Raw genomic sequence first — 217374 nt, forward strand, 5'->3', positions numbered from 1 at the left:
ATATCAGCTAGTTCTTCTTTGTTTATACCTTTCCATAGCTCTGCTGCGGTTTTAGCAGCTTCTTTATAGCGTCCTTTATCTTCGTCTTTCTCGAAGATCGATTTGATTTCAACCAGACACATGATAATTGCAGCTCCTATAGTTGCATATGGAATGTTACTTGGATTAATCTCAGAGATTATTATCAGTGAATCCACAAGACTAAAGGCTAATAATAGATTGTACCTTTTTCTTAGTTTATCTAAGGTTCTATCTAATCCATAAGTATGGGTATATATACCTTTTGCCTTTGATTTGCTTATCCCGGACCATAAATCTGCTATTACAGCCAGTAAGACTATAATATACGAAAACAGAGCCTTATATATGGCCGGTAGATATGGTGATATTAATTCGTGAACTGATTCTTTCATTTGCTTTTATTTATATATAAATACTTTATGAATTCAAACCTTTTTCGGACACCTAAATATCCCAGATCAACCTGATTACTATATGCTTCCCTTTCGAATGATATATTGTAATAAGCGGCTTTAGCATTCCGGTATTGGATCAGGCGGACAATCCACTCGATACCATACCACAAATAGAAGAATAGGTATAGAAGCTCTTGCATCTGTTTGGTATGAATTTGTTCATGGTTGAGAATAGTATCCGATATCTGTTTATACTCTTTTCGGGCAAAGATGATCCCGAAAAGGTTTATGGCTATATACCCTTTTATCGGTAAAATGTTGTTGTAGATTATTTTCATCTGGTTATTTATCCTAAAATATAAAGAGGCTGAGTATTTTTATATTAAAGGTATGGACATAGAAAAAGCCCCGCTTATCTTCACAGACAGGTGAGGCTAAAAATAGTAAGGGATATATTTGCAAGTTTAAAGACGGTATTGATTGAGAGACTGTACTGTTGACTTGTAAATCTTTGTTTCCATAACTGTATATTTAATTATTTAATTCCCATTCTTTAGGTAGTTCTATGCTTCTGATGTGTATTTCGTAAGCTATACGCTTGCAGTTCTCTTCTGACAGGTTAGATCGGTCAAGCATTGCTTGTAGATGATCTATTGACAGTTGATCTAGGTCGGTAAATGATAATTCTCTTTTCATAGCTATAAGGTTATTTCTGTACGTTCGATTGAATATAGCTTTTAAGTATGCTTGAATTGATGCCAGAGCCACCACATTCAAAGCATACACCTTGAGCATAATGCATAAATTGAGGTATTATACCGGTACCATTACACTTAGTGCAACCGCACGCACCGTGTTTATTTATCTGATTTTTCAAAAAATCAAAGCCTTCTTTATTGATGCTTATAAGCCTTGCAACGCGACAAAGGACATCATATAGATCTATCTCGCTATATTTTATAGCGTCAGTAGTTTTACCACCCATACAGTCACGATATGTACGCGATTTAGGCATGAAGTGACCGTAATACCACTTGTCAAGTATCTTGACCTTATACGCTGTGCATCTCTTTTTGCCATCTTTGCAGGGATACCAAAACGCCTTAGAACTTTGTGCGTAATCACTGGCAGATGCGAATATAAAATCTATCATACCTACTTGTAATAGGTTATTAAGCGAACGTATATTATACGATCTATTGTCGCCTGTATTTGAAAAGCCAGAGGCCTTTAGCTTGTTTATAATTAGGTTTGGTAATTTCATGATAGTTTAGTTTAATAATATTCAGGATACTGCTCTCTGAAAGCTTCATCAGCATCGTTTATAAATGAATAATAGAATCGTCTCGGGCTTTTAAACAGAAGCTTATAACTCACGCATTTGCCGTTTTCTATTATTGCCTGTGCTTTAGCTGTATTACCATCTATTTCTGGGTATATCAAAAAGTCTATTGTTTCCATTGTCGTGTGTGATATTGTTAATATTCTGCTTTTACATTATAGATGATCGCTTCGTTATACCACCTCTTTAACTTCGCTATAGCCTGAAATACAGTCATGTTTCTGTAGGTCTCAAAAACAACCCCCGTTGCGTTTGGGGTCGGCATATATTCAATTTCAATTATTGTTGCTTTCATAATCTTAATCTCCTTTATATCCGTAAGTTGAATAATCATTGATCAATGTATTAGCGAAGTTGTTTTCATCGTATACATAATCAGAAGCAACTTCTCTTTTTACGATAATCAAATAGAACTCGCTTCTTCTTGCTTTGTCCCAAGCCAATGTTAAAGCCTGTGATCTTGTATAGCCTTCTACTCTCATTAAGCGGTGAGCTTCTTTCATGATTTTGCTTTTGTTATATCGAGGTTTCATATGTGTGATATTTAAATTATACGATTTGTTTAATTTTGATACTACAAATATACACATTGTATAATTACATGCAACAATAATATAGTTAATAAATATTAAATATTATACAATTCGTATATTTTAATTAAATACTTATACATATTATATATTTATTATTATTTTTGCAGTTAAACAAAGCGTATAATTATGAATCTTAGAATAAAAGAAATTTGTAAAGAGCAGGGGATAATGATGAAAGACCTTGCGGAAAGAATTAATATTACAGAAGTTGGATTGTCTAAATCGCTAAATGGAAATCCAACGATCGGCAGGTTGCAAGAGATATCCGATGCTCTCAATGTAGATTTTATAGAGTTATTTACTACGCAAAAAAAAGGTGTATTGGGTTATATTGAGTATGACGGAGATGTATATAAAATCAATTCAATATCCGATATCGAAAAATTATTAGAAGAAATAAAAGGAAAATAGAAAGTAATGTTTAGTTTTGTTATGCAAACTTAAACATTACAACTATAACATGAATAATGTCGAACTCGGGGTATTTGATGCAATGCAGTATATACAAGGTGAGCAAATATCTAATTTTGAATCTAGAATAAGTTTTGACCCAAAGATGAAGGAAGTTTGGATTAATATTTATTTCGGATTCGGTCAATTATCCTCTATTATTTTAAATACAAAAGACCGTATTAAATTTATAAACTATTTAAAAGAATTCATTAAAATAGTCCAAGAGGCAAAGAAACAGCATATAGAATATGATAATCATATAATCGGATATCTTAGTTGTGACATAGCTTCTATAGGTAGAGTTAATATTAATGATGTTGCATCTCATAAGTTTGTAGTAAATTGCGACTATACATCTCAAGACACATATTGTCATTTACTTATTGTAACTTCACATTTAATGTCAGCATATATATCTGTCATGTTGATTGAAAGAGCATCAATATCCAAATTAATAGCGATCTTAGACGATAATAAACTAAACTAACCAACAAATGAAACAACTACTATCAATACTACTATTCGTTACTTTATTTTTATCATGTAGTAAGGACGATGATAAACCCGGATACGATGCCCGTTTATTTGGCGTTTGGGCTGTACTGGATGATGCAGGATTACCTACAGATGAACTCCGTATTTTTCCTAAAGAACAGTTATACCCTGAATATTATATGGTGTATTTAGGCAAAATATTGCACTATGATTCTAAGAGTTATTATATATATAATAGTGGTTCATACTGGGTACCGGAAACCGGAGTTTTAAATACAGGATCTACTTATAAAATAAATGGAGATACTTTGACGATTTATGGAAATAAATGTGTAAAGCTCGAAGGCTGGATAGCTCGCAATCAATGATATTAAACTATTGTTATTATTAATATATTAAAAGAGGAACTCATTGGTTCCTCTTTTTTTTATCAATAAGACTTGCATATATATAATTTTATATCTATATTTGCATATCAATTAATCAGAACTGCGGAGCCAGCAGCATAAAAACAGGCAGAACAATTATGATAACAATCGAATTACTCGCAGAAAAACTAGGCGAAACTTTATGGATAAAAGGAAGTATTAAACGCATTTATTTAAATGATGCAGGTTGGAATACAAAAAAAATGTCCACCAAGACTTATATTTGGCAAAACGAAAACGGTGACTTTAAAGTAAGTTGCCGGATTGAATGCCCAAGTCAGCCGCTATCATGGATTAAGAGCCAGGAGGAAGAGGTAATAAATAATGTCTTATCCTCTATAGAAGAAGCTCTACAAGAGATTGAAACTTTCGAAATCTTAGCTGAGAATGCGAAATCCGATCTTGAGGCTTCCCCAAATATCGAAATACCAGAAATGGTTACACTAAGCAGTACAGCCGTTATTGCAACCGGCAAACAAATAAACGATAGTGGACTATTCAAGCATTTAAATCCAAGTGACGAACAGATTTTTTTATGGATAAAAGATGAAAATATAACCTCTAAAGGTTATTCATGGATGCCCATTGTCCAAGTATACAAGGGAAATGACTCCCACACACATAAGATAGGTGAATTTTATCTAACATTGCCGGTTACAGAGAAAAAAGACGATTACGCTTTTGAAAAGTACATAAGCCGTAATTGTCAAATAGACAGATTACTCGAACCAACTATAGATATGAAGAATATCTATGGAAACTAAAGTAAGGATAAAATTCGATAAGCTCTACGGCGAAACTATTAGAGCTTATCTTATCTATTTTAATGAAAAAGAAATATGGCTTCCTAAAAAGCTATGTAGAAATTTTACATTAAATAAAAAATTGGGAGGTCATGTGGTTATTCCTGTATGGCTCTACAGAGAGAAGCTAGGGTGTGATCCTGAACCGGATGAGTATGATACGATAGTTACACGGCATGTACCAGACAAGCAATCTCCTGTTTCCGATAACTCAATCCCTGACCTCGAAAAATGAACCTTCTCCCGAATCAACAATCGGCCATAACGCACCTATCTGACTGGCGGGTGGGTGCGTTGTTTATGGAACCGGGAACCGGGAAAACACGTGTCGCTATAGAATTAGCAAATAGTATCCAGGATATTGATTTGATTGTATGGATAGCGCCTTTACGGACTATTCGTCCTAAAGACGGGTTACCCTCTGTTATTGATGAAGTGAGTAAATGGGGCGGATTCCAGGCTCCGGTAGAATATATCGGTGTTGAGAGTATCAGCCAGAGCGATCGTATATATTTGGATGTCCGATCCAGAATTGAACATTCTTTAAAGCCGTTTATTATCGTTGACGAAAGCCTTAAAATAAAGAATGCGAACGCCAAGCGAACAAAAAGGTTATTGGATTTAAGTAAAATGGTTGAATATAAACTAATACTTAATGGTACTCCCTTAAGCAAGAATCTGCTCGATCTATGGCCGCAAATGGAATTCTTAAGCCCTAGGATCCTGAACATGGATATCACGGAATTCAAGAACACATTCTGTGAATACACGACCATAACCAAGAGATTTGGCAGTTATAAGGAATATACAAAAGAGTTTATAACCGGTTATGAAAATATTGATTATCTATATTCCCTTATACGTCATTATGTTTTTGAGTGTGATTTAAATCTCAGCATAAGGCAGAATTACTCAGAACTAAGATATAATATTGATGCGGATAGCCTATCGGAATACAGACGGTTAAAAGATAAGTACCTGAATGATGAAATGCTGCTCTGGAAGAATAACAACATTTTTCTTGAGATGACACAAAAAATGCAGCATGTCTATTGCTGTACAGAAGAAAAGTTTAAGCTGCTGGAAGGTTTGTTTAAAGAGATCGACGAAAGCCGTACGATTATCTACTGTAAGTATATTTCGAGTCGTGAAGCCTGCGAAAAACGATTCGCTAAAGCCACGGTGTTGAGTTACCAGAAAGAAGCTCAGGGATTAAATCTTCAACACCTGAACAATACAATATATTTTGATAAGATCTGGGATTACGCCCTTCGGAAACATTCTACAGCCCGTACAGCTCGTACCGGTCAAGAATATGATTGCCGGTATTGGGATTTGACCGGAAATGTAGGACTTGAAACACTTATCGATAAAAATATTGATAAGAAAATAGGTATGGTTGAGTATTTTAAGGGTAAAACGAAAGAGGATATTTCTTCCGATTTGGATATTATTCCTATATTAGCTGAAAATTATACCTATATGAATAAAAAGTTTGATCTTGAAAAAGCTAAAACCGGAATAGATGTTGTTACCAAAAGTGGTAAACAGGCAAAGATATTGCTATTCGACAGGGATAACAGTACTTTCCCCCTGGTTGTGATAATAGGTAATAAGAACGTGTATTATTATACTATTGATGGAAAATTCTATAAGGATAAGGACAGTGATAATGATTTAATAATGAAATGACAGTCTACGAAGCAACCATAAAAAGAATTGAATATGTATTCCGGGAATTCGATAATGTGTATGTATCTTTTTCCGGAGGAAAGGATAGCGGCGTGCTGCTCAATCTATGTATCGATTATATCCGGAATAATTGTCCGGACCGGAAATTAGGTGTTTTCCATATGGATTATGAGGCGCAGTATGAGATGACTACGGAATACGTTAACGAAACGCTTGCCTCCAATTCTGACATCTTGGAGGTTTACCGGATATGCGTTCCGTTCAAAGTAACTACCTGTACATCCATGCATCAGGACTACTGGCGCCCATGGCAGCCGGATATGTCAGACATATGGGTAAGTCAAAAGCCTGTCAATTGTTTAATAGAAAAAGACTTTCCTTTTTTCAATGAAAATATGTGGGATTACGAGTTTCAGGAAAAGTTCGGTCTTTGGCTGCATGAAAAGAAAAAAGCTAAGCGAACCTGTTGTTTGATTGGTATTCGTACACAGGAAAGCCTTCATCGCTGGCGCGCAATACACAGCGACAGGAACTACCGGAACTATAACGGCATGAAATGGACGAAAGAGATGTACAGCAACGTCTACAATGCTTACCCTATCTATGACTGGATAACAGAGGATATATGGACCGCAAATGCGCGTTTCGGTTGGATGTACAATCGATTATATGACTTGTATTATCAGGCAGGAGTTCCTATCGATGCTATGCGCGTTGCCAGCCCTTTTCTTTCAGCTGCTCAGGATAGCCTGAAATTGTACCGTACGATAGAGCCTCATACATGGGGTAAACTTGTTAGCCGGGTGAATGGTGTTAATTTCACCGGGATATACGGAGGTACTACAGCCATGGGATGGAAATCCATAACATTACCGGCCGGGCATACATGGAAAAGCTACATGTATTTCCTACTGGATACACTACCGGAAGAAATCAAGCAAAATTACATGTCGAAGCTCGAAACTTCTATGAAGTTCTGGCAGACCCGGGGCGGTGTTCTTTCCGATGAAACGATACAGGACCTGCATAATGCCGGAATAGAAATAGAGATAGGTTCAGACTCTAACTATAACACGGATAAAAAACCTGTACGGATGGAGTATATTGACGACATCGACAGTAAAGATTTTAATCTGATACCCACATACAAGCGCATGTGTATATGTATCATGAAAAACGATCACCTGTGTAAGTATATGGGGTTTTCTCTCACAAAAAATGAAAATGAACGCCGAAAGGCTATCATGAATAAATACAACGCATTATTATGAAGGATTTATTTACATATAAAAGTAACTACAAAAGTCCGGTATACAACGTCCGGGCCATTCCTATAGAGAAAATTCAGGCTAACAGTTATAACCCAAATGCTGTTGCACCACCTGAAATGAAACTATTGTATCAGTCTATCAAGGAAGATGGCTATACGATGCCCATTGTCTGTTACTATCTTCCGGATATAGATAAATACGAGATTGTAGACGGTTTTCACCGTTATACCGTGATGATGAAGCATAGGGATATATACGACCGTGAAAATGGCATGATGCCTGTAGTAGTAATAGAAAAGGATGTTTCTAACCGAATGGCGTCTACCATTCGCCATAACCGGGCCCGTGGGTCGCATTCTATAGAATTAATGAGTAATATTGTATCCGAACTTGTAAGCTCCGGAATGTCGGACGCGTGGATATTAAAAAATATCGGGATGGATGCGGATGAGTTGTTAAGATTGAAGCAGATAACCGGTCTGTCTGCCTTATTCAAGGATAGAGATTTTTCACAAGCGAAAGAAATATAATTATGGCAAAATTACCCAAATTTATGGTAGCTCAAAATCCTAGGGCGGACCCGGGATCCGTTTATATTTTTCATAGCAGACCTCCCAGGTTTTTAGCTAAGGTAGAAGGCAACTCTTTTGAAATAGTGGACGATATCGATAATATTGTCGATTACTATGAAAATACAGAGAGAATAGAAGGATTAATAAAAAGGATGTCTGACTGGTATAAATCATATAATATTCATGAAAATGGCAGAAATAGATAAATTTACAGAGAAAATAAAATACATAAAATGCCGCAGTTTCCTTCCGGAGTATTGTGATATAAAATATACATCCGGAATACTTCGAAAGTTATCGGGTAAAAATGCAAATGGAAACCCCGGTAAGTTTTCGGATGAACAAAAAGCAAAGATTATTTCAGGTATGGAAAAGTTACTGGAGGAATTAAGAAAATATTAATACACTTCAAAATTTATAAATTTATTATTATATTTACTATATAAATAATAATAACTGACATGGATGATATAAAAGAAAAAATAGAAATATTGATAGACTTCAATGATCCATATTATCTGCTGCCATCAACATATTATGATATTCATCAAGAAATTAGAGGATGGAGGTTATGGGTAGGAGATAATATGCCTACATGTTTTTATAAAGAAAGGCTAAGAATTCTTAACGAGCAGATAAAACGGCTTGAGTTATCAGTAGGAAATTATGAGCATTGATTGGTTTAGTTTGTTAAACAATAGTTCCACAACTAATAATTATTTGCCCAGCCTATCATTTATATGATAGGCTTTTTTTTGTATCATAACTAATAGTATAGATATGATCATGCAGAGTAAAGACATGCCTCAATCCGAATTTATTCGAGCTGTATTGGAAAGAGATGTTCGAAATATACATAAAGCTCAGTTATTGGTTGTGAGTGAAGGTATCTGAAGATAAGAAAGAGCTGTATGATATTTACAATGGAGTACTCGAATTAATCAAAAACAAGTTGAATAATAGAGAGTTATTTTGAGATATTTTTCGTATATTTATATAATAATTAATCAGTTATGAATATAGACCATGATGCACTCAATCGTCGAATTGATGAGTTAACAACATTCCTTTGTCATGCTAATACAAGATGTAAAACAGTAATCAATCTCCGTCTTTTATATTTTACAGATAAAAGGCATGTCTAAATTAAAGTTTGATCCTAAGAATTACCGTATACACGGAGAAAAGAATAAACGGCTTATCCGAAAGAGTCTCGAAGATTGTGGAGCCGGGCGTTCAATTCTATTTGATAATGAAAACTGTATTATTGCCGGTAATGGAGTATATGAACAGGCACAGGAGTTGGGTTTAAAAGTTCGTGTTATAGAGTCTGACGGCACAGAACTAATCGCCATCAAAAGAACAGACCTCAAGACAGAGGATTCAAGACGTAAAGCATTGGCGCTAGCCGATAATTATACTAACGATACATCGGTCTTTGACATAGAAGCTGTAATGGAAGATTTCACTCCGGAAGATTTAGACCTTTGGGAGTTCAGTATTGATTTATCTTCTGTCGGCATTGGAGCCACCGAATCATCGGATAAAAAAGAAACAGGTGATGATCTTTACACAAATAAGATAACAACGCCTCAATACCTGCCTAAAAATGAAAAGCCGGCTATCACAGACCTATTTGATCTGGATAAATATAATGAGCTTGTTTCTAATGTTGAGGATTCGAACCTAAGCTCAGAAGATAAGAAGTTCCTTATATGTGCAGCGGCCAGACATATCGTCTTTAATTATGAAAAGATAGCTGATTATTACGCTCACTCAGATAAAGATGTTCAGGAACTAATGGAGGATTCGGCTCTGGTAATAATTGATTTCGATTCGGCCATATCAAAAGGCTTTGTAAAATTAACTCAAGATATTGACGAACAATACGACATTGACCATGAAGAATAAAGATTTTGCCGTATTCATTCTAACTCATGGACGCCCTAATAAGGTGCATACATATAACTCTCTCAGAAAGTGCGGTTATACAGGACGTATTTTTATTATTATTGATAATGAAGACACTCAGGCTGAAGTTTATAAGCAGACATATGGTGAACAAGTGATAGTATTCGATAAAAAAGCTGTATCTGATACTTTTGACGAAGGAGATAATTTCGAAGATCGGAGAGCAATTGTTTATGCCAGGAATGCTTGTTTTGATATTGCAAATAACCTCGGAATAAAATACTTTATGCAATGCGATGATGATTACACTGCATTCTCTTATAAGTTCAATTCGAAAGGTAAATATACTCATAAAGCTATTAAAGATCTGGATGTAATATTTGATGCTATGTTAGACTATTACATAGCAATCGACATAAAGAGTATAGCGATGTCTCAGAATGGTGACTTTATTGGTGGAGAAAACGGTTCATTTGGTAAAAGTAGGAAATTGTTCCGAAAGTGTATGAACACCTTTATATGTTCAACAGATCGACCTTTTCAATTTATAGGTAGGATCAATGAAGATGTAAATACATATACCAATGTACAGAGCCGGGGCAATGTCTTTCTTACTTTATCGAACATAGCAATTAACCAGTTGACCACACAATCTAATTCCGGAGGAATGACAGAGCTTTATCTTGACTCCGGAACATACATTAAAAGCTTCTATACTGTTATATATTCACCATCTTGCTGTCGAATACTACCAATGGGAGAAACTCACCGGAGATTGCACCATCGTATAACATGGAAAAATGCTGTTCCTGTTATAATTAATGAGTCATATAAAAAATAATAATAACTTTGACGGTAAATAATATTGCCGGCATGAAAGAAACACCACTTATGATATACAAGAAAGTTTTGGAGAATAGGCTTGCTCGAAAGAAAGAAGAACTGGCGGAAATTGAGAAACAGCCGGAAGGTTTAGCTACTCCAGTAGACAAGAGGAAGTATATAGAACTAAAAGCAGTAGTGAATGAGTTAGAAAACTGCATCAATATGGCAGATGCAATGGCTAAGATGGAGGGTTGAGTTATGGCACTATATACTAATCATAATGTCGTTACATTGCCAATGGCTGCCGATGGTAAATATAAAATAGGTGATACCTTTAAATCAAACGCTTATAATGATAGGCAATTTGATGGCTTGATTATTCGCAATATATCTTATTGCTTTGGAGTTCGTCTTCATTTTGATTGGCTCGAATGGAAGAATAATAGACCAGAAATCAAAGAAGATACCATCGTATTAAATAAAAGGTTGAGTAAACATTTATTTTAGCATGTTATCTCTATATAAGATAAAAGAGGAGTTACCGAAAAAGTAGCTCCTCTTTATATTTTAGGGTAAAGCAATTACTCTATGGCAAAGTATAATCAAAAGATTGTTAATAGTATCTGTGAATTGATAAGCAAGGATAGCTATACTATTGCCGAAATATGCCAGGCAGTCAATATATCTGAACGTACATACTACGAATGGCAGTCAAAAAACGCAGATTTTGCAGAGGCTATAAAAAAAGCTCAGGATAAATTAACCCAAGATTTACTAATAGAGTGTAAGCGCTCCTTAGTGAAGCTTATCAAAGGCTATACTATACAGGAGAAGAAAACAGTTACGGCAGATACCGGACGTAAGGATGAGAACGATAAACCGATCGTCAAAGTAAAAGAACATTCTGTTGTAGAGAAATACTATCCTCCAAGTCTTGGAGCCATTATTCACTTTCAAACCAACCGTGACCCAGACAACTGGAAGAACCGACAAGAGAATAAACTATCCGGAGAGGTTGGCATTAAGAGCAACCTTGAAAACCTATCAGACGAAGACTTGCAAAACATTATAGATGGCAAAACTGAGTGACAGAGATATACTCATAAGAAAAGCTGAAGCGGCCATCATACTGCGAAAGCGAGAAGCCCGGAGCGAATTCTGGGCTTATTGCTTATATATGGACCCTTCGTTTTTTGCTAAGCGGCATTTCCTGAAGAAAGTTGCCGGAGCGTTTATGTGTGTTTATCTTGCTTTCTCCAATAATACGATATACAGACTGGCTGTGAGTATGCCGCCCCGTGCCGGTAAGTCTTATCTATCTTCTCTCTTTATTTCTTGGATGTTCGGACACTTCCCAGAAGAATCTGTCATGCGTAACTGTTGCGCCGATCCATTATATAATAAACTATCATACGATACCCGTGATATTGTCCGTTCTCGCAAGTTCAACGAGATATTCCCGGAGATAAAACTCAAAGGAGACAAACAAAATGTACACGGTTGGAGCGTAGAAGGGGCAAGACAAGTATCGTATTTCGGTGCCGGTGTTGGCGGTACTGTTATTGGTTTTGGTGCGTCTATGCTTGCCATGACAGACGACTTGTATAAATCTCTTGAAGATGCCCTGTCTGATAATAATAATGAAAAGGTCTGGAGCTGGTTTCAAGGGACACACGATTCAAGAACAGAGGGTAACTGCTGTACTATTGATATCGGTACACGCTGGTCTGCGAATGACGTTCTCGGCAGACTCGAAGAATCGCGAGAAGGTAATTATTACCATGAAATTATCCGTATATCAGCTCTTGATGAGAACGATCGCTCATTCTGTGAAGATGTACATACAACTGAGTATTATCTCGATAAGAGAGCGGAAACAGATGATAGCATATGGGAGGCTGAATACCAACAGAACCCTGTTGAACTAAAAGGATTACTCTTTCCTAAATCAGAACTCAAGCGATTCAAAAAAGCAGATATCGAAGGGCGTGTGCCTGATGGTAAGATCGGAGCTACCGACGTGGCCGATGAAGGTAATGACGATTTCAGTTCACCATTTGCCAGTGTGTTCGGTGATCAGCTATTCATTACAGATATACTCTTTACCAAAGATGCTGTTGAAATAACCGGCCCTAGATTGGCGCAAATGGTTATAGACATTTCTCCGGATCGTATGCGCATCGAATCTAACAATGGCGGTAAGATATTTGCGAATGATGTCAAACGATTAGTCAAAGAGAATGATGAATACAATAGGTGTATTATAGAAGCTATCCCGACAACCAAGACTAAACAGACGCGTATTCTTATGAAATCGGGTTGGATAAAAGCACATTGTCATTTCCTCGCTGAATCGGAGTACGAAAAAGGATCTGACTATTGGTGGTTTATGAAAGGGCTCACTTCATATAAGAAAGAGGGCGGTAATGCTCATGATGATGCGCCCGATAGTATGACTATACTTGCCGAGTTCTTCGAGACAGTAGCTGGAAGTATTAAAGATAATATAAATAAAGAAGATTGGTAATGGATACAATAATGTTTATAAAAGCTCTAAATGATTTTTCTATTGTTACAGCTTTTAAAAAAGAAAATAAAATATATATTAATGAAGCTTATATATTCTCTGATGTATCATTATGCATAAATGAAGTTTATAACATAATATCTAAATGTGACATCGATTATCCTATATGTAGGATCGTATATGATGCATCAATATATATTGAAGAAGGATTTAATATAAGAGATACAACTAATAAAAATGTAATATTATATACGCCTAAAAGAAAGTTTGAGATACGAGCTATAAATACGACTAATTGCATGGGTAATTTTGTATTTAGGAAATCCCATACTGAAGCATATGGTAGCTTTATTGCAAAATTAGAATCATTCAATTTAGAAGATGAATATAATATAACTATTGATATTTTGGCTGATGTTAATAAATATTTTATGTCAATAAGCTAGTATAATTATGCTTAATAATAATTTAAATGGCAATATTTAAAGTATCCAAATACAGCTCGCTTAGTTTTTATCACAATTGGAGAACTCCATTTGAGATAGAGCGGTATTATATACAGAAATTCTCCATTACTGATAATATCCGAGTACAATATACTATAACAGACTCTATATCGCCAAATCTATTCCTTACTAATCTTACAACCGGAGAGAAAGAAGTAATAACACCTACGGCCATATATACTTATGAAGAGGACGAAATTAATTATACAATCTTCGAAATTCTCATATCCGGTCTATCTGTAGGACGTTACTCTTTTGAATTTTACCGTAATAATGACCTTGCTGACAGATCGGTATTTTGTGTTTTGGATCCAGATGATTTGATTGATACTGTACATATATCATACACAAACAGAGATGATAATTTTGATACTAGATTTATAGAAGGAGAAGATTCTTACAAAGTATTTGAATGGAGAGTAGAAGGGGCGTTTATGCCTTCTGAAACAACATTCTTTGTTAACAATGAGAGCTTCAGGAATCAACGAGGTGAAGAAACTCAACTATCGGCATCTCCATATAAGAAAGACGTACTAACGATAGGTGACGGTTTCGGTGTGCCTGTATGGGCTGCTGAGAAGTTAAATCTGGCATTCTCCCTATCTGATATATGGGTAGATGGGGATAGTTATGTACGGAGTGAAGGAGCGACTCCGCAAATAACCAAAATACTATACATGTATCCTTTATATGTGTATAAAATTGAAGTTGAGCAATTAGATTTTTACAATGATATAATAAACATCCCAAGACTTAAGGTATTAGGCGCTACTGCCGGTGTAGTTCTGGGAATAGATGAAAATACAGGAATACATATAAGTTATGGCAACAAAGGATGAAATAGAAATAATAGATATAAATAGCCTATCGGAGGCTACATCTATTGACGGGTTATATACTCCGGGTATAAATTCGACCAACGAACCGGTTAAGGTGCCTGTTGCACTTTTAAAGGGAAATTCTCCTGTTATGACAATAGGAGATAACGGTAACTGGTTTGTAGATGGCGTGGACTCAGGTAAACCTTCTAGAGGTGAAACAGGAGAAGTCACAGCTGCGGAACTAGCTACCAAAGCCAATAAGATAGCATCCAATAATTCACCGGCAGCCTATTATATGCCGGCATCAGGCGACAATACATCCGAAACTGATTTGACAGCATCATTCAAAGCTTCTTTTGTCCCGACAACGGTTGCATATATGGGTATTCATCGTTGGTTTTTTAATGGACTCAATTCAAATCCCCCGTCAAATGGTAATGCCCCGGTAGCCAGTGGTGACGGTTCAGCCAATATAGCCGGTTATATGGCTATCTATAAGTTAGAGCCTAATACCACATATGAAATAGACGGTAATGCTAATTACATTCCGAATTTCGGCGAACCTCCATATTACAATATCGATGCAAATAGCAATCTTGTAGCGTGGAATGGGGGTAGCCCGGTAAAACGGGAAATGCCCTCGTGGGTATTAGTGGCTGCTAATTCTTCCGGAGCAATGCAGTATGCAACAACACCAGCATACTATTGCTATCCTAATTACAAGCAAAAATATAGATTTACGACTCCCAATCAGGATTTGTATCTATGTGGGTATGTAGCGATATCAGCCGCTCCGACCTTCGTTGTTGCTGCTGCTAGTATGCCTATGCCTTCAATGGTATTCGATAGCCGTGAAACTATATCATTAAAAAAGGTGTCAGGGGCAACGGGCACAGCTGATGCGTTGGTAGATGTCAACGGGGTTAGTTTAAAGAGCCTTGATTTCGGCACTGATATTAAAGCTGAGATAACTAAAATAGAGGGAATAGTATCACACCCTAGTGGTGGAGACCCTAATCCTAATTTATTCGAAGGAATACCCACGCCTTTGACAGTACTAGATCGTAATATTGATGTTAACGGAGTAGTTGTTCCGGCAGGTAATACGGCGGGTGCAAGCTACTGCTATATCGATTATTATTTTCCCGTAAAACCGGGATTATATAAATTGAATCTATCTCCCTATCGAAGGAATTCATGGACTGTTAGTGGAACAACGTATAGTTGTGTCGAATTTAGTCTATGTGACGAAAATCAGGTCTTTATACCATGGCCGGCGAATATGCCTGAACAGCCTTTAAATAGACCGGGTATCGGTGCATCAGGAAGCAATCCGAAAACATACGCATATATTAATGTTCCTTATGGACTTGGTGTAAAGTATATCCGGATTAACGCTGTAAAAAACACTTACGACACAGTTGCCGCTTCTGATGAAGGTCTTATTTTACAGAAAGTCTATTCCGAAGATGCAGTAGAAACAGACAATTTGAAGGTTGAAATTGCGGCTAATCAGTTGACCGATGCTCAGGCGTATGGAACTGACGGTAAGATTCAGATACCGACTTTGATGATCCCCGAGTCGAACATTATTAAAGATGGAAGCGGCGGTGATGATACTTACAAAATCTCAATGCGGAACACGAATACGTTCGTAGGGTCTTTGAACAGGGCTATCGACCAAATTTTTGCATTGAAACCGAAAGCCCGTCACGCATTCGTCGGACACTTCACGACAGATGGAAGCGCCGGAAACGGAGCGCTAAAAGCTTTGGTTGCGACACAAAAAGCCGTATGTCAAAATAGGAATATTCCTTTTATCGATCTAGCATCAAGAATGGGATACACTCTCAATTCGTCTAACATCGTGAATGATGTCGATTACAACAACTTAAAATCGTGGTGCGATGATGGATTACATCCGGGTTTATCGGCTAGTTCAGCGATGGCTGATAGTTTGTTTTATGCAACCTATGAGTTGTTAAAACCCATTTTCGGTAATGCGTGGCAAGGAAAGAATGTAACTGTTATCGGTGACTCTATTGCTGCTGGTTATTCCTACAATGGAACTACTGTTGGATGGGCACAATTTATAACCCGTGCATTGACTGCACTGGGCGCTAACGTTACACTTTACGCTTCATCCGGAGGAGTCTTGCGCGCAACCGACACGGATAATGTGGCTTTATCAAACAGCTTTATGGGTAATAATGTTACCGGTTGGGGCTTTCAGGCGCAAATACTAGATAAGCTAACCGCCGGTACTGACATTGCTGATCTATACCTGTGGGAGATCGGACATAATGACTTTATGGCTGATATTCGCGATTTTAAAATTAATTGGTAAAATTTATTTCGGTTTATATATTATATCAAATGAGTATTTGGCGGATGGGTTAGACGCTAAGTAGTAAGTGTAACTTTCTCGGTTTATCCAGATGTAGGATGATTAATTGTTAAGTACAGCCAAAGTGTTATACAAGCGGGTTCGAGTCCCGCAATACTCACAAAACCAATTTGAGAAAGGGGCATGAAAGTAAGAGTATTCAGGTTGCAAACTGGAAATTTTTATTTCTGCGAAGTACAAGCAGATAGTGCCCCGTGATGAATATAGAGAGCAGCTCTATTTAACTGCATTGTAATTTAACCATAATGCCAATTGCCCCGAGGATATTCTTCGGGGCTTTATTATGCTCTAATACATTCCTGTCTTACCATTTTTTTTAAGTTTTGAAGTTTATATGGACCAAATTACAATAAAACATTCTATTTACTCCTGTATTTTGAAATAAATCCTATGGCACCGATGAAGCTTTAATTCTAATAGGAAAAAAGAACCCAACTTATATATTAATGAAGTAAGTCATATAATATATTCACATGAGTAGAGTATTGTCATTTCGGAATCCATTTACAGTTGAAGGTATAAGAACTCCTATCTATATTAAACAGATGCGAGATCAAGCCGCCTATTCTGGAAAAGATGTTGATGGGAATGATTGGTACTTAAATAAATTACTGTCTGAGTTTACGGGATTATCCCATTATGCATCAAATAATAATAAGGTAGATTTTGATCTGTCTTTGGATGCTCATAAACGTATAGCTTTAACAGTATGTACTCCTTTGAGCACGGTTCTAAATAGATGCGGAAATCTTTCTAAAAATGGAAGGTTTTATATACAGGATAAAGATGGGAATGAGCCATCAACAAAAGAGGCAAAAAAAATCAGGGATTTATTGTTAAAGCCTAATTTATTTCAAAGTGGACGTCAATTTCTCAAGCAGGTAGAAATAACTCTTAAATTATTCGGATACTGTCCAATATTTACATTGAGAGCTACATCAGGCAGTATACCCTTGTCAATGATGGTTATTCCTCCGGAGTTGTTTCATCAGAATACTACCGGAAAATTATGGATGCAATCTGACATCAGCGAAGTTATAAATAAAACTTATATAGACTGGAATGGTAAAAATATAGATCTAGATGAAGAAGATTATTTCGTTATATCTGACTCAGAGATCGTATTTAATGGTGTAGATTCTGATTTGGAATATCGATCAGAGAGCGATTCCCTTTCTCATTCAGTGAATAACTGGATGGCTCAAATTATCGGGCGTGGAACATTGATAAAACATGGAGGTCCTAAAGGTATCATCAGTAATGACGATAGTACTGAGTTCCAAAATGCAGCAATGACAAAAAATGATAAAGAAGAGCTGAATAATCTTTTTAAATCTAAATATGGAATTGTCAATAAGCTATTTTCTGTTTGGGTTACGCAGAAAAAAATAAAATGGACACCATTATCATTTGATGTAGGACAATTAAAACTTCATGAAGAAGATACTGCATGTCAATCATCGATATCTAATGCAATAGGATTAGATCCAAGCATGTTTTCTGCTGATAGTAAATATGACAATAAAGATGCAGCTAAAAAATCGGCATACCAAGATTTAATAATACCAGATTCAGAGAACATATCAGAAACATTAACTGAGGCGCTTTGCCCTGATGGTCTTTTTATAAAGATTGACTATTCACATGTTGCATGTCTGCAAATCGATAAGCAAGCTGAATCATCAACCCTAGTTAAAGTATCTACCTCTTTTGTAAATCTGGTAAATAACGGACTGATAAGTAAAGATGAAGCTCGTATTGAATTATCAAAATATTTAGATATTAATCCTGCAAAAAAGATAGAAAATGAAAACTAATAAGCCTATTGGTAAACAATATAAATCGATAGAAGTAAAAGATTATTCTTTCGATAAAGAGAGTAGAATCATAAGTGGGTATGCTGCCATATTCGGAAATGTAGATAAAGCTTATGATATGCTTATAAAAGGATGTTTCTCTAAATCAATAGCGGATAGAGGCCCGGATAGTAATGCCAATGATAAGATTGTATTCTTATGGATGCATAAGATGGATGAACCGATAGCGCGCATTACTAAACTTATTGAAGATGATAAAGGACTTTATTTTGAAGCGAAAGTTGACCCTATTGAGTTGGGTGATCGCGCCTTAATTCAATTAGAATCAGGTTCAATAAATCAATTCTCATTTGGATATGAATATGTATGGAATAAATGTGAATGGATAGGAGATATATTCATGGTCAAAGAGGTTATCCTCTATGAAATCTCTGTTGTATCTATTGGGTGTAATGGAGAAACTGAATACTTGGGTCTTAAGTCTTCTGAAGATATAAATAATGCTCATGAAGAATTAATATCAAAGATTACATCCGAGTTAAAGGACTTACCTATAAATAAAAAATCAGCTATTCAGGGATTATTCTCCAAAGCTTGGGCACTTGCTAAAGTTGAATCGGTAAATGAAACCAAAGGTTCTCAGAAGCCAGACAATGAAAGTCGAGCCGCCAAAGGAAATGGATTCTTCGAAGGCATAAAGTTTAATAATTAAAATTAAGTAGAATGAAAATTATTGATTCATTAGACAAATCCAAGCTTACCGAAGACCAAGTTAAATTCTTCGAGGGGCTTGATGCATCCATTGAAAGTGCTATAGGCTCAGGTGTAAAAGAGTACTTAGGTGGAGAGATTGATCTGAAAGGCTTAGAAGCGAGATTTGATGCTGCCGAAAAGAAAATTGAAGAATTCGGTAAAAAAGATTTCGGTGATAAGTTTGATAAGAAAGAGCTTGACGAACTGAAAGAAGAAGTAAATAAAACTTTGCTTCGCCTAAAAGCTGCTACGGAAGCCGGGAAAGATGGAAGTGTCAAGATTAAGAGTATTGATACACAAATCAGGGAACAGCTTGAAGGATTTATTGGAAAAGATTCACAAGGACGTGAAGTTGTAAATCTTAAGGGCGCATGTAAGGCATCCGATAATGGGAAAAGAAAACAATTTCGAATCTTTTTTGATCGTAAAGCAGCTGCACCTGTAACAACTTCGGGAGGTAATATTATCTCAGGAGTGGTAGTTGATCCATCTATTTCAGCTCCTGTAAGAGCAGAAAGCGATATCAGGGATTATGCAAGTGTTGCAACTATTGGGGCAAGATCTGTTACATATGGCGAGTTGTATGACATCACAGGGGATGCTGCTTGGGTTCCTGAAGGTGGATTGAAACCGTCTATGACAGCAAAAGTAAGAGAGATAACCGTTACCGCAGGTAAGGTTGCACTTACTGTTAAATTGACAGAGGAAACAATAACTGACCTACCGCAGCTTGTTGCTGAAATAAGAACTGAAATTATAAACAGAATAGGATTAGCCGAAGAAGAAGGTATTTTATTTGGAACTGGAGCTGATGGTGAAATATTAGGTGTATTCACTACAATTCCAGAATTTACATTAACTGGATTATCTGTTGATAAACCTAACTACTTTGATGCAATCGTAGCTGCTTATACACAGGTTGTATCAGTATCCAAGATGAATTTCAGGCCTAATTTAGTTAGGGTAAATCCTATTGATCTGGCCAACATGAATCTGACAAAGGATGTAAATGGACAGTACCTATTCCCTCCTTTCTCTTTGGGTAACGGTGAAATAATATCTGGACTTCGTATTGTTCCTTCTCCAAGCGTTGATCAGGGATTCTTTTTTCTTGGGGACTTCAGCTATTTGAATATCCGTGACTATATCAGTCTTACCATTGAGATCGGATGGGAAAACGACGACTTTACTAAGAACATGGTTACTATGATTGGTGAAAAGCGTCTCTTAGCGTATATCAAGTCGAACTATCTGATTGCTTTTGTGAAAGGAGAATATACATCTATCATGGAAGCTATTGAAACTCCGGAAACAGTAACTACATAATTTAAAAATGATATGAAAAGACCAGTAGTAAGCAAAGAAAATGAAGCTAAAGGTATAAACATCAGTCTATCAGATGTTGTTGAAGTAACTTTCGTTAAAGATACCAGTTTCCATAAGAAAGGAGATAAAAAATATGTCTCACTTCCAATCGCCTCAAAACTAAAAGCTCAGGGCAAAGTAAAAATAGAGGGTGAAGCAGCTGCCCAAGTGGAATCATTAGAGAAGAAAATCAAAGAGAAGAAATGATCTTACTTGATAAGACATATTTCCAGGGAATCTTAAACCTTCCTAATATATCATACAATGATAGGGAAGGTTTGGGAAGCCTTATGCAATCAGTCGGAGAAAGTAACCTGAATTACTTCATTGCTAAATATGAGCCGGAATGCTTATCACTCATATTAGGAGAAGATTTATATAGTGCATTTATTGATGGCCTATATGAAGATCCTAATAATGAGATATGGATAAATATGAAGGATGCCTTATTCAGGAAAGAAGGAAAATACGGTTTTTCACCGGTAGCTAACTATGTTTATTTCTATGCAATGAAAGATTCCAGAAGTAAAACAACTCCCAAGGGGGAAATATCGGAGGCATCTTCATTCTCAGAATCGAAAGACAATCAGTTTAAAATGATTAATGCATGGAATGATATGTGTACTCAGGTATTCCGTTTTCGCAAAAACTTTCTATTAAAGAACTGGGCTGATTATAAAGTCTATGCTAATGGATTGGATGTAAGGATATGCGGCGTTTTTGAACCCATCAATGCTTTAGACATATGATCTTGTCGGTAAATAAAATAATAGGTTCGGCAGTATACAGGACAAAAGAGACATTGAATAAGAATAAGTCTTTTATCGATGGTTTGTCTAAGTATGCGTATGTCGATGATTGCTTATTTGATGATGAGTTTCATTTGTGGTATTATCCGGGTACTCCCGATGAGATATCGACTATACTAAATCAATTGAATAATATACCAGAAGGTCAGAAACTTAAATTCCCGGCTATAATCAATTACAACACATTTAAGCAGGTCAAGACCGACACAGGAACTTCTGTATATCTATCTATCGCTATTGTTGCCCGTACATTTAGTGAGTGGACAACCGGAGGTAGGGATAATAAGGTATTCGATCCTGTTTTACGACCCGTTTATGAGGCATTCATTAAAAGCTTGAAACGTCGTTATGTTAGTTGGGGTGATGGATTTATAAAGCCTTCGCATGATTATTTTGAGGTTTTTACAACCGGTCAGAATAAAGAGGTTGTAGAGAATCGATATACGGATCATTTGGATGTGATTGAATTGCATAATCTGAAGTTAATTATCAATGAAAGTGATTGTGAATCTTACAAAGAAGAAATAGAACTGGAGAACAAACTGGTTCTTGAAAATTTTAAAAATTTAATTCAATAATACAATGGCTATAATTGGAACAGTAGAGAGTACATGTATAGAGGAACCTCAAGTGTTCTCCGGAATAGAAAAGTGCTCCAAGAAAGAAGAATATACCGTAGGTATGTTCGTTACAGATGATAAAGCTAGATTTCCGGCAGATAAAGCCTTATTTTTAGCTGAACTGGAAGCTAATATTAATTCGGGTAAATTAACCCCATTAAAAAGTTTCATTGAGAACACCATGAGTGGAGGTGATGTGGCAACAAATGAGATAGGTTTTGCGGGCCCTGTACCTTCAGGGTATAATGCACTAAATGAAACATATCGATTTGAGCCGGGATCGGGTGATTGCCTGTATAAGTCGCTTATGCCATTAAATCAGCAAAAGAAAAGGGTTATCCGCATAGATAAAGACGGTTATGTTTACGGAACTCTTATTCAGGAGGGTGATACTGCTTCATTTGCAGGATTCTCTTCTTATATTGTTATCAGCAGAACTAAAGCTACATCGAACACTGATGTATATAATCTTAGTTTAATCGTTTATTATGGGGTGAACTATAAAACGATAGAAGAACCAAACCTGCATGCCTTTGAACTGGGAGAGATACCTGACGGTATCGTAGGAGTTTCCCTTGAAAAGGGAACTACATCGGGAACTGCAAGAGTAGTATCGTCCTGCGGAGGTACTGATTATACATTGGAATATGGGGCTGAGTTCGCTGATGAATCCCTGTTTGCAGATAAAACGGGTGCCGCTCCTACTTCAGTCGCCTTTAACTCGACAACAGGATTGCTAACATTTACGCCGGTCGGTGAATATCGTATTCTTGACGCAACATCTTTGGCTGCTAAGGATATCATAGGATTGGGTGGTGTGAATAAATACACTTCGCTGACATGAAATTGACATATTCGAATGGCACTACAAGTATATCTGACGATTTTATAAAGTCATTTAAGGGAGATAGGGATAAATTCCTGAAATGGGCGAAAGAGAGTCATAAAAATATACCTGAAGATTTATTGAGTGATGCCTTCGATTCGGTTAGTCCTCCGAAGGTAAAGAAAGAGAAGAAGGGGGAGCAATAACAGCTCCCTTTTTTAATTATGGGAACAGTCAAGCAAATACGGGATAGATACAGTGACGCCATTAAAGGCGTACATGAAGTTACCAAGAAGGTCGCTGATAGCAATAAGGATGTCCTGTTGTCATTAAACAGGGATCAGATGTTGTTAGGCAGGAATAAAGCCGGAGAAACATTTACTCCGGGTTATCTTAATGATCCGTATTTCAAAACTCCTGCAAGAGCTCAGGCATATAAGAAGATGAAGCAGGGATTAGAGCAGCAACATTCAAGCAGAATGAGGTTTTCCAATGTTCAGCTTTATCCGGATAAAAACAGTGATACGCCTAATCTTATTGTTACGGGTCCTTTTCAGGATTCCATGTTTATCACCGTTTCGGCAAGTGATTATTCTATAGGATCTACTTATGTGGATGCTTCGGATATTAATGCTAAATACAATAATGCCGTATTCGGGTTGGCTCCTAAATCGAAAGCATTCTTCTATAGAAACTGGATTCACCCGGCTATAATCAAGTATATCAAAGAAAAACTGAAGAAGAAATAATATGGGTTGTACGTGTATTAAAAGAAAGTCGGGACCTCTTGATAACATCAGACAGATGGCGGTGACCGAGGCTATAAACGATAAAACGAATTACATTATCTATGAATTTGAAGGCACAGTTTACTATGATAAAGTCTCTTGTTGGCAAAAAGACGGCCAGCGGGGAGCAGTTAAAGAAATCGTATCACATCTATGACCGATGCGAAATTTGTCCTTTGCCGGTATATATCGATGTGGTATGTAATGATAACCTGAAAGCATTAATCATAAAAGGTAATGTTCCGGAGGATGTACTATCTGTTACACGCACCATGTTAACTGTAGAGTTTGCTGAACTATCAGGCAATACTCAGATGGCCGCAACGCTTAATGTGATAAGACAGATAAATCTAAGGAAGATTCAGATTGAATGTTTGCGATTGTCGGCTAATCTTATTGCGGGTGGAAAATTCGAAGATGCGATTGAATATTTAAAGCCTTACCATATCAGAATCGATGAAAATCCGGATCAAAACGAAATAGACAGGGTTGTAAAACAGATAGAAGGCAAATTGAAAGGACGGATTGTATCCCTTCATGAATTATTGAAGAGATATGAGTCATTGTCATCTAAAACCGAAGGAGATAAGCCTAAGCCGGAATATTATACAGAAATGCTTATAGCTGTAAGTAAATATACAGGATTTCATCTACAAAAGGAGAAGCTTACTGTTTCGGAGTTTGCGATCTATCTTAAAAACTATAACCAATACATTGAAACATTAAATAAACAGAGTCATGGCAGATAATAATACAGAAAGAATTGATGATCTGGTAGATCCCGAAGCCCTTAAACAGCTACAGGCTTTAGAGACAGAGTTGGAGAAAGCTTATAACCAAATGGTGAAGCTACTTAAGCCTGCTCAGGATTTGGAAAAAGCATTGTCAAAGTCAGCTATTACCTATAAAGCATTAGTTGATGCAATAAATAGGTATGAAACATTAAGTAAACAGATAAATGTAACGCAGAATCAAACGATACAGACTTTAAGGCAGATAGATAGTGTTAGAAATCGTGTTGCTAATTCAAATTCAAACGAGGTTAGAGAATTAATTCGTTACGGACAAGAACTATCTCAAAACAGAAGGCGAATACAAAATGAAATAGCGATAGAAAGAGCACATGAAGGCTCGTTAAATCAGTTAAGAGCGACACTTCGATTATTGACCATTCAATGGGATGAAATGGGCAAAGAAGCCAGAGAATCTCTTGAAGGCCAAGAATTATTACAAAGATTAAGACTAGTTAGGGGAGAGGTAGGAAGTTTAGAAAGATTAACAGGAAGATCGCAAAGGGATGTCGGTAGCTATACTGAATCTATTGTCAGAGCATTTAACCAGATAACATCAGGTAATTTTCGTCAGGGTTTTTCTTCCTTAGGATCATTATTCGGTAATACTCTTGCTGTTTTTGGAGGCAATCTATTAACGAAAGCTGTTGACGGAATAAAAGCTTTTATTGGAAGTGTAAGAGAATTCGTATCTGAAAGTATAGATCTAGCTGCAAAAGCTGAAGGAGTAAATACAGCATTCGAGAAATTGAATAAACCCGGGCTTCTTGATAATTTAAGAAAAGAAACTAAAGGTACCGTTAATGATCTTCAATTGATGCAAGCATCTGTAAGAGCCAAGAATTTTCAGATTCCATTGAATCGATTAGGTAGTTTGTTGAAATTCGCTCAACAACGGGCGCAGGAAACAGGTGAAAGTGTCGATTATCTTACTGACTCTATAATTAATGGTATAGGGCGTAAATCATCTTTGATATTGGATAATTTGGGGATATCTGCCAGTAGATTACAAGCAGAGTTTAAAAAAACAGGCGATTTTGCTACCGCAACATTCAATATTGTAAATCAAGAACTTGAAAAACAGGGTACTCTTGCATTAACATCAGCTGATAAAGCACAAATAGCAAATGTAAAAGTCCAAAATGCACAATTAAAAGTAGGCAATCAGCTGCTTTGGGTGAATGACTTATGGTCAAAGATTAAATCATCATCTGCAGATGCTCTTTCTCAGGCAGCAGATACTCTTCTTCCTGCATTAAATGCATGGCTAGAGAAGGCTATCAATAAAATAATTGATCTATGGAATACTTTCGATGGATTAAGAAAGGTAATACTATATGTTATTGCTGTAGTTGAAACTCTTCAGGATTTTTTCAATTATACCATAATATCAACTATCAGTGGATTCAAGAACCTAACTAATATCATAATAGATAGTGCCGGAATAATAGGGAAAGTTGTAGACGGAATAAAAAAAGGATTGGATTTTACAGATGTTGATTTCTCCAGATTAAAAAAATCTTTTAATACGACTGTTGATGATCTTGGGAAAAACTCCGATATATTAACTAGAAAGATCGCCAAAAATTTCGCAAATGCGGAGATACAAGCCAGTAAATCAGTTGCAAGGATTAACTTAACCAATAGAGTCAAAGGTGAAACTTTTATACCGACAGATGATGGGGAAGATTCCAATAATACTGGAGATAAGAATGTCGATAAACGTATTGAAGCGGAAAAGAAGGCTATTCAGGATCTTGAGGAATTTAGAATAAAACAAGTTGTTGATGCTAATAAAACTTTATTAAGTGATAGTAAGGTATCTTATGAAGAGAGAATAGGTTATCTGGAAGAATATGTTGCATACTCAAAGAATTTAATCGAAGAACAGGCTAAAAACCAGATATCAAACCTGAAGAAAGGTGAAATGACCGAAAAGGCTTATCAAGCTAGTGTTACTCTGATTAATGCTAAAGCTGCTGCCGAAAGAATAAAGATAGATCAAGAAGCTACTAAAGCGAGAGAAACGATCAATAAGGATTACGCTGATCAATTGATGAAAGACCTGAAAGCGAATGTTTCCTTGCAAGCTCAAGCGATCAGCAGAGCCGAAGAAGAAGCACTGGATGTTGCGGAATTGGCATACTTAAATAAAGAACTTTCAGCCAGGGATTACGAGACTGAGCGTACCCGTATAGTCAGAAAGGCTGCCTTAGACCGCATGCAGGTGGAAATGGACGCTGTAAAGGAGCTAATGAATACCGAGAATCTGACAGCTGATCAGAGAAAAGACCTGAACCAAAAGCTTCTTGATGCTGAACTTGCTTACCAACAATATATAAATAAGGAAATTGTAAAAGACCAGAAAAATACAGCCAAACAACAGGAAGAAATAGAAAAGAGGTTAGCTGAAAAAAGAAAGGAACTATTGACTGAGGCTTTGACCCTGTTTTCGACTTTCTTTTCCGCTCAAACAGAACGTCAATTGGCTGCTATAGATAAAGAGTCGGAAGCGAACGATGAATATTACAGTGATCAGGAGGACAAGATTGACAGACTGGCTGAATCAGGGGCAATTTCCGATGAACAGGCGGAAGCTCGAAAGGCTGCTTTGGCTGAACAACAGAAAAAACGTGAAGCGGAATTGGAAGAACGAAGGAAGGAGATCAATCAGCGTCAGGCGAAGTTCGAAAAGGCTCAGTCTATTGCTACTATCGGGATAAATACTGCGAGTGCTATAATGAAAAATACAGCACAACTAGGGTTTCTGGCTGCTATTCCTGTAAACTTGCTTACTGCGGCTCTAGGTGCTGCCCAGATAGCTACTGTATTGGCTACTCCGATACCTGAATATGCAAAGGGTACTGACTTTCACGAAGGAGGGCCTGCGGTTGTGGGTGATGGCGGTCGATCTGAACTTGTTGTTACTCCGGACGGTAAGATGTATAAAACACCTTCTCACTCTGTTTTGGTTGATCTTCCTAAAGGATCCGAGGTTATGCCAGATTTTCATAAAGCCGTTGCTAATATATCGTTACAGCAGATGGCTACTCCGTTTGTTGAGAATAAAACTATTGTGATTGCGGAAAATGAAAGGCAACTATCTGCTATTGATAAAACAAATAGCTTAATAACTAATTTGATAACTAGCCAGAATAAGACAAGCAGATCTATGTCTTACAATTTAAGAATAAACAGTCTAAAAAGATAATTATGAGTCAAATTGAAGCGTTAAGATCATCTTTGGTAAGAGAAGAAGTAAATTACCGGAAGCAAGTAGGAAGACCTCCTATGCATCAGGTTAGAAACGGGGTTCTTGAATCGATACATCCTGTTCCTCCAAAATTGCGTTACACACTGAGTGATCCGTATATGTTTGTCGGTGATAAGGCTATATATACTCAAGGCGCATATTTTATTGAAGGAGAATCAGGAGATCCCGTTTATGTATATGACAACGACTGGTCTATAATACATATAGATTTTGTATTCTATAGAAGCGATACCGGAGGTAAAACTTTTATGTATGAAGGTTGTATATTCGGTGATGCCGTATTAGTGTTCAGATCGGCTACTGATGAAACTTTAGGATTTTGGAAAGTTCCTGCTGAATATGATAGCATTGATAATGCACTGTATGAAATATGGGATATACTACTGGAAAAAACATCTTATATATTGGCTTCGGTATATATGCCGGGTGTAAAAAAGAATTATGGTATAACTATACAGGATTTTAAAGAATTCGATATTACAGATTTCGTTCATAGCGACACAGATTTTGAAGTTGCACAGATCCGGGAAAAAACATCGGGTGTTGTCAAAGAGTCTACTTTTGACTTACAACTAACCGGTATAGCTAAACGATTTGTACAAGGGGTATTTTTCATAGATAAATTGAGAGGAAATGTCCAGTTGAATATTTATGTAAGGGAGGCATCGGGACGAGTCTATAATAAAGAAAAAGTAGAGGTTCTGAGTTTTCCTGAATTGGAATTTTCGAATACAGTATTAAAAATACAAACATTAAATCTTAAGTTGACCGAATATGTAAATTCGAACGGAAAAGTTAAGTATGATATTCCGGTTGCTGATATTAAAAGCTCAAAGCAGTGGAAGTATGACCGTGTAACGATGGAAAACAGGGGTAATTACGAGATGCCTGTAGGATTAGAATATAATTTTACTATTTCCACCGAATCGAGAACGCAACCGTACATATATCTTTCGAGCAGTGAGATAACACCTGGTACGGCTGAGCATGACATGAAAACTCAAAGTTCGCAGGCTTGGAGTGAAGATAATTACTTCTTTGAAGCTGCCAGCACTGTGCAACCTTCTATTGTTGCTGATTTTAAGATGTTAAGACACTGGAATAATGTTGCTTCTCGTCCTGATTTGGATTATGTGGGTTACCTGATGATAATAAAGAATGATGATTTTGATAATCCTATTTATAAAGAACAGTTTGAATTAGAAAGCAGGGGAACGGAAACTGGCGAAGACGGACAAACTAATAATTTTGCAATTTATAGCAAGATTGTTAAACAAACAATAACATTAAGCCAGCCGTTGGTAGCTGGTGACAAACTAACTATGTTAGTTGATAATGTCAGTAGTAATGGTGATCCGAATGAACAAAATTTTGGAGGTTCTTATATATCAGAGTTTAACGATTTCAGGATAGTATATACGTCAAAAGGCTCTGAATTGGCTCTTGATGTTATAGAGCCTACAGTTCTAGCCAATAAACTACTAGCTAGAATGACAAATAACCAATATTCGTATCAATGTGTTATCAACTGGAATACAAGCCTAAGTTATAAGCCATTAATATGTGCTGCGGAAACTCTGAGAGGTCTCGATAATGCCAATATCCATACATCTATGAGCGATTTCATGAACTGGATGTATGCAAATGGGTATGAATATGTTTTAGCGGATTATACGCTTACGTTTTCACCTCGTGATACTTTATATCAGAAGGATGTCACTGCTTTGACTCTGAAAAGCGGAGAGGTTAAGGATGTTTTAACAAAAGCCAGTAAGGAGTTTGCCTATACATCGGTTCAGGTTGGTTATGATATGGAAGATTATGAATCAGCTAACGGAAGGTTTGAAATAAACGGAACTTTCGAATATTCTACTGACTATGTGAATTTTGACGATAATACATTGAACCTTATTTCTCCTTACCGTGCCGATGCTGTTGGAATGGAGTTGCTATGTTGGGAGAGAGGGAATAGCAGCAAGGATAAATCATCAGATAATGACGTATTTGTAATTGCTATGACAGAAGAAGATACTTATTACAGGTATTATGATGATTATATGTTTGAACCTGGCAATAATATTACAGGCGATATTCGTTTTTTTAATGCTGTTTTGAACCCTGCTTTTCTGATTCAACTAAACGAAAGTTTAATCGGTATCAATACTGATAAGTTGATATTTGCAAGTACAACCAGTAACAGGTCGGGTATTATATGGATAAAAGATGCGGATAGCCCCGGAGGATGGCGTAAAGACGAAAGTTTGCTTTATACAGACAAGGATATTCAATCTAAATTATTTGAACCATACGAATATGATTTTGTGACCGGAAACTTCGTAAAATTACCGGATGTATCAACATGGAACGGGCTAATTATGTTCTACAATGGAAGGACTAAGCTAAGAGGTTTTGTCAAGGAAATAATGAAAAACTATTCTAACAACACTGAAAGTACTTGGATATTGTACGCTGTTGAAGAATAGTATACCAAAATTAACAAAGAGGATATACAATATATCCTCTTTGTTATAAGCTTATCCCAACCCGGTAACTCCTATTCACTGTTATATTATATTCTTCATTAGTCGATTATATCTCAAAATAACTCTCTATTATTCAACTTGTTTTTGATTAATTCGAGTACTCCATTGTAAATATCATACAGCTCTTTCTTGTCTTCAGATCCTTCCCATTCCGAGAACTTATTACATTCGAAGAACTTCCAAGAGAATACTCTCCTGGCTTTATCCGATAATTGAAGATTGTCGAAAATCTCTCTTACCTTTTGCATCTGTATGAGAATATCACCTGATTTGTCCTGCTCTATGTCTTCATCATCGATCAGATCTAATCTTTGAATATCAACATTAGAATCTAAAGGAATAGGTTTGTACTTGTGCCTGTAAGGTGAGGTAGGGGATTGTATGTTTAATTTTATCATTTGCAAGACAAAGAAATCTAATTCCCGGTACTGGCCCTTCTTGGATTCATACAGTTTTAGCATATATTGCTCATTGGTCTCGCATTTCTCAATCAACATTATCAGTACTTCATTCAGTACATCGATGGCTTCATCATCCATACCGGAATGGGTACAGTGATATAGAGCATAATCGAGCCAACGATCATACCGTTCGGATATATATTTATTTATAATTTGATTTGCCATCTTTACTTACTTCAATATTAAAAAGGTGTATCTTCTGATTCATTCAAAAAATCCTGATTGGGAGCAATAACAGGAGGAATATATTCATCTGCAGATGCTTGATTGACTCCGTTATCCCAAATCTTCTTATATCTTTTGTCATGATGAAATATAACAGGCTGGTTACGCGCTCCTTCTCTATATTTTGATATTATTAGTTTTCCTCTGCCTTTCCATGGAACACCTTTGCTGTCTTGTACATCGGGGTTGTAATAGTCAGGCTTATGGATGAAGAGTACAATGTCAGCATCCTGTTCGATATCTCCAGATTCACGTAAGTCGTCTAATTGGGGTTCTCTTACTGCCATACCTTTTTGCGGTCGGTTCAACTGAGAAAGCAAGATGATTGGGATATCCAATTCCTTTGCCAGATTCTTTAGTTCACCTGTGATATATCCGATCTCCAGCTGTCTGGATTGAAATTTAAGATTAGTACGTATTAAGCCCAAATAATCAATAACCATCAGTTTTAATTTACCTTTACGGTACATGCGACGCGCTTCAGACTTGATATTATTCAGATAGCGGATATTGTGACTATCTGCAATATTCATCTTTAAGTTCCACAGTTGCCCGACCCGTTCATCGATTGCAGACCATTCTTCATGGCTCATTTGTCCTGATTTCAAATGCTTTTCATTTATCCGATCGTCCTCAAGTAGATACCTGTTGACCAGCTGTGTCCTTTTCATCTCAATAGTGACAAACAAAACATCTTTATCTGCTGCAGCTGCTGCTTTAGCGAAAGCCAATGCATGCTGAGTTTTACCCATTGAAGGCCTAGCTCCGATGATTATCAGATCAGGAGAAGACCATCCTCCGGCAAAAATCTCATCAAGAGTATTAAGACCTGTAGTTACAGATAGCATTATGCCCTTTTCTCTCAACTCTTGAGTCTTTGATGCCTTTTCCATTGATTCTGTTAATACTTCACCCATGGGCACCGATTGGCAGCTACTTGAACTGGAAACGAGTTCCGTTAGAGACTTCTCCAGTTCCTCAATTGTTTCTTCTACATCCTGAGTCTCATCGAAAGCCATTGCTGTTATTTCTGATGTAATACGGATCAGGTTTCGGGCTCTTGCTTTCTGACTGATTATTTGGGAATGAAAAACTATATGGGCAGCTGATGCGACTTTATCTGTGAGCTGGGCAATGTATACCGGGCCTCCGATCGCATCAAGATCTCCAGACTTACGTAATTCTTCTACTACAGTAAGCATATCTACAGGCTTATGACTCATTGACAACTGCATGATCGCTTTGTATACTGTTTTATTTGATTCGACATAGAAGTCTTCCGAAATCAGTATATTCTCGATATCGAGATAAGCTTTTGAGTCTATCAATAAAGCTCCCAGTACTGCTTCTTCAAGTTCTACTGCCTGAGGCTGTAACTTTCCAAGCTCAATCGACGACGGATGGTCCTGCCGGTTGTTGTATTTCTTTTGCTGTTTTGCCATAAATAGGTTCTCTGTTATTCCATGTGCCTAGCCTTAAAGCCAGATCCCATGTTTTTTGTAATTCAAATTTCATTTTGGTCTGGGTTCTATTTGGTTCAGACCAAAAATTAAAAAAAGCACGAATCATATCTTTACCGTATCTCGGAACATATGGAACAAGAGATTGATAAAATTCATCTTTACGTTTTTCTGTAGCAGCTTTAGCTGCGTTAGCTTTCTTGATTTGTTCTTTAGCTTTAGTTTCCTGATCAAGGCGCTTCAATTCTTCTGCTTTCTTTTTACTCTCGATAGAGAGTTTTTCTTTCTCTATTACTGTACTATTATTTCCTTTACTTTGTGTATTATTGTCGGCAGTAATAGAGTTATTGTTATCATTAATTCCGTTATTGCAAACATTAACCAATAAATAAGGAAATACTTCATTTGTCTTTCTTCTCTTTATAGCCTCAAAATATCTGGTCTGAATTCCGACACTTGTTAGAATCTTATCCGAATCAAACAGAGATTGGTCGTAGAACCCCCACTTGACTAAGCGACTCACAATCTGGTCTATTAATTCAGCACTGACACCGGGCAGGTTTTTAAGGAGTTTCATCTTTAGCATCTCATTCCACTGTAAGAAGTACCCATTACGGTATACCGCACACAGCAGCTTTATTGTTGCTATTTCTCCTTTAATCCCGAATTCGCCCGATATCGCACCTATCTTTTCATCTTCGAAGAAATCAATATCGAAAGGGAAATAATCAAGTCCTCTTTTCAATGGTCTTGCCATAGCTTACTCCATTTCTTTAAGTCGTTTTTGTAGATACTCGATGAGTTCTTCAACATCTTGTTTATCTAGCACGATCTGAGTTCAAATTTGGTAATCCTCTAATGTCTCATTACATGTTTGTAAACTCATGCCTGTTTCCATGTTCTCAATTTCTATGGAATCACCGTTATATTCATATTTCAATATTGCTGCCATACTTATAATCTTATTTAAAATCTAACATTGTTTGTTTTCGGTTTCATATCTCCACCCCCTCTCTATTGATATACTCGGTACAATCCCAGAAACTAAGTTTACCTTTTACATCTAGAATAGGTTCATCGAATAGTATAGGATCAGCGACTACCCAATTGTATATGGGCTTAAACCATTCGTTTGTCATTTCATCTTGACCAACTTCTGATTTTTCAGCCCAAATACTCGGATGATTAACAACACAATCAACGAAGCGACATGAACCAATAATCGCGGATAGTTGAACCTTCTCAATTAGATTTATTTTTTTAGACTGTATTAAGTAATTTAGCTGATCAGCCGTAAATACACCTTCATTAAAATATTGTCCAACTGGTTTAGCACTCGCATGAATGAATACACGTTCACCTTTATGCTTTTCAGGTAATGGCCATGTTCTGTTTTCGATTGGTTTTATACCAGCACATAGTAAGTATGCCCAAGGCTGTTTTACTGAAATTGCTATATTCATTTGGTAGCCTCCTTTCCTGATACACAATTAAACCGCTGCAACATTCCTCTAGGTGTGATACGTCGATGAATCATTTCCTGCCTTGTCTTATGAATTCTCTCGTCTGAATAATCAGAAAAGAAGCCATTCCTTTCTTTTTTAGATAGAATACAGTAATAAGGTTCAGCCTTAATGAAGAAATCCGTTCTTGTATATCTTTTTGCACAGTCGGGGCAAATGCAATCAAGTAGAATATCCTTTTTGTTGTTAGGATTGTGCATATTGATAGTTTCATTTATTGAGTCGTCTGCATGTTCTAGTAATGCTAATTTATGACCGTCAGAAGCAACAAAATTGATACGCCCAGCTGATACGTCAAAATATACACCATTCATTACAGGCCTTAACTCATCATTAGCGGAACAAAAGGAAGTTTTTTCAATTCCGTTTAGAAGAACTTTTGCAGAGATCGAAAGTTTGGTTGTATCGTTGGTGCTTTTATCTTTAGGATATTCATCTGGTGCTTTACCAACTAATTCAAATTTGCCCCCTTTGTATTTAACCGTGATACCTAATTTATCGTCAATTATGATCGTAATAGGTTGTTCCGGTAATGTCTTTAATGCTTCTATTATCAATTTAGGTTCAATACAGATAGAAATATTGTTATCTGTTAATATCCCTTCAATTGAAGTATTCATTCTGCCTTGGTAATCGGCAGCCGAAATGTTTACTTTTCCATCTTGGATATTCAATAGAATATTTTCCAATATAGGAAGAGTCGATTTAGGTGAAATGATTTTACTAACCGAAATTAATCGTTTAAGTAGTTCAGAACTTGAAATGGTTATAGTACTTGTCATAATGCCTTTTGTTTTTGAAGGCTACCAGACAAAGTATTTTATAGGAATTCACAAGAAAGTATGAGGGAAATATATAAGCGCAAAAATGCCGAACTCATACTTTCTATGAATTCGGCTCAACTATTCGTTGCAAATATATTCAATAATTTTTCACATACGCAAATTATTATTGAATTATTTTTTTATAATAATTTTGAATGTAAATAAAATACTTCGTCTTCCTATGTGTTTTCCTGAGTACTCTCCTAAGTACATAAAAAAATAAAGCGTGCAAACTATTCATTTACACGCTTATTGCCATCATTAAAAGTGACCCCGGAGAGGCTCGAACTCTCGACCCAATGATTAAGAGTCATTTGCTCTACCAACTGAGCTACGGAGTCTTTCTGCTTTTCTAAAAGCACTACAAAAGTAAAATAAAATATTTATTCAAAGAGGCTTTTTTCAAAAAATTACATATATAAAAACTTCTTGAATATCGATCATTTCTATAAACACAACGTCATTATAAGTATATTTGTAATCTGTTTCAATAACATCAACGAAGTAACTATCTATGAATCAAGATTCACAATTTATAAGCAGAACAATTATAGAATGGTACAATCATCACAAAAGAGATCTGCCCTGGCGTGAAACTAAAGATCCGTATCGAATCTGGATTTCGGAAATAATACTGCAACAGACACGGGTGGTTCAGGGATACGATTATTATATACGGTTTGTAGATACATTTCCCGATATCATTCAATTAGCAGATGCAGACGAAGATCAGGTATTAAAGCTCTGGCAAGGCTTAGGATACTATAGCCGGGCTCGTAACTTACATACAGCGGCTAAGCAAGTTCGCGACAACTTTAAAGGCTCTTTTCCCCGAACGTATGAAGATATTTTATCTTTGAAAGGAGTCGGAGAATATACTGCCGCGGCGATCGGCTCTTTCGCATTCGAGCTTCCTTATGCAGTGGTAGATGGTAATGTATTCCGGGTTTTATCCCGGCTATTTGCCATAGATACTCCGATCGATACATCTACAGGAAAAAAATTGTTTACTGAGCTCGCCAACGAGTTATTAGATACAAAACAACCCGGATTGTACAACCAATCCATAATGGATTTCGGAGCATTACAGTGTGTACCCCAGTCTCCCGATTGCCCTAATTGTCCTTTATCAGACAAATGTATGGCATACGCTCAGGGTAAAGTGAGCAGTTATCCTGTAAAACAAGGAAAGACCAAAGTAAAAGAACGGTTCTTTAATTATTTGGACATTCATTACAAAAACAACACATACATACAAAAACGTACAGCAAATGACATCTGGAAGAATCTATACGAACTTCCTCTTATCGAAACAGGTAGCGAACTTACCTTAGAAGAATTACAGCAAACACAGCCTTTTACGGATATTCTCCAAAACGCAGGTAATATATCTATCCGCCCTGTAAGCTTTACTTTAAAGCATATATTATCACACCGCATTATCTACGCTAAATTCTATAAGATAGATATTACTGATGATACATTGCTTAAGGATAGGTTTATTAAGATAGACAAATCCCAACTGGACAACTACGCAATATCGCGACTTGTCGACAAATATTTCGAGAAACAGGCTAAACCGGATTTATTTCTCTGAGAAATCGTATCTTTGCAGACTCTTTTACTTACAAATTGTCAATAAGATATTATGAAATCAGAAAAATACAAAATACTCTTTGTCTGCCTCGGAAACAAATAATGTTTTTATTTAAATTTATAATAATCTTATTATTAATAATATAAAAATTAGTTACTACATTTGGAATGTAAACCAATTTATATTTTTATTGGTTTTATGTAAACTGCAATGTAAACTAATTTTATATATGAAAGCTACTGTTTCTGCAATTCTTTATACATCCAAAACCTTAGCAAATGGCGAACATCCAATTATGTTGCGAGTGTGTTATAATGGGAAAAGAGCATACAAAAGCATAAAAATATCTTGTCTTTCAAAGGATTGGAATAAAGAGAAAGAAGAAGTCAGGAGCAAACACCCATATAGCAATACACTTAATTCTATTATTAATAAGGAGTTATCTTTATTAAAAGAAGTAGTATTGGATTATGAAAGGACGGAAAAGCCCTATTCAGCAAAAACGCTTGTAGAAGAAATATCTAAACCTCTACCTTCAAGAAAAACTTTGTTAGAATTGATTGATGATAGGGTACAATATTTCAAAATAGAAAAAGGAGAATATAATACCTCAACAGGATATAGAACACTATATAACCTAATCAAGAAATTTTCACCAACCAAAGACTATGAATTATTTGAAATAAATCGGGATTGGTTGCGAGAATTTGAAACTTTTCTGAGAAAAACAAATAAAAGAGATACAAGTATATATAAACACTTCTGTTGCCTAAAAGCATCTATTAATCATGCTATCAATAAAGGATTTATTCTAAAAGATAATAATCCGTTTAATGGCTTTGGACAGAATTTAGATAGGAGAACCAAGAAAAGAGCTTTGTCTCTTGATGAAATGAATTGTTTATTGCATTATTTTACACAAAACTATCGTTGTGTACATTTGGATAATACTTATCAACTTTATTATCAGAACTATGTTTTTCATGAAGGAAAAGCTTTACGACATGATTGTGAACCTGTCCATCCAAGAAGAGATGAAGTAGAAGATTTTGAAGATAAAACAGTTCGGAAATTTTGGAATGACTATTTCAAAAAAGAGGGATATAATAAACTTCATCCTCAACTTGATAGTGAAGGAGTTGCTTTGAGCCTATTTCTCTGTTCCTATATAATGCAAGGCTTAGCCATGATAGATTTAGCAAATCTTCGATGGAGAGACCTTAAATTGCTGTCTATGTTAGATGAAAAGAAGTATTTGCAGGATTATGACCTTCATGGTAAAGATTATGCAGAAGCTCACAAAGTACATAAACACTATTATGAGATTAATCTTTTAAGAAATAAGACGAAGAAACCAACTAAAATAATTGTGGATTTAGATGATTTCAACTCTTTTGCTTGTTTGTTTCTTCCATCGGTCAAAACATATAATGAGAATAATTATATATTTGGTGTTTTCGACATAGGACAGGATGAAGCAACCAAATTTAGTCGGATGACTTATGTTAATTATTTAGTTAACCATAATTTGAAGAAAGCAGCTAAAAGAGCAGGGTTAAGCACTGATATAACCTTTTATTCTGCCCGACATTCCTATGCTTCACAACTATACCATCAGGGAGTTTCTATTAGCCTCATAGCTCAGAATATGGGACGGGATGTTTCGAATATCGAGACCTATCTTAAAGAATTTGATGATAAGCGAATTATAGAAGCGAATAGGAATATTTGGTTTTATGCTACTGCTGATTATCAGAAAATTAAAACTGAATAACCTCATGCCGTACGGACGGGAGGCGTGTATCCATGTAAGCAAAAGCTATTAAACTATGGGGTACTTTTGAACTTGGGTAATGGTCTCTATCGCTCTCTTTAAAAATTTTTGGTTTTAAAAATTTCTAAAAATACAAGTTGAACTATATTAAACTTCATCAACAACAATACCACCATTGTTATAATATATATCTACCTCCCCTTCTTCCAATTTTCTTAATAATTCTTTATCATCAGAATCAGATACAGAAAGATTGTCTGTAAACTTAAATAAATCGCCTTGGTGGGATTTATCCATATCAAGCTGCGTCTTTCTTCGGTTTGGCTCAAAAAACTCAATAGAACAGGTCGGAGATAGGTTATATTCATCATACACTTTCTCTATAACCTTTTCTATATCATCAGGGGTGTATCGATTAACCTTATCTGTATCTAAAATAACAATGGCATCATGTATTGATAAGGCATCACAACCACGCTTTTTGTACAGGTTAGTGAGTATCTTGTGAAAGATATCGCTTTCCAATTTCATCATCTCATGGCTTAGTTTGGTTCTGTCATCATTAGGTTTATGTTCATTTATTATCCTATAAACAGTCGGGTATATCTTTTTGAAGGTCTTTGCAAACTTCTTATGTAAGGTTGTCTTTGATTTGGAGTAAAAAACCTCTCTAAACAAAGTTATCTTTACATCCTTACGTTCCAATCCATCAGCCTTAAAAAGTTCCGTAAAATCATCCCAAAACACACCCATTGAAGTAGAATATATATACTTGATTATGTCTTTGGGTAATTTGTCTAATTTTGCATTTTTGTGATTTTTTATATATCTGTTAATCTGATTAATAGATTTTGTAGTATAATCATATTGATAGTGATATAATATATAATTTATAATATCTTTATTTATAAATTTATAATAATCATAAATAAAATAATTAAACAATAATGGATGTGAATTCTTTATATCAATACTAAATTTAATATTAAGAAAATCTTTAAATGGTTTTGGTGTTGAACTTAATATTGAATAAATTCTATCATTATCATCTATTGATTGAATTCTAAAATCATCATTATTATGTTCTATGTATTTATCTAATATATTGTAATAATAGGCTTTTTGAAAATTACTCATGTATGGGCGAGTATTTATATATTCGGTTGCTTCATTAATATATTTAAATTTTAAATTTTTTAAAATTCTATTATAGCTATCACATAGGTTCTTTTTCTCAATTGGCAATGTATTATAGAATTTAATGTATTCTTTTTCTAACAAATGGTCCATTTCATCCCTATACTTTATCAATGTTAAATGAGTTGTGTAGTATTTTCCAACCCTATTTATATAATCTTTGGTTATTTGATATGCCATTGAATGCCTCCCTATACTATAACGATTATCAACATTAATTATATTCATATATTGAAGTGCATTTATAATCTTTTTATAATCATTTCCCAACACTTTTTGCATAGCAGAAGCATTCAGCCTTGCCCAACCATATTTATTGTTAATACATCGTTTACATAGAATATGTATAAGGAATTCTATTTTCTTTTTTAATTTATCTTCGTCTTTATCTATCAGATTATCTTTTAATTCATTTCGTTTAATATCTTCTTTGAGAAAAGACATTTGAATAGGTGTTGGATTATTCGGGATATGAATTTCTTGTTTATAGTTGACTTCTCTAAACTTTTTCAAAACCTGATTCATATCAAGCTCCTTTATGTAAAATAGAATAATCTTACCGTCTTTTTCTTTATATGTTTTTGCCATGGTATAGGTGTTTTTCCAAATTGTATAATATTTATATTATATATAAATATAGTTTAATATAGTACAAAATTAAAAATAATGATAATAATAATTACAGAAGACATGGCAAAACGTTTATTTCGTGAGGCATCAGAGGCAACTAAAACTTTGATGTCCATCAAAAAACAGGGCTGTAACAACCCTAATTATGGTAAAAAAAGGAGTGAAGAAACACGCAAAAAAATTAGTAATTCGTTAAAAATGGCATGGGAAAATATTCCAAATAAACCTTCTAATGAGTGATTTATATAGATATTCCTAAAAATTAATTATATTTGTCTCAATAATAATTTATTAATATAGTATTATGGCAAATTTAATGAAGAAGGATAAAATAATTGAGCAATCAATTAAGCATAAAAAAGAGGATAGAATACATATTATAACAAGTATTCTTCAATCATTATCAGAAGAAGATAACAATAATAAACTTCAAGTTGAAATTGATATTTTGAAAAAAGAATTGGATTTATATAAGAAAAATTCTTCTAAAATTATACGTGAATATGTAAATAATGAGTTGAAAAAGCAAGAATAATTTAAGCAACTTGACACGTACGGCAATGTGTTCCGAATTGTATATTATTCTCTATTTTAACATACTCAATTAATAGCTAATATATTAAGTAAATGTTAGTGCAAAAAATAGATTATCTTACGTGCGTTCGCTTTAAAAAGATTATAAAAAAAATAAAAGGTTGTTCTTCAAACAACCTTTTTAATTAGATATTTTATTTATGGTATATATAAATCGGATAATTTAAGCCATCCTTTTGTCGTATTGCCTTCCATATTCACATATTCAACATAAGCAAACCCATTTTCTTCTTTTAATATATTTACTAAATCATTTTCAACCAAATATGTTTTTTGTACACTTTCTTTATTTGGCTCAGAATGAAAATATGTTTTTTTATCAACAAATCTTGTAGTAATTTCTTTACTATTATCTTCTTGCGGAGTACTATTTATCAACTCTTTACTAATGCTATTCTCATTATTATCTTTTCTAAATGAATATCCATTACCAATGCTGATTAGCTTATCATAGCTATTCAAGTGCATAGTTATATTTTCATTTCCTAATGTTGCATAAAGTTCACTATCTTTAATAAAATATGTACCCTCAATGCCTTTCAACTTTAATGTATTATTATCTCTAATTGTAAGATTAATTATACCCATTCCATCAATATAAGCAGACCAATTTCCTAAAATCCAATTATATAATGAAGTTGTTTCTTTATTGATATTTGATTGAGGTTTATTTTCCTGATTATTAGCATTTGTTTGAGTATCTGTAATCTTTGTATATGGTGTACCATCATGTTTTGCTTTTTCATTGTCGTAGCCATCATAAACATATCCATCTCTTAAAAATAGTACATCTCCTCTCAATGTTTCTACTTTTATTCCATTATGATAATAATCCCAACTACCTCCCCATTCTTGCCATCCATTATCAATAGTCATCTTTATAGTTTTATCTTCATATAATTTCAGTTTAATATTAAGCGGTTTTAAGGCACTCAATTTAGCATTAAAGGAATAATATCCATTAGTAGGGTTAGAAGAACTATTACCACTATTAGAGCAAGAGTAATTGATTAATAACATCAATATAATAATTAAAATAAGTTTTAAATTTTTCATATTATTAATGATTAATTATAGATAAAAATATAGATTATTTTTTGTGATAGCAGTTAAATTATTCATTGATAAAATCTTTTATAGGAATAATCATTTTAGATTGATGTGTATTAGTATGGATATTCAAGATTAATTTTTCATCATCAATCGTCCATTCTCTTTTAGTAACATTTTTCAAAAATCTATTATAATCAATGGTATTATAAACACCATTACCAATAAATGATATTTGTTTAATTTCATTGTTTTTTCCTTTTTTAGCTAATAGCATAGATAATGCATCTTCTTTTGCTTCAATAGAAAAATCATCACTATTTAATTGAATTTTAAAACTATCATTGAAATTTATATCTAATACTCCCTGTTTTTTGTAATATTTTTCACCTGTATTAATATTCCATACCTCTATCTTACTTTCTGATAGTTTGACATCTGTATATTTCAACTTATCTGCATTAAGATTTATATATCCATTTTCTAAATCTATTGCGTCAGTCCATGACATTGTATTTTTTGATAAATCAAAATTAAATCTTCCTTTATAATATGCATGTTTCCCGATAAAATCAAGATACATAATTTGATTATTCAATAGAGTATATTGCCACCACATATAATTTGGTCTTTGGATTGTATCAGAAAATTGTTTATTGTCATCTTTATATTGTATAATAATAGGGCTTTTGTCATTCATGACATAATCATAGAAATCGTATGCATATTTGCTTATATTATATTCTTTATAGCTATTAGGGACTTGTTTTAATATTCCTTTGATTTTAATTATATTATTGCTATTACTGTTAGTATTACTACTATATCCAAATAATATATTCATTGTCGATTTTGGATTATATGTAGATGAAGCTCCATTGGGCTTTTCATCAAATGAGAATACTATTTGTTCAAATCTTTCTTTATTAAAATCAATAGTATCTAATTTAATTATAGGTTTTTCAGGTTCTTGGGGATTATTCGGTTCTTTGGATTCAGGTTTAAAATAATCAGGTTTTATAATACCCTTTATTTTGTTTTGCTTATTGTCGTAAATGTAAATCTCTTTATTTTCTGATGTATATAATAATGGCTTAATTACATTATCAATACCAATATATGATTTATCAATATATACCTTATATGTATGCCTTTTATATTGATAATAATATTCTCCATCCTCAATAGCGATATTACTCCATACATCAACATTTTTATCATCAACAAAATGATACGCAATATCTTCAATCATAAAGAATTTATCTTTAATGCAGTTTTGTATAATAGTAGTTTCATTAGTTTGTATATTATCTTCATCATCAGAGTCAGAACTACAAGAATTAAACAGTAGTAAGCATAGTGCAATAAACACAAAGAATAAAGAATTAATCTTTTTCATAAATTGAGAATTAGTTATTTATAATGTTAAAATTTATTCTACACAAAATAGATATAATGCTAAATGGTATATATTTAGCATTATTCTATTATGGATATGGTAAATGTTTGTAATTAAAAATGAATGTATAAGGTCTTATTATATTTATGAATATAATAGATATGAAAGGTAGTAATAGGCATAAATAAATTGTTCCCATAAAAAAGTGCATAACACCGATGCTATTAATCTTCAGGAACCACTACGAACCCTCTACCAACAGACACCGATGTATGCACCCTATCGGTACATACATCACATCTGCTCTGAGGGTAGAATCCTTAAATGTAGTGGTTTTGAAGATTCCCAAAGCTTTTACGACATACGTTATAAATCTAAGAAGTAGCTAAATACAACAACACCTTGCCTTTTAGCTAATACAAAGATAAAAATTATTCTTTAATAATGTATTTTGTTATCAATCCATGAGTGTTATCAAATAAATCTACAATTCATTAATGATTACATCTTTAACTGTCATCATTTTTATTAAAGAATATTTTGATAACACAAAAAGGACCCGTACATTTGTATTAGTAATATAATACTAATTGATACAGATATGAAAACAGCCGTAATTTTCGCTCGTGTAAGTTCTTCAACTGACAGACAAAATACAGACCGCCAAATAAACGACCTTACCAACTATGCAAACAAAAACGACTTCGAGATAGTAAAGGTTTTTACAGAACATATATCAGGGGCGAAGAAAAATGAGGAACGCACCATATTGATGGAGTGTATAGATTTTTGTATCTCTGAAAAAATATCCACTTTGCTCTGTTCGGAGCTTTCACGCATTGGACGTTCAACTTTACAGGTGTTGAAAACATTGGAAGCTTTACACGAAAATGGTGTGAATGTTTACGTGCAAAATTTATCTATCAATACACTTACAGAAGACAAACAAATCAACCCAATCGCATCAATCATTTTGACTGTAATGGCTGAAATGTCGAATATCGAACGCCAAAACATTCAATATCGCCTAAATTCGGGACGGGCAACTTATATTGCCAATGGGGGCAAACTTGGACGCAAAAAAGGCTCTATCAAAACAACAGAACAAAAAAAGCAAGAATATTCAGAAGTTATATACTTACTTAAACGTGGTTATTCTGTTCGGAATATTGCTAAACTGACAGGCTTTGGAAGTGCGACTGTGCAAAGAGTGAAAAAAGAGTTTTCCATATAGAAAACTTATATTGTAATTTTTTGTTCTTTAATTTTATTTTCAATAATATTATTTATCCTATCTACAAATTTGCCACCTGTATTGGATATCATATAATGGTCTTTTCTTAAAGCACGACTTACTTCAATGTCTTCTTTTACCAAGTCTCTTTCCTGCAATTTTGACAGAAGAATCTTTACTGACAATTCGCTTCGGTCAAGAGAATTGGAAATTTTAGATATAGTTACAGATTTATTTATTGTTCGCAAATAATCCAACAAAATAAATTCATCAAAAGTAGTTTTTTGTATATTTTTGTTTTCAATAAGTTTAAGCCTGTCTTTAATTTCTTCATTTGAAATAACAACCTCGCACCTTGTTATAATATCATTTTCTAAACAAGTCGGGCATTTCATATTATAACTTTTTAAAGTATTATGCATTTTATATGGAAATTCATGCCCTTGTGAACATTTAATGACTTGTGTTTTATTAAAATAATCAAGAACAAGAATATTCATATTGAATCGAGGTAAAGCAAAATAATTAATCAACTTCTCTGTATATGCTCGATTAAAATTAATATTGTGTCTTTTGCATAAGCCAAAATCCAACGAATAGATAGTAGACAATTCATCATTTTTGTCTTTGGTACAATTATAGGTAGACAAAAAACCATTTAATTCCAAATTGCTTAATAAATGGTTTAGATTAGTATTAATAATAAAATGATTCCCAGGCTTCCCTTTCATTCTAGTTCTATATGCAGTAGAAATATTGAGTTTTTGTCTTTCTATTATCTTAAAAAGTAACTCAAACTGATGTTCATTCGATATTTTATCGTTAAAAGGTTTTGTCACAAAATTATTTGCAATAAAATATTTCAAAACCACATCATTATAATAGCGTAAAGCTGCATTCTCAACAGCATCTCTATTGATTTTAACTCCATGAATAAGGCATGATTCATAACAATATGAGAGTATATATCCTATTTTTCTTGGATTATTAAATGAAACACTAAAAAGTAAATCAACTAACTCACCTTTACTAATTGAAAAAAAAGTATCCCATTTTTGAAAAGAAAAGAAAAGATTAAATCTTTTAGTTATTAGTCTGTCTGTATAATCTAGTGCTAAAAGTTCCATTTTTGAAATATCAACTTTTTTCTCAAAAGTATAATATGCATCAAAAAAGTCCAGAGAAATTTCATCTATTTTAGAGTTATCTAATTTCCCATAATAAAAACGATGCGGATATATAGCAATCTTGAATTTAACAAAGTCAGCAGAGAGATTATTTAATGGGGCAATGAACCAATCCATAAATATTCTTTGAGCCTCTTCATTAATCTCAGAGTAGTCGTCTAAAAATATATATAAATGGTCAATTTGTAATGCCTCTTTTATCCTCAATAAATTGTCTATAAGGCAAGCTCGTATATCTAAATATGTAATAAGTTTCGATTCAAATTCTTTTTTTAAGAAACCATTAGAAGTTTCTTTACTTCCCACTGATAAACTAGGATTCTTGGAAATTTCTACATTACAACTAAACTCTTCACCATCTTTTTGTTCTTGAGTATTTTTGTATGAAGTCACAAGAGAAATATTTACTTTTTTGATAACATCTATAATGGATTCCTCTATGTTGTTTAAAACATTTTCTATTTCTTGAATCTTTTCATATTCAAATCCCAATATTTTTTGAAGAATAGATTGTTTTACAAAATCGTCAAGTTTAGCTTTGGTTTCAAGTACTATCAATTTGATTAGATGGCTATATAATAGGCATTTATGCGTTTCGTCCGATGAGAATTTAGGTATCTCATCAGAAATTGTAGGTGTTGAGTTATCATATAAAGATTTAACATCTATATATAGTGAGATACATTTCTTGTTCTCGATTAAGTCTTTTTGTGATTTTTGAAAAATCGTAGATTTTCCTGTCCCTTTCCTTCCAACAAGAAGCGTTGTTCTAGGTAAATTTAATTTATTGATAATTGCATTACTAGGAAGTAAATCTGTATAAATATCATCAACATTTTTATCTTTAATAAAATCCTCTACCCTTGCTCTTCGAACTAACTTTAACGATTCAGCGAACTGTAAAAATATTTCTTTATCCATCGATATACAATCTGTTTTTTTAACAAGTGGCAAAGATAACAATGAAATTGATATTTAACATGTTTTAGTTAAGTAAGATTAAATAAACATGACAAAGTATTTCAAAATAATAGGGTATATTTGTAATAGTGGATTACATATTATGTAAACCACATAGTAAACCAAAAATAATATATAAATGCAAAATATTGATAATCAGAAAAATTATAAAGTCCTCTTTGTCTGCCTCGGGAACATATGTAGGTCTCGGGCCGGAGAAGGAATTATGAAGAAAATCATATCTGATCATCATATGTCTGACCGGATTGAAGTAGACTCTGCCGGAACATCAGGATATCATAACGGAGACTTGCCTGACAGAAGAATGCGAAACCATGGAAGCCATAGGGGTTATGATTTCGACTCACTCTCCCGTAAGTTCACCGAAGACGATTTCGATAATTTTGATCTTATCATTGCTATGGACGACAGTAACTATAGTAATATTATACGACTGAGCCCCGATTTAGAATCACAAAAGAAAGTTCGTCGTATGGTCGACTTCTCCCAAAAATATACTTACGATCATATACCCGACCCTTATTATTCCGGAGCCGATGGTTTCGAACTGGTACTTGATCTACTTGAAGATGCCTGTGACGGGCTGTTTAACGATTTGAAAGAAAAACACATTATTTAATTTAAATAAACAAACATGAATAGCAAGATAATAAAAGGTATAATCATAGTTGCTATAGGATCGGCATGCTATGGTGTGCTTGCTGTCCTTGTAAAATTAGGAGGAAAAGAAGGTTATTCAACCGGCGAACTTACTTTCGCCCAAGCCTTTGTCGGATTTCTGGCTCTGTTGGTCATGAATGTAGTGAGGAATATAGCAAAGCCGACTGCCCTAGCCCGCAGATTACCCGGCAAAATGAAATGGAAACTTATTTTAGGAGGAATACCGTTTGGGCTTACAAGCTCATTTTATTATATGTCTCTCAATTACACATCGGTTTCGGTATGTATTGTCATGTTAATGCAATCGGTATGGATAGGTTCGGTAATCGACTTTTTTGTTAATAAAACCAAGCCTACCACTAACAAGATGATAGCAATAGTTGTCATACTTATCGGTACAGTTTTAGCAACCAATCTATTAGCCTCCGATATCACCCTCGATTGGAGAGGAGTAGCCTGGGGTTTGATGGCCGCCCTGTCATACTCGTGCAGCCTGTTAGTCGCTAACAATATAGCATCTTCCTACCCTCCATTAAGCCGCAGTTTGTATATGCTTATAGGATCGGTATCTATTGTAACTATTATCTGGGGATACTCGTTATATAACCAATTCGATATCAATGTCCTTTGGAGATGGGGTATTATCATTGCCTTGTTCGGAACAGTACTGCCTCCGCTCTTATTTACCAAAGGGATGCCCATTGTAGGTGTAGGCCTGGGCAGCATACTGGCATCTATAGAATTACCCGTATCGGTAACTATGGCACGGGTGGTTTTGGGTGAAGAGATAAGTATTATGCAATGGGGTGGCATAGTTTTAATCATTGCAGCGGTAGTAATAATGAATATTTCCTATTTTAAGCCTGCTAAATCTCATTAAACGTTAAGATTTTTGTTTTTTCGGTTATCTTTGATAAAGAAATAATTAATTTCGCAGGAAATAAGTTTCCGGACTTTTTGATTATAATGACTTAGATAAAAAAACGATGAACGTCAGGATTATAAATAAATCACGCCACGCACTACCCGAATACGCAACCGAATATTCCGCAGGATTAGATTTAAGAGCCAATATCAATGCTGATATAACACTCCAACCTCTCGAAAGAGCATTGGTTCCCACCGGTTTATACATTGAATTACCGCAAGGGTACGAAGCACAAATACGTCCACGCAGCGGATTGGCTTTAAAGCATGGACTGACTGTCTTAAACTCACCCGGAACAATCGATGCCGATTACAGAGGTGAAATTTGTGTAATCTTAGTCAACCTTTCTAACCAAGCTTTTGTTATTAAAGACGGAGAACGGATTTGTCAAATGGTTGTAGCTGCCCATGCACGTGTAGAATGGTCAGAAACCGACAGTCTGGATGAAACCGAACGTGGTGCAGGAGGTTTTGGTCATACTGGAAAATAACCGTCTCAACAAACTGACTTTTATGCAAAAAAACAAAATTTCGATATATCTGCTATTTGCTTTCTTATCCGGAGTAATCAGTATTTCAGCCCAGTCCAATACTCCCGATCGGTTATCGACCGAAGATCGCCGGAAATTCGATAATTATTTTTATGATGCAATGACTGCCAAGTCACTGGAACAGTACTCTGCTGCATACGACTATTTACAATACTGTATGCGGATAGACTCTACAAACGCGAATGTATTGTTTGAAATGGGTAATTTCTTCAATTCTCTGAAAAACAAAGACGAATCTTACAGATATTATAAGAAAGCAGTACAATACAGCCCCGATAATTATTTTTATAATATGGCGCTGGCAGGAAGTTCTATCGAACAGCAAGACTTTAAAACAGCTGCTGCTATTTATCAAAAGCTGATAAAAGATAATCCGATGAAGGTAGAACTTTATATGTACCTGTCGGAAGTATATCGCTTCGACGGAGATTTCAATAAATCAATCGAGGCACTGAATGACCTTGAGCGGACAATGGGTATGAATGAAAAATTCACACTCCAAAAGTTTAAACTCTACTCGGCTCTCAATGATAAGAAAAAGGCCTATGCCGAAGTACAAAAATACATTGATAAGAACCCTAACGACATCAGATACTACGTTTTATTAGGGAATCTTTATATGCAGGACGGGAAGAACAAAGAAGCTCTGGCTTCATTCAACAAGGCAAAAACGATAGATGCCGATGATCCTTTCCTTATTACCTCCATGGCAAATTATTACCAGACCACAGGAGATCAGGAGACCGCCGAAAAGGAATTAATGTCATCCCTATTCAATCCTAAAATGGATGTTGATACCAAGCTTAGTATTCTGACTCAATACATAACCATCTTACAGCAGAATAAGCAAGATCTGGAACAGGCAAATAAAATACTGGATTCGTTGATGGTGGAATATCCTCAGGAAGCCCAATTCAACTTGTTATACGGAAACCTGCTAATGGTTGAAAACAGGAAAAAAGAGGCCAACTTCCAGTACCGCATTTATGCGGAATCAGATCCTACTAACCCGACGGGATGGGAACAACTTTTGCAATCGACCGACCTGGATAGTATTGACGAATTGATAAGTGTTTGTAAATCGGCAATTTCTTATTTGCCCGAAGAACCGCTTTTCTACTTCTACCAATCAATCGGCGAATTCCAGAAGAAAGAATACAGGCAAGCACTGGAAACGATCAATAAAGGAATTGAATTTGCCGATCCGTCGAACGCTAACTTGTTGTCTGAGTTTCATAGCCAGAGAGGAAACATATATCACGAGCTGGACAAAGAGGACAGTACTTTTATCGATTACGAAGTAGCCCTTAAATACAATCCGCAGAATCTGGGTGTACTTAATAACTACAGCTATTACCTATCCATTAAAGGGAAAGACCTTTCGAGGGCAGAGAGTATGAGCAGTATTACTATTAAGGCTGAACCGACAAACCCTACTTACCTCGACACTTACGGATGGGTTCTGTTTGTGCAGGGAGCATATACAACTGCAAAGATCTATCTCGAAAGTGCCGTAAAATACAGCGAAGAGAAAGAAAAAGACATATCTTCCGAAGTTCTCGAACATTACGGAGATGTGTTGTATATGACCGATGAAAAAGAGAAAGCACTCGAATATTGGGAAAAAGCCAAAGAAAAAGGGTCAGACTCAAAAACTCTGGACAAGAAAATTGAAACAAAAACATATATAGCTGAATCTGCTAATAAATAATTATATAAATGAATACTCGCAGCCAAACATCTTTCGCTTACAAATCCTTACTTATACTTGCCTTGTTTGTAGCCTTTGTTGGTTGTAAGAGCAAGAAAAATATTATATCCACCGACGGTTCCGTAGTTTCTAAAACTCAGGAACAATTGCTGGATGATGCGCTGGCTGCCCAGATTGACTATACTACAATTAGCGGAAAAGTAGCACTTGAGCTAATTACCGGGAATCAGACTTCGGGAATGAAGGTCAACAGCCAGATTAAACTGATTAAAGACAAGGAAATACAATTATCACTTCGGGCACCATTTATCAACTCCGAAGTTTTCAGAGTCAATATAACTCCCGATTCGGTATACGTGATCGACCGGTTATCAAAAAAATATGCAGTAGAAAGTATCCATAATCTGGAAAAACAAAAGAATATCCAGTTCAACTACAACAATATGCAGGCATTGTTTACCAATGCTCTATTTATTCCGGGAAAGAATACCATAGAGAAAAAAGACTATGACTCATATACCATAACCATGCAAGGAGGTTTGTATTATCTGCTAACAAGCGACCGGAAAGGCTTTCAGTACCATTTTTCGGTAGATGCCAACGACCGTGTATCATCTACCAAGATAACAAGTCCCGACAATAATTATGCGTTATCATGGAACTATAGCGACTTTGTCAAAGAAAGCGGTTTTATATATCCATCTTCCATGCAGGCCAGTGTAAATATTAAGAAGAAACAAGTGAAATTAAATATGTCATACTCTTCTCTGGAGTTTAACAAAAGTCTGACTATCGACAGGAGCCTTCCATCTAAATACGAAAAAGTTTCAATCTTAGATATTCTCAAAAACTATATAAAATGAGAACGTTGGTTCTGTCTGTAATATTATTATTTTCTACCCTATCTGTTTTTGCCCAGACAAATCAAATTAAAGAACTGGAAAAAAAACGGAAATTAGCTTTGCGCGAAATAGAAAACACCACATTGCTACTGGACCAAACTAAAAAGAGTACCTCTACCCTGCTTAACAGAATCAGTATGTTATCAGAGCAGATCAACTCACGGCAGCAGGTAATATCTCTTCTAGGGCAGGAAATTAATGCTATAACCAAGCAGCAGACCATCACCGAAGGTGAAATAAAAGATCTTGAAATCAAACTGAAAGATCAACAAAAATCGTACGCCAAAGCAATGGAAAGTGTAGTACTGAAAAAGCAGGGGATGAATAAACTGCTTTTCATTCTTTCCGGAAAATCATTAAGCGAATCATTGCGGAGGATGAAATATCTGAAAGACTATTCTGACTGGCGCAATCAGCAAATTATAGACATACGGGAAAAGCAAGAAACTTTGAGGGAAAAGAGAGAAAGCCTCCAGAAATCAAAAGCCGATAAATTAGCTTTGCTGTCATCCCGCGAGATAGAACAATCAAACCTTCAAAAGGAAGAAGAAACGCATAAAAAAGAGGTAGACGATGCCGGAAAAAAGCAGAAAGAGCTACAGGACATATTAAGTACAAAACAAAAACAGGCTGACAATCTGAATGCCCAGATAGAGAAGCTTATTGCACAAGAAGTAGCCCGTCAGGAACGGGAAGCCCGTCGTTTGGCAAAAGAAAAAGCCCGCAGGGAAGCTGCTGCAAAACGAAAAGCCGAAGCTGAAGCTAAACGAAAAGCAGCTTCAGAGAAAAGTACAGCCACTACAACAAAACCGGAGACCAAAACAGAATCGAGAACCGAACCGGATAAGGATACCAGTGTACCCGAAGTGGAAGAAGTAAGTACATCGACTAAAGTCGTAGTAACTAAGGAAAACTTTGCCCTCTCATCAAATTTTGCCGCCAATAAAGGAAAACTACCTGTGCCGGTTACCGGAACATATAGTATTGTTGGCCGTTTCGGAACGCATCAGCACAGTAAATTCAGGGTAACAACCAATAACGGAGGTATCGACATACAAGCCAAGGCTGGTGCACAGGCCAGAGCGGTATTCGGTGGGGAAGTTACACGTGTAGTAGCCTTTCCGGGTTACAATAATTGCATTATCGTACGCCATGGCGGATATTATACATTTTACGGAAATATACAGCAGATAAGTGTTAAACAAGGGCAAAAGGTTACAGCCGGACAGGCTTTAGGCCAGATATATACGGATTCGGATACAGGCAGTTCACAGCTTCACTTCCAGCTTTGGCAGGGAACCACCAAACTAAATCCTGAGCCATGGCTAAAGAGATAAAAATAACCGAATATCTACTGGATCTTCCTAAAAAAGAAGATTCAAGGGGTAATCTTTCATTTCTGGAAGAAGGCGGACAGATTCCTTTCAAAATAGCCCGTGTATACTGGATATATGATGTTCCGGGAGGACAGAAACGGGGTAGCCACGCATTCAAAAACCAGCATGAGATCATAATTGCCCTGTCGGGTAGCTTCGATGTCACCCTCAACGATGGAAAAGAAAACCGACAGTATCATCTCAACCGTTCCCACAAAGCACTTTATGTTCCGCCTAAAATGTGGCGTTGTATAGATAACTTCGCAACAAACTCGGTATGCTTAGTTATATCATCCGGAAAATACGATGAATCCGAATATATCAGAAACTTTAAGTCTTTCAAAAAATACATCAAAGACGATCATGAAGTTTCGGAGATACCCCAACCTGATATTTTGATTCAACACCGGGAACTTCAGTATAACAATTCCAAAGACTGTGAGATTATAGACTTACCGGTAATACGCAACAGAGCCGGCAATCTGACTCCGATACACAACTCGGTTGATATTCCATTCAATGTAAAACGGATATTCTTTGTATATGATATCCCCTTCGGAAAAAAACGGGGGATGCATGCTCATAAACATTGCCATGAGTTCATAGTCGCAGCATCAGGAAGTTTTGATGTAGAAATCGATGATGGCAGAGAAAAAAGAGTCGTAAATATGAATCGTCCTATGCAAGGAATTCATATATTGCCGGGTATCTGGACCAAAGAATTTAATTATTCATCGGGGGCAATTTGCCTTGTTCTTACATCCGAGGTATATACCGAAGAGGATTATATTCGTAAATACAGTGATTATAAGCAGCTTTATGGAAATAACACCAGCAATCTATAATAAAGGACTATATTCTGACTGGAATAACTTTGTGGCTTCTTCGAAAAACAGTACATTCCTTTTCTACAGAGACTTCGTTGAATACCACAAAGATAGGATTACTGATTTTTCTCTCCTTTTTCTCAAAAAAAATAAAATAGTAGCATTACTACCAGCCAATAGAGGTAATGACAGTACTTTATATTCCCATCAGGGGCTAACCTACGGAGGTATAATAACTGATAAATCAATGACTACAGCTCTGATGCTGGACATCTTCGGCTCACTTCGTTTATTCCTTACAACAGAAGGTTTCAAACAGTTTATATACAAACCTATACCACATATATATCATCAGTTTCCGGCAGAAGAAGACCTGTATGCCCTATTCCGTAATAAAGGGGAGTTAATATCCCGTAATATATCGTCATGCATATACAACGGTGCATCAATTAACTACACTGAGCTGAGAAAAAGAGGGATAAAAAAAGCATTAAACATAGGTCTAAGTATATCGGAAAGTAATAACTTTACTATGTTTTGGCAGGTACTCGAAGAAAATCTGATGAAAAGGCATTCTGTGAAACCGGTACACACCTTATCCGAAATTGAATATCTAAAATCGAAGTTCGATAACGAAATAAGGCTATTTGAAGTAAATTACCAAGGTAAAGTTATTGCCGGATGTGTTACTTTCGAGTCTGTGCAGGTAATACATGCTCAATACATCTCTGCGTCTGATGAAGGCAGGCAGCTCGGAGCATTGGATCTGCTCTTCGATTATCTCATCACCCGGGCTAAAACATTAAATAAACATTTTGACTTCGGGACATCAACCGAACAAGGCGGAAATATCCTTAACGAAGGTCTGATTTCGCAAAAAGAAGGTTTCGGGGCGAGAGGCATTGTATACGATACTTATAAAATACAACTATAGATACTTTTTATGGAATATGTTGATTTATATAATCATCTGAAAGATATCGAATCTTACGATGAAAACGAAGTCGATATTGATGATAAGACAATACTGAGAAATTTTAATTTCGAATCAAAATACCGTTTTATTCTTCCGGGAGGAGCCGGAAATCTCGATGAATACGAGTATCCGCTAACTGAACCCGATTGTGAACCTGATGTGATTCAGGATATGCTGAACAAAAGGGATGCCGAAATCCTTGAAAATATTAAGTTCAGATACCACATAATCATGCCTAAAACGGAAACTAAAACAAAAGGCGTGGTATTAATGTTTCATGGATTCAACGAAAAACACTGGAATAAATATTTGCCTTGGGCCAGATATATAGTCGAAAAAACAGGGAAATCCGTCATCTTATTTCCTATTGCGTTCCATATGAACCGGGCTCCGGCTATCTGGAGCAATACCCGCGAGATGTATACGATAAGCCAACTCCGGAAAAAAAGACATCCGGATGTTATAGGTTCAAGCCTCTCCAATGTGGCGATCAGTACACGGTTGCACAATAAGCCTCAACGGTTTATATGGTCGGGGCTCCAAACCTACTACGATGTAATCGACCTTATTACGGAGATAAAAAACGATAAGCATCTGTTTATAGATAAAGATACAAGCATAGATCTTTTCTCGTATTCCATCGGTAGTTTTCTTTCCGAAATCCTGATGATGACTAATAAAGACGCTTACTTCTCCAATTCCCGTTTTGTTTCGTTCTGCGGAGGAGCTGTATTTAACCGCCTGTCGCCTGTTTCGAAGTTTATACTGGACAGTGAAGCAAACGTAAGCCTGTATTCATACATAGTGGAACACCTGGAAAGCCATATGAAGCGTGACGAAGTGCTGCGTCATTATCTCAGTGAGATTCACCCGGAAGGAGTTAATTTCCGGAGCATGCTCAATTATAAAACTCTCACCCGGTATCGCGAGCAAAAGTTCAGAGAGATGAGCGACCGCATCTATGCTATTACATTAAGCGAAGACACCGTAGTTCCGGCATACGAAGTTATCAACACGTTGCAAGGTGTGAACAGAGATATACCTATCAAAGTCGATGTATTGGACTTTCCTTATAAATATACTCACGAAGATCCGTTCCCCGCACTGAATAACATAAAAGAACAGGTTACCGGGCAATTTATAAAAACATTTGATTTAGTTTGTGATTTTCTTAAATAATATACGGCTAATCTGATAATTCTATTACTTCCAGATCTCTGATATTACCGTCTTCGACAATAAAGCGAAGCAGGGTACGGACTTTATGAAACCCATATTTACCTGCCGCACCGGGATTTATATCGAGACAGGTATACTTCTTATCATACATCACTTTGAGTATGTGCGAATGTCCACAGATAAATAACTTCGGAGGATTGGTCTGGAGAATATTCCTTACACGGGGATCGTATCTTCCGGGATAACCTCCGATATGAGTCATCAAAACATCTACACCTTCAATGGTAAACCGGAGAAATTCGGGATAAGCAGCACGTAAATCTGCTCCGTCAATATTGCCGTACACTGCCCGGAATGGTTTGAAAGCCTCGAACTTCAATGCTAAACCAACCGTACCTATATCACCGGCATGCCATACCTCGTCGCAATCGGCAAAATGAATTTTATATTTTTCGTCCCAATAGCTATGCGTATCAGACAATAGACCTATCTTTTTCATTTCTTATTTGTATTGATGGGATTCTTTGTAAGGAACTCCAAACAACCGTCCCGAAACTTTTTCTATTTCTACTTTCCATACTTTGACATTACGTACAGCAGGATCGGAATACTTAAATTTCTGGTCAGAGTATTGTTCCATAAGAATATCGAGAATATTTACTTTCTCTTCAAAGTCCTCCACAAAATCGACCTTACCCTTGCAAATCACACTGCTACCCCGTACACGATAGCTACAGGCTACTTCTTCATTCTGGTGTGTTATTTCCGAATCGGTACAGAAAGTTATACACACATTCGGATTTTGAGTCAATGAACGGATGGCATTTCCTTCGGGTCCCGAATGCAGGTATACCACATCGTTTTTGTACCCGAAATTCATTGGGATAACATACGGAAATCCTTCGGTATCAATCATACCGACAAAACATTCCTTACAACTTCTGATTGTTCCTTCTATAAATTCGCGTTCTTCGATAGGGATAGTGACCATTGTATTGTAGTTAAGTTTTCTTTGATAACAAAGATAAGGAAGTTCGAGTAAATATTTCACTACCTTTGTTATCGGTTTATCTAATTATTAATTCTACAGATACCATACCGACAATGGCTCAAGATATAGACGAATTGTACTACGAAGCAGTAGAGCTTTTGAAAAAAATGATTTCCATCCCATCGTTCAGCAGAGAGGAAAATGAAGTTGCGGATATGATCGAAATGTATATCCGTGCAAAAGGCCACTTGCCTTCGAGGATTGGCAACAATATCTGGATAAAGTCTCCGGACTATTCCGAAACAAAACCAACTATACTACTCAATTCGCATATCGACACAGTGAAGCCGGTTTCAGCATGGACTAAAAACCCTTTTGAGCCTGTTATTGATGATAACCGCCTATATGGCTTGGGCAGTAATGACGCAGGAGCCAGTGTGGTAAGTCTATTACATGCATTCTTCATGTTAACGGAAAAACCTCAGGACTATAACCTTATATTTCTGGCTTCGTGCGAAGAAGAAGTTTCCGGAAAAAACGGTGTGGAATTAGCTTTGCAATCCATACCTCAACCCAATTTTGCTATTGTAGGAGAACCTACCGGAATGAATCCGGCTGTAGCTGAAAAAGGATTAATGGTTCTTGACTGTACTGCACACGGCGAGTCGGGCCATGCAGCGCGGAACGAGGGCATAAATGCTATTTATAAAGCGCTTAAAGATATAGAATGGTTTAGAAAACATGAGTTTGCAGACTCAAGCGATCTGCTAGGCCCGGTTAAGATGACAGTTACCATGATCAGTTCAGGCACACAACACAATGTAGTGCCGGATACGTGCTCTTTTGTTGTAGATGTCCGCAGCAACGAATGCTATTCTAACCAGGAACTTTTCGAGATTATAAATAAATATACCGACTGTGAAGTAAAGCCACGCTCATTCAGGCTTAATTCGTCGAAAATAGCTTTGGAAAATCCTTTTGTGCAAAGGGCTATTATAGCCGGTTTGGAGCCATATGGCTCTCCTACCCTGTCGGATCAGGCTCTAATGAACTTTCCTTCAGTAAAAATGGGGCCCGGCGAGTCAGCACGCTCACATACTGCTGATGAATATATCATTCTGGATGAGATACGTGAAGCCATCGAATATTATTTCAAATTACTTAACGGTCTGATTATTTAAAGACAGACCATTACTTCTGTTCATTCCCCCCAAATTCTGATGTATGAAGTAATTTCGATAAAATATCATCTTTGTGGTTAACATTTACCAATGGGACAGTTTCTACAACAGCAAAAGACGGGTCGAGATCGAGCATTTGCGTATCGGATGTACTAAGTCGTTTTACTAAATTATAGAAGGCAAGTATAATTTGCTGTCCAGCGCTTAATTCTATATTACGGAAAATACGATCTACCACAAAGAAGGCAAAATCGCCCCGTGCTCCATGCATAGATGGATATCTGGACTCGAGATTTACCAGATTTTCCTTCTCCATCTTATTACATATCAGCCTCACATACTTATCGGCATGGACTCCTACCTTAAAACCTATACGAAGGTCGATACGGAAGACTTTACCGGGAACAAAAGTTTTTACATCGTACTCAAATTCATAGGGGCTATCTGTTCTTTTGATCCGGACAAACCAATAGGTATCAGCCCGCTTCGGGAACTTATTGAATAACGAATAGGTGATCTTACTCTCAAGTGCATTTTTATTATTGGCACTGGTAATATAAACCAGATTGGTCGCACTTTTGGGTATAGTCGAGTCTTCGCTAATTTCATTGATATGGTTCAGATACGCTTCATTTATCTGATCATAAGTAGTATAGTGCCTTTTGATTCTTCGTCCGTTAAACCACGAATACATCATAAAGAATATGATACCTGCTATGAATATCGAAGCGAAACCGCCATGCGCAAATTTCTGCATATTCGCAACAAAGAAACTAAATTCAATCACGAAAAAGAAAATCGATATCGGAAGGCTAAACCACAGAGGCTTACGCGTCTCCCTGAAATAAAGGAATAACAGCATGGTAGTCATCAACATACTTAGTGTTATTGCCAAACCATAAGCAGCTTCGAGACGTGACGACGATTCGAACATCAATATGATAATAATACAAAGTATCATCATTATAAAATTGATCGAAGGAATATACATCTGCCCTTTTATGTTGGTCGGGTACTTTATCTTCACATTAGGCCAGAGATTCAGAGAAATTGCTTCACTGATAACTGTAAACGATCCGCTTATCAATGCCTGGCTCGCAATAATAGAAGCAGCTGTGGCCATCAGTACTCCGATAAAACTAAACCACGAAGGCATCATTGCAAAGAAAGGATTGATACCATGTTGAACGATTCCCGGATTGTCGATAATCCATGCCGCCTGCCCCAGATAATTAATGATAAGCATCGATTTCACAAATATCCATGATATCTGAATATTTTTTAAGCCACAATGCCCTAAGTCCGAATATAAAGCCTCGGCACCCGTAGTACAAAGGAATACCGCCCCCAGTATAAACATTGTGTGAGGGGCATGTATCAGGAATCGAATGGCATACATCGGGTTAAATGCTTTGAATACACTAAAATCGTGGATGACATGGCTCGCTCCTACTATACCCATCATTATAAACCAAGCGAGCATCATGGTTCCAAAATATTTACCGAGTGAACCTGTTCCCAATGGTTGAATAAGGAACAGTCCGATAACGATAACTAATGTGGCCGGAACAATAGGTACTTCGGGTACAATATTATTCAGCCCTTCCATAGAGGTTATTACAGTCATCGCCGGAGTAATAATTCCATCGGCAAGTAGAGTCGCAGCGCCGAGCGCAGCTATAATGTATGCCCAACGGAATTTTTGTCTGATCAAAGCATACAGAGCCAATATACCTCCTTCACCGTTATTATCGGCTCTCAAGGTAAGTATTACATATTTTAATGTAGTCTGAATAGTCAAAGTCCATATAACACAAGAAACAGCACCGATTATATAATCGGGTCTCGACAACTGATTATCAGGCAATGCCTCCAGGATCGACTTCATTACATAGAGAGGCGAAGTACCTATATCGCCGTACACCACCCCGATAGCCATTATAATACCTAATGGACCAAAGGGAACTCTATGCTTTTTGTTTGTACCCATAGTGTGTCTAATAATTTAACCGGAAACCGGCCTTTTATCAAAGATTTTAAGTAACTAATTAAATATTACTGTTTAACTAAATATATCTATTGTTCGATCCGGCAACAAATAATTACAATTGGAAACCGTTCAATACATCGCAAACCAAATCGACATCTCCCGATTGTAATGCAACATGTAAAGGCAGGCTCAATATTTCTCCGGCGATTTGCTCTGTAACAGGAAACGACAAACCATTCCACTCCTTATATGCCTCCTGTTTATGAGGAGGTACAGGATAATGAACTTGAGTCTGGACTCCATTATCTAACAAATATTGCTGCAATTTGTTTCTTTCCGTACAACGCACTACAAATAAATGGAATACATGTTGGTGTATATCTGAAACAAGAGGTAAGACTATTGATTTATTTGTTATTTTATCCAAGTATTGTCCTGCAAGATTCCTTCTCGCAGAGATTTCGTCTTCCAGATATTTTAGTTTTACAGAAAGAACCGCTGCTTGTATTTCATCCAAACGGGAATTCTTTCCCTTATATTTATTAATGTATTTAGTTGTCGTACCGTAATTGGCCAATGACCTTATTATCTGTTGTAGTTCGGTATCATTCGTAGTCACAGCCCCTGCATCGCCCAATGCTCCCAGATTTTTAGTCGGATAAAAACTGAATGCGGTAGCATCACACAAATTTCCGGCTTTCTGTCCATCGCAAACTGCTCCATGAGCCTGAGCGGCATCGTCTATTAGCTTCAGGTTATATTTTTCGGCTATATTTTTCAGTTCCCTCATGGGTGATAGCTGTCCATAAAGATGGACTGTAAGTATTGCCTTAGTACGGTTGGTTATTTTTTCTTCTATTTTTCGGGGGTCGATATTATATGTATTTATATCAGGCTCTACCAAAATAGGAGTCATACCATTTTCACTGATAGCTAATATAGTTGCGATATATGTGTTGGCAGGAACAATTATTTCATCTCCCTCACTGAATATTCCCTGTTGTTTGTAGGCATCGATTATTAAAGATATAGCATCAAAACCGTTTCCCACCCCGATGCAATATCTAGCTCCGCAGTATCGGGAAAAAGATGACTCAAACATCTCCACTTCTTTGCCCAAGATATACCATCCCGAACGTACTACACGCAGTATAGCTTCTTCAATCTCTGACAGATGCTGCGAATTAGTTTCTCTGAGGTCTAAAAATGAAATCATCTTATTCTTTATTTGAGGCGGCTAATTTACTCTTTTTATGTCCATAAAGAAAATAAACGATCAAACCGATAATTAACCAGATCAAAAACATATACCAGTTAGACCACCCCAACTCGGTCATTAAGTATAAGTTTATCAGTATACCCACTGTCGGTAATAATGAGAACCGGAACCGGTAGGCAGCAATTGATAACCCGATCCATGTCAACCAGAATATAAGTAGCAAGGGCTTTTCCTCAATGATTGATTTATAGTCCATCTTAAAGAGGAAAAAGGCAGCCATTGCCAGAAACAAAAGACCTACGATATATTGCCCGTTGATATACGGTACTTTGAATTTGGCCTTTTTACTATAACCTTTATAATCAAGATAAAGAACACCCGAACATACTGTTATGAATGCAAAGAATGTCCCTACACTTGTCAGATCGACAACAAATTGCATATCCAGAAACAGAGAAGGAACACAAACCAGAATACCTGCAACGATAGTAGCAAATGTAGGAGTCTTGTACTTAGGATGTACTTTTCCGAAACGGGGCCAAAGAAGGCCATCGCGGCTCATAGTCATCCATATACGGGGCTGCCCTATCTGAAATACCAATATGGCGCTGGTAATAGCTACGACAGCACTAACCGAAACGATTCCGGCAATCATATCCATATCCACTTTCTGGAAAACATAAGCTAACGGATCATCCACACCCAGTTCTTTAAAATTGACCATGCCCGTCAATACAAGTGTTATGCCTATATACAATACAGTACAGACCGCCAGACAGTAAAGCATGGCACGGGGCATATCTCGTTGTGGGTTTTTACACTCTTCGGCAGTGGTGGATATCGAGTCGAACCCTATAAATGAAAAGAATACAGCGGCTACACCACCGAGGACGCCTTGTATACCATTAGGGGCAAATGGCGACCAGTTCTCGGGCTTTACAAAAAAACACCCTGCGAAAATAACCAGTAGTATAATTCCTATTTTAAGAAATACAAGTAAATTATTTACAACCTTGGATTCTTTAATCCCGACAAAAACCAGAACGCTTAATATGGCAATAATTGCTCCGGCAGGGATATTTACAAGGACTTTCATTCCCATAAATACGGGCGCGGTACGATATGTTTCGGAGGCCAATAAAACATTAGACGGTAAATCTGTTGCTCCCGAAAGCGCCTGTTTATATGCCTCATATGCAGACAAATAGCCAATAGACAGGTAGTGTGGCCAATGCAATCCAAAACCTTCGAGCATAGTAGTAAAATAACCCGACCACGAAATAGCTATAACCATATTAGAGACAGCATATTCGAGTATCAGAGCCCAACCGATAGCCCAGGCAAATAATTCGCCCAATGTTGCATATGTATAGGTATAAGCACTTCCGCTGGTAGAGATCATGGACGCAAACTGGGCATAACAAAGAGCTGTGAATACGCAGGCAAAAGCCACAAACACAAATAACAATGATACAGCAGGACCACCATTGAAAGCCGCCCGCCCTATTGTACTGAAAATACCTGCGCCGATTATAGCTGCAATACCAAATAATGTGAGGTCTTTAACACCCAAAACTCTCTTTAACCCATAATCGGATATCTCTTCGCCGTATCCTCCCCTACTAATATCTTTCCTTCTAAATAACGATTTTACATCCATCAACTAACCTTATTGTTGTGAATTGTGATAAGAAACCTCTTGTTTCTCTTTTTCTGAATCAGAACGATCAGCAAAAGTAAGTCTTTAGATTTGAAATACTTTGATTTTTGTAAATAATAATACATTCATTTACCCGAGAGTATCCTATAGCCTATTCTGCAATACAAGCATTTCCGCTTCTCACAATATTCGCGCTTAAGCTGTATCAATGCCTGTGTGTCGTATGCGTTCCGGCTCATTAATCCATAGTTGGCAAACTGCTTTATAATAGAATTCGATTCTGGTTTAATTGTTTCCAGAAAACCGATAGCCCGGTCTATATACGATTCATCGTTAATACGCTTCCCGTATGAGAAAACCAATGGCACTACGGCGTTAATAATCATCACATCCAGTGAGGCATCTCCTATATATTTATTTTTACGGGGAGATTCTTCTCCGAAAAAATAATGTGTCTGCCAGTATTCTGATGCATTAACCTGAAACAAAAGGCGTATCTGCCCTACGTCTTTGCTCGACAATACTTTGGCACATACACCCTGAATATTTTGCAGTAAGGCCGCCAACTGGGCAATACGTATTACAGGCGACCCCGTAGGACGGCTGCGTAAGTTCCGGAATATCTCCTTACTTAGCGGAATTAAGGAATATTTATTTCGTAAAAAATCATATTCCTGCTTTAGCCTTTCGAGGTAACTATCCGTTTTATCCGATTCGGATAACAATCCTGCCTGTCCGAAAAGGAGAGCTTCGATCTGTAGCAGATTATCCCCCTGTTTCAATATATATTTCAAGGGAAGGCTCAAAGCTAACCTCTCGAATGCATCCGAATTGAGACCAAATCCCATAGACCGGCTAAGGATAACATAAAAGACATCTGCCCACGAACTTTCGAGCCGTTCGTACAAACGGATAATATCTCCGGATTTACGTTCTAATCGTTCGAGCATCAAAGAGTTGATCCAACCGTTTATATGCAAAGACGGTATATCACGAAGGTAGTTACAACAAGGAACTGATACATCGGCGCTCAAAAGGAAATCGATATTTTCTTTAATGTGCTTCGGATATTTGATCTCACATTGAGGAATAATCCGCCCATCTTCGTTCCTTATTTCACATGTTGCACGCTCTACTACGTGAAGTATTACTGAGTTATACCCCTTATCGGTATCGTGCTTATGGTGTTTCCATTCTTCGGAAGAAGTATGTATTTCTACATTGCCTGCCCAGACATTATCATTTACCTTTATCTTGACATTGAAGAAGTCGGGACCCTGATCCGTATTATATAAACCGACATCCAAAACCTCAATGGGAGTGCCGTCTGTCATAGTCAGATCGTTTTGGAATAGCCTGTGTTTCCAGACATAATGTAATATTTGTTCCATAGTTCAGTATGGGTTGTGTTGTTTTTAAAATTCAAGGTACAAAAAAAGTAAGAATCTGAAAATATTTTTATGATATTTGCGTTAGAAGTGTAAGTTTATACCCTTAAATATGACATATAGAAAATTAACTGTCTCTGAAATAGAAAAATTACAGGCTCAAGCCTGCACCTCCCAAAACTGGGATATAATAACTGTTCATCCTAATTTCGATACCCAATATATTCACCAAGTCAACTTTTCCGGGGATATCCGGTTAGGCTACTTTGAGTCCGAATTCGATCTTCCGGGAGGTCTGAAAAAACATTCGGGATTGAAGAATGTTTGTCTGCACAATTGTACTATCGGAAATAATGTACTTATAAACAATGTACATAATTATATAGCCAATTACGAAATTGATGACGATACATTTATTGAAAATCTGGAATTGATGTATGTCGAGGGTAGAACCTCTTTTGGTAATGGTGTACAGGCCTCTGTTTTGAACGAAACCGGCGGTCGCGAAGTATCTATTAATGATAAGCTAAGTGCTCATTTTGCATATATACACTCTTTTTATCGCCACCGTCCTCTGCTGGTTCAGAAAATGGAAGAAATCGTACAACGTTATGTCAACGAAGTTACCTCTGATATAGGTACTATCGGCAAAAATGTACGCATTACCAATACCGGAACTATTAAAAATGTACGTATAGGAGATTGTGCTGTTATTGAAGGATCTCGTATTATTGAAAACGGAAGTATAAACAGTAATGAATACGATCCGGTACATGTCGGCTATAATGTGATGATCAAAGATTTCATTATCTGTTCAGGATCACGTATTGAAGACGGAACGATGCTTGCCAGATGCTTTATCGGACAAGCTTGTGAGTTAGGTCATACTTATTCTGCCAGTGACTCCCTGTTTTTCAGTAATTGTCAGGGAGAGAATGGCGAAGCATGTGCCATCTTTGCAGGGCCTTATACTGTTACCCATCATAAATCCACTTTGCTTATTTCCGGCATGTTTTCTTTCATGAATGCAGGATCGGGTTCTAATCAAAGCAACCATATGTATAAGTTAGGTCCAATTCATCAGGGAGTAATGGAACGTGGTGGTAAAACTACCAGCGATTCGTACATTTTATGGCCTGCCAGAATCGGAGCATTTTCTCTTGTAATGGGACGCCATTACCGGAATTCGGATACTTCAAAAATGCCATTTTCATACCTGATTGAGAATAATGACGAGACAGTACTTGTTCCCGGTGTTAACTTACGAAGTGTAGGTACAATCCGCGACGCTCAGAAATTTCCGAAACGGGACAAACGTAAAGATCCTAATCAACTGGATCAAATCAACTTCAACCTTTTGAGCCCTTATACCGTTCAGAAGATGTTTCAGGGAATAGAAGCCCTGAAAGCACTCCAGGAAACAGGAGGTGAGTCGTCTCAAACATATACTTATCAAAGTTGTCGGATCAATGGTACATCTTTAAAAAGGGGAATTAAATATTACAATATAGCGATCACCAAATTTTTAGGGAACTCTATTATCTCTCGTTTAAAAAATTGTGCTTGCAAAAGCAACGAAGAGATAAGGGAAGCATTAAATCCGACCACTACCGACGGATTATTCCAATGGAGAGATCTTGCAGGACTACTTGCTCCCAGCACAAAAATAGATGACTTAATTGATGATATAGAAGCTGGAAAACTGACTCAAATGGAAGAGGTAAATAAGGTATTTGCCGAACTTCATAAAAACTACTACGAGCTGGAGTGGACATGGGCATGGGATAAGATACAAACGTATTTCGAAGTTAGCCTTGAAACAATTACCGCGAAAGATATTATTGATATTGTAGAGAAATGGAAAGACGCTGTGATCTCTCTTGACAAAATGATATATGATGACGCCAAGAAAGAATTTTCGCTTCCTACACGCATTAGTTTTGGTTTGGATGGAAATAAAAGAGACCAGAAAATCGACTTTGAACGGGTTCGGGGTGTTTTCGAGAAGAATGCTTTTGTTGAAGCTGTTTTAGAGCATATTAAGGTTAAGACCCAACTGGGCGATAATACGATTAAAAAGTTAGAGCAAACCGTATAATTTATATAACTGTGCTCATAAAAATTTATCCTTAGATGTAACATATGTTACATACTTCTGGAAGGCAAACCTCTATCTTTGTATTATCAATATAGAAAAAGGTTATGAATATGGAACAAAAACATGCTCACGAAGTTTTACATATGATGAATGGTAACAGCTATACCGAAGAATCTTTGGCTCAATCTATTAAAGATAATTTTGGAGAAGATCAAAGATTTTATGCCTGCTCGGCGGAAGGTATGGATATACCTGAATTAATTGAATTCCTTAAGATGAAAGGGAAGTTTATGCCTGCTAAAGAAGAAGAATTTACTGTGGATATAAGCAAAGTTTGCAATCACTAAATCATTATTCTCATTATAAGACAAAGGCTTACCCTATAAGAGTAAGCCTTTGTTATTTATTGGTTATAATCGGTATATCATCCTACTTTACTTCCCGGAGTAATTAGCGCAGATGGCTGTATAAGCGATAAACTTCCGTCGGCATTTTCGGCTGATAATAACATACCGCACGATTCGATCCCACGCAGTTTGCGAGGCTCAAGGTTAGCGATAAAACAAACCTGACGACCGACTAATTCTTCAGGTTTATACCACTGGGCAATTCCTGAAATAATTGTACGCTTAGATATACCATCATCAATAAGGAATTGTAATAATTTGTCGGCTTTAGGAACCTTTATACACTCCAGTACTGTTCCCACACGAATATCTACCTTCTCAAAATCGGGGAACTGTATTGATGGTTTTACGGGAGCAGCTTTATATTCTGAAGCCTCATTGGCCTTTTTGGTATCTAAAAGTTTCTGAACTTGCTTTTCGATAGTTTCATCTTCTATTTTAGCAAACAGTAAATCTGCTGCATTCAACTGATGTCCCGTTGGCAGAATATCCACTTTACCTAACTGTTCCCAGGCCAGAGTTTCGACATTCAGCATATGCTGCAATTTATCGGCACTAAATGGCAGGAACGGTTCAAAAGCAATTGCAAGATTAGCCGCTATCTGCAACGAAATATTGAGGATAGTTTCGGTACGGGGCATATCCGATTTGGCAGTCTTCCAAGGTTCGGTATCAGCCAGATATTTGTTTCCGATACGTGCCAGATTCATAGCTTCTTTCAGAGCATCGCGGAAACGGTATGTTTCGAGATATTTCTCTACCTCTTCTTTTACATTTGTAAACTCGGCTAATGTATCCTTATCATAATCGGTCAGTTCATGACAAGCAGGAACTTTGCCCTCAAAGTATTTATGGGTAAGCACCATTGCCCGGTTGACAAAGTTACCGAAGATGGCTACCAGTTCATTATTATTACGAGCCTGAAAGTCCTTCCATGTAAAGTCATTGTCTTTAGTTTCAGGTGCATTTGCAGTAAGAACATAACGGAGTACATCTTGCTGTCCGGGGAAATCTTCGAGATACTCATGTAACCATACCGCCCAGTTACGCGAAGTAGATATTTTATCTCCTTCGAGATTCAAAAATTCATTTGCGGGAACATTCTCCGGTAAAATAAATGAACCTTCGGCTTTCAACATCGCAGGGAATACAATACAATGGAACACTATATTGTCTTTCCCGATAAAGTGCAGCAGCTTTGTATCTTCGTCCTTCCACCATTTTTCCCAACTCTCAGGTAGTAATTCTTTCGTGTTTGAGATATAGCCGATCGGAGCGTCGAACCAGACATAAAGCACCTTGCCTTCGGCTCCTTCGAGAGGAATAGGCACTCCCCAATCTAAATCACGGCTTACGGCACGGGGTTGTAATCCCATATCGAGCCACGATTTGCATTGTCCGTATACATTCGACTTCCACTCTTTATGATCTTCTAGTATCCATTGTCTCAACCAGCTTTCGTGCTTATCAAGAGGTAGATACCAGTGTTTTGTTTCTCTCATCACAGGTGTTTTACCCGAAATCGTCGATCTTGGGTTCTTAAGATCCGTAGGGCTTAATGATGTTCCGCACGATTCGCACTGGTCCCCATAAGCATTGGGGTTACCGCAATGTGGACATTCTCCCATAATATAGCGGTCGGCTAAGAACATCTTAGCCTCTTCATCGTAATATTGTTCGCTCGTTTTTTCTTCGAATTCGCCTTTGTTATATAGTTTCAAGAAAAAATCGGAAGCTGTTTTTTTATGAATTTCGGAACTCGTACGAGAATATATATCGAACGCTATTCCGAACTCTTCAAACGATTTCTTGATTATTCCGTGGTACTTATCTACAATATCCTGTGGTGTTACTCCTTCCTTCTTTGCCCGGATAGTAATGGGTACACCATGTTCGTCAGACCCTCCGATAAACAGTACCTCTTTACCTTTCAATCGCAAGTATCTTACATAAATGTCCGCAGGAATGTAAACCCCTGCCAAGTGTCCGATATGCACAGGCCCATTGGCATAAGGAAGTGCAGATGTAACTAATGTTCTATTAAATTTCTTACTCATAATCAAGATCGAATATAGCGGAAGACGGTCTCTGCCATCTTAATTTTTGTCAAAAAGAGTACAAATATACTAAGATATAAGGAATAATAAGAAGCAGAGAATACCTTTCTTGAAATTTAGACCCAAAACTAGAAATAAAGGGAGATAATACTTACATTCGCCTTTGCAAACTCAAAAAAACGATGTACACTATTTCCAACACTTTTAAACAGTTTATCAAATATGCGATTGTCGGCATAGTCGGAGCTATTATCGACTGGGCTTTATTCTTTATCCTACGCGATCTTCTAGATTTCAACTATATTTTAGCTCACATCATTAGTTCAGTCGCAGCTATCATTAATAATTTCTTATTAAATACCTACTTTACTTTTAAAGTAAAGGATAAGATGTTGAAGCGTGGAATGTCTTTCTTATTTATTGGCCTAATTGGGTTAATTATAGGCACGATCCTTCTTCCTGTAACTGTTAACCTTATATCCTTTTTCAAAGATCAACATATAAATATGCTTGATGAAAAAACAATACAGTCCATTTCAAAACTAATAGTAACTATAATTATAGCCTTAGGGCAATTTACATTCAATAAATTTCTGACTTTCAGAAAAGATAATCAATAAAAGTCGTTATTGTTTTTCAGTCAGATACTTCCAAAAACGTTTTGGCATATGCTGGCGTTGTAAGCGTAGATTGATTCGTTCTTTAATAGTCATAGATTTAAAATACCCTTTCCATAGCTCCTGAAAGAGCTTCTCATCCTCAGCCATCAGGTTCTCATCCAGTTTACCGCTGAGCAGGTGATTGTCGTCGGTTAAAGTAATTTCGGAAGTAGTTTTTAAGTCGTAATAATAACCATATTTTCGTTTCAGATCATAAATAACCCATTTCTGATCGGCAAAGCGGTCTGTAAAATGGTCTACGGCAATCGGCAGAGCATTATAAACGGGTGAAACGGGAGCAAAAAATATGTCATCTGCCGCTTTCTGAAAACGGACAAACATACGCAGGTATTGTGCCTCATGGCTCACCTTACGGGCTATCTGATGAATCTCAAGAACATCACTATCTCCAAAATTGGTCTCGATAGACACTTTGCTGTCTATTGCTTTACGGATATACCGGAAAAGAAGATCGTCACAACCTTCGGCTTCCGATAGCCATGCATGGGTAATCATGTTACAGGCCAGTTTAGACAGTTTCTTTTCGAGCGCTGTCCACACCCTGACAGACTTATCCTCCTGAGTCAATACTGTATAACTGTCATCCATAAACAAAGGGGCAATATCTCCTTCTCCCAACAATTTGTCGGGAAAGGTCTTGCGGCTGTACGCATCGAAAACGGCAGTCAACAAGCCCTCAAATGTCTTATCATAAAAGAAAACAAGCATTTTAAAGAATGAGGTATTTAGTCGGGAAAAATAATTTTCATCTGCTGATCATCATCTCCTTTGCGCTTTTTAGGCTCGGTCAATATTTTTCTCAAGTGTTCAGGAGTCGTTTCATTCACTGTATACATAGGTAACTCGTTACAGGTAATAAAATATTGAGCCTTCTTCATTACAATACCCATCTTTTTTAACTGCGAAGCATTTAACCTGCCATAGCGACGTGAAGTAACGATCAGCTTTGCCGATTTCACACCAATGCCCGGCACACGGAGGATCATCGAATAATCGGCACGATTAATATCAACCGGAAACATTTCGGGATGCCGCAGTGCCCATGCCAACTTAGGATCAATATCGAGGTCGAGGTTAGGAAAACGGTCATCAACAATCTCATCTGCACGGAACTCATAGAAACGCATCAGCCAATCGGCCTGATATAGACGGTTCTCCCTTACCAAAGGAGCGCTAGCCAGTACCGGCAGACGCTTATCGTAACTATTTACGGGAATAAAGCCCGAATAGTATACACGCTTCATACTCGGACGCTTGTAGAGTAATGCTGATAAACGAATAATATCCTTATCAGTCTCATTGGTTGCTCCGACTATCATTTGGGTACTTTGTCCGGCAGGTACAAAACGGGGAGTCGAACGTATACGTTTACGGTCTTCGATACTTTGGAGCATTCCCTGCTGAATGTAGCGCATGGGTTGGAATACGCTGATATGATCTTTTTCCGGTGCAAGAAGTTTCAGATTTTGCTCTGTCGGTATTTCGAGGTTGACACTCATACGGTCGGCATACAATCCGGCTTCGTTTACCAACTCCTGACTGGCTCCGGGTATGCTTTTCATATGGATATAGCCATTGAAGCGGTGAATAGTCCGTAATTCTTTTATTACACGCACCATACGTTCCATCGTATAATCGGGATTATTAATAACTCCCGAACTAAGAAATAAGCCTTCGATATAATTTCGCCTGTAGAACTGAATTGTCAGGTCGACCAACTCATTTACGGTGAACGTAGCACGCCGTATATCGTTACTCCTCCGGTTGATGCAATACGCACAATCATAGATACAATTGTTGGTAAGCATAATCTTCAGCAACGACACACACCGTCCGTCTTCCGTAAAGCTATGACAGATGCCCATGCCTCCTACAGTGTTACCCAAGGTGCCCACTTTATTCTTACGGACAGTACCACTCGAGGAGCACGACACATCGTATTTAGCCGACTCGGCAAGAACTTTAAGTTTCTCTAATACAGCGTCATTCATCGTATTACAAAGTAAGGAATTTTAGACAAAAGACCTATTAGAAAAAGTATTAAAAGCTTACTTTTTGTTGATAAAGTTTGTTGATACCTATAAAAGAAGAGAAAAGCGACCGATCAGATCTCAAGTTTACATTTTATTACCCAGAAGCGAAAAATAGTCTACATTTTCACACTTTTAAATATTTTTTATATATTTGCGATACAAAACTTTGCAAATACCATACAAATAGCAGACACAGCTTTTAGAAACATTCTATATACACAGATAACATTTAAAACAACACACAAATTTGACAATCATGAAAAAATTGTTTCCTTTTTTATTTGCATTTGTATTTTTATCGTGTAGCCACGATAACAGTATGGTGGACGAAAGTAGCCAAACAGACTTAGACACAAACTTTGTAGACATGCGCGAAGCTATCTCCATGGCAACACTCTTAGAGTATGATGTAACAAACCCCGGAACTTCAACCCGTAGTACCACTTATCTGGATGTAGAGAGTGCTGTACCCATAGGTGATACAGACAAACCCTCTTATTACATTGTAAATTATGCAAACAATAGCGGATTTGTAATTATTGCAGCCGATAAACGGGCTGAACCGGTCTTAGCTTTCTCCACGGAGGGTAGTTTTGATATTGACACAGATAAGCTACCGGGAGGCTTGGTAGAATGGATGTCCGGCACAAAGGATTATATACAAGATATCCGCGAATCGAATACACAATCTTCTGAAGCTCCTAACCTACGGCTTTGCGTCGCATTAAAATCGACCAGCACAAGAGCTTTAAATACAAGCGAATGCTCTAATAGTGCAAACTGCCCGGTTGAGTCGATATCTTCAACTGTGGTTGGCCCATTATTAGAAACAGCATGGAGTCAAGGAGTAGGTTTCAATGATTCAATTCCAATTCTCTGTGACGGAGGATGGCATGTACCCGCTGGTTGTGTGGCTATTGCGATGGCTCAGGTAATGTATTACCATAAATACCCAAGTACATATAATTGGGCAAAAATGCTCCCTTATCATGGAGGGAGTGAAGCCTCCCGTTTAATCAGGGACTTGGGCTTAACTGATGCCTTACACATGGATTATGGATGTGATGGTTCTTTCACAGATACAAAAAAAGCGGAATCTGTATTCAAAAAGAATTTTGGATATAGCAGTGCTACATATGGAAGTTTCAACTCCAACATAGTACAAAGTCAGCTGAAAAGCGGATTACCTGTAATATTAAGAGGTGAAAAATCTTCAGGAGAAGCTGGACATGCTTGGGTATGCGATGGATTTATCCAAAGCAATACATGTACACACTCCACTCTGCAACTTCATATGAATTGGGGATGGGGTTCTCAATATACTACTACTGGGAAGAATTTTAACGGATGGTATGGAGTAAATGACTGGAATTCACCTAATGGTAATTTTAATCAAAAAAATGATATGGTATATAATATCAAACCTTAACAAAACACATAACAAGTTATGAATAAATACACTAGTTACATAATTATACTTTTTGCTTTAATCGGATGTAGTGATGATACCCCAGAAGTCCTACCTCCACCTCTAGGACAAAGTTTTTACCTCTTAGATAAGGATGGGGATGATCTGCTTGATCCACAAAGCGAGAAGGCTATTGACGCTAAAAAAATAAATATTTATTATTTAGTAAATGGGGAGAGAATAGAAGCAAACAGATACTTTCTAATGCTGAATTTTCCTACATTAAATTATGGATTTGGAATAACTGCTCCAAATTCAGCAAATAATAAAAGTCATTATTATATCAATATAGCATTAAATCAATCTGGAAATAATGGCGATACCTTATATACATATGTTGAATGGAATGAGAATGATATTGATACTATCAAATCAAAGATATATAAAAAGGGTAAAGTCTTTGATTGCACAATGGTAGCATACAACGACTCGGTATGGACTCCAAACCAGTTAGAAAACAGAACTATATTTACAATTATTAAACCTTAGAATAGATGGAGGAGAGATAACATATTATTTACTCCTCCTTTCTTTTACAACCCTAACAACACACAACATTTATGAAGAAATACATTTTTACAGTTTTAATATTTTATATTTTTACTGCCTGTAGTAAAAATGAAAATGGTGAAGCTTTCAACTTTGTAGCTGGACAAAGTTTTTATCTTTTAGATAAGGATGGGAATGACCGGCTTAATCCACAGAGCGAGATGGCTATTAATGCCAAGAAAATAAGAATTTATTATTTAGTAGACGGAGAAAGAATGGAAGCTATTGAATACTTACATATGATGGCTCCCAATGCTATTTTAGATAATCCATATGGATTTGGGATCGGAGCCCCAAGTCCAATAAGTAATCGAAGTTATTATAGTATTGATGTTGGATTAAACTGTAAAGGTAACGATGGAGATATTCTATACACTTATATAGAATGGGATGAGAATGATACGGACACTATTAGGTCCGAGATATATAGAAAAAATTCCGTACTAAAATCTACAATAGTAGCATTTAACGACTCGGTATGGACTCCAAACCAATTAGAAAACAGAACTATATTTACAATTATTAAACCATAAAGTTTAATTCCATGAACAGATTCTTTTATTTTATTCTGTTATGCTTTATTAGTATAACGACAGTACAAGCTCAAAAATCGTCGCTAACCGTTGACCTTGGTTATCGGAATAAGTCCGACAGGGCAAACTGGGGGATTGGGACACAATTCAAATACACTTTAGTAAAGGATTTCCGTTTAGGTGCAGATGCAATGATATATATTCCTGAAGATAGTTACATGGGCTTGGATATCGGGGTTAATGCTCAATATCTTATACATTTACAGGAGAGACTTTTAGTTTATCCGGTTGCCGGGCTGATTATATCGAATCATAGATTCCCTTCGGATCCTAAGGCTAGACATGTAACCGGGTTGGGGTTCAGTTTTGGATTAGGAGGTGAATTTTATCTTAGCCAAAAATATTTTATTAATGCTGATTTAAGGTATTCTCTAATTGATAAAGATAAGCCTCATTGGTATAAAGATTATGCTCTTTTCCGCGTTGGATTAGGTTTCAGGCTTTAATATGAATATTTAATAAAAAACGGATGTGATTGCTTTAGTCACATCCGTTTCTTGTTTTTATTTCAGTTCGATGTCCTGTTTCAGGTCTATTTCTTCCCTGTCTTTATCATAAAAATGATATTCGAGAAATGCCAGGCTTTGGTCGGGTATTATCTTGAACCCGAATCCATAACGCCATTTCCATTGCCATTTTAACGAAGGAAATCCCTTTTCTATATATGCTGCTATGTACGGATGTACATGAAGGGTAAATTTTTTCACTTCCAGCTTATTTACTAAATAGCTGATCTTAGACCTTAATGAATCGGTAAATAAAATCGACGGTTTTATTTCACCTTTTCCAAAACATGTAGGGCATGTCTCTGTTGTATCTACTACCATTTCGGGGCGGACCCGTTGACGGGTAATCTGCATCAACCCGAATTTACTTAATGGCAATATATTGTGTTTTGCCCTGTCATTAGCCATCAATTCCTGCATTCGCGAGATCAGTTTGCTGCGATGCTCGCCTTCCGACATATCTATAAAATCGATTACTATAATTCCTCCCAAGTCGCGTAGGCGAAGTTGCCGTGAAATCTCTTCGGCCGCTGCCGAGTTTACTTCGAAGGCATTATTTTCTTGTCCGGCCTCCAATACTTTCGAACGGTTACCACTGTTTACATCTATTACATGCAATGCCTCGGTATGTTCTATTATCAGATAGGCTCCATTACGGAAAGTTACAGTTTTGCCGAACAATGCTTTCATTTGTTTGGTTACGGCAAAGCTGTCGAAGATGGGTAGATCGCCTGTATAAAGCTTTACAATATCTTTTTTATCAGGAGCTATAATACTGATATAGTCCTTGATCTGGCTGAATATCTCTTTGTCATTGACGTGAATGTCCTGAAAGGACGAATTAAATACATCACGCAACAATCCTACGATACGGCCTGTTTCCTCATAGATAAGGGTTGGCAGCTTTTCTTTTTGAATTTTCGGTAAGTTTTCCTCCCAGCGTTTCACCAAAGTTTTCAGCTCATTATCCAGCTCAATTACTTTTTTCCCTTCGGCTACGGTGCGGACTATTACTCCAAAATTCTTAGGCTTTATACTCTGAATCAACTGGCGAAGGCGTGCCCGTTCTTCTTTCGATTTTATTTTTTGTGATATCGATACTTTATCGTTGAACGGGATCAGTACCAGAAACCGTCCGGCAAATGAAAGCTCGGATGTAAGGCGGGGACCTTTGGTCGAAATAGGCTCTTTTGCTACCTGTACCAATATTTCCTGTCCGACTTTCAGTATATCGCTTATACTGCCATCCTTGTCGATATCTTTCTCAAGTGTCATCTTCGACACCAGCGGAAATTTTTTCTTGTCGTTTAATGCTTGTTTGTAGAATTTGTCTACAGATTTGAATTGTGGCCCTAGGTCTAAGTAGTGAAGAAATGCATCCTTCTTGTATCCGATGTCTATAAATGCAGCATTCAGGCCCGGCATCAGTTTTTTAACCCTGCCGGCATAAATGTTACCTACCGCGTACGAAACGTCTCTTGCTTCTTTCTGAAGTTCTACTAATTTCTTATCTTCCAGTACAGCAATAGAGATTTCTTGCGGTTGAACATCAACTACAAGTTCACTATTCATTCTTTTTCTACTGTATATATATGTTTTAAACTCATCTGTACGAGTCTGCTTCTATTCATTATATGCACAAAGAACAAACTTAAATCTGAAATCTGTTTTTAAGTTTGTTCTTGTAAATCTTTCTAACAAAAGTTTAGAAGAAATTTATTTTTTCTTTTTATGTCTATTCTTTCTAAGTCTTTTCTTACGCTTGTGTGTAGACATTTTATGTCTCTTTCTTTTTTTACCACTTGGCATGATCTATCGTTTTTATAAATTAATACTCAGTTATTATTTCTTAACTTGGTTGACAAAAACTTTAGCCGGCTTAAAAGAAGGGATATTGTGCTCTGGAATGATGATAGTAGTATTCTTTGAGATGTTTCGAGCTGTTTTTTGTGCACGTTTTTTCACTACGAAGCTACCAAAACCTCTAAGGTAAACGTTTTCGCTTTTGCTAAGAGAATCCTTAACCACTTCCATAAAAGATTCTACAGCCGTTAGCACAGTTGCTTTATCAATACCTGTGTTTTTTGCGATTTCGTTAACGATATCTGCTTTTGTCATTTTGTATTTACTTTTATTGTTATTAATTACTAATTTTTTGGACTGCAAATATATAGCTTTTTTTTTCCTTAAAAAACAAATATTGGGCATTTTTTGTGAAAACTCAATATTCGAAGAAATAATTACATAAACCTCTCTCGATTATATGTTGAAAAACATAAAGATAGATATTATTTTCAAGAATCTCACCGGAACACAATAGTAACTAATAATTTCATTTAGTACTGAAGAAAGTATCTTAATTATATCTATTTTTGAAGAACCGGTGTGATTTAGTCACTTTTCGGTCGACATATATTATTATATAAGATTTTATCGTATACGCCATCACTGAATAATGCATAACAAGGGTTTAGAGAAAGATTTTATGGAAATGGTACGCCTCAACGAGCGTATTATTTATAAGGTTGTCTCTTTCTATGCAGATATAGACCAAAGTAGCAGCGATTTGTATCAGGAAGTACTACTTAATCTTTGGAAAGCCTACCCTTCGTTCAGAGGAGAAAGTAAACTATCGACATGGATATACCGTATCTCGCTGAACACATGTATTACGTTTTTCCGCCGCAGTAAAAGATCGGTCACCTATTCGGCACTCAATATAGATATATCTGATACTCCGGATGATAATGAGAATATTAAAGAACTATATAGGCTGATAAATAAACTTGACAAAATAGAGAAAGCCCTTGTCCTTCTCTATCTTGACGAGAAACCGTATAAAGAGATAGCTGATATTACCGGGCTTACCGTTACCAATGTAGCGACAAAGCTGAACCGTATAAAAGATAAACTTAAGAAAATGTCTAACGAATAGCTCTTTTTGGGAGCTATCCATCAAAATAACACCAGAATATAATGGATTTGGACAACTTAAAAAAAGTATGGAATGAAAACCAGCAGGATTTGCCGTCGATTACTGATGACAAACTGCTGTCTATGCTTAAAAGTAATGGCCGCACAGCCCTAAACAAACTACGTCTGTGGGAGCTGATAGGTGCAATAGTAATTTTACCCCTGACAGGTATACCACTCATACATAATAAGATTTTTGTTTTGTTTCAATATTCCGCCTTCACGCTGTACTTTTTTATAGCGTTCTGCCTGCTGGGATTTGTATGGCAGTTATATAAAATATGGACTCTGAAAAAGGTCGATATTCTGAATAATAGCATTTTGGTATGCTCTAAATATATTCTCAAATACAAACTCTGTATAAAGATCGAGGTATTTATTTCCCTCATATTTATGATCATATTCATGGGGTCTTTCTTCTATCCGCTTGTCGACTCTCTTGCCGATGACCGAAAAATTCTCTTCTATATAGTAGCTGCCGTATGGACAATTATTATGGTCGCACTCTTATGGTTCATTTATAGGAGGTTTTACCGGAAGCAGACTAAACGGATCGAAGAGTCTCTAAAAGAAATTGAAGAACTGGAAAGAGATAATTATTAATACACCAAATATTTAAATATTAAAAAAATGAGCCACATACGGTTATCCATTCTATTTATATACTTCATCTGCTCTTCTCTGTTTGCAGTAAATGCTCAGAAAGCAGAATTTACAGGTTCGGTATTATGGAAAATATCCGGTAAAGATCTACCGGGCCCTTCATATATAGTAGGGACAAATCATATTATCTCGGATTCTTTTCTGGATAGTATTCCCGGATTGAAAGAGGCTATGAATTCTACAGGGCAGGTTATTGGAGAAATGGACATGGACAATGTGAAAGCCGATATGGCTGCAATGGCTACAGCATCGATTATCCCTGACGGAAAAACATACTCGGAACTATTAACAGAAGAAAGATACCAGCTATTAGATTCGGTTCTTCGTAACGATTTAGGGATAGCTTTATCACAGGTCGAGATGATCAGCCCGGTAACATTATCGAACCTCTACGTTATCAATGTCTATAATAAAGTGAGTCCGAAAAATAAAGATTCCGAGAATATGGATACGTACTTCCAAACATATGCCCGCGAAAAAGGTAAGCCTGTGCTGGCTCTGGAAACTCTGGAAGAACAAATCCGGTACCTGTATTACCTGAAACCCTTAGATAAGCAAATAGAGGAATTATTCTGTACCATAACATCCGACCATCTGGAAAGTGATATTCTGGAACTTGACAGTTTGTATCGAAAGGGTGATCTTACCGGATTAGAACAATTGATGGACAGAGAAGACCTTAGTTGCCCTGGCGATCCGGAAGAAAAAGACATTCTATATCTTCAACGGAATAATAACTGGCTCGAAAAACTGCCCGCTATAATGAAATCGGAAACGTCGCTGATTGCGGTCGGTTGTCTGCATCTGGCCGGTGAAGACGGGTTGTTAAACCGTCTGTCCGAAATGGGATATGAAGTGACTCCTGTTAAGTAGAACAATCATTTGCTACCCCAAAAGTCGAGGTACTGCTGTGCAACCTTTATATAGTTGTGATGAGTATCGACAAACCTCCGGCTGTCGAGCCCGTATGTAGGCAGATCGAACTTTTGGCGGATTACGCTCTCCAGCGAATGATAAATAGACTCCTCTGCCGGATATACATTAATAACAGGACGATTGGAATCCTCACCCGATAAGCTGTACATCTCGGGTTCGCCGCCTCCTACCAATACCTTACCCAAAGCCATAGTTAATAGACCATTCATAGCAGGCGAATAAGAATATATCTGGTCGAGTACTACATGCGCATCACTTATCAGCCTCAAGTATTCGGAATAATCTACCGATTCGGCTTTTAATATGCGAACATCATCCGGGTAGTTTTTTTGTAAACTTGTCAGCGCCCGGTACAACATATCGGTACCTTTAAATTCGCTTCGTGCTTTATTTATTCCTATAAAGAAATTAATTTGGTCAGTTATGGGAATCGGGCGGCTTATAATCTTTTTTGTATTGACGGGCAGAGGTATATAAGCTAGTTTATCGTTATACTGGTCTTTGTAAGCCTCGAAATACTCATACAGGCAGGCTATTATTCCGTTACAGGTTTCGGCTATCTCTATATTGGCATCTTTACGTTTTGTTTCGAGCCAATCGTGTCTGATCTTTTGGTTATAAGACAGATTATTCTCATGGTCTCCGATATTAAACTCCGAATACCTGAATTTTTTATCGAGACAGGCTTTAAGCCAATAATAATCATCGCCGAATGCTCCCAGAAATACCTTGTAATTATGCCGCTTCAGATACCTATACAGCTTCAGGTTCACCTCTATGTTTTGTGTAGTAAAGCAAGGATTGATAATCTGAACTATGTCATATCCTTTGAATTTAGGCAGATTCGCTATTATCCTTTTAAGACCTACAGCTGTATCCCATAAACCGGAGCTTTTGCGTAAAAGGTCGATATCCCTGTAGTAATTCTTGAAACCGTCTCCGTCCGAAGCTACCGTTACCTGATGGCCTAAGTATTTGAGGCCTTCTGCCAAAGTCAAATGCAGTCCGCTATATTCGCCTAACAACAGGATTTTCATACGCTTTCGGTTTAGAGAAACAGATAAATATCACACCGGACATCAATCCCAGGCAGGATCGTAACTGGTGCGGCGGCCTCGCTTCTCATATTTGAGATCTTGTAACATAGACGAATTGACCCTGAGTGTAACAAAATATGAAGTATAGTTTCCGAAAGGAACCAACGATGCCGAAATATTCCAGCAGTGCAGGTTACGGCTGATATTACAGTTCATATACGAAATCTTCTTGGCATCGAAATCATAACCCGATGTAAACGAAAAGTTCCAGTTTTTGGTTGGCTGTATCGAGCCATTGAAACTCAGGTTATGCCTGATTTTACCCTTATATTCCATTTTTTCTTTATCGAAATCGCCGTAACCGTAATTCATTCCGTAACTGAAACTCAGGTTCCACTTGATCTCCGATCTCAGGTAACCGTCATCGTCATATGTACCCGAATCTTTTTTCTTATCGAACATACTTCCTTTACGCTCCTCTCTGCCTTCTGTATCTTCGGAGGCCAGATCGCTGTCGTAATCATCCAGATTATTGTCTTTCGATTTATCTTTCTTCGGTTTGTCATCACCTTTGCCAAACCACTTTTTGAAAGTGTCTTGGTTGATTGATGGAGAGATGGAATATCCGGTACTCTTCAACCGTCCTAAGGTTCCGTATTTCTTTATTCTCAGCTCATTCCTTTTTTCCGGATTACCGTTTTTATCCAATCCGTATGTATAAGGGTCGAATGTAGCATTGATATTTACCGTAAGGTTTTTGCTGAGCTTCAGACGGGTATTGGTCGAAATATCACTCCACTTGTACTTGTCGGCAGCCATATTATAGCTGAAACTAACCCCGAAATTATCAATAAGGCTAATAATCTTCGTTGAGTCATTATCGGTGCCGACCTTCATCTCGATATTATTATCGAAACTAAAGTTGATATTACCCTGCTTTCCGGCCGAAGGTGCGCCAAATATATTATTCTGGTAAGGCGAGTATATATTCTCCACCAAATCTCCGTCTGCATTATAATAGCTGTAACGCTCGAATGATCCGTAACGGGCTTCACTAAAATCGGGACTTCCGCTATAGCTGATCGATGGTGTAAATACATGCCTGATCTTTTGCAGCTTACCTATCTTGAATACCGGCTCGTAAAACCCGTACAACTTGGTTTGCAGGCTTACCGAATAATTAAAGTCGTACACCCGATGGAAACCGTAAGTTGTATCGCTGGTAACAGTTTTCTGAAGCGATGGATCCCAGTCCATCAGTATTTTTTTAGTATACCAACGTTCGCGATATGTAAAGTTAGGCGAGATATTCAGATACTTAAACAGGCTGAATGTGGCTCCTGTGCTTACCTTATGCTGTGCAGCATTTTGCCAGTCTTTTATTAACGACGATTTAAGAAGCTTATCATCTTTGGTATTGATACTATTCTTGAAATCAAAAGAATAGTCGAGCGAAATCTTTTCGTACCACTTCTCATCACCTACCATTATCTTGCGTTTAAACGGATAGATACGCCTCATCGTCACCGACAGGTTAGGCAGGGTCATTGATACTGAAGAGTCGCGCGCATTTTGATTCGCTGTTGCATTCAGCGATATGGTGAAAGGCGAATCGGGGAATGTCTGGGTTAGCGTTACCGTAGAACTACGGGTTGCGCTTGTCTCCATATTCGCAATCTGGTTCAGGCTGTTCCTGCTGTATGTAGATGTCTGGTAGCTTACACTTGCCGACAGGGTACGGTACATATTTGCTTTAGGGTCTTGCGAGTGAGTCCAGTTCAGGCTGAAGTCTTTGGATTCGCTAAAGCTTTCGGGAATATCGCGATCTCCAATCTTAGTGTACAGGTAATTCATGTTGAATGAACCGCTTCTCCTGTAACGGTACTTATATGTAGAGCGGGCCGATAGTCCCCATGATCCCTTTGTGTATATTTCTCCGGTAAGAGCCAGATCATAATTATCGTTGATGGCAAAATAGTAACCTCCGTCACGCAGATTGAACCCTCTATCCATATCATCGCCATAAGACGGCATGATAACCCCCGATGAATATTTTTCCGAAAAGGGGAAAAACCCGAATGGTATTGCTAGGGGTAAGGGCAAGTCTTCGATTACGAGATAAGCCGGACCGGTTATTACATTCTTTTTAGGCCGGACTTTGGCTTTAGTCAACATCATATAAAAGTGCGGATGCTCGTGATCGTCGCAAGTCGTATATTTTCCGTCACACATAAAGAATGTGTCGTCAGCATTTTTCTTCGCTCTGTCGGCAACTATATATCCTTCGCCCTGCTGTGTAATTACGTGCCGGATATATCCCTTCTTCGATTTGAAGTTGTAGCTTACATTCTTCATCTCATATTCGGTTCCATTATCCGAAAAAATGGGATAACCAAACTCCTGCCCTACCGAATCGAGCCCGTAAGAGGCATGCACAATACTGCTATCCATGCTCATCGAGATGTTTTCGGCTTTGATAGACATGGTCTGATAATCGACCTTACTGTCTCCATACAGATATCCCATATTGCCTGATGAGAATACGATAGAGTCGTTCGCTTCATAAATAACAGGGGCATCGAGTGCCGCTTTTTTCGGCACAGTATCCTGAGCAGCCGTATCCTGTAAGGCTGTACCTGCATTTATACTGTCGTGAGGCAAAGAATCCGCAACTCCGGCAGAAGGAATGACAGTATCGGCCAAGAGCATATCGCTCCGACTTTTCTCAACACTCTTCGATAATTGGGCACCCCAAAATGGTGATGAAAATAACAGGAAAATTAAAGTGTATATACAGAAATGAGTTTTCTTCATTAAAAAAGGAAACAGCCTTATATATTTCAACTTGCAAAACTAAGCAATTAATGAAAAAGGAAAAGCAAAAAAAATGAAAATATGCCCTTTAAAACAAAATATATGGATAATATACAATAAATAGCTCCGGTACAAATCCTAAAAGTAACGAAATCACAACATTCTATTGTATCAACAAATTGTTTCTTTTTACTATTTTAGTACCTTTGCAACGCTCGTGATGATTTTTATCTCATTAATTTTATGAACGGCTTATTACCCTAATTATGCCGGATAACAATTATCGAATAGTTTATTTATTGTAGCCGATGAACACAATACATACTGATTTTTGTCCGGTTTGTACAAACAGCAATTGTTCCGAATCGATTAAATGCAAAGACCATTTGGTCTCGAAGGACTTTTTTTCGGTTTACCAATGTCCTCAATGCGGATTTGCTTTCACTCAGGACTTTCCGGCTGAATCCGAGATCGGTATATATTACGATGCTCCCGAATACGTTTCGCATACCGATTCGCACAAAGGTATTATCAATACATTGTATCATCAGGCACGCAAAATTTCCTTGCGTTCTAAAGTCAGGTTTGTACAGAAATGCGCAGCTGTAAAGGCAGGCACATTGCTCGATATAGGCTGCGGAACAGGTTATTTCCTCGATGCTATGCGCCATCATAAATGGATAGTGACAGGTATCGAAAAATCTGAACCGACACGTAAATATGCCCATGAGAAGTTCGGATTAAATATTCAGGATTCGGAGTACCTATTCGAAATCCCCGCAAAGACTAAGGATACAATCACCCTCTGGCATGTATTGGAGCATTTGGAGAAGCTGAATGAGACGATGGCTAACCTGCACCGGATACTGAAAGACAATGGTGTGCTTTTCATTGCACTGCCCAATAAAAAATCAGTTGATGCCCGGTACTATCAGGCAGATTGGGCTGCATACGATGTTCCCCGTCATTTATGGCACTTTTCGCCCGATGATTTCGAACAGTTTGCAGCAAAACATCATTTTGAGTTGGTCAAAATAAAAGGAATGCCTTTTGATCCCTTTTATATTTCAATGCTGAGCGAAAAGAACAAGGGTACTTTTGCCGGTAGCCTGCTCGGCTTGATCAAAGGCGGATGGTTTTTCCTCAGAAGCCTGTTTAACACCAGACAAAGCAGTTCACTTATTTATATACTAAAAAAGAAATAAGGTCTTTGACCCGACACAATACTAAAACCGCAAAATAATATGATACAACAGAAGAAACCGGTCCTCCAACAAATACTTCCGCATGTATTTGCCATTGTATGCTTTTTAGCCGTTACATTCGTTTATTTCAGCCCTCTTATCGAAGGAAGGGTGCTACCCCAAAGTGACGTGCAACAATTTAAAGGCACCGGACGCGAACTGAGTCAATATTATTATAACGAAGGACAATCTTCGGCATGGACCGGTACGGTTTTTTCGGGCATGCCTTCTTATCAGATCGGGGTGTGGGGCGGAGCTCCCAACTTTCTCGATTATCTCGAAATGCCGCTGAAAGCGCTGGGCAGCAGCACTGCCGGAGCTGTATTTACAGGGATGCTGATGGCTTACATCCTCTTTTGTATTATGGGTGTGGGTTTTCTGCCTGCGATACTGGGGGCAATAGCCTATTCGTTGTCGTCATATAATATCATTATTCTGGATGCTGGGCACGTTACCAAAGCATGGTCTATTGCATATATGCCTCTGATTATTGCAGGCATGGTCGCGGCATTCAAGCGTAAATATTTGATGAGCGGATTGCTGATGGCGTTCGGTTTAGCGCTGCAGATCAAAAACAACCACCTGCAAATAACATATTATACCGGACTTTTATGTGCTTTCTTATATATAGGATTACTGATCAACGATATCCGAAAAAAGAACCTCAGCGGATTTTTTAAAGCGACAGGGGTTTTAGCCGCAGGTGTATTAGTTGCGGTACTGTGTAACCTCGGCAATATCTATTCGAACTACGAAATGTCTAAAGAAAGTATCCGTGGACAATCGGAACTCTCGAAACCGACCAACAGCGAGAAACAGTCATCGGGACTAGATAAAGAGTATGCCTTTGCATGGAGTTACGGAAAAATGGAAACACTTTCTCTACTCGTTCCCGATATTAACGGTGGTGCTTCGGGCGGATTGTTATCTCCTAACTCGAACCTTTATAAGGCGATCAGGGCAAATGCTCCGGGGGCACAACTCGATGCCAAAGGTATTCAGGCACAGACTTACTGGGGCGACCAGCCATTTACTTCGGGCCCGGTATACATCGGGGCAATCGTATGTTTCCTTTTCTTATTAGGTATGTTTACTATTAAGAACCCTGTAAAATGGGTACTTCTGGCTGCTACCGTATTTTTCATTTTCCTCTCATGGGGACACAACTTCGAAACTTTTAACGACTGGTTCTTCTACCATTTCCCGATGTATAATAAGTTCAGGGCGGTATCTACAGCCTTGGTTATTCCGGCTCTCACCATGGTTATGGTTGCCATATGGGGAGTAAAAGAATTTCTGGAAGAAGAAGATAAAAAGAAACAAACCCGTTCGCTTTACATATCGGCTGGAATTACCGCAGGAATCAGCTTGCTATTGTGGCTTGCTCCGGGAATTTTCGGACTGACATTCTCTACTGAAAGCGATACCCAATGGATCAGTCAGGTTCCCGATTGGTATTACACAGCGCTGCTGGCCGACCGTAAAGACTTGTTATCATCCGACGCTTTGCGTTCGTTCTTCTTTATCCTGCTAGCCGGAGTCGTACTGTTTGCTACCCTGAAGGCGAAAGGAAACAAACAACAAATGGCATTTTATGCTACTTTAGCGCTGGTGGTATTGGTACTGGTTGATTTATGGGGAGTAGACAAAAGATATCTGGATAATGATAAATTTCTTCCAAAATCGAGCTATAATGTGAGTCAGCCATTCCCTAAAACGGCTGTCGATGAAGCAATATTACAGGATAAAGGATTGTCGCACCGGGTTCTTAACCTGAACAATCCGTTTACCGAGACAAAGACATCGTATTATCACAAATCGATAGGCGGATACCATGCTGCTAAACTGAAACGTTATCAGGAGCTGATCGATTACCGCCTGCAACCGGAGATTAACCATATTATAGGATCATTCGATTCTCAGAATATAGATACTATTATCGGTTCTTTCAAAGCAAATACAGCTTTGAATATGCTGAATGCCAAATATATTATTTTCAGTGCCGACCAGCCTCCATTACAAAACCCGTATGCGATGGGGAATGCATGGTTTGTCCAGGAATTAAACTTTGTGGATACACCCGATCAGGAAATAGAATCGCTGAATACGTTAGACCCTCTTAAAACTGCTGTATTGAATAAAAAATATGAGGAAGAATTCTCAGGATTTAATCTTGTTCCGGATTCTACTGCACATATCGAACTGACAGAGTACAAGCCCAATATACTCAAATATAAATCGTCTGCTAAGACTGAACAGTTTGCCGTATTATCAGAAATTTATTATCAGAATGGCTGGGAGGCTTATATCGACGGACAGGAAGTTCCTCATTACTGTGCCGACTGGACTCTGAGGGCTATACGCATACCTGCCGGAGAACACGAGATCGAATTCAAATTTATTCCCCATAAATACAATACTGCCCGTACTGTGGCATCAATCAGTACAGGTTTGCTCATCTTGTTATTATTGGGAGGTATTGTATTCACATTTGTACGAAAAGAGAAGTAATGAAGTTTTCGTTTGTAACTTCCACATATAACCGCGACAGGTATATCGGGCAGGCGCTACAGTCGACCTGTGACCAGACATATCCGAACGAGGACTATGAAATCGTGATTGTCGATAACAACAGTACAGACAACACGGCTGCAATCTGCAACGAATTTATATCGAAATACCCTGAAAAGCAGATCAGGTATTTTAAAGAAATGGAACAGGGCATTGCTCCTGCTCAAAACCGTGCTATCAGGGAAGCACGGGGCGAATACATCATCTTTGTGGACGATGACGAAACCATCATACCCGAACATCTTGAGCGACTGGCGGAACATCTGAAAAACTATCCGCAGGCTGAACTTATAGGTACTGCCGTTATTCCGGTGTATGAGGTAGAGCAGCCTAAATGGATGTCGTACTATACACAGCGGCTGATAGGCGGATATTTCGATCAGGGTAAAAAGGTAAAGACCCTGAGTGCTAAGAATTATCCGGGGACGGGACATACCATCATCAAAAAAGAACTATACGAGAGATACGGTTATTATAAAACCGAACTGGGACGGAAAGGAAAATCGCTTATCGGGGCGGAAGATAAGGATATGATCAACCGGCTTATAAATTTGGGGATCACTTGTTATTATTTCCCCAACATACCGATATACCATCATATTCCTGCAAGTAAAATGACCGATGACTTTTTTCACCGGGTAACTTACGCTATTGGGAAAAGCGAACGGATGAGAACCAAGTCGGTATCAGAAAAAGAATTCCGGAAACGTATTATATCCGAAATAATTAAATGGGCGGCTTCGTTCGTCTTATGTATCGGCTATACCGTGACATTACGTCCGGCTAAAGGCTTCAGGTTATTACAATTCAGATGGAATGTAAGCAAAGGGTTGCTGGGTAAATGATCGAACCTTCTGCTATTTTTTTATTGCCAATTTTTAAAATATCTCCTTTATTTTTACCTTCTTATTTACAGGTAATTGTATTGAATCAGATCTCCTCTTAAGGTAAACGTCATAAGTATTAGAAACAGAATTCTTTTTCCACTTTGAATAGGAATCAACATTCTCCCTACCCGAGTCAAAAATATATTTCCCTAATTTATTTTGCACATATTCTGCTTCTACATGATATTTCCTAATGCCTGTAGTTACAACACCTCTCTTTTTCATTGTTCCAACAGTCCAAAGGCCGGTTGCTTCGACTGAATAACTTACATATAATATTGCCTGTGTAGCTTCATCAATAATCAGGTATCCATTTCTTTTCTTGTCTTGATAATAAATTTTTAATGATTGTCTTCCTTTATAGTTTATATGCTCAAAGTTATCATAACTATAAGATTTATAATATCGTACTACATCATGTTTTTGGATTGGAATAATATTCAAAAAATCATACGGCTTCATAAAGAATACGTTTTGCTTAAGTTCATCCGATACATATTCCCTCTCTGGTTTTTTAGCTATATATAAATCTTTTTCCTCTTGATTAAGCTGTATTATTCCCTTATAATCAATCAACTGTTCTGTATTTTCTTCACCAATCTTCTTATATAACAGCTCTGTATCAAATACCAAATTATCATCAAACGGATCAGAATAGTTTTCGGGTATCTTTCTTATAACCTCCTTCATGTATTTTTTAGCATCAAAAACCTCAGATACAACCACTTCTTTCAGGGCTATTAATTCATCTTCCAGATAAATAGTTGCAGTATCCATCGTGAATTTTAAGTCGTGAAACAAATACTTTTCAGGCCTATAACTCAAATGAGAAAAATAAAGGGTGTCATTGGGTGTCAACTTATCTCGTCCAATATGTATAATTCCATCTTTGTCGGAATGCCAGAAGCCATCTCCTTGCCTGACATATACGCCTTCTACTGGTTGATTGCCGAAATCAATAACCCTCATAACAAACTGATCTTTAGCAGTAATAAGACTTAGTAGCAGCAAAAGATTAAATACCATTTTACATAGTAATATTTAGTGTTGGTTTTCTTACGTCAAACTTACAGTAATTCCGGTAACTTTTGAATCCCGAGGTAAAAATTAGTCCTGAATATATATGTCGCCTTTAAAGTATAATTGGGCTCGCCCTCCTATCTCTACTCTTTTATCTGACAATTTGCATCGCAAATGACCTTTCCGGTTTGATAATTGCATTGCTGTGAGTTCCGTTTTATTCAGCTTTCCGGCCCAATATGGAGTTAAAGTTGTATGAGCCGATCCGGTAACGGGGTCTTCAATTACTCCCGATTGAGGGGCAAAAAATCTGGACACGAAATCTACAGTCTCCCCTTTCGCTGTTATTATTACTCCTCTAGCCTGTAGTTTTGCGATAAACTCAAAGTTAGGCCTAATCTCAATAATATCTGATTCTTTTTCGTATACCAGCATATAGTCTGATTTTCCTTTATATGCCTCAACCGGTTTTTTATCGAAACAGTTTTCTATTTCTTTCGTTACAGATGTACTCCGGAACTCATCTACAGGAAAATCGAGTATCAATTCATCATACTTTCTATTTACTGCCAGTATTCCGCTTCTGAGGGAATAAAATCTGATAGAGTCGCCCTCATAGTCTTCATAATGGAATATAACGTATGCTGCTGCCAATGTAGCATGCCCGCACAGGTCTACCTCTACACTGGGTGTAAACCACCGGATTTCATAACCATCACTCTGTTTCACATAAAAAGCTGTCTCTGCCAGATTATTTTCCATCGCAATTTTTTGCAAAAGATCGTCATCTAACCACTCATCAAGTGGGCAAACAGCAGCCGGGTTTCCACCGAATAGCTTTTCGGTAAACGCATCGACCTGATATAATTTATACTTTTTCATATTTCTACATTAAGTTACTTCAAAATACTATGATGTTGACGTATTTTATTCTTGATAGTATTCGTCAGGTCAAGATTGTCTAACTCCACCAGATACCTGTAATGTTTATTAAGGAACTCGGGGTATTCTATCTTGTTGGGCAACTGACGGAACGTTCTGATAATTTCTATATCCCTTTTTTCTCCATCCTTCAATTGAAAGGTTGTCGGGGATGTAACTTTGCCAAAAGCTTCGAAAATGGATTGCCATATTTTTCTCGGACCATTCACGTATTTTCCATTGAAACAAACTCCACGAATAAGTATCCCTCCATCTGTCGTATCATTACTCCCCAAAGTAATATCTATACCTTGATTGTGATAACGCCACTCGCCCCCTATACGGTTATGTTCATGAGTATACTCGTCGGGATGATGACCTTCGTTAAAGTAATAAAACTCTATCTCGGTAAACCTGAATACAGTCTCATTAACATATAAAGCCTTTTGAGTCAGAATCTCTTTAGCAATCCTATCGAAAGATGCCTCTATTGCCGCGTTATCAATTTCGAAATTCATAATCAGTGTATTTTTGTAAACCCGATAAAGATAAACAAAAGAACCTGCCCGAGAATATTTATCTATAACAAAAAGAACCAAGAAAAAAATTATCCAATGAGTACAGAAAAAAAACACAAAATATGTGTCACTTTTGTCACCTTTGTCACCCTTTCGACACTCTATTTATTGATAGACAACATATTACCAAGGCAACAAAGTAAACTGTAAGGTGACACCCGTGTACACCTTTTTGTATAGGTTTGTATACTTTGTGTCACCTTCAACCCTTTATTTTATTTTGTTTGTATATATTTGAAGCTATATAAGTAACAGCTACTTAAAAGAACGATTAAATCTTATGAGAAAAAGTAAAAAGAAATTTCTTGCTAAACTCTTTATTATAATTATCGCAATATTCATTGCTGCTTTCATATTCAGAGGTGCCCTTTATCGCGTTGCGGTCAGTTACAAGGAAGATGGCAGCAGAAAGAACTATAAAGTAAAGGATAAGAACTTTGCGATGTATATTGAAGATAATATATCGGATGCTCCGAATGACATAGAGTCTATTATCGACCTGTCGCAGGAGATTACAAGTAAAGCATTGGAATTTTCGCTCGAAGCCAAAGAAAACGATCCTAATAAAACAGTACTTCTGCGCCGTGCCAATTGTATCGGATATGCCGCTTTTACTGCTGCTACCGGAAATTACCTGATCGATAAATATAAACTATCGGAAGTATGGGAAGCTAAACCTGTAAAAGGCAAGCTGTTTATTTTCGGTCAGGATGCCCATAAAAAAACCAAAATGAAGTCTTTCAAAGACCATGATTTCGTTATCTTCAAGAACAAAGTAACGAAGCGTGAAATAGCTGTTGACCCGACTGTCGAGGATAAATTCGGAATAAAACGAATCACCAAATATTAAGATGAATAAAGCAGCATATTCAACAGAGATCAAAGAGTATGCCCTTTCGCTCGGTTTTGACGCTTGCGGCATCTGCCGCGCAGAACCTATCGGAGATACAGACAAATCGCATCTGGATAAATGGATCGAAGACGGTTATCAGGCAGATATGGATTACCTCGCCCATAATACGGATAAACGGATAAACCCGACCTTGCTTGTTGACGGCGCAAAATCCATAATCAGTGTCGCCCTCAATTACTACCCTCACGAACGGCAATCCGAAGCCGCCCCTCAGTTCGCATACTATGCTTACGGCAAGGACTATCACGATGTAATGAAAGATAAGTTGGGCAAACTGTTCTCATTTATCAAATCGCTATTGCCGGATACACAAGGCCGGATATTCTGCGATACCGCTCCGGTAATGGAAAGATACTGGGCTGCTAAAGCCGGACTGGGATTTATCGGCAAGAACACATTGCTTATTATCCCCAAGAAAGGCTCGTATTTCTTTCTGGGAGAAGTTATACTGGACCAGGAACTCGAATATGATAAACCGCTTGACTTATCATGCGGAAAATGCACCCGCTGTCTGGAGGCCTGCCCTACCGGTGCGATCGAAAAGCCTCATCTATTGAACGCCCGTAAATGTATATCTTACCAGACTATCGAGAATAAGGGTGAGATAGATGATACTATTAAGCCTCTATTGAACAACCGCATGTACGGTTGCGATATCTGCCAGCAAGTCTGCCCGTGGAACAGGTACTCGAAGCCTCACCGGACAGAAGAATTTACTCCTCATCCGGAGTTTCTTGCGATGGATTACAAATCTTTACAGGAGATGGAAGTAGGAGATTACCAAAGGATATTCAAAGGATCAGCAGTTAAGCGAGCCAAATACAACGGGCTGATACGAAACATCAAGGCACTGACAGAGAACCGTGATCAGATATAGTATTCCGACACATCAACAATACCCGCGCGCATAGCATATTTGGTTGCCTCATGTACATTATTCACCTCAAGCTTACGGAAGATATTCTTACGGTGGGTGATAATAGTATGGAAACTAAGGTTACGATCGGCAGCTATTTCTTTTGTGGTTTTACCCAAAGCTATTTCTTTCAGTATTTCTCTTTCGGTCGTTGTCAGATGATTGTCCAACGAATCTTGCAAAGAACGTGTTAATGTACGGATATGATTATCCACGCGTTTGCACAAGAACTGATCGCCAACTAAGGTAGACACAACGGCATCGCGAATCTCGCTTACCTCATTTGACTTCAGAGCAATACTAAAAGGCAGCCTGTTGGCTTGCATATCACGAAGGAACGTATCGCTCAACTCATCAGAAAACAATAACCAATCGGCTTGGGGATATCTTTCGTGCAGAATCTGAAGTTCATTCAGTGATGAGAAATCCGAAAGAGTATAGTCCAGAATTACCATTGCATTGCTATTGTCGGACAGTAGTTTCAAAAGCTCATTTTTATCCGTTATTTCGTGAACAACATCTATTCCCTTGATGTCATTCGTCAGATATTTAAGACCTAAACGGGTAATATCTTGAGCATCGGCTATAATCAGATTTCTCATTTTTTTATCCGGATAATGCAATTTTTGTACAAATCTAATAAAAGTGAACAATATACACCCTATAATTTCCTTTAATATATGCCGTTTTCAGACGATTATGGCTAGGATCAAGACCAACGAAGAAGTATTTTAAGCCGTATAACACAATAAACGATAAAAAAACAATAAAAATCGTTAATGTAATGAACTTTTCATTTTTATTCGTTTTTCGATAACAAATTAGATCGCTAAAAATCAGTTAATTATATTTTAATGAGAAAAAAGGACATTGTTAAATACATGAAAGTTACAGGACTTACAGTTGTTTTTAACAAAATAAAAACACTATCTTTGAATAATTCGTATGTAAGAGAAACAGTTAAAATTGTATATAAACGTAGTATCATTTTTATGGAGAAAACACTTGTTATACTTAAACCTTCTGCCGTGCAGAGAGGTTTGATCGGAGAAGTAACTTCGCGATTTGAACGAAAAGGTTTAATACTAACAGGTACAAAGATGATACAATTGGATGATGAAATTCTGAGCGATCATTATTCACATCTAAAAGACAAACCGTTTTTCCAGAGGGTTAAGAATTCCATGAAAGCATCACCCGTTATTGTTCAATGTTGGGAAGGTGCAGAAGCAGTGGCAGTAGTAAGAGCCCTCGTAGGTAAAACAAATGGACGAGAAGCAACAGCAGGCACTATCAGAGGTGATTATTCAATCAGCTTTCAGGAGAATATTGTGCACGCATCCGATTCAGTAGAAGCGGCAAAAGTTGAACTCGCCCGGTTTTTTAAAGAGAATGAAATCTTTGAATATAAGAAGGCTGTATTATCGTTTTTATATTCAAATGATGAAATATAAGTTCAACATTAATGTATCAAAAAGTTATTTAACGTGAGTTTGAAAACAATCAAAGCCTGTACATTAGCTACTTCGCTGCTGATTATCCCTTTGTGCTCTTTTGCGCAGGCCGAAGGCCACAAAGATGATGCTGCCAGAGTAGAGCTTACTTACAAGCAAAGGCACAGCAAACCGTCGAATGACCTCTACGCGGACGGTATAAAAATTAAGCGAGATTTATCACTAATCAAAGAGGCGCAAGAAGAACGTATAATGGATGCAGACGAAATTCCTTCTGACGACTTATACGGTAGTATATGGAATAACCGATATGTTAACATATACGGATCTTTAGAAACAATACCTTCGACGTACACGGTCGACCTTTCCAACTTCTCAATGCCTACAGTAGGCTACACAACTTCAAATTACGGACATCGCGGCAGAAGAATGCACCACGGTATCGACCTGAAAGTTCAGATCGGGGATACTATTTATGCGGCATTCGATGGTAAGATCCGTGTAGTTGAATACGAAAGAAGAGGATACGGAAACTATGTAGTGATCAGGCATCCCAATGGGCTGGAAACTGTATACGGACACTTGTCTAAGTTTTTGGTTTCGAACAATGATGTCGTAAAATCCGGAGACCCTATCGCATTAGGAGGAAACACCGGACGGTCTACCGGATCGCACCTACACTTCGAGCTACGCTTCTTAGGGAGATCGATTGATCCTACAGACGTAATAGATTTCGAAAATAAGGTATGCCATAAAGACCAGTTCATGGTTGTAACAAGCACATTAGGAACTCCGGGGCAAAAGCTAAAAGTAGCTAATACAAGCCGTTCGTCTGCAAAATCAACAAACAAGTATGCTACCGGAACAGTATCGTACTACCGTATCAAGAAGGGCGACACTTTAGGCAAAATTGCGAGAGCACACGGTATATCTGTAAACAAATTATGTTCATTGAACAACATGTCATCAAGAGAAACTCTTCGCTTAGGCAAAACTTTACGGGTTTCATAATTTGAGTATCAGAGTACTTACTTAATATACAGAAAAGCATAGGGTTTTCCTTATGCTTTTGTTTTTTTTCCTACCTTTGTACAAATAGGATATTTAAAGCCTCTAACAGGCAAATAATGGTATAAGTGTTTACATACAAAAAGTTTATCATAAGGAAAAGAGATGCCGAATACTGAACAACAATTTGATCACATCATAGCTACATGCCGGGATTTATTCAGAAAGAAACTGATTGATTATGGTGCATCATGGCGGATTCTACGTCCCCAGTCTGTTACTGATCAAATACTCATTAAAGCCAAAAGGATACGTAGTATCGAAGAAAAAGGCATCAGTAAAGTCGATGAAGGTATTAACTCCGAATTTATTGGCATTGTCAACTATGGCATTGTCGGGCTTATACAATTGGAATTGCAACATACCGATAGTGTAGACATCACAACAGAAGAGGCGATGTCCTTATACGACAAATATGCTCAACAAAGCAAAGAATTGATGTTTGCCAAAAACCACGATTATGGAGAAGCGTGGAGAAGCATGCGTATAAGTTCATATACAGACCTTATTCTTGTCAAGCTATTCAGGACTAAACAAATTGAAAATAACGAAGGCCATACACTTGTTTCTGAAGGGATAGATGCAAATTACATGGATATGATAAACTATTCTATTTTCGGGTTGATTAAACTAAATTACCCGGAAGACAAAGAATAATCCACATACATATTATCATACAATCTTTATGGGGCAGACAAAATCAATGATAGAAAAAGCGATTGTAGAGGTAGCACGTATACTACTTGCGGCAACCTTTATATTCTCAGGCTTTGTCAAATCGATCGATCCTTTGGGTACAGCCTATAAGGTTCAGGACTACATGACTTCATTCGGTTTTTCCGAACTGCACCAATTTGCCTTACCTATATCCATTGCACTCTGTGCCGGTGAACTATGTCTGGGTATATTTATGCTATTCGGGCTATACAGAAAGTGGACTTCGCGGTTACTTTTTATAGTCTTGCTATTCATGACCCCGCTAACCCTATATCTGGCAATTACCAATCCGGTAAAAGACTGCGGATGCTTTGGCGATGCACTTATCATTACCAACTGGCAAACTTTTTTCAAGAATATTATTCTATTAGCTTGTTCCATTACCACCCTGTTCTGGTACGAAAAGATCATGAATATATTTACCGGTAAATTTTACTGGTTAGTAGCAATATACATCATTGCCGGTGGTATTGTATTCTGTATATTCAATACTATCAACGAACCGTTGATAGACTTCCGTCCATATAAGATCGGAGCTAATATTCCTAAACTGATGACCGTTGAAGAAAACAAGGCTCCTGTATATGAAAATACCTTTATCTATAAAAAGGATGGTGTAGAGAAAGAATTTACCGAAGATAATTATCCGTGGCAAGACTCAACATGGATATTTGTAGACCGTTATAATAAACTCATCAAAGAGGGTGAAGAACCCGTTATACACGATTTCTCAATCAATCGCCTTTATCTGAATAAAGACAAGACGGAAATAGAAGCAGAGGAAGACATCACAAACGAAGTTCTTTCGGACAGCAATTATATCTTTCTGATGATTGCTTACTCACTCACCGATATGCGGATCAATAATCTGGATAACTTTGAAGATGTAAATAACTATGCAAAAGATCATCAGTACAAATTTTATTGCCTGACATCTTCCCCGAGGGATACAATTATACAGTTCGAAAATGACAATATTACGAACTTCGATTTTTGTCTTACCGACGAGCGTACCCTGAAGACTATTACACGATCTAATCCCGGGCTATTATTGATAAAGGATGGTATTATAATAAATAAATGGGGGGATAAGAAGGTACCCAACGAAAAAGAATTGAACAGACCGATAGAGGAATTACCGATAGCTCATCCCGAGAACAATCAGGCTCCGACGACTAGGGATATAGCAAATCTTATTCTGCTATTTTTCATTCCTCTGGCAGTTGTGAAAATCCTCGATGCTGTTCTTTATCACAGAAAGAGTATCACACCGAAAGGTGAACAGAAGAACAAATCAGAATAAATGATTATTCATTTTTTTATAATTATATAATAATAAATTCTATTATGAGAAAGAATATCGTTGCCGGAAACTGGAAGATGAATAAGAATCTTCAAGAAGGTTTGGCTTTAATCGATGCATTAAAAGTGGCATTAGCCGACAGAGACAAAGTAAATTGCGATGTAGTACTTGGTACTCCGTTCATTCACTTGGCAAATGCAGTTGCTGCAGTTGGAGACAAAAAAATAGGTATCGCTGCACAAAACTGCGCAGACAAAGCTTCGGGTGCATACACCGGTGAGATTTCGGCTGCTATGATTGCTTCAACAGGTGCTAAATACGTAATTTTAGGCCACTCTGAACGTCGTACCTACTATGGCGAAACTGATGCTACACTAAAAGAAAAAGTGGTTTTGGCATTGGCTAATGAACTTACTCCAATCTTCTGTATAGGTGAAGTTCTTGAAGAAAGAGAAGCAAACAAACAAGAAGCGGTAGTAAAATCTCAGATCGAAAATGCTCTTTTTACTCTTTCAGCTCAGGATTTTTCTAAAATAGTACTTGCTTACGAACCTGTATGGGCAATCGGTACCGGAAAAACGGCTACATCTGCTCAAGCTCAGGAAATGCATGCATTTATCCGCAAAACTGTTGCTGAAAAATATGGCAAAGAAATAGCAGATAACACATCTATCCTTTATGGAGGTAGCTGTAATGCTTCGAATGCAAAAGAACTGTTTTCAAACCCGGATGTTGATGGTGGACTTATCGGCGGTGCTTCTCTTGAAGTAGACAAGTTTACTCCTATTATTGATGCTTTTAATTAATCATAAATAAAGGATAACAGAGAGTTATGGATAATGGCTCTCTGTTATATTCTTTATAAAAGTTTTTTCTAAAGTGCCCGCTATATCTGCACGGAGACAGAAAAATCCGAACTTATACATTTACATGTTTGTTTAAACTTGTACAGCAGATATTTATATAAAAACATTATGAATAAACTAACTTATATATTATTTTTCTTTTTCGGCAGTTGTCTATTACTCGGTGCTCAGAATAAATCCATTATTAATGACCTGAATACGACTAAAGGAGGACAAGGTAAAATTGTTATTTATCAGGATGACGCAATCAAAAACCTGGTTGGAACAACTATTAACGCAGGCTCATCGGTATCGAATGCTAATGAACTCGAATCGCAATTAGCCGGCGTTTCTGAAAATAATAACGGATCGAAGAATTTTGTCAAAGCAAAGGGATACCGTATACAAGTATTTTCGGGAAGTGACCAGAAAAGGTCAAAAAACGAAGCTCAGTCTCGTAAAAACGCAGTTCAGTCGGCATATCCTAATATGGATGTCGTGGTATCGTATGCTTCACCGGTATGGCGTGTCAGAGCCGGAAATTTCAAGAATCATGAGCAAGCTCAACAAGCTTTGTCCGAAATGCAAGCCAAACTATCTTTTGGCCGCGAAATGCGTATTGTTGAAGATGTTATAAAAGTAGCCATCAACTAAGCACATAATAAACTCACTTTTGATAAAATAGCAGGAAACAGATATTATTACTCAAGTACAAATATCCTGCATCAAACTTAAAAAAAGAGAAATGCCATCAACAGATAGCACTATTGCTAATCAGACTACATCTATATTAGCTGATAATTACAAAAATATAATCCGCCTGCTTGGCGAAGATACAGACCGTGAAGGTCTTCTTGATACACCCGAAAGAGTAGCGAAAGCGATGCAATTTCTGACAAGCGGATACTCTCAAAATCCGGAAGAAATTCTTCAAAAAGCGCTTTTCAAGGAAGATTACAAACAAATGGTAATCGTAAAGGATATTGATTTTTACTCATTATGCGAGCACCATATGCTCCCATTTTGGGGTAAAGCACACGTAGCTTATATTCCGAACGGCTATATAACAGGTCTAAGTAAAATACCTCGTATTGTAGATGTATTTTCGAGACGGTTACAGGTACAAGAACGTCTTACAACACAGATAAAAGATTGCCTACAAAATACACTGAATCCATTAGGTGTAATGGTAGTAATAGAAGCCCAGCATATGTGTATGCAAATGCGGGGTGTGCAAAAGCAAAATTCGACTACTACAACTTCTGACTTTACAGGAGCATTTAATCAAGCAAAAACCCGCGAAGAATTTATCAATTTGATTCGTCAGAGATAAGCAAAAACTCTTTTGCTATAATTTCGATTACACAGTCATAACCGGGAAGCAAAGAGTGTTAATTCATCAGAGAAAACAGCCCACGAAAGCCGTTTTTTCTCTTCTTTTATATGCTTTGTAAAAGTTTCGCGATTCGTTTCCTCTTCAGCAAAGTAACCTTTTATACCTTCACTTAAGGATATAGATGAAACATCATTTACAATGATACCGGTAGACCCTTTCCGTATAGAGTCTCCCAATGCTCCTACATTTGTTGCGATAAGAGGGGTCTCCATCTGATAGGCTACAGCAACAACTCCGCTTTGTGTTGCATCTCTGTATGGCAGAACCAACACATCAGCAGCAGAGAATAATAACGAGACTTTTTCGTCAGGAATATACTCCTGCATCACTTTGATATTATTTTTCAGAGGAGAAGCTTCTATCGAGTCCTGATAACCTTGAAAACTACCATAACATTCGCCGGCTATTACCAGCTGGTAATTATTATCCAGCAAAGCCATAGATTCGATAAGGATATCAAGCCCTTTGTACTCCCTGATGAGACCGAAAAAAAGAAGAATCTTTTTATCTTTATCAACCCCTAATTTAAGGCATGCTTCAGCACGGTCTATTCTATTTCCATAATGATCGTAAATAGGATGAGGGCTTACCAATACCGGTTTCTGTGGAACAATAGCTTTTAAATCATCTTTTACGAGGTTACTCAGTGCTACAAATCCATCACATTGCGAGAAAAAATATTTAGCGAATGGTCTATCAAAGAAACGTTTTTCGTGCGGTATTGCATTATGGATAAGTCCTATGATCTTTGTCTTCTTTTTTATAAACCTGCAAACCGTACCCAGAGCCGGAGCGAGGAAAGACATCCAATAAGGAATAATCAGTATATCGGGCGAAAATTTATTTATCGCCGAAGCTGTAATATAATATGAAAAGGGGTTAACACTATTTAATAGCCTTTTACTCTTCACGGGTATTGCAGAGTCTTCGTCTGTAACATATTGTGTTTTACCGGGAAAAAGAAAAGACGGATAAAGAGTTGTAAAGTTGAAGAGTTGTACTTCATTCGTTTTAGAAAGCTCTTCGTATAAGCGCCCGCTAAATTGAGCCATTCCTCCGCGGAAAGGATAAAATGGGGATAATATTGCAATTTTCATTGCTCTATTTCATTACTACCTTTACCTTTAAAAAGTATCTCGGCAACTTTTTCTAGTATCTCTTTTTCAGTTATCGCATTCAGGCATGCTAAGTCTTTTCGGGCACAAGGAACTTCTCCATATACCGAACAAGGTCTGCATTCGATATCAGTTTGTATTACGTTATCTAGATCTTGATTGAATCCGTAAAAACCTAAGTTTGGATGAGTAGCTCCCCAAATTGAAACAACAGGTGTTTCGACCAATGATGCCAAATGCATATTAGCAGAATCCATTGAGATCATAACGTCTATATATGATATGAGCAGAAGCTCATTTATCAGGTTAAGCTTTCCAGATATCGATATTACATTTTCATATTTACCTTCCCATTCTTCCAATACAGAACGTTCTTGAGGTCCTGAACCGAATAAGAAGATTTTAGCACCAAAATTTTCGGATAACTTTTTAAGCACAGTTTCCATTTTATCCAGAGGATATATTTTCTCTGCGTGTTTTGAGAAAGGTGCAATTCCGATCCATGCACAGTTTTTTTCTTTAACAACAGCACGGAGTGGGTATAACGACCTTTCTTTAAACTCAAAGAAATTCTTAAAAACCATTTCTGCCGGAAACCCTATTTCTTCAAAAACCGCCATATAACGTTCGTAACTTGAAGTCAATGGTGGATAAAGTTGCTTGGAGACAATCATTTGTCTCTTTTCAGCCCTTCCTTTATCTATATAAGCGGTCTTTTTTCCGAGCATTGCCATACATCTGCGAATAAGCTTCGTACGTAAAACATCATGAACATCCGCAACATGAGAATACCCATATTTTAAGACATTCTTAAGCAACATAAGTGTTCCGAAAAAGCCTTTATGATGATTAGACGGATCAAAAGTAACCGCATTGATATTGAAGCCCAGATTTTCGAATAACGGGGCGAAGGATTTACGTGTCAACACGATAAACCTATCCTGCGGATAACGTGCTGCTACAGAAAAGACAACAGGTACCAACATTGCCACATCTCCAAAAGATGACAATCTGGTTATTAATATTTTAGCCATTATTAATTATAATACATTATTCTGAAACCGAAACGAGTTACTTTCCTTTTTGCTCGTACAATACAGGGTTCAGATCCGGATCGTTATACATTTTCATCTGCTTGTACACTTTCATGTACTTATGCCCATTCTCAATATCTCCGAGCAAATCGGTAATTGCCTCTGAGAGATCCTTTCTTTGTTCGAGCAAAACAGATAACTTTTTCTGACATTGTTCCCGATGAGACTCACTTGCATCGGGCCTGTTTACCTCCTGTTCCATATGATATATTTTCAATGCCAGAATAGACAGGCGGTCAATAGCCCATGCAGGGCTCTCGGTATTAATTTTAGCTTCGGGTGAAGCAATTACATCCTTATATTTATCAAGGAAATAGCTATCAATAAGTTCAACCAGGTCTGTACGATCCTGATTCGATTTATCAATCCTTCTTTTGATTCCGAGTGCAACTACCGGGTCTATCTGTGGATCCCGGATAATATCTTCTAAATGCCATTGAACTGTATCTATCCAATTTTTGAGATACAGATAATACTCTATAGTCTTTACCTCAAAAGGATTAGACACCGGAGTATCAACGTTATCTGTCTTATGATAATCTTCAATTACATTACTGAAGATAGTATTGCTTAATTCTGTAAATTTCATAAATTCACATTACTCTATAATGATACAAACAAAAAGATACTATTACCAGTCTGTAAAAATAACCATTAAAACAAACAGGTAAAAACATCTCCCTCATTAACATATTAGGCAAATATAATAAAAAGCTTTACATAAACCTATTTATTGGCCCAATTTTCTCTATCCAGATTGCGGTAGTTAATTGCTTCAGCCAAATGATTTGGCAAAATGTTTACTGATCCATCCAAATCGGCTATTGTCCGCGACACTTTTAGGATACGGTCGTATGCCCTGGCCGACAAATTAAACAAATCCATAGCTTGTTTTAGTAACTTTAGACCAGACTCGTCAGGTGCAGCGTATTTACGCATCAGTTTAGATGTCATTTGAGCATTGCAATGAATTTCAGGTTCTTTCTTAAACCTTTCAGCCTGAATCTCTCTGGCTTTTATTACTCTGTTACGTATAGCTTCACTGTTTTCCGCTACTGCTGCATTTGATATTTTATCGAATGGAACAGGCACTATTTCTATCTGAATATCGATTCTATCGAGTAAAGGCCCGGATATTTTATTCAGATATTTCTGAACAGCTCCTTGCGAACATACACATTGTTTTTCGGGATGGTTATAATACCCGCAAGGGCAAGGATTCATTGAAGACACCAGCATGAAGCTTGCCGGATACTCGATGGAGAATTTTGACCGGGATATGCAAATAAGCCTATCCTCCAATGGCTGCCGTAATACTTCCAAAACACTGCGGTTAAACTCGGGCAATTCGTCCAGAAATAACACTCCATTGTGTGCCAAACTTATTTCTCCGGGTTGCGGATAGATTCCTCCCCCAACCATAGCTACATCCGAAATAGTGTGATGTGGCGACCGGAATGGACGTACCGACATTAGGGATGTATCTGAATTCATTCGCCCGGCTACACTATGGATTTTCGTTGTTTCCAATGCTTCCTGAAGTGTAAAAGGGGGTAATATGCTCGGTATTCGTTTAGCCATCATCGACTTTCCTGCTCCCGGAGGACCTATCATTATCAAGTTATGTCCACCGGCTGCGGCTACTTCAATAGCACGCTTTACGTTTTCCTGCCCTTTTACATCAGTAAAGTCGAATTCAAACTCGAATTGCCTCTTCAAAAATTCTTCACGGGTATTTATTTCGACAGGAGTAAGAGTAATCTTATCATTAAAGAAATCTACTACTTCTGTGATTTTGTCTACTCCATATACCTCCAGATTATTAACAACTGCGGCTTCCCGTGCATTTTTCCGGGGAACAATTAATCCTTTAAAGCCTAATTCCCTCGCCTTTATCGCAATAGGTAAAACCCCTTTTACAGGAAGAATAGTACCATCGAGAGATAACTCTCCCATAAGCATATATTCCTCTAACTTCCCGGTTTCGAGTGTTTCTGATGCAGCCATAATACCTATAGCTAGAGGAAGATCATAAGATGACCCTTCCTTCCGGATGTCGGCAGGAGACATATTTATTATAACTTGTTGTCTGGGGAATTTATATCCGTTAACCTGTAATGCCGAGATAATACGCTCGTGACTTTCTTTGACCGAAGCATCGGGTAAGCCGACCAACATAAACTTTATCCCTTTCGAACAATTAACTTCTATTGTGATTAGTGTGGCATCTATACCTTGCACTGCTGCTCCAAATACTTTTACCAGCATAAATTTGTGTTACAAATGTTGTTTGGAGCAAATATAATAGAAAAAAAGGATATTTTGGAAAGCTAAAAAATTTACTCTTCTGAATTAGTCTTGCTCTTTATATTATATCTTGTGTACAGAGACCTCATATCAACATCCCGCTCCTCAATAATACCTTCGGGAGAAACTAATATCATATACGGAGTGGAAGTTACATGGTATTTCTTTACAATATTCGAACTCCATTTCTTTCCATCGAAAAGGATTGTCCAATCTAAAGAATTCGCAATATCTACGATTTCGGGTTCGGGATATCTGGCATCGACATCAATAACAATAGTCAAAAAAATAACTTTATCCTTCAATTCTTTCTGAGCCCCCTTAAGCATCTCAAAATACTTAATATTCTGAGGGGTAGATTTCAGGTCAAACATCAGTAAAACATCCTTACCCTTACCTCTGAAATCTTTCAGGCTGACATCGTCTCCTTTCGAACTTTTCAGTGTAAAATCAGGGGCAACGGCTCCTACTTCTGACTTTTTGACTCTTTCATAAAAACTTCTTAAGGCTGTTGTCAGATAGAAATCGGCTGCTTCTCCTTTCAGGAGTTCTATATCATTGCCCAATAATTCGGGGGATACATTGTTTATAGAATAATCGTCCATTAAAACTACACTAGCCATTTTCGTCGGATTATTCCCAACATATTCGCGGACGCATCTTGCTAACTGAAAGTTTACATTCTTCAATTCGGCAGGATCCAGATTCTTTTGTTTACTTAATATTCTTGACCGGGCTTGCAATAAATTCTGGTTTTCCGTTTTAAAAGACATCAAATCGTCATTTACCCGTCCTCCTTTCAATTCAGCCAAGCCAAAATCGGCAACATTCGCCTTCAATTTTACAGAGTATCCCGGTTCGAGGAAAAAGGTAATATGAGCTTTACCTTCTCCGCAAAACAGATCAACCAAAGTCGGCCCCTCCACTTTTCCTTTGTAAGTAAACTCTCCACTATTACTAACAACTATAGTATCTATTGCTACCGAATCTCCCGATATCTCACGTACTGCATACAATTGGGTAGCTGACAGATTATCCAGCTTTCCTTCTACCTTAAAATTCGTATCACTATTCTTTGTACACGACTGTAGCAGTAAGAACAGAATACTAAAAAAACACAAATATTTTATATTGGAAAATAACATAAACAATATTCTTTTTTAAATCCAGCATAGAATAATCAACAAATATTATGCCTAAATATATTATCTTGTCGAAGAAATTCAATTTGCAAAGATAGAATTTTACATTAGATTATTCTTGCATTTTTTCATCTTTTTTAACATCGGTGAGTTTTTTTTGCAGATTGAAGAATTTACTCAAAAGCTTCAATAACACATATATGTTTTATCTTTGTTATCAAATAAACGTGTAATGATATGAGAATGTTTAAGAATTTGTTGTTTACTGTCGTTTTACTAATTTCAACAACCATTATGGCTCAAAGTAATCAGCCGCCACTTTCGTTAGAAGATTTGATACCAGGTGGTAATTCGTTTAATAAATACAGAGTGCAATCCCCCTCACAAGTACAATGGTGGGCGGATACTCCGGTTCAGGTAAAAGGGGATTCTGTCGTAACATTACCGATCGACGAAAAACAGACATCGAAAGTAATAATATCGAAAGACAATATAAACAAGAGTATTTCTTCAATAGGAAAAGAACCTCTGGCAACCCTCGGCACCATTAGTTTCCCATACGGAGAAGAGCCTGTAATGATGCTAACCAGAGGGAGCAACAGCTATTTGTATAACTTAGACAGCCAAACGATAGAAGCTTCATTCTCATTACCCAAAGATGCCTCTAACAACGACTTCTCCAAAGAAGGCAAGGCTATTGCTTATACCAGAGATAATAACTTATATATTCTCGATACTGATTCCAGAGAAACCGCTATCACAGCGGATACCGATAAAGGTATTGTAAACGGACAAGCTGTCCACCGCAATGAGTTTGGTATTAGCAAAGGTACTTTCTGGTCTCCGACAGGGAATCAGTTAGCCTTCTACAGAATGGATGAGACAATGGTTACCGACTATCCTCTTGTCGATATTTCTACCAGAATTGCTGAGCTGAAAGACATCAAATATCCGATGGCCGGAATGAAAAGCCATCATGTAACTGTTGGGGTATTTAACCGCACGACCGGACAAACAACATTCTTAAAAACCGGTACTCCTAAAGAGAAATACCTGACAAATATAGCATGGAGCCCCGATGAGAAGTATATCTATCTGGCAGAATTGAATAGAGGTCAGGATACATGTAAAGTAGTTAGATATGATGCCGTTTCAGGAAAGTTAGACGCAACGCTGTTTGTCGAGACACACCCTAAGTACGTAGAGCCCGAACATCCTGTCCTGTTCTTGAAAAACGACCCTAACCTGTTTATCTGGCAAAGTGAAAGGGATGGATACAATCACCTATATCTTTACGACACATCAGGGAATATGAAGAAACAAATCACTTCCGGCAAATGGGATGTTACCGATGTATTAGGTTTTGATGTGACAGGAAACTACTTATATTATGTATCAACAGAAGTAACCCCACTCGAAAGGCATATATATCAGCTTAGTTTAAAGAATGGCAAAACCGTACAGCTATCGAAAGAAGCCGGAGTACATTCTGCCCTACTTAGTGAAAGCGGTAAATACCTTATCGACAGATATACATCTCAGTACAACCCCGGAAAAATTGCCATTACTGACACTAAAAGGAACAAGAGTTATGAGGCTTTTGCAGCAAAGAATCCATACAAAGATATTACACTACCCGAAATCACTTTAGGTTCGCTTAAAGCAGATGATGGAAAATCTGACCTTTACTACAGATTGGTAAAGCCTTTAAACTTCGATCCTTCCGTTAAATACCCAACTATAGTATATGTGTACGGAGGTCCGCACTCGCAGCTGGTTGATAACTCGTGGATGGGGCAAGTGCGTGGATGGGATATCTATATGGCTGAGAAAGGATATATCGTATTCACTCTCGATAATCGTGGAACGGCAAACAGGGGTATCGACTTTGAGAATATAACCCACCGCCAACTAGGAGTAGTAGAAACTCAGGATCAAATGACCGGAGTCAACTATCTGAAATCTCTGCCATATGTTGATGCAGACCGCATAGGTGTTCACGGATGGAGCTTTGGCGGATTCATGACTCTCAATCTGATGTTACGCCATCCCGAAACATTCAAGGTAGGGGTTGCCGGAGGACCTGTCACCAACTGGAAATATTATGAGATAATGTATGGAGAACGATATATGGACTCCCCTAAAGAGAATCCCGAAGGTTATGCCGAAACCAGTATGGTAGACAAAGCCGGAGACCTGAAAGGACGCCTGATGCTTATTCACGGAGACGAAGACCCTACGGTAGTAATGCAGCACAGTTTGCAGTTCCTGAAATCGGCTATCAAGAAAGGAACTCATCCCGATTTCTTCGTATATCCGGGGCATGGACACAATATGATCGGTCGCGACCGTGTGCATCTGCACGAACATATAACACGATACTTTGACGACTTCCTGAAATAAGACTTTTCTATATAATAAAAGTAAAAGCGGAAAAATCACTTTTTCCGCTTTTGTTGTCTTTTAAAGAGATATGCCAAAGCCAGAATCACTATTACATTGCCTGCAATAATCAACAGGAACTTACCCATCTCCCCTTTATCACTATAATAAGGATAAATCACTACCGAAATAAGGATCAGGTAAAGGGCTGATATTATCAGAAACAGAAGTGTCTTCGGCATATATGGTTATATTAAGTAACAGTAAGTATTTAATGATATGTTTTCAGCATATAACTACCTATTGTTATTTCACTTACAAAACCCATAAAAAGGTCTGAGACCTTATTTTATTTCAACTCTGCCAGAATAGCTGTCAGATAGTCATAGAAGCGTTCTACTGTATCTATCTCAACAAACTCATCCGGCGAGTGCGGATTCATAATGGTAGGACCGAACGAAACAATATCCAATCCGGGTGTACTGTCTAAGATTATACCACATTCCAATCCGGCATGAACAACCTGTACAACAGGCTCTTTTCCGAACTTAGAATTAAAGATCTTTCTCATCACCTCTAATGTTTTGGAATGGGCATTGGGTTGCCAGCCGGGATAAGCATTCACAGCTTCTACTTTAGCATCCGCCAATGAGAAAAGGCTTTCGATCATCGAGTCTAAAGCTTCTTTCTTGGTTTCAGACGAACTGCGGGTCAGGAATTTCACTTCTACTTTTCCTTCGCCCGACTTAACCGAAGCAATATTAGTGGAAGTCTCCACTATACCCGGAAATGATTGCAACATCCCGATAACTCCGTTAGGACATGCTACTATAGCATTGATCACATCATCCTGCACTTCTTCCGGTAAAACGGTCTTTGGCAATTCTGTCTTCTCTGCTTTCAATGTCAGGTTAAGTTCAACATCAGCATACTCTTCGTTATACAAGTCGTTATAATCATCAACCAGTTCGAGCAGGGCATCTACATTTTCGGGCAGTACAGTTAATATAGCAAAAGCTTCACGGGGTATTGCATTACGCAACGATCCGCCATCTACCCAAGCCAGACGGGCATCTAATGACCTTACCGTATCTTTCAGGAAACGGAACATAAGCTTATTCGCATTGGCACGCCCTAAATGTATTTCACCTCCCGAGTGACCACCTTTCAATCCACGAAGGCTTACTTTTACAGCAACATCTCCGGCAGGAACTTCAACTTCTTTATACTGCCATGTTATATTCTCGTCGATACCTCCGGCACAACCGATACACAGTTCGCCTTCCTCTTCAGTATCCAGATTAAGCATTATACTACCTGTCAGGAATCCGGGTTGTAATCCGAAAGCACCAACCATTCCTTCCTCTTCGTCTATAGTGAAGAATCCTTCGATCTTGCCATGTGCAAGTGTATTGTCTTCCATCACCGCTAATATAGCGGCAGCCCCGATACCATTATCGGCTCCCAGTGTTGTAGACTTGGCTTTTACAATATTACCATCGATAACCGTTTCTATCGGGTCTTTAAGAAAATCATGCTGTACATCGGCATTCTTTTGCGGAACCATATCCAGATGCGCCTGTAATATTACGGTAGGAGCGTTTTCCATCCCTTTCGATGCTGGTTTGGTTATCAAAACATTGCCTACTTTATCTTGTTTCACATCCAGATTTAAGGACTTGGCAAAATCTACCACATACTTCTCAACTGCCTTCGTATGGCCTGTCGGACGGGGAATTTGTGTTAACTCATAAAAATGCTTCCAAACATTCTCCGGTTTCAACTTTAAAATTTCTTTTGACATAATACGATATGTTTATTATAAGGTCTCAGACCTGTTTATTATGGAGGTAAATAAAACAACACTTGCCGCTAATTACCATTCTATTTCTTAAAACAAAAGTACACAAAAGTGACCCGAAAGTGACATGGTTGTACACCTTTGTTTACTCACTAAACTATTTGCTCTAAAATGATTAACAACCAAAAGGTGACAAAAGTGACACTTTTTAATGTTTTTTTACGTTCACATTTCATTAAACCATTCAAAACAAAACACTTACATTCAACCAGAAATAAAAAAAGTAACAACCGGTGTCACCTTTGTCACTTTTTATTCAGGTATGATCTGTATTGTACCAATCTTCTCAAAGAACTTCTCTATTGTATAGATAAATCCCAGACTTCCTGTACAGGCACAATTTTACGAGAACATTTATTTATATCCTGCCCTTCCTTAGTCCACAGATAAGGATAGAATGACATAGCCTGTGTTCCCGATATATTTTCGAGATCTTTTTCGTAGCCATCCCACTGCGAATCCAGATAGAACATATCTAAATCCCCCTGAAAACACCACACAATAAAAGCAGAATAACTCAACTCCAGAGGTTCCCATTCTTTCGTATCAGGAGCAAAATAATAGATCTGCCCTATTCCTTCCGGAGATAAGCCACCTCCGTTCAAAGCAAAAAAACCGCCCAATACATCATCGGCAACTAATAAGAAAGAAGGTTGCTCTCCTGCTTCATTATACGATTTTCCTTTGTTCCATTCGGGCAAACTACGATCGAGCCGCTTATGTCCCGAACCCAAAACCCGAAGCCATCCTTTATTGATCAGTATCCCCCCGGTTTCGTATATAATCGCTCCCATGGGTGAACGGGTAGTTACCTGAGTTTCGTATAATGCCTGTTCCGCCCGTTTCGGGTCACGGGGCAATATTTCAACCTTATTGGTTGCTTCTTTATACCATTCCCGCACAATGTCCATTCCCGGCTCTTCGGTATCTATCAGTTGCGACAATTCTCTCATATTCTTCTTATCTGTAATATTATTTCCCGTTTGACAACTGGCTGTGAGGGTAAACATTATCAATAATATGCCCGATAGTATTCTCATGGTTCAATCTTTATCGTTTTTCGAACTTTCCGGTTGATGTGATCATTATTACTTCATCCCTCGATTCGGGCGTCGCATAAGCATCGTATCTCGTAACGTATATCATCGGTTTATGCATATCTATAAGAGTACTTGTTTGCCATGCGCCTTCGGCATTATCATACAGAACTTCCAGTGCATCTATAAATTTACCGTCGGGGGTATAATTGACAAGCCAACACGCCCATTCCGAGTCATAATCTTCAGCTATCAGGTAAGTTTTGAAACCACTATCGAAAGATACCTCTCTTAGCAGGTAATAGGTGAACTGATCTTGTCCGTCTTTCAAACGGGTAAACGTTTCCAGATGGTATTTTTTCGGGTCAACTATAGGTTTTTTTACCGATTTCAGTGTACGGCGATAGTAATCTTCATCTACAATGATTGTACTCTCTGTTTCTTTCGGTATTTCAGGCACATTTATAACAGCCGGGATTGTATCGTCTTTTATCTCGATACTTTCTTCCGATGGCTGTTCCTGCTCTTTTGCCCGTTCTTTATTTATACACGAACAAGCAACCAGAATACAGATAAAGACAGATAAATGCCGCCTCATTTTTTACTGTCTTTCAAAGACAGGGCAAACATACTGAACAACCCGCAAACAACTATCCACAATGACTGTATGGCAAATACTGCAAAAGCAAAAGCTTCGCCCGAATTTTTCGTTACACCATATAAGCCTAATGACAATACCACCGCAGCATGCCATACACCCATACCTCCGTTGGTAGGAATAGCCATACTCAGGCTACTCAAAGCAAAGGCGATCAATCCGGCGGTAAAGCCTAAATGACGGGTAAAATCAAATGCATAGAATGTAATATAAAAGTACAAGAAGTATGAAGCCCATATACTAAATGTATAAAAAAGGAAAAGCCCTTTCTGTTTCATCTTGAAGATAGCTTTCATATCATTCCACAAGCCAATAAGTAAGCCACTTATCTTTTTTACGATCTTATTCTCTTTGAATACCGTAAAGGTTAAAACTAATAGTACGATTATTCCCATAATACTTCCTATAAGCCATGGCGAAGCGAATAATTTCTCGATAGATGCTGACAAAGCTTGGTTTTCTTGTATATACGACAAAAATACTTCGACATTAAAACAACAAGCTAGCAGAATTACACATGCAACGGTACAGGTATCTGCAACACGATCGAGCAGCATCGAACCGATCACCTTTGTAAAAGGGATATTCTCCCCTTTAGCAACCACTGCACACCGCCAGACCTCTCCTCCACGCGGAATAGCTATATTCACGGCATAACTTCCCAATACGGAATAAATAAGCGTAGACCTCGAAGGCTTATAGCCCAATGGTTCCATCAGCAATTGCCAGCGTATACCTCTGATTGTGTTTCCTAAAGGCCCGAAAATCAAAGACAATGCCAATATTCCGAAATTAGCGTCTTTGATGGTTAACCACATTTTATCGAAATCCGTATCACGGTATAGAAACCAGAGGATAACAACACCCAATATCAAGGGTATAGTAATTTTCAGTGCCTTAGATATCAACGATTCTTTTTTCCTCGTTCCCTCTGCCTGAGTAGTAGTATTCTCCATCTAATATTTTTTTGGATGAAAATTTGTTGTCTATTCATGCGCAAAAGCATCTGTACACTTTACAGGAAAATACAGACACAAAAGCCTTATTTCTCTTATCTATAGGATAAAATGATTAACTTTGCACGTCACAAAGATAACGATTTATAATAAATACGGATGGGAGCAGTAACACCGAAAAAATTTTTGGGTCAACATTTTCTGACAGACTTGCAGATTGCCCGGCAAATAGCTGATACGTTAGACGATTTCAGCAACATTCCGGCAATAGAAGTCGGGCCCGGCATGGGTGTTCTGACACAATTTTTGTTAGAAAAAAATATAGACCTCACAGTCATAGAGATAGACCGCGAATCGGTTCCTTATTTGCAGGAAAACTTTCCGGCTTTGAACGGCCGTATTGTTGAAGCTGATTTTCTAAAGCTGAACCTCTCTGATATTTATCCCGGCCAGTTTACCGTAATCGGTAATTATCCGTATAACATATCATCACAAATATTCTTTAAGGTACTCGATTACAAGGAGCAGATTCCCTGCTGTTCGGGCATGTTGCAGAAAGAGGTTGCAGAGCGCATAGCTTCCAAGCCCGGAAAAAAAGCTTATGGTATACTGAGTGTGTTACTACAAGCATGGTACGATATAGAATACTTATTCACCGTAAGCGAAACAGTATTCAATCCGCCACCGAAGGTTAAATCTGCCGTTATCAAGCTGGTAAGGAACAACAGGCAATCGCTCGATTGTGACGAAAAGCTTTTCAAGACGGTTATAAAGACATCGTTCAACCAGCGCCGCAAGACTTTGCGCAATTCGATGAAACCTATTTTAGGTAAAGATAACGAGATATACACTGATCCGATATTTGATAAAAGGCCCGAACAATTATCAGTTGAAGAATTTATATATCTGACCAATCTGACTCAAGATCATATGCCTGCCGGAGGCGAAAATTCGGGAATCAGGAGAAGAGAATAAGAAAATAACGAAGAAAAACGGAGTATTATGTCAGAAGTAAGACTGTTTTACCACAAAGACAATGTCATCCGTATAAGCCGGAGCATTGAATTCTTGAAAACGACGCCTATCAAGAATTTCTTATGGATAGACCTTAATAATGTAGACGAGGAAATAGAAAACGAACTCGAAGACTACCTGAAAATTTATATTCAGGAAGAGGAAGAAATGATCGAGATCGAGATGTCGTCGCGTTATATGGAAACGAGTGATTCGCTTGTGGTCAACTTCAACTTCCTCCGGCTCAATTTCGAAAGAGAGCCGGTATCGTTCATACTCAAAGACAATATACTGATAACCGTACGTGACGAAGATCTGACCTCGTTTCAGGAAACGGTAAAGAAAATATCCGCCAGCCCCAAAAACTATCCTACCGGATACCATGTATTCGTAGCCTTGCTCGAAACCCGTGTAGAGGTGGATGCTGATATGATCGAAGAGATGACCCAAAGAATTACCATCCTCAGTAACAGCCTCACCATGGAAGAAGCAGATGCTGAACTCTTGATGGAAATAAAAGACCTGCAGGAAAAAACTATGCTGCTTCGCGAAAACATTATCGAGAAGCAAAGGGCGGTATCCAATATGCTGAAAAGCGAACTCATCCCTCACGAATTGCATGCCAAACTGACTATCGTTGTAAAAGACATTAATTCGTTGCTCGAACATATACGGTTTAGTTTCGACCGTCTCGACTATTTGCAGGATACGTTTCTGGGGTTTGTTAACATCGAGCAGAATAAAATCATCAAGATGTTTACCATTATATCGGTGATCTTTATGCCCCCTACCCTCATAGCAAGTATTTACGGGATGAACTTCGATATTATGCCCGAACTACACTGGGATTACGGCTACATTATAGCCATTATACTGATGATTGCGTCTTCAGGTGTTATCTTATATTATTTCAGGAGGAAAAAGTGGTTGTAAAGGCTCTGTTCAATTCTTCTATCAGCTTACCTTACGCCGGATAATAAGAATATTCAACAGAGACAGTAAGACAAATATACCCACACCTATACCGATAATACAAACAGGTGATGCCAATTCGATTGTGGTAAGAACTTTGTTTATCTCATTCAGATATTTACCTCTGGCTATCAACACCACAGCCAAAGACAAAACCAATATTATAAAATTAAGTGCCACCGATAAAATTTCGTAAGGGCGCACTACATACGATTTACTGTAGCCAATGAGCCTCAATGTCCGTAGTTTGCTCATATTCTTTTCCAATAGCAAATAGATACTCAGGACGAGTACAAAGAACGATAAGAAGCATATAACGACCCCCACAATCAGTACTATCCCTACTATTATTTTCAGGAAAAACGCCATTTTGCTGGCAGTAGTATTATCTCCGCTTATTTCATAGCCTTTCGTTTTGAAGTAGCTGTCGAGATTAGGATCAGCAATATTGCTTATCTCTACAATCAACCTTGCAGGATGTACTTCCATATTATTTCCATAATGAGCATTAGCCCATGTCATAAATGACTGCGGAACAAGTATCGTATTTATCCGGTTAGAGAAACCGGCTATACGCCCCTTCATCTGCTTTGGCTCCTTGTATTTGGTAAATATAGTAATATCAAGATTGACCAATCCGATCAGCCCTTCTGTCAGCTTCGGCATTGATTTGGATTCGGCAAAGCCGAAATTATACAGGTCAAGATAATTCTTTGGTAATATAATAGGTACACTTGTATCTTCCGGTGAGAATTTCCAGTCTTCAGATTTTACATCAATAAAATCATCGGGAACAGATTCGAAGAACATTTCGGTATTGAAGCCCACTCCCATATTCTGGTTGTTGAATCCGGCAAATACACTAAACTGGGACGGAGTAAAAGCTCCCACTTTTTTTACAAATGGTTGCTTCTCCAAATCTTCTATCTCTGCAGACGAAAAGCCGCCAGACCGAGCGGTCAGTCCACTTATCAAACCCACTTGTTTTGATACAGTTACATAGTCTTTTTTGAAAAGTTTGTCTTTCTCGCTAAATACAGGGCTTATGTCCATATAGAACTGAATAGCCAGCAGTATGATGCTCAAACCGATCAGATTTGCAAAACCAAAGCCTATTAATTGGGCCTTGCTGATATTCTCCCGAAGTAATTTCCAGACCAGTTTCATAGTAGCAATACTTTAGAATAATCGAGAGGAAGGTGTTTCCCTATAGAAGTAACGATGATACCTGCATTCTGTTCCTCCGACTCGTGCAGCAGCAATTCGGCCATTTTACGGGCATTTTCGTCATCGAGGTGGCTGATAGGTTCATCAAGTATAATAAAGTCGAAAGGCTGGCATAACGAGCGTATTAATGCTACCCGCTGTTGCTGTCCCCACGACATTTTACCGACTAGTGTATTTTTCTTTCCTGCAATATCCAACTGGTCGAACATATCATCTATAGCGGCAGCAGACTTGTAATTGGTCAGATTGTTTTTGAGCAAAACATTTTCTAAAGCTGTCAATTCGGGGAACAAACACAGTTCCTGAAATAACAAGCTTAGATGCCTGCTTCGTATAGTATCCCAAAAAGACACTTTCTGATCCCTTATTTTCTGATTATCAAACAGGATATCGCCGGAATAATCGGCCCTGTAGCCATATAGATAGCTACAGAGCGAACTTTTTCCTGTACCGGAACTGGCCTCTATCAGATAGCGCCCTCCCCGTTCGAAAGAAACATTGTGTTTCCAGATTTCAGAACGAAGGTCTGTTTCCGACGAGAATATGTCAGGTAGTGTATTATTGAGAAAAATCTTTTCCATTCTCTTAGAACATAGAGCCTAAGTTTGTTATCGCTTTGTCTATCTGGTCGCAGATAACAGCCAGGCTATTCTTGTCCTTATCTACAAAGGTTACTTTACCTTCACCAGACAGATCGGAAGTATTAGCTGTGTACTGATATTTATCTAAAGGTGACAGATATGGCAGGAACTGAGCGGTTGATCTGTCTATGCCCGAAAGATCTTTAAGCTTAGCAAAGTCACCAAAGAATATAACAGATTTACCTTTGACCAATTCAGTATAATTATTCTTCAAACCGTCTTTATTGAGGTTATCATATACCGATTTATTATTGGTTGCAAAGAAAGTATTCTTATTTACACCAAAATATACTTTCTCGCCATCCAGATCCACCAGATATTTTCCTTCTTCGAGATTCTCACAAACAAATTCATTCTCTTTTATCAAATCACTTAATAAGCGTTTGATATCATCCGGCTTAGAAACATCAGCCATCACATAGAATTTAGGAGAAACATTGTCAAGAGTATTAGATCCGTCTTCGAATACGAGCTCTTCATCCAATACACTCGAATCGCCTTCTATCTTTGTATCTTCAACCACTACATCGGGCTGAGTTGTATTACTATTCTTCTTCTCGAAAGACGTTAAAGCCATAGTTACATCTCCTTCGCATGACTGAAGAATGGACAGTAACTGTTCTTTAACTTTAGCATCCCGGCTGTCGGAGTCCAATTTGGATATAATTCCCAGTGTTTTCAGATAGTCAAATACGCCCATACCCTTAACATTAGCTGTAAAAGCAACAACAGGGTCAGACTCTATAAACCTAAGATGGTCGCCCTTTATCGTTCCCGACATCTGGGCTGCCAGATCCTTAAATTTCTTTTCAGATTCTGCAGATTCGAAATAGTATTTACTTGACAGAACAATTTCTCCTTTTTCGAATGACCCGTTAACTCCGGTAGATACACCTTCGAACTGGCTTAGCATCTTTTTCATAGGATCCATATACGACAATCCGTAAGGAAGATAAGACAGCCCCAGAGACTCCATTTTATCCAAGCCTTTCATCGAAAAGAATACCGAGAAATCTTTTTGAGTTTTCGCAAATTCAACATATTCTTTGTTCGAATTAATGCTCTTATCGGCACCTTGTACCAACAAGTCTTTAGACAGTTGGTTAACATCCAACGCATCGGCAGCATTGCCCGGATCGTTATATGCATTACGTATGTCTGCCAGTATAACAAAACGTTTATTGTTCCATGCAATAGCGCCATCGCTGCCCGGAGTTATCGAATAGGTATTACCATCTTTAGTGACATTCAAATCGCTTCCGGGATACAATCCGCTAACAACTTCTTTCAGCTTATCGGCATCATTAACACCTATAACAACACCATACACTTTCAGGTTAGAGAATACATACACTTCGCCTTTTACGTCCAAGCCCAGAGCATTGGAATTTTTCAGGAAATCATCCAGCAATTTAATTTTTGCATCATCTTTCAAGAAAACCCTGTACATATTGAGACCCTGCTGAACGGTAGGGTTCTTGAAAAGATCGTACTGAGATTTTTCAACAAGAGATTTAGTATCGATTCTAAGAATATAATTCGCATCCGCTGGAATAGCATTGCTCAGATCAGATGACTGATTACACGACGTAAATATCAGCAATGCAGCTAATATCGTAAATAAAATCCGGTTAAAATGCATAATTCAATTATGATTAAAAATGAAAAAGGATGGCACATTTACATAGGCCACCCTTATTATTTATAGTAAATTTGGCTTTACAAATTAATTGATGCCAAGTTCAGTTTTTACTAATTTACCTGCATCTACAGCACTTGCCGAGATATAAGGTGCAGCACCAACTTCGATGATATAAGTAAATCCGTTTTTATCGCCTACTGATTTGATAGCAGCCTGCATTTTTTGTTGTAGCGGTGCTAGTAATTGTTGGCGCAAATCAGAAAATTCTTTATCGCTGTTTTGAAGATATGTTTCGTATCTTTCTTGTATTTGTTGCAATTGTCTTGCCTGATCTTGTGCTACTGCATCTGTAGCCTGACCTGAAGCCTTGAATTCTTCGATTTTTTTATCATACTCAGCTTGGATAGCTGAAAGGTTCTTTTTGATCTCTTCTTGTTTAGCTCCTAGTTGAGTCTCAACATTTTTAATCTCAGGCATCTGAGTAAATACCTCTTGAGTATTGATGTATGCCAGCTTGTCCTGAGCAAATGCAGCCATAGGCGCTATAACGATCAAAAGGATAATAAGTTTCTTAAACATAGTTTTTCGTGTTTCTTGTTATAATTTTTACTTTTACTTTCAATTATTTACGCACAAATGTAAATAATTTATTTTGAATATCCGAGTTTCGCTAAAACTTCATTACTGATATCAATCCGGGGTGATGCAAATATCACGCTGCTCGCCGATGCCCTGTCCAGAATCAACTGATATCCTTTGGCTTCCGAAATTTCTTTTACAGCATTATAGATATCATCCTGAATAGGTTTTATAAGTGCTTCGCGTCTTTTGAACAATTCGCCGTCAGCACCAAAATACTTCCGTTTCAACTCTTGTGCTTCCTTTTCTTTTTCTACAATCTCATTTTCTTTTTTGGTCTTTTGTTCTGCCGATAAGAAAACTTGTTCCGACTGATATGATTTATACATATTCTGAACCTGTTGCTGCGCAGTTTCTACTTCCGACTGCCACTTCTTCGATACAGCCTCCAATTGCTGGTTGGCTGTTTCGTAGCTACTTATGTTCTTTAGAATATATTCCATATCTATCAACGCAAACTTTTGCGAATAACTGCTTGCCGTAAATGCTACGAATAGCCCGAATAATAAAACTAACTTCTTCATATTTCCTGAAATTTTATGTGCTTATACATAAAAGACGCTTATTTCGCCAAATAGTTTATTTACAGATACCCAAATAGTGTTAAAATTAGAATTCCTGTCCGATAATAAAGTGGAACTGGCTACCGCTATATTGCCTGCTGCCATTCACCTTATCGAAACCGTATGCCCAGTCGATACCGATAAGCCCGATCATAGGAAGCATGATACGCGCACCGAATCCGGCAGAACGTTTCAGATCAAAAGGATTAAAGTCTTTAATATTATCCCACGCATTACCTGCTTCTACAAACGAAAGTACATAGATGGTAGAACTAGGTTCGAGTATCAGAGGATATCTTAACTCCAAAGCCAGACGTGTGTAGGCACTAGAGTAATATCCGATAGATCCGTTTTCGTAACCACGGAGCCCGATTGTTTCTGTGGCATATCCCGATGAATATCCCGACATACCGTCACCCCCCATATAGAAGGTTTCGAATGGCGATTTCTTATGTTTGTTATAATATCCTACAAATCCGTACTCGGCACGGGTCATCAATACCGGAGTTTTTTGGATAGAAGGCATCAGAGATACGAATGTTTTTGATTTGAATTTCCATTTGTGGTATTCAACCCAGCGGTATTTTTCACCCGATTCTGTTCCATCTTCATTAAGAGCAATTGCCGCATAGTCTTTTCCGTCCCATGCCGAATATGGAGGAGTTGCCTGTACACTCAACGAGAATTGTGATCCACGACGGGTATATACAGGTTGGTCCATAGAGTTACGTGACAGGGTTAATGACAAGCTGATATTGTTGCTCGATCCGTTAGGAACAAGGAAGTATTCCCAGTTTTTCATTTTATACAACTGGTAAGACAATCCGGCTTCTATCTGGAAATAGTCATCAGGCCAGTTCAAACGCTTACCATAACCAACCGAAAGACCCAATGTTTTGATCGACTTATCAGGGTCAAGCGCATTGTTATAATAGCTATTGTCGTAACCCGAATTATAATAACTGCTGTAATAATTGTTATAATAGCTGTTGTTGTAATAATTGCTGTTCACACCTGTTTGCACAGAGTAATAAGCTCCTACTGATAAGAAATTAGGTCTCTTGCCACCAAACCATGGATCGGTAAACGAAATCGAATAGGATTGATAGTATTTACCATTGGTTTGTCCACTCAACTGCAATGTTTGTCCTTCTCCCTGAGGTATGATTCCTTTATAAGAACCGGGATTCAACAGGTTTTTCAATGAGAAGTTCGTAAACTTCAAGCTTAAGCGTCCCAATACTCCGGTTTGTCCCCATCCTGCTGAGAACTCGATCTGGTCATTGGCTTTCGATGCCAACGGATAAGCAATATCCACAGTTCCCGATTCCGGGTCGGGTTGAATATCCGGCTGAAGTTTCTCTGGGTCGAAGTGTCCCATCTGGGCAACCTCACGGAGCGAACGCATCAAATCGTCACGGCTGAATAATGCTCCGGGTTTAGTTCTCAACTCACGGCGGACAATATCTTCATATAGACGGTCGTTACCCGAGATAGAGACTTTACGGATAGTTGCTTTTGGCCCCTCAACAATACGGATTTCGAGGTCGATCGAGTCATTCTCGATATTCACTTCCACAGGATCGGCCTGATAGAATATATAACCGTTATTATAATAGAAGGCATTACCTACAGCATCTTCATCTGCAACCAAACGGTCACTCAATTTTTTCTGATTGTAAATGTCTCCGGCTTTCATATTCAAAGCCATATTTAACTGGTCTGTCGAGAACTCGGTATTACCAACCCAGTTAATCTTACGGACATAATATTTCTGCCCTTCTTCCAGTTTTATATCGATGTTTACTTTCTTATCATTATACTTATATACAGTGTCCCACAAGATACGGGCATCACGGTATCCAAGCTCATTGTATTTACTTATAAGGTGTTCTTTATCTTCCTCATAGCTCTCGGGAACATAGTTTGTCGAACGTAGGAAGTTCCTGATTTTTGCAGACATCGTATGTTTATGGCGAGTTTTCTTCATCGCCTTTTCCAATGTCTTGGCATTGACTTCCTCATTACCTTCGAAAACAATATTGTTAACTTTGATTTTTTCCTTTTTATTTACATCGATACCCAAAATAATCTGGTTCTCTTTAGACAGGTCTTCTGTTTGGGTGATGTTTATAATCGCATTATTAAAACCTTTTCCTTCGAAGTATTTTTTGATTATACTCTTGGCACGGTCTACCATGTTAGGTGTTATCTGGTTTCCTTTTACCACACCTATTTTACTTTCCAGATCTTCTCTTTCGCCCTTCTTTACTCCGGTAAATGAGATATCGGAAATACGTGGACGGTCTGTTAACTCAAGGTTCAGCCAGATCTTATCACCTTCTATTTTTGTCGCGGTAATCTTTATATCCGAAAATAATCCTTGTTTCCAAAAACGTTTCACCGCATTGGTTATCTCCGAGCCGGGAATATCTACTTTATCGCCAACCGACAAACCCGAAAAACTAATCAATACATAGTCTTCATAGAGCGCATTCTTTAAACCCGAGATCGTAATGTCTGCAATTTCGTATTTCTGGGGAGTAAGAGAGTATGTTATTACCGGAAGCGGTAATTTCGAAGACTGTGTCGTATTTGCTAACACCTTATTAATGGCTTCTACCGAAACTGAGTCCGCAACCTGAGCCTTTGCTCCAAAATTGAAGACAAATAGAGAGAATGATAAAGCAAATAAACCTCTTTTGAACATATTTTTATTTTTGTTTAATTCTGATTAGCCCTTAACTTGTTCGCTTGTTTTTCCAAAACGTCTTTCTCTTGTCTGATAATCGAGAATAGAATCACAAAAAGCCTCTTCTCTGAAATCAGGCCATAACACATCCGAAAAAACCAATTCGGCATATGCTATTTGCCACAAAAGAAAATTACTGATACGGAATTCGCCTCCGGTACGGATCAATAGGTCGGGATCTGGTATTTCCCGGGTAGTAAGGTAATCCGATACAGTAGTTTCATCAATATCTTTTATCAGCCCGTTTTTGAAATCCTCAGCGATATGTTGTACGGCATTGGTTATCTCCCATCTCGAAGAATAACTGATAGCTAATACAATGGTTAACCCCGAAGACTGAGATGTATCATCAATACATTTATCAAGTGCAGCCCGGGTAGTATCCGGTAAGCGTTGAATATCGCCGATAGCTTTGAGCCTTATGTTGTTTTTTAGAAGTGACGGAGTCTCATGAACTACAGACTCGACCAGTAAATCCATTAATGCAGATACTTCTTCTTCTGGGCGGTTCCAGTTTTCGGTCGAAAAAGTATATAATGTAACATACTTGATATCCAGTCTGGCGGCTGTTTCTGTTATTGCACGTACTGATTCGGCTCCTTCTTTGTGTCCGAAAGTACGATCGAGGCCTCTCTGTTTAGCCCAACGCCCGTTGCCGTCCATTATGATAGCAACATGCTGTGGGATCCTTTCTTTACTTATATCCTCTAAAAAAGCCATTTTTTATATTTTAATTCTTAATACAGACTGTTTATACACGATTTGGAACGGACACCGAAATCCCAGGTTATGGAAAACATGGTTAACACATACCAATCTTTATTCTTAAAAAAATTACTCTCTATCTTGTAGGGGTCTTCCAAATTAAATCCGTCGCTTTTGGATGTCACATCAAATGAATCTCCAAAGAGCTTCCGAAACGAGAATTCGAAACCTACATTCAGCCTTTCCTTCCATTTATATTTAAGTCCGATACCCAAAGGCAGGTTAGCCCCAAAGAAAGACTTATCACCACTCCCATACGTTACCCCTAATCCGGTAAACAGGTAAGGAGATAAGCGTCTGGTACCCAAATACTGGTACTTATCGCTATAATGAAAAAAATTATACTCGACCTGTCCTCCCAGCTCATAAAATGTACGGCTAAACGAAGCGTTCTCTCCTCCCGGAAATACATTTCCCGATTTGCGGGTATCTCCCGAAACCCCTCCTATCAGAAAATTGCCTTTGTAAGCCCACCTGAAATTACGGTTGTACCTGAAAATCACACCTGTCGCTAAATGAGGGCTCTGAAAAAGCTTTGACTTATTGGCATCTCCCATATAAAAAGACGTGCCTAAAGTGCCTCCTATTTCATATTCATATTCCTGAGCAAAACCCTTTTGAGGGAAAATAAGAATTACGAATAACAATAAGATGCCACATACTTTTTCTTTATTTTGCCTTAGCTTCATTTAGTTAAAGGTTTCAAACCTGCAAATACTGATGATCAGGGGATAAGACTATTTAACCGTCCTCTCCATACATCATTGAGGTATGTACCACTTTCGGATACTCCTCCGAATATCCAAATATAATTCTGATCGTCTACTATAACAGACTGATCTTTTCTTTTTGTTATCTGCGAACTCAACATCTGTTTTGACGGTGCTTCTTCCCACTTTTCGCCCCACGCTGTCGATATATAAAATTGATTCAGTTGCAATACATACATCTTACTGTCATAAGCGAACAGCGACACCCCTGTTCCCGAGAAAAGTGAATTTTTCGAATAAGGACTTAATTCCAGTCCCTGATCGGTATTCTTCACCAACCATGTTGTAGGCAAATTAACCGACGACTGGCTTACTCCTCCCGAAATAATCAGCATGCGGCTATTTTTCGTTGTGGAGAAATTGGTATAATCAGAAGCTCCCTTCAACGGGAAGTTTGCAGGCACAGTATTATCAGCCGGCGAAACAGAAAGGTATTCGACCTGAGTTATAGTCTGCATATCTTTTGTTTTACCAAAGTAATAGCTACCATCTTCCTCAAATGTAACTAAAAGCTGATCATCCGTTCTGTTCTCGGCAGGTAACACTCCCAATATTGATTCTACCACCTTGTTGGATGTCAGTTTCGACCAGGTTGTTCCTGTAGTTGATTTGTACGCTGTACCGGATTTATCTATTCCGTAAAACACATCATTCAATACCGAGATACTCTTAGGGTTGAATGTACCGGGCATACCTGTTAAAGTTTGTTCTTTCCATACTATAGAATTCACTGCTGTTGAATACAACTTGGCAGCTCCGTTTACAATTGTATATGTGAAGAACGAAGGTACATCCTGCTCATCTTTTGCCAACAGGGTTTTAGACTCTCCTATAGATGCCGGATAAGAAGACATCTTATCCCACAAGATAGTATCGGGATCTACTTTATGAATACGTATATCGAAGTTATATGTTTTGGATGTTCCTCCATAAGATGCTACTTTGAAAGACATAGGCGCTTTTCCAACAAAAACAGAATCCGACAGATTCCAGTCATATCCGTTTATCGAGTCAGGGCTAAAGATAGTAACCTTAGATACTCCGTACGTCGAATTGAATGTAAGGGATAATGCCACCTTCTCAAGGATAGTTCCATAAGGCATGGAATCCTGATTATATATAGATCCACTAACCTGATCTATCGAAAACTTAGTTTTATTGACTATTGCAAATATGCTATTTTGTTCGATCTGCTCCAGAGAATCAGACACTTGCCGAACAGGAGCAACCATAGAAAATGAATATATCTGTGCATCTTTCGACGAAGAAGTGTAATCTGTTGTACTACTACTATCATTACATGACGAGAATAAAAAAGAAAGAAACAGGCTGGGAAATAAATAGATTATATACTTTATATTCATTTTGTTTATACAGTTTTTATACAGTATCAATGTGCAAAAATAGAAAGATTTTCCACTTAAACTCGCAGAAAACCAATATTTATAATATTTTATATTTCTCTACATTACTTAAATGTATTGCCTGCGAACAGCCAATCTCTTTATCATCTATAAGAACACCATCGATCCGAGGGGCTTTTACACCGCTCTCAAATATAATATCGGCGACTTCGATATAAGCCTCGTCCCAAGCTTTTGCATCGATAAAAGATTGCAGGAGAAGGGCACCGCCTTCTACTAAAACCGAATTAATCTTCCGGCTGTGTAATTCCCTCATAATTACGGGAATCATTTCCTTTCCAAAAGGTATTTCTACAAAAGAAGTCCTTTTCCGGTTATTATTTTCGGGAGCTTTTTCACAAAACACAATAGTATCGACATTATCATCGAGCACCTGATAATCGGATGGTACGCGCAAAGAGCGGTCCAGAATGAGCCGCACAGGATTCCTGCCGGCCCAATAGCGGGTCGTCAACGACGGATTATCATTCACTGCAGTATTGGTAGCCACCATAATAGAGGCAACTTCAGATCTCATTTTATGTACCAACATACGGGTATAAGTATTCGAAATAGGCGTCGGTATCTTCGGTTTTCCTTCTACTCTGGCACGATCAATATATCCGTCTCTGGTCTGAGCCCATTTCAAATATATATAAGGCCTGTTTTCCTGCTGAGCGGCAAAGAAACCTTTGTTTAAGTTGCGGGCTTCTGCCTCAAGCACCCCTGTTTTTACTTCTATTCCGGCTTCTTTCAACATATTTATACCACGTCCCGAGACTTTAAAGTACGGATCGAGTGTCGCAATCACTACTTTGGGAATACGGCTGTCTATTATCAGTTGCGAACACGGTGGAGTCTTTCCATAATGCGAACATGGTTCGAGCGACACATAAATTGTCGATTCACAAAGCAGGCTTTTATCTTTCACACTATTGATAGCATTTACCTCAGCATGAGCTTTACCATATTCACGGTGATAACCTTCGCCTATGATCTTTCCTTTGTGAACCACAACTGCACCCACCATCGGATTAGGAGAAACGTGCCCACTGCCGTTAGCAGCAAGCTGTAAACACCGTTGCATATAATATTCGTCTGTATACATTCTTATTCAGATAGATTCGTTCGCCCAAATACAGGATTTGCCGTTTATTTTAAAATATTTACTTTTGTTCTTTTACTCTTGTACCGATAAACTTTATTCTTCGCTGATATGTCCGACATCATCCAATTTATTAAATCGTCCTTATCCGGACTATATCCCGATACCGAGATCGCAGGTATCTCCCGTATTATTATCGAATCTGTTACGGGCTATCCTTTGCACGTATTATTATCGGACAAAAGTAAAAAAATAACAGAGACTCAATATGTAAAAATCCAAAAGATTATACAACGTTTGCTAACATCGGAACCGATACAATATATATTGGGCGAAACCGAGTTCTTCGGGTTGCCTTTTATTGTGAATGAGAATGTACTGATTCCACGTCCCGAAACCGAAGAACTAGTAGAGTTAATCTTATCCGAAAATCAAAATCCCCGTCTTACTATTCTCGATATAGGTACAGGTAGTGGATGCATTGCCATTGCATTAAAAAAATACCTCCCTGAGGCAAATATACATGCATGGGATTTTTCGACAGGAGCTTTAGGTGTCGCTCGGGAAAATGCCTCCCGAAACAAGGTTGATGTTAAATTTAGCAGGGTTGATGTTTTAAAAGAATACCCCACCGACACCATGTTTGATATAATAGTGAGCAATCCACCATATGTTTTAGAATCGGAAAAAACCGGAATAAATAAGAATGTACTGGACTACGAACCTCATTCCGCCCTGTTTGTACCTGATAATAACGGACTGCTCTTTTACAAAAGGATTGCCGATATAGCGAAAGAACTATTGCATGACAACGGAAAACTGTATTTCGAGATCAATCAGCAAAAAGGTATTGACACCAAAGATATGCTTACCGCGAAAGGGTTTTCAAATATCCGTGTAATTAAAGATCTGTCGGGAAACGACCGTATAGTAGCTTCTCAAATAACAAAGGTCGTATGAAATATTCGGAAAGTCAGGCATTAGTAAAAATGGCCGCATATTGCTCGAAGGCAGAAAGGGCGGAAGCGGATGTACGTCGCAAGCTCACCCTATGGGAAGTTGAAAATGAACCTATGGAAAGAATTATAGACCGGCTAAAAAAAGAAAACTACCTGAATGAAGAGCGTTTTTGCAGGAGCTTTATCAAGGATAAAATGCTATTCAATAAATGGGGACGGACAAAAATCGTATTCGAGTTAAAAAGAAAACAGATATCGGAGCAAGTTATCAACATATCTTTTTCTGAATTCGAAGTAGCTCATTTTGAAGAGTCATTATTAAAGATACTTACTACTAAAGCTAAATCGGTAAAAGCCAAAGATGACTATGATAAAAAGAATAAGCTTATCCGTTTCGCTTTGGGGAGAGGGTATTCTTATGAACAGATTCTGCGATGCCTTTCGAAAATACTAGACACAAACAATGATGAAGACTATTTTGACTCATTTTCTTGAGTTATTTTTTCCCCGCCTATGCATTTATTGCCGGAAAAGGCTGATAGAAGGCGAACAATCTCTTTGCTTGGACTGCCTTACAAACATACCATATACCGAACACTGTAAAACTGAAAACAATCAGCTGGAAGAGTTTTTTGCCGGAAGATTTCCATATGTGAAAATCGCTTCATTTGCTTATTATGTCAAAGGGGGTGTTACCCAAAAGATAGTACACGAAATTAAGTATAAAGGAAATGCCGGTCTGGGCATTTATATGGGGAGGCTTTGCGGAAAAGATATAAAGACAAGCAATGAGCTTACAGGCATCGATTATATTGTACCTGTTCCCTTGCATCCACAGAGACTAAAAGAACGCGGATATAATCAATCTCTCATGCTGGCACAAGGGATCTCCTTTGAAACTGGAATCGAAATTAATGATGATAATCTGATACGTATTATCAACAATCCTTCACAGACCCGTAATTCACGGTTTCAACGCTGGCAAAATACAGAAGGTATTTTCGATATAAAAAACAAAACCATCTATAAGAACAAACATATTCTTCTTATAGATGATGTTGTGACCACAGGGTCTACTATCGAAATTTGTGCAAAACTACTCTTGAATTGCGAGGGTTGCAGAATCAGCATTTACACATTGGCATCAGCTGTCTAACTCCAGCAATTCTTCCTCTTGTTGCCTTTGTTTCCTGTATTGTTTACGACGTATTCTTCTATATATAAATACATTGACAAGAACACCACATCCTAAATCCAGAAGCAAGACCACATTACAATCCAGATACCACAATAATATCCAGTTTGCAACAACCATAAAAGCACTGGCAGCTACAATTAAAAAGACAGCTACTTTCTTGGAGAATCCTAAGTCGATCAGTTTATGATGAATATGATTTCTATCTGGCGAGAATGGGCCTTTTCCCATAGCGATGCGAACAACCATTACTTTAAACGCATCGAAAAGAGGAATAAACAAAGCTGCCAGAACCAATAACAGTAATCCGTTTGGTACAATCTCATATGCTGTCGGATGTTTAGCTATCCTTAGAATCATAAATGCTAACAGGAATCCTAACGTCAACGAACCTGTATCGCCCATAAATATTTTCCGGGTAGGATGAGAAAAATTATAATAGAAAAACGGAGCCAGCATACCTAATGTTATAAATGCAATACCGGCATAAGTCCACATTCCGTACATACTGAACATTATTCCATATACAAGCAATGCTATAGCACTGATACCAGACGCTAAACCATCTGCCCCGTCGATAAGGTTAATCGCATTGGTCGTGAACATGATCAAACCGATACTTAACAGAAAACCAATCCAGTTCGGTATTTCATAAAAACCCAAAAGCCCATATAAATTATTTATATATACACCACTGCAAACAATACAGAGGGATGCTATAAATTGAATAACAAATTTCTTTTTAAAGCTGACACCAACAAGGTCATCTTTTGCTCCCAGCAGGTAAATAATCAGCAGTCCGCAAACCAATAATATGGTTTCAGGAATGCGGAAAAAGAAAAGCTCTTCGTCCCATATCTGAAATGTAAACCGAATGAACAGACAAAAAAGGCTGACCAATAAAATAACCGGAGTAAATGAAATTCCACCCAGACGCGGGATAGGTTCACTATGCTTTTTTCGTTTGTCTGGTAAATCAAAAAGCCGTTTCTTTTTTGCAATAAAAATAATACGGGGTAATACCATCATTTCTATAATGATAGATATCACACATGCCACCGCAATTATAAGAATATTGAATAATTTAATATTTTCCATGAATTTTTTAAGAGCCTTTGCAAAAGAAAAACGCTGAAACTATACTTATATTGTAAAATATCCCCAAAATTAATCGATAAAGCGTTTTGTTATCTCATCAAAAGCATCAATTCGTCTGTCTCTGAAGAATGGCCATATCCGGCGTACATCTTCCGATCGTTTCATATCTACTTCTACTAATTGCGTTTCTTCCCGGTCATTCGATGCCTGCCAGAGTATCTCTCCCTGAGGTCCGGCAACAAAACTACTTCCCCAAAATTGTATCCCGTTTGTTTGCCCTGACGGATCAGGTTCATAGCCTACTCTATTTACAGAAACGACATTAAGTCCATTAGCAACAGCATGGCCTCGCTGTGATATAACCCAGGCATCACGCTGGCGATTCTTCTCATCTTGAGTATCTGTTGATTCCCAACCTATAGCCGTTGGGTAAATCAATACCTCAGCCCCTGTTAATGCCATTAAACGGGCAGCTTCCGGATACCATTGATCCCAGCAAACCAGTACTCCTAATTTACCTACAGATGTTTCGATAGGCTTAAAGCCCAGGTCTCCGGGAGTAAAATAAAATTTTTCGTAATATGCAGGATCATCAGGTATATGCATTTTACGATACTTTCCGGCTATTGTACCATCTTTCTCAATTACAACAGCAGTATTGTGATAAAGCCCCGGAGCTCTTTTTTCGAACAGGGATAAAACCAAAACAATACCCAGTTCCTTCACCAAAGCACCAAACTCGTTTGTCGATGGCCCTGGGATAGTTTCTGCCAAGTCAAATACAGATGTTTCTTCCGTCTGGCAAAAGTATAGCGAGTTATGAAGCTCCTGCAATACAACCAGCTCAGCACCTTGTGCAGCCAACTTTTTTATATTGGATTTCAACTTATCTACATTCTCTGCTATATTAGCAGTATTCGATTGTTGTACGATTCCTACTTTCATAATCTTTATTTATTCATAATTAAATCCTTCCTCACAATATTTAATATCTGAGTGTGATAGAAAAATGTTTTCTTTATATCATCTACATCATAAGCTATATTCTCCAAGATAATCACCCCGATTTTAGATTCCGGAAAATAAAAATCCATAGATACAAAACCTGGAGCATATCCCGTTTGTCCTAACTGAACGATATCATTTGTGGTATCAACAGTTATCCCATATCCGTAATCCGTCTCACCAAATATCGGATGACTTCTTATAGCATTCGGCTGTTTGGTAAACATCCGGCTAAGAGTTTCTTCTTTCAGAATATTACCTCCGTACAAGTTGTTATTCCAGATTAAAAGGTCTCCTGCTGTTGAGATGAAACCTCCTGCGGGAACATATTCTGTTTTATTGTTTTCTTCCTTTATATTGCTATTCTCTTCTTCATAATAGCCTTTTACCAGATATACAGAATCGGTGTCCGGAAAAGAAGTCTGGTACATGCCGAGGCTTCTAAAGAATTGTAATGATAAATTCTTAAAGTTATCATTATTCAGCCGCTCTACTATTTCAGATAATATCTGGTATCCGATTTGGGAATATGCAAACTTTTCTCCCGCCGGAAATAAAGAAGGCCTATTGTAGTCTACAATACCATGTGTATGACAAAGCATGTCATGTATAGTTACCGAATCTGCCCACTCCTGAGATAATTCGGGTAAATACATCTTTATCGGATCATTGAGTTGAAGCTTTCCTTTTTCATATTCTTGCAAGACCATAGCAGCTGTCATTTGTTTCGAAATCGACCCGATAACAAACCGACTATTATCTTCGACAGGTATTAGTTTTATTAAGTCCGAATATCCCTGCTTTTTTTGATAAACAACTTCCCCACTCCAGCTAATAAGAACTATCCCGTTAAATGGCTTTTCGGAAACGGCATTGATAAGAGAATCTATTCTTGCAAAAGCATTCTCCTTCCGGGCTAAGAGAATTGATATTGAAAATAGGGAGAATAAGAATATTATTGTCGTTTTTCTGAACATTATATTTTAAAAATAGCCTTCGGGATATTGCATGGTTATACAATGCAACGAACCATGCTGTTTGATAATCGCAGAACAATCTATACCAATAATTTCCCTTGTCGGAAACGCTTTCTGTAATTGCTCTTTAGCTATTTGGTCTTTCGGATTATTATAATAAGGTACTATAACAACCTCATTCATAATTAAAAAATTAGCATAAGTTGCCGGTAACCGCTCTCCGTCTTCTATCACTTTGGTAGCCATCGGCAATTCGATCAGGTTATAAGGGTTTCCTTCAAAATCGACGAATGTTTTTAACTGATCTTCCATTTTTGACAGAGCTTCGTAATGCTCGTCAGAGGGGTCATCACATTTCACATAGGCAATAGTATGCTCATCACAAAAACGGGCTAGTGTATCGATATGACTATCGGTATCATCTCCGGCTAAATACCCATAATCTAACCACAGAACCCTTTTCAATCCAAAGGTCTCAATAAGATACACCTCTATTTCGTGTTTCGAATAAGCTGAATTGCGGTTTGGCGAAAGCAAACATTCCGATGTAGTAAGTAAAGTTCCCCGGCCGTCAGACTCTAAAGCTCCTCCTTCCAGCACAAAATCTTTCTTATTGACGTATTTTACATCTTTGGCAAAAACTTCTTTCTGGAAAAGTCCCCTATTGATTTGATTGTCAAAATTAGAGGCGAATTTCAACCCCCAGCCGTTAAATGTAAAGTCGAGCAGGAGTCTCTCTTCTCCTTCGAATACCGAAATGCCTCCATGATCTCTCGCCCAGGTATCGTTTGTCGGTAATTCGACTAACTTCAGGTTACGGAGTAATGAGTCATCAGCCTGCAACTGCATTTTCACAGCAGACGCATCTCTACATACAACTATAAGCTGCTGGTATTTAAGTATAGTGCGTGCTATATTTACATAACACGCAACTATTTCTTCTAACATGTAATTCCAATCTGTACCGAAATGCGGCCAGGTCAACTGAATGGCGCTTTGTTTATACCATTCGGGAGGAAAAAAATATGTCGTATCTTTTGCCATTGTAACAAAATATTATTCTTTGCATATATCCAATCTGGGACAAAGTTAGGAATTTTGTTGCAAATAGCTTACTATTTATGCACTTACAATAGCCAGTGTATCGGAAGCGATCATAAATTCCTCATCAGTAGGAATTACCACAACCTTCACTTTCGAGTCGGGAGCACTGATTATCGCCTCATCCCCGTGTATCTCGTTATTAATATTCAGGTCCAGCTTTATACCCATAAATTCGAGGTCTTTACAAATATCTTCACGGGTTATAGAACTATTCTCCCCAATACCTCCTGTAAATACAAGCGTATCTATTCCGCCAAGGGCAGCAGCATAAGCTCCTACATATTTCTTGATGCGGTAGGTAAACATATCGTAAGCCAATTTCGAACGCTCATTACCCGAGTCTACCGCCTCACGTATTTCACGCATATCGGATGACACTCCTGATATACCTAACAATCCGCTGAACTTATTTACAATTGTAGACATTGTTTGAGGCCCTACATTTTCTTTTTCCATAATGAAAGATAACACTCCGGCATCTACATCTCCGGCACGTGTACCCATCAATAGTCCTTCTACAGGAGTCATCCCCATACTTGTATCCTGAGATTTACCACCTGCAACAGCAGCCAGCGATCCTCCGTTTCCGATATGGGCACACACTACTTTCTGGCTTTCATATGGAACTCCCAAAAATTCGCATACACGGCGTGATACATATCTGTGGCTGGTTCCATGGAAACCGTAACGTCTGATAGCATATTTTTCGTATAACGAATAAGGAACACCGTACATATAAGCCTTAGAAGGCATAGTCTGATGGAAAGCTGTATCGAATACCGCTACCTGAGGAATGTCTCCCATCAGGTCTTTTACTGCATAAATACCGGCCAGATTCGGCGGATTATGCAAAGGTGCTATATCTATACACTCTACAACTTTTGCTAAAACTTCATCGGTAATCAGTACACTTTTATTGAATTTTTCGCCCCCATGAACTACACGGTGACCCACTGCATTGATCTCACTCAATGATTTGATGCAGCCATACTTCTCGCTGGTAAGAACTCCGAGTATATACTCGATACCAGATTTATGTTCAAGAATTTCTCCTTCGAGCACTACTTTGTCTTTGCCATGCGGGAACTTAAGGAACGAGCCTTTCAGCCCTATCTTCTCGATCCCTCCTTGAGCAACAACTTCTTTGCTTTCCATATCGAAAAGCTTATATTTTATAGAAGAACTACCACAGTTCAATACTAATATTTTCATAAAAATCTTCCAGTTAAATTAGATTGTTAACACCAAGCCGTTTTCCGGTTTCATCATAGATGTAAAAACCTCTTCTTTCTTTTACCCCATACTGCTTAGAATGATAAAGCCTCCAGAGGATAGGCGATGCTTTGTACTTCTTATCTCCATACTCGCGGAACATGTCTTCCATCAGCATAACAATCTTTTCGATTCCCTGAAGATCGGCTAACTCAAATATTCCATAACGTTGCCCGTATATAATGGTAAATTCTTTGTCTATATCTTCGAGCGATGCCAGGTTCTCCATCAATATATGGCAAGCCTCATTCAACATCACTACCATAAGGCGCATACTAACCAGCCCGCTACTTTCACGTACTTCGACCGGAATATGCTTTATCAGGTGTGCAAAGCGAATCACCTTTTCCAACACTTCGGATGTAGTAAAGATACCTTTTACTATTTCTAATAAACGGGCATCGCTATGAGACATCGGAAAATGGATACTCACACATCTTTCTTTATGAACAAGATCAGCAGACAATTCACTGATAATTACAGTCGTTGCATTGGTTGCTATTACAGCATCGGGAGCCAAAACTTCTTCCAGTCTGCGGAAGACTTCTTTACGTAAAGCGATACTACGCTCTCCATTCGCTTCGTAACGGATACATTCTATTACGAAATCACAATCTTTTAGGTCATTGTAATCCAGCGAACCTGTAATGCGCCCCATTGTCGCACGCTTTTCGCTCTGGGTCAATCCCCAGTTTTCGATCTTTGTATCGAGGCTATGTTCTATTTCGGACAGTGCATCCTGAATTTTTTCCTGAGATATTTCAATGAATACAACTTCGAGACCCGATTGGGCTGTCAAATTAACAATACTACGCCCATCACGGCCACAGCCGACTACGCCAATTCTAGAGAATAGAGCTCTTTCTCCCTGTTTTTTGCTTAACCCGTAACCTTCTATCGGTTCTTTTATTTCAGCCATATGGTATTATTTATATTTCTTTTTCATCACTTTACACGACACATCACTTCTTTTTAGCTGCAATTGCCTGATTGGCAGCAATTGCAACCAGTTTGTAGATATCATCTACCGAACAACCCCGTGATAAGTCATTCACAGGAGCAGCCATTCCCTGAAGGATCGGGCCAACGGCTTCCGCTCCACCTAAACGCTGAACCAGCTTATATGCAATATTCCCTACTTCGAGTGTCGGGAATACCAATACGTTAGCATTTCCGGCTACTGTGCTTCCGGGTGCTTTACTTGCTCCCACAGAAGGCACAAGGGCGGCATCTGCCTGTAATTCTCCATCAATTGCGATAGATGGGTCTATTTCTTTTGCCAATTTAGTTGCTTCGATCACTTTATCTACCATTGGATCTTTGGCGCTACCTTTAGTCGAAAAACTCAACATTGCCACTTTAGGCTCTTCTCCTACCAACGCGCGGGCTGTATGAGCCGACGCTACTGCTATCTCGGCTAATTGGGGAGCTGTAGGATTAGGGGTCACTGCGCAATCGGCAAATACCAGAATACCATTAGGTACATATTGGTTATTTTCTACAAACATAAGGAAAGCTCCCGAAACAACACTTATTCCCGGTGCAGTTTTGATGATTTGTAATGCAGGCCGCAGAACATTCCCGGTTGTATTTTCAGCTCCGGCAATTTCACCATCGGCATCACCGTTTTTGATCATCAGGCAACCGAGATACAGTGGATCTTCGGCCAACTTCTCAGCCTGTTCCAGAGTCATTCCTTTTGCTTTACGTAATTCGAAAAGCAGATTTGTATATTCTTGTTTCTTTGTATTGTTTTTTGGATCGATAATTATTGCTTTATCAATATTAACCAGTCCAAACTGAGATGCAAGCTTCTTTATTTCATCCGGATTACCGATCAGTATTATTTCCGCCACTCCATCGGCAACCAGTTTATCTGCAGCTTTCAGAGTTCTTTCTTCGGTTCCTTCAGGCAATACAATACGTTGCTTATCAGCTTTTGCCCGCTCAATAATTTGATTAATCAAGTCCATAATATTTTGTTATTTTATCTAGTAAAAAGTATTTAATGTATGATTCGAATTGTTAACACAAATATAGTGAATTGTAAAATGGAGTTTGCATTTTTGCACAAGAAAAATACAAACTATTTAATAAACATTAAGGTTGGGATTCTGTTCACCCGTTCCGAGAATTAGGATAAAATAGATATAAAGAGAGTTAACAGTGTTTTAATATATGGAATAAACAAGATGCCCCCAAACCAAATTAGATTAGTTTGAAGGCATAATATTCAGGTTATGGTATTTCACTTAAGCTCCGGTCCAGCCACCATCTATGGTAACAACTGTTCCGTTTACAAACTTAGCTTCGTCACTTACCAGAAATGCAACGACTGAGGCAATGTCTGCCGCTTCTCCGGTAGGTCCGGTAGCCACATACTGAACCAAAGCATTCCACCCTTTTGTATTCGGATTCTTCAATGTATTACCGATATTAGTCCTTATATCTCCGGGGGCAATTGCTATTGCCCTTATATTATCTTCGCGATAGACAGAAGCGATATTTTTGGTCAACCCTATAATAGCATGCTTACTTGTTACATAGCTCACTCCACCTCTGGCTCCAAACATACCTCCTACCGAAGCTGCATTGATGATAACTCCCGGCTTCTTCTTTTCGAGCCAATAATTTATAACCAACTGCGAAAGCATTGTCGGTGCCTTTACATTTACATCCATTACCTTTTCCCATAAAGCTATATCCAAATCCGAGACAGTCATAAAGTTGTCTAATATTCCGGCATTATTTATCAGAATATCGATAGTCCCGAACTTGAGGATAGTTTCAGATACAAGTTTCCCTAAATCCGCTTTCTTCGAAACATCCGATACTACACCCAATGCCTCGAGACCTTGATCTTCAAGATTATCTATAATATTCTTCACGGATGTTTCATTCATATCGGCAACAACAACCTTTGCTCCTTCCTCTACAAATTTCCTGACAATAGCTTCTCCTATACCGGATGCCCCACCTGTTACAATTGCAACTTTTCCTTTTAATGATTTCATAATAGTAGTTTTTTTTAAGGTTAAATATCTAAGTGCGATACAAGTAGCAGTGAAAATGTATCGCAACATTCTTACTTATTTAACAAGTAGGGCAAAGCTAATGTTTAAAAAGAAAAGCCCTGAAACATCTATATGCTTCAGGGCTCTGTGTTTTCAGTCGGGATGAGACGACTCGAACGTCCGACCTCCACGTCCCGAACGTGGCGCGCTGCCAACTGTGCTACATCCCGATTATTTGGCTGTACAAATGTAAAAGTTATTCTATTTTTAAGCAATAAAATATCCGGAATTTTAGATCGTCATTTATTAAAAAAAGACATTTATTATGGTAGCTCAGGACAAAGCTTATCTATAAACAGTACTCCTTGCAAATGATCGAATTCGTGCTGAAAGATCACACCCGTAAAATCTGTCTGCCGGCTATATCCTTGTAAACGTTCACGAACCAATTGCCCCTCTTCGTTGGTATACTCCACATCGACCCATGGATAACGTACCGAATTGCCACTGATACCGGGAATGGAGAGACAACCATCTCTCTCAAAGCAAACAGTTTCTTCAGGACGATTAACTATTTTCGGGTTAATAGCTGCTACAACAGGATGCTCAGGAATGTCGATCCGCATAAACAGAAACAAATTCCGTCCTATTCCAACCTGAGGTGCCGCAATACCAACACCCGATTCCTCAGCCATAGTAACTTTGAGACGGGCAATCAACAGAGCTATTTCTTTCTTATCCCTGTTAAGGTCAAAATCTACGCAAGGTGTACGCAAGAATAAAGAATCCTCTTTATCGGTTACTTTCAGCACCCGGAAAGGTGTTATTTCATTTCCGCTGTTTATCAGCGCTTTTTCTTTAGTATTCAATTGAGCCATACTATTCAAAGACAATAATGTAAAGAGTATAAAAAACAGATGTTTCATAAACATATCAATTTACAATACGGGTTCCGGTATCTTTCCCGATTCCCGAGGCCAGAGTTATTACTACTTCAGTAACACCTTTTTCAAGAGAACGAAAAGCATTATCAAGCTTCGGTAACATTCCTCCTGTAATTACCCCCTCATCCACATATTTTTTATACAAGTCCTTATCCAATTGGGGTATTACACTATCATCATCGTGCTCGTCTTTCAAAACCCCTTTTTTCTCGAAACAATACACTAGTGTAACATCGTAATATTCCGATAGAGCCTGAGCTGTTTCGGCAGCAATAGTATCTGCATTGGTATTCAATATATGTCCTTTTCCATCATGGGTCAAAGGAGCCATGATAGGCACAATATTCTTATCGATCAACATCTTAAGAGTCTCGGCTTTTACAGCTTTTACATCTCCCGCAAAACCATAGTCGATTTCTTTTACCGGACGTTTCTCCGAACGGATCACATCCATATCGGCACCTGTAAGTCCCAAGGCATTTACTCCGAACGCCTGTAACCCGGCTACAATGTTCTTATTGACCAACCCTCCGTAAACCATAGTCACTACTTCAAGCGTTTTGGCATCGGTTATCCGGCGACCACCTACCATTTTGCTTTCAATACCTAATTGCTCAGCTATCCTTGTAGCCGAACGTCCTCCTCCATGAACAAGGACTTTATGACCTTCGATTTGAGAGAAATCATTCAATAATTGTTTCAGTGTAGCTTCTTCTTCTACAATTTTTCCTCCGACTTTTATCAGGGTCAGTTTATTTTTTGCCATATATTATTTGAATACTAATATTCTGATTTTAACCTAATTAGTTATATAAGTAAACATAAGTCTACAGAAAGTATACAAATGTGTTTCGTTTATGTTTACTTTGTCACCTAGCGAAAATACTGATAATCAACAGAAAGATCCACGTAAAGTGACAAAAGTGACACTCTTTTTGTTCTTTTTTTACTGTTCTCGGTATCTACTCTTTCCTTATCTTATAGATAAATTTACAGGCGTCTGATATTTACCATATTACTTCTAGGTAAAAGTCCATCCATAGATTCGAAATAGTCAAGTGTACGCTGGATGTTTCGCTTCGTCTCTTCACTGATTGTGATGCTTGCTCCACTTGCCTTGAATTCGACATTCTTTGAAGACGCTAACGCTTCTAAAAATTTCAGGTCATCTCTCTTAACTCCATCATCGTACCAGTTAAATGATCCCGATCCTTCAACAAACCTACTATCGGAACTTTTCGACCGGTTGGCTTTATATGTATAGAGTTTACCATCAATTGTAAATTTATACGTAGCCGCATCGCCATATTGTATGCGCAGTCTCAGATTGCGGGCAACATCATCCGGAGCCTGAAAATAAACATACAAACCGGTCTGATCGGCAGACAAAGCATTCTTCACCTGAATCCATTCCCCGTCTTTAGTAAAATACTTTTCCAATGACTCACGGGATGCCTTTTCTACAACGGGCTCTTCTGTTTTATCTTCTACTGTTTCTATTGTATCAGCCTTTGCAACCTCTTCGGTTGTGGTATTAGTTGGTTGTGCTCTGTTGCACGAAAATGTAACGGATAAAACAGCCAGAGAGTAAATCAGCTTTTTCATATATATAGTAATAGCGTATTTATTAATCAAAGGTAGTGATAATGTCTAAAAAACAAAAAAGAGATTTCTTCACAGAGATCTCTTTTCTAGGAAAATCAAAAAGTAATTATCAAATTGCCTAATATTACTTAAGTAATGAGGTATTCATATCAGGCATACCTGTAATATTGTTATTTAACTTTGCTGTAGACCCATTAAAATTGTAGGTTACAGTATATGTTTTAGAATCTTCTTCGGATTCTTTCGCTTTAATCACCAGTTTAACAGATCCGGCACCTGTAGCCTTGAACGGACGTAGATCGAATGCAGCGTAATTGGTTATGCTATACTTTTCAGTATCACCGTTAGCATTATGCCTTAGTTCCAGTTCTATCACATTCTCTTCGGATTGAGACCCGGACTCTTCCAACTGATTCTGTACAAGATTAATTGTATGAGTTATTGAGCCTCCTATATTAATCCTGAAATGGATATTCAGATAATCATCACCAGTCCACATGTCCAGAATTTTGATAAGATCATTACCAATTTCCTCTTCATTTTCGGGAGTCAGATTTATTATATCCTTAGTCAATATCTCATCCAACCCGTTGATCTTAACATAATGATCGTATTCTCCGACCTGATCCGAAAGCAGTGTGTAATTCACTACCACCCGTTGATTCGCCTTAGGACTGTAATTTACATTAGAAGCCGCAGGCCATAGAGTCGCTCCGTTATCTAAAGTCAGATAATAAGTTCCGGTTTCTGTATCTATCGGATTCACAGTTGCCAAAGAAACTGTAAAGTTTCCTAAATCATAACCGTCATCGCTACAAGATGTAAAGTTAAGGACTCCTGTAATGGTTATGATCAGAGCTAATATATATTTATAAAACTTCATTTAAAAACACTAATAATTTAATCCTTCTGTTATTAAGATGCACAGATTAACAAAATGTTGCATAGGCGGTTCTAAATATTTTTCCATTCTCAAAATACAGTTTATTCTTTTTAATGTAGTCATTGGCTACTATTCATAAAAAAAGCCCACTTAATTGTAGTGGGCTTTTTAAGCATAAAAGAATAATTTTTATCTTTTCAATATAACCTTTTCACTGACTTTAGTTTTGCCATCAGACTTTTCCAATATATATATTCCCTCTGACAATGTTGTAGTGCTTAAATCAAAACCATCAGCATTACTGGTGGAATAAACCAATACACCAGAAAGATTATAAACCTTAACCGATTGTGGTGTAAATCCGGCATCAACTTCAAGAGATTTCAAACTCAAAGAACTAAGGCCTCCACCCCCCAATCCTCCGGAACCAGCTTTAAATTGGTATAGTCCGGAACCAGTTCCACATTTATTAGTCACATCTACTCTAAGTACTATATAATTATTATCCCATGGTGTTATCCATATCGATCTGCCTATATTCGAAGATAAGTATACATCGCCCGATACCCGGGTCCATTTATATGTAGTGGTAGCATCCAGACCTTCAAAATTTACGGTTAATTCTGTTGCTTGTCCTGTCTTTAAATTTAAGATAGGTATATTTTGCTCTACCGGAAGCCCTACCCAAACTTCAGAATTTTTAAAAGTATAACTCTTTCCGGCATAAGAGACATTGGCAGTTACATTAGCATATCCGCTACCTTGCGATTTAAACACAGCCGTAGTTGTTCCTTGTCCGCTACTAATGGTCATACCTGTTCCTCCTATCCACTGGATACTAGCTCCCGCAGGCACACCTACTAATGCGTAAGTTATATTCTCATTTTTACATGCAATTTTATTCGAGGTAAGTTTTAATTGTGCATCCACATAACGTTCAATCTTAAAAGTTGCAGCTGAACCATTGCTTGTACGATTGCATGCTTTAATAACCGGATAAACCGAAATAGTTGTCCCATCTAAATCAGAAGCTCCATATTGTAAAGTTTTCCACGAAACACCCTCGCTCTCAGCACTTCCAATTTTCCAAACATATGTTGATGTTTTAAATTCGGCCTTGGTCATTTTGTAATAGAATGTCTCTGTAGTATTTACATTTAAATCTAAAGTACCCGAACTACCATACGGAATTTTTATTACTTTGTTGGTAGCATCCAGCCCTGCACACCTAAATCCATAATATCCATAATCTGAAGCCTGTGTACCGACAAAGCTTGCTACATAAATATCCTGGTCAGCAAGTCCTTCTGAAGTACTAACCATTAATTTTTGTCCGGTTTTGAACCCTTTATCATCCCATTTCACAGAAAATGAAACAGTTTGAACGCCATTAGTCATATTAAAATTAGCTGTTTCCTGATTATTGGATGTCACTTTGCCTCCTATAGCCGTAACAGACACAGTTAGGTTATTAGAAACTACGGGTTTTGCCAATTTAAAGGTATAGGTATACGCCGTATTGGGACATACTTGTTGCTCTCCTGTTATAGTTGATGTTTGTCCATAAATACCGCTGAAAATAAAAAGAGTAAGGAATAAGAATAATAATTTTTTCATAGTGTATTAAGTTTATATGTTTGCACAACAAAAATATACCACTCTAGACAAATAGCGCATAATTGAATTCTAAATAAAATCTCTTTTATAGGTGATAATTACAATATATTATTGTACCATTTCTAATCTTTATTCATAGGATATTGTTATAAGTGCATTAAACCATAATTTATCGTCATAATTATTTAATAATTAAAAAATAGGCCGATCTATCAAGTATTTTTTATTTTTGCTAAAAATCCATATCAATTATATACACAACTTATATAGAATATGTTTGATAACGAAAAAAACGCCTTCATTGCTATTTCCGGCTCCAATGAAGTTTATCTAAACCCCAAAATGGCTAACAGGCATGGTCTTGTTACAGGCGCCACCGGTACCGGAAAAACAGTGACACTGCAAAATTTAGCCGAAACCTTCAGTAAAATGGGTGTTCCCGTATTTGCTTCGGATATAAAAGGAGACCTCTCCGGAGTGGCGAATGAAGGAGGAAACAAAGAAAGCGTTGTAAAACGGGTCGAGTCATATAACCTCAAAGAAAAAGGATTTATATTCGAATCGTTCCCCGTACAATTCTGGGACGTATTCGGAGAACAGGGTACACCTGTCAGGGCAACTGTTGCAGACATGGGGCCCCTTCTTCTTAGCCGCCTTCTCACTCTCAACGATACCCAAAGCGGCGTATTGAGCATCATCTTTAAAATAGCCAAAGACGAGTCTCTCGAACTTATAGACCTGAAAGACCTACAAAAAATATTGGAGTATGTAGGAAACAATGCAGCCACATTTACCACCAATTACGGAAATATATCGGCGGCCAGCATCGGAGCCATACAACGTGGATTGCTACAATTGGAACAAGGCGGAGCCGACATGTTTTTCGGAGAACCCAGCCTCAATCTGGATGACCTTTTGCAGACAGCAGGAAGCAAAGGAGTTATTAATATACTTGCTGCCGATAAACTGATGAATTCCCCCAAAGTTTATTCGACTTTCCTTCTCTGGATGATGACAAAGCTATTTGAAATTCTCCCCGAAGTCGGAGACCCCGAAAAACCTAAACTGGTATTCTTTTTCGACGAAGCACACCTGCTGTTTAACGATGCTCCAAAGGCATTGGTGGAAAAAATAGAACAAGTGGTGCGTCTCATACGCTCCAAAGGGGTGGGTATCTATTTTATTACACAAAGTCCGTCCGATATTCCCGATACAGTACTTTCTCAATTAGGTAACCGCATACAACACGCCTTGCGCGCTTATACACCTAAAGACCAGAAAGCCCTGAAAGCCGCAGCGCAAAGCTTTAGAGCCAATCCCGATTTCGATACCGAAAAAGCTATTTCGGAACTGGGAACAGGTGAAGCCTTGATATCTTTCCTCGACGCAAAAGGTGCACCTCAACCGGTAGAAAGAGCGATTATCCTACCTCCCGAAGGACAGATCGGACCAATAACCGAAGACGAACGAAAAACCATCGTTGCTTCTTCTGTTGTAAACCGGTTCTATGCCAATAGTATCGACAGGGAGTCTGCATACGAAATACTCACCGAACGGCTAAACAGTATACAGCAGGAAAAAGACAAAGTTGTACAAGATAAGGCTGATGAGAAAGCCCGCAAAGAACAAGAAAAAACTGCCCGTGCTCAGGAAAAGCAAGACCAACAGGCTACGAAACAGCGGAACAAAATGTGGGGGGCAATAGCCGCTTCGGTAGTTGTTCCATTAGCCAAACAGCTGATCAGTTCATTCTTTGGAAGCAAAAAACGAAAATAAGGTTTCATAGACAGAACTGTAATACCATGTACATAATCTTGATGGTACAACCAGTAAACCTTCACCTAAAAGGATTATAGAAAATACAACACATTATGCTATAATAAATAATTGCCCCATTATACCCAAAGTCAAAGAAATAAAATAACAGAGGCACCGGTTGATTATAGTGCCTCTGCTTTTCTAATTAAATAAATGTAGAGAAATAGATGTGTTTCTCTAAGGTTAATAAGGATATATATATTAGGGTCGATCAGTTCGGTGCATATAATAACATAGATTCCGACAGTACGTCTATCATCTTTTCCTCGTTATAGTTCTCGGTAGGAATAAGCAATATCCGGTAAATATTTTCCCTTTGGCTGTAGCGCGAAAAATCTTCGTCCACAGTCACTATACCCGATGAACTGATTGTCCCTATCAGTTCTGTAGTGGGTTTAAAGTAAATTTCGCAAGGGATAGGGTAACCTTTGGCTGCATAACGGCGGTCAAAAGACAAAAAAACTTTGCGACAATCAATTATGACTGACGTATCGTTATATTCTATACTGACAGAGGAATCCATGTGTAAGTTTTGTTGTTGTTTTAAGTTTGGTTTTATCTATTCCATCTCAGAGTCCCATATCTCCCAAACCTGATCGGGTGCATTAATATCAAATTGCCTGAATATAGCTTCTATCCCCTCTTTTATATGTGCAGGAATATTAGGGTAACAAGTTCTCTTCCTGTAATAGTCCTGCTTCGAACAGCCAAGAAAACGGATTATTTCAGCCTGAATCTTGTTGTATTCCGACTTTGCAATTCTATCTAATCCAGGCATAAAAGAATAGTATTTCTTATCTATTGCCATTTTTTCACGAATTTGGTTACTTTTGTAATATGTAAAGTTAATGGAAATACAAATTTAAGTAAAATTTTCCATTAAAGTTAATATTTGGGAGAATTTTACCACAAAATAACACTATGACTTTTGGGGATAGGTTAAATCTATTGATTAAAACTCTTGGCAGTAAGAGCGTTACTTCTTTTGAAGACAAGGTCGGTGTAACCCGGAAAATATTTGCAAAAGTAATTCGGGTAGGAACAGATACTGGCTATAAAAATCTTCAGAAAATATGGGAAATATATCCTGAGGTTAATCTTCACTGGTTGCTTACCGGTGAAGGGGAAATGCTTCTGAACCCAAGATCAACAACGGCTTATTCCAATACTTTGCCGGATGCCCGTCTGGCCGAACCTGCAGCTTCATATAATCAAGACGAATATATTCAATCTTTGAAAGACCAAATTGTAATACTAAAAGATCAAGTCACAATACTGAAAGAAGAGAGTGCAAATAAACAGAGCCTTCTTGATATGATTAAAAGAGGTGATATAATCATTAATCCAAGCAGGGAAGAGTAAAATTTTCCATTTACGGATATAAAAGGATTTGGCGAAGTTTTTCCCGTTTTGCCTGCGTAAGCCCCAGCCGGTGCACCATATATTCATCCACCGATCCATTCAAACTGATCATCCATGTCTTTGCATAATCAAGATAAGACAAATCAGCCTTACAGATTACCGTCGCTGCTTCCTGCATACGCTCCGGTAAGAAACGGGCTTCTCCGATAACCTGTTGTTCGCTTATGCACGAATTAGAGAACAAATAATCATCCACATTCGTATCATCCGGAACCCCCAAAGCTCTGAGTAAAAAATAGCTGGCCAAACCTGTGCGGTCTTTACCTAAATAGCCGTGAAATACTACCGGATAATTACTCTCATCGCAGAGTAAATCGAAAAACTCGGCATACTCGTCGGAATAATGCTGGATCAGGATCTTATACATATCCTGAGTAAATACTATAGCATCTCCTCTATAGAAACTGCCATCAAGTACCCGCTCGCGTATATAAGACCGGTTTCCGGAAGCGATCGGTATAGATATCATTTGTTGTCCCCTGAACAAGTCGGGACTGGATTCGTGCTCTTCGGTTTCCCTGAAATCGACTACAGTTCTAATACCCAAAGCATTTAATGTCTGATAATCTTTCGATGATAATGCAGAAAAATCGCCCGAACGATATAATTTTCCCCATTTTATCTGACGGCCATCCGAAGTAAAATATCCTCCGATATCCCTAAAATTCTGAAGATTATCCATCCTGAAATAATGGTTGGATATAACAGGCGAATAAGTATCGTTTACCCTCAACTTAAAAAACTTACGGGAGACAGAATCTGTTGCCGGAATATTTGCCACATAATCATTTATATCGGCTTCGAGCAAAGGAGGCTCGTTAAAAACAGAATCATCATCAGACATATATATCTTAATCTTCTTTGCAGCATCGCGGGGAGAAACTTCCCACCGCAGGACATAATTACCCACATTGTCCCTATCGCACGAAAAAGATATTTCCGGTTGTTTCGAACATCCGGAAGATACAAGCAGCGAGCTGATAAAAAGCAATTTAGTTATGGCAATATCCTTAATTTTCACAACAATTCGATTCAAAAAGATATTTTTGATTATTTTTTTATTGATAGTCTGGTATCGTTACAATTAATCTCAAAAAGCAAATTTATGACCAATTTATTAAAAAATAAAGAAGGATGAAAGCTATTCGCAATCATCCTTCCCTATTTTATGAATATTTAAATGAACAGGCTATTTTACCGTATCCTTCTTATTCTTTTTTACCTTTTAGATAATCATTTTACGATTTCCAGTAATTCTATCTCAAATATCAGGTTAGAATATGGTTTGATTGTTCCCCTGTCAACATCGCCGTAAGCCAAATTATAAGGAATATAAACTTCCCATTTCGACCCTACAGGCATCAGTTGCAAAACTTCGGTCCACCCCTGGATAACTCCTGTTAATGCAAAAGTAATTGGCTCACCTCTATCGATACTGCTATCGAATACAGTACCATCTATAAATGTACCTTTGTAATGCACCTTTACCTCGTTACTGACTGTCGGCTTGGGACCATTTCCTTCTGTAAGGATTTTATATTGTAAGCCGTCTTCAAGAGTTACAACCCCTTCTTTTTTTGCATTCTCGGCCATAAACCGTTCACCGGCTGCAATAACTTCGGCATATTCCTTTTTCTTTTCTTCATTGACCTTTGCTGTCATATCCGCCATTCTGCTATCTACGATATGCTTGCTATCCTCTACCCGAAGAGAGTTCTTTGACAGGTAATCTTTTACCCCCTCAAACAGCACTGCATTATTCAACTTCTCATCTGTACCTGCAAATGCCTGTTCCGAAAATCGTCCGGATACGTTAAGCAATTGTCCGCCAACTTCCAAACCTGTGGTGTATGCTTTGTTTACATCTTTGGTTTCGAGTTTCTCGCGGATTCCTCTCAATAATTGTTCCAGATTAGAATTGTCCGCAGCTGTTATTGAATCCATTTTCGCTGTTAATTCATTTTTAAGACGGATTTTTTCGTCCTCGTCAGCTGTTGCCTCTATACGGCTGTTATAATCTCCATAAATAGCATTAGTATCACTCACTACTCCTAATTGCTGAAGATATTGTACCAATCCGTTTTCGGCAAGAGAGACCCCGAATGCATAGGCCAGAGTATCGCTCTTAGAAACTAAAGGCGCAACTGTTGTTGCTACTTCCTGTTTATCACTTTTCTTATTCTTCTCTTTCTTCTGTGCATAAACTCCGAACGAAGAAACCGCTACTAAAAATAATACTGATAATGTTATACGTTTCATATATTTAAAACTGTTTATTTCGTACACATGATTTTTTCAGCGACAAAAATACTGATTTTTAATCATTATATGGAGATTCAAGATTATTTCCTATATTTGCCATTCAAACAAATTATTGTACTCCAATCAGTGGCGAATATTTTCACACATATAAACAATATAAAGGCTCTAAATTTTAACAATTTAGATTTGTCTTTGTGTGCTGAAATATTAGAGAGAGAGAGAGAGAGAGAGAGAGAGAGAGAGAGAGAGAGACGCATCTAGCGTAATAACAAAACAAAAAAATCTATTGTGTCAAAATAACGGAGCATTTTTTTATGCCTTCGTTCAAATCGTCGTATACATCCACTTCCAGATAAGTTGGCAGGGCAAGCTATGTCGGATCAAGTCAGTACTTTTTTGTTGTCGTTTCGATTTTAACCTTGACAGCAGCTTGCCTGCCTGCCAACTATCCCTATCACCGGACTACAATACCCGCTTCATGCATCTTGAATACTCTATGTACAAACAATCACTTTACATAAAAACAACAAAAGGGTCTGTGACCTCAACAACCAAACAAATGACAATGAAAAAAAGTAAATTGTTTTTCGCTTGTCTGCTTGTGACAATATCCATGCAGGCACAAGTGGGAATAAACACTACCACACCTCATGCCAGTACAACACTAGACATCGTAAGTCCTCAGAATAACAAAGGGCTACTCATCCCCCGGATGACAACAGTACAAAAAGAGGCTATAAGCTCACCTGCGCCGGGATTAATGGTTTATGACACAAACAAGAAATGTCTGTCTCAGAATGTCGGCGTCGAAGCATCGCCCATCTGGATATGCCTTACCCAAAACGAAACTCGTTTCTTTTACATGCCTTCAGTAGCAATCGATGCTTCCGCAACTGCCTCCGGACGGAGCCTTGACTTATACACTGAATACAAAAATCAGTTTGGAACTCCTGATGCCAAGAGTATCAGTGCCCCTGGTGCTATACCTTATTTTCCCTCGGCCGGCGATTTATATTATTACATTACATATTATGATCCTGCTGTAATCAAGATCAATGTAATTGACGATGATGGTAAAGTAAGTTACGACGTACTTAAACAAGCCGATTATCAATCCTTTATGAATGTAGTATTTGTAATTAAATAAACTATCGGATGAAAAAAGGATTACTACTTTTGCTACTCACCCTGACATTACATACCGTAGCACAAAAGAATACAAACATCTGGCACTTTGGAGCAAAAGCGGGATTGGATTTCAACACAACACAGTCTTTCACTTCTTCTAATCTGGGTGTTATAAACAATGTACCGAAACCCATTGCCGGATTTTTCACTACAACCGAGGGATGTTTCTCTCTGTCAGATAAGTTATCCGGCGAACTTATGATGTCATCCGACGGAAGTACCATCTATAATAAAAGCGGCGCAATAATGGCCAATGGCTCAGGATTATTAGGTAACTCATCATCAACCAGCTCGGGTATAGTTGTCCCATTTCCGGGTAACAGAAACCTTTACTATGTATTTACTGTATCGGATGTTACAGCGGCACGTAACGGGATAAACTACTCGATAGTGGACATGACACTGAATAGCGGGCTGGGCGGTGTTGACCCTGCAAGAAAGAATATCAACTTATCCCTTGGGACCTCCGGATATACTAAAACTGATGTAGCAGAAAATATTGCCGCCATACAGCACACTAACGGAACAGATTACTGGTTAGTGTCCCGGTTCAGAAATGTTATATTAGTCTGGCAGATTTCTGCCTCGGGCGTTTCAGAACCCACCGTTTATACAACCGGGCATAGTGTCGGAGTACACCCTTATCCTGTAGGAGGAGGCATCGGATATTTAAAATTTAATAGTGACGGCTCCAAATTTCTTTTTTTCGACCATTTATATGCTGCCGGAACCAAATCATGGCTAACAATAGCAGATTTTGACAGATCGACCGGAACTGTATCAAATATAAAAGAGCGCACAGCTACCGAATTCGGTAGTCCCTATGCCCTCGAATTTTCGATAAGTGGCGAGTACGTATATGTTACCACTGTCGAATACGGATCGGCAAACGGGCTGTATCTGGCAAAAGTAAGTGATATCGAAAATCTATCCGTCGCTACCATACCGGTAACTAAGCTGGCTAATGATATAAGCTGCGTTCAGATGGGTGCTGATGGCAGAATTTACGGAATAGCATATAATAGCCGTAACCTGTACATAGTGCTTAACCCCGATTCGGGAAACGGAGAAGTAGCTCTTTTAGCCAACTATTTATTATCGGGAACAGCCGGGCGCTACGGGCTTCCCGTTTTTGCTGTTTCGTTTTTCAAGTCCGAACCTGTACAAAGCAAAGAAATTATCTGTGCCGGAATAAGTAATACTTATAAGATAACAGTAAGTCTGGGAGGTATAGCCCGGTTAGCCACTCTCAAATGGAACTTTGGAGACGGAACTATAATAACCGAAACCCTGCCTGCCGGCAGTGCCAGCGGAACCTACTCCTACAATCATACTTATGCTTCAACAGGTACTTATACGGTAAGTGTCATCCCCGGAATTGATGATGGAGACGGAATAGTCTATGAAGATGCGGATAAGGTAAGCGAAAAAACATTCGATGTAGTCGACTGCAGTATCATATCCAACCGCATGATCAGACGCGATGTAAAACGAGATTAAATAATTATATATAAAGATGAGACATTTTGTAATTCTGTTATTCTTAATATCCGGCTTTAATAATATCTATAGTCAGATAGGCATTAACATAGAGACTCCACACAACAGTGCCGAACTGGAGATCAACTCAACCAACAAAGGGGTTACTACTCCCCGGTTAACCAATTCTCAGATTCAGGCAATTATTTCTCCGGCAGCAGGCCTGATGATTTATAACACAGACAAAAAATGCTTGTATGTAAACCTCGGTAGCGAATCTACTCCGGAATGGATCTGCATGACCAAGAACGAAACCCGTTTTTTTTATATGCCTTCTATAAATATTGCAACTCCGGCAACTGGAACCGTAAGCACTCCTCTTGACCTTTATGCTGAATATATCAGGCAATTCGGTTCTCCTCTTGCAAAAAGCAACAGTGCACCTTCTATTATCCCATACTACAGCTCGGCTACAGACTTGCACTACTATATCACATATTATGACAAGAATGTGCTAAATATATCGCATATAGACGACACCGGAAAAGCAACATATAGCATAGTCAGAAAATCGGATTATGATACATATATGAATGTAGTATTTGTAATTAAATAACGAATATAAACGCGATTATCTTTGTATAGTCGCGTTTTGCATAATCGAAAACAATCCTTATATTTGCCGCATAAAGACTTATTAAGCACTTAAATGCAACTCAATATTTTCACACATCAAAACATTGTAAACAATCTAAATTTTAACAGTTTAGATTTGTCATTGTGTGCTGAAATATTAGAGAGAGAGAGAGAGAGAGAGAGAGAGAGAGAGAGAGACGCATCACAGGGCGTTAACTAAACAAAAACTTTTATTGTGTCAAAACTACGGGGCATTTTTTTATGTCTCCGTATCATTTGTCGTATATATCCAATTCCAGATAAGTTGGCCGGGCAAGCTGTGTCCGGTAGGATCATTGTTGTTTTGTTGTCGTTCGAATACTACCCGGGATAACAGATTATGCTTTGGCCAACTGATTTATGCAGCAGGGTGCAGTGTGTGCACTTTGCTGCTTTATTTTCAAATAGTTGATAACCTCTTATACGCGAAGGCGCAAAGACACAAATATATTTTACGATCTCCCGTAGGGGTAAGGCTCTGCTTTACCTGTTGCCTCGACTTTGCATCCTTTGTGTTCAAAAGGCTTTTATCTGGCAGAGCAAAGCCTCGCCCCTACAAGCACTACATAAAAAATCAACAACTATTTATAAAAACAACAGAAGAGTCTGCGACTCTAAAAACAACAAAAGGGTCTGCGACCCCAACAACTCAAACTAAAATGAAAAAGAAAATTCTTTTACTAATGGGTGTATTCACCATCGGAATATGCTACGCGCAAGTAGGAATAAACACCCAAAATCCACAAGCTGCATTGGATATCCACTCCATCGGAAGCTCGGCTTCCACAAAGAGTCTAAGTATTAAAAACAATACAGGAACTGAAATTTTCAGCTTACGGGACGATGGACGCATTATCACTTCTGGAGTAGCTTCCCCATCCGTACTACTCGACCTGCGCGATGGTATCGATAACGCAATAGTGGCAGTCGGAGAAAGTAGCCAAACCGGATCTACAGCTCAAAGCGGTGCTCTGAAATACGATACCTCCGCCAGATCATTGTATCTATCCGATGGAATTACATGGAATGCCTTAGCTTCTGATTATATCAAAGCTTTTGTGGTTGCTGATATCGGGAGTGCCTCGCAAACATTTGCCAATAATACTACCAACAGTATTGTGAACTGGACGACAATTTCCGACCTTACGGGATGTTTTAATTCTTCAACCGGAGTATTTACCGCTAAAAGGGCATCATTGTATTCTGTTTCGCTGAATATTACACTTGATGACGGGGCAATTAATGCCCAAACTTACCTGCAATCTTCACTAATTGCTTCGGGTGGACAACAGATAAAATGCCTTACAACCTTTAATTCAGGAGGCTCGATCCCTGCCGGTGTCCAATGTAGTGGCAATTTCAATCTGGCTCTGAATGAGATTGTCACAACCTCTCTATGGCATAACCTGGGTGTATCTAAAAATATAAAGATCGGATATAGTAACCTGACAATAGTCGAACTTTAAAATCAACAAAAAAGATAATGAAAGATATAACAAATCGATATTTCGTTTTATGGGTATGTATCTTAATACCTACATTTTATCTTAATGCACAAAATGTAGGTATAAATACATCAACACCCGGAGCTACTTTAGAGATCAAAGGTTTTAGTAATACCTCTACAGAAAATACATTAAAAATCACAAACAGTTCAAGTACAGAAGTACTTACCATTCTCGACAATGGACGATTGGGACTTGGTAAAACAGCTCCATCTGTCCGGCTCGATCTACGGGGTACATCCGAAAATCCTGTAATTGGGATAGGAACAACCAATAATCTGGCTTCGGCGGTAGGAGGCGGGGCAATCAGGTATATGGACGGGACAAAGGAATTGCATTATTCCGACGGTGAACAATGGTTCCGCCTGCAATCAAATGCCCTTCGCCCTTGTGTGATCGCGCCCAACGACTATAACGCAGGTTCATACCCCAACATAACGACTACCCGATTGACAGGTTACGAACCGGTATATGACAGCCATGGAGCATTCAATCAAACCAACTCGGTATACACAGCTCCTATAGATGGAATGTATGTAGTAGCTTTTACTCTGTCTTTTGCTCGAACGGCTATATCGACTAATACTTACATCGAAGGACGATGGGTGTCCGATAATGGGAACTCCCTGAAATGCATCCAGGCTTATTCTGAAACAGGTACAGGGCAAGCCGGGCTCACCTGCTCCGGAACAATACAACTATACAGGGGAGATACTGTATGGCCCGAAGTATGGCATAATCTGGGAGGCACAAGAGCTATGAGAGTATTTGGTGTAGAAAGCGACAGGGGTTTTAACCGGTTATCTATTTTTGCCCAGTAACAATTTTTAATTTATTGTTTTATGAGAAGATTTCAATTCGTCATATTCCTTTTTTCTATAATATTTACCGGATATGCCCAAATAGGTATTAATACCGATTCGCCAACCACTTTATTGGATGTAGTGTCATCATCTGCGACAACTACAGGCAAGGCTTTTATCATAACTAATTCGGACAATACCGAGACTTTTCAGGTCCGTAATGATGGTTATATCGGTATTGGAGTACCTAATCCACTGGTCAAACTCGATTTAAGATCTGCTTCTTTAGCGGCCGAAAATGCTTTAGGTATCGGATATACATCACAAACGGCGGCCAATGCAGGCGCTGGTGCCATCCGGTACAATGATACAGAGCAAACGCTGGAGTACTCAGACGGAACGGATTGGCTTAGGCTACAAGCAAATCCGGACAGAGCTATGGTTATCGCTCAGAATTCATCAGGACAAACAGCATATCCTGCAAGTGGTACAGCTTTAGTTACTAACATTGTAAATTGGACATCAATCTATGACAGAACGAATAGTTTTAATGCAAGTACAGGCTATTTTACAGCTCCGCGTGATGGGATATACAGCATTTCTGTTACCGGTGTTTTCTCCAATACGAATATGAATGCCGGAGGCCAATATGAATTAATACTAGCTTCCGGTAACAACGAGTATTTAAAAAGTACAGTACCTTTTCTTAGTCCCGTTGTCAATCTGAATATAACCAATGTCAACAAAACTGTGTACTATCTGGCAGCTGGTGAAACACTTCATGTAAGGGCTTATTTTTACGCACTACCTGGTGGAGTTACTATGTCGACAGACGGTTCACTTAACGTTCTGACTATAGCAGAGATGTAAAAAGTAAAACAACAGACATTCCTTATATTTACTTAACTAAACAACCCTTTATAAAAATAGCGGCCTAATTCGATTAACGAAAAATGCCGCTGTTTCATTTTATTGCATAATAAAAAACTAATCTTTATATTTGCATCTCGTATAAGGATATTCATACTATTAATGACAATAAATATTTTCACATATAGGAACTCCATAAGTTGTCTGAATTTTAACAGTTTAGATTTGTCATTGTGTGCTGAAATATTAGAGAGAGAGAGAGAGAGAGAGAGAGAGAGAGACGCACACGCTAACATGCGCATCTGATTCTAACAACATTTTTTTTTATTTCAAAATTTTATTCGCTCTAATTTTATATAGCAGGAATGCATTGTGTCATTCTTACTTTTTTAAAATGTGTTTTGAAAACACTTTAATGGTGTATAAATACCATACCCTGCACATTAGGAAACTCGCATTTTCATATATTAATATCTGTTGGTCGGGCTATTGGCTGCCGGTCGGTACATTGTTGTTTTGTTGTCGTTCGAAAACTACCGTAAGTCAAATATTGCCCATAAGCCAACTATATCACTCACAGTAGGGTGCAGCGAATGCACTTTACTGTGTATTGTTACAGAAAAGAAAAAACAACTTATTTAAAAACAACAATTCAATAAATGACAATGAAAAAGAAATTTTTATTACTTATAGGCATATTCCACTTAGGAATAACCTATGCTCAGGTTGGAATTAACACAGATACGCCTGAAGCCATGTTGCATATAAAATCGGGGGAGTCGACCGCTACAACTAACGCTTTGAATATTGTAAACTCCGATAATACAGGAATATTTACAGTACGAAACGACGGTTATATTATAACATCCGGTGTACATAATGCAGTATCTCCTTTGGATTTACGAGATGGTATCGACAATTCCATAATCGGTATCGGACAAAGTTCCCAAACTGCAGCTACTGCAAACGAAGGAGCCATTAAGTACGAAACCAAATTACTTTATTGTTCGGATGGTACAGACTGGCATCAGTTAGCATCTAACCCGATAAAAGCCTACGTAATAGCAGATGTATTGAACCCCGTACAGCAATTTAGCCACAATGTCGAAAGTGAAATCAGCGACTGGAACCTGACAACTGATCTAACAAACAGCTTCAACACTACTACCGGCGAGTTTACGGCGCCCCGCTCCGGAATATATACCTTTTCGTTGGTACTTACGCTTTCCGATGACAAAATAACTCAGTTCTCGTCCTTTAATGTGTACTGGAGAATGTTCTCCTCAGTTATAAAATGTACCTCAAGCTTCAATACGACTAGCACTAAGAGCCTGCCGGTATCTGTACTTTGTACCGGAAGCTTTGCCATGAATACTAATGAAGTGTTGAAAGCCTCTGTTCTTCAAACCTTCGGAGGAAACAGGAGTCTGAAAAGCGGAGGATACAATAATCTTACAATAATAGAAAATTAATCTATGGGAATTTTCAAATACATACTAATTCAGATAGTCGCCTTGTTTGTTCTGACAACAGATATTCAGGCTCAATCAGTAGGTATCAATACACAGACACCTACTGCCCCGCTCGAAATAATATCTTCGGATATTGCCAGCAAAAAAACGGTGGAAATAACGAATAGTAATAACGTAAGCCTGCTTACCCAGTTAAACGACGGTAAAACAGGTATTGGTATTCAGTCACCCACTGTGCGCCTCGATTTACGTAATCCGGCACGAACTAATAATATGATAGGTATCGGTACCACAACTCTGTCGGCTAGTACTGTACAAGGAGGAGCACTTAGATATGTACCTGGGGAAAAAGAACTGCATTATTCGGATGGAAGTCAATGGGTCGTTTTACAGTCCTCAAAACCGAGGGTTATAGTTTGTGCCGAAAATCAGACAGTAGCCGGAAGTTTTCCAAATGGAATTACTACACATCTTTCCAATTGGGAAGAAATAGTAAATCAGGCTCCTGGAAGCTTCGTCTCCGGAACATTTACTGCTCCACACGACGGGTTTTACACATTTACCTTCTCTATCTACTTCTCCGAAGCAGTAAACACCAATCCGGAAACGTATATCGTAGGAGCGTGGTATCTATTATCGGAACAAGGTACCACCAAGCAAATCCTACGAAATATGAGTACTTATGTTGAAGGAGGAAATGTCGTTCCGGGTGTTCAGGCTACCGCCTCATTCAAAATGTTGAAAAACGAGAAGGTTATGCCTTTCATCTGGCATAATCTGGGTGCAACTCGAACATTAAGGCTAGGATCTGGATTTAATACAATTAATATTATAGGCCAGTAAAAAGCCAGCTTTTACATGTATACACTTCTACTATATATCTTATCTCAATTTTAAACATAATATATACATGAATAATTATAAAATAATATATATATACCTCCTGCTCGTTCTCCTTATTTCGACTAAAACGTATTCGCAAATAAGTATCAATACCGATCCGGAAACAAATACAGCACTGAAAATCAAAACACACGGAAACTCGGCTGCAACTACCGGATTTAAAGTTACAGACAGTGATAATGCTAATCTCTTTACCATAAATGACAATGGATATATTGGTTTCGGAACTACTGATCCTTTAGTAAAACTGGATCTCAGGTCTGTTAAATTTCCTACTGATAATGCTTTAGGAATCGGAGACACCGACCTTTCGGCTTCTGCGGCCAAAGCAGGAGCCATAAGATACCACACTAACGGCGCAAATAAAAATATCGAATATTCGGATGGTACGGTATGGTTCACTTTGCAAACACATGCCAACAAAGCCTTTGTTGTCGTACAGAACAGTGATGGAAAGATAATTACCTCCGGCTCGGCCAATGCCGCAGGGCGCCGTCTGGAAAACTGGACAAAACTTATCGATACTGATAGCAGTTTCAGCCAGACTTCGGGTATATTTACAGCGCCACGCGACGGAATTTATTCGGTTTCCTTGTCCATCGTTTCAGACGAAAATACGTTAGTAGAAGCCAATGGCCGAACATTCGAAATTCAGCTAGCGGGAGTAAATCAAACACCAGACGATAATGCTTTCTCTATTGTTAAATGTATAAATTCTTACATGACTACGACATCTGGTATCCAGTTGACCAACAGCTGTAAAGGCTTCTTTCCAATGCAGAAAAACCAAAGAATATTTGTATTGATATTTCAGAATGTAAATTCCGGCGGCTTAAAAATGGGTACCGATCCAACCTTGAATACAATGACAATATCCGAAATGTAAGAATGTTGGGAATATCAGTAACGATATACCCAATAGCAACACATCTCGTATTTCGAGAAAATAAAGAGTCTTTGTTATAGAAAAACAGTAGGTCATCACTCATTTTAATCTGCTGTTTTTTCGACTTTCGTTGTATAGTTAAACTTATTTTCTATCCTTCCTCTGGCAGGAAAATAACTTTCTATGGATTACTTGATAATTATTTTCAGGCATTAAGGCTTTTTAATCAATCCGAATTTTAATAGTTCAGGATAGTTATGTACTTTAAAATATTAGGAGATGCACATCCACATCCAGCATACTAATAAATCAAAAAACATTATGTAAAAACAATTGACTATTTTGTTATCCTGTCTAATATTGAATATTGCATAATCCAAAAGAAATCACTATCTTTGCGCCAGTTTTTATAAGAATTAAGATTCTATATATTTTCTACAAAGAGAATCTGAACAAATAGTGTTATCTATCACCAAAGGTAAAGGGGCTAAGAGTCTTATATTCCATAAGAACAATTAAAACAGGAGATTTGGCAGCCGTTGAGGGTTGAGGACTTTCCTTGTTGAAGGAATATAAATAACATTGGAATCGATTTCTCTGGTTTCTTAGTCGTGTATTATTATATATGTGAGGTGGAGAGAAGTACAGGAAGATTGTTTCCAAAGGAAAATCTTTTAAATTTTTAATGAAGACATTTGAAGAATTAGGTGTTGCTCCCGAAATCAGAAGAGCAATAGAAGAAATGGGTTACGAAAACCCGATGCCCGTACAAGAGGAAGTAATTCCTTATTTATTAGATCAAATCAGAGATGTTATAGCTCTGGCACAAACAGGAACAGGAAAAACCGCTGCATTCGGACTACCATTATTACAACAAGTAGATGTAAAACATAATGTACCACAAGCCTTAATACTCGCTCCTACCCGTGAGCTTTGTTTGCAGATAGCAGGAGATTTAGCTGACTATTCGAAATATATAGACCACCTGAAAGTACTTCCCGTATACGGAGGGTCGAGTATCGAAAGCCAGATCAAAGCATTGAAACGTGGTGTACAAATAATCGTTGCTACACCGGGACGTTTGATCGACCTTATCAATCGCAAAACAGTTCAACTGGAAAACGTAAAATACGTGGTTCTGGATGAAGCAGACGAAATGTTGAACATGGGATTCACCGAAAGTATCGATGAAATCCTTTCGAAAGTTCCTCAAGACCGTTCAATGTTGTTATTCTCGGCAACCATGCCTAAAGAGATCGCCAAGATCACAAAGAAATACATGGAAGCACCCAAAGAGATTACAATCGGGCGTAAAAATGAGGGCTCTAATAACGTAAAGCATGTTTACTATATGGTACATGCACGCGATAAATATCTGGCACTGAAACGTATTGCCGACTACTACCCTAATATATACGGTATCATTTTCTGCCGCACACGCCGCGAAACTCAGGAAATTGCCGATAAATTAATCCAGGACGGTTACAATGCAGATTCACTTCACGGTGACCTCTCTCAGGCTCAACGTGACTATGTAATGCAGAAATTCCGTGTACGAAACCTGCAATTACTGGTAGCAACAGACGTTGCCGCACGTGGATTGGATGTAGACAGCCTTACTCACGTAATACATTACGGATTGCCTGACGATATCGAATCGTATAACCACCGTAGCGGACGTACAGGCCGCGCCGGAAAAACAGGTGTATCTATTGCTATCGCCCACGTGAAAGAAAAAGGAAAAATACGTGAGATAGAAAAAATAATGAACAAGAAGTTCGAGCAATCGACCATCCCTTCGGGAGATGATATTTGCGAAAAACAATTGTTCGCCTTTGCCGATAAGATTGAAAAGGTAAAAGTAAACGAAGACGAAATCGCACGCCTTCTGCCTTCAGTATACCGTCGTTTGGAATGGTTGGAGAAAGAAGATATTATCAAGCGTGTAGTATCTCTCGAATTTAACCGTCTGATCGATTATTACCGTGATGCTGAAGAGATCGAAACTCCTTCCGACAGGTATTCCCGCGAAGACAAAGGTGGTGCACGCAACAGCAGAGACCGTTTCGAATCGAGAGGTGCAGGAGGTTCACGCAGTGCCGAAAAAGGTTATTCGCGCCTGTTTATCAACATAGGACGTACTGATAATGTAAATCCTGCAACGTTGATGGGACTTATCAATGATTTCGTTCCCGGAAAAGTACGTATCGGACGTATCGACTTGATGCAGAACTTCTCATTCTTCGAGGTACCCGAAGGCGATGCACAGAAAGTGATCAGCAGCCTGAAAGGTCAGGAAGAAAACGGACGCCGTATTTCTGTCGAAGTAGCTCAAGGAGGTGCTGTCGCAGAACGTCGCGAACGCAGACCATCTTACGGAGGTAATGGTGGTGGCGGTAGTCGCCGTGGAGGAAGCGACAGAGATAGAGGTGAGCGCAATTCTTTCTCCGACTCAGGAAAAAAGGAACACCGTAAAGGCGGTCGTAAACCTAAATATTCGTAACGAAAAAAACAATATATTGAGAAGAAGCTGTCTGATTAGGCAGCTTCTTTTGTTATAACCAGCAATCCGGCCCAGGATATGAAGATATTTCGTCAGAGTAATTAATATATTTATGTAACTTGTGTATTAGTTCAATATATACCATATAATGCATATTAAAAAAATAAAGCCGTCATCTTTCTTTCAATTTGATATTCTTCTAAACTATCTTTTACAAATAGTAGGAAAAAATGTTACAGCAAGCGTAGGGCTTATTCGTCTATGGATACTTTGGTTCTCTGTATCAGCCATTTTATTATGTATGCCTTTTGCAATATTATTGGTAGCAACAAGCTTAAAAACCGACCATATGAATTACAAAAAAGGTATTGTTGAAGAAGCAGAAGACATATCCCTTTCGGGCTTCAGTAGAAACGGGCACCTTAATATGACAACTTACAATAACTTCAAACTAAAAGACGATCCTATTATTTACGGGATAAAAACACAATATAATAATATTTCGATTGATCAACTTCTTTTTAACTATATCTATGAGAATAAGCGATCTCCATTCGAAATAAAGACCGGTGATACTATAGAATTTTATGTGCCGAACGAAATTGTTACATATCAACTCGATTCAAATAACTACAGAATATACCCTGAAAGGTACCTCCTCTCCAAACTGAAATTAACAAAGAATAATCCCAATTTAAAAATTATAAAAACCTATGGACAAACGATAAATAATGAACGAATAACCTCTATTCAAAAATACAGGCTTACCGAAAATGCCGGATATTATGTCTTGTTCTTAACGAAAGTACTACTGATAATTTCATCAATATCCCTGATGCTATTACTTATCATGACAACTCGATATATATACTTACGGAGTAAAGTTTCGAAATAAGAACATAAAAAGACTTTGATTTCTATTTAAGATCAAGGTATGGCCTCAACCGTTCCACATCTTTAATCGTAAAATGCTCATTATTGGTAAGTTCATCTAGTGAATGAATTGTTTTAATAGCCTTAACTTGTTCTTCATTTAGATAAGGATGTGATAGTTCGGAGGCATTTATATTGAACATTTTATGTTTCTTCTTTAAAACAATATAAGGTAATATTTGGCTATATTTATTCATTGTGATACCTTTAATCTCCCTCAATTGCTCGAGCTGAACAAAACCACCCAAAGCATTCCGGTATTCGATTATTCGCTCTGCAAAAGTATCTCCGATACCCGGTATACGCGTAAGGGTTTTAGCTGATACGGCATTAATATCAATAGTTTGCCCGTCCTGCAACTTGGTAAGTTTAGCTTTAGGTGTTTTAGTTTTAATGGGTGCTGCGTCTTCCTCGTTTTCATCATCAGTTATTGCAGGAATTACTTCCAGCTGCTGTTCAAATTGAACAAAATCTTTTTCTATCTGCTCAGTTTCTACAATATAAGAATCATCCGGAGGAACAAATTTATGGAGTGCTACATAAAATATACCGGAAACGGCTATGAGTATCAGCAATAGAATAATGCCAATTTTGTCTCCTTTAGAAAAATAGAAGAAATCTTTCCATTTGAACATGGTAAGCCTTGCTTAGTATGTGTTGTTTTTTTAGTATTGTTTTTTTTCCGGTTTTGAGAAGTTATTTCCTCAAAAACAGGGCTAACTGCTGTACAGCTCTCGCCCGATGGCTTATTTCATTTTTATCAGCCAGAGTCAGTTCCGCAAATGTTTTATCATATCCATCAGGCATAAAAATAGGATCGTATCCGAAGCCTGAAGTTCCTCTTGGCGATTCAATTATTGCACCTTCTATCTTACCTTCAAATATGTAGCGTTTACCATCCAGAATCAAAGCAATAACCGTTCTGAAACGTGCCTTCCGGTTTTCTTTCCCTTCAAGTTCCTTCAACAGCTTATCTACATTATCAGCGGAGTTCTTTTGTTCTCCTGCATAACGCGCCGAATACACTCCGGGAGCATTATCCAAAGCTTCGACCTCTAAGCCTGTATCATCTGCAAAACAATTAAGATGGTAAGTATTCCACAGATAATCGGCCTTTATCATCGCATTATCTTCGAGAGTATCGCCTGTTTCGGGTATGTCGGTATCATCACCTATATCTTTCAGACTCAATATCTGGTAATAAGGTTCGAGAATACCTCTTACCTCTTCCAGTTTGTGTTCGTTATTGGTTGAAAATATCAGTTTTTTAGGCCTTTTCATTAATTTCTATTTCTGTTACGCATACTACGGGTAGGCGATGATTTTTGTTGTTGCGCTTCTTTTTGAACAGCAGCACGATTAGGAGTTTCTACACTTCCTCCGCTATTAGAAGCGTTTCCTGTTGTCGCTTTTTTCGACTTGCCCTTCTTATTATTAGCTGTCGCCATTGCCCGGGCGGCAATGATAGAATCATTCACGACCCACAAACTGTCATTGAATTGTTTCAGTTGCGATTCTATTTTCTTTTCTTCTTTTTTACGTTCTGCAACATCCGGGAACAACTGTGCTAAAGACATATCCCTAACGTTGGTTGCTTTATATATCTCGCCCTCAAAATTATGCTTGACAAAGAAATCGTTGATAGTCTGTGTAGACGCATTATTCAAACTCGATGTCATAATAGGCATACGGGCTGCATACGGACGTATATTTTCGTACGGAACCCAGAACATAGGGTAACGGGTACTTCCATCCCCGAAATCATCCTGACGGAACATTACAGGACATATAGCCAAAGGTTTTACATCTACTACCGAATTGTTCTTATCAAAATACCAGGCTTCTTTTATGTAATATCCCAGAACTTCGTTACTTGGCATATCTACATTTTCCACTATAAATTTGCCGTTCTCTTCCCTATACAATATCTCGAAACCGTCTAATATATCTTTTGCAGTCCTTTTATATTCGTCGGTAAAAATCTCCACACCGTCAATCCTATACTCATATACAGTCAGATTACCAGCAAGCAACTGATTAAATATCAGCGTAAAGAGGTTTGACCTACTACCGATAGGAGTAACCGGATAATAGAGTGCCGCATTTTTCTCTTTATTCAAATCGAGATAACGGTAAATTTCGCGCATCCACGGAGCATTTCCTATCTCCTGTGTCTGAGATTGATTTTTAATCTGTGCCCTTACCGAAAGCTGAGGATCGGCCGATTGCTGATTCTGCCGGCGGGCAATACGTTCTCTCAATGTTTCCTGAGCCTGAACCGATACCGCTGTCAGCAAACCGCAAATTGCTATAGTGATTGTCAGAAATAATCTTTTCATTATCATATATTGTATATTGAGGTCTTACAGACCTTAATTTATTCTTACTTCTATAGAGTTCAGATCACGCTCGCTACCACCTCTGCTCACTTTTATATCTGTGATAAAGAACGATTTTCCACGAGCCAACTGGCGTATCTGTGCTTTTTGCCTATCGGTAAACCTGCTCCCATCCGAGACTTCACGAATGGCATTGTTCATCGCATCAAGAAATACAGTACTGAACCTTATTACCGTGAACTGCCTGTCGAGTAACCCGTCGTCAATCGAAGCTTTTATACCATCAGCATTCACTATAACTGTTTTTGCAATACGTCCACCTTTGAAGCGTCTGGTTACCCCTCCTGCATCTTTATATTCGATATAAGGAGCCGGGTCGGGTAACTCGCGTACCCTGAACTCCTGATCGCTGACAAACGTAGCTCCGTTATATACTGAAATCTTTACCGAAGTCGATCCTTTAGGCGGTGTAGCTACCCATTTTCCTTCCGATTTGGTTATACTACCTGCCGAGATAGTCGATCGTAACTGATCGTTAGACATACCGGGAACCGATATTGTCAGCTTATTTTCTTCTCCGGCATACAACATATTCGCTTCGTCCATCTGGATAGTAGTGGTACGTGGAACCACATGATATTTGCTTTCAAATGAACGTTCTATCGGAGTACCATCGGGCGAAGTCAGTTTTACCGTTCCCGAAAAAACTTTATTTACGCCTACAGCTCCGGCTGCTATTTTAAAATATCCTGTTTCGGGATCGATAGAAGGAATGCTGTAAGTAAAATTCTTGGTTGTATCCATTGCCGATATTACCACACGGCCTTCGTACGAACCTCCGGCAACCACAAACTCCGAATTGGGAACAACTTGTGCTTCCAACAGGTTCACCCTGAAGTCTTTCGCCCCGATATTGTCATATAGATCGGTAAGAACCTCACCTTGAGCCGAACGTATATCGCTTTGTATTTTGGTCAGTAGAGTAACTGCTGCCGCTGCCGGCATTTTCTCAAAGAGGGTCTCTTCCCAATTCTTATTATCCAGTTTTCCTTTCTTCGGCACATTTGTGTTCAGCCTATCATTAATGATCTTCTTTTTCGAAGGATTGGCAACCAGTTTCATAGCATCGTCCCGGTAATTATTAATTGCTGTCCTCAACTTCGATCCTTCTGTTTCTTTCGATTTCAGCATAACAATAGATGCTGCATCCAGATCCTCCTTGTGGTCAAGCTGTTCGAGTTTACCGTCCTTGCCATCGGCTTCCTGTACAATCCGTAGTTTCAGACCTTGAATATAGCTGACCAACCGGTCGGATTCTTTGACAAAACTATCAGCTTGCCTGTATAATTCACCCGCCTTTACCGGATTTTGAGCATTTACATTCTCAATCCTGCCAATAACGATATTATTTTGTTCTTCAGTACTCTTTATTGTCTGTATTAACCCCTCTTCGACCAAGTCAAAACCATCCAGCACCTCAGACGATACGTTGAGGGCCATCATGGCGATAAACACCAGATACATGAGGTTTATCATTTTTTGTCTTGGTGACCTTGGATTATTTGATGCCATATATTGTTTTTATAGAACGAATATTTAGTAAATTTTATAATAAATATCAGGGTTGCGGCGGAGTATTTCCTGCCGGAGGTGTAAAGCCTCCTCCCATATTCATATTACTGGTCATTGCCTGCAACAGACGCGCATATACCCGGTTGAGTTCCGCCAATTGCTGAGCCATCTTTTCCGTTTCATTTTTGAAAATAGAACTGTCGGCCAACGATCCGTCATACAATTTCTTGATACGGTCCAATCCGGCATTAATGTGTTCTATTGTATTTATCTGTCCGCTAACGCCTTTGAGCTGTATTTCATAAATCGTATTCAGACCTGTTATATTACGATTCAGAGCTTCTATCTGATTAACATAGCCTTGCGTATTGGAACTAATACCTGCTGAATTATCTATAATTGTCTGGAACGATTTCAGAAGAGAATCGGATATCGAACCTAACGACTCTGTGACTTTTGCAAACTTCTCCATATTCTCGGACATCTGGGAGAGTTGTGTTACGTACTCTTCAGATGCTCCAACTACATTTGCGGAATTCATTGTTCCACCGTATCCCCCGCCACTTACAGATGATCCTCCGACTGATCCTCCACCGGTTGAACCACCACTAACAGTTCCGCCACCACCGCTTACAGAACCACCGCCGCCAATAATTCCGCCACCAACTATTATCGGGCCTGTTGCACCCTGTTGCGCTGAACCGGCACCAGAGGCATTTGTATTAACAGCCGGACCAGTTCCAACATTTGTATTGACCGAACCACCGCCTGCGGTAGATTGTACTCCGGCACTGTTACCGCCACCTACTACCTGAACCACAGGACCTGATGATGCAGAAGCAGCTCTGACTGTATCTCTTTCTGCTTTAGGTACAAAATCGGCGCTCTCTGCTAAAACAGGATACACTTCTTCCCACTTATAGTCTTTACCGGGACTTTCGAACGCCGATAGTAAGAATACAATAGCTTCTGTAATCATACCTATCATCAACATCTGATTACCATAAGATAAGTGTAATATCTTAAAAAGTGCTCCCAAAATAACGATCGCAGCACCTACGCTATATACTATGTTAAAAAAACGCTTTCCTGTATTACTGGCTAAGTATTTTTCAACAAAGTTTTTATATTTTCTATATTTCTTTCCCATGTTGTATATCGAATAACTGTCTGGTCTGTAATTTATATAAAAGGTCTACAACCTTATTTTTTTGATTTAGAGAATCCGATCTGCGTCCGTACACATCTGAAACCGATATACGAACGTGGTTGATTCTGGTATTCGGCATCACGCATATCGCCACGGATAAAACGTCCGACATCTTTCCACGAACCACCCTTCACTACTTTTTTCTTTATAGCATAAGGATCTTCGATAGCTGCATTATATCTGTTTTCAGGATTCAGGTCACTCATTTCTTTGCTTCCTGCTTCTGTATACTGGGTGGATGTCCATTCAGCAACATTACCTGCCATATCATACAACCCGAAAATATTAGGAGAATAAGTCCCTACTCGGGATGTGATCAGGTTACCGTCTTTAGTATAGTTACCTTCACCCGGTTTGAAGTTGGCAAGGAAACATCCTTTTTCGGACTGGGTACCTTCGGAATCCCACGGGTATTTATTTTCTGATTTACCACTACGTGCTGCAAATTCCCATTCGGCCTCGGTCGGTAAACGGTAAGGCTCGATTTCTCTTGCTCCTTTACCCATTCCCATCTTGTAAAACATGGTACGCCACTCACAGAATGCGGAAGCCTGCTCCCATGTTACTCCTACTACTGGATAATCGTTATAACCGGCATGAGAAAAATACATTCTCATATACGGCTCATTATAAGCATTATTAAAATCGTTTACCCATACTGTTGTATCGGGGTATATATTTACAATCTTAGTATTTACAAAATCGAATAACGAACTAAGCGGCCTGTTGATAGTCATATTTACAGGCTTGCCGTTCTCGTCAAGATAAGCTGTATCCTTCGAGATCATTACCATCTGGTTAGGATCCACTATTACATCTGTGTCCAGAACCCGCTGGGCAGGATTCAGCCTGTTATGGCGCTTAGCAGCCTCGGTATGGTCAAACCATTCGTATCTGAAATTCATCTGATCGGGATCAATTCCCCTCTGGCCTGTGATAGGATTGACATGTGTTACACTCAGTAATGCCATTTCGGCAAATTCGTCAGGACGTTTCCATGGAATCGCCTTCTTCCAGTTCAGGTAAGGCTTTACCGGATCGCCATAACGGTCTTCGGTAATTTTATAAGTTTCATCGTTACCGAATGATGGATCGGCAAGGCGTTCGCGGATAATAGAATCACGTACCCAATACACAAACTGTTTATATTCGGAATTGGTTATTTCGGTATCATCCATCCAGAATGCATCTACCGATATACCTTTGGCATTAGCTGTCTGCCCCCACAACGAATCGCTATCGGAAGGCCCCATAGCAATGTGTCCGCGAGAGACAAGCACCATTCCGTAAGGTGCCGGTTCTGCCCATGACGACCCGCCTGCACCAACAAGCTCACCTCCTACGCCTCCCGCTCCTCCGGGTTTTCCGCACGACGAGAGTAGAAGCAGGGCTGAAATGGCAGCAAAAAAAGATTTCTTCATATAGTTTATTGAGAATCCTGATCCCTTTATCATAACGTATCGTATGTAATCATTCTTTAAGACCCTTCTCCGGTCTTTTTATTATATCTTCAGCGTTAAAGTATGCGTACACTTTTGTGGCTGTTTTGTCCTTTTTTATTAAGCCTGATAGGCATGGTATAACGTATTACAAACTCGTGGCTACCGCTACTGGCTTTGGATATCTCGGAGGTCGAGAGGTCATATGCATAGCCGACATCGAATCCGTATATATTCATACCGAGCAAAAGTACAAAACCGTCGTCTTTTCTCCAAGTCACACCCCCATTAAACACTTTATTGTATACAATCCGGGCTGTAACATCATATTGTGTCACCTTTGTATCGGATTTTATTAGTACCGAAGGCTGAAATTCGTATTTCGACCGGCGAAATTTCAGATTGTAACCTGCGGTAAAATAATAAATCCTGTTTATATCGGCTACAGCATTGTCATACAAGTCGAATGTAGGCTGCAACAAATGGGTCGACGATATACCTACATAATACTTGGGTGTAACCCACGATATACCGACTCCCCCATCGAGAGTCCTTCCTTCGGCTTCGGCCGTAGGCAAATCCTGATCATAGTCTGTCATACCCTCCGGAATACGTATCTTTGAGGCATCGAACCCAATATTGAGCATACCGACCTGTACTCCGATATTCAGTGTATTTTTTTTCCAGCTTTTTTTGAATACATATTGCCCTCCGACAAACATGTTTTTGAATAACCCTATAGATTCGGTCGTAACTAATACACCTACTCCATGCTTTCGTCCCAGAAACTGGATCGGCATGTCGGCATTGATAACGAACGTACGGGGAGCGTGGGTAATTCCTAACCATTGCATACGATGTAAAACCGATGCCTGTATGGAATCTTTTTCTCCGGCGAAAGACGGATTAAAGAAAGTTTTTGTCCTCCAATACTGACTGATTTGTGCATCCCATTGAGCCTGAACGGTCAAAGAAAAGCCTAAACCGAGTAATATGATGAGTACTAAACTACCGAATCTCATTAATACGTTACGTTAAGGTTTCCAACCTTTAATTATTCTGAAAAGTATATTCTGGAGCCAAAAATACACTTTTTATATCTAACTAACACAATGTATTATAAAATATTAAGGTCTCTAAAAGTCTGTTTTCTCAATAAATACAATACATTGCGGTTAATTTAACATTCTTAAAAGACAATTATTCAGGATCTTTCCAGTCTCCATTGTCTTTAATCAACTGCACAAGCCTTTCGACTGCCTGATCGGAAGGGATGTTTTTTTCGATACACGTTTGTTTCTTATAAAGGGAGATTTTTCCTTTTTCCGCACCTACATAACCATAGTCGGCATCGGCCATCTCTCCGGGGCCATTAACGATACAGCCCATCACCCCTATCTTAAGGTGTTTCAGGTGTGAAGTCGATTCTTTTACACGTGCAACAGTCGATTGCAGGTCGAATAAGGTACGGCCACAACTGGGACACGAAATATATTCGGTCTTACTGGTACGGACACGCGATGCTTGCAGAATTCCGTATGCGTAAGCATCTACGCTCTTCAATGCGATACTTCCTGTATTTTGCAGCATCAGCCCGTTTCCAAAACCATCAAGCAGTACTGCTCCTAAGTCGGCGGCAGCTTTTATCTGCAAGTCTTCCGGTTCGTTTTCGGTATATTTCCGTTGCAATACAACCGGAATATCACAATGATTATTCATCAGTTTATGGATAAATGCACGTTGCTCTCCTACCCCGTTTTTATGATCGGTAGATAAAATAACGACCAGTTTTTTATCCGATTTCAATACAGAAACTACATTATCGGTCAAGTCCGGATAGCTTAATTCCACAAACTTAATATCGGCAGGTGAGTTGGCTGCCTTATCCAGATTCGTTTTATTAAATACCGGATATGTATTTTTTTCGCCGTTCCATGCATCAGCATCTATGATCAATGGGATTGCACGCGGTGTACGCTCAGTCAGGTTTTTGCCGATATAGATATAATCGGGCATGAAATGCACATTCAGATCAAAGTCTCCGTTAGACCTGTCCGATACAACAACAGGTAAGTTATCGCCTCCAATATTTCCTACAGCGTAAGTCTCGCGACGTAGTGCCGAGAAAGGAGAAAATCCGGCAAAAGCCGCTGCTTTTATTTCGGGATGGTTAGCTCTTTCCTGAATATAATTAACAAGCTTCTTAGCTACGGGTACTTCATATTCGGGATCTTCGCTAAGAGACACACGGATAGTATCACCAATTCCGTCAGAAAGCAAAGCTCCTATACCTACTGCCGATTTAATCCGTCCGTCTTCGCCATCGCCGGCCTCAGTAACACCTAAGTGTAAGGGGAAAGCCAACCCTTCTTCATTCATCTTCTCTACAAGAAGACGTACTGCGCGGGTCATCACTACAGTATTTGAAGCCTTCATCGAAATAGCAATATCTGTAAAATCCTGCTCGATACATATACGGAGAAACTCCATGCACGACTCTACCATTCCGTCCGGAGTATCTCCATAACGGGTAAGAATACGGTCGGATAAAGATCCGTGATTCACCCCGATACGTACTGCCGTTTTATGCTCTTTACAAATATTGAGGAACGAGGTCAGTTTTGTCCGTATTTTATTAATCTCTGCTGCGTATTCCTCTTCGGTTAACTCTTTCCCGTCAAAAGTTTTTGCGCCATCCACAAAATTACCGGGATTGATGCGCACTTTTTCTACATATTTTGCGGCAGCCTCTGCAGCACGTGGGTTGAAATGTATATCAGCGATAAGAGGGGTCGAAAAACCTCTCTTTCTGATCTCTTCCTTTATATTCTTCAGATTATCTGCTTCTCGCACTCCCTGTGCCGTAAGCCTTACATAATCGCCACCGGCTTCGATGATACGTATCGACTGTTCTACACTGTTCTCCGTATCATTTGTATTAGTGCTGGTCATCGATTGTATTCTGATGGGGTTATCTCCCCCAAGAGGTGTATTTCCGATCCGAGTAACAGACGATTGACGTCTTTTGTAATTGAACATATCCATAACTAGTTTTTTAGCTCTTTCCCATTATAAGATAACAAAGGTAGATATTTTTTGTTTTTAGACTTAAGGTCTCATACCTATTTATTGTTTTGACAGAATGTTTGCTACTTTGTCTTACAACTATTACCTATAGATAAATATAATGGGTTATTGTTATACTACTATAATAACGCCATAAACAGATTAAATGTATCGATTTTTTGTTAATAATAATATTTGTAGTCCTGCCCCATTGTTTTTACCAATATTTAATAATTATATTTGCTCAGTTTAAATCATAGATAGTTTATGTATAAAGGGAATTCGTATTATTTCTATTTTATCTGTGTGATAGGCTTTTTAGCTCTGAGCCTGAATCCCGCATTTTCTCAAAAAAAGAACACTAAGACTAAAAAGAAAGTGGAGGTCGCAAAAGTCGATACAACACAAATAGCACAAATAGCTCCGGGTAAAGCAGCAGTTGTGCCATTCCGGGATACTTTATTTTTTATATACGGTAATATCGGATCTTTTACCCCGAAGCAAAGGGCCGAAGCTATCAACGAAAGAATATTAAAGCTTGAAGATGATCCGTTTTTCGAAGCCGACTCGATAAAGCTTATGGATATGAACGGGCTGATAAATATAGTGTATAACGGAGACATTATAATGAGTGTCGATACACTACAGGCCAGTTTCCTGAAAACCACACGTTCAGAATTGGCCCAAAATTACTTGAATGAGATAGTGAACTCCATCCATAAACGGAAGGACGAAACCAGCCTGAAACGTATTGCGATACAGATAGGTTATACAATACTTATTATAGCCCTGCAAGTATTCGTAATATGGCTTATTATGCAGGGAACAAGGCGTGTACGGGCTATAATATGGCTACAAAGAGGAAAAAAGCTAAAGGGATTTATGGGCTTTATCGATGCCAATAAAGAAGTATACTTCCTTATTCTTTGCCTGAAAATTTTACGTTTCCTGATCATAATATTCTCGCTTTACTGGGGTCTTTGGGCTTTATTCAAGGTATTCCCTTCGACAATGGGATGGGCAGACCAGTTGTGGGGATATGTAGTAATACCTCTGAAATCGATTGCCCGCAGTGTTATCGGCTTTCTGCCTAATCTATTTACAATAATAGTAATCATTGTAATATTCAGGTATACCCAGAAATTCATGCGGTCTATTGCAGCGCAGGTAGCGGAAAGTAAAATAACAATACGTGGATTTTATGCAGACTGGGCATATCCTACTTATAATATCGTTTGCGTGATATGGTATATATTTATGTTTATCCTGATATTTCCCTACCTGCCCAAATCTGATTCTACTGTATTTCAAGGAGTTTCGGTATTTGCCGGTTTAGTTATCTCTTTAGGATCGACCTCTGTAATCGGTAACCTTATCGCCGGATTGGTTATTACTTACATGCGTCCGTTCAGAATCGGGGACAGGGTAAAGATGGATGACTGTGTAGGTAATGTAATCGAAAAAACTGCTTTGGTTACGCGGGTCAGAACCCCTAAGAATGAGTTGATTACGATTCCGAATTCTACTGTAATGAATTCAAAAACAGTAAATTATTCGCAATCAGCCCGCGAATACGGTTTAATACTTTATACTTCTGTAACTATAGGATATGATGTTCCATGGACAAAAGTGCACGAATTGCTGAAAGAAGTGGCCGAACGTACCGAACTGGTAATGAAAAAGCCTAAACCATTTATTCAGCAAGAAGCACTTAATGATTTTTACGTATCCTACCAATTGAATGTATATACTCGTGAAGCGGACAGGATGCCACACATATATTCGGAATTGAAGAAAAACATTCAGGACGTATTCGGAGACGCAGGTATCGAAATCCGTTCTCCTCACTACCATGTGAATACGATTATTGAAGAAGTGGCTGAGCCAAAAAAGAATAAGGAACAGTAAGCCCGATAGCTTATTTATTTAGAGACTTGATACTATCTATTTCCTGACGGAAATACCTTGTATATTTCTCAGCAGAAAGAGCATCCAGATGATCCCCGTCTGTGGTCGTATAATCGTTACAGTCGGGCATATCTATATAATGGAACTCGTCCCGGGGAAATGTTTTGTACATCTGCTCTCTGATGGCTGCTCCACGGCTAAGCCCACAGAGTTGGTACTGTACCGGCATTTCGAAAAAAACAACAGTCGATCCATGCAATATAACCTCATCCACATACTTTCTTAAAGCTTGTGTATCTTTCTCTAAATTTTCGGGAACCTTCGAATGATATTCTATAGCTTGTGGTAATATTTTTGACAACATATCCACATGTTCTAAAGTATCCTTGCCTCTTTCATCAGATGCGGTTATTTTCCCCAGCCCTGTTTGCAACAGATACACTCCATAAGCAGTAGCTTTCTGTCCATAAGGAATAGCGATAAAACTCATCGGTTGTTTTCCGTCTCTCAATGAAGGGATATAATGCCGCAAAGGTGTCATCAACGGGTTAGATATAGAAGTTTTCAGTTCTTCATTCAAAGATCTGTCTATATGGTTCATCTCAACAAAGATATATTTAGGATACACACCTTTCTCTACTACAGTGAACAAACCATCAACCGAACTCAAACCTAACAACCCCAGATTGTAGAAATGAGGTAATTGGTTCATATATAAACGCTCACAAAGTGAAGACCCTACAATGATAGCTTCTATCGAATCCGTATCGGAAAAAAGATATCTCTGCGTTTTGATCTGATTATCCTGCCATTGATGTTCTGATATATACCTGTTAGGATCTGCAACATACACTACAACGAGTGTATATGCCGCAAAAAGTATAAAAAATAATAGCAATGTTTTTTTTACCATATTCAAGATAATTAAGCAACAAGAAGTCTTTGGTATACTAATAAAACTGTCTGCTGCTACTATATAAATAGGTTTGTAGCCCTACTTAGAATTGGAAATAAATAAACGATCCGCTTGTTCCGCTATTTGTTATGATAAAGAACAAAAGGATAGCATATAAAACAAATTCTTTTGATCGAACAGCTTTCCATACTTTAGAGTCTTTATATAAATAAAGCAAATGATAAACTATAACCGGAATAGAATATAGTATGATGTACATATTTATCTTCACGGTACTCTGAACAGCTGTATTATTACCTATTGCCTGAAAATATTTAATTACATGGCTGAAATCGGGTAATTTGAACAGCAACCAGGCTAGGGTTACCATAATGAATACAAAGAAACCTTTGATTATCAATACCGATTTAGGCAGCTTTATTTTTACATTATCATTTATCAACCTTTCTATAGCAAGCATTCCGCCATGGAACAATCCCCACGTCGCATAACTCCATGCCGCTCCATGCCATAGACCACCCAATACCATTGTTAAAAGGAGGTTAAGGTATGTTCTGAATTTTCCTTTCCGGTTCCCGCCCAAAGGAATATACAGATATTGCATCAAAAAAGTAGACAAAGATATATGCCACCTTTTCCAGAATTCTTTGAATGAGGTTGATATATAGGGGAAATAGAAGTTGGTCTGAAAATCGTATCCGAACAATTTAGCTAAACCTATCGCTATTAATGAATAGCCTGCAAAATCGGCAAATATCTGTATCGAATAGCCAAACAACATAGTACACAGGTCTACTGTCGAATACGCTTCGAAATACGGGTAACTGATCCAAAATGTAAAATTCTTGAGATTATCGGCAACAACCATTTTCAGAAAATATCCGACAATGAGAGTTTTAAAGGCATTTTCCCATGCTATATTTTTAAATGCTTTATCCGAAATTTGAGGATAAAAATCGTGGGCTTTCAGTATTGGACCTGCTATCAGGTGAGGGAAAAAAGAGATAAAGAATAATGTCCGTTGTGCGTGCCTCGCCGGCGAAGGTGTAACGAATGATGCTGTTTTTCCTTCCTTTTTATCTCTCCAGACATCTATTACAAGACTGATTCCCTCAAATGTAAAAAACGAAATACCGATCGGCAATGGTATCATCAGCAGAAAATGCCCGATAGAACTATCGGGAGAAAATAAACTGTGTGATATTAAAGGACTGTATTTGAAAAATGCCAAACCGGCTAAGTTCAGGACAATACCTGTTGTAGCAACAAGTTTCCGGTATTTAGCATTTCCATATACGACATAGTAACTCGTCAATATATTGATACTTGCCGAAAACAAAAGCAATAAAGTAAACCAAGGCTGATCATATGCGTAAAAAATCAAACTGGATACGACCAATACGGATACCTGATACTTTTTGAAAAAAGGCAGATAATATACCAAAAAAGTGATGAGGAATAATAATAAGAACGGAAAACTGGTAAATAGCATCTAGCTTTCTATGCGGTATTGTTAATTTTTATAATAAAAGTTATCCCTAAAAAGAAAAAGTTACTACCGAATAGTATCAAGGTAGTAACTTTTGTTTCGTTCGGAAAGATTTTACTTTCTGATACCAAGCTCTTTGATGATAGCACGATATCTTGTGATATCAATTTCTATCAAATAGTCTAATAAACGGCGACGTTTACCAACTAACATTCTTAGAGAGCGTTCAGTGTTATAATCTTTATGATTTGACTTCAAGTGTTCAGTCAAATGCGAAATACGGTACGAAAACAATGCAATCTGAGCTTCTGGTGAGCCAGTATCAGTGTTAGACTTTCCGTATTTAGCAAAGATTTCTTTCTTTTTTTCAGAATCTAAATACATGATTTCTTTTATATTTTGATTAAAATTCGGCACAAAGATAAGAGTTCTTTTCTGTTATACAAAAGTTTATGCCATTTTTGAAATAATACATAACTAAAAAGTCTTTTTTTAAGAAACATATCTCATATAACTCTTTCTTTTTTAACAAAATTATTTAAATTTGAAATTTGTACAACACTTTATATACTCATAACGCTAAAACTCTGTGAAAAAACCGATGAACCCTTCCAGAAAGAAGATACTGGATAAAGCTTTCAGCTTATTTTTAAATGAGAACTTCGATAGTGTTACGATGCAACAGATCCAGGAAGCATCCGGAATCTCGCGGGGAGCCATTTATCATCATTTCAAAAGTAAGGAAGATATCTTCAAAGAAATCGTCGACACCTATCTTCTGCCTATATTTTCGAGCTATACGGGAATACCCGAAGACCAAAAGCGGACGTTGCTCGATACTATTTATGCCTCTATTAAATGCAGGCAGAGCCATCAAAATCTATTAAAGGAAGTTGTACCCTTTAAGATGTCAGATTTTTACTTGTATAAATTCATTTTTCAGGCTACAGAATTATATCCCGAATTTAATAAACAGGTAAATTCACTGACAGAAAAAGAATATAACGGTTGGCGGAATGTTATTCAAATAGCCATGAGAACAGGAGAGATACGTTCGGATGTAGACCTCGACTATGTAGCACAGTCACTTATCACCATACCTTTAGGATTAGGGGTGTTTTCTGCTTTCAGTAACTATATTAATATCAATACAAAAGATATCAGAACTTCTTACCTGAAATTCTATAACTTATTAAAGAAAAACAGTTTCTTGTAAACCTTACTTGCCGGACACTATCTTTTTTATCTCATTCAGTTTATTTAACGCTTCAACCGGGGTGAGGTTGTTAACATCCAGGGACTTTATTTCGTCGCGCACCTGACTCAATACAGGATCGTCCAACTGGAAAAAACTCAATTGATAGCCTTCGCGCTGTTCATTTATCTCTGCAATAGGTTTTGATATACCTTGCTTCCGGTTATCTGTTTCCAGTTGCTTAAGTATTGTATCGGCTCGCTTTACTATACTCTGAGGCATACCCGCCAACTTTGCCACATGTATACCGAAACTGTGCTCGCTACCCCCTTTAACCAATTTACGTAAGAAGATAATTTTTGTATCGACTTCTTTGACCGATACATTGTAGTTCTTGATACGCTTGAATGATTTTTCCATTTCATTCAACTCGTGATAGTGGGTTGCAAACAATGTTTTAGCTCTTGCTTTAGGATGCTCATGTATATATTCCACAATTGCCCAAGCTATAGAAATACCATCATAGGTACTTGTACCACGCCCCAGCTCATCGAATAGGACTAAACTGCGAGGTGACAAGTTATTCAGAATATCAGAGGCCTCATTCATTTCGACCATAAATGTGGATTCACCCAACGAAATATTATCCGAAGCCCCCACACGGGTAAATATTTTATCGACAAGACCTATTTTTGCCGAGTCGGCCGGTACATAACAGCCTATCTGAGCCATCAGGTTAATCAATGCTGTCTGACGAAGCAGAGCCGACTTACCCGCCATATTAGGCCCTGTTATAATAATAATCTGTTGTTTATTACTATCCAGATAGACATCGTTGGCTATATAAGACTCTCCGATAGGTAGCTGTTTTTCGATAACGGGATGGCGTCCGTTTTTAATATCCAATACATCCGAATCTTCAATATTCGGGCGAATGTATTTATTCAATTCGGCTGCTTTAGCAAACGAAAGCAGGCAATCGGTCCGGGCTATCAGATTGGCGTTTACCTGAATAGTTGGTATATAGTCTATCAGGCTTTGAACCAAATCATTGTATAAAGTTGTTTCGAGTGAGAGGATTTTTTCTTCCGCACCCAGAATTTTCTCTTCATAGTCTTTCAGTTCCTGTGTAATATATCGCTCTGCATTGACCAGCGTCTGCTTACGTATCCAATCGGCAGGGACTTTATCTTTGTGGGTGTTACGCACTTCAATATAATAGCCGAATACACTGTTGAAACTGATTTTCAGAGACGGAATACCTGTTGTATCGATTTCGCGCTGCTGTATATGAAGCAAATAATCTTTACCAGAGTAAGCAATTTTGCGTAACTCATCCAGATCGGGATTAACTCCTTCCCGGATAACACTTCCCCTATTGAGTAATACGGGCGGATCGTTCTGTATTTCCTTTTCGATACGCTCCCTGATTATAGGGCATGGATTAAGCTTTTCCCCAATCGATTTCAGACTTGGTTCATCCGAATTAATGAAGGCTTCGCGAATAGGTTCGATTGCTTTCAGAGCAACTTTAAGCTGTACTACTTCGCGTGGTGTAACACGCCCTACTGCTACTTTAGAAATTATACGTTCGAGGTCTCCGATAAGAGGTAATTGCTCTTCTAATAACTGTTTCAGAGAAGGATCACGGAAGAAATACTCTACTACAGCCAGACGGTCGTTAATAGGCTTAACTTCTTTCAACGGGAATACCAACCAACGGCGAAGCATACGTGCTCCCATTGGCGATATCGTTTTATCGAGGATATCGAGTAACGATTTTCCGCCTTCGTTCATTGTAGAAATCAATTCCAGACTGCGTACCGTAAACTTATCGAGGCGTACATATCTGTCTTCTTCTATTCTCGATAAAGTGGTTATATGGCCTATCATAGTATGTTGGGTCACATCCAGATAATGCAGTACTGTGCCGGCAGCAATAACTCCATCTGTAAGATGTTCTACACCAAACCCTTTTAGATTTTTAGTCTCGAAATGTTTGATCAGACGGTCACGGGCTGTGTCTTCAGTGAAGATCCAGTCATCGAGTTCAAAAGTAAAGTAACGGCTACCGAAGTACTCTTCGAACTGCTTTTTATTTCCCCTCTCGATAAGTACCTCTTTAGGCGAAAAGTTTGCCAGAAGCTTATCTATATATTCTTTATTTCCTTCAGCCAGAAGAAACTCTCCCGTTGATATATCCAGCAATGATATACCATAGTTTTTCTTTGCAAAATGAACCGCGCACAGGAAGTTATTCTCCTTATGATTCAGAACATTATCATTGATAGATACACCCGGTGTCACCAACTCGGTTATACCACGCTTAACCAGCTTGGTAGTCTGTTTCGGATCTTCCAGTTGGTCACATATAGCCACCCGCCTTCCGGCACGGACTAGTTTAGGCAGATAAGTATCTAATGCGTGATGCGGAAACCCTGCCAGCTCAACATGCTGTGCTGTACCATTTGCCCTTCGGGTAAGCGTTATTCCCAATATTTCGGCAGCATCTATAGCATCTTGCGAGAAAGTCTCATAGAAGTCGCCCACTCGAAACAACAGTATAGCATCGGGATGTTTTCCCTTGATTTCCATATATTGTTTCATTAAAGGGGTTTCGGCTATTTTTTTTGACACAGTTGTATAATTTTTTAAGTCTTGTTCGTCTAATTTATTCGTTCGGCTTTCGTCTCCGGAGAATTACTATAAGCCAGACTGACAAAGATAAAAAAAATAGTAGAAAATAAGTTCTCAAACCTCTTTATTGCAAAGCAAACCCTTGAAAATTAAGCAGGCTATTTCTAATGTGTATCTTTATGGTTTACCCTGTTGCCCGAAAAAACACTATATTTATGAATCTAAGAACAACGCAATGAAATATATTAAGCTAATCTTACCCCTGTTACTTGTAGCAACACTAAGCATTCAGGCACAAAACAGAACTAATATGATAGCCGGCGAATGGAAAATCGATTACTTGATCGGAATAAACCAAATCGACGAATTTAATATCGAAACAATTCACTATGAAGACGATCAGAAGTATCGTTTCCATTACGGAAATAATGCGAAATTTGCAGAAGACGGGACTTTTATGTGTTACTATTCGGCTCCATGCGGAAATGATTGTTTCCGTCAAACCTATGGCAGATACAATGTAACAGACGAAAACCATATACGGATATATGCAGATAGTATTTCGATAAACGGTATGTGCCAAAACGTAGATGAACGTGTAAATATCGACTTAGGTATATTTATGATAGATACTATACCCGGCGGATTCAGGCTTATCTCTTGCCGGGATGGCATTGATGACGATCTACGACGGGTTTATTCACAAAAGGTAAATTCTTTACCTCAGATATCAACAGGAGAATCTAATCTAAAATGGGTAACGCTCGATCCGGAAAACAGAGAAACTGAAAGCCTGAAAATATTGCGAAAAGGCCTTATTACAGACGGACAGTTCGATCCGGATAAAGCCAACCTTGTGTATACCAAAAATATAGGCTGGTATTATATAACGGCTTTTGTTTTCGAATATGAGAATAAAAACCACATTGCACTCTATAGTGCTGACCCGGAAATATTTGCTGTTTATAAAAATTCAGAAACCGGAAACCAATGACTTATCTAAAATACATACTGTTACTGTTTTCTATGCTTGCAGCAATATTGCAGGCACAGGAAAATACAAGGATAATAGGCACATGGCAATCTGACCACCTCATCGGAGAAAAGATACAAAAGCCTGATGATTACATTCTTTCATTTCCCAACACTATTTTACAACAAAAGGCATTCGGAAATAAAATCGTTTTTTCGGATGACGGGATATTTACATCTAAGGAAATTTCGTGGTGTGGATTCGGAAGCTACCCTACCATAGAAGGGAGATATGAAGTTATTGACAAAAACAAGATACAGTTATATTTAACCCGGTACTATTCTTCTATGAGTATAGGGCAAATCAATAGATATATGGATCATGATCTGGGTACCTACCGAATAGAAGAATTACCCGATAAAACCTTCAAACTCATTTTTACACCCAACGGTACGGAAAGTAACGATTTGAAAAGGGCAAAAAGTATAATACAGAATTTAAAACCAGCCATAAATACAGATCAGGAGTGGAAAGGTATCGATGCCAGCTACAGAAATGCTGGCGACCGGATAATTTTTGAACAGATTCTGAAAACAAGTAAAAAATTCAGTCCTGAAAAAACGGAACTGATTCATTCTCAATATTTAGACGATTATCTGTTCAAAGCATTTATTTTCAAGTACAAAGAAAATTTCTATGTGGGATTATACACCGATCTGTTATCATCCCAGATGTACTTTATTTATGAGCCTGAGCCCGAAAAGACCATTAATAACCAATAAAATATCCGTCAGATGTAAGATGAATATTTCCGCCGGATGTTTTAATGGCAATATGTTCTATCTTCGAAGCATGCTCTTTGCCTCTCCCACTACTCTCCCCTATCCGGTAGGTATCAATAATTTCTTCTTTTCCGTTTCTAGTTTCCAGCACTGTAATTAATTTATTGTCAAATTGCTCAAGATAAAAAAGCAATTGAATCCCGGATGAAATAAATGGAGAAACAGCCTGAGTCCAGTTCGCTATTGTCAGTACATACGGATCACTTTTTACAGGATATCCGGCTTTTACCGCCGGAAGGGTCAACAACTCATCCGTATCAAAATACCGGGAAGAAAACAGGCAGGTGTCCACCTTTATAGCGAAAGGTTTTCCTAATGAATCTATCTCGAATTTTACCTCTGCTTTTACTGCCACCGGTATCTCATACTTCCTTTCCGACCAGAATATATCGGTTACAATAGTATTATTTTCGAAAGTAAAATACTGGTTGAAGATGCCTTTATCACTTTCAGGAGCATTTTCGATTATTATCTCCTGTAAATCGTTGTATAGTGGCTTACTGTCTTTGAATGGTACGATCGATACATAATCCGCATTCTGAATTTCGTCTATCCGGTGTATTACAAACAGGTCGTTGCCGCAGTAGTTTTGAATCCAGTTTACTGCATATATTTTCTCGGTCGGCGAATGGAATAAGTCCTTCGTAAATTCATTATAAGGAAGTTCCAGTTCATGCGACGAACCGGAGCTTATATTTCCAAAATAAGTTTTAAATTGCTCGTAATCAAAGTTTACTGCAGAAACAGATTGCGAATATGCCATTAAAAAAACAGCAATCGATATAAGTAAGGTTGTGTATTTCCGGTTCATTTTCAGGCATTCAGATTATGGCTCTAAAGTACCTATATATTTTATTCCTTACAAATATCTTTCATCACTAATCCGGCAAGGGTAAAGCCGAAAATAGCTGTTATGTGCGCCAATGTTCCATTGATCTGGGCTTTCATACTGCACCATTCGTGGTTAACCAGATCGGGGTCGCCCGGCCCGTTCTTCGACTTGGGACAAAGACAAGCCTCGGTTCCGCACGATTCGTTAGCTCCTTTGTTATCCAGAACTTCTTCACTGAACACACAAAGAAATTTACGGCGGGGTTTTTCCACTTTCTTAAACTTACGGCGAAGTGCCGCACCTAAAGGACATCCTTTTACCTTCCAAAATTCGGCAACCTGTATTTTTGTCGGATCCATTTTCAGGGCTGCTCCCATAGACGAAAAAAAGACAGCTTTGGTCTTTGTTGCACGAACCATCAAGTCCATCTTATTGCTCAGGCTGTCGATAGCATCAATAATATAATCGTATTGTTCCAACTGAAACGAATCGGCGGTTTCAGCGCTATATATTTGCTGAAGAGGAGTTATCTCTGCTTTCGGATTAATCTCCAGTAAGCGTTCTTTCAGAGCATCTACCTTTACTTGCCCTACGGTTTTAGTTGTCGCTAATAATTGGCGGTTGATATTGGTTACACATACACGGTCTGAGTCTACAATAGTAAGATGCCTGATACCCGAACGCACTAAACTCTCGGCACACCAGCTGCCAACACCTCCGATACCGAAAATAATAACCCGTTGTGAAGCTATCTTATCCATTAAAGAGTTGCCCAGCAACAATTCGGTACGTTTAAAAATTCCTTTTTCTATGCCCATACAGGTCTTTTGTCTTCTTTACTTTATTAAATATGTTGATTGGATAAACCGTAACTGTTTTTCGAGCACTGCTGTACCGGTCATATTATAACCTGCACGTGCAGCATATTCTATTGGCTGAGTATACAGGTAGTTGATTTCCATCTGCCGTTTCGAGTCAAAATCGACTTTCATGCTGGGCGAATAAGGTGTCATATGTTCGGTCATATGTATAATCTCGTCTGCATAGTCAAGAGGAATAGGGTTATCCGCCAGATCGCATTGGTTGCCGGCTTCAATTACTTCTATCATCAAACGGTGCAATAATTGCCGCATATCGGCATTGGCAATCAAAGCATCCGTAGTTGTATTCATAATTACTGTCATCCCATTGAAAGGTATATTCCAAACCAGTTTTTTCCAGCGCGCCTCTTGTAAGTTTAATATTTCGGTTTCGATGCCCGACTTTTCAAAATCCTGACAAATCTGTTGTAAGACAGCATTATCAGGACAGGAATAAGAACCGATATTGAGTTTTCCGTAATCGAGGTGGGCTATATGTCCGGGACCCATTTTAGTAGCACAGATAAACGCTAACCCTCCCGCAATATGAAGATTGGGAAATAATTTCTGAAGATCGGCTTCGATACCCATTCCGTTCTGAATCAGCAGCACTACTGTATTCTCGTGCAACAAGGGAGGTAACAGATGCTTTAATTCCTTATTTTTAGTTGTCTTCAGACATACCAATACAACATCACACGGAGGCATATCGTGTGTATTACTGTAAGCATTAACTGCAGGCAACACAAAATCGCCATTTATTGAATCGACCTTCAGCCCATTTTCTTCAACAAAATCGTAATCCGAATGAAATAAAAAATGAACATCGTGTCCTCCTTTTACCAACATTCCTCCGAAATACCCGCCTATAGCGCCGGAGCCTATTATCCCATATTTCAGTGACATATTGTTATTCCTTTCTTTTATAGCGTAAAACAAAGAAAGCACAAAGCTATTCCGTTATCCGCCTTGTGTTTCTTTACTAAGTTTTTTTATTAGTTATGAATCTTTCTCGCCGTAAGCCAAGTCGCCTGCATCGCCCAATCCGGGAACGATATAAGATTCTTCATTCAGGGTAGGATCGATAGCTGCCGCCCAAATAGTAGTATTCGAATCCGGAAACTTCTCTTTGCAATAATCTATAGCTTCCTGACTGGCAATAACCGTAGCAATATGTATATGCTTGGGGCTTCCTTTTGTCAATAAAGCGTGGTATGATAGCTCCATGCTTCCTCCGGTAGCCAGCATCGGATCGGTAAGCAAAAGTACTTTTCCTTCTAAACGCGGCGAAGCTATATATTCTATACTGACATGAAAACTCTGATGATTCTCGCGATACTTACGATATGCCGATACAAAAGCATTTTCGGCATAGTCGAAATAATTCAAAAATCCGTGATGAAAACCAAGACCTGCCCTGAGAATTGTCCCGATAACTATCGGATCGGTATGAAGGAAGGAGGGAGCCACTCCTAGAGGAGTCTGGATATCCTGCTCTTTATAATCGAGGGTTTTGCTGATCTCATAAGCCATTATTTCGCCTATTCTTTCGAGATTTTTGCGAAACCTCATCCGATCTCCCTGAATATTTACATCGCGGATCTCGCTCACAAAACGACCCAAAATGGAATTCTGAGCCGAAAGATTTATTATTTCCATAGGTAATTTTAGCCGTAAAGATAGAGCGAAAATATGAAAAGCCCTTAGCTACGCGCATTTTTTCAAAAACGAAAAGATATTCTATTCTGAAAATTATCGCATTTTAACAATCTCCGGTATATTCAGACATAATGTACTGCTGTCTTCCAAACAAGCTGTTCTGCAATATCATATGCCTGTTTTACCCGGTCGGCTATGCCGATGCCGTTTCGTATATTACCGGCAATATACAATCCGTCATGATCTTTCTCCACTTTAGCAATAGTAGCCAGCCTTTCACCAGTAGAAACTTCGTATTGAGGAATAGCATACCGGTGCCTGAATATCTTAAGAAAGCAAATTGCCGATGACGGTATTTTAAACAAATCCTTCAGTTCCTCATGCACAATAGCCGTCAGCTTTTCGTCACTCAAATCAAAAAGTTCGGGATGACGGGTTCCTCCCAGATAAATAGCTAATGTAGCATATCCCTGCGGTGCTCTGTCGGGAAAGCAAAACGAAGGGAAAAGTACGCCCAGCAACTGTCTGTTTTCTTTTTGGGGGATCAGTCCCCCGAAGGAAACGTATTTGTCATTAATAGCTTTGCGCTCCACTCCTACAGCAACCTGTACTACTTTTGCATAAGTAAGGTTCGTCATCTTTTTCATATCCAGAGGTGATATGAATGGTAACAAATCGGGTAAAGCATTTGCCCCTACCGAAGATATAACCTTATAGGATAAATATTGTTGCTTTATTTGGTCTTTATTGAAGGTTACTTCAAAGCGATCGCTTACTTTTTTTACTTTAATGTCCAATGCTCCGCAAACAATATTCTCCTTACCTATTTTGTTTACGAGAGCTTCTATAAGCGAACCGAAACCTACTGCTCCGGAAAAGACTTCTTTGGTAGCTTTTTTATCTCTTGCATTCTTCGGTTCCCTACTCTTCTTAAATGAACCACCAATAAAACTGCCATACTTCTGTTCGAGTTTGTATAGCTTAGGTAACGCATAACGGGTGGTCAGTTTCTCCGGATCTCCGGCATATATCCCTGATATAAAAGGATTGACTGCATAATCGACAAAAGACTGCCCTATCCGCCTCGATGCTATAGAAGCCACAGATTCGTCGGGATCTGTTCCCCGCTTAACAAAAGGTTCGAATGCTATTTTAATCTTATCTTTTAGTGTAAATAAAGGGGTTTTTAAGAAACTTACCGGACCCGAAGGCAGGGCATACCAGTTCTTGTTTTTATAGATCAGACGCTTTTCTGCTTTTTTATCTGCGACAACAGGTTTTATTTCGAGCATTTCGAAAAGTTCGGCTATTTCGGGGTTTCCCAATACTCCTGTATTAGGACCTTCTTCGTAGATAAAACCATTTTCGGAATGTGTATGCATAGCTCCTCCCGCGCGATTCATTTTCTCAAGCACTATCACCTTCTTTCCCTTTTGCTGAAGAAAAAAAGCAAGTGACAGTCCGGTCAGTCCGGCTCCGATTACAATAACATCGTATTCCATTTGATAGTATTTGTTGAGCGTATACTCTAAAAAGTGTACAATATCTTAGTAAAGATAGGCATTCCTCCAAAAGTGCACAATAACTATATATAGTGATTTTAGAACTACCGGAGTTTTCAATGGATATTACTTATAACAATTACACGGTAAATACTTTCTATACACTAATCTTACCGGATACGAACAAATTCTCAAAAGAAAATTTACCTTTGTGTTAAAACATAATTCTCTGAATTTTTTATTCATGCAATACAAAACGACAATGGGAAAGATTTTATTTGTTCAATATCCGAAATGCAGTACCTGCCAGAAAGCAGCAAAATGGCTAAAAGAGAATAATCTGGACGTGGAAAGCCGTAATATAGCTGAAAATAACCCTACTGAAGCAGAACTAACGGAATGGATAGACGAAAGTAAATTACCTCTGAATAAGTTTTTCAACACTTCGGGAAAAATATATAAAGAGCAAAATATAAAAGAACGTGTTAAAAACGACTCAACAAAAGACCTCATCAAATTGTTAGCTACAAATGGAATGTTAGTAAAACGACCCATTATTGTTACTGACAATACCGTATTAGTAGGATTTAAAGAAGATGAATGGAAGGCAGCACTCGTTTGATTGTCTGTTAATCTCTCGTTATTGTCCAATTTTTATAACAGCATTCAGAATCCGTTGATTTTATATGGAGAACGAAGAAAAAGAGAAAAATATACCGCCTAAGAAGAAAAGCGTAATAAAAAAGATATTCAAAATACTTCTTTATGTAATATTGGGTATCATTTTGCTTAATCTGGCTCTATATGGATTATTATCAATCCCTTCGGTACAAAAAAAGGTTGTTGATTATGCGATCAGCCAACTAAAACCGATTCTCAAAACTGAGTTGAGTATTGACGAGGTCAGACTCAAACTGTTTAATAATGTCAACCTGAAAGGTGTATATATCGAAGATCAGTCAAAAGACACCCTGCTTTATGCCCGGAATCTCGAAGTAAGCCTCAGCCCGTGGAAATTACTAAAAAGCGAGTTGCAGATCAATGCGATAGATATAGACGATTTTACTATAAACGTTTCTCAAAAAAATCCGGATGCCGATTTTAACTTCCAGTTCCTTATAGATGCTTTCGCCGGTGATACTACAGTTACCGATACAGCATCGAGTAGCCTGAAGATCAATATCGAAGATATATCACTCCGCAACGGTAAACTCCGGTATGATATATTGTCGGATACTATTACTCCTAACGAATTCAATGCATCGCATATCCATGTATATGACTTGAACGGCGATTTAAAAATACCATCTGCCGACCCCGAAGATCTGAAAATTATATTGACTTCTCTGTCTTTTAAAGAACATTCGGGATTAGATATCAAGAATCTGAAAGCAAATATAACATCCGATAAATCGACATATTATATAGAAGATGCCGAGCTCGAACTGCCTGCATCGAAAATGAACATACCTTCGGCTAAATACAATCTCGATACCGATGAATTCGCTCTGGTTACAGAACCTGCGGTACTATCGCCGAAAGACCTGCTCCCATTCATGCCCGACCTAAAGCACCTGAGAAATAATATAGAACTTCGGGGTTCGGTCAACGGAAAATTACCTGCATTAAATGTAGATAGCCTTGTGATTAAATACGGGGAGGAAACCAACCTGAGAGCCACTGCTTCTATATCTGATTACGAGCACTATGACAAAGCCCAATTCAATTTAGCTATCGAAAGATTCTTAATCACCCCTGCTGATATAACAGACTTTGCTAAAGTGGGAGATTCGACTTTCATTGCTCCCGATATTCTAAAAACACTGGGAAACATCCGTATGAACGGAACTCTTAAAGGTAGCCTCGATAACCTGAATATCGATGCGGAGGCATGGGCTAAACAAGGTGCGTTAAAGATGGTTGCGAATGGGTCGGTGGATACTACATTTGAGAATTTCAAAGTAAATGCCAAATTACAAACCCAGAACTTCAATGCCGGTTCTCTGATGGAAATGCCTGAATTGGGGCGCGTATCAGCCTTTGTGAATATAAACGCGTCACAAAGTCCGCGACAATCTTTGTCGGCCGATCTCAAAGGGCAAGTCAGCAGCATACAATACAATAACCAGACCTATCAGGATGTACCTTTCACAGCTTACTATAATGCTTCGAAAATGGGAGGATGGATCAAAGGCGATCTGCCTTTAGGTAAGTTTGAAGCAAAAGCCGATATGACCCAGGACAGGATTCCTAAGATCGATTTGGATTTGGATGTAGAAAAGCTCAAAATAGACCAGTTTATAGACAGTTTGGGTTGGAAAAATCCGGAGTTGACATTCCATATGAAAGGGAATATTGTAGGTCTCGATATGAACGATATCAAAGCTGATGTGGTTATCGAAGACTTCCTGTTTTCGCGGGACAGCCTGACTTTCAAACCGGGAGTAATTGCATTACAGGCCGGAGCGAATAGTCCGACAGACAAATTTATCAAGTTCAGCTCGTCGCAAATGAGTGCAAGTATAACAGGCGATTATAACTTCGTACAATTACCCGATCAGGTAAATAACCTGATGTATTCTTATCTGCCCGGATTATTCAAAAAGTCGATAAAGCTCACGGCAAAGAATAAGCATAACAACTTCAAATTCAGCGCAATCATCAATAATACCGAAAACCTGGGTGAGATACTCGGCCTTCCGGCTAATATTATTACCCCGATGACCATAGACGGTACAGTAGATACGGAGCAAAACCGTATTATGGCTAGAGCTGATATTCCGATGATAGAATATGATAATATAAAAATAAGAGGAACGAAATTTGATCTAGCTAATAACGACAGTTTAATAACTCTGAAAGGATTTCTGAACTTATACGAAAAAGGGCGTGGTATAGATTTCAACCTAGATACCAAAATACAGTCGGATACTATAAATGCGTATCTGACAGCTAAACGCGACAGTACCGATCTCAATTTGGATATTGCCCTTCACACCCTGGCTAATTTCGAATTATCACAGAGCGGAAATCTTATCTCGAGCCTGAAGTTTTTGCCGACAGAAATGTCGATAGGAAAACTGATACTGTCATTTCTTCCTGCCGAAATTCATAACGAGGGAGAACGAACCACCATATCCAATTTCGGATTCATGGAAGGAAAAGGACGCACCATGAACCGTTATCTTGGTATGGATGGTGCCATATCGAATTCGAAACAGGATACCCTGAATGTATCTTTCTTTAATGCCAATCTGGGGCATATACTCAAAGCATTTGACGTCGATAACATAAGTGCCATTGCCGATGGTAATATCAAACTGACGAATATACTTGAGCAGCCCGAATTGTATACCAATAACCTCCAACTGGCAGATATTATTGTATTCAATGATACACTGGGCGATCTTAAAGTGCAAAGTAAATGGAGCGATTCTGATGGAGCAATTGCCTTCAGAGCTTACCTCGAAAACGCAAAATCGAAAAGTGAAGTCGCCGGTTATGTATTCCCAGCTCAGGACTCTCTGAACCTAAAGGTTAATCTGGACCGCTTATCCATAGGATGGGTACAACCTTTCATGGCAGATATGATCAACAAGGCATCAGGTAGTATAAGTACCGGATTAAGGGTTACCGGAAAAATATCAGCGCCGGAAGTCAGAGGATGGCTCGGCGTAAATAATGCCCGGATAGGTATCGACTATACCAATGTAACTTACACTATCTCCGATACAATACAAATAACTCCGGATAAGATCGGTTTCAATAATCTGGTTATCGAAGACTCCGACCGGAATAAAGCCCGTGTAAATGCTCTCGTTACTCACAAAAATTTCGAGGATTTACAGTATAACCTCAGTATGAATTTGAACAACCTGATGGTACTGAATACAGCTGCCCGTACAGATAGCTTATTCTATGGAAAAGTATATGCCAGTGGAACCATAAATATCAAAGGATCTGACGAACTTATTGATATGAAAATGACCCTCAGAAACGGTAAAAATTCATTCTTGAACGTTCAGATACCCCAAAATGAAGAGGCTCTTAGTTACCAGAGTATAGTATACATAAACACTCCGAAGGAAGAGGAAAAACTGGAAGCGCCTAAACCCGAAGAAGAAGTACTACCTATAAAACTGGCAGTAAACCTTACCCTTACTCCCGATATGACTATCGGAGTCGTTATAGACCCTATAACGGGCGATGCCATGCAGGCCAAAGGTTCGGGATTAATCGATTTCACATACGATATGCGTTCGGAAGATATGAAAGCATTCGGGAATTACACCCTTTCTGATGGCTCCGTACGGCTTAAATTACAAAGTATCAAAACGCTCAACCTGCGAATAAGGGAAGGAAGTACACTGAGATTCGTAGGTGACCCCTTGAATACTACTTTCGATATAACCGCGTTCCGCAGGGTGAAAGCCGATCTCTCCACTCTCGATGTTTCGTTTGCCAACGATGCCAATGGAGCTACAAAAGTGAATGCCGACTGCGTGCTGGGTATCAGCGGTGATATGGATAAGATGAACCTTACCTATGATGTTAGCCTGCCCGATGCATCCGACGATTTGAAGAGCCGTGTCGGCAGCCTTATAGCTACAGACGAGCAAAAAGTGAAACAGTTCGCCTATCTGCTCATAATGGGTACATTCTATTCCAGCTCACCGGGAACAGGTGGAAATATTGCCGATGGTATGCTCACCAATATTGCATCCAATGCATTATCGAGCGGATTGAATATGCTATTTGGTAATATGCTGGGCGAAAAATGGACTATCGGGACAAATATATCATCTAATGACGGTACTTTCAACGACATGGATATGAGTATAAGTGTATCCCGTAAATTCCTTGATGATAAACTCGAGTTCAATACCAACTTGGGATACAGAACCGACCAATCGACATCTACTGACAATTCATTTATCGGCGATTTCGATGTAGCATATGCACTTACACGCTCAATCAAGCTGAAAGCCTTCAATAAAACCAATGACAGGTACTACAAACAGGCTCCTATGACTCAGGGAATAGGTATTGTATATACTAAAGAAGCCAAAACAATTAAAGAATTGTTTAACATGTTCAGAAAGAAAAGGAACCGTCAGAACGTAGCTCAAACTGAAGGCAGATAAGCAATGATAGAAATCTGCGACATATCAAAGGATTACGGAAAAGAGAAAGCTCTTAATTCGATATCATTCAGCCTGAAGAAGGGAGAAATCACAGCTTTCCTTGGACCCAATGGTGCAGGAAAAACTACATTGATGAATATTCTGGCAGGAGTATTACAACCGTCCTCAGGAAAGATTCTCTATGATAATGAAGACATTTCTGCAAATCCGGTAAAGATCAAGTCAAAGACCGGCTACCTGCCGGAATACAACCCATTATACGAAGATATGTACGTACGTGAATATCTCGAATACGCTGCTGCATTTTATCTACCTAAGAAAGAAATACAGGGAAGAGTATCTGAAATGATAGAAACAACCGGGTTGAAGGACGAATACAGGAAAAAAATAGGAGCCCTGTCATACGGAAACAAAAAACGTGTGGGCTTAGCTCAGGCATTGATACACAATCCCGATATACTTATTCTGGATGAACCTACTAATGGTCTCGACCCGAACCAACATCAAAAGATAAAAGCATTAATAACAGAAATATCCCCATCCAAAATAGTCCTTTTCTCTTCGCACAGATTTGATGATGTGGAAGGTATAGCTTCGCATTATCTGATCCTCAACAAAGGGAATCTGGTATTGAACGACAGAGCGGATAACATAGCCTCTATTGAAAACAGTTTTTACGATTTAACTAAATGAAGATTATTGCAGATAAAAACATCCCTTTCCTCAAAGGTGTGGGAGAAGCTTTTGGCGAAATAACTTACCTCAGCGGAGCTGAATTTACAAAAGAAAGTATTAAAGAAGCCGATACCCTGATAGTACGTACTGTTACACATTTCGGTGAAGAGATTCTCGATGGTTCGAATGTAAAGTTAATATGTTCGGCTACTATTGGTTACGACCATATAGATACCGCTTATTGCGACAGTCACGATATTACATGGAAAAACGCCCCCGGATGTAACTCAGGTTCGGTACAACAGTATGTAGCCTCGGTACTGATCACTATTGCTCAAAAGAAAGGCTTTTCGCTAAAAGACAAAACAATAGGAATTGTAGGGGTAGGCAATGTCGGCAAAAAGGTGGCTGCTATCTGCGAAGCACTGGGAATGCGCGTGCTCAAAAACGACCCGCCAAGACAGAAAGCCGAACAAAATGACGAATTTGTCAGTCTCGAAACAATCAAAAAAGAAGCCGACATCATTACATTCCATACGCCGCTAACCAAAGAAGGAATATATAAGACCCTTCACTTAGCTGATGCCGTATTTTTTGATACTCTTGGCAAAGAGCCGATTATCATAAACTCTGCCCGTGGCGGTATTATCGATACCGAAGCTATAAAGGAAGCCATACTGAACGGGAAGATATCGGGTGCAATTATCGATTGTTGGGAGCAGGAACCAAATATCGACCTTGATTACCTGAAACTGGTAGATATTGCAACTCCACATATTGCCGGATATTCGGCAGACGGAAAAGCCAATGCCACCCGAATGTCTCTCGAATCGATTGCCGAATTCTGGTCATTACCAACCGATCCTATTAAGAAAGTAACGGCTCCGGCTATAGAAAATCCGGTTATCGACTACAGCCTCCTTGAAGGGAATAAACTGGAACATGCCATACTCAAAACATACAATCCTTTGGAAGACTATCAAAGGCTTTTGAATAATCCTGAACAGTTCAGTACTTTAAGAGGCAGTTATCCATTACGTAGGGAATATTTAGCTTATACTCTTAAAAATGTAAACGACAGGGATTCGCGCATGACCCTTCGTAAACTGGGCTTCAATATAGAAGCGATATAAGGTTTACTTATATCGCCTCGTTTTCCTTCTCATCAAATAACAATCTTTGGTTTAATAAACTCTTTCTCGGTACACTCATCAATAATAGGGGCATAACTCTTGATAATATCAAATGTGCGCTTAAAATCGTCATCGTACCTGTATTCCGAATTATTCAAGAGCAAAACTGCATTATTCAATATCGACTTAGATTTGTCGGTATTATCTGAGGTATATTCACGGGCAGCCGATTTCAACGCATCTGCCATGAATGCGATCGAATAGTTTTTACCTACCTCGGGGTTAGTAATACTCTTTGAAGTTATCGAAAGCTTACGCGAACAAGGAACGGAGATTGTTTCTTTTCCTTTAACGTATGTCAGAGAAACGGAGATTATTGGTGATTTATCTTCACATTTTGTATTCCGGCGAAGCTTTATCAACACAACCCGGGTAGAATTGGCATTAAGGTCGCTCAATTCAAAGTCGACACTACCACTACCTTCCATTTTGGGATTATAGCCATAACATTGCAATATCTCATATCCTTCGGGCAGATTCACTGTCAATTTAGGATTGTTTCCGATATGGTATAAAAGCGAACCCAGCTCTTCGGTAAATACCTTATCGATATCTTCGGTATTATCGCCAAGAAAATAGTTCGTGCCCCTGCCTTCATCCGCCAACTGCCTCAACAGGTCAAAATCAAGAGACTGCCCTACCCCGATAGTCGAAATATTAATACCTCGTTTTGTATACCGATTCGAGTTTTGTACAATTTTTTCGGGATCAATCTCCCCTTGGTTAGTTTCTCCATCCGTAAGTAATATTACCCGCGAATTGGTATTTTCGGCATGACGTTTCAGAGCTTCTGTATAACCCAATTCCATTCCGGCATTAAGGTTGGTCATACCATTTACCGAAATTTGGTCTATCAGGCTTAGTATTTCCTTACGGTCTTTTCCCAGTCGTGTTGTGGGAAGTAATACAGAAGCATCGGTACTAAATACCGAAACGGAAAGATAATCGCCCTCGTTAAGTGCATTGATGAATTTATGCATAGACTTCTTCACTACCTCTATCTTCTGCCCGCGCATAGATGTGCTTATATCAATAACCAGAGCCACATTAACCTGCTTATCACTGCAACGGTGATATTCGGCCGGCTGCGTGGCAACACCAATCTGCAACACCAGCTCATCGGGGTTTGATAATATCGAATTATCATAGTCGATACTTAACGCCACATCTGTCTCCTGAGGGATGGTTATATTGTGTTTATGGTAATTTACAAAATCCTCTATTATGAAATTTGTCTCTGCGGGCATCGAAAAACTATTAACAGAACGGTTAGAAGCAGCCGAACGAATATAATTGAATGAGCCTGCACTTGTACCTACCTGTGCTGATATTGTTGTAAAACAAGCTATTACTAAAATGCTGAATATAAATCTTTTCATTATATTTTATTTATATAAACCGATAATCAAATGGTGACAAAAAGTAAACATAGTTATACATAAAAGTATACACGAGTGTTACATTTGTAGAAGATATGTCACTTTTATAAATATCTGTAAATTAAATAATTAATATCTTTAAAGTGACAAAAGTGACACTGTTTTTTGCCTTTTTATTTTATCTGCTTCTTCCTGTGCTATCATCTGAGACTTTATAGACTTATAATCAAAATATTTCATTCACCCTTTTTTATTTTATAGATAAATTTCTGAAATATTTTATCATTTACTAACAAGCCTTTAGGCGCGTTAGTAAAAACATTACTCAGCTGTATATCCTTTTTCCGTAGCAAATGCCAGAATAGATTTATTAATAGCTATCCCCAGATCAGAATTATTGTTACCTTCTTTCGATTTCTCGTCAATATATGCCTGACGTTTTTTGGCTAATTCTGCTATTTCTTTTTGTATCGAATTTCTTTCCTGTTCTTTTTCGGCAATCAGTTTCTCCAGTTCGGCTGTAGTTTTACCTTGCAAGTCTTTAGGCAGGTCTTCTTTAGCAACTTTACTTAATGCGTCTTTATTATTCTTGGTCATATCCACCAGATCCCAATTACTATTATCGTACATTTTTGACGATTTGCTTACCGCACGCTCTGCATAGTTCGATTTCGATATAGAACTGGCATTCCTATCCTGTGCTATTTGATTATCCTGATATTCTGAACCACGTCTGCCATAACTGATATAAGTACTATTGAGTCGTTCGTTACATCTGCTTATCTCGTCATCATAAGGAGTTTCTATATAAACTACCCGGGCATTAGAATCGATATTGAAGAACTTGCCCCTACCCCTTTCCGCAGCGTCGCGCCAAAGGTCACGGATACCGGTTTCCATATTTCCGCAATGAATGGTATTCACATAAATCTTCTTTTCCAAAGCATTAGGTATGGCTGTTCTGTAAGAAATAGGACCTTGTTCGAATATTTCGTTGCCTGCAATGTAAATAAGCTTTATATCAGCATCGTTAGTCCCCCACTCCAGCTCTTTCGTCGCACGGCTGATCACAGTACCGCAATACTCTTCCGACCCGCTTGTACGCAACTCGAAAAGCTTTTGCGAAATCAAGTCGAGATTCGTAGTTAATGGAGTTATCTGCCTCATATAATTATTATCGGCAAGCCTGCTGCTCATACCGTAAGAATACAAGGCTATTTCTATACGTGGAGTTTCTCCCTTGTATTTCAAAGTAGTAAGTGTATTCACGATATTCCACAGGCGCGATTTGGCCTGTTCTATCAATCCATCCATACTGCCCGACACATCGAGTAGTATTGCTACCTGAATTTTTGTTTCATTACTCCTTTGGGATTCATTTACTTCCCATACTTCCGGTAGTTCCGTTACGGTTAATTCTACCGGATCAGACACCGTTTTTTTAGATGCCGATAAATTACAACTTCCCAACAAGATTGTAAATAGTAAAACTGATAGTGATAATACTAACTTTTTCATAATCAATGTTTATTATACATATTATTTATATGAATCAGTAGTTGAAAATATTCTTTCTTTTCGGCTATTTACTAACGCGCCTAAAGGCTTGTTCTTCATTTTGCCTTGATGCAAAACGAAGCAAAAGATCAAGACTGCGCCTGCAAGTCCGACCCGTTACGTGTTCGAAAGCTAAGACAAATAAAATACGTTTAAGATAACCTCTATTTGTCTTTTAACGCTTTCTTCTCACAACGGGTGCCCCGTGCTTTACGCCGATGTCAGAGCCTGACGGACGCAAGAAAGCGCAATCATGCGTAAGCAAAGGCGCATACAGAGTACAGCCGTTATCTGACCAGTGAGGTAGCCGTTAAAACTAAACTCTGTCTGAGCCTCAAAAAGGCGAGTTTTGTTTAGTTTCGGCGACAAGCGTTGTCAGATAGGCGAAGGCTCGAAGCGCCAATGAGTTTTTGCCTTCTTTTGGGGCTTAGGCCAAAAGAATGGGTAAGCAATCTCTGATTGCGCGCAGTAAATTACACAAATACTTAAAAGAACGCTTTTCAATTACCAATCGGTGTTATTAAGTAACTTTAAAAAGACCTGTGACCTTCCGATTCCTGAACCAAATGTATGTCCTATTTTTATCTGTTTTCGGGGAGAATGGGTGAACCTCAACTTTCAATTGGTGAAATATGGGTTGTAAATATTTAAAAAATCGTTACTTTGGAGTCGTAAGACAATAAAAGAATAGATGTATAAGACAATCATAATAATAGGACTGATAGCTCTATCCCATACCATTTCTGCACAAAGTAACCTGCAGAAAAATGCTTCGTATGACCTTTCGCGTTCATTGGAGCAAGGTGAATCGGATATCAAAATTGCCGAAGGCTATGAAAAGACAGCTAAGGAAATGCTCGCCAAAAAAGATTATACGAGAGCCGAAGACTATTTCAACAGGGCAAAAAAACTGTATGAAAAACTGAAAAACAAAGATAAGATAGCCGAAATAGACCGGGAAATTGCAAAAATGTACGAGGCTCAGAATGAAGTGGAAAAAGCAATATCCAGTTATAATGATGCCGGAAAGGTATCGCGGAACCAACTACAAAAAAGCCTCAATGAAAATGATGCCCAACGGCTTGCAAACAGTTCTAATCCACGTATACAATCCGATTATATACAACAAAACCTGAACCTGCTTGAAAATACAGCAAATACCAAAGACAGGGCTGCCGCTTATCAGCAAATGGCAGATGTCAATATTCAGATGAACAACAAAGTGGAAGCCATAGAAAACCTCAACTATGCTCTGAAAGAAGTAAAAGAGCCGGTGGATGTTATCAAAATAAATCAGAATATAGCTAAAATATATGTTGATAATAAAGACTACGACAAAGCGATTGAAATAAATAAGAAAATGGTGAAAGAGGCTCAAAAATCGAATGATGCATCACTGGAAATAGAGCAACTTCAAAATCTCTCATCCGTATATCTCGACGCAGAAGATAAAAGCAAAGCAATTTCATCGTTACAGCAAGCTTATCAAATAGCTATAGAACAGGGTCATACAATAGACGCTAAGCATACTACCGAATTAATGGCAGATTATTATACGACCAATAAAGAGAGCCGAAAAGCCTTATCAGTATATGCCGATTTTATGAATAAGCTCGAAACCCTTATCAAAGCGGATAGTTCGTTAATAGATGCACAAAGATTTCAGGCAACCGAAGATAAAATAAGCCAACTCGAAAAAGAAAGGGCGCTTTCGGAACAACTGATCCGTAAGAAAAATATAACCAATTATATACTTATAGGCTCTGTAATATTGATACTCGTTTTTCTGATAGTCATATCAAGGGCATTGTACTCCATCAAAAAGAAAAATAAGCGGATAGCCCTGCAATCGCTCCGTCGCGAGATGAACCCCCATTTTATATTCAACAGCCTCAACAGTGTCAACCAATTTATAGCCCAGAACAATGAGCTGGAAGCCAATAAATACCTTTCGTCTTATTCGAAGCTGATGCGGAACATTATGGAGAATTCGAATAAAGACTTTATTCCGCTCTCGCTCGAAATTGAGCAGATGAAAGAATATCTGGATCTGGAACACCTCAGGTTCAAAGACAAATTTTCATATACTATAGAAATAGACTCAACCCTAGATACAGATGCTGTAACCGTACCCAATATGCTTATACAACCTCATCTCGAAAATGCTATCTGGCATGGGCTCCGTTACCGCGAATCAGATGGTTTACTAAAATTGAAATTCGAAAATAAAAACAGATATTTAGAGGTAACTATCGAAGATAATGGCATCGGGCTGAAGAAAAGCCGGGAAATAAAAACAGAACATCAGAAAAAGCATCAATCGAGAGGTCAGAACAATACTCTGGAGCGGATCGGGCTGCTTAACAATCTCTATAATATTCACATTACTATAGAAGTTATAGACAAAGCCGCTCCCGAAACAGGTGTAATAGTAGTACTCCGGTTTCCTTTAACTAAAAAATAAGCACATAGTATGCAAAAAATACGAACTGTAATAGTAGAAGATGAGTCGGCAGCGCGGGAAGTATTGAAAACCTATCTGGGCAAATACTGTCCGCAGATAGAAGTTATCGGAGAAGCCACCGACAGCAGAGAAGCTATACCTCTTTTACATGAATTAGAACCTCAACTCGTATTTCTGGATGTAGAAATGCCATTTGGTAATGCTTTTGATGTACTGGAAGGCTGTAAAGACCTCAGCTTCGAAACAATATTTGCTACGGCGTTTTCAGAATATTCGCTCCGGGCGTTGAATCAGAGCGCTGCTTATTACCTGCTGAAACCCATCAGTATAGAAGAACTGATAGTGGCCGTAAACAAAGTACACGAACAAATAATCAATAAAACAACATTCAACCGGAATAAGATCATTGTTGAAAATTTTCGGGAAACAAAACCCGAAAAACAGCAGGTAATATTACCCACCCTCGAAGGGTTTGAAGTTGTAAAAATGGAAAATATAGTCCGTTTGCAAGGTAATGGAAACTTTACCGATATTTATCTGAATGATAAAACTAAAAAAATGGTATGCCGTTTTCTGAAGCACTTTACCGAAATACTACCCTACCCCTTTATCCGCGTTCATAAATCGCATATAATCAATACGACCTATGTGAAATCATACCACAAAGGATCGGGTGGCTATGTAGTACTCGAAGATAACACCGAAATAGAAATATCCCCTACTTATAAAGACGAGTTTTTGCAGGTTTTTAAGTAAAGCTAATAATTTAAACACACCACGACATGCAAACAATAAGGAATATCAGGCTACAGAGCCAGCACTTGGTCAACCAGAAGATTACGGATATAAAAGAACTGGTTCAGTATATGGGAGCCATACAGGCGCAGGAGTATACTATGGCCAAATGGGCAATCGGGTCAAGGCTCGGCTCAGCTACTGACAAAACCATAGAAGAAGCCTTTAATGAAGGTAAAATACTGCGTACACATGTTATGCGCCCTACATGGCATTTTGTAGCCAATGAAGATATCAGGTGGATGGTCGAATTATCTTCTAAAAGAATAATATCGGCATGTATATCGTTAGGTAAACAATGGGAAATACCCGAAAAGCAGTACTTGAAAGCTATTAACCTGATCGAGAAATTATTAGAAGGAAATAACCACCTTACAAAAGAAGAAATTAAAAAAGAATTCGAACAGCGTAATATTCCTTCCGATATTCCCGAAATAAACCGCTATCTGATGCGTGCCGAAGCTGAAGGCCTTATTTGCAGCGGAGCTGTTAAGAATAAAAAGCAGACCTATGCCCTAATTGATGAACGTGCACCCGCAACAAATACTCTAACCAAAGAAGAAGCCTTGGCAAGGCTGGCTTCGAGATACTTTTTGAGCCATTCTCCGGCCAGTATGAACGATTTTATCTGGTGGTCGGGCTTGCTTATCTCCGAAGCAAAACAAGCAGTAAAACTGATCGAAAAAGACCTTATTTTTGAAAAATTCGAAGGCTCGGAACTTATTATCCACAGATCGGTCGATTATCAGCCTGTTTTAGACGATTCTATTCACTTTCTACCCTCTTACGACGAATATCTGATCAGTTATAAGAACAGGACAAACGTTTTAGATCTGGAGCATTACTCAAAAGCATTCAATACCTACGGCATATTTTATCCTGTTCTGGCACACAATGGAAGGATAGTAGGCAACTGGAAAAAATCGGCAAATAAAAAACAATTGTCTGTAGATACTTCGCTATTTATAGAAATACCGGATATAAAAGAAATTCTGTACGAACAGGCTCATAAGAAATATCACTCTTTCTTAGATAAGAAATAACGAAAAAAGGTAATCATACGATTACCTTTTTTATATATCAGAATCTATTTAGTACTTTTTTAATCTTCAGGTAAGTCTTCAGGCATTACCTTACCCGAACCATATACTTTACGTTCTACATTTGTAGGATTTCCTTTGTAAAATACGCGACCGCTACCGTTGATACGTCCTTTCAGATAGCCCGAGCTGTTGGCATGGATTATACCATTACCGTTCACACCATTATCCGAATTTTCAGATTTCACATCCGAAGCTTTTATTATACCGTTACCTTTCACTCTGAAGTGAGTCAGGTTTGCAACACCGCCTTTAGCTGTAACAGTTCCCGATCCTGAAATAGAAGCCGAAAAACGGGAAGCCTTCACCTCATCCACTTCTACCTTACCCGAACCGCTTATATACAATTCAAGCTCAGGAGACTGCAGCATATCTGCTTTCAGCATACCATTTCCTTTGATATAAACTTTCACCGAACTTCCGGCAATCTGGTTTTGAGTAACCAAAAGGCTCGATCCGAAAACCGAAAGCTTCAGTTTTCCCAGATTCATATCACCGTTCAATACCACTTTAGAGTTTCCTGTCAGTGTTACTTCTTCCAAACTTTTTGAATTGGTATAGATTTTAATATTTGCTTCTTCGTTGTAAAAATTTACACCCGAATTACCGATGTTACTTTTTACCGATAATTCTCCCGACTGGCTCGATATATCTACGTTTTTCATATAGTCTTCGCCTGCTTCTATACGCAAATAAGGGCTTTCGGTAGATTTATTTTCATAAATAACTTCACAGCGTCCTGTTACGGAAAGTTTCGAATAATTTCCGATTGTTCTGATTTCAGACTTTACCTGACTATATGCGCATAAAGTAAGTAAACTGAATAAAATACTAAATGTTAATTTCATAAATACATTATTTGATTGAGTATCTGATAAGAGTGTATTTTTATCGCTTTTGCATAATGGTAAAGCAGACAAAAACTCTTATCAAGTGTTGTTTATTACTGGCAAATATATAAAAATATTACTATTTTACGCTTTCTCACAATCGATTACAACAAATGGAATTGTGAGTTTAAAGCATCCGTCACGCTCAGAAATAGTATCTATATGTTTAATTATTTCCTTGAATATCTCTTCTATCTTATCTTGAGGAACCAACTTTTTCCAACTGCCAAGAAAACTTGAGTTTATTAAGAAATAACTGAACATAGACTTTCCATCCGCAAATTTATACTCGAATTTATCTGTTACAATATTCGTTACTTCAAAAGAGTTGTCATTCAATTTTTTACAAACTTCATCAACAGGTTTTCGCATTTTATAAATATGCCGGTGCATATCTTCAATTTCTTTATTCAGTCCTTTTTCGGATAACACTTCACTCATTATATCATAGAATTCGATCATCGATTCGTTAGTATTCATGGTCAGTACAAATTGTCCCCCACTCTTCGTAATGCGGCTACACTCGTTTAGTGTCTTGTCAAGATCCGCAACATTGTTTATACCATTATTACTGGTAATAAGATCTATCGAATTATCGGGTAAAGGTATATTTTCAGCTACACCCGTAATTATTTCTATATTTTCTATACCATAAATTTTTATCTTTCTCTGTACTTTTTTGGTAGCTGCTTCCCAAGGATCAATTCCATACACTTTACAAGTATCACCAAGACGCATCGCGAGTTCAGTTAAAGGAAATCCGGCACCAAAACCAATATCCAAAGCTTTTATATTTTTCCTGATCGTTATACTATCAAATAACCTGATACCAAATGGTGCTGACCAGAATGGTAATTCGTCCAAGACTTCCAAAAATTCATCAGAATCATAATCGAAAGTGGTATATAAAAATTTATCCATAGCACGAAATATTATATAGTGTTGATTTTCAAAGGTAAATTAATTTATACAATTATCAAGGTCTCATACCTTTTTATTAGTTTTGCTTATAAAACAGCGATAGCAGGTTATAATTTTTGAATAAATATCTTTAAAACCTCGTTTCTGCTTAATACTTTTACAACAAAATAAAAAAATATGCTCCTCCTTTTAGAACCTCAACATTGGACTGATTACGAATTAATAGATTCGGGCGACTACGAAAAGCTCGAACGGTTTGGAAAATATATCCTTTCGCGACCCGAACCACAGGCTGTATGGCAAAAGACATTACCCGAAAGCGAGTGGCAAAGCATGGCATCCGCAAGCTTTAAACGTGAGAAAGGAAAATCGTCACAAGATGGTAATGAAAGAGGGGAGTGGGTACAGAAAAAAGGTATGCCCGACCAATGGTTTATCGAGTATAAATACAAAGAAATGCATCTTAAATTCAGGTTGGGACTTACTTCATTTAAACATGTAGGTATATTTCCGGAACAGGCCGAAAACTGGAATTTTATTTACGATACCGTAAAATCTCTGAAAGTAAATGAACCGAAAGTCCTTAATCTTTTTGCTTACACAGGCGGAGCATCTATAGCTGCAAAGAGTGGGGGAGCGGATGTAACTCATGTAGACTCAGTAAAACAAGTTATCAGCTGGTCGAGGGAAAATATGGAAGCATCATCTCTCGATAATATAAGATGGATAGTAGAAGATGCGCTAAAATTTTGCAGAAGAGAAGTAAAGCGGGGCAAAAAATACAATGGAATTATTCTCGACCCTCCTGCTTACGGTCGCGGGCCCGATGGCGAAAGATGGATACTGGAAGATAATATCGCAGAATTAATGTCACTCTGCAGGGATCTGTTAGAAACAGATAACTCTTTCCTTATATTGAATCTTTATTCGATGGGCTTTTCTTCGGTTATTGCCGAAAATCTTCTTAAAAATTACTTTCCGAATGCCAAAACTATGGAATATGGAGAGCTACTAATCCCCGAAAAATCAGGCAAACGCCTTCCCCTAAGCGTATATGCCCGTATTAAAAATATAAGAAGCTGATTTGAATAAAGTTATAGTAACATATAATTTTTAATTATTTGATATTAAGATATATAAAACTAAACTATTAGTAATTAAATACTTATTTTTTCATCCGGTTTGTGAATAAAATGTTGATAACTGTTGATAGAATTCTGATAAATAAAATTGCATATTTGAAAACTATATTTGTATAGAATATCTATTGAGATTACCCAAATTATTTAACGAAAATTTTCACTTAAGATATCATTAAGTTATCAACAGATATTAACAGTGTATTTGAAAAAACTTTTAAACTCCAAGTTTTATCAACAGATGTATAATAAAGTTTGTAAATTGCACTGAATTATATAGAAAGGATATTATAAGAATGTTTATAACTATAAGATAAGGGATATATCTGCATTTGATAACTCAAAAAACAAGAAATAAAGAATAAAAAAATAAACACTATTAACAGCCTATTATTACTACCATATAAGTTTTTTGGGTTTAAAAAGAAAAAGAAAATATAATATCAATTGTGAATAACCTCATTTTATCTTTAGTGCTATGAAAAAAGTTGTTTTTTTTACTTTGTTTTGTGTTAGTGCTTTTATTTGTTGGTCTCAAAATCCAAAATATAATGTACCGGAAGAGTACAGTTTGGTTTTACCTGAAGATTATTCGAAATATGAACCTCAGATACTCGAAACAATTGATTGGTATCTTTGGAGATCAGTTGCTTTAGATGCGGATAGACAAAAAGAAGCTAGCATATTTTTTATGAAATGGATAACAGGATCACCAACCGTGACTGTGGATATACATATTGAATTTATTAAATATACAACTGAAACTCCCGGCTTATTAATGCCTTTTATAATGGGGTGGGTGAAGTATTCTTTAGAGAATAATTATTCGAAAGACAGGGTAAAAGCATGTAATGCAGGAATAGTGACCGCTGTTAATTATTATAATAAAAACAAGGGATTTCTATCTGAAAATAAAGAGATAAAAAAATATGAGAATCTGATCAAAAAGAATAAATTGGAAAAATTTATAAGCGATGTTTTTTCATCTGCAGAATAATAGATTGAATATTAAAAGAAATACATACTATATATGAAAAAGATTTTTTTAGCACTGACCGTAAGTTCTCTTATCTTTACAGCCTGTAATAATAGGAACAACACTATGGTTAAGGCTGAATACTCGGGAGAGGATATACGTAATTTGATAGATATAACGAGGGATATAGAAACTAAAGATGCATCTTTAAACGTTACAGCTGATGGTAAATGGACTGTCTTTGCCGGAAAATCGGTTGATGAAATAGACTTCTCGAAACCTTTCCTGGAAGGGGAGGGTAGCGGTAATTTTAATTTACAAGTGAATGATACTGCAAGGACTTATTTCCAGATAGTAACTGAAAAAGGAAAAGCTATATTTTCGGATGAACATTTGCCTATGTCGGGTGGATATAATTTCCGCGATTTAGGCGGTATCAAGACCAAAGATGGTAAATATGTTAAGTGGGGTAAGATATTCAGGTCTGACGATCTTCATAACCTTACAGATGCCGATTTGAAATATCTGAATAATATACCTTTGGTATCAATTGTTGATTTTCGTGCACAGGATGAAATAGAAAAAGGGCCCGATAAAGTGCCTGCATCCGTGAAAGAAGATTATGCTTTGAGTATTTCTCCTGGCGATATTTTAGCTGCCGCTTCTTCTCCTGATGGTTTGACTACAGAACAGGCTAGTAATATAATGGTAAAAATGAATGAGATACTTGTTACTGATTCGGCTTGTGTAGCTCAGTATAAAAAGTTTTTCGATTTACTTCAAAACGAAGCTAATGTACCTTTGATGTTTCATTGTTCAGCAGGCAAAGACCGTACCGGTATGGGCTCTGCTCTTATTTTATCGGCATTGGGAGTAGAAGAAAACGTTATTATGGATAATTATCTGCAATCTAATATTTATCTGGCTAATAAGTATGCAGGATATATAGCCGAAAGACCCGCTTTAAAGCCGTTTTTCGAAGTTAAACCCGAATACCTGAAGGCTGGATTGGATAAGATAAAAAAAGATCATGGAAGCATCGAAAATTATCTGACCAATGTTCTAAATGTGGATATACAAAAAATGAAAGATATGTATTTGTATTGATTTAAGGTTCTAATATTGTATAGAATTAGGATATTTACAAATATATTATATTATTCTTGTATAGAATGAAAATATATACACTTATATATCAAAAACCGTTACGTGTAAAAACGTATTCGTCACTTGTTGCACTGTTCGAAGATAATTCTCAGGAACAATTAGGTGTAAGTAAGGCAAAACTCGACCGGTTCGATTTCGACAGTACTTATTATGTAAGTACACGGGTTATTATTACACGATCGGTTCCCTTATCGTCGGGCGATGTAAGAAGGAAAAAATCAGAAGAAAGGTTATAATTTAATTTATTGTTATTAAATAAAAGTAATTAACTGATTATCAGTTTTAGAATACTTATATTTGCACAATTATTCAGATAAAAGAGATAATGTCAACCATATTGTTCGATCAGATAGTTTTTGGTCCTATTCATAGTAGAAGGTTAGGTAGTTCGTTAGGTGTCAATTTATTGCCTTTTGATGGAAAAGTATGTTCGTTCGATTGTATTTATTGCGAATGCGGATATAATGAAGATGGGCGTACCAAAACTTCGCTTCCTACACGTGAAGATGTAAAAGCAGCTCTCGACCATAAGCTTCACCAACTCAGGGAAGAGAATATTTCTATAGATGTAATTACATTTGCCGGTAATGGCGAACCTACTCTACATCCTCATTTTTCGGGTATAATAGACGATACTATAGATTTAAGGAATAAACTTTATCCCGAAGCTAAAATAAGTGTACTGACCAATGCTATGCATATAAACAAAGTGGGTATATTTGAGACTCTTAAAAAAGTGGATAATAATATTCTTAAACTCGATTCGGCATTTATAGAAACAGTTCGTTTGATAGATCAACCGGCTGCTCCCAGCTATAGTATAGAAAGGCAGATAGAATTATTTAAAAAGTTTGAAGGAAATTTTATTCTTCAGACAATGTTTTTAAAAGGTTCTCATAATGGAAAAAGTATAGATAATACATCACCCCGTGAAATAGAGGCATGGCTGAAGATAATAGAGATAACCAAGCCTAAGGAAGTGATGATCTATACCATTGACAGAGAAACACCTGAGAAAAATTTAGAAAAAGTATCTGTTGAAAAATTACGTGAAATTGGAACAGAAGTACAGAAATTAGGAATAAAAGTAAATATAGCAGGTTAGAATCAGGATTTTTTATAATTTTGTCGCACATATTGAACAACAGTAATTTATACACACATTTATTATGGATAATAATTTTCCTCAGTTTTTCGAAACTAATGAGTATTTTATAGATCAGAAAGTAAATTTCTTCAAATTTGAAGCTGAATATAAGGTATTTAATCAAGAAGGTAACCAAATCGGACTTATCAGACAAAGAATTTCTACAGGGCATAAACTATTGCGCCTGATTTTAGGTAAAGCTATGATGCCTTTCCTTCTCGAAATCGTAGATGTTAATGGTAATACTCTGGCAGTAATAAAGAGAGGCTGGACTTTCTTTATGTCTGAGATTGCAGTATTGGATGGTCACAATCAGTTATTGGGTCTGATCAAACAAAAATGGGCGTTTTTGAAACCTACATTCCATATTATGGATGCTAAACGCAGTAAAATTGCTCAGATTAAAGGAGACTGGAAAGGATGGAACTTCGTTATATCTGCTCCGGATGAATCACCTATCGGTACTATTAACAAAAAATGGGCTGGTGCGATGAAAGAAGTATTCACTACAGCTGATAAATACAATGTATCGATAAAAGAAGAATATCAGGAAAATACCGATAAGATTGTTGTGGTTTCCACAGCGATTACTATCGATATGGTACTGAAAGAATCTAAATAAGAATCAGGGTATTCAACTCTATAATGTAAAAGAGGCTATTCAAATTTATTTTTTGAATAGCCTCTTGTTTTTACTATAAATATTTGATTATTAGTATAATAAATATATATATGAGGTATAATCTATGGCTTATGTAGTATATGGACAAATGAATAACTGAAAATAATTTGTTCTTAGTTTATATGTAAACTATATTTATGCCCGAATTGTAACTATTATCAGATAACAATACTAATTATGCAAAATAATCACCGTCCGCCATTATGGACAGCCGATTTTATTCTGGTGTTCGCATCCAACCTGCTTATGTTTTTTTCATTTTACATGCTCGTTCCTATCTTACCATTCTATCTTTTGGAAAATCTGGGAACAAGCCGGTCTACTGCAGGGATAGTACTTTCGCTTTATACCATTGCAGCATTATTTATCCGTCCATTTTCAGGATTTTTAGTCGATTCGTTCAGTCGCAAGCCACTTTATCTAATTTGTTATGGTTTTTTCAGCATTATATTTGCCGGGTATGTTGTGGCAACTATGCTTTTTTTCTTCATTATCCTTCGTATACTTCACGGATTTGCTTTCGGTATTAATACTGTTAGTGGTAGTACCGTAGCCGTAGATATTATGCCATCCGAACGTCGGGGTGAGGGGATAGGCTATTATGGTATGGCTGCGAGTGTTGCTATGGCTGTTGGGCCTGTTATGGGCTTATGGCTGTACAAAAATTATACCTTCGATGTTATTTTTCTGGCTGCATTTTCAGCCAGTATAATAGGTTTTATCACAATACTCTTCATCAAACCTATAAAGAAAGAACATTCTGGTACGATCGATAAGATGACTTTATCATGGGACAGGTTCATTCTTCTTAAGGCATTGCCTTGTGTGGCTCTTCTTTTTCTTATGGGCTTTGGCTATGGTGCGGTATCTAATTTTATAGGCTTGTATTCGGGTCAGGTAAGTTACGATGGTAATGCCGGAATTTTCTTTATAATACTTTCTGTTGGCATCCTGTTGGCACGTTTGCTTTCGGCTCGTGTTATCAACGATGGTAAGGTAGTCCGTACTATTTATGTAGGCAGTGCTCTGCTTATACTGGCTTTTGGCCTTTTTGTAGTGTGTGATAATCCCGTGTTGTATTATATTATTGCATTGCTTTTGGGGGCAGGTTACGGGCATATCAATCCGGCTTTCCAGAGTATGTTTATAAGTTTGTCAAAGCATAACCAACGTGGCACAGCTAACGCTACTTATTTCACATTTTGGGATATGGGTATTGGTCTGGGTATAGCGGTAGGAGGCTACATTATCGAAAAGCTCGATTTCGGGTGGATGTTTGGATTATCTTCCACGCTCATAATAATAGGTACTGTTTACTTTGCACTGGTTTCGTCATCTTATTACCGCAAAAATAAATTGGTGTAACAGTTTATATCAGTAATATATACAGAAATAATTTATGAGGAAGCTGTTGTAGGGAATAGCTTCTTTTTGTTTTTTAACACAGCTATTTAAAAGATAATAGATAACTTTATAAAAACTTTATGGTCTGCGAGACCTAATTGATGTCAAATTTTAAATAAAAATCACAATCAACATTATGGTTACAATAGTATTTAGCCATCCATGGCACGGTAGTTTTAATAAAGCAATACTGGATGTAGTAACACAAAAGCTGGATAAAGAAAATAAAGCTTATGAGCTAATTGATTTACCTAAGGATAATTTTAATCCGGCTCTTACTGAGGCTGATTTAGCTCTTTATAGTAGAGGTCAATCAGCTGATCCGCTTGTAGCTAAATACCAGAATATGCTGAAAAAATCAGACGAAGTTATCTTTATATTTCCTATTTGGTGGGGAACTATTCCTGCTATATTAAAAGGATTTTTTGATAAAGTGCTGCTGGTTAATTTTTCGCATAATTATGAAAACGGATGGACTCCTTTGCTCAAGATAAATAAAGCAACAGTTATCTCGACTTCGGAAAGTCCCGGCGATAATTTCAGAAATTCGATAGAGAATGTTTTTATAAAGGATATGTTGAATTCGGTAGGAATTAGTAATGCGAATTGGCATAATAATTCTCAGACCAGTTATGGTACTGACGAACAACGGCAAGCGTTTTTGAAAAAAATAGAAGAACTAGTCTAAGTTTATTTAATAATAAAATCCGGTATGAAATATATTTATACAACTTTACTTGCATTGGGCTTGTGTTTTACTTCATATGCCCAGAATATTCAGTTGAATGCTCCTGTAAAGACAGGAGGAGTTAGCATCATGGAAGCATTTGCTCTCAGACAGTCCAATGTATCTTACATTGATAAAGAAGTCGATTTAGGCGATTTGTCGAACCTTTTATGGGCTGCGAATGGTATTAATAGGGAGAATGGTAAAAAGACCGCTCCATCGGCTCAAAATAGCCAGGATATCGATATATACGTATCACTTGCTAAGGCTGTTTATAAATATGATGCTTCTAATAATAGTCTGGAATTTATAGCAGAGGGAGATTTTCGTAGTTTAGCCGGAGGAAAAAAGGGTGAAGCATTGCCTCCATGCGTACTTTATTTGGTCGCAGATGCTTCTAAGTACAGAGCATCGGCATATAATACTATGGAACATATAACCGATATGGGTAAGGTGGATGCAGGTATTGTGTCGCAAAATATAGGATTATTCTGTGCCGGAATGGGTTTGGGTACTAAACCCAGAGCCAGTATGAATCAAGCTGAATTAAGAAAAGCTTTGAAACTAAGTGAAAGTCAATCATTGATTCTAAATCATCCGATCGGATATTTAAAATAATAACAAAAGGGAAATCATTAACGAGATTTCCCTTTTATTTTATTTATGTAGAGTTACAAAAAGATCTGAGATCTTATTTTTTCTTATTCAGATTTTCAATTCTTTTTTTCAGGTCGGGATGGCTTGAGAAAAGTTTTTGATATTTACTTTGTTCAGCACTTCCTGCTTCTTCCTGAAGTTTTAATAGAACACCTAGAGCTGAAGCCATATTTGAAGGGTCTTTACCCATTTGTTTTAATAACTCGAAACCAAACGCATCGGCAGCCGATTCTTGTTTTTGAGAAAATTGAGCATTGCTCATCGATTCAGCTAAGTCTCCTAATTGTGAGTCGGTTAGTTTTGCGGCAGTAGAACCCGAAACAGATCCGGCTGCGTCTTTAAGTGCCGAAACACGTAATGCTGTAACGAAAGCGTCTTTTGAGTCTTTATTTACAACGTGGCCGATTTCGTGACAGATTACTCCTAAAACCTGATCATCGGTCATTTCGTCCATCAATGCTGCGAATACCCGGATGCTACCATTTGCGCAAGCAAAAGCATTTACATCTATTACATAATAAGGTTGTATATCTAGATTGTATTGTTGAACGTAATTAGAAGGTACATTCGAAACAATACCGGCTAATCTTTGGGCACAGGCTTTTCTTCCTGCACTTTTGTCGTCTGTTTTACATAGAGGATTGTGTGTATCCATCCATTGGATGTATTCGTTACAATATTCGTTTATTTCTGCGTCAGAAATAGTAAAAGATTTTGCTGCTTTAGTTGCTGCGTCAGTTAGTTTACCTGTTTTGATTTTACTTCCGAATTGGGCATGTGCTCCAAAACTGCATACAGCTATAAAACTGAGGGCAAGGATAAATTTTTTCATGTGTTTGGTGTTGTTTTAGTTATTAATTAAAAAGAGAAATTACAGTTTCATATATAGTATCGGATAATGTTTACCTTCCGAGTCGTATTGCGAACGATCTATTTCACTGAATCCAGAATTTTTATAGAAAGCCAAAGCTTGTTTATTTTGTTCATTGACGTCTACTTTTTTGATTTGTAGATTATCAATTGCAAACCCGAGCAAAGCTTTACCTATACCTGACCCTCTGTACTGATTATCTATAAATAACATTTCTATTTTATCTTCCGACACTCCTAGAAATCCTTTTATGGTATTATCAGTTTCTGTGTAAATAAATAGTTTTACATGATCAAAATAGATAGGTAACCGGGATTTATAATATAAAAAATCTTCTTCACTGAGAAAGTCGTGAGTAGCCAGTACTGCACTTTCCCATATAGCAAGAAGTGTATTGTAATCTGCTTTGGTTGCTTTTTTTATTCCGGTATTACACATTAAATCTAAAATGCATAATATCACCATCTTCGGCAACATATTCTTTGCCTTCTACGTTCATTTTTCCGGCTTCCTTACAAGCTGCTTCAGAGCCAAGTGTTATAAAATCGTTATATTTTATAACTTCTGCACGGATAAATCCTTTTTCGAAATCGGTATGTATGACACCTGCACATTGAGGAGCTTTAAAGCCTTTTGTAAACGTCCAGGCGCGAACTTCCTGTACTCCGCAAGTAAAGTATGTAAGAAGGCCTAAAAGGTCGTAAGCGGCTTTAATAAGACGTGCTACACCTGATTCTTCCAATCCTATTTCGGAAAGAAACATCTGACGTTCTTCATAAGATTCAAATTCCGCTATTTCAGATTCTATTTTAGCTGCTACGATCAATATATCCGCATCTTCTTCTTTAATTGCTTCGCGAACCTGATCTACATATTTATTTCCTTTTGTAGCACTTGCTTCGTCTACATTACACACATAAAGTACTGGTTTGTAAGTAAGCAGGTATAATTCTTTAGCTATTTTCTGGTCTTCTTTACTTTCGAATGTTACTGTACGGGCTGATTTGCCTTGTTCCAGAGCTTCTTTAAATTGTAATAATATATCGTAGGCTCTTTTCGCATCTTTATCGCCGCCTGTTTTAGCTTGTTTTTCTACTTTTTGTATGCGGGATATTACAGTTTCAAGGTCTTTTAACTGTAATTCTATATCGATGATTTCTTTATCTCTAACCGGATTTACACTGCCATCTACGTGGGTGATATTATCATCATCAAAACAACGCAGTACATGTAGTATTGCATCTGTTTCGCGTATATTGGCTAAGAACTTATTACCAAGTCCTTCTCCTTTACTGGCTCCTTTAACAAGTCCTGCAATATCAACTATTTCTACAGTTGTGGGAACAATACGATTTGGTTTTACCAATTCGGCCAGTTTATTTAAACGTTCATCCGGAACGGTAATTACACCTACGTTAGGTTCTATTGTACAAAAAGGAAAGTTCGCAGACTGAGCCTTTGCATTTGATAAGCAATTAAAAAGAGTTGATTTTCCAACGTTAGGGAGTCCCACTATGCCACACTGTAGAGCCATTATTTATTTTTTATTTATGATTCGAGGGGCAAAGATACTTATTTTTACTTAAGGTCGCAGACCTTTTTTGTACTTTTCTAACTACAATAGCAAAAGGCAGTTATCGTTCTAAAATAGTAATATTGTGGCGAAAAAGCACTTAAATGGAACAGTTTCCGGACACAACCAATAACCCGGTGTTGTAATGAGTATATATATGTTATTGAGTTCAATGCATTATATAATCCAGTTTACACCATACATAATAGCTACATAACGGGCAAATTTTCCTACGAACATACTGATATTCACTATATAAATATTTGCACGCATATAACCCAGAGCCAAGGCTATTATATCTCCTACAACCGGAAGAAAACTGAAAAAAGCCATAGCAGAGCCTTTACCTTCGAGCCAGTTCTGTACTTTGTCTATTTTCTCCTTTTTTACTTTCAGGTATTTTTCAATCCATTCGGTTTTACCTAATTTTCCCAGATAATAGTTGGTCATGCCTCCCATCCAGTTTCCTGTAGATGCGACACCTACACATAACCAGGGATTTAATCCGGCGGCTATCAATGCAACAAACACTACTTCCGAACCTAATGGTAAAATAGTAGCTGCCAGAAAGCTGGCCAGAAATAAACCTATATATCCGTATTCCGAAAATCCTTCTAACATTATGTAAGAATCAGTAAATTAATTAGTTATATAGTTAATGCGCTTCTAACCAGTTCTTACCTGTACCCGAATCGGCTTTTAATGGAATGGATAGTTTATATGCTTTTTCCATTTCATCGATAACTATTTGTTCCACGTGCGACAATTCATCAGTAAATACGTTAAAGTTCAGTTCATCATGCACTTGTAAAATCATTTTTGATTTCAAATTCGCGTTTTCGAACCGTTTTGCTATATTATTCATAGCTATTTTGATGATGTCGGCAGCACTTCCCTGTATAGGTGCATTTATAGCATTTCGTTCGGCGTAACCACGTACAGTTGTGTTACGGGAATTGATATCCGGAAGGAATCTTTTTCTTCCCAAGATAGTTTCCACATAGCCTGTTTCTCTTGCTTGTACAATTATATTGTCCATATATTCCTTTACCTTCGGGTACGATTCGAAGTATCCGTCAATCAATACCTTGGATTCAGACCGTGGTATGGAAAGGCGCTCTGCTAAACCAAATACAGATATCCCATAAATGATACCGAAGTTGGCGGTTTTTGCTTTGCGGCGCATATCGCTACTTACTTCACCGATAGGTATTTTATATATTTTAGCTGCTGTAGCGGCATGTATATCTTCTCCGCTGTTGAAGGCTTCTATCATATGTGGATCCTGGCTTAAGTGTGCCATTATCCGTAGTTCTATTTGAGAGTAGTCGGCTGAATAGAATATACAATCATTGTCTGCAATAAATGCTTTCCGGATTTCTTTTCCTTTTGCATCACGGATAGGAATATTTTGTAAATTAGGATTGCTCGAACTTAATCTTCCTGTCGCCGTAACTGTTTGATTGTACGATGTATGTACTTTGTTATCGTGTTTATTAATAAGCAAGGGTAGGGCATCGATGTAGGTACTCAACAGTTTTTTCAGACTGCGGTATTCCAGTATTTTTCCTACTATCGGATGTGTATCTTTGAGGCTTTCGAGGGTTTCTTCGCTCGTTGTATATTGTCCTGTTTTTGTTTTTTTAGGCTTATCAATGATTTTGAGTCTGTCGAACAGAACTTCGCCCACTTGCTTGGTCGAATTAATATTGAATTCATATTTAGCAAGGGAAAAAATTTCTTGTTCTATGTCTCCCATTTCTTTGGTAAGCGTATCCGATGATTCTTTGAGTGCTTTGGTATCAAGTCTTACTCCGGTATGCTCCATATCAGCAAGTACGTATATAAGAGGGAGTTCTATTTCGTAGAACAACTTATTCAGTTCGTTTTTCTCTATTTCTTTTTCAAGAATATTTTTTAGTTTTAGAGTTACATCAGCATCTTCACAAGCATAATCCCTGATTGCTTTTGGTTCGAGATTACGCATATTCAATTGATTTTTACCTCTTGGCCCGATAAGTTCGTCTATGTGTATGGTTTTATAGTTAAGATAGGTTTCAGCCATATAATCCATATTGTGACGCAACTCCGGATTTAGCAGGTAATGGGCAATCATGGTATCGAATAGTTGACCTTTTACATGGATGTCGTATTTTTTGAGGACAATGATATCGTATTTTATGTTTTGACCAATTTTAACAATATTTTCATTTTCCAGAAAATCTCTGAAAATTTCTATTTGTTTTTTTGCTTCATCAAATTTTGGAGAGATTGCTACATAAAATGCTTCACCTTCTTCCATAGCGAACGACATTCCTACAATTTCGCTGTCTATTGGATCTACTCCGGTAGTTTCGGTGTCAAATGAGCAAAATTTTTGTGATAGTATTTTATCTTTTAATTCGATCATTTCTTTCTCATTATCAATAAGATAATAGTTATAAACCATATCTTTCAACTCGTTGAGATTCGAATATTTTTTTTCTTCCGGTAGATTGTCCGTAAATTCGGCGAAGAGATTGCCTTGAGCTTCGTCTTTTTTGGGAGTTGATTTTGTTTCTCTTTTTAAGACCCTATTTATGAGAGTGCGGAATTCTAATTCTTCGAAAAGATTTTCTATTTTTTCTTCATCGATTGGTTTTCTTTCAAATTCTTCTTTTTTGAATTCAAAAGGGACATCTATTTTTATAGTTGCTAAAAATTTGGAAAAAAGAATTTGTTCTTTGTTCGATTCTAATTTTTCTTTCAGGGTTCCTTTTATTTCGGAAGTATGTTTTAATATATTTTCAATGGTTCCAAAATCGGCAATTAACTTTTCGGCAGTTTTTGCCCCGACACCCGGACATCCCGGAATATTATCGGAACTATCACCCATCAAACCTAGCAAATCTATCATAAGTAGGGGAGAGGCAATATTGTATTTTTCCATAATTGCTTTTGAATCCAAAACATCGAATCCGTTACCTGCAAATTTTGGTTTGTACATATGAATCCTTTCACTCGTGAGTTGTCCGTAATCCTTATCAGGAGTCATCATATATACATCTAGGTCTTCCTGTTCTGCTTTTTTTGCTACTGTTCCTATGACATCGTCAGCTTCAAACCCCGGAATTTCAAGTATTTTGATATTGTAGGCACTGATTATATCTTTGATAATAGGTACTGCAAGACGAATATCTTCGGGTGTTTCTTGTCGTTGTGCTTTATAAGCTTCGTATGCTTCATGTCTGAATGTAGGTCCTGCAGGATCAAATGCAACTGCAATATGAGTCGGGTTTTCCTTTTTCAGAACTTCTTCCAAAGTATTGATAAAACCAAATACTGCTGATGTATTTTGTCCTTTTGAGTTGACTCTGGGATTTTTTATGAAGGCATAATATGATCTATATATAAGTGCGTAAGCATCGATAAGGAATAATTTCATACGAAAATATTAGTTAAATAGTTCTATTTCTTTGTAAAGTTACAAATAAATGGCTCTAAAAGCTGAATTATTTATAAATTTGCATTTCAACTAATTGTTATATGGATAAAAAGCTTTTGATAGCTAAACCGATAGCTTCAGAACTCGAACGATTTAATGTCTATTTTAAGGAATCGATATCTTCTGATAATGGTAGAATTCAGGCTATTATAGATTATATAATGAGGTCAGATGGTAAGCATATACGTCCGATTTTGTTGTTATTGGCGGCTAAGGCTTGTGGTGAGATAAATGAGACTGCCTACCATTCGGCTGTTACAGTTGAATTATTGCATACAGCTTCGTTGATTCATGACGATGTAGTTGACGAGTCTTTATTGAGGAGAGGTAAACCTTCTGTTAATGCTATTTATGATAATAAAATGGCAGTATTGGCTGGAGACTATTTTCTTTCCACTGCTTTGATAAAGAGTGTACTGACCGGAAATATGGAGATTATTTCTTCTATTTCGGGTTTAGGCAGAAGTCTGGCTGAAGGAGAATTGAATCAGCTTTCTTTGGCAAAAGAGATTATTCTGGATGAAAAAGAGTATTTTGAAGTAATTAAAAAGAAAACAGCTTCGCTTTTGGCTATATGCATGAGGATAGGAGCTTTGTCTGCCGGTGCTGATCAGAAAACGGTTGATAAATTTGAATGTTTAGGAGAATCTTTAGGTATATGTTTCCAATTGAGAGATGACATTTTTGACTATTTCTCAGATAATGTTGGGAAACCTACAGGAAACGATATAAGAGAAGGAAAGGTTACTTTGCCTTTATTATTTGCTTTGAAGAATGCGGATAAAGCTTCTTCTCAGAAGATGATAGACATTATATCGAAGGCTGATTTTTCGAATGAAAAAGTAGCTCTTTTAATAGATTTTGCGAAAAATAACGGAGGTATAGATTATGCCTACGATAAGATAGATTATTACAAAAAGCAGGCTCTTGATATCATAGATACCTTATATGACGATGAAGTGAAAGTTTCTTTGTTACATACTGTAGATTATGTAGTTGAGAGGGTGTATTAATTCTGATTGATTCTATGAAAACCTATCCGACAATTTCCCTTTTGTTGGTGTTGTTTATCATTTTCGGTTGCCGGGTACAGGCAGCTGAGGTTTCTTTTGGTTCTCATGAAAAGCTTATAAGAGTATATGATCTACCGGAGAATGGGCGTTATATTTCGTCCGATGGCAGAGATTTCGATATAGGCTATAAGTATACTACATATGATTTCTTCGTAATCCCTGTTTTTATAGAAGGTGAAGGCCAGTTTGTGGGATATATCAATGAATCGGATTATGAATTACTTACAGCAGAAGGAATAGAGGTAATATCTAAGGAAAATCATATCCCAGATCTTAAGTCTTTGGTACATATACCGGCTTGGGATAAGTGGGGTGGCAAAGTGTTTCTTTTAGCTGTATTTTCGTGTATTGTACTGTTGGTTCTCCGTAAGAAACGAAGGAAATATGATGAAGAGAATGAACTCGAATTATAAAATAAAAGCCGCTCATAACATTGTTATCGAGCGGCTTATTTGTTATTATTTTATACTATCCAAAAGGTTTGAAGCTAAACGGCTTGCCCCGATACGGAACAATTCGTTATTACACCATCCGTCACCTAAGACTTCTTTTACTACTGTGTAGTATTTCACTGCATCTTCGGTAGTAGCGATTCCACCAGAGGCTTTAAAACCTACTTTACGGCCGGTTTTAGCATGATATTCCTTGATAGCTGTACACATCACATAAGCGGCTTCCAGAGTAGCTCCTTCGTATACCTTACCGGTAGATGTTTTAAGGAAATCTGCTCCCGAATATAGTGATAATACAGATGCTTTCATTATAGAAGAAGCTGTTTTAAGAGCTCCTGTTTCGAGTATAACTTTCAAGTGTGCATCGCGGCAGGCATGTTTCAGTTCGTCTATTTCCTCGCATGTTTCTTCATAATTCTCTTCAAGGAATAGTCCCAGATTAAGTACAATATCTATCTCGTCTGCTCCATTGGCTACAGCTAAAGCTGTCTCTGCTACTTTCACTTCGGGGAATGTTTGTGAAGTAGGGAATCCTCCAGATACACATGCTATTTTTACGTTTTGTGCGGTGAGTGCTTCTTTAACTGTTTCGGCAAAGTTGGGATATACGCAGATGGCGGCAACGTTGCTGATATCGGGAAATGTGCCTTCAAAGGCATTTACCTTTTCAGTGAATCTCCACACGTCTTCGCGGGTATCGGTCGTATTCAATGTAGTCAGGTCAATACAGGTATATAGTTTTTTATATACATCGGTGGTATTGTTCGCTGCAAATTTCTTTGCGATTATATCTTGTACTCTTGCTGTAATATCAGCATCTTTCAGTTCTGTATTGTATTGTTTCAGAACATCTTGGTACTTGTTAGTTGTAGCCATGATTTATTACTTTAATTTATGGTTATTTTTATGTCTGTCTTTGTCTCTCGAAGTCTTTTTCTCCATATTCTTGTTGAATGCTTCGGTAAGGTCCACGCCTGTCTGATTAGCGAGGCAGATAAGTACCCAAAGTACATCGGCCATTTCGTCGGCAAGATTTTTGTCGAGATCCGACTTCTTAAAAGACTGGTCGCCATACGTGCGTGCCATTATACGTGCCAGTTCGCCAACCTCTTCTGTCAGGATAGCCATATTGGTAAGTTCGTTGAAATACCGTACACCATATGTCTTGATCCATTCGTCTACTTTGTTCTGTGCTTCTGATATAGTCATATTTCGCATTTTAAGCTATTCTCTTTGCTTCGAATCTATCCAGATGGTTACTGGTCCGTTGTTTATTAATTGAACGTCCATATCGGCTCCAAATTCACCCGTTTGAACAGGCTTTTCATGCAGATCTTCCAAATCGGTACAAAATTGCTCGTAAAGCGGAATCGCAATGGACGGCTTTGATGCCCTGATGTAAGAGGGTCTGTTGCCTTTTTTAGTGGATGCGAACAGGGTAAATTGAGACACTACAAGTATTTCGCTGCTGACTTCTTTTGACGAGCGGTTCATAACACCGTTTTCGTCGTCGAATATCCTTAGGTTGACGATCTTGTTAACCAGCCACTGAATGTCTTCGGCGTTGTCACTGTCTTCAATTCCTAAAAGTATAAGTAAACCGTTGTTTATTTTCGATTTTACTTTATGATCTATTGTTACCGATGCTTCTTTTACTCTTTGGATTAATGCTCGCATTATGACTCTCTTACTTTATTGAAATACAAAAATAGTAATTAATATATTAGCTCTGCCTTTTAAGCCGGGATTTGTTTCGTGACAAAAAGTAAACATTCTTATACAAATAAGTATACACAGGTGTCACTTTTTGTTTACTCTGTCACTTTACTAAAGTATTTATTATTAGATGTATATATTGTATAAGGTGACAAAGGTGACAAAAGTGACACGTTTTTTCTTACTTTCTTTTTGTTCATATTCAATTGATTTAAGCATTTCTATATAGATAAAAAGCCGGTCAGAATTTTGAAGTGCCCCCCCAAAGTTGGACAATAAATTATTAACTATATTTAGATTGAGTTCGGTATTTTACCGGGCTCAATCCGTTTAAAGACAGTTT

209 protein-coding genes and 2 tRNA genes are annotated in these 217374 nt (G+C 38.0%); 110 read left to right on the plus strand and 101 right to left on the minus strand.

Translation table 11 applies throughout. The features are described 5' to 3' along the window. The 7 genes from BUC12_RS10225 to BUC12_RS10250 all read right to left on the minus strand — a co-directional run. Positions 1-413: hypothetical protein (locus BUC12_RS10225; protein ID WP_073357309.1), on the minus strand; the 413-nt coding region annotated here is incomplete at its 3' end. Continuing rightward, a complete protein-coding gene (locus tag BUC12_RS10230) occupies positions 410-754 on the minus strand; it encodes a hypothetical protein (RefSeq protein WP_062179216.1) in 345 nt (114 codons plus the stop codon). The genes BUC12_RS10225 and BUC12_RS10230, both read right to left, overlap by 4 nt. A 193-nt stretch (positions 755-947) precedes the next feature. Continuing rightward, positions 948-1112 carry a hypothetical protein gene (locus BUC12_RS20045; protein WP_157257517.1) on the minus strand — a complete coding sequence of 55 codons (165 nt, stop codon included), beginning with the start codon at positions 1110-1112 and terminating at the stop codon, positions 948-950. Between the two features lie 10 nt (positions 1113-1122). Next, positions 1123-1680, minus strand: a complete 558-nt coding sequence (locus BUC12_RS10235; RefSeq protein WP_062179219.1) for a hypothetical protein — start codon at positions 1678-1680, stop codon at positions 1123-1125. An 11-nt stretch (positions 1681-1691) separates the two neighbouring features. Next, complete coding sequence (locus tag BUC12_RS10240; protein ID WP_062179222.1) at positions 1692-1877, minus strand: hypothetical protein; 186 nt, start codon at positions 1875-1877, stop codon at positions 1692-1694. Between the two features lie 17 nt (positions 1878-1894). After that, positions 1895-2053 carry a hypothetical protein gene (locus BUC12_RS20050; protein WP_157257519.1) on the minus strand — a complete coding sequence of 53 codons (159 nt, stop codon included), beginning with the start codon at positions 2051-2053 and terminating at the stop codon, positions 1895-1897. A gap of 4 nt (positions 2054-2057) precedes the next feature. After that, positions 2058-2261, minus strand: coding sequence for a hypothetical protein (locus BUC12_RS10250; RefSeq protein WP_157257521.1), 204 nt, complete (start codon positions 2259-2261; stop codon positions 2058-2060). A 216-nt stretch (positions 2262-2477) separates the two neighbouring features. Here BUC12_RS10250 and BUC12_RS10255 point away from each other — a divergent pair, with 216 nt between their 5' ends. The 32 genes from BUC12_RS10255 (at position 2478) to BUC12_RS10410 (ending at position 30588) form a co-directional block, all read left to right on the plus strand. Beyond that, on the plus strand, positions 2478-2762 hold the full coding sequence (locus BUC12_RS10255) for a helix-turn-helix domain-containing protein (protein ID WP_175552625.1): 285 nt from the start codon (positions 2478-2480) through the stop codon (positions 2760-2762). A 49-nt stretch (positions 2763-2811) separates the two neighbouring features. Further along, positions 2812-3291, plus strand: a complete 480-nt coding sequence (locus BUC12_RS10260) for a hypothetical protein (protein WP_062179234.1) — start codon at positions 2812-2814, stop codon at positions 3289-3291. 7 nt (positions 3292-3298) lie between these two features. Continuing rightward, positions 3299-3667, plus strand: coding sequence for a hypothetical protein (locus BUC12_RS10265; protein WP_062179237.1), 369 nt, complete (start codon positions 3299-3301; stop codon positions 3665-3667). A gap of 158 nt (positions 3668-3825) precedes the next feature. Further along, entirely contained in the window at positions 3826-4491 is a 666-nt protein-coding gene (locus BUC12_RS10270) for a hypothetical protein (RefSeq protein WP_062179240.1), read from the plus strand. Continuing rightward, positions 4481-4765: a hypothetical protein gene (locus BUC12_RS10275; protein ID WP_062179244.1), complete on the plus strand. Its 285-nt coding sequence runs from the start codon at positions 4481-4483 to the stop codon at positions 4763-4765. The genes BUC12_RS10270 and BUC12_RS10275 overlap by 11 nt, the downstream gene beginning before the upstream one ends. Beyond that, positions 4762-6222, plus strand: a complete 1461-nt coding sequence (locus BUC12_RS10280) for a DEAD/DEAH box helicase (RefSeq protein WP_070808578.1) — start codon at positions 4762-4764, stop codon at positions 6220-6222. The genes BUC12_RS10275 and BUC12_RS10280 overlap by 4 nt, the downstream gene beginning before the upstream one ends. After that, positions 6219-7493, plus strand: coding sequence for a DUF3440 domain-containing protein (locus tag BUC12_RS10285; RefSeq protein ID WP_062179247.1), 1275 nt, complete (start codon positions 6219-6221; stop codon positions 7491-7493). Before BUC12_RS10280 ends, BUC12_RS10285 begins: the two co-directional genes overlap by 4 nt. Continuing rightward, entirely contained in the window at positions 7490-8023 is a 534-nt protein-coding gene (locus BUC12_RS10290) for an IbrB-like domain-containing protein (protein WP_062179250.1), read from the plus strand. The genes BUC12_RS10285 and BUC12_RS10290 overlap by 4 nt, the downstream gene beginning before the upstream one ends. A 2-nt stretch (positions 8024-8025) precedes the next feature. Continuing rightward, positions 8026-8271 carry a hypothetical protein gene (locus BUC12_RS10295; protein WP_062179253.1) on the plus strand — a complete coding sequence of 82 codons (246 nt, stop codon included), beginning with the start codon at positions 8026-8028 and terminating at the stop codon, positions 8269-8271. Beyond that, complete coding sequence (locus BUC12_RS10300) at positions 8255-8467, plus strand: hypothetical protein (protein WP_139262045.1); 213 nt, start codon at positions 8255-8257, stop codon at positions 8465-8467. The genes BUC12_RS10295 and BUC12_RS10300 overlap by 17 nt, the downstream gene beginning before the upstream one ends. 59 nt (positions 8468-8526) lie before the next feature. Then, positions 8527-8742, plus strand: coding sequence for a hypothetical protein (locus BUC12_RS10305; protein ID WP_062179260.1), 216 nt, complete (start codon positions 8527-8529; stop codon positions 8740-8742). A 460-nt stretch (positions 8743-9202) separates the two neighbouring features. Next, entirely contained in the window at positions 9203-9976 is a 774-nt protein-coding gene (locus BUC12_RS20350) for a ParB N-terminal domain-containing protein (RefSeq protein ID WP_236689382.1), read from the plus strand. Continuing rightward, positions 9966-10817, plus strand: a complete 852-nt coding sequence (locus tag BUC12_RS10315) for a GREB1-related protein (RefSeq protein WP_062179263.1) — start codon at positions 9966-9968, stop codon at positions 10815-10817. Before BUC12_RS20350 ends, BUC12_RS10315 begins: the two co-directional genes overlap by 11 nt. Positions 10818-10849: 32 nt before the next feature. Further along, on the plus strand, positions 10850-11056 hold the full coding sequence (locus BUC12_RS10320; protein ID WP_062179266.1) for a hypothetical protein: 207 nt from the start codon (positions 10850-10852) through the stop codon (positions 11054-11056). Between the two features lie 3 nt (positions 11057-11059). After that, positions 11060-11308 (plus strand): hypothetical protein, encoded by a 249-nt coding sequence (locus BUC12_RS10325; RefSeq protein WP_139262046.1) that lies wholly within the window; start codon positions 11060-11062, stop codon positions 11306-11308. An 81-nt stretch (positions 11309-11389) separates the two neighbouring features. After that, the gene (locus tag BUC12_RS10330; RefSeq protein WP_062179272.1) at positions 11390-11890 is read left to right on the plus strand and encodes a phBC6A51 family helix-turn-helix protein; all 501 of its coding nucleotides are present in this window, start codon (positions 11390-11392) and stop codon (positions 11888-11890) included. After that, positions 11874-13328 carry a phage terminase large subunit gene (gene terL, locus BUC12_RS10335; RefSeq protein ID WP_062179275.1) on the plus strand — a complete coding sequence of 485 codons (1455 nt, stop codon included), beginning with the start codon at positions 11874-11876 and terminating at the stop codon, positions 13326-13328. The genes BUC12_RS10330 and terL overlap by 17 nt, the downstream gene beginning before the upstream one ends. Beyond that, the gene (locus tag BUC12_RS10340) at positions 13328-13774 is read left to right on the plus strand and encodes a hypothetical protein (protein ID WP_062179278.1); all 447 of its coding nucleotides are present in this window, start codon (positions 13328-13330) and stop codon (positions 13772-13774) included. The genes terL and BUC12_RS10340 overlap by 1 nt, the downstream gene beginning before the upstream one ends. Before the next feature lie 26 nt (positions 13775-13800). Continuing rightward, a complete protein-coding gene (locus tag BUC12_RS10345) occupies positions 13801-14673 on the plus strand; it encodes a hypothetical protein (protein ID WP_062179281.1) in 873 nt (290 codons plus the stop codon). Then, entirely contained in the window at positions 14657-17002 is a 2346-nt protein-coding gene (locus BUC12_RS10350; protein ID WP_062179284.1) for an SGNH/GDSL hydrolase family protein, read from the plus strand. Before BUC12_RS10345 ends, BUC12_RS10350 begins: the two co-directional genes overlap by 17 nt. 533 nt (positions 17003-17535) lie before the next feature. Next, positions 17536-18879, plus strand: a complete 1344-nt coding sequence (locus tag BUC12_RS10355) for a phage portal protein (protein WP_062179287.1) — start codon at positions 17536-17538, stop codon at positions 18877-18879. Further along, on the plus strand, positions 18869-19591 hold the full coding sequence (locus BUC12_RS10360; protein ID WP_062179290.1) for an HK97 family phage prohead protease: 723 nt from the start codon (positions 18869-18871) through the stop codon (positions 19589-19591). Before BUC12_RS10355 ends, BUC12_RS10360 begins: the two co-directional genes overlap by 11 nt. An 11-nt stretch (positions 19592-19602) precedes the next feature. Then, on the plus strand, positions 19603-20958 hold the full coding sequence (locus tag BUC12_RS10365; RefSeq protein ID WP_062179293.1) for a phage major capsid protein: 1356 nt from the start codon (positions 19603-19605) through the stop codon (positions 20956-20958). A gap of 12 nt (positions 20959-20970) precedes the next feature. Then, the gene (locus BUC12_RS10370; RefSeq protein WP_062179295.1) at positions 20971-21204 is read left to right on the plus strand and encodes a hypothetical protein; all 234 of its coding nucleotides are present in this window, start codon (positions 20971-20973) and stop codon (positions 21202-21204) included. Then, positions 21201-21746 carry a hypothetical protein gene (locus tag BUC12_RS10375; protein ID WP_062179298.1) on the plus strand — a complete coding sequence of 182 codons (546 nt, stop codon included), beginning with the start codon at positions 21201-21203 and terminating at the stop codon, positions 21744-21746. The genes BUC12_RS10370 and BUC12_RS10375 overlap by 4 nt, the downstream gene beginning before the upstream one ends. Continuing rightward, entirely contained in the window at positions 21743-22384 is a 642-nt protein-coding gene (locus tag BUC12_RS10380) for a hypothetical protein (RefSeq protein ID WP_062179301.1), read from the plus strand. Before BUC12_RS10375 ends, BUC12_RS10380 begins: the two co-directional genes overlap by 4 nt. Before the next feature lie 4 nt (positions 22385-22388). Next, entirely contained in the window at positions 22389-23270 is an 882-nt protein-coding gene (locus BUC12_RS10385) for a hypothetical protein (RefSeq protein ID WP_062179304.1), read from the plus strand. Then, entirely contained in the window at positions 23267-23458 is a 192-nt protein-coding gene (locus BUC12_RS10390; RefSeq protein ID WP_062179307.1) for a hypothetical protein, read from the plus strand. The genes BUC12_RS10385 and BUC12_RS10390 overlap by 4 nt, the downstream gene beginning before the upstream one ends. Positions 23459-23476: 18 nt before the next feature. Beyond that, positions 23477-24001 carry a hypothetical protein gene (locus tag BUC12_RS10395; protein WP_062179310.1) on the plus strand — a complete coding sequence of 175 codons (525 nt, stop codon included), beginning with the start codon at positions 23477-23479 and terminating at the stop codon, positions 23999-24001. 101 nt (positions 24002-24102) lie between these two features. After that, complete coding sequence (locus BUC12_RS10400) at positions 24103-24789, plus strand: hypothetical protein (protein WP_062179313.1); 687 nt, start codon at positions 24103-24105, stop codon at positions 24787-24789. Next, the gene (locus BUC12_RS10405) at positions 24779-28042 is read left to right on the plus strand and encodes a hypothetical protein (RefSeq protein WP_062179316.1); all 3264 of its coding nucleotides are present in this window, start codon (positions 24779-24781) and stop codon (positions 28040-28042) included. The genes BUC12_RS10400 and BUC12_RS10405 overlap by 11 nt, the downstream gene beginning before the upstream one ends. Before the next feature lie 2 nt (positions 28043-28044). Further along, complete coding sequence (locus tag BUC12_RS10410) at positions 28045-30588, plus strand: hypothetical protein (protein WP_062179319.1); 2544 nt, start codon at positions 28045-28047, stop codon at positions 30586-30588. A gap of 113 nt (positions 30589-30701) precedes the next feature. Here the strand turns inward: BUC12_RS10410 and BUC12_RS10415 are convergent, their stop codons facing one another. From BUC12_RS10415 to BUC12_RS10440, 6 genes are all read right to left on the minus strand, one after another. Further along, positions 30702-31274 carry a hypothetical protein gene (locus BUC12_RS10415; RefSeq protein ID WP_062179322.1) on the minus strand — a complete coding sequence of 191 codons (573 nt, stop codon included), beginning with the start codon at positions 31272-31274 and terminating at the stop codon, positions 30702-30704. 17 nt (positions 31275-31291) lie between these two features. Then, the gene (locus BUC12_RS10420) at positions 31292-32776 is read right to left on the minus strand and encodes a replicative DNA helicase (RefSeq protein WP_062179325.1); all 1485 of its coding nucleotides are present in this window, start codon (positions 32774-32776) and stop codon (positions 31292-31294) included. Next, positions 32721-33551 carry a DUF4373 domain-containing protein gene (locus tag BUC12_RS20355; protein ID WP_070808579.1) on the minus strand — a complete coding sequence of 277 codons (831 nt, stop codon included), beginning with the start codon at positions 33549-33551 and terminating at the stop codon, positions 32721-32723. The genes BUC12_RS10420 and BUC12_RS20355 overlap by 56 nt, the downstream gene beginning before the upstream one ends. A gap of 238 nt (positions 33552-33789) precedes the next feature. Further along, entirely contained in the window at positions 33790-34257 is a 468-nt protein-coding gene (locus BUC12_RS10430) for an ASCH domain-containing protein (RefSeq protein WP_062179328.1), read from the minus strand. Further along, positions 34254-35099 carry a DNA polymerase III subunit beta gene (locus BUC12_RS10435; protein ID WP_062179331.1) on the minus strand — a complete coding sequence of 282 codons (846 nt, stop codon included), beginning with the start codon at positions 35097-35099 and terminating at the stop codon, positions 34254-34256. Before BUC12_RS10435 ends, BUC12_RS10430 begins: the two co-directional genes overlap by 4 nt. A gap of 310 nt (positions 35100-35409) precedes the next feature. Beyond that, positions 35410-35482: transfer RNA gene (locus tag BUC12_RS10440), tRNA-Lys, on the minus strand. Positions 35483-35655: 173 nt separating this feature from the next. Here BUC12_RS10440 and mutY point away from each other — a divergent pair. Together mutY and BUC12_RS10450 are read left to right on the plus strand one after the other, a co-directional pair. After that, positions 35656-36738 (plus strand): A/G-specific adenine glycosylase, encoded by a 1083-nt coding sequence (gene mutY, locus BUC12_RS10445; protein WP_062179334.1) that lies wholly within the window; start codon positions 35656-35658, stop codon positions 36736-36738. Positions 36739-36967: 229 nt separating this feature from the next. Further along, positions 36968-38512, plus strand: a complete 1545-nt coding sequence (locus BUC12_RS10450) for a site-specific integrase (RefSeq protein WP_062179337.1) — start codon at positions 36968-36970, stop codon at positions 38510-38512. Between the two features lie 147 nt (positions 38513-38659). Here the strand turns inward: BUC12_RS10450 and BUC12_RS10455 are convergent, their stop codons facing one another. Next, positions 38660-40297 (minus strand): hypothetical protein, encoded by a 1638-nt coding sequence (locus tag BUC12_RS10455; protein WP_062179340.1) that lies wholly within the window; start codon positions 40295-40297, stop codon positions 38660-38662. A 78-nt stretch (positions 40298-40375) separates the two neighbouring features. On the opposite strand from BUC12_RS10455, the gene BUC12_RS10460 reads away from it, so the two are divergent. Together BUC12_RS10460 and BUC12_RS10465 are read left to right on the plus strand one after the other, a co-directional pair. After that, complete coding sequence (locus tag BUC12_RS10460; RefSeq protein WP_062179343.1) at positions 40376-40579, plus strand: NUMOD3 domain-containing DNA-binding protein; 204 nt, start codon at positions 40376-40378, stop codon at positions 40577-40579. A 64-nt stretch (positions 40580-40643) separates the two neighbouring features. After that, positions 40644-40874 carry a hypothetical protein gene (locus BUC12_RS10465; protein ID WP_062179346.1) on the plus strand — a complete coding sequence of 77 codons (231 nt, stop codon included), beginning with the start codon at positions 40644-40646 and terminating at the stop codon, positions 40872-40874. Positions 40875-41071: 197 nt separating this feature from the next. On the opposite strand, the gene BUC12_RS10470 is transcribed toward BUC12_RS10465, so the two are convergent. Then, positions 41072-41989, minus strand: coding sequence for a hypothetical protein (locus BUC12_RS10470; RefSeq protein ID WP_062179349.1), 918 nt, complete (start codon positions 41987-41989; stop codon positions 41072-41074). 58 nt (positions 41990-42047) lie between these two features. Continuing rightward, positions 42048-43382 (minus strand): hypothetical protein, encoded by a 1335-nt coding sequence (locus BUC12_RS10475; RefSeq protein WP_062179352.1) that lies wholly within the window; start codon positions 43380-43382, stop codon positions 42048-42050. Between the two features lie 601 nt (positions 43383-43983). Between BUC12_RS10475 and BUC12_RS10480 the strand changes: the two genes are divergently transcribed. Further along, a complete protein-coding gene (locus BUC12_RS10480; RefSeq protein WP_062179356.1) occupies positions 43984-44616 on the plus strand; it encodes a recombinase family protein in 633 nt (210 codons plus the stop codon). A 5-nt stretch (positions 44617-44621) separates the two neighbouring features. On the opposite strand, the gene BUC12_RS10485 is transcribed toward BUC12_RS10480, so the two are convergent. Next, positions 44622-46724, minus strand: coding sequence for a hypothetical protein (locus BUC12_RS10485; RefSeq protein WP_062179359.1), 2103 nt, complete (start codon positions 46722-46724; stop codon positions 44622-44624). 178 nt (positions 46725-46902) lie between these two features. On the opposite strand from BUC12_RS10485, the gene BUC12_RS10490 reads away from it, so the two are divergent. The 9 genes from BUC12_RS10490 to BUC12_RS10530 all read left to right on the plus strand — a co-directional run bounded on the left by BUC12_RS10490 (position 46903) and on the right by BUC12_RS10530 (position 55893). Next, complete coding sequence (locus BUC12_RS10490) at positions 46903-47403, plus strand: low molecular weight protein-tyrosine-phosphatase (RefSeq protein ID WP_062179361.1); 501 nt, start codon at positions 46903-46905, stop codon at positions 47401-47403. A gap of 15 nt (positions 47404-47418) precedes the next feature. Then, positions 47419-48324: an EamA family transporter gene (locus BUC12_RS10495; protein WP_062179365.1), complete on the plus strand. Its 906-nt coding sequence runs from the start codon at positions 47419-47421 to the stop codon at positions 48322-48324. 106 nt (positions 48325-48430) lie between these two features. After that, positions 48431-48862 carry a dUTP diphosphatase gene (gene dut / locus BUC12_RS10500; protein ID WP_062179367.1) on the plus strand — a complete coding sequence of 144 codons (432 nt, stop codon included), beginning with the start codon at positions 48431-48433 and terminating at the stop codon, positions 48860-48862. Between the two features lie 22 nt (positions 48863-48884). Next, a complete protein-coding gene (locus BUC12_RS10505) occupies positions 48885-50633 on the plus strand; it encodes a tetratricopeptide repeat protein (protein ID WP_062179370.1) in 1749 nt (582 codons plus the stop codon). Positions 50634-50641: 8 nt separating this feature from the next. Then, positions 50642-51496 (plus strand): DUF4292 domain-containing protein, encoded by an 855-nt coding sequence (locus BUC12_RS10510; protein ID WP_062179373.1) that lies wholly within the window; start codon positions 50642-50644, stop codon positions 51494-51496. After that, a complete protein-coding gene (locus BUC12_RS10515) occupies positions 51493-52872 on the plus strand; it encodes a murein hydrolase activator EnvC family protein (RefSeq protein WP_062179376.1) in 1380 nt (459 codons plus the stop codon). Before BUC12_RS10510 ends, BUC12_RS10515 begins: the two co-directional genes overlap by 4 nt. Continuing rightward, positions 52857-53756, plus strand: coding sequence for a WxcM-like domain-containing protein (locus BUC12_RS20360; RefSeq protein WP_070808580.1), 900 nt, complete (start codon positions 52857-52859; stop codon positions 53754-53756). Before BUC12_RS10515 ends, BUC12_RS20360 begins: the two co-directional genes overlap by 16 nt. Next, complete coding sequence (locus BUC12_RS10525) at positions 53731-54672, plus strand: GNAT family N-acetyltransferase (RefSeq protein WP_062179379.1); 942 nt, start codon at positions 53731-53733, stop codon at positions 54670-54672. The genes BUC12_RS20360 and BUC12_RS10525 overlap by 26 nt, the downstream gene beginning before the upstream one ends. A 9-nt stretch (positions 54673-54681) precedes the next feature. Further along, the gene (locus BUC12_RS10530) at positions 54682-55893 is read left to right on the plus strand and encodes a DUF6051 family protein (RefSeq protein WP_062179382.1); all 1212 of its coding nucleotides are present in this window, start codon (positions 54682-54684) and stop codon (positions 55891-55893) included. A gap of 7 nt (positions 55894-55900) precedes the next feature. Here the strand turns inward: BUC12_RS10530 and BUC12_RS10535 are convergent, their stop codons facing one another. Both BUC12_RS10535 and BUC12_RS10540 read right to left on the minus strand, forming a co-directional pair. Next, positions 55901-56392 (minus strand): metallophosphoesterase family protein, encoded by a 492-nt coding sequence (locus BUC12_RS10535; protein WP_062179385.1) that lies wholly within the window; start codon positions 56390-56392, stop codon positions 55901-55903. A 3-nt stretch (positions 56393-56395) separates the two neighbouring features. Further along, positions 56396-56884: a pyridoxamine 5'-phosphate oxidase family protein gene (locus tag BUC12_RS10540; RefSeq protein ID WP_062179388.1), complete on the minus strand. Its 489-nt coding sequence runs from the start codon at positions 56882-56884 to the stop codon at positions 56396-56398. Between the two features lie 113 nt (positions 56885-56997). Between BUC12_RS10540 and BUC12_RS10545 the strand changes: the two genes are divergently transcribed. Beyond that, positions 56998-58065, plus strand: a complete 1068-nt coding sequence (locus BUC12_RS10545) for a M20 family metallo-hydrolase (RefSeq protein WP_062179391.1) — start codon at positions 56998-57000, stop codon at positions 58063-58065. A 10-nt stretch (positions 58066-58075) separates the two neighbouring features. Here BUC12_RS10545 and BUC12_RS10550 read toward each other — a convergent pair whose 3' ends face one another. From BUC12_RS10550 to BUC12_RS10565, 4 genes are all read right to left on the minus strand, one after another. Next, complete coding sequence (locus tag BUC12_RS10550; protein ID WP_062179393.1) at positions 58076-60055, minus strand: KUP/HAK/KT family potassium transporter; 1980 nt, start codon at positions 60053-60055, stop codon at positions 58076-58078. A gap of 112 nt (positions 60056-60167) precedes the next feature. After that, entirely contained in the window at positions 60168-61271 is a 1104-nt protein-coding gene (locus tag BUC12_RS10555) for a DegT/DnrJ/EryC1/StrS family aminotransferase (RefSeq protein WP_062179396.1), read from the minus strand. Position 61272: 1 nt separating this feature from the next. Then, a complete protein-coding gene (locus tag BUC12_RS10560; protein ID WP_062179399.1) occupies positions 61273-62934 on the minus strand; it encodes an APC family permease in 1662 nt (553 codons plus the stop codon). A gap of 125 nt (positions 62935-63059) precedes the next feature. Continuing rightward, a complete protein-coding gene (locus BUC12_RS10565; RefSeq protein WP_062179403.1) occupies positions 63060-64325 on the minus strand; it encodes a DUF2851 family protein in 1266 nt (421 codons plus the stop codon). A 109-nt stretch (positions 64326-64434) separates the two neighbouring features. Between BUC12_RS10565 and BUC12_RS10570 the strand changes: the two genes are divergently transcribed. Continuing rightward, positions 64435-66420, plus strand: coding sequence for a DUF4954 family protein (locus BUC12_RS10570; RefSeq protein WP_062179406.1), 1986 nt, complete (start codon positions 64435-64437; stop codon positions 66418-66420). A gap of 110 nt (positions 66421-66530) precedes the next feature. Beyond that, positions 66531-66767, plus strand: coding sequence for a YecH family metal-binding protein (locus tag BUC12_RS10575; RefSeq protein ID WP_062179638.1), 237 nt, complete (start codon positions 66531-66533; stop codon positions 66765-66767). A gap of 77 nt (positions 66768-66844) precedes the next feature. Here the strand turns inward: BUC12_RS10575 and metG are convergent, their stop codons facing one another. Then, positions 66845-68884, minus strand: a complete 2040-nt coding sequence (metG, locus tag BUC12_RS10580; RefSeq protein ID WP_062179409.1) for a methionine--tRNA ligase — start codon at positions 68882-68884, stop codon at positions 66845-66847. Positions 68885-69066: 182 nt separating this feature from the next. On the opposite strand from metG, the gene BUC12_RS10585 reads away from it, so the two are divergent. Then, on the plus strand, positions 69067-69504 hold the full coding sequence (locus BUC12_RS10585) for a GtrA family protein (RefSeq protein ID WP_062179412.1): 438 nt from the start codon (positions 69067-69069) through the stop codon (positions 69502-69504). 6 nt (positions 69505-69510) lie between these two features. Here the strand turns inward: BUC12_RS10585 and BUC12_RS10590 are convergent, their stop codons facing one another. After that, entirely contained in the window at positions 69511-70272 is a 762-nt protein-coding gene (locus BUC12_RS10590) for a TIGR03915 family putative DNA repair protein (RefSeq protein WP_062179415.1), read from the minus strand. Between the two features lie 17 nt (positions 70273-70289). Next, positions 70290-71555 (minus strand): putative DNA modification/repair radical SAM protein, encoded by a 1266-nt coding sequence (locus BUC12_RS10595; protein WP_062179418.1) that lies wholly within the window; start codon positions 71553-71555, stop codon positions 70290-70292. A gap of 298 nt (positions 71556-71853) precedes the next feature. Between BUC12_RS10595 and BUC12_RS10600 the strand changes: the two genes are divergently transcribed. From BUC12_RS10600 to BUC12_RS10615, 4 genes are all read left to right on the plus strand, one after another. Further along, the gene (locus tag BUC12_RS10600; RefSeq protein WP_062179421.1) at positions 71854-73026 is read left to right on the plus strand and encodes a C10 family peptidase; all 1173 of its coding nucleotides are present in this window, start codon (positions 71854-71856) and stop codon (positions 73024-73026) included. Positions 73027-73044: 18 nt separating this feature from the next. Continuing rightward, a complete protein-coding gene (locus BUC12_RS10605) occupies positions 73045-73554 on the plus strand; it encodes a hypothetical protein (protein ID WP_062179424.1) in 510 nt (169 codons plus the stop codon). Positions 73555-73625: 71 nt separating this feature from the next. Next, entirely contained in the window at positions 73626-74147 is a 522-nt protein-coding gene (locus BUC12_RS10610; protein WP_062179427.1) for a hypothetical protein, read from the plus strand. Positions 74148-74158: 11 nt separating this feature from the next. Next, positions 74159-74653 (plus strand): outer membrane beta-barrel protein, encoded by a 495-nt coding sequence (locus BUC12_RS10615; RefSeq protein ID WP_062179429.1) that lies wholly within the window; start codon positions 74159-74161, stop codon positions 74651-74653. Between the two features lie 57 nt (positions 74654-74710). On the opposite strand, the gene BUC12_RS10620 is transcribed toward BUC12_RS10615, so the two are convergent. Both BUC12_RS10620 and BUC12_RS10625 read right to left on the minus strand, forming a co-directional pair. Beyond that, positions 74711-76285 carry an Rne/Rng family ribonuclease gene (locus tag BUC12_RS10620; protein ID WP_062179433.1) on the minus strand — a complete coding sequence of 525 codons (1575 nt, stop codon included), beginning with the start codon at positions 76283-76285 and terminating at the stop codon, positions 74711-74713. 270 nt (positions 76286-76555) lie between these two features. Then, positions 76556-76921, minus strand: coding sequence for an HU family DNA-binding protein (locus tag BUC12_RS10625; RefSeq protein WP_175552626.1), 366 nt, complete (start codon positions 76919-76921; stop codon positions 76556-76558). A 277-nt stretch (positions 76922-77198) separates the two neighbouring features. Here BUC12_RS10625 and BUC12_RS10630 point away from each other — a divergent pair, with 277 nt between their 5' ends. From BUC12_RS10630 to BUC12_RS10640, 3 genes are read left to right on the plus strand one after another with little or no spacing between them, the layout of a single operon-like run. Then, positions 77199-77648, plus strand: coding sequence for an RNA polymerase sigma factor (locus BUC12_RS10630; protein ID WP_244893472.1), 450 nt, complete (start codon positions 77199-77201; stop codon positions 77646-77648). 41 nt (positions 77649-77689) lie between these two features. Next, entirely contained in the window at positions 77690-78289 is a 600-nt protein-coding gene (locus BUC12_RS10635) for a hypothetical protein (protein ID WP_062179439.1), read from the plus strand. A gap of 27 nt (positions 78290-78316) precedes the next feature. Further along, positions 78317-79222 carry a TraB/GumN family protein gene (locus BUC12_RS10640; protein WP_062179442.1) on the plus strand — a complete coding sequence of 302 codons (906 nt, stop codon included), beginning with the start codon at positions 78317-78319 and terminating at the stop codon, positions 79220-79222. Between the two features lie 5 nt (positions 79223-79227). On the opposite strand, the gene BUC12_RS10645 is transcribed toward BUC12_RS10640, so the two are convergent. After that, positions 79228-80322 carry a glycosyltransferase family protein gene (locus BUC12_RS10645; RefSeq protein ID WP_062179445.1) on the minus strand — a complete coding sequence of 365 codons (1095 nt, stop codon included), beginning with the start codon at positions 80320-80322 and terminating at the stop codon, positions 79228-79230. Between the two features lie 42 nt (positions 80323-80364). Next, positions 80365-83031: a putative LPS assembly protein LptD gene (locus BUC12_RS10650; protein ID WP_236689383.1), complete on the minus strand. Its 2667-nt coding sequence runs from the start codon at positions 83029-83031 to the stop codon at positions 80365-80367. 413 nt (positions 83032-83444) lie between these two features. Here BUC12_RS10650 and BUC12_RS10655 point away from each other — a divergent pair, with 413 nt between their 5' ends. Genes BUC12_RS10655 through BUC12_RS10665 form a run of 3 tightly spaced genes read left to right on the plus strand, consistent with a single transcriptional unit; the run spans position 83445 to position 87796 of the window. Further along, on the plus strand, positions 83445-84341 hold the full coding sequence (locus BUC12_RS10655) for a class I SAM-dependent methyltransferase (protein WP_062179450.1): 897 nt from the start codon (positions 83445-83447) through the stop codon (positions 84339-84341). A gap of 39 nt (positions 84342-84380) precedes the next feature. Next, positions 84381-86891: a YfhO family protein gene (locus BUC12_RS10660; RefSeq protein ID WP_062179453.1), complete on the plus strand. Its 2511-nt coding sequence runs from the start codon at positions 84381-84383 to the stop codon at positions 86889-86891. Next, positions 86891-87796: a glycosyltransferase family 2 protein gene (locus tag BUC12_RS10665; protein WP_062179456.1), complete on the plus strand. Its 906-nt coding sequence runs from the start codon at positions 86891-86893 to the stop codon at positions 87794-87796. The genes BUC12_RS10660 and BUC12_RS10665 overlap by 1 nt, the downstream gene beginning before the upstream one ends. A 33-nt stretch (positions 87797-87829) precedes the next feature. On the opposite strand, the gene BUC12_RS10670 is transcribed toward BUC12_RS10665, so the two are convergent. The 3 genes from BUC12_RS10670 to BUC12_RS10680 form a co-directional block, all read right to left on the minus strand. Further along, entirely contained in the window at positions 87830-88807 is a 978-nt protein-coding gene (locus BUC12_RS10670; protein ID WP_139262047.1) for a hypothetical protein, read from the minus strand. A 138-nt stretch (positions 88808-88945) separates the two neighbouring features. Next, positions 88946-89740 carry a PhzF family phenazine biosynthesis protein gene (locus BUC12_RS10675; RefSeq protein WP_062179462.1) on the minus strand — a complete coding sequence of 265 codons (795 nt, stop codon included), beginning with the start codon at positions 89738-89740 and terminating at the stop codon, positions 88946-88948. Positions 89741-89754: 14 nt separating this feature from the next. Next, the gene (locus tag BUC12_RS10680; RefSeq protein ID WP_062179465.1) at positions 89755-90297 is read right to left on the minus strand and encodes a hypothetical protein; all 543 of its coding nucleotides are present in this window, start codon (positions 90295-90297) and stop codon (positions 89755-89757) included. Positions 90298-90637: 340 nt separating this feature from the next. Between BUC12_RS10680 and BUC12_RS10685 the strand changes: the two genes are divergently transcribed. Beyond that, the gene (locus tag BUC12_RS10685) at positions 90638-91207 is read left to right on the plus strand and encodes a hypothetical protein (protein WP_062179468.1); all 570 of its coding nucleotides are present in this window, start codon (positions 90638-90640) and stop codon (positions 91205-91207) included. Position 91208: 1 nt separating this feature from the next. Continuing rightward, a complete protein-coding gene (gene queG, locus BUC12_RS10690) occupies positions 91209-92147 on the plus strand; it encodes a tRNA epoxyqueuosine(34) reductase QueG (protein WP_062179471.1) in 939 nt (312 codons plus the stop codon). Here the strand turns inward: queG and BUC12_RS10695 are convergent. Further along, a complete protein-coding gene (locus BUC12_RS10695) occupies positions 92138-92788 on the minus strand; it encodes a response regulator transcription factor (protein WP_062179474.1) in 651 nt (216 codons plus the stop codon). The genes queG and BUC12_RS10695 overlap by 10 nt on opposite strands. A gap of 390 nt (positions 92789-93178) precedes the next feature. Here BUC12_RS10695 and ndk point away from each other — a divergent pair, with 390 nt between their 5' ends. The 7 genes from ndk to folE all read left to right on the plus strand — a co-directional run bounded on the left by ndk (position 93179) and on the right by folE (position 98906). Then, positions 93179-93640, plus strand: a complete 462-nt coding sequence (gene ndk, locus BUC12_RS10700) for a nucleoside-diphosphate kinase (protein ID WP_062179641.1) — start codon at positions 93179-93181, stop codon at positions 93638-93640. A 33-nt stretch (positions 93641-93673) separates the two neighbouring features. Beyond that, positions 93674-94651, plus strand: a complete 978-nt coding sequence (locus tag BUC12_RS10705) for a M23 family metallopeptidase (RefSeq protein ID WP_062179477.1) — start codon at positions 93674-93676, stop codon at positions 94649-94651. A gap of 162 nt (positions 94652-94813) precedes the next feature. Beyond that, on the plus strand, positions 94814-95365 hold the full coding sequence (locus BUC12_RS10710) for a DUF1599 domain-containing protein (RefSeq protein WP_062179480.1): 552 nt from the start codon (positions 94814-94816) through the stop codon (positions 95363-95365). A gap of 28 nt (positions 95366-95393) precedes the next feature. After that, on the plus strand, positions 95394-96728 hold the full coding sequence (locus BUC12_RS10715; RefSeq protein WP_062179482.1) for a BT_3928 family protein: 1335 nt from the start codon (positions 95394-95396) through the stop codon (positions 96726-96728). A 44-nt stretch (positions 96729-96772) separates the two neighbouring features. Next, complete coding sequence (tpiA, locus tag BUC12_RS10720) at positions 96773-97534, plus strand: triose-phosphate isomerase (protein WP_062179485.1); 762 nt, start codon at positions 96773-96775, stop codon at positions 97532-97534. A 168-nt stretch (positions 97535-97702) separates the two neighbouring features. Next, on the plus strand, positions 97703-98227 hold the full coding sequence (locus BUC12_RS10725; RefSeq protein WP_062179488.1) for an SPOR domain-containing protein: 525 nt from the start codon (positions 97703-97705) through the stop codon (positions 98225-98227). Positions 98228-98318: 91 nt separating this feature from the next. Continuing rightward, on the plus strand, positions 98319-98906 hold the full coding sequence (gene folE, locus BUC12_RS10730) for a GTP cyclohydrolase I FolE (RefSeq protein ID WP_062179491.1): 588 nt from the start codon (positions 98319-98321) through the stop codon (positions 98904-98906). A 35-nt stretch (positions 98907-98941) separates the two neighbouring features. Here folE and BUC12_RS10735 read toward each other — a convergent pair whose 3' ends face one another. The 5 genes from BUC12_RS10735 to BUC12_RS10755 form a co-directional block, all read right to left on the minus strand. Then, positions 98942-100066 (minus strand): glycosyltransferase, encoded by a 1125-nt coding sequence (locus BUC12_RS10735; protein WP_062179494.1) that lies wholly within the window; start codon positions 100064-100066, stop codon positions 98942-98944. After that, positions 100063-101118, minus strand: coding sequence for a glycosyltransferase family 9 protein (locus tag BUC12_RS10740; protein ID WP_062179497.1), 1056 nt, complete (start codon positions 101116-101118; stop codon positions 100063-100065). Before BUC12_RS10740 ends, BUC12_RS10735 begins: the two co-directional genes overlap by 4 nt. A gap of 37 nt (positions 101119-101155) precedes the next feature. Beyond that, the gene (locus tag BUC12_RS10745) at positions 101156-101767 is read right to left on the minus strand and encodes a DUF4254 domain-containing protein (RefSeq protein ID WP_062179500.1); all 612 of its coding nucleotides are present in this window, start codon (positions 101765-101767) and stop codon (positions 101156-101158) included. 137 nt (positions 101768-101904) lie between these two features. Then, complete coding sequence (locus tag BUC12_RS10750) at positions 101905-103446, minus strand: YifB family Mg chelatase-like AAA ATPase (protein ID WP_062179504.1); 1542 nt, start codon at positions 103444-103446, stop codon at positions 101905-101907. 71 nt (positions 103447-103517) lie between these two features. Next, the gene (locus BUC12_RS10755; protein WP_062179507.1) at positions 103518-104630 is read right to left on the minus strand and encodes a DUF4369 domain-containing protein; all 1113 of its coding nucleotides are present in this window, start codon (positions 104628-104630) and stop codon (positions 103518-103520) included. 291 nt (positions 104631-104921) lie between these two features. On the opposite strand from BUC12_RS10755, the gene BUC12_RS10760 reads away from it, so the two are divergent. Next, positions 104922-107030 carry a S9 family peptidase gene (locus BUC12_RS10760; protein ID WP_317041629.1) on the plus strand — a complete coding sequence of 703 codons (2109 nt, stop codon included), beginning with the start codon at positions 104922-104924 and terminating at the stop codon, positions 107028-107030. A 35-nt stretch (positions 107031-107065) separates the two neighbouring features. Here the strand turns inward: BUC12_RS10760 and BUC12_RS10765 are convergent, their stop codons facing one another. The 5 genes from BUC12_RS10765 to BUC12_RS10785 all read right to left on the minus strand — a co-directional run bounded on the left by BUC12_RS10765 (position 107066) and on the right by BUC12_RS10785 (position 111521). Continuing rightward, positions 107066-107251: a hypothetical protein gene (locus BUC12_RS10765; protein WP_062179515.1), complete on the minus strand. Its 186-nt coding sequence runs from the start codon at positions 107249-107251 to the stop codon at positions 107066-107068. A 107-nt stretch (positions 107252-107358) separates the two neighbouring features. Next, entirely contained in the window at positions 107359-108813 is a 1455-nt protein-coding gene (locus BUC12_RS10770; protein WP_062179518.1) for an aminoacyl-histidine dipeptidase, read from the minus strand. Between the two features lie 356 nt (positions 108814-109169). Next, positions 109170-109910 carry a DUF2625 domain-containing protein gene (locus BUC12_RS10775; protein ID WP_236689384.1) on the minus strand — a complete coding sequence of 247 codons (741 nt, stop codon included), beginning with the start codon at positions 109908-109910 and terminating at the stop codon, positions 109170-109172. A gap of 10 nt (positions 109911-109920) precedes the next feature. Continuing rightward, positions 109921-110505: a hypothetical protein gene (locus tag BUC12_RS10780; protein ID WP_062179521.1), complete on the minus strand. Its 585-nt coding sequence runs from the start codon at positions 110503-110505 to the stop codon at positions 109921-109923. Next, positions 110502-111521 (minus strand): lysylphosphatidylglycerol synthase transmembrane domain-containing protein, encoded by a 1020-nt coding sequence (locus BUC12_RS10785; RefSeq protein ID WP_062179524.1) that lies wholly within the window; start codon positions 111519-111521, stop codon positions 110502-110504. The genes BUC12_RS10780 and BUC12_RS10785 overlap by 4 nt, the downstream gene beginning before the upstream one ends. A gap of 159 nt (positions 111522-111680) precedes the next feature. Between BUC12_RS10785 and rsmA the strand changes: the two genes are divergently transcribed. Next, positions 111681-112496: a 16S rRNA (adenine(1518)-N(6)/adenine(1519)-N(6))-dimethyltransferase RsmA gene (rsmA, locus tag BUC12_RS10790; RefSeq protein ID WP_062179526.1), complete on the plus strand. Its 816-nt coding sequence runs from the start codon at positions 111681-111683 to the stop codon at positions 112494-112496. Between the two features lie 27 nt (positions 112497-112523). Continuing rightward, a complete protein-coding gene (gene corA / locus BUC12_RS10795; protein ID WP_062179529.1) occupies positions 112524-113468 on the plus strand; it encodes a magnesium/cobalt transporter CorA in 945 nt (314 codons plus the stop codon). Between the two features lie 21 nt (positions 113469-113489). On the opposite strand, the gene BUC12_RS10800 is transcribed toward corA, so the two are convergent. The 10 genes from BUC12_RS10800 to ribD form a co-directional block, all read right to left on the minus strand. Continuing rightward, positions 113490-114674: a hypothetical protein gene (locus BUC12_RS10800; RefSeq protein ID WP_062179532.1), complete on the minus strand. Its 1185-nt coding sequence runs from the start codon at positions 114672-114674 to the stop codon at positions 113490-113492. Next, positions 114671-115315, minus strand: a complete 645-nt coding sequence (locus tag BUC12_RS10805; protein ID WP_062179536.1) for an ATP-binding cassette domain-containing protein — start codon at positions 115313-115315, stop codon at positions 114671-114673. The genes BUC12_RS10800 and BUC12_RS10805 overlap by 4 nt, the downstream gene beginning before the upstream one ends. A 4-nt stretch (positions 115316-115319) precedes the next feature. After that, entirely contained in the window at positions 115320-117017 is a 1698-nt protein-coding gene (locus tag BUC12_RS10810) for a DUF4836 family protein (RefSeq protein ID WP_062179539.1), read from the minus strand. Positions 117018-117101: 84 nt separating this feature from the next. Next, positions 117102-117596 (minus strand): OmpH/Skp family outer membrane protein, encoded by a 495-nt coding sequence (locus BUC12_RS10815; protein ID WP_062179542.1) that lies wholly within the window; start codon positions 117594-117596, stop codon positions 117102-117104. Between the two features lie 68 nt (positions 117597-117664). Next, positions 117665-118180 carry an OmpH/Skp family outer membrane protein gene (locus BUC12_RS10820; protein ID WP_062179545.1) on the minus strand — a complete coding sequence of 172 codons (516 nt, stop codon included), beginning with the start codon at positions 118178-118180 and terminating at the stop codon, positions 117665-117667. Positions 118181-118265: 85 nt separating this feature from the next. After that, entirely contained in the window at positions 118266-120929 is a 2664-nt protein-coding gene (locus BUC12_RS10825; RefSeq protein ID WP_062179548.1) for a BamA/OMP85 family outer membrane protein, read from the minus strand. 24 nt (positions 120930-120953) lie between these two features. Further along, positions 120954-121691: an isoprenyl transferase gene (locus BUC12_RS10830; protein ID WP_062179550.1), complete on the minus strand. Its 738-nt coding sequence runs from the start codon at positions 121689-121691 to the stop codon at positions 120954-120956. Positions 121692-121708: 17 nt separating this feature from the next. Further along, a complete protein-coding gene (porG, locus tag BUC12_RS10835; RefSeq protein ID WP_062179552.1) occupies positions 121709-122425 on the minus strand; it encodes a type IX secretion system protein PorG in 717 nt (238 codons plus the stop codon). Positions 122426-122460: 35 nt separating this feature from the next. Continuing rightward, on the minus strand, positions 122461-123870 hold the full coding sequence (locus BUC12_RS10840; protein WP_062179556.1) for a DUF6242 domain-containing protein: 1410 nt from the start codon (positions 123868-123870) through the stop codon (positions 122461-122463). A 79-nt stretch (positions 123871-123949) separates the two neighbouring features. After that, positions 123950-125017, minus strand: coding sequence for a bifunctional diaminohydroxyphosphoribosylaminopyrimidine deaminase/5-amino-6-(5-phosphoribosylamino)uracil reductase RibD (gene ribD, locus BUC12_RS10845; protein WP_062179559.1), 1068 nt, complete (start codon positions 125015-125017; stop codon positions 123950-123952). Positions 125018-125125: 108 nt separating this feature from the next. Here ribD and prmC point away from each other — a divergent pair, with 108 nt between their 5' ends. From prmC to BUC12_RS10860, 3 genes are read left to right on the plus strand one after another with little or no spacing between them, the layout of a single operon-like run. Continuing rightward, positions 125126-125974 carry a peptide chain release factor N(5)-glutamine methyltransferase gene (gene prmC, locus BUC12_RS10850; RefSeq protein WP_062179562.1) on the plus strand — a complete coding sequence of 283 codons (849 nt, stop codon included), beginning with the start codon at positions 125126-125128 and terminating at the stop codon, positions 125972-125974. After that, positions 125971-126468 (plus strand): regulatory protein RecX, encoded by a 498-nt coding sequence (locus tag BUC12_RS10855; protein WP_062179565.1) that lies wholly within the window; start codon positions 125971-125973, stop codon positions 126466-126468. Before prmC ends, BUC12_RS10855 begins: the two co-directional genes overlap by 4 nt. Continuing rightward, positions 126437-127129, plus strand: coding sequence for a ComF family protein (locus tag BUC12_RS10860; RefSeq protein ID WP_236689385.1), 693 nt, complete (start codon positions 126437-126439; stop codon positions 127127-127129). The genes BUC12_RS10855 and BUC12_RS10860 overlap by 32 nt, the downstream gene beginning before the upstream one ends. Here BUC12_RS10860 and BUC12_RS10865 read toward each other — a convergent pair. From BUC12_RS10865 to BUC12_RS10930, 14 genes are all read right to left on the minus strand, one after another. After that, entirely contained in the window at positions 127118-128266 is a 1149-nt protein-coding gene (locus tag BUC12_RS10865) for an MraY family glycosyltransferase (RefSeq protein ID WP_062179571.1), read from the minus strand. The genes BUC12_RS10860 and BUC12_RS10865 overlap by 12 nt on opposite strands. Before the next feature lie 69 nt (positions 128267-128335). After that, a complete protein-coding gene (locus tag BUC12_RS10870) occupies positions 128336-129211 on the minus strand; it encodes a carbon-nitrogen hydrolase (protein WP_062179574.1) in 876 nt (291 codons plus the stop codon). A 5-nt stretch (positions 129212-129216) separates the two neighbouring features. Then, positions 129217-130248: a serine hydrolase domain-containing protein gene (locus BUC12_RS10875; RefSeq protein WP_062179577.1), complete on the minus strand. Its 1032-nt coding sequence runs from the start codon at positions 130246-130248 to the stop codon at positions 129217-129219. A gap of 6 nt (positions 130249-130254) precedes the next feature. Continuing rightward, positions 130255-131292 carry an agmatine deiminase family protein gene (locus tag BUC12_RS10880; protein ID WP_062179580.1) on the minus strand — a complete coding sequence of 346 codons (1038 nt, stop codon included), beginning with the start codon at positions 131290-131292 and terminating at the stop codon, positions 130255-130257. 75 nt (positions 131293-131367) lie between these two features. After that, a complete protein-coding gene (locus tag BUC12_RS10885; RefSeq protein WP_062179583.1) occupies positions 131368-132564 on the minus strand; it encodes an acetate/propionate family kinase in 1197 nt (398 codons plus the stop codon). Positions 132565-132577: 13 nt separating this feature from the next. Continuing rightward, positions 132578-133543 (minus strand): 3-hydroxyacyl-CoA dehydrogenase family protein, encoded by a 966-nt coding sequence (locus BUC12_RS10890; protein ID WP_062179586.1) that lies wholly within the window; start codon positions 133541-133543, stop codon positions 132578-132580. A 43-nt stretch (positions 133544-133586) separates the two neighbouring features. Continuing rightward, the gene (gene pta, locus BUC12_RS10895; protein ID WP_062179589.1) at positions 133587-134597 is read right to left on the minus strand and encodes a phosphate acetyltransferase; all 1011 of its coding nucleotides are present in this window, start codon (positions 134595-134597) and stop codon (positions 133587-133589) included. A 279-nt stretch (positions 134598-134876) separates the two neighbouring features. Next, positions 134877-135638 (minus strand): glucose 1-dehydrogenase, encoded by a 762-nt coding sequence (locus BUC12_RS10900; RefSeq protein WP_062179592.1) that lies wholly within the window; start codon positions 135636-135638, stop codon positions 134877-134879. Positions 135639-135795: 157 nt separating this feature from the next. Beyond that, positions 135796-135868, minus strand: a tRNA-Pro gene (locus BUC12_RS10905). Positions 135869-135961: 93 nt separating this feature from the next. Then, positions 135962-136564 (minus strand): peptide deformylase, encoded by a 603-nt coding sequence (gene def, locus BUC12_RS10910; protein ID WP_175552627.1) that lies wholly within the window; start codon positions 136562-136564, stop codon positions 135962-135964. Between the two features lie 7 nt (positions 136565-136571). Further along, positions 136572-137348, minus strand: coding sequence for an acetylglutamate kinase (gene argB / locus BUC12_RS10915; protein WP_062179595.1), 777 nt, complete (start codon positions 137346-137348; stop codon positions 136572-136574). Between the two features lie 224 nt (positions 137349-137572). After that, positions 137573-138187 carry a hypothetical protein gene (locus BUC12_RS10920; protein WP_062179598.1) on the minus strand — a complete coding sequence of 205 codons (615 nt, stop codon included), beginning with the start codon at positions 138185-138187 and terminating at the stop codon, positions 137573-137575. A 124-nt stretch (positions 138188-138311) separates the two neighbouring features. Then, complete coding sequence (locus BUC12_RS10925; RefSeq protein WP_062179600.1) at positions 138312-139070, minus strand: NigD1/NigD2 family lipoprotein; 759 nt, start codon at positions 139068-139070, stop codon at positions 138312-138314. Between the two features lie 189 nt (positions 139071-139259). Beyond that, the gene (locus BUC12_RS10930) at positions 139260-140687 is read right to left on the minus strand and encodes a T9SS type A sorting domain-containing protein (protein ID WP_062179603.1); all 1428 of its coding nucleotides are present in this window, start codon (positions 140685-140687) and stop codon (positions 139260-139262) included. Positions 140688-140960: 273 nt separating this feature from the next. On the opposite strand from BUC12_RS10930, the gene BUC12_RS10935 reads away from it, so the two are divergent. Next, on the plus strand, positions 140961-142463 hold the full coding sequence (locus tag BUC12_RS10935) for a helicase HerA-like domain-containing protein (RefSeq protein WP_062179606.1): 1503 nt from the start codon (positions 140961-140963) through the stop codon (positions 142461-142463). 253 nt (positions 142464-142716) lie between these two features. Here the strand turns inward: BUC12_RS10935 and BUC12_RS10940 are convergent, their stop codons facing one another. Together BUC12_RS10940 and BUC12_RS10945 are read right to left on the minus strand one after the other, a co-directional pair. Continuing rightward, a complete protein-coding gene (locus BUC12_RS10940) occupies positions 142717-143028 on the minus strand; it encodes a hypothetical protein (protein ID WP_062179609.1) in 312 nt (103 codons plus the stop codon). Positions 143029-143064: 36 nt separating this feature from the next. Further along, positions 143065-143283, minus strand: coding sequence for a hypothetical protein (locus BUC12_RS10945; RefSeq protein ID WP_244893473.1), 219 nt, complete (start codon positions 143281-143283; stop codon positions 143065-143067). Positions 143284-143426: 143 nt separating this feature from the next. Here BUC12_RS10945 and BUC12_RS10950 point away from each other — a divergent pair, with 143 nt between their 5' ends. Continuing rightward, a complete protein-coding gene (locus BUC12_RS10950; RefSeq protein WP_062179615.1) occupies positions 143427-143867 on the plus strand; it encodes a hypothetical protein in 441 nt (146 codons plus the stop codon). Positions 143868-143877: 10 nt separating this feature from the next. On the opposite strand, the gene BUC12_RS10955 is transcribed toward BUC12_RS10950, so the two are convergent. After that, complete coding sequence (locus tag BUC12_RS10955) at positions 143878-144948, minus strand: tyrosine-protein phosphatase (RefSeq protein ID WP_062179618.1); 1071 nt, start codon at positions 144946-144948, stop codon at positions 143878-143880. 212 nt (positions 144949-145160) lie between these two features. Then, entirely contained in the window at positions 145161-146186 is a 1026-nt protein-coding gene (locus BUC12_RS10960; protein ID WP_070808582.1) for an FKBP-type peptidyl-prolyl cis-trans isomerase, read from the minus strand. A 568-nt stretch (positions 146187-146754) separates the two neighbouring features. Here BUC12_RS10960 and BUC12_RS10970 point away from each other — a divergent pair. From BUC12_RS10970 to BUC12_RS11020, 11 genes are all read left to right on the plus strand, one after another. Next, entirely contained in the window at positions 146755-147336 is a 582-nt protein-coding gene (locus BUC12_RS10970) for a hypothetical protein (protein WP_062179627.1), read from the plus strand. A gap of 8 nt (positions 147337-147344) precedes the next feature. Next, positions 147345-148877 (plus strand): PKD domain-containing protein, encoded by a 1533-nt coding sequence (locus BUC12_RS10975; RefSeq protein ID WP_062179629.1) that lies wholly within the window; start codon positions 147345-147347, stop codon positions 148875-148877. Positions 148878-148893: 16 nt separating this feature from the next. Next, positions 148894-149472 carry a hypothetical protein gene (locus BUC12_RS10980; RefSeq protein WP_062179632.1) on the plus strand — a complete coding sequence of 193 codons (579 nt, stop codon included), beginning with the start codon at positions 148894-148896 and terminating at the stop codon, positions 149470-149472. Positions 149473-150190: 718 nt separating this feature from the next. Continuing rightward, positions 150191-150997: a hypothetical protein gene (locus BUC12_RS10985; protein ID WP_139262048.1), complete on the plus strand. Its 807-nt coding sequence runs from the start codon at positions 150191-150193 to the stop codon at positions 150995-150997. 17 nt (positions 150998-151014) lie between these two features. Beyond that, positions 151015-151857 (plus strand): hypothetical protein, encoded by an 843-nt coding sequence (locus tag BUC12_RS10990; protein ID WP_062185296.1) that lies wholly within the window; start codon positions 151015-151017, stop codon positions 151855-151857. Between the two features lie 21 nt (positions 151858-151878). Then, positions 151879-152709, plus strand: coding sequence for a hypothetical protein (locus tag BUC12_RS10995; RefSeq protein ID WP_062185297.1), 831 nt, complete (start codon positions 151879-151881; stop codon positions 152707-152709). Positions 152710-153374: 665 nt separating this feature from the next. After that, positions 153375-154181 carry a hypothetical protein gene (locus tag BUC12_RS11000; protein ID WP_139262049.1) on the plus strand — a complete coding sequence of 269 codons (807 nt, stop codon included), beginning with the start codon at positions 153375-153377 and terminating at the stop codon, positions 154179-154181. A 3-nt stretch (positions 154182-154184) separates the two neighbouring features. Continuing rightward, positions 154185-155024: a hypothetical protein gene (locus BUC12_RS11005; protein ID WP_062183912.1), complete on the plus strand. Its 840-nt coding sequence runs from the start codon at positions 154185-154187 to the stop codon at positions 155022-155024. Positions 155025-155091: 67 nt separating this feature from the next. Next, a complete protein-coding gene (locus BUC12_RS11010) occupies positions 155092-155970 on the plus strand; it encodes a hypothetical protein (RefSeq protein ID WP_062183909.1) in 879 nt (292 codons plus the stop codon). 685 nt (positions 155971-156655) lie between these two features. Beyond that, positions 156656-158473 (plus strand): DEAD/DEAH box helicase, encoded by a 1818-nt coding sequence (locus BUC12_RS11015; protein ID WP_062183906.1) that lies wholly within the window; start codon positions 156656-156658, stop codon positions 158471-158473. A gap of 148 nt (positions 158474-158621) precedes the next feature. After that, positions 158622-159368 (plus strand): hypothetical protein, encoded by a 747-nt coding sequence (locus BUC12_RS11020; protein ID WP_062183903.1) that lies wholly within the window; start codon positions 158622-158624, stop codon positions 159366-159368. Between the two features lie 22 nt (positions 159369-159390). Here the strand turns inward: BUC12_RS11020 and BUC12_RS11025 are convergent, their stop codons facing one another. From BUC12_RS11025 to BUC12_RS11060, 8 genes are all read right to left on the minus strand, one after another. After that, the gene (locus BUC12_RS11025; RefSeq protein WP_062183900.1) at positions 159391-160041 is read right to left on the minus strand and encodes a ComEA family DNA-binding protein; all 651 of its coding nucleotides are present in this window, start codon (positions 160039-160041) and stop codon (positions 159391-159393) included. 61 nt (positions 160042-160102) lie between these two features. Continuing rightward, positions 160103-160687, minus strand: a complete 585-nt coding sequence (locus BUC12_RS11030; RefSeq protein WP_062183897.1) for a non-canonical purine NTP diphosphatase — start codon at positions 160685-160687, stop codon at positions 160103-160105. Then, complete coding sequence (gene porN / locus BUC12_RS11035) at positions 160687-161745, minus strand: type IX secretion system ring subunit PorN/GldN (protein WP_070808631.1); 1059 nt, start codon at positions 161743-161745, stop codon at positions 160687-160689. The genes BUC12_RS11030 and porN overlap by 1 nt, the downstream gene beginning before the upstream one ends. A 33-nt stretch (positions 161746-161778) precedes the next feature. Beyond that, the gene (gene porM / locus BUC12_RS11040; RefSeq protein ID WP_070808630.1) at positions 161779-163317 is read right to left on the minus strand and encodes a type IX secretion system motor protein PorM/GldM; all 1539 of its coding nucleotides are present in this window, start codon (positions 163315-163317) and stop codon (positions 161779-161781) included. Positions 163318-163363: 46 nt separating this feature from the next. Further along, positions 163364-164467: a type IX secretion system motor protein PorL/GldL gene (gene porL / locus BUC12_RS11045; protein ID WP_062183887.1), complete on the minus strand. Its 1104-nt coding sequence runs from the start codon at positions 164465-164467 to the stop codon at positions 163364-163366. A gap of 53 nt (positions 164468-164520) precedes the next feature. Continuing rightward, positions 164521-165948, minus strand: coding sequence for a T9SS ring complex lipoprotein PorK/GldK (gene porK, locus BUC12_RS11050; protein ID WP_062183921.1), 1428 nt, complete (start codon positions 165946-165948; stop codon positions 164521-164523). Positions 165949-166043: 95 nt separating this feature from the next. Beyond that, on the minus strand, positions 166044-166988 hold the full coding sequence (locus BUC12_RS11055) for a PorP/SprF family type IX secretion system membrane protein (RefSeq protein WP_062183883.1): 945 nt from the start codon (positions 166986-166988) through the stop codon (positions 166044-166046). 178 nt (positions 166989-167166) lie between these two features. Next, positions 167167-169011 (minus strand): 4-hydroxy-3-methylbut-2-en-1-yl diphosphate synthase, encoded by a 1845-nt coding sequence (locus BUC12_RS11060; RefSeq protein ID WP_062183880.1) that lies wholly within the window; start codon positions 169009-169011, stop codon positions 167167-167169. A 288-nt stretch (positions 169012-169299) separates the two neighbouring features. Here BUC12_RS11060 and BUC12_RS11065 point away from each other — a divergent pair, with 288 nt between their 5' ends. Further along, positions 169300-170940 (plus strand): mechanosensitive ion channel family protein, encoded by a 1641-nt coding sequence (locus BUC12_RS11065; RefSeq protein ID WP_062183877.1) that lies wholly within the window; start codon positions 169300-169302, stop codon positions 170938-170940. Between the two features lie 10 nt (positions 170941-170950). On the opposite strand, the gene BUC12_RS11070 is transcribed toward BUC12_RS11065, so the two are convergent. The 3 genes from BUC12_RS11070 to rpsO form a co-directional block, all read right to left on the minus strand. After that, the gene (locus tag BUC12_RS11070; RefSeq protein ID WP_062183874.1) at positions 170951-171853 is read right to left on the minus strand and encodes a hypothetical protein; all 903 of its coding nucleotides are present in this window, start codon (positions 171851-171853) and stop codon (positions 170951-170953) included. Between the two features lie 85 nt (positions 171854-171938). Continuing rightward, a complete protein-coding gene (locus tag BUC12_RS11075) occupies positions 171939-173348 on the minus strand; it encodes an MBOAT family O-acyltransferase (protein ID WP_062183871.1) in 1410 nt (469 codons plus the stop codon). Between the two features lie 111 nt (positions 173349-173459). Then, positions 173460-173729 carry a 30S ribosomal protein S15 gene (gene rpsO, locus BUC12_RS11080; RefSeq protein ID WP_062183868.1) on the minus strand — a complete coding sequence of 90 codons (270 nt, stop codon included), beginning with the start codon at positions 173727-173729 and terminating at the stop codon, positions 173460-173462. Positions 173730-173946: 217 nt separating this feature from the next. On the opposite strand from rpsO, the gene BUC12_RS11085 reads away from it, so the two are divergent. Next, a complete protein-coding gene (locus tag BUC12_RS11085; RefSeq protein WP_062183865.1) occupies positions 173947-174561 on the plus strand; it encodes a TetR/AcrR family transcriptional regulator in 615 nt (204 codons plus the stop codon). A 3-nt stretch (positions 174562-174564) separates the two neighbouring features. Here BUC12_RS11085 and mutS read toward each other — a convergent pair whose 3' ends face one another. Then, positions 174565-177147: a DNA mismatch repair protein MutS gene (mutS, locus tag BUC12_RS11090; RefSeq protein ID WP_087880277.1), complete on the minus strand. Its 2583-nt coding sequence runs from the start codon at positions 177145-177147 to the stop codon at positions 174565-174567. A 265-nt stretch (positions 177148-177412) separates the two neighbouring features. Here mutS and BUC12_RS11095 point away from each other — a divergent pair, with 265 nt between their 5' ends. Then, a complete protein-coding gene (locus BUC12_RS11095; RefSeq protein WP_062183858.1) occupies positions 177413-178171 on the plus strand; it encodes a hypothetical protein in 759 nt (252 codons plus the stop codon). Continuing rightward, the gene (locus tag BUC12_RS11100; RefSeq protein WP_062183857.1) at positions 178168-178932 is read left to right on the plus strand and encodes a hypothetical protein; all 765 of its coding nucleotides are present in this window, start codon (positions 178168-178170) and stop codon (positions 178930-178932) included. The genes BUC12_RS11095 and BUC12_RS11100 overlap by 4 nt, the downstream gene beginning before the upstream one ends. On the opposite strand, the gene BUC12_RS11105 is transcribed toward BUC12_RS11100, so the two are convergent. From BUC12_RS11105 to hemG, 5 genes are all read right to left on the minus strand, one after another. Next, positions 178919-179803, minus strand: coding sequence for a hypothetical protein (locus BUC12_RS11105; protein WP_062183854.1), 885 nt, complete (start codon positions 179801-179803; stop codon positions 178919-178921). The genes BUC12_RS11100 and BUC12_RS11105 overlap by 14 nt on opposite strands. 41 nt (positions 179804-179844) lie before the next feature. Beyond that, the gene (locus tag BUC12_RS11110) at positions 179845-180642 is read right to left on the minus strand and encodes a tRNA threonylcarbamoyladenosine dehydratase (RefSeq protein WP_062183851.1); all 798 of its coding nucleotides are present in this window, start codon (positions 180640-180642) and stop codon (positions 179845-179847) included. An 18-nt stretch (positions 180643-180660) separates the two neighbouring features. Then, positions 180661-181590 (minus strand): putative 2-dehydropantoate 2-reductase, encoded by a 930-nt coding sequence (locus tag BUC12_RS11115; RefSeq protein WP_062183848.1) that lies wholly within the window; start codon positions 181588-181590, stop codon positions 180661-180663. 93 nt (positions 181591-181683) lie between these two features. Then, entirely contained in the window at positions 181684-182343 is a 660-nt protein-coding gene (gene upp, locus BUC12_RS11120) for a uracil phosphoribosyltransferase (RefSeq protein ID WP_062183845.1), read from the minus strand. A gap of 122 nt (positions 182344-182465) precedes the next feature. Then, complete coding sequence (gene hemG, locus BUC12_RS11125; protein WP_062183842.1) at positions 182466-183845, minus strand: protoporphyrinogen oxidase; 1380 nt, start codon at positions 183843-183845, stop codon at positions 182466-182468. 262 nt (positions 183846-184107) lie between these two features. Between hemG and BUC12_RS11130 the strand changes: the two genes are divergently transcribed. The 4 genes from BUC12_RS11130 to pdxB all read left to right on the plus strand — a co-directional run bounded on the left by BUC12_RS11130 (position 184108) and on the right by pdxB (position 190797). Next, on the plus strand, positions 184108-184467 hold the full coding sequence (locus tag BUC12_RS11130; RefSeq protein ID WP_062183839.1) for an arsenate reductase family protein: 360 nt from the start codon (positions 184108-184110) through the stop codon (positions 184465-184467). Positions 184468-184531: 64 nt separating this feature from the next. Further along, the gene (locus tag BUC12_RS11135) at positions 184532-188989 is read left to right on the plus strand and encodes a translocation/assembly module TamB domain-containing protein (RefSeq protein ID WP_062183836.1); all 4458 of its coding nucleotides are present in this window, start codon (positions 184532-184534) and stop codon (positions 188987-188989) included. Between the two features lie 3 nt (positions 188990-188992). After that, the gene (locus BUC12_RS11140; protein ID WP_062183833.1) at positions 188993-189682 is read left to right on the plus strand and encodes an ABC transporter ATP-binding protein; all 690 of its coding nucleotides are present in this window, start codon (positions 188993-188995) and stop codon (positions 189680-189682) included. Next, the gene (gene pdxB / locus BUC12_RS11145; RefSeq protein WP_062183830.1) at positions 189679-190797 is read left to right on the plus strand and encodes a 4-phosphoerythronate dehydrogenase PdxB; all 1119 of its coding nucleotides are present in this window, start codon (positions 189679-189681) and stop codon (positions 190795-190797) included. The genes BUC12_RS11140 and pdxB overlap by 4 nt, the downstream gene beginning before the upstream one ends. Positions 190798-190829: 32 nt before the next feature. Here the strand turns inward: pdxB and BUC12_RS11150 are convergent, their stop codons facing one another. Together BUC12_RS11150 and BUC12_RS11155 are read right to left on the minus strand one after the other, a co-directional pair. Continuing rightward, positions 190830-192236: a vWA domain-containing protein gene (locus BUC12_RS11150; protein WP_062183826.1), complete on the minus strand. Its 1407-nt coding sequence runs from the start codon at positions 192234-192236 to the stop codon at positions 190830-190832. 321 nt (positions 192237-192557) lie between these two features. Beyond that, complete coding sequence (locus BUC12_RS11155) at positions 192558-193754, minus strand: vWA domain-containing protein (protein WP_062183823.1); 1197 nt, start codon at positions 193752-193754, stop codon at positions 192558-192560. A gap of 730 nt (positions 193755-194484) precedes the next feature. Between BUC12_RS11155 and BUC12_RS11160 the strand changes: the two genes are divergently transcribed. From BUC12_RS11160 to BUC12_RS11170, 3 genes are read left to right on the plus strand one after another with little or no spacing between them, the layout of a single operon-like run. Continuing rightward, a complete protein-coding gene (locus tag BUC12_RS11160) occupies positions 194485-196257 on the plus strand; it encodes a tetratricopeptide repeat-containing sensor histidine kinase (RefSeq protein WP_062183820.1) in 1773 nt (590 codons plus the stop codon). Between the two features lie 9 nt (positions 196258-196266). Then, positions 196267-197013, plus strand: coding sequence for a LytR/AlgR family response regulator transcription factor (locus BUC12_RS11165; RefSeq protein ID WP_062183817.1), 747 nt, complete (start codon positions 196267-196269; stop codon positions 197011-197013). A 26-nt stretch (positions 197014-197039) separates the two neighbouring features. Continuing rightward, positions 197040-198095, plus strand: a complete 1056-nt coding sequence (locus tag BUC12_RS11170) for a winged helix DNA-binding domain-containing protein (protein ID WP_062183815.1) — start codon at positions 197040-197042, stop codon at positions 198093-198095. 59 nt (positions 198096-198154) lie between these two features. Here the strand turns inward: BUC12_RS11170 and BUC12_RS11175 are convergent, their stop codons facing one another. Both BUC12_RS11175 and BUC12_RS11180 read right to left on the minus strand, forming a co-directional pair. Further along, on the minus strand, positions 198155-199000 hold the full coding sequence (locus tag BUC12_RS11175) for a GIN domain-containing protein (RefSeq protein WP_062183811.1): 846 nt from the start codon (positions 198998-199000) through the stop codon (positions 198155-198157). Positions 199001-199126: 126 nt separating this feature from the next. After that, on the minus strand, positions 199127-199963 hold the full coding sequence (locus BUC12_RS11180; protein ID WP_062183808.1) for a class I SAM-dependent methyltransferase: 837 nt from the start codon (positions 199961-199963) through the stop codon (positions 199127-199129). A 177-nt stretch (positions 199964-200140) separates the two neighbouring features. On the opposite strand from BUC12_RS11180, the gene BUC12_RS11185 reads away from it, so the two are divergent. The 9 genes from BUC12_RS11185 to BUC12_RS11225 all read left to right on the plus strand — a co-directional run bounded on the left by BUC12_RS11185 (position 200141) and on the right by BUC12_RS11225 (position 207823). Further along, positions 200141-201046, plus strand: a complete 906-nt coding sequence (locus BUC12_RS11185) for a class I SAM-dependent methyltransferase (protein WP_062183804.1) — start codon at positions 200141-200143, stop codon at positions 201044-201046. 534 nt (positions 201047-201580) lie between these two features. After that, positions 201581-202099, plus strand: coding sequence for a hypothetical protein (locus tag BUC12_RS11190; RefSeq protein ID WP_062183800.1), 519 nt, complete (start codon positions 201581-201583; stop codon positions 202097-202099). A 33-nt stretch (positions 202100-202132) separates the two neighbouring features. Continuing rightward, the gene (locus BUC12_RS11195) at positions 202133-203185 is read left to right on the plus strand and encodes a tyrosine-protein phosphatase (protein ID WP_062183799.1); all 1053 of its coding nucleotides are present in this window, start codon (positions 202133-202135) and stop codon (positions 203183-203185) included. A gap of 65 nt (positions 203186-203250) precedes the next feature. Next, complete coding sequence (locus BUC12_RS11200) at positions 203251-203481, plus strand: hypothetical protein (RefSeq protein WP_062183795.1); 231 nt, start codon at positions 203251-203253, stop codon at positions 203479-203481. Between the two features lie 89 nt (positions 203482-203570). Beyond that, positions 203571-204350, plus strand: a complete 780-nt coding sequence (locus BUC12_RS11205; protein WP_062183792.1) for a radical SAM protein — start codon at positions 203571-203573, stop codon at positions 204348-204350. A 64-nt stretch (positions 204351-204414) separates the two neighbouring features. Further along, entirely contained in the window at positions 204415-205014 is a 600-nt protein-coding gene (locus BUC12_RS11210; protein WP_062183788.1) for an LURP-one-related/scramblase family protein, read from the plus strand. Between the two features lie 237 nt (positions 205015-205251). Further along, the gene (locus tag BUC12_RS11215; RefSeq protein WP_062183785.1) at positions 205252-206439 is read left to right on the plus strand and encodes an MFS transporter; all 1188 of its coding nucleotides are present in this window, start codon (positions 205252-205254) and stop codon (positions 206437-206439) included. A 175-nt stretch (positions 206440-206614) separates the two neighbouring features. Then, positions 206615-207166, plus strand: a complete 552-nt coding sequence (locus BUC12_RS11220; protein WP_062183782.1) for an NAD(P)H-dependent oxidoreductase — start codon at positions 206615-206617, stop codon at positions 207164-207166. Between the two features lie 24 nt (positions 207167-207190). Further along, entirely contained in the window at positions 207191-207823 is a 633-nt protein-coding gene (locus tag BUC12_RS11225) for a SagB/ThcOx family dehydrogenase (protein WP_070808629.1), read from the plus strand. A gap of 73 nt (positions 207824-207896) precedes the next feature. On the opposite strand, the gene BUC12_RS11230 is transcribed toward BUC12_RS11225, so the two are convergent. From BUC12_RS11230 to polA, 5 genes are all read right to left on the minus strand, one after another. After that, on the minus strand, positions 207897-208694 hold the full coding sequence (locus BUC12_RS11230) for a M48 family metalloprotease (RefSeq protein ID WP_062183779.1): 798 nt from the start codon (positions 208692-208694) through the stop codon (positions 207897-207899). A gap of 39 nt (positions 208695-208733) precedes the next feature. Continuing rightward, positions 208734-209171, minus strand: a complete 438-nt coding sequence (locus BUC12_RS11235; RefSeq protein WP_062183918.1) for a GNAT family N-acetyltransferase — start codon at positions 209169-209171, stop codon at positions 208734-208736. Further along, positions 209164-210267 (minus strand): redox-regulated ATPase YchF, encoded by a 1104-nt coding sequence (gene ychF / locus BUC12_RS11240; RefSeq protein ID WP_062183776.1) that lies wholly within the window; start codon positions 210265-210267, stop codon positions 209164-209166. Before ychF ends, BUC12_RS11235 begins: the two co-directional genes overlap by 8 nt. Positions 210268-210483: 216 nt before the next feature. Then, positions 210484-210927: a YqaA family protein gene (locus tag BUC12_RS11245; protein ID WP_062183773.1), complete on the minus strand. Its 444-nt coding sequence runs from the start codon at positions 210925-210927 to the stop codon at positions 210484-210486. 34 nt (positions 210928-210961) lie between these two features. Then, positions 210962-213730: a DNA polymerase I gene (gene polA / locus BUC12_RS11250; protein WP_062183770.1), complete on the minus strand. Its 2769-nt coding sequence runs from the start codon at positions 213728-213730 to the stop codon at positions 210962-210964. 101 nt (positions 213731-213831) lie between these two features. Between polA and BUC12_RS11255 the strand changes: the two genes are divergently transcribed. Then, positions 213832-214803 carry a polyprenyl synthetase family protein gene (locus tag BUC12_RS11255; RefSeq protein WP_062183767.1) on the plus strand — a complete coding sequence of 324 codons (972 nt, stop codon included), beginning with the start codon at positions 213832-213834 and terminating at the stop codon, positions 214801-214803. Positions 214804-214817: 14 nt separating this feature from the next. Then, positions 214818-215276: a hypothetical protein gene (locus BUC12_RS11260; RefSeq protein ID WP_062183764.1), complete on the plus strand. Its 459-nt coding sequence runs from the start codon at positions 214818-214820 to the stop codon at positions 215274-215276. A gap of 45 nt (positions 215277-215321) precedes the next feature. On the opposite strand, the gene deoC is transcribed toward BUC12_RS11260, so the two are convergent. Genes deoC through dtd form a run of 3 tightly spaced genes read right to left on the minus strand, consistent with a single transcriptional unit; the run spans position 215322 to position 216992 of the window. Beyond that, the gene (gene deoC / locus BUC12_RS11265) at positions 215322-216191 is read right to left on the minus strand and encodes a deoxyribose-phosphate aldolase (protein ID WP_062183761.1); all 870 of its coding nucleotides are present in this window, start codon (positions 216189-216191) and stop codon (positions 215322-215324) included. A gap of 6 nt (positions 216192-216197) precedes the next feature. Then, complete coding sequence (locus tag BUC12_RS11270) at positions 216198-216524, minus strand: nucleotide pyrophosphohydrolase (RefSeq protein WP_062183758.1); 327 nt, start codon at positions 216522-216524, stop codon at positions 216198-216200. A 15-nt stretch (positions 216525-216539) separates the two neighbouring features. Continuing rightward, entirely contained in the window at positions 216540-216992 is a 453-nt protein-coding gene (dtd, locus tag BUC12_RS11275; RefSeq protein WP_062183755.1) for a D-aminoacyl-tRNA deacylase, read from the minus strand. Positions 216993-217374: the final 382 nt, after the last annotated feature.

This window comes from Indolivaga macrotermitis (assembly GCF_900128985.1).
GTDB classification, from domain to species: domain Bacteria; phylum Bacteroidota; class Bacteroidia; order Bacteroidales; family Dysgonomonadaceae; genus Dysgonomonas_A; species Dysgonomonas_A macrotermitis.

What these genes read in the sequence shown, in the direction of transcription:
- BUC12_RS11005 (WP_062183912.1), top strand. Translation starts at nt 154,185, where the DNA reads ATGGGAATTTTCAAATACATACTAATTCAGATAGTCGCCTTGTTTGTT.
- BUC12_RS10275 (WP_062179244.1), top strand. Translation starts at nt 4,481, where the DNA reads ATGGAAACTAAAGTAAGGATAAAATTCGATAAGCTCTACGGCGAAACT.
- BUC12_RS11220 (WP_062183782.1), top strand. Translation starts at nt 206,615, where the DNA reads ATGGTTACAATAGTATTTAGCCATCCATGGCACGGTAGTTTTAATAAA.
- BUC12_RS10290 (WP_062179250.1), top strand. Translation starts at nt 7,490, where the DNA reads ATGAAGGATTTATTTACATATAAAAGTAACTACAAAAGTCCGGTATAC.
- BUC12_RS10900 (WP_062179592.1), bottom strand. Translation starts at nt 135,638, where the DNA reads ATGAAATCATTAAAAGGAAAAGTTGCAATTGTAACAGGTGGGGCATCC.
- BUC12_RS10860 (WP_236689385.1), top strand. Translation starts at nt 126,437, where the DNA reads ATGATGAAGACTATTTTGACTCATTTTCTTGAGTTATTTTTTCCCCGC.
- BUC12_RS10545 (WP_062179391.1), top strand. Translation starts at nt 56,998, where the DNA reads ATGGCTCAAGATATAGACGAATTGTACTACGAAGCAGTAGAGCTTTTG.
- BUC12_RS11225 (WP_070808629.1), top strand. Translation starts at nt 207,191, where the DNA reads ATGAAATATATTTATACAACTTTACTTGCATTGGGCTTGTGTTTTACT.
- BUC12_RS10405 (WP_062179316.1), top strand. Translation starts at nt 24,779, where the DNA reads ATGGCAGATAATAATACAGAAAGAATTGATGATCTGGTAGATCCCGAA.
- BUC12_RS11095 (WP_062183858.1), top strand. Translation starts at nt 177,413, where the DNA reads ATGAAATATATTAAGCTAATCTTACCCCTGTTACTTGTAGCAACACTA.
- BUC12_RS11130 (WP_062183839.1), top strand. Translation starts at nt 184,108, where the DNA reads ATGGGAAAGATTTTATTTGTTCAATATCCGAAATGCAGTACCTGCCAG.
- BUC12_RS10270 (WP_062179240.1), top strand. Translation starts at nt 3,826, where the DNA reads ATGATAACAATCGAATTACTCGCAGAAAAACTAGGCGAAACTTTATGG.
- BUC12_RS11175 (WP_062183811.1), bottom strand. Translation starts at nt 199,000, where the DNA reads ATGAAATTAACATTTAGTATTTTATTCAGTTTACTTACTTTATGCGCA.
- BUC12_RS10375 (WP_062179298.1), top strand. Translation starts at nt 21,201, where the DNA reads ATGATCTTACTTGATAAGACATATTTCCAGGGAATCTTAAACCTTCCT.
- BUC12_RS10755 (WP_062179507.1), bottom strand. Translation starts at nt 104,630, where the DNA reads ATGTTATTTTCCAATATAAAATATTTGTGTTTTTTTAGTATTCTGTTC.
- BUC12_RS10995 (WP_062185297.1), top strand. Translation starts at nt 151,879, where the DNA reads ATGAGAAGATTTCAATTCGTCATATTCCTTTTTTCTATAATATTTACC.
- BUC12_RS10820 (WP_062179545.1), bottom strand. Translation starts at nt 118,180, where the DNA reads ATGAAGAAGTTAGTTTTATTATTCGGGCTATTCGTAGCATTTACGGCA.
- BUC12_RS10880 (WP_062179580.1), bottom strand. Translation starts at nt 131,292, where the DNA reads ATGGCAAAAGATACGACATATTTTTTTCCTCCCGAATGGTATAAACAA.
- ndk (WP_062179641.1), top strand. Translation starts at nt 93,179, where the DNA reads ATGGAGAAAACACTTGTTATACTTAAACCTTCTGCCGTGCAGAGAGGT.
- BUC12_RS10345 (WP_062179281.1), top strand. Translation starts at nt 13,801, where the DNA reads ATGGCAATATTTAAAGTATCCAAATACAGCTCGCTTAGTTTTTATCAC.
- BUC12_RS10475 (WP_062179352.1), bottom strand. Translation starts at nt 43,382, where the DNA reads ATGAAAAAGATTAATTCTTTATTCTTTGTGTTTATTGCACTATGCTTA.
- BUC12_RS10875 (WP_062179577.1), bottom strand. Translation starts at nt 130,248, where the DNA reads ATGTTCAGAAAAACGACAATAATATTCTTATTCTCCCTATTTTCAATA.
- BUC12_RS10240 (WP_062179222.1), bottom strand. Translation starts at nt 1,877, where the DNA reads ATGGAAACAATAGACTTTTTGATATACCCAGAAATAGATGGTAATACA.
- BUC12_RS10885 (WP_062179583.1), bottom strand. Translation starts at nt 132,564, where the DNA reads ATGAAAATATTAGTATTGAACTGTGGTAGTTCTTCTATAAAATATAAG.
- BUC12_RS10570 (WP_062179406.1), top strand. Translation starts at nt 64,435, where the DNA reads ATGACATATAGAAAATTAACTGTCTCTGAAATAGAAAAATTACAGGCT.
- BUC12_RS10765 (WP_062179515.1), bottom strand. Translation starts at nt 107,251, where the DNA reads ATGCCGAAGACACTTCTGTTTCTGATAATATCAGCCCTTTACCTGATC.
- BUC12_RS11075 (WP_062183871.1), bottom strand. Translation starts at nt 173,348, where the DNA reads ATGCTATTTACCAGTTTTCCGTTCTTATTATTATTCCTCATCACTTTT.
- BUC12_RS11115 (WP_062183848.1), bottom strand. Translation starts at nt 181,590, where the DNA reads ATGTCACTGAAATATGGGATAATAGGCTCCGGCGCTATAGGCGGGTAT.
- argB (WP_062179595.1), bottom strand. Translation starts at nt 137,348, where the DNA reads ATGGCAAAAAATAAACTGACCCTGATAAAAGTCGGAGGAAAAATTGTA.
- BUC12_RS10555 (WP_062179396.1), bottom strand. Translation starts at nt 61,271, where the DNA reads ATGATTTCATTTTTAGACCTCAGAGAAACTAATTCGCAGCATCTGTCA.
- dtd (WP_062183755.1), bottom strand. Translation starts at nt 216,992, where the DNA reads ATGCGAGCATTAATCCAAAGAGTAAAAGAAGCATCGGTAACAATAGAT.
- BUC12_RS11245 (WP_062183773.1), bottom strand. Translation starts at nt 210,927, where the DNA reads ATGTTAGAAGGATTTTCGGAATACGGATATATAGGTTTATTTCTGGCC.
- BUC12_RS11070 (WP_062183874.1), bottom strand. Translation starts at nt 171,853, where the DNA reads ATGGTAAAAAAAACATTGCTATTATTTTTTATACTTTTTGCGGCATAT.
- BUC12_RS10680 (WP_062179465.1), bottom strand. Translation starts at nt 90,297, where the DNA reads ATGAATTTCGAAATTGATAACGCGGCAATAGAGGCATCTTTCGATAGG.
- BUC12_RS10810 (WP_062179539.1), bottom strand. Translation starts at nt 117,017, where the DNA reads ATGCATTTTAACCGGATTTTATTTACGATATTAGCTGCATTGCTGATA.
- pta (WP_062179589.1), bottom strand. Translation starts at nt 134,597, where the DNA reads ATGGACTTGATTAATCAAATTATTGAGCGGGCAAAAGCTGATAAGCAA.
- BUC12_RS10525 (WP_062179379.1), top strand. Translation starts at nt 53,731, where the DNA reads ATGGAAATAACACCAGCAATCTATAATAAAGGACTATATTCTGACTGG.
- BUC12_RS10725 (WP_062179488.1), top strand. Translation starts at nt 97,703, where the DNA reads ATGAATAAACTAACTTATATATTATTTTTCTTTTTCGGCAGTTGTCTA.
- BUC12_RS10645 (WP_062179445.1), bottom strand. Translation starts at nt 80,322, where the DNA reads ATGAAAATCCTGTTGTTAGGCGAATATAGCGGACTGCATTTGACTTTG.
- BUC12_RS11135 (WP_062183836.1), top strand. Translation starts at nt 184,532, where the DNA reads ATGGAGAACGAAGAAAAAGAGAAAAATATACCGCCTAAGAAGAAAAGC.
- BUC12_RS10640 (WP_062179442.1), top strand. Translation starts at nt 78,317, where the DNA reads ATGAGCCACATACGGTTATCCATTCTATTTATATACTTCATCTGCTCT.
- BUC12_RS10260 (WP_062179234.1), top strand. Translation starts at nt 2,812, where the DNA reads ATGAATAATGTCGAACTCGGGGTATTTGATGCAATGCAGTATATACAA.
- mutY (WP_062179334.1), top strand. Translation starts at nt 35,656, where the DNA reads ATGAATCAAGATTCACAATTTATAAGCAGAACAATTATAGAATGGTAC.
- BUC12_RS10330 (WP_062179272.1), top strand. Translation starts at nt 11,390, where the DNA reads ATGGCAAAGTATAATCAAAAGATTGTTAATAGTATCTGTGAATTGATA.
- folE (WP_062179491.1), top strand. Translation starts at nt 98,319, where the DNA reads ATGCCATCAACAGATAGCACTATTGCTAATCAGACTACATCTATATTA.
- corA (WP_062179529.1), top strand. Translation starts at nt 112,524, where the DNA reads ATGTCAGAAGTAAGACTGTTTTACCACAAAGACAATGTCATCCGTATA.
- BUC12_RS11270 (WP_062183758.1), bottom strand. Translation starts at nt 216,524, where the DNA reads ATGACTATATCAGAAGCACAGAACAAAGTAGACGAATGGATCAAGACA.
- BUC12_RS11180 (WP_062183808.1), bottom strand. Translation starts at nt 199,963, where the DNA reads ATGGATAAATTTTTATATACCACTTTCGATTATGATTCTGATGAATTT.
- BUC12_RS11185 (WP_062183804.1), top strand. Translation starts at nt 200,141, where the DNA reads ATGCTCCTCCTTTTAGAACCTCAACATTGGACTGATTACGAATTAATA.
- BUC12_RS10575 (WP_062179638.1), top strand. Translation starts at nt 66,531, where the DNA reads ATGGAACAAAAACATGCTCACGAAGTTTTACATATGATGAATGGTAAC.
- BUC12_RS10655 (WP_062179450.1), top strand. Translation starts at nt 83,445, where the DNA reads ATGAACACAATACATACTGATTTTTGTCCGGTTTGTACAAACAGCAAT.
- BUC12_RS20360 (WP_070808580.1), top strand. Translation starts at nt 52,857, where the DNA reads ATGGCTAAAGAGATAAAAATAACCGAATATCTACTGGATCTTCCTAAA.
- BUC12_RS10800 (WP_062179532.1), bottom strand. Translation starts at nt 114,674, where the DNA reads ATGAAACTGGTCTGGAAATTACTTCGGGAGAATATCAGCAAGGCCCAA.
- BUC12_RS10615 (WP_062179429.1), top strand. Translation starts at nt 74,159, where the DNA reads ATGAACAGATTCTTTTATTTTATTCTGTTATGCTTTATTAGTATAACG.
- BUC12_RS11190 (WP_062183800.1), top strand. Translation starts at nt 201,581, where the DNA reads ATGAAAAAAGTTGTTTTTTTTACTTTGTTTTGTGTTAGTGCTTTTATT.
- BUC12_RS10560 (WP_062179399.1), bottom strand. Translation starts at nt 62,934, where the DNA reads ATGGATGTAAAATCGTTATTTAGAAGGAAAGATATTAGTAGGGGAGGA.
- BUC12_RS10930 (WP_062179603.1), bottom strand. Translation starts at nt 140,687, where the DNA reads ATGAAAAAATTATTATTCTTATTCCTTACTCTTTTTATTTTCAGCGGT.
- rsmA (WP_062179526.1), top strand. Translation starts at nt 111,681, where the DNA reads ATGGGAGCAGTAACACCGAAAAAATTTTTGGGTCAACATTTTCTGACA.
- polA (WP_062183770.1), bottom strand. Translation starts at nt 213,730, where the DNA reads ATGAAATTATTCCTTATCGATGCTTACGCACTTATATATAGATCATAT.
- BUC12_RS10610 (WP_062179427.1), top strand. Translation starts at nt 73,626, where the DNA reads ATGAAGAAATACATTTTTACAGTTTTAATATTTTATATTTTTACTGCC.
- BUC12_RS10400 (WP_062179313.1), top strand. Translation starts at nt 24,103, where the DNA reads ATGAATTTGAAGGCACAGTTTACTATGATAAAGTCTCTTGTTGGCAAA.
- BUC12_RS11030 (WP_062183897.1), bottom strand. Translation starts at nt 160,687, where the DNA reads ATGAAAAGGCCTAAAAAACTGATATTTTCAACCAATAACGAACACAAA.
- BUC12_RS10600 (WP_062179421.1), top strand. Translation starts at nt 71,854, where the DNA reads ATGAAAAAATTGTTTCCTTTTTTATTTGCATTTGTATTTTTATCGTGT.
- BUC12_RS10980 (WP_062179632.1), top strand. Translation starts at nt 148,894, where the DNA reads ATGAGACATTTTGTAATTCTGTTATTCTTAATATCCGGCTTTAATAAT.
- pdxB (WP_062183830.1), top strand. Translation starts at nt 189,679, where the DNA reads ATGAAGATTATTGCAGATAAAAACATCCCTTTCCTCAAAGGTGTGGGA.
- BUC12_RS10435 (WP_062179331.1), bottom strand. Translation starts at nt 35,099, where the DNA reads ATGACAAGTACTATAACCATTTCAAGTTCTGAACTACTTAAACGATTA.
- BUC12_RS10805 (WP_062179536.1), bottom strand. Translation starts at nt 115,315, where the DNA reads ATGGAAAAGATTTTTCTCAATAATACACTACCTGACATATTCTCGTCG.
- BUC12_RS11210 (WP_062183788.1), top strand. Translation starts at nt 204,415, where the DNA reads ATGGATAATAATTTTCCTCAGTTTTTCGAAACTAATGAGTATTTTATA.
- BUC12_RS10760 (WP_317041629.1), top strand. Translation starts at nt 104,922, where the DNA reads ATGGCTCAAAGTAATCAGCCGCCACTTTCGTTAGAAGATTTGATACCA.
- BUC12_RS10340 (WP_062179278.1), top strand. Translation starts at nt 13,328, where the DNA reads ATGGATACAATAATGTTTATAAAAGCTCTAAATGATTTTTCTATTGTT.
- BUC12_RS11110 (WP_062183851.1), bottom strand. Translation starts at nt 180,642, where the DNA reads ATGGGCATAGAAAAAGGAATTTTTAAACGTACCGAATTGTTGCTGGGC.
- BUC12_RS10455 (WP_062179340.1), bottom strand. Translation starts at nt 40,297, where the DNA reads ATGGCAAAAACATATAAAGAAAAAGACGGTAAGATTATTCTATTTTAC.
- BUC12_RS10665 (WP_062179456.1), top strand. Translation starts at nt 86,891, where the DNA reads ATGAAGTTTTCGTTTGTAACTTCCACATATAACCGCGACAGGTATATC.
- BUC12_RS11155 (WP_062183823.1), bottom strand. Translation starts at nt 193,754, where the DNA reads ATGAAAAAGTTAGTATTATCACTATCAGTTTTACTATTTACAATCTTG.
- BUC12_RS10950 (WP_062179615.1), top strand. Translation starts at nt 143,427, where the DNA reads ATGACTTTTGGGGATAGGTTAAATCTATTGATTAAAACTCTTGGCAGT.
- BUC12_RS10255 (WP_175552625.1), top strand. Translation starts at nt 2,478, where the DNA reads ATGAATCTTAGAATAAAAGAAATTTGTAAAGAGCAGGGGATAATGATG.
- BUC12_RS10565 (WP_062179403.1), bottom strand. Translation starts at nt 64,325, where the DNA reads ATGGAACAAATATTACATTATGTCTGGAAACACAGGCTATTCCAAAAC.
- BUC12_RS10355 (WP_062179287.1), top strand. Translation starts at nt 17,536, where the DNA reads ATGAGTAGAGTATTGTCATTTCGGAATCCATTTACAGTTGAAGGTATA.
- BUC12_RS10530 (WP_062179382.1), top strand. Translation starts at nt 54,682, where the DNA reads ATGGAATATGTTGATTTATATAATCATCTGAAAGATATCGAATCTTAC.
- BUC12_RS10415 (WP_062179322.1), bottom strand. Translation starts at nt 31,274, where the DNA reads ATGGCAAATCAAATTATAAATAAATATATATCCGAACGGTATGATCGT.
- queG (WP_062179471.1), top strand. Translation starts at nt 91,209, where the DNA reads ATGAATAAAGCAGCATATTCAACAGAGATCAAAGAGTATGCCCTTTCG.
- BUC12_RS11255 (WP_062183767.1), top strand. Translation starts at nt 213,832, where the DNA reads ATGGATAAAAAGCTTTTGATAGCTAAACCGATAGCTTCAGAACTCGAA.
- BUC12_RS11195 (WP_062183799.1), top strand. Translation starts at nt 202,133, where the DNA reads ATGAAAAAGATTTTTTTAGCACTGACCGTAAGTTCTCTTATCTTTACA.
- BUC12_RS10280 (WP_070808578.1), top strand. Translation starts at nt 4,762, where the DNA reads ATGAACCTTCTCCCGAATCAACAATCGGCCATAACGCACCTATCTGAC.
- BUC12_RS10250 (WP_157257521.1), bottom strand. Translation starts at nt 2,261, where the DNA reads ATGAAAGAAGCTCACCGCTTAATGAGAGTAGAAGGCTATACAAGATCA.
- BUC12_RS10315 (WP_062179263.1), top strand. Translation starts at nt 9,966, where the DNA reads ATGAAGAATAAAGATTTTGCCGTATTCATTCTAACTCATGGACGCCCT.
- BUC12_RS10985 (WP_139262048.1), top strand. Translation starts at nt 150,191, where the DNA reads ATGAAAAAGAAAATTCTTTTACTAATGGGTGTATTCACCATCGGAATA.
- BUC12_RS10230 (WP_062179216.1), bottom strand. Translation starts at nt 754, where the DNA reads ATGAAAATAATCTACAACAACATTTTACCGATAAAAGGGTATATAGCC.
- BUC12_RS11235 (WP_062183918.1), bottom strand. Translation starts at nt 209,171, where the DNA reads ATGTGTAATACCGGAATAAAAAAAGCAACCAAAGCAGATTACAATACA.
- BUC12_RS10395 (WP_062179310.1), top strand. Translation starts at nt 23,477, where the DNA reads ATGGGAACAGTCAAGCAAATACGGGATAGATACAGTGACGCCATTAAA.
- BUC12_RS10735 (WP_062179494.1), bottom strand. Translation starts at nt 100,066, where the DNA reads ATGAAAATTGCAATATTATCCCCATTTTATCCTTTCCGCGGAGGAATG.
- BUC12_RS10695 (WP_062179474.1), bottom strand. Translation starts at nt 92,788, where the DNA reads ATGAGAAATCTGATTATAGCCGATGCTCAAGATATTACCCGTTTAGGT.
- tpiA (WP_062179485.1), top strand. Translation starts at nt 96,773, where the DNA reads ATGAGAAAGAATATCGTTGCCGGAAACTGGAAGATGAATAAGAATCTT.
- BUC12_RS10365 (WP_062179293.1), top strand. Translation starts at nt 19,603, where the DNA reads ATGAAAATTATTGATTCATTAGACAAATCCAAGCTTACCGAAGACCAA.
- BUC12_RS10450 (WP_062179337.1), top strand. Translation starts at nt 36,968, where the DNA reads ATGAAAGCTACTGTTTCTGCAATTCTTTATACATCCAAAACCTTAGCA.
- ychF (WP_062183776.1), bottom strand. Translation starts at nt 210,267, where the DNA reads ATGGCTCTACAGTGTGGCATAGTGGGACTCCCTAACGTTGGAAAATCA.
- BUC12_RS10785 (WP_062179524.1), bottom strand. Translation starts at nt 111,521, where the DNA reads ATGGAGAATACTACTACTCAGGCAGAGGGAACGAGGAAAAAAGAATCG.
- BUC12_RS10745 (WP_062179500.1), bottom strand. Translation starts at nt 101,767, where the DNA reads ATGAAATTTACAGAATTAAGCAATACTATCTTCAGTAATGTAATTGAA.
- BUC12_RS11000 (WP_139262049.1), top strand. Translation starts at nt 153,375, where the DNA reads ATGAAAAAGAAATTTTTATTACTTATAGGCATATTCCACTTAGGAATA.
- BUC12_RS10485 (WP_062179359.1), bottom strand. Translation starts at nt 46,724, where the DNA reads ATGGATAAAGAAATATTTTTACAGTTCGCTGAATCGTTAAAGTTAGTT.
- BUC12_RS10350 (WP_062179284.1), top strand. Translation starts at nt 14,657, where the DNA reads ATGGCAACAAAGGATGAAATAGAAATAATAGATATAAATAGCCTATCG.
- BUC12_RS10660 (WP_062179453.1), top strand. Translation starts at nt 84,381, where the DNA reads ATGATACAACAGAAGAAACCGGTCCTCCAACAAATACTTCCGCATGTA.
- BUC12_RS10505 (WP_062179370.1), top strand. Translation starts at nt 48,885, where the DNA reads ATGCAAAAAAACAAAATTTCGATATATCTGCTATTTGCTTTCTTATCC.
- BUC12_RS10515 (WP_062179376.1), top strand. Translation starts at nt 51,493, where the DNA reads ATGAGAACGTTGGTTCTGTCTGTAATATTATTATTTTCTACCCTATCT.
- BUC12_RS10870 (WP_062179574.1), bottom strand. Translation starts at nt 129,211, where the DNA reads ATGAAAGTAGGAATCGTACAACAATCGAATACTGCTAATATAGCAGAG.
- BUC12_RS10235 (WP_062179219.1), bottom strand. Translation starts at nt 1,680, where the DNA reads ATGAAATTACCAAACCTAATTATAAACAAGCTAAAGGCCTCTGGCTTT.
- BUC12_RS10865 (WP_062179571.1), bottom strand. Translation starts at nt 128,266, where the DNA reads ATGGAAAATATTAAATTATTCAATATTCTTATAATTGCGGTGGCATGT.
- BUC12_RS10360 (WP_062179290.1), top strand. Translation starts at nt 18,869, where the DNA reads ATGAAAACTAATAAGCCTATTGGTAAACAATATAAATCGATAGAAGTA.
- BUC12_RS10630 (WP_244893472.1), top strand. Translation starts at nt 77,199, where the DNA reads ATGGAAATGGTACGCCTCAACGAGCGTATTATTTATAAGGTTGTCTCT.
- BUC12_RS11215 (WP_062183785.1), top strand. Translation starts at nt 205,252, where the DNA reads ATGCAAAATAATCACCGTCCGCCATTATGGACAGCCGATTTTATTCTG.
- BUC12_RS10535 (WP_062179385.1), bottom strand. Translation starts at nt 56,392, where the DNA reads ATGAAAAAGATAGGTCTATTGTCTGATACGCATAGCTATTGGGACGAA.
- BUC12_RS10540 (WP_062179388.1), bottom strand. Translation starts at nt 56,884, where the DNA reads ATGGTCACTATCCCTATCGAAGAACGCGAATTTATAGAAGGAACAATC.
- BUC12_RS11025 (WP_062183900.1), bottom strand. Translation starts at nt 160,041, where the DNA reads ATGTTCAAATGGAAAGATTTCTTCTATTTTTCTAAAGGAGACAAAATT.
- BUC12_RS10420 (WP_062179325.1), bottom strand. Translation starts at nt 32,776, where the DNA reads ATGGCAAAACAGCAAAAGAAATACAACAACCGGCAGGACCATCCGTCG.
- porK (WP_062183921.1), bottom strand. Translation starts at nt 165,948, where the DNA reads ATGAAGAAATCTTTTTTTGCTGCCATTTCAGCCCTGCTTCTACTCTCG.
- BUC12_RS11085 (WP_062183865.1), top strand. Translation starts at nt 173,947, where the DNA reads ATGAACCCTTCCAGAAAGAAGATACTGGATAAAGCTTTCAGCTTATTT.
- BUC12_RS10265 (WP_062179237.1), top strand. Translation starts at nt 3,299, where the DNA reads ATGAAACAACTACTATCAATACTACTATTCGTTACTTTATTTTTATCA.
- BUC12_RS10620 (WP_062179433.1), bottom strand. Translation starts at nt 76,285, where the DNA reads ATGAATAGTGAACTTGTAGTTGATGTTCAACCGCAAGAAATCTCTATT.
- BUC12_RS11260 (WP_062183764.1), top strand. Translation starts at nt 214,818, where the DNA reads ATGAAAACCTATCCGACAATTTCCCTTTTGTTGGTGTTGTTTATCATT.
- BUC12_RS10635 (WP_062179439.1), top strand. Translation starts at nt 77,690, where the DNA reads ATGGATTTGGACAACTTAAAAAAAGTATGGAATGAAAACCAGCAGGAT.
- BUC12_RS10495 (WP_062179365.1), top strand. Translation starts at nt 47,419, where the DNA reads ATGAATAGCAAGATAATAAAAGGTATAATCATAGTTGCTATAGGATCG.
- BUC12_RS10325 (WP_139262046.1), top strand. Translation starts at nt 11,060, where the DNA reads ATGGCACTATATACTAATCATAATGTCGTTACATTGCCAATGGCTGCC.
- BUC12_RS10585 (WP_062179412.1), top strand. Translation starts at nt 69,067, where the DNA reads ATGTACACTATTTCCAACACTTTTAAACAGTTTATCAAATATGCGATT.
- upp (WP_062183845.1), bottom strand. Translation starts at nt 182,343, where the DNA reads ATGGAAATAATAAATCTTTCGGCTCAGAATTCCATTTTGGGTCGTTTT.
- BUC12_RS11165 (WP_062183817.1), top strand. Translation starts at nt 196,267, where the DNA reads ATGCAAAAAATACGAACTGTAATAGTAGAAGATGAGTCGGCAGCGCGG.
- BUC12_RS10855 (WP_062179565.1), top strand. Translation starts at nt 125,971, where the DNA reads ATGAAATATTCGGAAAGTCAGGCATTAGTAAAAATGGCCGCATATTGC.
- BUC12_RS10470 (WP_062179349.1), bottom strand. Translation starts at nt 41,989, where the DNA reads ATGAAAAATTTAAAACTTATTTTAATTATTATATTGATGTTATTAATC.
- BUC12_RS10595 (WP_062179418.1), bottom strand. Translation starts at nt 71,555, where the DNA reads ATGAATGACGCTGTATTAGAGAAACTTAAAGTTCTTGCCGAGTCGGCT.
- BUC12_RS11160 (WP_062183820.1), top strand. Translation starts at nt 194,485, where the DNA reads ATGTATAAGACAATCATAATAATAGGACTGATAGCTCTATCCCATACC.
- BUC12_RS11060 (WP_062183880.1), bottom strand. Translation starts at nt 169,011, where the DNA reads ATGGATATGTTCAATTACAAAAGACGTCAATCGTCTGTTACTCGGATC.
- BUC12_RS10970 (WP_062179627.1), top strand. Translation starts at nt 146,755, where the DNA reads ATGAAAAAAAGTAAATTGTTTTTCGCTTGTCTGCTTGTGACAATATCC.
- BUC12_RS10750 (WP_062179504.1), bottom strand. Translation starts at nt 103,446, where the DNA reads ATGCTGGTAAAAGTATTTGGAGCAGCAGTGCAAGGTATAGATGCCACA.
- BUC12_RS11230 (WP_062183779.1), bottom strand. Translation starts at nt 208,694, where the DNA reads ATGAAAAAATTTATCCTTGCCCTCAGTTTTATAGCTGTATGCAGTTTT.
- BUC12_RS10770 (WP_062179518.1), bottom strand. Translation starts at nt 108,813, where the DNA reads ATGTCAAAAGAAATTTTAAAGTTGAAACCGGAGAATGTTTGGAAGCAT.
- BUC12_RS10385 (WP_062179304.1), top strand. Translation starts at nt 22,389, where the DNA reads ATGGCTATAATTGGAACAGTAGAGAGTACATGTATAGAGGAACCTCAA.
- BUC12_RS10775 (WP_236689384.1), bottom strand. Translation starts at nt 109,910, where the DNA reads ATGAGAATACTATCGGGCATATTATTGATAATGTTTACCCTCACAGCC.
- BUC12_RS10460 (WP_062179343.1), top strand. Translation starts at nt 40,376, where the DNA reads ATGATAATAATAATTACAGAAGACATGGCAAAACGTTTATTTCGTGAG.
- BUC12_RS10825 (WP_062179548.1), bottom strand. Translation starts at nt 120,929, where the DNA reads ATGTTCAAAAGAGGTTTATTTGCTTTATCATTCTCTCTATTTGTCTTC.
- BUC12_RS10925 (WP_062179600.1), bottom strand. Translation starts at nt 139,070, where the DNA reads ATGAAGTTTTATAAATATATATTAGCTCTGATCATAACCATTACAGGA.
- BUC12_RS10940 (WP_062179609.1), bottom strand. Translation starts at nt 143,028, where the DNA reads ATGGATTCCTCTGTCAGTATAGAATATAACGATACGTCAGTCATAATT.
- BUC12_RS11100 (WP_062183857.1), top strand. Translation starts at nt 178,168, where the DNA reads ATGACTTATCTAAAATACATACTGTTACTGTTTTCTATGCTTGCAGCA.
- BUC12_RS10510 (WP_062179373.1), top strand. Translation starts at nt 50,642, where the DNA reads ATGAATACTCGCAGCCAAACATCTTTCGCTTACAAATCCTTACTTATA.
- BUC12_RS10320 (WP_062179266.1), top strand. Translation starts at nt 10,850, where the DNA reads ATGAAAGAAACACCACTTATGATATACAAGAAAGTTTTGGAGAATAGG.
- BUC12_RS10830 (WP_062179550.1), bottom strand. Translation starts at nt 121,691, where the DNA reads ATGGCTTTTTTAGAGGATATAAGTAAAGAAAGGATCCCACAGCATGTT.
- ribD (WP_062179559.1), bottom strand. Translation starts at nt 125,017, where the DNA reads ATGTATACAGACGAATATTATATGCAACGGTGTTTACAGCTTGCTGCT.
- BUC12_RS11020 (WP_062183903.1), top strand. Translation starts at nt 158,622, where the DNA reads ATGCATATTAAAAAAATAAAGCCGTCATCTTTCTTTCAATTTGATATT.
- BUC12_RS10670 (WP_139262047.1), bottom strand. Translation starts at nt 88,807, where the DNA reads ATGAGGGTTATTGATTTCGGCAATCAACCAGTAGAAGGCGTATATGTC.
- BUC12_RS10605 (WP_062179424.1), top strand. Translation starts at nt 73,045, where the DNA reads ATGAATAAATACACTAGTTACATAATTATACTTTTTGCTTTAATCGGA.
- metG (WP_062179409.1), bottom strand. Translation starts at nt 68,884, where the DNA reads ATGAGTAAGAAATTTAATAGAACATTAGTTACATCTGCACTTCCTTAT.
- porN (WP_070808631.1), bottom strand. Translation starts at nt 161,745, where the DNA reads ATGAAAAGATTATTTCTGACAATCACTATAGCAATTTGCGGTTTGCTG.
- deoC (WP_062183761.1), bottom strand. Translation starts at nt 216,191, where the DNA reads ATGGCTACAACTAACAAGTACCAAGATGTTCTGAAACAATACAATACA.
- dut (WP_062179367.1), top strand. Translation starts at nt 48,431, where the DNA reads ATGAACGTCAGGATTATAAATAAATCACGCCACGCACTACCCGAATAC.
- BUC12_RS10285 (WP_062179247.1), top strand. Translation starts at nt 6,219, where the DNA reads ATGACAGTCTACGAAGCAACCATAAAAAGAATTGAATATGTATTCCGG.
- prmC (WP_062179562.1), top strand. Translation starts at nt 125,126, where the DNA reads ATGTCCGACATCATCCAATTTATTAAATCGTCCTTATCCGGACTATAT.
- terL (WP_062179275.1), top strand. Translation starts at nt 11,874, where the DNA reads ATGGCAAAACTGAGTGACAGAGATATACTCATAAGAAAAGCTGAAGCG.
- porG (WP_062179552.1), bottom strand. Translation starts at nt 122,425, where the DNA reads ATGAAGCTAAGGCAAAATAAAGAAAAAGTATGTGGCATCTTATTGTTA.
- BUC12_RS10710 (WP_062179480.1), top strand. Translation starts at nt 94,814, where the DNA reads ATGCCGAATACTGAACAACAATTTGATCACATCATAGCTACATGCCGG.
- BUC12_RS10480 (WP_062179356.1), top strand. Translation starts at nt 43,984, where the DNA reads ATGAAAACAGCCGTAATTTTCGCTCGTGTAAGTTCTTCAACTGACAGA.
- BUC12_RS11205 (WP_062183792.1), top strand. Translation starts at nt 203,571, where the DNA reads ATGTCAACCATATTGTTCGATCAGATAGTTTTTGGTCCTATTCATAGT.
- BUC12_RS10675 (WP_062179462.1), bottom strand. Translation starts at nt 89,740, where the DNA reads ATGAAAAAGTATAAATTATATCAGGTCGATGCGTTTACCGAAAAGCTA.
- BUC12_RS11170 (WP_062183815.1), top strand. Translation starts at nt 197,040, where the DNA reads ATGCAAACAATAAGGAATATCAGGCTACAGAGCCAGCACTTGGTCAAC.
- BUC12_RS10715 (WP_062179482.1), top strand. Translation starts at nt 95,394, where the DNA reads ATGGGGCAGACAAAATCAATGATAGAAAAAGCGATTGTAGAGGTAGCA.
- BUC12_RS11055 (WP_062183883.1), bottom strand. Translation starts at nt 166,988, where the DNA reads ATGAGATTCGGTAGTTTAGTACTCATCATATTACTCGGTTTAGGCTTT.
- rpsO (WP_062183868.1), bottom strand. Translation starts at nt 173,729, where the DNA reads ATGTATTTAGATTCTGAAAAAAAGAAAGAAATCTTTGCTAAATACGGA.
- BUC12_RS11015 (WP_062183906.1), top strand. Translation starts at nt 156,656, where the DNA reads ATGAAGACATTTGAAGAATTAGGTGTTGCTCCCGAAATCAGAAGAGCA.
- BUC12_RS10945 (WP_244893473.1), bottom strand. Translation starts at nt 143,283, where the DNA reads ATGCCTGGATTAGATAGAATTGCAAAGTCGGAATACAACAAGATTCAG.
- mutS (WP_087880277.1), bottom strand. Translation starts at nt 177,147, where the DNA reads ATGAAACAATATATGGAAATCAAGGGAAAACATCCCGATGCTATACTG.
- BUC12_RS10305 (WP_062179260.1), top strand. Translation starts at nt 8,527, where the DNA reads ATGGATGATATAAAAGAAAAAATAGAAATATTGATAGACTTCAATGAT.
- BUC12_RS20355 (WP_070808579.1), bottom strand. Translation starts at nt 33,551, where the DNA reads ATGGCAAGACCATTGAAAAGAGGACTTGATTATTTCCCTTTCGATATT.
- BUC12_RS11150 (WP_062183826.1), bottom strand. Translation starts at nt 192,236, where the DNA reads ATGAAAAGATTTATATTCAGCATTTTAGTAATAGCTTGTTTTACAACA.
- BUC12_RS10740 (WP_062179497.1), bottom strand. Translation starts at nt 101,118, where the DNA reads ATGGCTAAAATATTAATAACCAGATTGTCATCTTTTGGAGATGTGGCA.
- BUC12_RS10780 (WP_062179521.1), bottom strand. Translation starts at nt 110,505, where the DNA reads ATGAGGCGGCATTTATCTGTCTTTATCTGTATTCTGGTTGCTTGTTCG.
- BUC12_RS10410 (WP_062179319.1), top strand. Translation starts at nt 28,045, where the DNA reads ATGAGTCAAATTGAAGCGTTAAGATCATCTTTGGTAAGAGAAGAAGTA.
- BUC12_RS10990 (WP_062185296.1), top strand. Translation starts at nt 151,015, where the DNA reads ATGAAAGATATAACAAATCGATATTTCGTTTTATGGGTATGTATCTTA.
- BUC12_RS11200 (WP_062183795.1), top strand. Translation starts at nt 203,251, where the DNA reads ATGAAAATATATACACTTATATATCAAAAACCGTTACGTGTAAAAACG.
- BUC12_RS10935 (WP_062179606.1), top strand. Translation starts at nt 140,961, where the DNA reads ATGTTTGATAACGAAAAAAACGCCTTCATTGCTATTTCCGGCTCCAAT.
- BUC12_RS10685 (WP_062179468.1), top strand. Translation starts at nt 90,638, where the DNA reads ATGAGAAAAAGTAAAAAGAAATTTCTTGCTAAACTCTTTATTATAATT.
- BUC12_RS10590 (WP_062179415.1), bottom strand. Translation starts at nt 70,272, where the DNA reads ATGCTTGTTTTCTTTTATGATAAGACATTTGAGGGCTTGTTGACTGCC.
- BUC12_RS10975 (WP_062179629.1), top strand. Translation starts at nt 147,345, where the DNA reads ATGAAAAAAGGATTACTACTTTTGCTACTCACCCTGACATTACATACC.
- BUC12_RS20350 (WP_236689382.1), top strand. Translation starts at nt 9,203, where the DNA reads ATGTCTAAATTAAAGTTTGATCCTAAGAATTACCGTATACACGGAGAA.
- BUC12_RS11105 (WP_062183854.1), bottom strand. Translation starts at nt 179,803, where the DNA reads ATGAACCGGAAATACACAACCTTACTTATATCGATTGCTGTTTTTTTA.
- BUC12_RS11010 (WP_062183909.1), top strand. Translation starts at nt 155,092, where the DNA reads ATGAATAATTATAAAATAATATATATATACCTCCTGCTCGTTCTCCTT.
- BUC12_RS10625 (WP_175552626.1), bottom strand. Translation starts at nt 76,921, where the DNA reads ATGCCCAATATTTGTTTTTTAAGGAAAAAAAAAGCTATATATTTGCAG.
- BUC12_RS10815 (WP_062179542.1), bottom strand. Translation starts at nt 117,596, where the DNA reads ATGTTTAAGAAACTTATTATCCTTTTGATCGTTATAGCGCCTATGGCT.
- BUC12_RS10300 (WP_139262045.1), top strand. Translation starts at nt 8,255, where the DNA reads ATGGCAGAAATAGATAAATTTACAGAGAAAATAAAATACATAAAATGC.
- BUC12_RS20045 (WP_157257517.1), bottom strand. Translation starts at nt 1,112, where the DNA reads ATGAAAAGAGAATTATCATTTACCGACCTAGATCAACTGTCAATAGAT.
- def (WP_175552627.1), bottom strand. Translation starts at nt 136,564, where the DNA reads ATGAAACATCTGTTTTTTATACTCTTTACATTATTGTCTTTGAATAGT.
- BUC12_RS10890 (WP_062179586.1), bottom strand. Translation starts at nt 133,543, where the DNA reads ATGGCTGAAATAAAAGAACCGATAGAAGGTTACGGGTTAAGCAAAAAA.
- hemG (WP_062183842.1), bottom strand. Translation starts at nt 183,845, where the DNA reads ATGGAATACGATGTTATTGTAATCGGAGCCGGACTGACCGGACTGTCA.
- BUC12_RS10370 (WP_062179295.1), top strand. Translation starts at nt 20,971, where the DNA reads ATGAAAAGACCAGTAGTAAGCAAAGAAAATGAAGCTAAAGGTATAAAC.
- BUC12_RS10650 (WP_236689383.1), bottom strand. Translation starts at nt 83,031, where the DNA reads ATGCTCTTGGCCGATACTGTCATTCCTTCTGCCGGAGTTGCGGATTCT.
- BUC12_RS10550 (WP_062179393.1), bottom strand. Translation starts at nt 60,055, where the DNA reads ATGGGTACAAACAAAAAGCATAGAGTTCCCTTTGGTCCATTAGGTATT.
- BUC12_RS10465 (WP_062179346.1), top strand. Translation starts at nt 40,644, where the DNA reads ATGGCAAATTTAATGAAGAAGGATAAAATAATTGAGCAATCAATTAAG.
- BUC12_RS10960 (WP_070808582.1), bottom strand. Translation starts at nt 146,186, where the DNA reads ATGAAACGTATAACATTATCAGTATTATTTTTAGTAGCGGTTTCTTCG.
- BUC12_RS11140 (WP_062183833.1), top strand. Translation starts at nt 188,993, where the DNA reads ATGATAGAAATCTGCGACATATCAAAGGATTACGGAAAAGAGAAAGCT.
- BUC12_RS10920 (WP_062179598.1), bottom strand. Translation starts at nt 138,187, where the DNA reads ATGAAAAAGCTGATTTACTCTCTGGCTGTTTTATCCGTTACATTTTCG.
- BUC12_RS10390 (WP_062179307.1), top strand. Translation starts at nt 23,267, where the DNA reads ATGAAATTGACATATTCGAATGGCACTACAAGTATATCTGACGATTTT.
- BUC12_RS10840 (WP_062179556.1), bottom strand. Translation starts at nt 123,870, where the DNA reads ATGAATATAAAGTATATAATCTATTTATTTCCCAGCCTGTTTCTTTCT.
- BUC12_RS10295 (WP_062179253.1), top strand. Translation starts at nt 8,026, where the DNA reads ATGGCAAAATTACCCAAATTTATGGTAGCTCAAAATCCTAGGGCGGAC.
- porM (WP_070808630.1), bottom strand. Translation starts at nt 163,317, where the DNA reads ATGGCATCAAATAATCCAAGGTCACCAAGACAAAAAATGATAAACCTC.
- BUC12_RS10430 (WP_062179328.1), bottom strand. Translation starts at nt 34,257, where the DNA reads ATGAATATAGCAATTTCAGTAAAACAGCCTTGGGCATACTTACTATGT.
- porL (WP_062183887.1), bottom strand. Translation starts at nt 164,467, where the DNA reads ATGGGAAAGAAATATAGAAAATATAAAAACTTTGTTGAAAAATACTTA.
- BUC12_RS20050 (WP_157257519.1), bottom strand. Translation starts at nt 2,053, where the DNA reads ATGAAAGCAACAATAATTGAAATTGAATATATGCCGACCCCAAACGCA.
- BUC12_RS10490 (WP_062179361.1), top strand. Translation starts at nt 46,903, where the DNA reads ATGCAAAATATTGATAATCAGAAAAATTATAAAGTCCTCTTTGTCTGC.
- BUC12_RS11065 (WP_062183877.1), top strand. Translation starts at nt 169,300, where the DNA reads ATGTATAAAGGGAATTCGTATTATTTCTATTTTATCTGTGTGATAGGC.
- BUC12_RS10380 (WP_062179301.1), top strand. Translation starts at nt 21,743, where the DNA reads ATGATCTTGTCGGTAAATAAAATAATAGGTTCGGCAGTATACAGGACA.